Below are 230,686 nucleotides of genomic sequence, written 5' to 3' on the forward strand. Positions count from 1 at the left end.
AAACCCATCGGGCTGCCGAAAATTAGAAGCTGTATCGGCTCGGTCACCACGCTGGTCAAGAAGAACAACAACGTCAGGGCGATCGGATAGGCGATAGTCGAAACCACGGCCTTGGACAGGAACTTCTCCAAGTTCGTTGCAGGAAGCATCAGCCAGTTGTGCTGGGCATCCTTGCTGAACATGTCCTCACTGAACATAAGGCTGGTGGTAATGAACCCGCCAAGGAGTAAAAAGCCGGGAAACATCTCGGAATATACTTCCATCGGGAAGGAGGAACCGGTATATCGGGCGACCAGACTCTGCATGGTCTCAAAAGCAAACAGAAGCAATACAATTACCAACCCATAGGTTGAGTAGTCCTTCTGACCGGTCTTCCACTCCCGTTTCATCAGAGCGAGCAATCTATTCATCGTACACCTCCCATCGTTCCCTTCGAAGTCTGGATCACCACATTGAACAAGGTTTCCAAATCCAAAGGCTGTCCTTCGCTCTCGTCGGTGCGCTCACTGAGCACCATCCAGCCGCCAAGTACTTTCTCCGTATACAGCGTTTTCTCCCTGTCGGGTTCGCTGGTGGTAAGGTTGAGCACGTATTTGTCCGATACACTGGCTACCGCATCGTTGAAAATAACCGAACCGTCATGCAGGATGATGATCGGATCGATGAGGTTCTCCATATCACGCACCTGGTGTGTTGAGATGATGAACGTCCTGTTCTCGGTCATCGCCGATGCAACCGTCTGTCTGAACTGCCGCTTGGAAGGAATATCCAAGCCGTTTGTCGGCTCATCAAGGATAAGCAGGGCGGTGTTCGATGCAAGACCGAAGGATAGCAATACCTTCTTCTTCTGTCCAAGCGACATCTGATCGAGCCGCTGATTCAAATCAACATCGAAGTCCTTGCAGTACACACCAAACATGGTGTGGTCGAAGCGGGGATAGAACGGACTGAGCATCGCCAGATACTCATTCGCTTTCATCTTCGGTAGCGGAAACTCCTCAGGCAGATAGAAAATCTCCTGCAACAAGGAGGGGGAACGCTTTTGCGGATTTTGTCCAAAGACTTCCACCATTCCATCTTGAACAAACAACTGTCCGCTGAGCAGTTTTAGCAAGGTGGTCTTGCCCGCCCCGTTCTTCCCTAATAATCCATAGATGTTTCCTCTCTTGATCTCCAGATTCAAGTTGGAAAACAACTTCTTGCTCTGATAGGCAAACGAGATGCCCGTCATCCGAACGACCACGTCCCCTGCTGTCTCAAGCGTTTCATGTACTGATACTTCCTGGCTTGCCATGCATGCCTCCTAATTTGCTACTGTACTAGCTAACTAATACACCAATATTGTAGTTTTGTCTAGAGTCTTTTACGGAAAACTTCACAAATTTTTTGCATAGGTTTCCGCTTGGGAACTTTTTCGATATTTCTAGACAAATGCCAAACAATCACTAGTAAATTTAGAAAGAAGCTGGTAGTATCGGTTCTTGCGCATTGGGTTCCAATGTGCAGATAAGAACATCCTTCACCTCTCTTGAGAGAGGGTTGGAAACACTTTATATGAAAGGGCTAAATAGTATATTTAGACAAAAATAACACCATGGTATAGAAGGAATAAGGGTAATGAACGAATCTACCAACCAATTCTATCTTGATCGTCAGAATCAAACCGAATCCAATGCACGTACCTATCCCCGCAAGTTCCCCATTGCAATCAAACAAGCTAAAGGCTCCTACCTTATCGACGTAGAGGGCAACAAATATCTCGATTTTCTCTGTGGTGCAGGCACACTAGCCCTTGGACACAACGACGATGAAGTCAATCAGGCAATGATCAACCTTCTGACCAACGACTTTCCCCTTCATACCCTGGACCTAACCACTCCGATCAAAGACACCTTTGTACAGACTCTCTTCAGTCTGCTTCCCGAAGAATTGAGAACCAATGGTAAAATCCAGTTCTGCAGCCCCAGCGGCACCGATGCCGTCGATGCAGCGATCAAGCTGTGCAAGACTGCAACCGGACGTTCTTCGGTCATCGCCTTCGGCGGCGGGTACCACGGCATGGGTCACGGAGCCCTCGCCCTCACCGGCAATCTCAATGCCAAAAGCCAGGTCAACGGCCTGATGCCCGATGTACATTTTTTCCCCTACCCCTACTCATACCGCTGCCCGTTCGGTCTTGGCGGAGAAGCGGGCGTCGATGCCGCCTGTGCAGTCTTTGAGCGAACGCTCAAGGACCCTGAAAGCGGTATCACCAAGCCTGCCGCAGTTATTCTTGAGACCATCCAGGGTGAGGGAGGCGTCGTCCCGGCTCCTATCAAATTCCTGCAGACGGTGCGCCGTGTCACCAAGGAACTCGACATCCCCATGATAGTCGATGAGATCCAGTGCGGAATCGGACGCTCGGGCAAGTTCTTTGCCTTCGAGTATGCCGACATTGTACCCGATGTCATTCTTGCCTCCAAAGCAATCGGTGGCTCCCAGCCGATGAGCGTGGTCATCTATCACAAGGACCTTGATGCCTGGCAGCCTGGTGCACACGCCGGGACCTTCCGCGGCAACCAGCTTGCCATGGCTGCAGGTACTATTGTCATGAATCGCGTGAGCAAGCCTGAATTCCTGGCTGAAGTTGTTGAGAAAGGCCAGATGATCGTCGACCGCATGACTGCCTTGATGCAGGAAGTCTCCATCATCGGGGACATCCGCAACAAAGGACTGATGCTCGGCATAGAGTTTGTCGACCCTCACGGGCAGAAGGACCAGCTTGGATCATTGCCCCAAAGCGGCGTCATTGCCGCTAAAGTACAGAAAGAGTGTTTCAACAACCGCCTGATCATGGAGAAAGGTGGAAGGTACGGTTCTGTCATGCGCTGCCTGTGCGCCCTCAACGTTACCAAGGATGAGGTTAGACTCATGCTCGATATCGCCGAGAAGGCAATCCGCAAGGTGGATGCAGATGTCAACTCACACCGATAAGCTGCCGTATTTCCTGGGTTTTGATGCGCGGTCCAAGGACGCATACCGCTCGATAATCGACCAGACAGTCCAGGCCGTCACCGATTCGGTGACCGATACCGGCGCCTACAAAGGCGCCAGTGTCGAAGAATTGCAAAACCTGATGGAGGCTGCGACCATTCTGCCGCAGCAAGGATGCGGCTGGGAGGCTGTGCTTGACGAAGTGAAGAGGACCATTCTTCCCAACTTCCTCAGGACCTGGTCGACCAATTACATGGCACACCTTCACAGCCCCGCCCTCTTGGAGTCGATCGCCAGCGAGTTGATCCTATCCACCTTCAACCAGTCGATGGACAGCTGGGACCAGTCTCCCATCGCCACTGAAGTGGAGGTTGCCGTCGTAAGCGAACTATGCAAGCTCTACCGGCTGGGAGACGATGCCGACGGGGTCTTCACCTCAGGAGGCAGCCAATCGAATCTCAGCGCACTGACATTTGCCCGTGACTGGTACTGCAACACCGTCCTTGGTCATGACGTAAAGAAAAAAGGCCTGCCCTCCTGCTATCAGAAGCTCAGGCTTTACACCTCCGAAGTCTCTCACTTCTCCATGGAGAAAAGTGCTCATCTGCTTGGACTCGGCTACGACGCTGTTCGCAAGGTGCCGGTTGACAACCTTTGCAGAATGGATGTGAACGCACTGAAAGCAATGCTTGCCGAAGATACCGAGCAGGGTCTGCTTCCCTTCTGCGTTGTTGCAACCATCGGTACGACCGATTATGGTTCGGTCGACCCGGTTGATACGCTTCGGGAGCTGTGCGACCGGTACAATATCTACCTGCATGCAGATGCTGCATACGGAAGCGGAGTACAGATGTCGTCGACGTACCAGGACCGCTTGGGAAATCTTGGGTTGTGCGATTCCATCACCGTCGACTTTCACAAGATGTTTTTGCTGCCCATCAGCTGTGGTGCCATCCTGATAAAAGACCGCTCGCTCTTTGAAGTTTTCACCCTGCATGCCGATTACCTGAACCGGGAAGAAGATGAAGAAGCCGGCTATACCAACCTGGTAGGAAAGAGCCTGCAGACAACCCGCCGCTTCGATGCCTTGAAGGTGTGGATGGCCTTCCAGTGCAGAGGCAAGGACGGTTTTGCCTCCATCATCGACACATGCATCGAGAATGCCGCGTATCTTGCACAAGCGATTTCATCAAATGACCGGTTTGAACTGGCCATTGCACCCGAGCTTTCCAGTGTGGTATTCCGCCTCAAAGGAAGCTGTGAGAAGAACAAGCAGGTGAGACGGGAGTTGCTCCATCACCACCAGGTGGTCATCGGCCAGACGGTGTATCAAGGCAGGACCTATCTGAAGTTCACCCTGCTCAACCCCATGGTGACCCATCAGCACCTGGATGAGCTGCTTGTATTGATTGAAAAGCTGGGAAACTTGATTCAGTAGAGCGTTTACCATGCAAGGAGGGTCGAGGGCCGAAGGTCTTCGACCCTTTATCTCTCTCTTCATTGAGATCACCAGCGATACAGAACAAGAAACAGGGATATGGTTGAGAGAATGCTGAACAGCGTACCGACAAGGAAGTACTCACAGAACGCCTGGGAGTCGGAAAGCTGCTTGCTTCGAGCCAACGTCTTCGCTGCAATAACCCACCCGATAACCCCATATTGTCCAATAATCAACAGCAGGACAAGCATAAGCCGCTCCAAATAGCCGATTACCTTTCCAGCACCCTCCGTCCCTTCGCCGGGCAACGGCCGAAACCTTCCGAACAGCTCGGAGAACAAGACTGAGACCGGCTTTGCAACCCACAACACCAGAACGATGATTCGCAGTGCAGAAACATACCTGATTTCCATGGGAAAATCGGGGAACGCCCATACACTGACTCCTGCAAGTACTGCAATATGGCCGAGTTGATCCAGAATAAAGAGAACCGAATTGCGGGCGGTGACATGCATCAGCACATATTTCAGGAAATCGATAACGGCATGCGAAAGTACAAGAATGAGGAACACATACCAAGAAGAGATGAAGACCATGGGCAGAAAAGCGATGGTATAGAGCAACGAGTGGATGAAAACGGCTGTGATCTCTTGGCGTTTTCTGAGTGCAAGCTTGTCTGATTGAAAATAGAAATCTCCTAGTACATGCATTGCCAGCAGTACCAACAGGGAAATGCTCATGGATTATTTCCTCCTACGACTTGCAACAAGACTTGCTCGGTCTCTCTGCGTGTATCCAGAAAGGCAAACCAACCCATGGCTTGTATGGTAGTGTTTATTTGCTGGGTGCTCAGGCCCATCTCCTTGGCCAGCCGGGTTTGGGAGACTTTTTCAAATCCATGGGTAAGCAGATAGTGCCTTGCCAGTTCGAGCTGGGTGTTCTTCCACTTTGAAGAGACCTGGTCATGCAGAACCAACACTTGGTTCACCAGCCTTTTTACTGACTCAAGGTGCTTGTCCTTAAGGCAGAAGGCCAGGGTGCGTGTACCATAGTAGTCCTCTTGCTGCACCTGCTGCAAAGCAGTGCGAGCATTCCAGAATGCCGGACCATCGGCAAGAATGCTCTGCTTGGGATCGATGGCCGTCTCAATGGCACCGAAGCCAAGACCGATTCGTATTCCGCTTTGCACCGACAGTCCATACCTGATACCATCACAAATCTGGAGAATCGGGGCCGTTGGGAGAAACAGACCCTGAAAAGCATCGCCTGCATTGACCATCAGAAGGGCTGCCATATGCTGGGAATACCTGTTGTTGAGCGCATTCAGGGTTTCAAGCAAGAGCTCCTGCAGGGCCTTTCGGTCGGAAGCTTGCCTTGACTGTCGTATATCGCCTACCAATGCGTAGTATTGCATAGCATCAGTATAGCATACCGAACCATATAATCAACAATTTTCTATTGATATTTAATATATAAACACTTTTTTGTTGATTTTCTTAACTTCTACACTTTTTTGTTGATATTCTGGGCCTGCATGAACAATCCAAGCTTGCGATAGCTTGAGACAAAATCCTCATGCACAACCTTCTTGGGATCAAAGAGCAGCACCTTGAAGGTGATCTGGATGCAAAAGCCGATAAGAACGGCACTGAGCAGCGTCCCCCATCCCAAGAGGCCTCCCATGAGAAAACCTACGAGTGTGACACTGACTTCCATCGCCCCCCTGCAGGTCCCAACGGAGAACTTGGTCTTGCGGGAGAGCAGGACCATAAGACTGTCACGGGGTCCCGCCCCGAAACCGGATGAGATGTAGAAGTAGGAAGCCAGAGAGATGACGAACAAGCCCGCGATGAGCTGCACGACACCCAACACCGGATTGGAAAGTTCGGCAAACAACCCGCTTCCCAGCAGGATATTCATGAACAAACCTACGACCACCATATTGCATACCGTGCCGAAGCCCAGCGGCTCCCCGAACAGCATGACGGCAATGCCGATGACCAATCCAACCAAAATGGAAACAGTTCCGATTTGCAGTCCCAACACCTTTGCAAGGCCTGCATGAAACACTTCCCACGGAGCATAGCCGATGTGGGCCTGCATGGTGAGTACAATACCCGCAGCATAGAGGAACAATCCAAAGAACAAGCGAAACAAACGAATCACAACAGCCTTCATACGTCCTACCTTGGCGCTACCTTACCGAATTCACCGAGAAAAAGATAGCTCATGCTACCAGAATCGTTTCAAGTTCTCCGTTCTTACCACCCATCCCTCTCTCGGGAATCCAGGCGCATGAGATGACTCGCCTCTCCATCCACCCGCCATGAGGGCGAGAGCCAGCAGCAAGGCCCCGTTGCCCGGCAGGTAGAGCGGCAGGTCTGCTTTGGGCAGCTGTGCATTGTGCCCGTTTGCTGTATAGGTGTTCTTGGGAGAGTCCATCAACAAAAGATCTACAGCATCCTCTGCCCTACCGAGACGTGCCGCGGTCATAGCCATGAGGGGGAAGTCCCAGCCCCAGAGCTCATTGAGCTTCCAATGCTTGAGGACCTTGTCCAGCGAGTTGTTCATCAGGTTCCTATCCACATCCCTGCCGTCCAACAGACCGAGACTGAACAAAAGCGAAGGATGGTCGTAGGCATACGCTCCATAGGTGTCCGTGCAATGTTGCTGGGCCAGGTAGGCATTCCCGTCATGGGCAAGCGGGGCGATCTTGTCAAGCACGGCAAGCCAGTGTTCATCCACACTCCTGCCGGCTTCCTTGAGCAGGCTTACAGCCTCCTGGAGCGCCCATCGCCAATAGGAGAGCTCGAAGGTGGGATTGAGCGTCTGTTCAGGCCTGTGGTTCTCCTGTACCGGGATGACAGGAGGACCGAGTACATAGCAATCCCTACCTTCGTCGTACTGAAGGTAATCGACCATGAAGGCGGCCGTAGCCTCGATGACATCAATCCACTCTTTGAGCAGGGTGGACCGGGGATGGGTTTTTCTCAACAGGGATGCGTAGAAAATCGGATGCGGCTGCTGCCAACAGAGCAGCGTCCCGATGGAGGATGGACTGTCATTGCCGCTTGGGTCGGTCATCTTCGGCCAGCGTGCACCCTTGTATCCCTGGGACTTCGCCCGCTCGTATGCACCGCCGAGGATGTGCTTGTACCAATGCAATGAACGCTCCAAGAGTTCGGCTTGTGAGAACAAGGCAAAGTGGGCGGCATGCAGCAGATGCATCTCCAGATGGAACTTTCCATACCAGCTGTTGCAGGTAAGTCCGGTCTCCGGTGGAGGGGTTTCGCTGCTGCACTGGATTGCAAGCAGGTACCTGGAAAGCAGCATCCTGCGTTGCAACTCCCCACTCCGAGGGTCGGTGGAGAGGGAGAAATCGATGAAGGCCCCCTCGGTCCAAAAGCGTGCCCAATGATTTGCAGAAAGTGACTTGGTCCGGGCGAAAGAATCAACGGTCGGAGAAGACTCATCATCGCTCTTTTTGAAAAGAATACTTGCCTGCAGTACCAAATTGGTGGAGGAAAGTTCAAACGAATGCCGCCCGATTTGCTTCATATCACACTGCGTGCAGGCCTTGATGAGAACATCGTAACTGGTGCTGTCCATGCTGCGCTTGATGGTATGGGCGAATTGGGTCTCGGAGAAAAGGACACTGCTGTGATCAGCATCTCTTGTATAATCCGATCCGCTGATCGTGTGCGAGGCATAGGGAAAGTGAAGCACCACTGAAAGTATGCCGTTGGCTATCAGAGGCGACTCGACACTGAGCGAGATCTGGTCCTGGGTCGGATGACAAAGAGTTTGGACTCTGACCGGCTCTCCCCTGTAGACAAAGCTGCTGGTGATCAGGCCGCTGTACAGATCCAGGCACTGGTCGATCTGCCTCAGTGAAGTGACAAACGTCTCTTCGTCGGTGTCTTTCGCTTTCAATGCAATACGACCAAGATTGAACCGGTGGGGATTGACTCTCAGGTCGTTGAACAGCTCCTCCTGGCCGGTCGAATCGGTCATATAGCCGACTTTACGGCCGTCACAGTCGTACTGCTTGAGTGTAAGCAGGTCGTAGCGGGCATTCTCCTTGCCCTGATAGCTGTGCAGGCCCCACCAGCTCATCGTGCACAGAGGAGTTTTACCCTCCCTGGGATGCAGGAAGGACTGCAGGCCGGTACAATCGACAGTGAAAGCAAAATTGCCGTTTCCCACGCTGAGAAACGCATCAGGGTCATACGCATGCACCTTGGGGTTATGCGCCTCTACAAGTGTCCTACGCTCTAGCGGCATACCAAACCCCCATCCCGCTCTTCCAATGCCACAAAGAACGGTCTCTCATTCGGTGTCTTGTTGGGACTGTGGTAGGTCAGATACAGCACACCCTCGAAGGAGCGGAAGATCATACCATGACCTCCGTCACACTGGATGAGGGGTTTCTCCTGTTGCAGCCAAGGTCCTTGCAGTCTTCCAGAAGAACTGGCGGCATAGCCCATGGCATACCCGGTCTCGGAGACGGTGGACCAGAGCATCAGAAGGGTGCCGTCCTTGGTGCGATGCATGAACGGCCCGTCGGTTACCCGGGCATCGATGATGCCCGATCCATCACGGCGGGCAAGTTTTTTCGGCCAAACAGCCGATGAGGCCTTAAAGAGAAGCTCGGGCTCCCCCACCGGCCGGCAAAGATCGGCAGAGAGCCGCTGGGCCGCAATCTCTCCATCGTTGGTTTGCACCCATTCGTGGCAGAACACCATCCAGGGTTGGCCTTCTTCATCCAAGAAGAAGGTACCGTCCAAGCACTCCCAGGCAGCAGGAGTAGCAGGTTTTGGGGAAACAGGAGCAAACGGTCCCAGTGGTGATGAGGAAACGAGAATGTGGGTTCCCCTACGGTTCTCTACCGATTTGAATGAGGCGAACAGGTAGTATGCATCGTTATGAAAATGTACTTCAGGAGCCCAAAAGTTATGCGTCCCCCAAAAGCCTAGTGGCGGTGTAAAAATGGTGAAAGGACCTTCCCAGTGCACCAAGTCCGTACTTCTATAGGTTTCAAAGCTCACACCCTCCGCTTTCCAGGGGTCCTTGTCGGTAGTCCCATACAGGTAGTAACAATTCGACCTCCAGTCGGTGAGAATGAACGGGTCACGCATTTGGATCTCTTGCAGGCGCATGGCGGGTACTCCTTTTTCAAGCAAGTATACCCCACCTTCTCAAAGCTGCAAAGTAAGATTGCGTGCCCGTTCACGCACAATGCGCATCACTTGGTGAACGGTATAGTGTGGGAGGCATACGTACTGTGCTTGCTCCTGAGGTCATCCCGTGTCCCGTACGCAAGAATCATCCTGAGCTCACTACCGCCTGCATACAGGGAAGCAGGAACCGAGAATTCCAGGGTGGTTGTATTACCGCTCTCCTTGATCGCCTGCTGCTTGACAATCTTGTCCCTGGACGGGCTGTGACTGTGGCCCCTGCCGGTCTCCTCACTTATGGTCTGGCTGGTAAGTGCATCGAAGCCGATGACTATATGGGCGCCCTGCATTCTGTTCGACCCCAGCCCTATGGAAACCCAGCCCTTGGTCGGCGCTTGCAAGGCAAAGTGGAGCGTCTGTCCGTCACCGGACAGGGCGTAGCCCATCGTCATTCCGCGCAACTGTTCAACAACAGGGTACTCTTGGTTGGAGAAAATCCCGTCAACCTTCGGATCGACGGAAGCACTTGGAACAATTTGGGCTGTCAACGGCAGCGTCAAGGCGATAAGCAACACTATGGTCAGCTGTTTCTTCATAATCACGTTCCTCTTCTCTTTCGGCCTGAAAGCCGATAGTTCAGATACGACAGGAGGGAATAGACCATCCAAAGCACCAGCATGGACATCCCCCAAGGGTTGTAGGTAAAGTCGGACGTGGACGCCAGTACGACGTGGGCCAATACCAGAAGGCCGGTCGGAACCATCAGGTTGTGCATTGCACGGGCTTTCTGGTGAGTCAAGCCGCCTTTTGTCATAACGTTGGTCCTGATTGCGGCGAAAGCCATGCGTTTGGTCAGGATGGTATTGGCAAACAACATCAAAGCCGAAAGAATTCCGACAAAGAAGAGCACAAAGGCAAGAAGCCCGATCACAGCTTGTGTCGTTGAGAGGGTGAAACCGACATTCAGCTTGAGCAGGGCATGTGTTCCTCCCAATGCCAACAACAACAGGGGGGAGGTGCTGTGCAAGGTCCTCACCTGCTTTGCTGAAAGCAGTTTGAGCAGGAAAGCTGGCTGCGAAGCCAGGTAAAACTGGTTGCAGACCAACACAAATGCATAGACGCCGAACACAATGGACAGCGCATAAGCATCATAGCCGGTCCCGGCGGAAACCACGTAGAAGATCACAGGAATAAAGGGGGTAAGGAAAAATCCGAGATACGTCAATCGTTGTTTCATGTGGTCCTCCCATAAAACTCTAGGGTTTTTATAGGCTATAGGAGCCATGGCATACCGTCAAGGTTTGGAAGGCCCTAAAATCGTATTTTTCCACATTTTATTGCTTACAATACGCTTAAAAAACCCTCTCATAGCGTGTTGAACGAACCAAACCTCGAATTTCATAGGCTGAAAGAGAGCCTGATTCGTCTGCAAAAAGGTGATGGGTGAACAAGGGGTGCTCAAGATCGCAATACACACCCTCACCCACCCGTTTCAGATAGACCGGCCTTCCCTGCATCGGCTGTACCATGAGAATACCGTTTTTCATCTGCAATACCAGCGAATCCCCGTCACCGCCCTGAAAGACGGTCCGATCGAGTGAGGACCCAACAGGATCCCATTCCCTGCCGTCCGTATGGTTGATTGAAAGTCCCAAGGCCTCGGCACTGAGGGCATCGACAAGTTCCAACACATCGGGGAACCGGGTATTCAGCAGCACAATGACCACCAGATCCTCATCCTCAAAGAACCGCAGGCAGGTTGCATATCCCGAGCCCAAGTGCCCGGTATGCTCACGATATGCCCGGTCTTGCAGGGAACCGTGCATCCACCCAAGGAGCTTGGAAGGAACACCAAAAACCCCGGCTTTCCAGGCTTTTGCAAACGCGTATAGGTCGGAGACTGTTGAGGCAAGGTTGCCCGACCCGTAGGCATGGCTGAAGTGATACCCGGCGAGCAAATTGCCGTGTGCATGCCCTTTAGCCAGCTCGGGAGGACCGAAGTCCTCAAGCACGCATGTTGCAGCCATCCCCGCCGGCTGCAGGATGTACTCTTTCAGGTAGCTTTCATAGCTTTGATCGGCGACCGCCTCGACCAGTCGGGCAAGCACCTGATAGTTTGCATTGCTGTACTGATAGGTGCTGCCTGCTTTGCTTCTCATCGGTGCCTTTGCAATGGCATCGACCAAGTCTTCGAGTTCTATGAGTTCATAGGGGGAAATCACCCTCTGATCGGTAAGGTCCCGGATAAGGCCGGAACGATGTTCAACCAGATGTCGAATCGTCAGGGTGGGATTCGAAGCAAATTGCACCAGATATTCAGCGATCGGATCATCGAGGTTGAGTCTGCCTTGCTCCTGAAGAAGACCTATTGCCATGGCGGTAAAAGGTTTTGTCAGCGATGCAAGAGGAAAGAGCGTATGCTCATCGATTGCCTTTTTGCTCTGATGGTCTGCAAAACCAAAGCTTTTCTGGTATACGACCTCCCCGGTATCGGCAACCATGACGATACCGGAAAGATCAACAAGCCGGTCGATGTGCTCAAGAGCCTCATAGGGTTGAGACCATGCCCCGCCAGCGACCGCCAAACCAAGAAGCATGAAAAGCAGAACCTTCACCTTCCCTCCTACAGAACAAAATACCCGATACCCTCATGGTCGTACTTCTTTTTCACCAGCTCAAGGGCCTGTTCGATACCACCGAGCGTCTCCTCCTCACAATACATGATGAGGATGAAGTTCTCTTCAGGCCAAACATCATCGCCCAACTTGGGGATGGTGTTGCCCTTCCCGTGTGCGGTGGGGATGATGGTGTAATGCATGGGAACCTCATAGTGCTCAAGAGCCTGCAGAACGTCGTCCAGGATTGCCTGGGCTGCAATTATTTCGACCCTTCTCATCTCACACCTCCTCCAGGTAATTCTCGATTCGTTCCACATCCTTTTTCTGCTTGTCCTTGTTGAACAGCATATAGAGAACAGGGGTGAAGAAGATGGTCATCAGCGTACTGATCGCCATACCTCCGATGATGGTCTGTCCGATGGGCTGGATCTGCTCCGCTCCCTGCCCGCCGAAGAAGGCAAGCGGGATCATGCCGAAAATGGTTGTCAGACTGGTCATGAGGATCGGCTTGAGTCGGTTTCCGCCCGCTTCGATGCAGGCTCTTCTGATGGGAAGCCCGCGCTTTCTGAGGAGGTTGATGTACTCTATCAAGACAATACCATTGTTGACCACGATACCGGCAAGGATGACGATTCCGATTGCGCTGATCAGACTGAAGGTCTCACCGGTGATCAAATAGATGCCGACAACACCAACCATCATCAGCGGCATCGAAAGCAGGACGATGAAGGGGTTCTTGAAGGACTCGAAAAGACTTGCCATGACTCCAAAAACCAGTACGACGGCGAGGATGAGAATCAAGCCGACTTGGCTGAACATGGCAGTCATGTCGGCAAAGTCACCACCATATTCAATGAATACTTCATCCGAAAGGGGCAACTCTTTTTCCAGAAGTGACTTGATGTCGGACTCCGCCTGGCTTGCGGCGTAGTTGGGGGCAAGACCGCCGACTACATGCACCGTTCTCATCTCGTTCTCGCGGTTGATCGACACAGGACCTGTGGAACGCTCGATGGTGGCAAGGTTGTCCAAGCTGATCTTCTCTCCAAGAGCATTGCGGATGAAGATGCGCTTGAGATCGAGCTCGCTGGAACGGTCATCCTTATCCAGCATGACCACCACATCGGTATCGGTGCCGTTCTCCTTGAGTTGGGTTGCAGTAATGCCGTTTACACTGTTGCTGATCTCACTGGCGATGGTTTGCATCGTCAGGTTGTAGGCATAGGCGCGCTCGCGGTCGATGGTGATCCTCAGTTCAGGAAGGCCCTTGCTGAAATCGGTACGGACTTCGGTGACTCCCTTCAGGTTTGCATCGATGAGATCGCGAATCTTTTCGGCCGTTGCTACTGCAAGCTCGAGGTTGTCACTCTTCACTGCTACATCAACCGGGTTGAGGTTGCCCAAGCCCATGGACACCTGACTGAACGAAAAATCGGCGGCAGGATAGAGGTCGAAATATCGCCTCAACTTCTCTTGGACAACCTGCATGGAGTCGGCGCCTTCCTCATCGAGCAGGGAGATCTGAAGCGATCCGCCGTTCGTTCCCCCGGTGCCGAACATCCCGCCCCCACCGGCGGTAACGGTGATGTCCTTGTACCCCTTGATGTCCCGTTCGGCTTTTTCCTGGAGATCCATCAACAGGCTTTCCGTGGTTGCAAGCGTTGTACCCTGCGGCAGGGTGACACTCAAGGAGACCGATGTCTCGCTCATGGTCGGATAGAGCGACTGATGCATCGCCTGATAGGCCTGGAATGTAAGTACCATGATCAGGATGACCAGAATGAGGGTGAGCCATTTATAATCGAGAAGCAGGGCGAGGGCGCGCTTATAGCCGCGGTCGAGAGCTTCGAACGCAGCTTCGGCCTTGTCGTCGATGAATCTGAGCAGGCGAAGCTTAAGCGGCTTTTGCTTGCGTGTATACAGTTTCACATATGAGCTGGTGAGCACCGGAATCAACGTGACGGCAACCACAAGGGAGGCCAAAAGGCTGATGATGATCGTCGCCGCCATCGGGGTGAGAATTTCGCCGAGCATCTCCAGATTGCTTCTGAGCAACACCATCGGTACAAACACACAAACGGTGGTGAGAATGGAGGCGGTAATGGAGACGATCATCTCCTTGGTACCGAGAATGGCTGCGGCGTGCAGCTTTGCACCGCGTTCGCGATAGCGGAAAATGTTCTCCAGAATAACGATGGACCCGTCCACCGTCATGCCAAGACCCAAAATCAAGCCTGTCAGGGTCATAAGATTCAATGAGTACCCCATGAAGAACATCACCAGCACCGTTAGCAACATCGATATCGGTATTGAGATTCCGATGATGAAGGTCGACTTGACACTTCTGAGGAAGATGAAGAGCACCACCATGACCAGGACTATGCCGTAGAGCAGGCTTTCGTACACCTTGTTGATTGTCGATTCCACCATCTCGGTATTATCGACGATGACTTCAAGGCTCATCCCCTTGGGCAGTTCCTTGTTCAACTCCTTTATGACGTCCTTTACCCGTTTTGCCACCTGGACGCTGTTGGCATCCGACTCCTTGCTGACTGACAGATAAACCCCGCTCTCCCCGTTGATGTACACCTGGCTGGTCGCATCGCGGTAGGCGAAGGAAACTGTTGCGATATCCTTGAGGCGTACGACATTGGAACCTATCACATTCCCCTTCGCATCGTACTTGGGGTAGGCTGCCACCATGGCATCCTCGATCTGCTCGATGGAGTTGAATTGGGCGTCGGTGCGTAAGAGATACGACAGGTCACCTTCTATGAGGGTACCAGCCCCGATCTGGAAGTTTTGGGGATTGAGCGTGTAGGCCACCTGGGAGAGCGTAAGGCCATAAGCTTCCAAGCGGTTCTGGTCGACGGCAACCTGGACGAAAGCGTCCTGACCGCCGTTGATGGCGGTTGAAGAGACTCCTGCAACACGTTCAAGGCGGCTTTGCACCATATCTTCCAACACTACTCGAAGTTCATTGGCATCCTGGCCGCTTGAGCCGCTGAGCGCAATGTTCATGATCGGCATCATGTTGGTATTCAGCTTGAAGATTGTCGGTTTGGTTGCATCCTCGGGAAACATTTCAGTATAGAGGCTGATGTTGTCGTTGATCGATTGACTTGCCTTATCCAAATCGGTGCCGTAGGCAAACTCAAGCATGACCATTGAAATGCCTTCCGATGAGGTGGAGCTGATCTTCTTTATACCCCCGACATTGGAGACGGCGCTCTCGATGAGCTTGGTGACCCTGCTTTCCATAGTCTCAGGGCTTGCCCCCCGGTAGGAGGAGTAGACAATGACCATGGGCAGGTCCATTTCAGGAAACAGTTCAACCGACAAATTGGGATAGACCACCAAGGCAAGCACCGTAAGCAGAATGTAGATGATGATAATGGTGGTGGGGCGGCGAACTACAGTATTGGTTAGACTCATGCTTGCATTCCTTACTGCAGGATACGCACGAGCGTACCCTCGGTCATCAGGCTCTGCCCTTGTACAATCAGCGTGTCTCCAACGGACAGGCCACTCGTGACTTGTACCAAATCGCCAACCTGCAGGCCCACTTCAATCAACTTCTTATGGGCAAGACCATCGGAGCCGACGGTGAATGTGTAGGCTTGACTGCCGGAGTACAGCAGGGCCGAGCGAGGAATCGCTACAACCTGCTCAAGACGCTCGGTATTGAGAATCACCGAGGGGAACATACCGCTTTTCACCTTGCGATCAGGGTCTTGCACCTTCAAGGTGATCTCCAAGGTTCTGGTGGCGGGATTGAGGACCGGGCTGAGCCTGATCACTTCGGCATCAAAGACTTGGCCGGGGTAGGCTTTGAAGGAGAGCCGGGCCTTGGTCCCGATTCCCACGGTTCCAATATGTCGCTCAGCGATATCCAGCACTACTTCCAAATCCACAAGCAAACCTATGCGGGCAACGGGAGCCTGCACGGAAACGACCGACCCTTGTACAAAAGGAAGCAGCAGAACCGTTCCCGAAACAGGGGACTTGATCACACTCTCCTTGTAGGTTACTCCAGCCCTGGAAGGATCGACCGTGGCGATAACCTGGTCCTTTTCAACCTTCTGGCCGAGCTTCACGGCAAGCGAGGTGAGCGTTCCGGTCACTTCGCTGTAGACATCGATGGAGGAAGGATCGATTACGTTGCCGTTTCCGACGATGGTGTTCTGAAGGTCGACATGTTCCAGCTTCATCACCCGCACGCTTACCTCCACAGGACCGTCGTCCTCAGATGCAACGGGTGTGGCCTGAAGTGCCTTCAGATACTGGAAGGGATTGAGAACCACCAAGGCAGTGGCTGCAATTATGAGGATAATCAGGACAATCAAGCCTGCAATATGCTTTTTTGAATGCTTCTGTTTCATACTTAGATCAACTCCTTCGTGCGATACTGGTGTTGGATATTCAAATCATAGATAAGATCGATGAGAGAGGATACATATTGGAACTGAAGAGCAAGAACCTGCTGTCGCGCTCCGAGCAAATTGTTCTGGGCTTCCTCCAACGCCACCCTTCCGATATAGCCGCTCTCATACTGAATATGGTTCATGATATAGACTTTCTCGGTGAGCTCCAGACTCTGGGTGGCAAGCTCTGCTTGACTGGCAAGCATGTTCAAGCTCTGCACCTGCCCCACTACACTCACTTCCAGTTGCTTGACCGCCTGCTGTCGCTGGAGGGCAAGCTTCTGTACAGAGTCATCCAGCTTGGCAAGGCCTACCTTTGTGCGGGAGTTGGGAATGAATCCGTCGAGGGGAATGCTGAGTGCAACAGTATAGGTAGCGGAATCGCTGAAATCGTTGATCGGATTCCTTTCGCTCCACAAAGAGATATCATAGGTACCCTTTATCATTATGGTCGGGAGCAAGGCCTGTTCGCGATTCTGTTTCTGCGTCATTCTCATCTGAGCAATGTTCAAATCAATCAGTGCGATGGAGTAGCTCTTTTCCAAATACTCCTTCAAATCCTGCACCTCGAGCTCCTTGATCAGAGAGGGAATCTCTCCTTCAACCACGAGTTCCTGATCCAACTCCATGCCAAGCATTGCTTTCAAGGTAAGAAGGTTCGAAGCGTACTGGTTCTTAGCCTGCTGCAGTGAAGGCTTGAGCCGTTCGGCCGCCAACTGGCTGGAAAGCACTTCAAGCTCTGAGGCGAATCCCTGCTCAAACTTGAGTTGCACTTCTTCATATTGCTTCTGAGCCAGTTCAAGATTTGCCTGCTGAACGCCGATGTTCTGTTCTTCCATCAGCAGGTAGTAGAAAAGCTTGGTGATGGTACGTTCCACCTCCGCTTTTGCCTGTTCGTACGTCACCTGTTGAATCTGGTATCCTATATGATAAGAATCCAATTTACTCTTTACGGCTGGATTCAGGGTGAGCGTCGCAGAAAGGCTGAGCCCAAGTCCGGTATTGGCAGCAGTTGCCCCTGGAAATGCTTTAAAAACAGGACCATTCCCAACATTGGAAAGTGTCAAATCGACTGTGGGGATGAACAAATTCCAAGAGGTATCGACATCTCGCTTTGCAGCATTGACATCTATGGCTGTGCTGGTAAGCGAAAGATTGTTGGCTCGTCCTGCCTGCAATGCTTCATCCAAGGTAATGGCGGAGAGTGCAGAGAGGGGAAAGAAAAGAAGCAGCAAGAGGGCTGCCTGTATCAGTACTTTTTTGGACATAATTATTCCTTACTCGTGGAAACAACTAAACAATACTCATGTCGAGAAAAAACGGCAACTGATGCTACAGGAAAATGTCATGAAAATCATAAATCTTCTATGACGTTTCCTCACTTGCAGATATGGAATATCACAGAATGTTTGTCAGCATCCGCTTTTTTGCTCTCCAGTTTTGCTTTATACATGCTCGCATCGAGTTGTTGCAGGAAGGCATCGAGATTGGGGTATTGCTCGCGTATCAATGGAGCACATCCTGCACTCAGGGTGAGCATATACGGGCACTCTCCTGCCGCATTGGACTCTGTGAGAATTTGTTGCAACCTCTCAAGCATGCGGGCAATTTCGCTTTTGGGAAGTTCCGGGGTGAGCAGGGCGAACTCATCACCGCCATAGCGGCTTACCACTGTATGCCTTGGAACCGCTTGCTCCAAGAGGCGGGCAATGCGCATCAAAGCTTCATCACCTTGGGCATGGCCGAAGGTATCGTTTATGTATTTGAAGCCGTTGATATCCAACATGAAGGCCCATTGGGGGTTGATGCCTTTCTTTTTGGAGAATGCAAGATCAGCCACCTTTTGAAAGTACCGGCGATTGAACAGCCCTGTCAGGTAATCACGATTGACTTGGTTTGCCTCTACGTTGAAAAAGAGAATCAAAAGCGAGATGGCGAGGCTGATCCACAACACCTCCAACCCGTAGAACATGACCTGCAATATCCCTGCAATGAAAACCGGGAATGGGAAGACAAGCAACGTACTGTATATTTTTCGTTCCAGTTGCTTATGATTGAATACAAGGTAGATGGGTCCAAGCACCAAGTACAAGTAATTGCTGATGACGGTCAGAAAGAAGTATGGTCCCCTGCTGTACTCAGAGAGCTCGTTGACCACGAACAACCATCCAGTGTGGATGCTTATCACCGAAGTCACGGCGACAAAGAGGACGGGAGTAACAAGCAGCAACAAAAACCATCGTTTCGTACGCTTGCCGACGACATGCTGTATATAGAGAAAATAGAATACGCCTACCGTTGGATTGAGCGTATAGAATATCGCCGTGACCACCGCCACAAAGAGAGCCAAAGACGCTGTCGGAGCGGAGATGCCAAGAATATCAATGCAGAGCTCACATGCCAATAATGCAAAATTGGTTGCCCAGAGCGCTAGAAAATACCGCCCCTCTTTTTCAAGCCTGCCTTGTTGCTTGAGGAAAAAATAAAGCAGGATCACAAGCAAAAGCATACCGGTTACACTGTTCTGAACATAATACAGCACGGCGATGGACTCCTTCTCTTGCAATGAAATCGAAGCCAGACACCCTTGCTAAAGGGTACTGCAACAGAGTCTGTAAGTCTAGAAATTGTCGTTGGATACTATGGTAATAGTATCGGTATTGCGATGTTTGTTCTTAAAATCGTCGAAATTTAGGGCACAAAACTTGCGCCGGTGTTCCATCACCTGTACGATAAAGCATGAGCGAATGCACACTAGAGAATGAATTTCTCTGCAAACACAGTATGTTCGGAGGACTTAGTGACGAGGACCTCTTGTTGATCAAGGGTTTTCTGCAGGAGCAAACCTTTGCTCCAAACACTACGATTCTTCAACAGGGACAGAGCAACAACAGCGTGCACTTCATCGTTGAAGGGGAAGTAGCCATCGTTCGCCGATCGGAGTCGAATAAAAAGCAGAGCAGAATCATCACCACCCTGCATAAAGGCGACTCGTTCGGGGAGATGGAGCTGATCGACATCCAAAGCTGTGCCGCCTCGGTAATCAGCCAGAGTGAAACCCGTATCATCACCCTGTCGAACAAGGATCTCTATAAAATTTCCTTGATCAATCTGAAGACCTATACCATGCTCATCCTCAACCTGGCCCGGGATATCAGCCGCAGGCTTCGGTCAGCGGACGAGATGCTCGCCTTGGTCAAGAACCGAACTACACTTGTGCCTGTTTCTTCATCCTTGTAAGAAAAATTACCATCAGAACGGGGAACAAGGCCCCGATGAGCATGCCGCTTCTCAATGCTGATTCCTCAAGCGTCAGATGCCTGAGCCAAGGGGCCACCTGTACGAGGGTGGGAGTGACGTCGGCTGTAAGGCCGATGAGCCAGGGGCCGAACGCCGCCCCTGCATCGCCGCCGGCGGCAAGGAAGGCAAAGAGCGAGGATCCTGCATAAGGGAATCGATTGGCCCCGTTGACGACCGAGCCCGGCCATAGGAGGCCGCTGCCGAGACCTGCAAAAATACAGGCGATGAGACTGATGACAGGAAGCGGGCTGAACGCAGCTATCAAGTAGCAGGCAACGCAGAGAATACTGCCTGCCAGCATGGCCTTATAAAGCGGGAATTTGTCCCCCCACGAGCCATAGACAGCACGTATGGTACCCAGCAGGAGGGCGAACAGGCACAGCCCCACAAGGTCGCCGACCTCTTTGGGAAGCCCCAGGGATGCTTCCACAAATGCACTTGTCCACTGTGACATGGAGACTTCGGTGGCTCCACCCACGGCGATGCCCAGCACCACGAACAAGAAGTAGCGTGAGCTGAGAAGCTCCCGAATTTTCGTACGTTTCTCTTCACTTACCGCAGGTGCAAGGGGAACACGAAGAAAGTTGAAGAAGTTTATCAGGGGGAAGACCGACCAGATAAGCACCAGTATGGGCCAGTTGCTGCGGCCCAGCAGCTTGATCATCAGTGTTGTTCCAATGACTACGACGATGAATCCCCATGCATAGAAGGAGTGAAGCAGGCTCATCGCCTTCTCCTTCGAGTCATTCGGTATCGATTGGACGATTGCACTGAGCAGAAGCTCGAACAGGCCGCCCCCGATCGAGTAGATGACCGTGGCCACCATCAAGCCTAGATAGGGATTTGATGGAAAAAGCGTCGGGGCGAACGCCAGCAAGAGGAACCCTATGAAGGCCAGGAAGTGGCCCAATGTGATGAACGGCCGCACCCCCCACTTGTCCACCGGACGACTGAAGACCAAATCGGCGACAATCTGGGTGAAAAAGTTGAGCAGCGTCAATCTTCCGGCCTGCTCGAAGGTGATGCCGAACTCATGCATGAACGTCACATATAAAAGCGGGGCCAGGTTGCACGTCAAAGCTCCGATGAAGTTTCCCAAATAGCAGGCACGGATGGTAGATCGATACATGAGGCAGAGTATACGACAAGAAAAGGGAAAAAGGAACCTTAATTCTCCAGATCCAGACTCTTCAGATACCGTTGTACAATCCTATGGTTCTCGCTGTCGATATACAGATCCGGATGGTTGAGACAGAGCCTGCTCAAGACTTCTGCAACCGTGTAAGGCGCATCATCGGTGGCAAACCCCTTCTCATAGAGGAATGAAGACAGGGCATCCCTGGCATTATCCCGAAAACCTTTCAGAACTTTTGCCTCAATGGCTTGAAGTACATCGTTGCCTGTCCTACGCTCCTCCTGCAGAAAGATCTGCAGGGCCTCGTAGTAGGCGGCGCTTCGGTTCAGCTTCAAATCATCGTCGGACAAATCATGGATAGTGAACACCTTCGGCCTTCCGGTTTGAGCCAGCTGCTGGGCTTGTGCAACCAGGGCCAGGCGCTGCCGGTACTGTTCTCCTGCCCTTGCCACCTGCCCAGCATTGACAAACCCCCGCTTCATATGGGCATACAGCTCTTCGCTTTCAGTGCACAGATACCAGCTGTGCAAACTCCCTATCGGCTCGTACAGAAGCGGTGACGGAATATTCAGTGCCTTTGCATACGCATCATAGTCTTGCACAGGATCGATTACGGACAACGTATCCACCTTCACCGCAGAGTAAGGACTCTCTTGGATACGATAGCTTCGTTTTACATCCTCCAACCTGATCACCTGCAACGCCCCCTTTGCCACATCCTGAAGCTTGGTCACCTCATCAAGTTGTGCAGTGCAATAGAAAACCTGCCGGTCCTTGGAAATCTCAACAATGGCCTCTGCAATCGCCAACGATCGCTGGTCGTCGCTGTTGGCCATCAATTCGTCAAAGAAGACGGGAAAGTGATACTCACCCCCGCTTTCCAGCATCTCCAGAAAAGCCATTCTCACTGCAAACAGCAGCTGCACCCTCGTACCACTGGAGAGCTCGGCAAGGGAGAAGCTTCGTCCCAGGGTGGTATCCACAGCATTGAAGGTGCCGTTGCCCATACCAAGGGAAAAGCGGTTTGCCGTAATACGCAGCAACCAATTACTCGCATGGCGGACCACCTGCGGTACATGAATCGATTCCGACTCTTGCTTCACCTCCTCAAAGAGGGTGTACACCATGCGCTCGTGCACTTCCTCTCTTCGTTGGGCCTCCAAAGCCTCCTTGGCCGCCTCGTAGCTGAACAGGGCTTCCTCCAACTTGGTATCCGAGCACAACGAATCATACCGCTCCCGCTTTCTCCCGTACTCTTCACGCAGCTCCTCCAGCTGCCCGAGTTCGGCCTCTGCATCGGAGACCATATCCATGACTTCGTCCAGCGAGGTGCTTGCAGCAAACTCAATGATCTCCGGCGGATAGGTATTGAGTGATTGCTCATACCCACGCTTTTGATCTTCAAGCCCACGATACTGTTCATACTGACTCTGCAGGTTTTCCAGAGTCTGCAGGTCGCCTGAGGCAAGCTTAAGCCGTTCGAAGAGCTTTTGCAAATCCGATGCAACGGTACCCTGCCTCTGTTCTTCCTGTACAAGCAGCTCCTTTTGGCTTTGCAAGCGGTCTTGAAGCTTGGATGCATTTTGGATGGTGTGTATCAGATTCTGCGAGCCGGCTGTGATATCGACAACCTCGGTCTCCTGCAACCTGCACAGCCGTGCCAGATCAAGTGCCGCTGCTTGGAGCTGCTTTCGTGCATGCTGCACCTGTGCAGCACTCTGATCGTGGGCACTGACTGCGTGCACCCAATCCTTGAGGAGAGGAGACAGATGGAAGAATTGCGAGCCTTGCAGATCCGGCTCCTTGGTCAGGTTGAGAGCCCTGCTCGCTTGTTCCCATTCATCAAGCCAGGCATCATAAGCATCTTTTGCCTGCTCCAGGGTTTGTACGGCGTTTCTTCGCCTCACATTCTCCCCTTCCATGCGCTCCAGATCGGCCATCCTGGCGAGGACTTTCCTAAGCAGGTTCGAAACGCCTGCAACATCAAAAGATTCGAGGGCGAAGTGACCCAGCTGATTTTCCAGCCTGGCCTGATAGGAAGCCAGCAAAGTTTGAAGCGACTGGTACTTTTCATTGGGTATGTTCCTGGAAAAAACCAGTCCGAAAATGGCGACTGCCAAGGTTCCGAGCAAACCGAGCATCGGGGAGAAGGTAATGGATAGCAGCGAGCCGAACAAGGAGAGGGCGACTGTGCCAAGAAGCAGTACTTTACGGGAGTGACGCTTGGTTTTCGGCATGGAGTTCACACTGCCGAGGGTCTCGATGCAAAGAAGCAGTGTTGTCTTCAAAGATTCCAGTCTCTCTTTTTCCTGCAAATCGACCTCGACCAGCTCCCCCAGTTGCCGCAGGTGGGCTTGCGAGGCAGCGAGATTGCAACGAAGCGGTTCGCAACTAAGAGCAAGCTTGGCAAGCTTTTCCACCATGCTTACCAACTTTCCTTGGTCCGGTGCCTGGCTCACCAGCCAGGAAAGTTGTTCTTCACACACCTTCAAGGCACTCTTGGTACTCTGCAGTTCCTTTTCAGTCGAGCGTACCTGGTTTTCAAGCTCCTTGATTGCATCGATCCGAGCGGTAATGACCTGGATAAAATTGGGGTCGGCGAGGAATTCAGGGTCGACTATAAGGTTGTCCAAAACCGCTTGGTCGACCTTGATGGAGGCCTGCCGCTCCCTTACCGCTTCATCGGCTTGCTCCAAGGCTGCTTGCAATGCTCGGGCATCCTTGAACGTGTGCTCATTCAGCAGGGCAAGAGTACTGTCATACCCCTGCAGGTCGGCCAGCAGAGCCCGTCTTTTCTCAAGCGTCTGGAGATACGCTTGCACCGATTTCAACCGTTCAGAGGTTTGCTGCAAGTAAGCCTGACGAGACAACTCACGTTCAAGTCGGGCTATTTCGGTCTTCAGAGAAACATTTGCTTGCAACTCGGTTCGGATCGCATCATAAGCCTTATAAGCTTCCGTAACGCTGCTTGCAAGCTTAATTCTCCCATTGGAGAACGCTGCAATACCTTTGGCTTGCCGAAGCGCGAGCTGAAGGTCGATCCCGCCCTGCATCTCTTTCTGGATGGCTTGGAGAAATACACCCTGAGAACCCACAGATTCCAAAAGCTCGTGCAACGGGAACCAGTAGGCATCCGCATACTCATCATTACGTCCGGGCAGGCGAATCTCTTCTCCTGTATCGAGACGCTTCTGTACGAGCCTGCCCTGTGAAAGGCTCAGATGCCACGTCTGCCCTCCCGACATCACAAGGGCCTCAGCTTCCAGGTTTTTCGGACAATCCGATGCGAACAACAGGCCGCGCATGGTCGAAACCATCGTGGTCTTGCCTACGCCGTTTGGTCCATGAACGACATTCAGACCACCGTGGAGAGAGCGTAAATCCGGAAAAGTATGGCTGGGAAAGCCTGGAGCGCGAAAGAGGGAGAACGAAGTGAATTGATGCTGTTTTGCCATTATCGTTCTCCTTGCTTTTGCACTATCATCGCTTGGAGCAGCCGCATGCCGGCTTGCCTGGCTAGATTAGCAGCTTCTTCCAAACTCAGGCTTGAACTGTCCAGCCTGCTGTACGCCGAGCTGTTGCAGCTCTCTTCGTTGAGGCTTTGATACTGCCTCGCCAATCGGTCCAACTGCACTGGATCGAGCAGTTTTTTGGCAAGCATGGCATCGGGCCCGCTTCCCTTCGACAGTTGATGCAAGTCGATTGCAAGCTCGGTTTGGTCCTCGTAGCGATCGAGCAAGTAGGCGACAACACCTTGTTCCTCTATGAAGAAGGCATCGTCGTCCCCGATCTTTTGCATGACCTGCCCAAGGTTGAGAGAAGGATTGAGCGTGCCGGTGAAGACAGCCTTCACATACAGCGTCCCTTCATACTTGAGTTCGTGTATACAATTGCGGATGCTCTTGGTAAGGTGTTTCTGTATCCCATCGGCATCCTCGATGCCGCTTACATCAACGATGAAGGTCTCATAGCGATAGGGACAAAGGGGAATGAAGAGCGGCGGCTTGAAGTGCAGGTCCCCTTCCGTTTCCAAAAGATAGACGCCGTGCTCGCCCATCTCATTCACATCGAGTGCATAGGGAGAACCACAGTAATACGCTTGTGCTTGTCCGACTTTTCCCCTCTTGTGAATGTGGCCGAGCATCCACAGTTCCACCTTGCTTCGGATAAGATCCTGCTCTTGGACCGGTGCATAGGCAGAGAGCGCAGTGCCGTAGTCGGCATGCAGCAATCCCAGATGTATGAGAGAGGGATTGAGCAAATCGCTGGGAAACTTTTTCAGAGGATTCTCTTTTTCATGGCTTGAGGGAAATGACCAGCCGAGAAATCGGACACACCCGATGTCCAGACTCTCCCATTTCCCGCCAAGGCCGAGGATCGTGATGGCATCGCTGTCCTGCACCAGGCTGGGAAAGATGTTCCAGTCATGATTGCCCCCCACCCCGACGACCCTGATGCCTGCTTCCTTGAGCGTCTGCAATCCTTTGAGCAAGGGGCCGTATACCGAAAGCCAGGCTTTTTCCTGCTCAACCACATCGCCTGCCAACACAACAACGTCGACAGCGAGGCTGAGGGCTTTCTCCACAATGGCATCCCAACTACTGTGCCCGGATTGAGCGAATTCAGGCTTTCTGCCCATATGGATATCTGCGCATGCCAGGATTTTCATACTGCCTCCAGTGCATCGAGTATACCACATTGACAGACGGGAGAACCATCGAATACCGACTATTGTGCGATCATGAACGATCATCCATCAGCACTACGACGCTACCCACCTTATGTTTGGTATCGACTCGTGCGTGAGCTGCTGTTATGTCCTGCAACCGATATGTGCTGTCAATAATCGGTTTCAACGTTCCCTCCTCGAACCATTGGCGCAGTTGCTCCAATTGATCCCTGGTCTCCTTGGCAACGCTGCTGCCTCCTACCGTTAGGAAGATACCTTTGTCGGATAGAAGTCGTCTCCTCTCGGCTGCCGGCATTTTTCCAACAGCATCAAACACAACATCGAAGCGAGTGGAACAATCAGCGAGCTCTTTATTGGTGTAGGATAAAAATGCATCCGGCCCCAAGGAAAGCACGGCCTCGCGGTGCATATCGCTCGCACAAGCCGTCACACGAAAACCCATACGTTTGGCAATTTGTACTGCCATGCAGCCCACCGCCCCCGAGGCTCCATACACCAGTAATGTAGACCCAATCTTGGATGAGGCTTTGTTCAAAAAAAAGAGCGCTGTCGTTCCACCGAAGACCAATGACACCGACTCTGCATCAGAAGCTTTGACGGGGCACTTGGCCATTGCCGCTTTGATGGGGACGGCGACATACTCGGCATGACAACCGAAGCCAAGACCCGGGGTGCAACCAAAGAGCCGGTCGCCTACCTGGAAATCTGTTGCCAACGATCCAACCGCTATCACTTTACCAGAGAAAACAGTACCCAGAATCGGCTGTTTGGGTCTTTTCCAACCCATGACCAGTCGCAGGATAACTTTCAAAGGACCTGCAACGTCCAATGCCCTCGTCCGCACATCGGCAGAGTTCACTGACGATGCCCCGATTTGCACCAATACGTGGTCATCCTTACAAACTGGGATTGGAACTTCACAGAGGTGTACCACTTCAGGAGGACCGTACGATTCATACACTGCTGCTTGCATCTGTTTAAAACCTTCTTTTATAGTCTGTTGGTTGGTGGTTGGCATACGTCCGCAATAGGTGAACGACAAGATGTCAATGAGTAATCGAAGGCACGAAAGGTTTACTTATTGTTCGGACAACCACAACGCCCGGTCGCATACCAGAACATAGTTACAGTGTACAAGTCCAACCATCGGAGTTCAAGTTCAGGGCGACAAGCCCAGGATTCCGAACTGGCCCGAAGATGAATCATCCCAATCATTCCTCAATAGTCACGCTTTTACTTGTTTGGAAATGAAAACTCTGGACATGGAAGGCTGTCTCCATCGATCAACATGCAAATGGGAGGCTTTCGCCCCCCATATCATGTAACTATTCTCGTACCTATGGACTTACTTGTCCAAAATCGCCTGCATCTGGCTGTGAATGGCGGCAGTCCCTTCGGCTGCGGAGACCTTGCCGCCGAAAATCTGGGCGACATGGTCGTTTACGATTCCAAACCATAGGCTGAAATCAGGGCCGGCCGGGAACGGGACAGCATGTTCGGCAGCCTTGAAGAAGGTGTCCACATTGATGTTCTTGAAGTTTTCCAGGTACTTGGGCTGAGCCGCCTTGTAGGCGGGAATGTCAATGCCTTCCTCGGCCTGGATGGTGTTGCCTACTTCACCGGTGATGAACTTCACGAAATCCCATGCAGCATTCTTGTCCTTGGTGAATGCGGAGATGACATAGCCCAATCCGCCAAGCACGGAGGTGTTTCCAGCCTCCTGGTTGGGCATGGTGATCAAACGGACTTTGCCGTTCTTTCCAAGGGTGGATTCTTCAAGAACTACACTCTTCCACGAACCCACATAGAGGATGGCACCCTTTCCCGAGAGGAAAAGATCGGTACCGTTGGTATCGGAGAGCACTACGTAGGGAGCCAGGAGGCCGCCGTCCATCAAGTCGACCACACGCTGGTATGCCAAGGTTGTTTCCTTGAGATTGTACCCGGACTTTGAGAAGTCTTCACTGATCACATACCCGCCGCTCTGGTGGGCGAAGTTGAAGTGTGAGGGCTGGGCGTCGAGTTCCATAAGAATGGGATACTCATCACCGCCGCTTTTCTTGATCGCATCGCGAAGCTTGGTTGCAATGGAAACCATATCGGCCCAACTCCACCCTTCGGAGGGAAGAGCGACACCGTACTTCTCAAACAGCTCGACGTTCAAGGCGACTGCAACGGAGTCGAGACCCTTGGGCATGCCCCAGGTCTTGCCTTCGTATTGGTTCATCTTCACCATGGCCTCTACATAGTTGTTCATATCGACCTTATCGCGTGCGATGAACTCATCAAGGGGCTGGAGAATCCCACCTGCGACATACTTGGGAAGGTAGGTGTTCATCCAGAACACATCCGGTGCACTCTTACTGCCCGCCGCTGCATCAAGTTTTGTCCAATAGCTGCCCCATGGGGTGAGCTCGATGGTAACGGCGACCTTGTCCTGTGATGCATTGTACTGATCGACGATCTTCTGGATCGCCGGTTTCTGGTACTCATCCCAGAGTGCAAGTGTCAACTGCGTTTTTGCCGGTTCTTTTGCACCAGCGGCAAAAACAAACGAGGCACCGATAAGAAGCACAAGCGCCAATACGAAACCCTTTTTCATTTGAAATCCTCCTATTTGTCTGTGTTCCCACTGAAGGGGACACCGATTCACCGTCCACTCTTGCTCGAATTGAGCAAGCTTCCTGCATCCTCCAACCTGAGGGGCTGCTGATGGTACAATCCCTCGGCGAGGGCAAAGCCACCCAACATTCCGTGGTACCTGGCCCAAGTTTCCAACATTGGCTCGATCGCTTGTGACGGATAGGAAGCGATAACCTGCCTCCATTGCTTCTCAACGTCACTGATATCCAGGACAATATCGGGTCTCTTTGCATTGCGTTTTGGATCGAGGGAGAAAAAGAGTACCTGGGAGGGATGCCATGTCCTGCCGTCAGTACTGTATTTTTTCAACCCCGATACAAAAACAGCGCGGTCGACCAGAGCTGAAACTGCGCGATGGTCCGGATGATAGTCATCCGGATGGATGGTAAGAATGGTTCTCGCCTCGCACTCTCGAAGAATCGGGATGAGGCTTTGTACACCCTCCTCCGTCACTTCGATTCCGGCATCAGGAAAGTCGAGGATACGCATGAAGTCCAGGCCAAGAGCCTTGCCTGCATCATTGAACTCCTTGACACGTTCCTCTTTGGTGGCGAAACCACCGCTCTCGCCCTTCGTCAAACAGACCAAGCCGGTTGTGTATCCCTCGTTCTTAGCCTTGAGCAGAAGACCTGCAACCGCCGTTTCATCATCGGGATGTGCCGTAATTACTAAAAAATCCACCATATGTCCTCCTACCCTTTCACGCCGGTCGAGGCGATTCCTTCAATGATGTATCGTTGGAAGAAAATGAATATCACAATGATGGGCAACGAAGAGATCACTCCCCCGGCCATCACCTGTTCGTAATAAGTGGTGTGCTCCCCGATGAGGAAGGCAAGACCTGCAGAGAGCGTCAACTTGTCCAAGGATCGATTGATGATCAGAGGCCACATCAGGTCGGTCCAGGTCCACAGTGCTATGAGAATTCCCAGACTCACCATGGCCGAACGTACAAGCGGTACCAAAATCCTGGCAAAGATGATCTGGTACGAACACCCGTCCACCAGAGCCGCCTCATCCATCTCCTTGGGAATGGTGAGAAAGGCCTGTCTGAGGAAGAACACACCGAAGACGCGGAATATCCCGGGCAAGGCGAGAGCGAACAAGGTATTGGAAAGCCTCCAGGAAGTGATGATCTGATAGTGGGGAACCAGGAAGATCTGTCCGGGAATCATCAACAGGCCGAGTACCAGCATAAACAGGACATCCCTGCCTGCAAAATGAAGCCTTGCAAACGCATATGCAGCCATTGCACAGACTGCCAGATTTCCCCCAACCACCAGCGCCACCACAATGAACGTGTTGAGATACAATCGAGCAAAGGGAAACTTGGCGGCGATGATTTGGTAATTCTTCCATTGCCAGACTTCAGGAACCAGCTGAGGAGGAATCCTGATTGCTTCCTCGTAGGTCTTCAAAGAAGTGAGCAGCATCCAGATGAAGGGGAAAACTGTCAGCAGGGCAGCGAAACTGAGTAGGAGAAGTACGGGTATATAGAAGGATTTTTGTTGTTTCATCATGAGTAGTGCACCCACCTTTTTTGCATGACAAACTGGAAAATCGTCACAATCAGGATGATTACAAAAAGCACCAAGCTCACAGCCACCCCATACCCTTTCTCAAAGGCTACGAAGCTGCGGTCGTAGAAGTAGTAGACCAAGGATGAGGAGTACTGGATCGCCAAGGAGGTCGAGCGGATCATTAAAAAGATGAAGTCAAAGATTTGAAAGACATTGATGATGCTGATGGTGATGACAAAAAATAGTGTCGGGGAGAGCAAAGGCAAGGTGATGCGGAAAAAAGACTGCATCGTGCCTGCTCCATCGATGAGAGCAGCCTCATAGTACATGGTCGGTATATTCTGCATCCCGGCAAGCAGAATGACCATCTGCGTTGCCAGCATGGACCAGATGAGAACGATGCTGACAGAATATAAGACGACATCAGGTTCACTAAGCCATGCCACACTCTCAAGCTTGAGTGCATTAAGCAGGACGTTGATCAAGCCGAATTTATAGTTGAACAACCAACGCCACAAAATGCCGATCGCCGCCGGCATGGTGATGGCGGGAAGGAAGAGCAAGGTCCTGAACATGGTGCTCATGCGTTGCAGCTTGGAGAGAAGAAATGCATTGAGGGTAGAGAGTATTACAATGGCAGGAACGCACAACACTACATACATCAAGGTGTTGGAGAGCGAGCGATGGAACTTGGGATCTGCGAACAGACGCCGGTAGTTCTCCAGACCTATGAACCGGGGCTTTCCGAAAGAACCGAGGTCGGTGAAGCTGAAATAGACATTTTGAAAGAATGCAAAAAAGTAGAAGACACCCAACCCCACCAGCAGCGGCAGGAGGAAGAACAGGGCGGCCTTTCGTTCCTGTTTATACAGGTAATGAGGTGTTCTACTCACAGAAAGCCTCCATACAATCACCCGTTATCAAAGGGGACACAGACTCCTTTGCTGAAGCGGTAAGAGATCCAAGATAGGAGCCGTACTGCATACAACGCTGTAAACTTGCATTGTGCACCAAGGCATATATGAAGCCCGCAGCGAAGGAATCTCCGCTGCCTGTGGTGTTCACCACCGTCACCTCAAATGCCGGACTATGCAGCAAATCACCCTCTTTGGTAAGCGCACAACAGCCATCAGCGCCAAGAGTGATGACTGGAATGGGTACAAAAGCCTGCAATGCCTGCATGATTGGGTACAAGTCCTTTTCGCCGGTAATGCTCTTGGCCTCGCCAAGGTTCATAAACACCCAATCGACAAGCCGGGCCTGGTGCTTGCTCTCTTCACTCCACTGTAGACTATCCTGATACCCCAGACCAGTGGAAAAGGAGGCACCCTTCCCTCTTTGAACGGCAATAAATCGTTGCACACAAGCAAGGCCAAGATACTCGAAGCAGATATGCACATGCCTGAACGACTGCTCGGTCATCGCTTGGAGCTGACTAGCAAGTGATTTCTCAAGTAAACAACGGCTTTGCACCCAGGTAAGGAACGAGCGGTCGGTCTTTCCATGCATGATCAGGCTGAGATTGGTCTTCTCCCCCTCCATGGTGACCACACTTGCTGTGTCTACATGCTCCATCCTGAGAAGTTGCACCAGCTGGCTTCCCAAGGCATCGTCACCCACAGAGGCTGCCAATGCACTGTTCAGGCCGAGTTTGGCAAGGGCGATTGCCACAATGGCATTCCCTCCCGCCGACAGCGTGTAGGAGTCAAGAAACATCTCCTCTCCCGGCTGGGGCAAGCCGGTAAACCCTTCGAGCAGGAGATCGCAGTAGATGGGTCCGACGGTGAGGACGGTTTGGTCTTTCATCGTCCTGTCCTCATACAATCGTAGAGAGAGGCTGCATCGGCGCCGACAAAGGGGTGCATTCCCAGTGCCTCGATGGCATTCCTCTCTGATTGCGAAGCGACGGCCTCGATGACCTTGCGCTCATAGCTCTTCATCTGCATCAGCAGTGCCCGAGAGGACGGATGCAAAGCTGAAGCGGTTCCGATGGGAGCAAACCATCCGTCCCGGGGAAGTGTTGAGACTTCAATGACATCGTCATCGGCCAAAGCCGGATCAAAGCCGTTGTTCGGTATATTGAGGATCAATGGCTTCTTGCTGATGCCCATGACCGAAGAGAGTACATCCAATGCAATAGCATCATAGCCGTTGGCATTGTGTTGTTCCAATAGCGAAAAGACAGGAAGGGAGCGGTCTCGACCCGACTCCAAAGCCATATAGGACCCGTTTCTTGCATCCATATAGTGATTGAAAGCATCAAGTGCATCCACTGTTCCTGCACCGAGAGCCTTATACAGCTCCTCATCCAGAATCTTGATGGTCTGGGCACGGCTCAGCGGAGACTTTTTCTGGTTTTCCACGATCGTTTTCGTGTGCTCATAGTAGTACAGGTATTCATTGGGAATCGTTCGTGTTTTTCTGATATGAGATTCCAAATCTTGATAGAAGGGCTCCTTCTCGAAGAATAGTGGCAACTTGGTATCGATCAGGTCTCCAAGCATCTCCTTACCTTTGAGCTGCATCCCGTACACCCAGCCAAGGTGGTTGATTCCGTAATAGTGAAGCAATACATCCTCTGCATCACAGCCGTAGATCTCTGAAGCATAAGTTGCAACCATTTGGGGCGCATCGCAAATGCCGATGATCTTCCGGAACCCTGTAAGCGAGTGAACCGCCTGGGTTACCAGGCCCGAAGGGTTGGTGAAATTGATCAATGTTGCCTTGGGTGCAACCTTCTCGAGCAGACGTACCTGCTGCAGCACCACCGGAATGGTTCGCAATGCAAGAAAGAATCCACCGACTCCGACCGTCTCCTGCCCTATCTGCGAACACCTCATTGCGGTCAGCTCATCAGCGATTCTCTGTTCCTGCCCTCCCACCCTGATGGACGAGAACACATAATCGGCTCCTTCCAACGCTTCCTCAAGCGTTTTGCACAGCACGATGCGGATGGTATTCCGGTGAGATGCGAGTATGCGGGTTAAAAGCGTGCGGTCAAGCAAAGCAAGCTTTTGTGTGTCGATATCGTACAAGTGGATTGTATCAAACACAAGTTCCGTTCGGTTCAGCAAGGAGTGCAACAGTAAGGGAAATCGAGGACTTGCAGCTCCCAGAATGGTCAGTTTCATAGTTCTTTCCTTCGACATGCGTACTCATATTGTATGAGGTAAACGTTTTCCCGTCAAGAAAAGTTTTTCATTTTTTTCCTGCTATCACTGCATCTGGCTTTCTCATTGTCTTTTATGTCAAACAGATACTGCTGTACCCTACCCGACGCTGTCTCCTGTCTGGATTCTATGGGCAAGCAAGGTAACCGGCGCAACCTTCTCTCCCTGTAAGAGCGTAAGCAGATGAGTGGCCGATTGCACCCCTATCTGTATAATAGGCTGGCTGACTGTAGCAAGTGTTGGATTGAGAAACCTTGATAAGGCAATACCGTCAAAGCCCAAGACGGACAAGTCTTGTGGTATACGAAGACCGGCATCCAATGCAGTTCTCATTACACCGATGGCCATCTCATCGCTGAGGACGAACACCGAGTCAAACGTTTTTTTGCTTGCCAACAGCCGCTCCATGGCCTCACTACCAGACTCGACGGTGTAATTGCCGGGTACCACCAATGCTGGATCGAAAGACAGTCCCGCTTCCTCCAAGGCGGTCTTGTAGCCTTGCAGGCGCTTGTCACCAACCGAGTAACCCCAGCCGCCGATCAAGGCGATGTGCTTTTTGCCAAGGGAGAGCAAATAGTTCGTTCCATCATAGGATGCTTGGAAGTCATCAATCCGAACCTGGGGAAACGGGAGGTCGGGGATGTCGATGCCGGCAAGAACAATCGGAATCTGACTTTTTTTCAGTTGGTCGTACACCTTGGGGTTGCTTGTCTCATGCATCAACAGCATGCCGTCCACCCGGTTCTCAAGCAGGAGGTCCAAATAAACGCGGACGCTGGATACCGTGTCCTTGACCCGGCAAACCAATACCTTGTAGCCCGCCTCTTCCAGCACGTGTTCAGCTTGTGAGAAGACCATCTGATGATAGAGCTCCGAGACTTCAGGAATGATAAGGCCGATGGTGAAGGTTTTCTTGAGCACCATGCTTCTGGCAACATGGTTCGCTACGTACCCTTCTTTTTCTATGCAAGCCAGTACCTGCTGCTTCAGATCCTCACTTACAAACTTTGTCCCATTCAACACACGAGACACCGTTGCAACTGAAACACCGGCTTCCTTGGCTATCTCCTTGATTCCCATCGATACTTCCTTTCTCAACTCGAGCATGAACCGATTCAAGGGAAAATGCAAGTAATAGTGGATGATCCAACCTCTGGCAAATCTGTGCAGGAGCTATTTTCATGATGATTCATTTTCTGTATTGACCATCGATATCTGTTTCAATATGATATATTACATCGGTTATATATCTTACGCTATATATTGGGAGCATCTATGTTTCGCAAGTTTGAAAGCAAACCCGTAACCCATGCAGTTTTCTGGATCGCCCTGTACATCGCCATAGTCAATATCGGAGATTCACTTGGAGGCATTCCTAATCTCGCTACCAGTCTTCTGTTGACCGTTTTTTCGATGGTGCTCTTTTTCTACTCGAAAACCAGAATACCTGTAGGTTTTGACAGCTTTTCCAAAAGCAATGCAAAAAGGACCTTGTACTATCTGCCCCTTGCAGCCTTGGTTGGCCTTGGCTTCCTTGGAGGAATCGATTCATCCCTCTCTTTTTCGGATATCCTGATTGCAGTGCTGCTGATGACCAACGTTGGCTTTGTGGAGGAGTTGTTGTTCCGCGGCTATTTGCTTGAGGCCATTGAGAAGGGCAAAGGCAGGAAACGCGCGGTAATCATCAGCGGCATCACCTTCGGTATCGGACATATTGTCAATATCCTGCGCGGCTACGATGCAAGCGAGCTTGCCGTCCAGATTGCAGGGGCCGTAGCCATCGGCCTCGTCCTTGCTCTATTAGTGGTTCTGACCAGGAATCTCATCCCTGGCATCCTCTTTCACATACTGTTCAATATCGGCGGAACCATCACTGTAGAAGAAAGCAGCAGTGAAGGGGTCCTGCTGCTTTTGATCATTGGAATTTGTGCGGCCTACCTGCTGTATCTGCTCAGGCAGCTGAACAAGCAGTAACAGACACTCAGTCAAACGGATATTCCAAGCGCTTGGTATACGTTGTATGCAGCAGGTGGTGACTCATCTGCGACAACGGCTGGTCCAAGAACCGTGCGTACAGGTCCTTGATCGCAGGGTTCTCGTGGGACTTCCGTATTGGTTTGCTTCTATCCTCCTCGTAGATCGACTGAGCACGCTTTGCCCGGATGTCGTCATTTGTTGGAATGGGTTGTCCTCCACCCCCAAGGCAGCCGTCGGGACAGGTCATCACTTCGATGAAGGTATAGGGGCTTGTCCCTGCCTTGATCTGATCAAGCAGGACCCGGGCGTTGGCCAAGGTATTGGCTACCGCCACCTTGACCGTACTTTCGCCGATCTGCAGGGCGGCCTCTCGAATTCCCTTTCGCTCGCGAAGTGAGGCGAACTCAACCTCTTGCAGGACACTTCCGGTCAGCTTCTCAACTGCGGTTCTCAGCGCAGCTTCCATCACCCCGCCTGATGATGCAAAAATTACGGCGCCTCCGGTGGAGGCCCCCAAGGGATCGTCAAACTCCCCTTCTCCAAGCGAGGCGAAATCGATGCCCACCATCTTGAGCATTTTGGCAAGCTCACGGGTGGTGAGAGCCCAATCGACATCACAGAAGCGGTCCTCCTCTGAAAGATTCATTCGCTCCTTCCAATACGAGAACGAGCTGTCCATTTCGCTGCGACCAGCCTCGAACTTTTTTGCCGTACAGGGCATGATTGAAACAACCCGGATAGAACGGGGATCAAGTTGCGCCTGCTCGGCATAGAATGTCTTGGCGATGGCGCCGAACATCTGCTGGGGTGATTTACAGGAGGAGAGATGCCCGACCTGCTCGGGATAGAAGGTCTCGATGAACTTGATCCACCCCGGCGAACAACTGGTAATCATGGGAAGCTGTCCCTGATGGGTGAGTCGATGGATCAACTCATACGCTTCCTCCATGATGGTAAGGTCGGCGGTGAACTGCGTGTCGAACACTTTGTCGAAGCCCAGGGATCTGAGCGCACCAACCATTTTGCCGGTGACCAAGCTTCCCTCTCCGAGCCCCATTGCTTCACCCAACCCCACCCTGATGGCAGGAGCCGTTTGGACCAGTACGGTCAGCGATGGATCGTGAAGCGCATCAAAGACCTGCTGGACCTGGCTTTTCTCGGTAATGGCCGCAGTCGGGCATACAAGTGAACACTGCCCGCAGTTGGTGCATACCGAGTTTCCCAATCCTTGGTCGTAGAAGGTGGCTACCTTCGTCTTCAGTCCGCGTCCTGTCAGCTGAATCGCCGAGACCGACTGCATTGAGGCACACACCTCTACACAGCGATTGCAGAGTATGCAGGCATTCGGGTCGCGGATAAGTGATGCAGAGGTGGCATCAACTTCCTCGAATTTCTTTTTTGTCCTGGGAAACCTGCTTGTTCTTACACCAAGCTGCTGGCTGAGTGCCTGCAGTTCGCAGTTGAGATTGCGTTCACAGGTGGTGCAGAGAAGCGGATGGTTGGCCAATACCAATTCCAGATTGAGTTTCCTGGCATGGAGGACCCGCTCGGTTTGCGTCTTGATCACCATGCCCGGCATTACAGAGTGCATGCACGATCGCACCAAGCGCTTTGCTCCCTCAACCTCCACCACGCACACACCGCAGGAACCATGGGAACTTACATCCTTAAGGTAACAGAGCGTAGGAACCTTGATGCCGGCAGCCAGGCAGGCATCGAGAATACGGGTACCTCGTTCAACGGTGACGGGTTTTCCATCGATGGTACAGCTGATCATCTGCTCATCCATTGCTCACCTCCTGGATTTTGATATCGCAACGCAGACAGCGTGCGGCTTCCATGCGGGCTTGACGGCCGGTGTACCCACGATTCACCTCGGCAAAAGAGAGGTGACGATCTTTGGGTGCCAGCTTTACTGCATTGATGGCCTTCCCCTCATAGAGTGTTTTTCCCACCGTATTGTCGTAGGAAAAGGTGGTGAAAAGCGTATCAAAACGGTCGATGCCCATCAGCGTCCTGTCTATGATGCGTGCAACCTCCTTGCCCTGCCCCATTGCCTGGGCTGCCGTGGAAGGACCGGTGATCACATCCCCGATCGCCCAGACATTTTCCAAATTCGTTCTATACCCGTAGTGCGTCGCCTCGAGGTACCCATGCTTGGAGACGGAAAGTCCCAAACGAGTCAGCAGCGGCGTGTCAACGCGTTCTCCTATGGCTACGATGACGGTGTCGCAGTCAAGGACGCTCTTCTTCTCACTCTCCGTCCTCTGCCTTCTTCCACTGAGGTCGTAGCTGCCCAGCTGCAGCTGATGCACTTCAAGACCTCGTATCCGTCCATCTGCACCGCGCAACACCTGCGAGGGGGCTACATCGAACACAAAGGTGATGCCCTCAGCGAACGCTTCCTCGATCTCGCTTCGGTTGGCGGGCATCTCATCCCTGCCGCGGCGATAGGCTACGGTCACATTACAGCCCGTTCTCCACAGGGAGCGGGCGACATCGATGGCAACGTTGCCGCCGCCGAGAATCACGACCTGCCTGCCCACATCGGCTTGCTGCCCTTCACTGAGAAGCCTGAGCACCTCGGTTCCCTGCAGGTAGCCCGGGCCTTCACTTCCAGCCAGGTCAAGATTTGCATGGTGATACGAACCCAAGGCGAGAATCACCGCATCGCTGTCAGCCTGAAGAGATGGCAACTGAACATCACGGCCAAGTGCCTTACCCAAGGCAAAGCGAACGCCAAGCGTTGTGTAAAGCTCAAGTTCCTTCTCCAACACTTCCTTGGGAAGCCGGTAGTTGGGAATGCCGTAGCGAAGGACTCCTCCGGCCTTTTGGTGTTCGTCATAGATGGTCACCTCGTGCCCCAGCCTCCTGAGGTAGAAGGCTGCCGACAATCCTGCAGGGCCCGCCCCTATGATGGCAATACGCTTGTTGGTTTGTGCAGGCATCCTTCCCAAAAGCCCCTGATATACATCCTGCTCCTGCCCCATCTTGTACAGGGTATCGGCAAGGTAGCGATGCAACTCTCCCTGATGCACCGGACCGTCCAGGTCGTCGCGCCTGCAGCGCATCTGGCAGTGAAAGTGACAGATGCGGCCCAAGGTGCCCGGCAGAGGGTTGTCCTCCAACGTGGAGGTAAAGGCTTCAACAAGACGGTCTTCCTTCAGGAGGGCGATGTACGAAGGGATTCGCATGGTAAGCGGACAGGAGTTGGAGCAAAGCTCCCCCACCAAGGTTTCGCAGGTTCCAGCCTCACACTTGTGCCGTTTGATGTGACTCTCATACTCCTCGGAAAAATAGTTGAGGGTGGTCAACACCGGGTTCATTGCAGACTGGCCCAAGCCGCACAGAGCGGTGTCGCTGATATGCAGGCCCAGCTCCTTGAGTGTCTGAAGGTCCTCCTCCTTACCCTCTCCTTCACAGATGCCTGAGACCAGAGCCAGAGCCTGGCTCAGACCTTCCCTGCAGGGCGTACAGGTGCCGCAGGACTCCTTGGTGGTGAACTCCAAAAAGTACCGGGCGGAGTCGACCATGCAGTTGTCGCTGTCCATGACGACCATTCCCCCCGATCCCATGATGGCTCCCAGAGCACCAAGGCTCTCGTAGTCGATGCTGCTGCCAAACAATCGTGCAGGAATGCATCCACCCGAGGGGCCTCCACTTTGCACGGCCTTGATTTTCTTGTTTACGTTGACCGACCCGCCTCCTGCTTCATAGATGAGGGTGGTAAGCTTTTCGCCAAGTGGCAGCTCGACCAGGCCGGTATTCTTCACCTTCCCTACCAGTGAGAACACCTTGGTCCCCGGACTCGCAGGATTGCCGATCCTGGCAAACCATGCGCTTCCCTTGCCTATGATAAGGGGAATATTGCACCAGGTTTCCAAATTGTTGATGGTGGTGGGACGACCTAGAAATCCCTTTTGGGATGGGAAGGGAGGTTTTACCCTCGCCCTTCCGGCTTTTCCTTCAAGGGAGGCGATCAAAGCTGTTTCCTCACCGCAGACAAACGCTCCCGCCCCCTCCACCACAGAGAGATTGAAGCTGAAGCGGCGTCCTAGAATATCGTCACCGAGCAAACCCATCTGGTAGGCTTGGTCGATGGCGACGCGCAGCCGGTCGACTGCAAGTGGATATTCTGCGCGTACGTAGACGATTCCCTCCTGTGCACCGGTGGCATAACCGGCGATGGCCATGCCTTCGATGAGCATGTGGGGATCGCTTTCCATCTCATTGCGGTTCATGTAGGCACCGGGATCGCCTTCATCCGCGTTGCAGAGGAGGAACTTGGAATCTCCGGGTTCCTTGGCCATCAACTCCCACTTCATGCCGGTGGAAAAGCCAGCACCTCCTCGTCCGCGAAGCTTTGAGTCTTTCACTTCAGCAAGCACTTCGCTTCGACTCATCCCCCCAATAACTTTCTCCAGCGAGCGATACCCGCCGACGGCCACATACTCTGCAATGTTTGCAGGATCGATGAGGCCTGCATCACGCAGCACCAGTTTCTTCTGAGCGTGAAAGAAAGGAACTTCATGCCAATGCATGAGCTCTTCAAACCCCTCCCCGTAGGGGTGAAACGCCAGATGATGATCCCACTCGGTAATTTTACACAAGGCCTTGGGCTTGAAGTATTCACCTTCGGCCAGACTGTCGAGAATGAGAGGAACATCGGCAACCTCCACCTTTGACAGCCATACCAAGGGTTTGGCGGGCAGGTAGAGCGAGACCAATGGTTCTTCGCTGCAGCAGCCGAAGCAGCCTACACTGCGCAGGCTTACATGCAGATTCCGACTTTCCATCTCTTTCTTGAATGCCGCATATACCTCGGCGGCTCCGCTTCCTATTCCGCACGTCCCCATCCCTACTGCGATGCTTGGATGGCTTGGGTACATGCTCTGCTGCCCTTCGTGTTGGAGTCTGTCCAATAGTCTGTTCATGAGACCTCCTTGCCTTCGAGCAGCAACTGAAGCATTTGTGTAAGCTTCTGTTCCGTTACACGGGAATGGATGACTGAATCTATTGCAATAACCGGAGCCATGGCGCATTGACCGAAGCACGCCACGGTATGCACGGAGAACCGTACATCGTCAGTGGTAGCCGTCCCATCCTCATCCAGCTGCAGATCCAGTTGCTTGAGGACTTGAAGCAACAACGGTTTTGATCCGCGGGTGTGACAGGCTGTCCCCCTGCATACAGTGATCACATGCTCACCTTGTGGTTTGAGATTGAAAAATGCATAGAAGGTGGCAACTGAATAGACTGTCGAGAGGGGTACTTGAAGCGCCTTTGCAACCAGGACCAACTCTTCCTTGCTCAGATAGTTGTGATCGCTGGTACGCTGGACTGCTTCCAGAATGGACAATAGAGCTCCACGCTCGGTGCGGTGAGAGTCTACAATTGACTGGATCGCCGTGTGTCGATCGCTCATGAGGACCTCCTTGGAAAAAAACAGGGACAGTGCACGAAAAACCTGCATCTATACCTTTAAACATCCAATGAATGTTGTAATATATTCCTGAAGATCGTTGTTTCTATACTAAACCTGTAAAATGTATAAAGCAAGGTATCTATTTAGATTGCAATGGATAATTAATCGGTCTCCAATGTATTACTACAATTTTAATGTGATTACTTTCATATTATAGATACCCACGTTCTTCTTGGGCGCACTATTTGACCTAAGAGCGCTGCTTCCCTATCCTATAGTGCAACCAGAGGAGTTTTATCTATGAAGAGTTTTCGTAAAGAGCTGTTTTTCAATCTGCCTTCACGCAGGGGTTTGGTGAACATAACCAACCTGGTGCAACAAGCCGTGACTGAAAGCGGTGTTCTAGAGGGATTGGTCTTGATAAACGCCATGAACATCACCGCAAGTGTCTTCATCAATGACGATGAGAGCGGTCTGCACCACGACTATGAAGTCTGGCTTGAGAAGTTGGCTCCGGAAAAACCGTACAGCCAATACAGGCACAACGGATACGAGGACAATGCCGATGCACACCTCAAGCGCACCATCATGGGACGCGAAAGCGTAGTTGCCATAACCAAAGGATCACTTGATTTCGGTACCTGGGAGCAGATTTTCTATTATGAATTCGATGGAAAACGGACCAAGCATGTGCTGGTGAAGATCATCGGGGAGTGAGATGCATCAAGGCTTGTCGTCTGTAGTGCCTGGCTTATGGGTTCCATAGTGCGGTTCTGCCTCTCTAAGCATGCTCTGCCGTAACACACGATTAAGGGTGGTTTGATATCCCTTGCCTTTTGATTTGAAATGTTCCAGCACGTCAGCTTCGACATAGATGCTGATCTTCTTCTTTACAGGGCGATAATTTGCTGGATTTCGCAAGTGAGAAGGCTGCAGTTGGGCCAGTTGCTCATCGGTCATTTCTGCAATATCGGAGAAATCGATCTCACTCGCTTCTTCATCGTTGGTTTTCATACACACACTCAGCCTTTTTCTCCCTGGAGAGGCCTCCCTTGCTGAAATAATCCTGATATTACCATTTCTATCAGTATATACTATCAATATAAGCAAGTAATTGCCATGATGTCTGATGCACTGATAGCGCATTTCTTCAAGTGAGGAGTGCTCCCAATCAGTCTATTCAAGTAATCGAGGATCTTCAAACACATCAAGTATTTTATCAAACGCAAAGCCATGTTTCTTTTTGAGGTCCCAACGTCGTATCTTTCGCACTTGACAGCACCTTCAGAAAACCGGTTGTCGTGGACAATACTGTACAAATCAGGGAGATCATGCATATTTCTGTGAATTTCAACCACGATCTGGTCGACGGTGCCCCCGCAGCACGATTTCTCAACACGTTCAGAGACTATGTGGAAAAGTCTCCCGGGAGAATCATGAGCCGGTAGCGTAAAACACCATGCTCACGATATCCTCAAAACTGCCGTCATCCATTGCAAACCCTCCCCTGATCGTCCCCAATCGCTCAAAACCAAGTCTTTCATACAGGGCCAGAGCCCGGGTATTGGAGGCGACGACGGCGTTGAATTGAAGGATTCTGAAGCCGAGGCTGGAAAGCTGCTTCAGCGAGTCCTCAACCAAGGCCTTTCCGATGCCTTTGCCCTGCATGCTTTTCTTCACCGCATACGATGCATTGGCAATATGGCCGACTCTGCCGACGTTGTTCGGGTGCAGAATATACAATCCCGCAAGCTTGCCTTCTTCCAAGGCAACCGCTGTATAGCTTTGGCCGGCAAAGAATACAGACGAGTTCAGGTTGCTGAGCTTCTCATTCTGAGGAAAAGCGTTGCCCTCCTCGACCACTTCATTCCATATTTCGGTCATCGCCGGGATATCCAGCTCGGTATACGCTCTGATTGTCATACCAGGAGTGTACCACAAACCGGCTTGCCTTGCCTTCGGTCTTTGCGGTACTCTTGCAAGGCGAGGAAAGTGAGAATGCATAATCAGAATACCATCTTTGTAACACCCAAACTGCTGGCACAGCAAAGCAATGCCCTTGCATCGTTGACGAAGCTGGCACAGCAGTGCAATGTTGCTCTCGCCTACCCAAACGACGCCCGGGACGAGGCCCGGCTCTTGTGCAAAGCTCACCCGTTTCTCTCTTCCTGCCTGCAGGCGACCGAACAAGCCCTTTTTGAAAGCGTTGCAGACAAAACAGGGACATTTTTACTTGATGAAGGGATTAATCTCTCCTTCTATTGTCCCCTTGAACTTGCCACGTCCTCGGTCATCACCCTGTTCTTTCATACACTGTCCGATGCCATCGCTTACATCCAAGCGTTCCCAAAGCCCGGCGAGCAGCTGCCCAAGCTTATCGATGCATATGCTGCGTTGCTTGCACAAGGCAAGTTGGTCGCCTTCCCCACCGAGACCGTCTACGGCCTTGGCGCCGATGCCTTGAATGAGGAAGCGGTGCAAAGTATTTTTGCAGCGAAGCAGCGCCCCTTCTTCGATCCCTTGATCGTACATATCGCCGGCTTGGATCAACTTGAAGGCTTGGTGGTCGATCTCGATCCAAGAGCAAAGCTGCTCATGGATCGCTTCTGGCCCGGTCCCTTGACCCTGATTTTAAAAAAGCACCCCTCGGTGCCTGCAATCGTAACGGCCAACAGCCAAACGGTCGCCATCCGCATGCCTTCCAATCCATTGGCACTGAACCTGATCAAGGCCAGCGGAAAAGCCATCGCAGCTCCCAGTGCAAACCGCTTCGGCTACACCAGTCCCACTACCGCTTTACATGTAAAGGAGCAACTGGGAGAGCGTATCGATGCAATACTGGATGGAGGTGCCTGTACGGTTGGGATTGAGTCTACCGTGCTGTCGCTGTGCACCGAAGTCCCCACCATTCTTCGACCGGGAAAAATTGGGCTGAAGGAGCTCGAGCCTCTGCTTGGCGAGGTGAAGGTATCCAAACAGGTCGGACCTACCGATACGAATCTGGAGAGCCCGGGCTTATTGGAAAGCCACTATGCCCCCGCCACCCCGCTCTACTTGGTTGACGATGTCACCCTCTATAAAGACCAAAGCGATGTCGGAGTACTGCTGTTTGAAAAACAGCGTGTCCCGTTCAAGGGACCGGTGGTGTATGTAAGTGAGAAAGAGGATGCGGAAGAGGCGGCAAGCCGTCTGTACTGGGCGATTCGCCACCTCGATTCCATGAACCTACGCTGCATGGTAGGAAGCCTTCTCCCTGAAGAAGGAATCGGGGTTGCAATCAACAACCGCCTCCGCAAAGCTTCGGCAAAACATTGAGATCAGCGGTTCAACACCTCTGCAAAGGCTTTGATGGCATCCTCTCTGATGTTATGCACATCCTCGTCGCCCTTGCTCATCATCTTGATGATTTTCCTGGCCAGCCAACCCATTTTGGAAAAGAGAAACTCTCCGCCGAAGTAATCCATCACCAAGGCCTTTTCACGCAGTGCCTGGCTGTAGTTCTGCTCAAGTTGCTTGACCGCCCCATCGCCCTCTTCCATCATGCACAGAAACAAACCAAGTCTCTTGGAAAGCAGAGCCTGTTCATTGGCTGAACAGAACCTTCTGAGCCTCCCGTTGGCCCTTCCAGCATACACCGCACCACCAAGGACAACCGTATCATAGGCATCCAGGTCTGCTTTTGACTGCTGTGCAAGATTTTGAAGTACTGCGCCATCCTGCAGGTGCTTCTGCAACAATGTAGCACAGGTTTCTGTCGTTCCATACTTTGTTGCGTAGATAATGAGTGTTTTAGCCATCACTTCCTCCACAAGCAGCATCATAGCACGCAGATTCAGCCAACAAAAGGTCGGGCATGCAAATAAAAATGAGGAGAACGGCTGCCCGTTCTCCCCCATCGTGCAATACGGTAGTGACTACCACCTGCCGCCCTTGCTTCTTCCACCCTGGCGCATCTGACCACCAAGCTGATCGGTACGGTTTGCAGTCTGCCTTGCAGCAGCTTCTGCTCTGCGCTCTTCTACAAGCGCCTTGAGCTCTTCAGGAATCTCACCATCTTCGAGGATGCAATCCTGAAGCATCTGTCTCTGCTGTACCGCCTGTTGTGCCATCTGGGCGGGACGAGCCTGAAATGCCATCTGTGCGGGGCGGGTCTGTACGGCTGTACCCCTGCCACCTCTTTGCATCGGAGCTGCAAATGCGATTGCTGCGACTACCACAAGAAGGATTGATACCATAAGAATTCGTTTCTTGTTCATTGTTGACCTCCAGTCAATTTGTTTGTTGTTCTTGACTCTATGGTCGCATCCCAATATTCAGTCTGTTTCAACGATGGGTAAAGATTAGGTAAAGCGAAGAGTGAATGTGGTTGTTGTATTGCTTTCTACTTCGATCGTCCACCGATGTGCCTGGACGATGGCTTTCACAATCGAGAGTCCCAGACCCGAACCCTGACTGCTACGGCCGGCCTCGCCTCTGCTGAGACGATCGAAAAGACGAGGTAGATAGGATTCTTCTATGGTTCCTTCATTCTCTATGGTCAAGCTTTCAGCACTTTTCTCTGCATTACTGGTGAAACGTACCTGTACGATACTATGCTCAAGACCGTACTTGATGGCATTGCTCATCAAATTCTCCATGGCACGGGTGAACAATTGCTGGTCCGCATCGAGCAGGGCGTCGTCCGAAGGAAGTTGTATATGCATATCACGCTTGGCTGCCTCTGCCTCAAACCGCTGTACGAACGTGTGCAAAAAAGGCTTCAAATGGATCATGCTCGTATGTACCACCAGATCAGGCGATTCCAGCTTGGTAAGCAAGGCCAGGCTGTCTATCAAGGACTCAAGGCGCACCGTCTCCTGCTGAAGAAGAACCAACCTCTCCTCATTGAAGGGCAGGACATTGTCCCCTACCGCCTCCAGCTGGCCCTTGAGTACAGAAACCGGGGTTCTGAGGTCGTGGGCAATATCCTCGGCCCACTGTCTACGCAGTTTTTCTTCACCCTTCAAGGTTTCCTGCAACGTCCTGGCTGCATTTGCAATTATGTCAAACTCCACGACGTGCTTGCTCTCTACAGCTACAGTTCGCTCGCCGCCTGCCATCCGGTCCAAAGCCTGGGCAAGATTCCGACTCTGCTTTTTCAACGGTTTGAGAAACAAGAAAGCCAGCAGCGTCGAAACTATCAGTGCAATCAACAACGCCCGGATGAGTATGCGCTTGGCCGCTGCCAGCAAGGAAGCGTTGCCTTCCATTTCAGAGAAAGTCGGCAGATTGACTGCGTAACGATAGAGAAGTTCGCCCGAACCGGATTTCACTTCCAGCCAAGTCAGATTCTCGACCAAGCCGAATTGGAGTCCCCTGCCCCTGCCCGCTCCTCGTTCAGCCTTGCGGTAAGAGTAGAGCAGCTGACCGAGGCTGTCGGTAACATAGAGATAGGTGGGTGCATACGGCAAGGAACCGAAGAGCGTCGAGGCGGTGTCCGCGGTAACAGGCTGTTGTGCATCAAGCAGTTGGGCGACGATGTAGGCATTCAACGATGCCTCCTCCTTTGCATGCCAGGAGGCTTGGGCTGCATCGAGTCCAAAGGAGAGGAAAAACGATAGGACCAAGGCGAAAATCAAGAGGCTCAAGATGACCAGAGCCAGATTCAACGCCGCAAGGGAGAAAGGCTTTCGCATCCTAGCGCTCCTTCTTGGTTCCACTGAATGCATACCCGAAGCCGCGTACCGTCTGAATCCACTCGACGGAGCCCAGCTTTGCGCGAAGGTTCTTCATATGGGTGTTGATCGTTCTGTCACTTCCATCGTGCGTGTAGCCAAGGCACTGGCCGAGCAGCCGCTCTCGTTTGATGAGAACCGGTGCATTGAGTGCAAGATAGGAGAGCAGTTTCCACTCGAGGGCGGTCAAGGAGACCGGCAGCCGGTCAACCAGCACCTCATGCTTTTGCTCATCGAGAACCAAGGTATGGCCATCCTTTTCCCACATTGAAGATGACTGTTTTTCTCCATGAGGCTGCTCGACTCTTCTGAGAATGGCTTGGACTCGCAGCACCAGCTCCTTTGCAGAGAATGGCTTTATCACGTAGTCCTCGCCACCGAGTTCCAGACCGGTGATTCTATCGCTCTCAGACTCCCTGGCGGTGAGAAAAAGAAAGGGAATGGACGGGTCGTGCTGGTGTATCTGCTTGGCAAGCTCAAATCCGTTGCCGTCGCCGAGCATGACATCGAGAATGCAAAGCCGGGGATGTTTGAATGCAAGACTTTCCACGACACCTTTCACCCCCTCGAATTCGACAACTTGGAAGTCGGCCAATTCAAGGTAGACTTTGATGATTTGCCTGATGGAACTGTTGTCCTCAACTACATAAATCATGCTTCGATGGTACAGCTGTCTGTATGCCAACTCAAGAGAGACAAGCGAATCTTTACCTATTCTCCACCGATCATAGGGCAGTCCAGCCACCGTCTACGAGCAGCAGGCTGCCGGTAACCATGTCTGCATGGTCGCTTGCAAGATAGAGAACGGCCGAAGCAACGTCTTCAATGGTGGCGACCCTGCCGCGGGGAATCTTGGAAAGAACCGAATTGAGAAAAGCCGGATCATCCAAGCGCTCGGCCGTTCCTGGTGTATAGACAAACGTCGGGCCTACGGCGTTGACCGTAACTCCCCTGCCCGACCACTCCACCGCCAATGTCTTGGTCAGCATGTTCAGTCCGCCTTTGGAAGCGCAATAGACTGCTTCATGCGGGATGGCCACGACCGAGGCCTGGCTGGAGATGTTGACGATCCTGCCTTTTCCCTGCTTGAGCATCCGCTTCCCGGCTTCCTGGCAGCAAAAGAAGGTTCCCTTGAGATTGAGATCCATCATCCAATCCCAATCCTCTTCTGTTATGTCCTCGGCTGCAATGGGATTGCCCATTCCGGCATTGTTCACAAGAACATCGATCGATCCCAGCTGTGCTTCAATGCGCTCAAAGCACGCTCGAATCGATTCAACCCGCCTGAGATCCAAGGCAAAGGTGTACGCCATTCCCCCGTTGCTCTCAATTGTCTCTTTCACCTCGGCCAGGGCTTGCGTGTCACGGGCGGCAAGGGCGACGACAGCGCCTTCGGCGGCGATTATCTGGGCCAAGCCCCTGCCGATGCCCTTGCTTGCTCCTGTGACAACTACCAGTTTCCCCTCAAGGTGGGAGCCGAATTTCTGTGTATCCATACGAGCCTCCATACTTCTACGCTACGATGGATACACCGAATTTTCAACTAAAGATATGCTTCAATGCGCGCTAATGCTCCCTCTATTCTCAGTCTGGCTCCGTGGTCGAGTTCCTTGAACGGCTTTCTGCATGGTCCGGAGGGAATGCCCAGATAGGTCATGCAATACTTGACCGCAGGGAAAATTCCCTCTTTCACCACAGATTCAATGAAGTTGTTCAAGAGATGCTGTTTTTGCTGGGCACCGCTGATGTTGGAACCCAAAAAATCCTCTCGGATCGCACCAAAGAGCGATGGACACACATTTACCGTTGTTCCGATGGTACTCTGTGCTCCTGCAGCGAGGCTGTAGAGGAAAATCTCATCGAAGCCGTTGAAGAGGATTTTCTTGGGAAAAGCCTGTCCCAAACGCTCAAGGTCGTACAGATTCATCGAGGTGTGCTTTACGCCGATGATCTTCTCATGCTGCATGACCGCACTATCCTTGGAGAAGGAGATGCCGGTGAATTGGGGTATGTTGTACACGATCACCCCAAGGTCCACGGCATTCACGACATCAAGGTAGTAGTTCTCCACCTCTTGCTGCGAATAGTGGTAATAAATTGGAGGAATGAGGGAGACAGCCTTCGCCCCCGCTTCCTGAGCATGGATTGAGAGATCAATCGCCTCACGAGTCCCCAAGGAGCCGCTGTGTACATAAAAAGGCACCTTGTCCCTGCACACCTCGCTGACAAGCGTGGCAATCTGCTTTCGCTCTTCCACACTCAAAAGCAACCCCTCGCCGGATGACCCGCAGCAATAGAAGCCCTCACTGCCATGGTCCATTTCATACTGCACGAGGTTCTGCAAAGCAACGGCATCGATGCTCCGATCCTCTCTCATCGGCGTGATGAGTGCCGAAACAACCGAGGGTGTCGAATCTACCATGCTGTCCATCCCCCGTCGACCACCACATTGGAGCCGGTCATATAGGTCGAGGCATCGCTTGCCAAAAAGACGACAGCACCGTTGAAATCATCAGCCTTGGCCATTCGTCCCATCGGCATGCGCGCATGATAGTTCTTGTGGAAGTGCTCGTCCTGGGTTTCACGCCACACCCCCGATGGAGTAAGCGTGTTTACCCGGATGCCCTGCTTGGCCCAGTAGGTTGCACAATAGCGGGTCAGGTTGTAGATGCCGCTCTTTGCTGCACTGTAGGCAACCGGCTTGATGAAGGGTACACCGGTCATCTCTTTCTTGTACGCATAAATATCCTGCACCGGGCTGAGCATGCCGTAGATGGAGCCCACGTTTATGATCGATCCGCCCTTGCCGGCCCTGATCAAGCGAGCACCGAAGGCCTGGGTCATTAAAAACGTCCCGACAAGGTTGGTCTCGACCACTTCGCGGAAGACCTCCTCGGGGAAGGTTTCGAAGGGACCGGAAACCTCGGGAGGGGCGCTTGGCTGGGTGTCGATGCCGGCATTGTTGATCAGCACATCGAGTGTACCCCAACTTTTCTCAACGGCATCGAGTGCGGCGTTGATGGAAGCCTTGATGGTGATATCGGCTTGGATCAAAAGGAGATTGTGGTGGTTTGCAAACTCTTTGGACAGTGCCTTCTCGGCTTTCTGCACGTCTGCCGATCGGGAGAAGACAGCAACTTTTGCATCGCGACGGAGAAATTCCTTCACAAACTCAGCACCGATCTGGCCGAGGCCGCCGGTTATTACGACAATTTTTCCTGAGACATCAAACAATGGGTCTTTCATGATATTTCCTTAACGTATTAATTTTTATGCGTGTAGCAGCGTATTGGGGAGCCACGTAATTACAGACGGTATATACGTACAGATGAACAGAACAACCACCAAGGGGATGATGAACGGCAGAATTGCCTTGTACATCCGGTTCAACGACATTTTTGATACATCTGCGATGATGAAGAGGCAGACGCCGAAAGGAGGAGTCACCTGGCCGATCATCAGGTTGAGAATCATGACCACCCCGAAGTGGACCAAGTCGATCTGCAGAGCCTTTACGATGGGAAGCAGGACCGGCAACATCAAGGTAAGGATCGCACCGGGTTCCATGAACATGCCCAAAACCAGCAGGAGAATGTTGATCACCAGGAGAATCAGATAGGGGTTGTCGCTGATGCCGAGAATGAAATCAGCCATCTGGGCGGAAACGCCTTCCTTGATCAACACATAGCTGAACAACATGGAAGTACCGATGATGAACAGGGTGTTGGCACTGGTAATGGCACTTTCAAGCAGGCACTTCTTGAAGGATTTCCAATCGAGGGTGCGATAAACGAACAGTGCTATCACCAACGCATAGGCAACTGCAACACTGGAAGCTTCGGTTGGGGTGAACAGGCCGAATACAAACCCGCTGAGAATGATTAAAGGCGTGATAATCGACAATACAGATGCGAAAAACTGCTTGATCAATAGCCGCATATTGAATGGTGTACGTTCATATTTACGCTTCGCAGCGAAAAAGTAGACGAGTACCATCAAGGCGACAGCCATCAACAAACCAGGAATGACCCCTCCCATGAAGAGCTGCGATACGCTGACCGACGCCACCGAGCCGTAGATGATGAGAGGAATGGAAGGAGGAAAAATAGGGCCAATAACTGAAGAGGCGGCTGTGATACCGGCTGAGAACTCTTCATCATAGCCATTGCTGGTCATTGCTTGCATCTCAATGGTGCCAAGGCCTCCGGCATCTGCGGCGGCACTGCCGCTCATGCCAGCAAAAATGAGGCTGGCGACGACGTTTGCATGACCCAGGCCGCCGGGGATCCAGCCGACCAAGCGTTTTGCGAAGTCAAAGATTTTCTCCGTTATCTTGCCGGCATTCATCAGATTGCCTGCAAGAATGAAAAGAGGAATTGCTATAAGCAGAAAGGAGTCGATGCCGCTGACCATTTTCTGACCGATGACCATCAGCGGGTAGCCGAGGTTCAGACAGCCAAGAATAGCGCTTGCACCGATGGAAATGCTGATGGGCACTCCGATCAACAACAATACAACGAAACTTCCAAAGAACAGAATCATCGGCTTCCCTCCCCTCTTGCCTTCTCAATAAGGTCGTAGATTGATTTGATGCAGAGAAAACTCCCGGTAATGGCCATCGGGACATACTGCCAGAGTTTGGCAAAGGTCGGCATGGAGGAGTAATACTCGGTACTTACATACGGATACAAGCCGAAGAACGCAATCACCATGATGGTTCCCAAACAGGCAGCCACCACTTTATGGGCGACCCACAATAGGGTATGCAACCTGTCATGCGTCCTGACAAAGAACATATCCAGGCTAATCATCCGGTCTTGGTCATAGAGGACGATGACCCCCAAAAAGGCCATCCATAGAAACATGAAGCCCGCCATCTCGGTCATACCCCGAAAGGATTTTCCCAAGAGATTGCGCAGCACCAGCTCATTGAGCATCAAAAGTACGATGCCTGAGACCAGGCACATGAGCAGCACCGAGACCAGGCGGACAAAGAGATCAAGCAGTTTTTTCACCAATTGCATGCACTACCTTCCTGTCATGTACAGACAGAAGGGCGGAAAAGACCGCCCTTCTGCAAAGAAATACCATTATTTTGCGAGAATTGCATCAACGATTGCCTGGTCGTACCAAGCCTCGGAAGCATACTGCTTGTAATAGGAAGCGCCGCCGAGCTTGTTCTTGAAGCTCTGGATGTCCGGATTCTCGATGAACTGGACACCGGCCTTCTTCAGGGTTTCAGTTGCTGTCATGTTGTCTTCCTCGATGGTGTCGAAGGAGTACTTGGCTGCGGCAATGGCCTGTTCCTTGAGGATTTTCTGCTGATCGGCGGTTAGCTTGTCCCATGTTTTCTGGTTCATGGCCATGGTGCAGCCCATCCACATGTAGTTGATGAAGCTGTAGTGCTTGATATCGTCATACGTCGCATTGGCTACCAAGTGGTAGGTTGCGTTGTCTTGTGCTTCTGCAGTTCCGTTGGCCAGGGCGATTGCAAGTTCGTTGAGGGCCAGGGCGACAGGGGTTGAACCGAGTGCACTCCAGACATCGAGATACATCTTGCTGGTCGGGACGCGGATCTTCAAGCCTTTTACATCATCGACGCTCTTGACCGGGCGGTTGGTGGTTGCAATGTGGCGCATGCCGTTGTCGCCTTCGGAGAGGTAGACAAGCCCCGACTTCGGGAGGTCGGCGAAAATCTGCTCGCCGATTTGGCTGTTGACGATCTCATAGGCGTCCTGGGCGGAGTCGAAGAGGAACGGCAGGTCGAGGATCTTTGCCTTGTCGTAGAAACTGGTAAAGCCGCTGGTTCCTGCAAAGATGATGTCGATGGTTCCCATGCGGGTCGACTGCAGGGCTTCAGCATCGTTTCCAAGTTCACCGCTGTGGTGGGCGATCAGTTTGATGGAACCATTCGAGGCTGCTTCAACAAGCTCCTTGTATTTAAGAATGGTTTTAGTAGGGACTGAGTTTACGTTACCAGGCGAGTAGACGGTAAGTGTTACACTCTCTGCCTGGGAGCTTGCTTCCTTACCGCCTTGGGCAAAGGCCAATGTGAGACCGAGCATAAGTACGGCCATGACGAGCAACATTCGTTTCATAAGTAGAACCTCCAAAGTTTTGTACGATGCCAGATTGTCAGACAATCTAGACCTTCCACTACTGAGTCTACCATGAAATACTTGGTTGTCAACCGTAAATTTTCCACTATTTCTTTGACTCTGTCCCTTTTCCATGCTAGTCTGTTGTCAGACAAACATCATGAAAGAGATAAAACGCATATCAGTCACCACCCAAGTCATCGACTCGATCCGTGAGTCGATTCTTCAGGGCAGCTATCCGGTGGGAACCAAGCTGCCTCCTGAGGTCAAGCTCTGCGAGATGCTCTCCGTCAGCCGCTCGACCGTTCGTGAAGCGATGCGCTCGCTTCAGGCCGAGGGCTATGTGGAGTTGATTTCCGGCAAGGGTGCGTTCGTGAAGGACAACCAAGGACACGACTACGACGCCATCCGCTCGTGGTTCATCGAAGTCGCCCCCACCCTCAAGGATACCACCGAGGTGCGTGAGGCGCTTGAAACCCTGCAGGTCCGCATGGCGATCAAGCGTGGAAGCAATGAAGAACTTGAGGTCCTGCAGCAAATCCACGAGCAGTTCATCGAAGAGAACAAGGTCAGCAACGTAACAGCCCTCGCCGAGCTCGATGAGCAATTCCATACCCAGATCTGCCGCATGGCGCACAATCCCCTGCTTCTGAAAATCAACCAACTGATGGCGATGGAGCTCAAGCGTTACCGGCTTATGTCGATTTCAGTAAAAACAAGCTCGGACAACACGATTCGGGAGCACGAGTTGGTCATCAAGGCCATTGAAGAGCGGGACAACCAGAAAGCTGCAGCGTACATGCTCGCCCATCTTGGAAGCTCTCTTGCCGATATCAACAAGGTTCTCGAAGGACAGAAGTAAAAACCTTGTTGACATCCTTCCCGTTTCCAAGCATAGTCGGCTGTATGGGAACGGGAGAACCTGCCATGCACACAAAAAAGCCATCCATCTATTCAGGGGACAAGGGGGTGAAAACCTTCTTGGCCACGATTCTGTTTTCCGGCCTCGCCTACGGGTTTTATCGGGGAATCCAGGACAACTATCTAGCTGAAATCGTCCGGATTTCCGAGTTCGAGCGCGGCATAGTCGAATTCTTCCGCGAACTTCCCGGCCTTATGCTGGTATTCATCCTTGCATGGATGTACCGCTTGTCCGAAACCAAGGTATTCAAGATCGGAACGGCCATCATGCTCGGTGGTGTCTTGGGTCTGTTGCTGCTCGGTTCAAGCAAGGTTATCGTCATTCTCTTCATGGTGGTGTTCAGCACCGGCGAACACATGGTGATGCCCATCAAGAGCTCCATGTCCCTCTCCTATGCGAAAAGCGACAAGGGTGGAGCCAGTTTGGGGGTTACATCATCCATCAGCCATGGGGGCAACATCATCGGCTACATGCTGGTATCGCTGCTGTTTGTCGTACTGGCAAGCCTTGGCTATCAGCGCGACTCCCTTCTGGGCTTTCGCATCGTCTTTCTCATCGCCGCCATCCTGCTGCTGCTTTCCACCATGATCGCCTTGAGCATGAAGGATAAGGGCAAGCAGGTGAAACGCTCACGGCTGTACTATCACAAGAAATACAACAAGTTCTACATGCTTGAAATCTTCTACGGAGCCCGCAAGCAAATATTCTTGACGTTTGCTCCCTACGCCCTCATTCTCTTCTATGGTGCAGACACATCGGTCATCGCCATGCTTTTGGCCGTCTGCGCAGTCTTCGGCATGCTCCTCAGTCCCGCCATCGGCGCATTGGTGGACAAGCTCGGCTACAAGAAAATCATGGTTGCCGACACCCTGATCCTGGTTGTGGTCTGCATCCTGTACGGCTATGCCCACCGCTTGTTTCCCATGCACATCGCCTTCATCGTGGTCTGCGTCAACTTTGTACTGGATTCGATCATCAGCTTGGCGAGCATGGCTACCAACGTGTACGTACGCGACCTGTCCACTAGCCGCGAGGAGCTTACCGCAACGCTGACAACCGGCATCTCCGTCAACCACCTGATCAGCGTCATGATCGCCTTGCTTGGCGGATACATCTGGAAAACCCTGGGCATCGAGGTGCTGTTCACCCTTTCGGCCGTACTGGGGGTGATCAACTCGATCTTTGCTGCAACCATCAAGAAGCCAGAGCAGAGAACCCTATATTAAATACATAAGCCAGGAAAAATGCCAGGCAAAAGTGCAGATAGCTTTTGGAAGCGAACTGCATATGTATGGACTTGTGCCCGGCATCGAGGCCTGCTTTCTTTACGCCTGCAAGGGCTTTGACAAAGAGAGCGAAAGAAGGAAGCAGGCAAAAGGCCAGGGTGATCGGATGGAAGCCGAGCAGCACCAATAGGAACGAGAGCAAATAGGCTCCCAAACCTTCAAAAGCGATGAGAGCGAAAGCCTTGTCGCTTCCCAGCAGTATGGAGAGTGTCTTTCTACCGCTCGCAGTATCACCGACCAAATCGCAGCCGTTGTTCACAGAAAGAATCATGGCGATGAGCAGAAGAAACGGAAGGGTCGTCACCAGATTTCTTGCTGTGAGAGGGACATCCTGGACATAAAGGGTGATGAGAAAAAGGACTGTTCCCAGGAAGAAGCCGGCAAACAACTCTCCCAACGGAGTTCTTGAAATGGGGAAAGGCCCTGCAGTGTAGAAAAAGCCTACCAGCATGCACGCCCCTCCGACGAGAATCAACTTCCAGCTTGTCATCCACGCAAGATAGAGTCCCAAAAGTGCGGCCAAACCGAAAAGCACAAGCGAGACCAGCAGAGCCATGAAGGGACTGACACCCTCATGAACCAAGACTTTTTCCTGTTCCTTGGTATGCACTATATTGTCAGTACCCCGCCAGTAATCGAAGAAGGTGTTGAATCCGGTCGTCCCCATATCGACCAAAAGTGTCGCAAGGCCCATGACCAGCGCGTTGGCCGCATTGAGGGAACCTTGCAAAGAGAGTGCATATATGCTTGCACAGAAGAAGGTTCCCATGCTGATGATTTTAGTACGCATCTCTACGATGTGCATGAATTGCTGTACAGTCATGCGACAATAGTAGCGATTTGCGTCTTGTTTTACCACTGGCCTTCCTTTTTCGCTTGATTTCCCAATAATCTTACTAGTATTCTTACTATTGCATATTGATGCAAACTCTATGCATCTTTATAATCATGTTTTCAAGATACGCAAGAAGGAGCAGGCCTTTCTTCCCTGCAATCATACCAACAGGAGAGAATGATATGAATACAAAGAACATGTTCCTTACCACCATTTTGGTACTGCTTCTGGCTGTCAACATCTTTGCAGCCGGCCAGGCTGAAACCGCCAAAACTGAGGGTTTGGACCGCAGCAAGCACTTCATTACCGTCGCTACCGGTCCTACCAGTGGATTGTACTACCCGATCGGTGGAGCCTTTTCATCGGTCTTCCAGAATAAGCTCGGTTACAAATCGTCGGCCCAGGCTACCGGAGCCTCGGCTGAGAACATCACCCTGATCCTTGAAAAGCGTGCTGAGATGGCAATCGCCATGAGTGACGCCGTCGCGCAGGCCTATCAGGGTTTTGGTGCATACGAGGGAAAGAAGCCCGCCACCGAGCTCAGGGCGCTGCTCGGACTTTATCCCAACTACGTACAGCTGGTTACCACCAGCCGCACCGGCATCACCAAGTTCACCGACTTGAAGGGTAAGAGAGTCGGAGTCGGAGCCCCCAATAGCGGCGTCGAACTCAACGCTAGAATGATGTACGAAGCCCACGGTATGACCTATGCCGACAGCAAGGTCGACTACCTCAACTATGGTGAAGCCATTGCACAGCTGAAGAACAACCTCGTTGATGCAGTGTTCGTAACCAGCGGAATTCCCAACGCCACCATCATGGAACTGGGAACCACCAGCCAGATCGTCCTCATCCCCATCGAAGGTGAAGGCCTTGCCAACCTGAAGGCAAAATATCCGTTCTTTGTCGAGGCAACCATCCCTGCCGATGTCTATGACACCAAGGGCGATGTAGTCACCGCTACGGTTCGCAACATCATGATCGTCAATGCAAGCCTCGATGAAGAGGTGGCCTACGACCTGACCAAGGGTGTATTCGAGAATATCGGCGACATCCAGGCAGCCCATGCAACGGCCAAGGAGCACATCACCCTTGCAAACAGTCACATCGGTGTTGACATTCCCTTCCATGAAGGGGCCAAGCGCTATTACAGCGAAGTAGGCATGTAAATTTGACGATGAAGAGCAGAGCGCTTGTACTGGTACTGGTACTTGTCCTTCTCATCCTGCTGATGGGAACCCTGCTCTTCTCATACTTCTTTCAGGGACCTGACCTGCACCTTGTCCTCAGTGACCAAGAGACAGGACAGGTCCTCTTTTCCCAACCGGTACAAGAGGGCGATGAGCTTTCTTTTCACTGGATCCACTCCTTCGAGCATATCCCCTGGGCCGAGGAGTACACCATCGAAGCGAATGAAACATTTCTTTTGCACACCATCTCGGTCGCTGGTTTCGGCGCGGGTATCCCGGAGAACAAGGGTGTTGTTACTGTTGAAGACGGCATGGTCGTCATGCGCTCGATCCAGCAGCAATTCGATACCATTCGATGGATACATTCCCAAACAGCCTTGGTTTCCATTACACTGGGGCAAACCACTTTCATTACCGGAGAGGACGTTGAGCATCACCTTCCGGTAGAACTTTCTATCAAAGGAACGAGAACGCTATGGCCAAGATTACGCTTGACGAAATGAATCCCAATATGAAAGCTAAGCAGGATGAACTGCTTGGAAAGTTTGAGAAAGAGTCAAAGACCAGAACCTTTGACCACGTTTTGCTGGTGAAGCTTGTCTACTATTTGACCATCGGCATCGCCTTGTATCACTTCATCACCTCCTTCATAGGCTACCCGGCAACGCACCTGCACCGCTCGCTGCATGTAGCGATGATGCTGTTCATGACGTTCTTTCTCTATCCGCTCAGCAAGAAGGCACCACGAAAGACCATCCCGTGGTACGATATTCTCTTCGCCCTCTTATCCGTATCGGTTGCCGTCTATGTCTGGGTCGATTACATCAACTTCATCAACCGCATGGGCAGTCCCAACACGATGGACGTCGTGATGGGAACGATTCTCATCGTATTGGTGCTGGAATCCAGCAGAAGAATCTCTGGCTGGCCGTTGGTAGTGCTGAGTTTGGTATTCTTGCTCTACGGGCTGGTTGGACGCAACCTTCCTGGTATCTTTATGCATCGCGGGTATAATTGGCGGGCCTTGGTCAACCACATTTTCATCAATACCGAAGGCATCTACGGCACTTCCGTCGACGTTGCCGCCTCCTATATTTTCCTGTTCATCATGTTCGGCACCGTTATGAACAAGTGCGGGATGGGAAGGTTCTTCAACGACCTCGCCCTGGCATTCGCCGGCAGCACCAAGGGCGGACCTGCAAAGGTCGCCGTCATTGCAAGTGGTTTCCTCGGCTCGATCAACGGAAGCGCTGTGGCGAACGTCGTCACCACCGGCACATTTACCATACCCCTGATGAAAAAAACCGGCTACAGCAAGGAATTTGCCGGTGCAGTTGAATCGTCCGCTTCCGTAGGGGGGCAGCTGCTGCCTCCAATCATGGGGGCTGCAGCATTCATCATGGCTGAAATGCTGGGGGTAAAGTACGGAACCATTGTAATCAGTGCAACCATTCCCGCCCTCCTCTACTACCTGGGCATCCTCGTACAGGTCCAGCTCAGGGCGTCCAAAAAGAACCTGCAAGGCATTCCCAAGGAAGATCTCCCCAAGGTAGGCGATGTCATGCGCGAACGCGGACACCTGCTCATCCCCATCGCATTTCTACTCTATATGCTGCTCTTCAGCGGTGCGACCGTCATCTTCAGCGCATTCTGGGCGATTGTCGCCACCATAGTCGTCAGCATGACCCGCAAGTCCACGCGGATGACCTTCAAGCAAATCCTGGATGCTTTCAGCGAGGGCACCCGATCGGTAGTCTCGGTGGCGGTTGCCTGTGCCGTGGTAGGCATCATCATCGGAGTGGTCAGCCTTACCGGCTTCGGCCTGAACATGGCCAATGCCATCATCCAGCTCGGTCAATCCAATTTGATGCTGACCCTGCTCCTTACCATGGTGACCTGCATGATCCTGGGTATGGGGCTTCCTTCCATTCCCGCCTACCTGATCACGGCAACCATGGCGGCTCCCGCCTTGGTGAAGCTGGGAATCCCCCCGCTGGCTGCACATATGTTCGTCTTCTACTTTGCAATGTTCGCCAACATCACCCCACCGGTGGCCCTTGCATCCTTTGCAGCGGCAGGCCTCAGTGGAGGCGACCCCATGAAGACGGGACTGCAATCGGTCAAGCTCTCGCTCGCCGGCTTCATCGTCCCCTACATGTTCATCTACAACACCGCCTTGCTGCTCATCGACACCACACCCTTCATTGCAATAAGGGTCTCGATCACTGCAGTCATCGGTGTGTGTATGATCGGAATGGCGACCGAAGGGTATCTATTCACCAATATGAACAATATTCTGCGCATTCTTGCATTTGCAGGTGCCTTGCTGTTGATTACCGCCAACGTGGTGCAGGATGCAATCGGCCTGACTCTTTTGGTAGTCATAGTGCTCTATCAGCGGCATGCAGGCAAAAAAGTCAAACAGAACGCTGTGCCGCAAGCCTAGTAGCTTCCTTGACGTACGTAAGCGCTCCTTTTCGGGAGCGCTGTTTTTTAAGATCCGTTTGGAGAAAAGCCTAAGCTTCCAGAATCCAGGTGGCTGAGTGGCCTCTGTTATCTCCTCTGCAGGGTGGGAATCGTTTGCCCTCTTCCATGGACACCTTGCGCTCTGGATGTTCGCTGCAGTGGTATTGTCCGCCGACTTCACACGGGGCACCGGTTTGGGTGGAGACACGCTCATCTTTCTGCTGCTCTACAATCTCGGCCGGCTTTACCGCTGCTTGGTCACTTTCAGGCCTTTTGCCCAACAACATCCATTGGATGATGATTGCTATGGCGCAGATTAAAACAACCAGGATGCTGGCTATTGCCTTGAATGTCGGATTGGGAATCGCAATGAGAATCAAGACGACAACGAGAGCCATGACTACCAGATATACCACGGTAGTCTTTCGTACGCGTTCTTTCTCGTGATGTGTATTCATACCTTCTCCTACCAAAGTTGTACCCCAGGAGGGAAGAAATCATCGTTTCGATTACCTGTAGCATACAACATCGATTGATGATTCTCAATCTTTTTTCATGCATCACCACTATATAGCTAAAAGAATGAGCAAAGATGAATACCAAGCAATGATTAACCAACACAATACAACATATTTACCTCTATTATATTGACAACAATATTATAATAATCTATATTTATACCAATCAATCAGGAGGACCTATGAAACGCACACTTATCACAACCGCCTTGCTTCTCGCCCTCATCTCTTTCTCGCTTCCCGCCTTCTCTTTCACACCCTTTGTAGAGACAGAACAGGGAACCATCGCCTTGGTGCACCATACCTACCAGAACGGTGCAAATAATTCGGAGTTCGACTTCATCAAGCAGGGAGGCCAAAACAACCTCTACCCCTTCAGCAGGTACACAGTGGGTGCGACCATCGAAAAGAACCACAGACTGTGGTTCACCTACCAGCCGTTGGAGCTGAAGACTACTGTACGATTCGATGATGCTGTAACAATTGGAGCCGTAACATTTGCTGATAAAACTCCCATGGAACTGACCTACAGCTTCCCCTTCTACCGCATGACGTACACCTACGACCTGCTGGGCAAGTATGACAATGCATATCTGGGTGTCGGCTTGGCTCTGCAGATTAGAAATGCCTCAATCCAGTTCAAGCAAATCGATGGAGCCAATGATCAACTCTATGTAAGCCAGAACGTCGGCTTGGTTCCCGCCCTCGCCATCTACAGTGAATATGTGTTCCCCTTCGGTCTTACCCTCAGTGCAGACATCGCAGGATCTTATGCTAGTTCGGCCATCATCAACGGCGCTGATTTCGAGTTCGAAGGCTCCATCCTCGATGCATCGCTGAGAATGAGCTATCTGGTTAAAGAAGGATATTCCTTGTTTGCAAACGCCCGTTTCTTCGGTGGAACAGCCAATGGAACAAGTGAGAATGTCGGGGATACCTGGACCGACAATGTCCTGCCCTACACCAAGAACAATATTGCATCACTGACCTTCTCTGCAGGTCTTCACTGGCAGATGTAATTCTACAATCCACTGAAAAGGCACGAGAGAGCGTTCTCTTGTGCCTTTTTTTAATTCCTGCCTCACGTTTTTCATAGGCAAATACCATTGTTTTGTGTAGGATGAGAGCAGGTGGACTCCTGCATGCAAACAGTGGTGATCGTAAACGTCTTCAGTATGTTCCCCCTGCTCTTCACCATTTATTTGGCGAAACGTCATCTCTCGGGGTCCCGTCAGAATTGGTACTATATCTTTGCCTCAGTCATCACCATCATGCTTTTGTTCATGGAAATCATAGCCGGACTGATGAGTTCGAAGGCAGGCAACATTGCCTTGGCCGTACATTACCTGAGCTACGCCCTGGGCTATGCGCTCACTCCGCTTGTCCCCATGGTCATCCTCTTCTACCTAGGTTGCTCTGCGTGGTCGTTTACCAAGAAACTCTGGCTGTTTGTTCCCATGGTTGTGAATATCCTGATTTCCATCTTATCCATGCAAAGCGGTTGGTATTTCACCATACTTACCAGCAACACCTACCAGAGGGGGCCGTATTTTTGGTTTGTCACCGCCTTCTCAGCCTATTATTATGGATGGATACTGATACGATTGTTGCAGATCAACAAAACGCGGGTGGTTCCCTCGAAATTTCTCCTCGGCTTTGTGTACACACTGCCGATTGTATCCACGACTATTCAATTGGCTACACGGGACGAAATCTATGTGTTCAGTACCGTTGGTGTTTCGTTGCTCTTATACTATCTCATCGTCCAGGAAGCACGGTTCGATTACGACATGCAGACACAAGTGCGTAACCGTGAGGCCTTCGAACAGGAGCTGCTTTCACGCCAATACCATGAAAGGGACAGTGCCATCTTTATGTTCGACGTGAACAACCTAAAAAGCACGAATGATGTTTGGGGTCATCAGGAAGGGGACAGCCTTCTTTTTTGCGTTGCGCAGATTCTCACCAAACTCTTTGAGCCCGAGGGAAAGGTGTTTCGCATCGGAGGTGATGAGTTCGCCGTCATTCTTCCACTTTCCAAGAAGCCGGACCCGGATCTCTTTCAGCAAAAATTCCTTGCATCTGTTGCCCTGGCCAATGAAAGCAGAGTCCATCCCATCTCCATCGCCTACGGATATGCCATCAGCGACAAGGCTGAAGGCATTTCCCTGAGAAAAGCCTTCCACCTTGCCGATGAAGCGATGTACCGCAACAAGAACGAACAACGCCATATATTACGAGATCATTGCTGAGAGAGACAGCCTTAGGAACAGGTACTCCAACTCACGCAGCGTTCCAAGTGCGGTGAATGCAGTTTGCATGACATCAAGTTCCTTCTGACGCACAGCCGATGGATCGGAAATTCCTGCAGAGAAACGTATCTGCTCGGTCTCCAATGCAACCTGCTTATGCTCATACTCTTTCAACTGCAGAATCAGATTCATCCGATAGGTCAACATATCCTGTTGTATGGCTCTCACTTCGGCCTCGGCATTTTTATAAGCCTGCTCCACCTTTGCCTTGGCTGAGAGCAGTGCCTGCTCGGCACTATTCTGCTGCAGATCGGAGGAACGGCGGAAAAGGTCGGTTGCACTGAAGCCGATGGAAAAAGAGAGTAATGGTTTGGAATCAGAGAACATCGAGCTGAAAGATTCGAAGAACGATGTATTGGCGGCAGGACTGTAGAACGGGGAGAGTTGGAAGGAAAGTTGGATTTGAGGTGCATCAGAGAGAGCGTAGAAACCGCTGTCCAACGTTGCACTACGCAGTTCCTTCACTGCTTTCTGGTAGTCGGCATCCTCAAGCAGATATCTGGTGAGCATCACATCTGTCTTGGTTGCCTGGTCGATCATGGATTCGAGATTGAATTGTGAGAGCGTCAGGTCCTTTGGCAGCGCATCCGCCCATGTCAGGGAGAGGGTCTTCTCCAGTTCTGCGATCTCATGGTTCAGGTTTTGATAGACAGAAACACTCTGGTAGTAGGACAACAACCTGCTCTCATAGGCTTGAGCGCTGATCAGGCCCTGTTTGAGGTCCTCTTCAGCTCGCTGTACCTGTTCATAGGCAAGGTTTGCCCGCTCCGCGATAAGATAGCGATTCTCCATCAGATTTTGGCGCAAGGCAAGCAGTTTCAGATTCTGCAGGACCATGGCCGAAGAAAGAGCCTTATAGGAACCCTGCGTCGTCTGAAGAGCCAACTGTTGTTTCTCAAGCTGCTTGGCTTGGTAGCCTGTGTCCAACATCGTCTCCCCCACCCATAACGGTTGCGAGACGGAGAGTGAAACAGAGGGTGTGTGCGTCCAGGCGGAAGTAGAAAATCCCTCATAGGCCGAGCTTTGCTTCACACTCAGATTCACCGAACCACCGGTGCTCAGGTTCTGGGTAAGGGAGGATCCTACAGAAAAGGTATGCTTCTGTGTTCTCTGTGTCAAACCGGGTCCTGTGGGTGTAGTAGAGTCGGTATAGGAATACGGGGTTGCCGAGATGCCGATCTTCGGCTTTCTATTTTCAAGGGCGAAGTCCAGCTGTGCCTGTTGGATGGCTACCACCGTAGCAAGCTGTTTGGCATCGAGGCTTGTCTCTTGTACCAAAGTCTGCAAGGTTGGTGCCAGGCTTTGGAGCGAAGGCCCTTGGTAGGGAGACCAAACCGAGAGAAAGTCCTCAAGGTTTTGTTCTTCGAGACCAGGCAAGGACAACAAGGGAGGTCCTTGTACCGACAGGTCGGGATAGGCTGCAAGAAGAGGCAGACATACAAGACTGGTTATCAAGAGAATTAGAAATTTAGTTTTCATGCTGCACTCCTGGGTTTTCGGTCATAGAGAACGCCGTAGAGCAAGGGGATGATCAAAAGGGCGCTGAGGGTGGAGAATACAAGGCCCACCATGATGGTGCTGGCCATCGGCGACCAGACCACCGAATACCCTCCGATACCGATGGCGGTTGGAAGCAAACCTGCAATAGTGGTCAAGCTGGTAAGCAGAATCGGTCGAATTCTGGTGACTGCCGATTCGAAGACAGCTTCTCGTACCGACTTGCCTTCAGAGCGCAGATCATTGATGAAACTGATAAGAACAATTGCATCGTTGACCGCAACGCCTGCAAGGGCAACGGCACTATAGATGACTGTAGTTGAGAGCGGGGTTCCCGATACAAACAGATAGAGCACGACTCCAATGAAGGCGAAAGGGACGGAGAGGAGAATCAAGAACGGTTGGCTGTAGCTGTTGAACTGTGCCCCCAGTATGAGATACATCAAGAATATACCCAGGACAAAGACCCTCAGGATATCGATCAAGAGGTTGGAGAAGTCTGCAAACTCCCCTCCCACGACCAAGTCAACCCCTGCATACCGGGCTTCAAGCTGCGTATCCCAAAGCTGCCGAATCTGTGAGTTGACCGCCTTTTGATCAACATCACCCGATGCGTCGGCGGTGATGGTGATCTCACGCTTGCCTTCGACACGGCGGATGGAACCGATAGAGTTGTCGAGCTTGATGGTCGCCACACTTGAAAGCGGAACCAATCTGAGATCGTCGGTGGGAATAAGAATCTGTTCGAGGTCCTCGAAGCGATCGGCTGACTTGGCGGCAAACTGTGCGATGATGTCTATCTCCTCATTCTCCAGGAAGAATGTGCCTACGGTGACGCCGTCAAAGCGGGAACGCAGATACCCGGCGATGGTGGAGACACTAATGCCCAGGCGGCTTGCTTGATCCTGGTTGACTTCAACACGGAGAACCGGATTACCCGGCACGAAATCACTCTGCACGTTCGAGACATTCTCGATCGAGGCGAGCGCGTTGGAAAGCGCAGCAGCTGCATTGATGATCGGCTGGTAGGAGTCGCCTGAGAGCCTGAAGCTGAAATCAGCTGAGGTGGGAGGCCCGGTCTGAGCCTTGGTGAAAAGCACCTGCTCCGAGCCGCTGAGGTAGTAGGTCTCTCTCTTCAATTCATCGATGATGGCTTCGATGCTTCTCTGCCGACCTTGGTCCTTCTCGGCCAAATCGACAGTAATCTGGGCTTGCGTCGTTGTCTGTGAGTTGCCGGACCCACCGATATTGCTGCTGATGGAGAGTATCTCACCATTGCCCACCTTACCCAGCAGTACCTCCTCATAGCTCTGCACAATACGGTTTGTCTGGTCCAATGTCGAACCAAGCGGTGTAGTGATCTCAATGTTGAAATAGCTGTAATCCTCGGCACTGAACAAGTCCTGCTTGAGTGTTCCGACCAAAGAGAACACTCCAACAGTGATCAGGAGGAGGATGACCAAGTACAAACCCTTGCGATTATACAGGTTTTCCAAAAACATCCGATATCGCCCTACAAAGATTCCAAACCTATCTTTCTTTGGTTTTCGTACAATATTTCTCTCTCTCGGTCCCCATTCAGCATAGTGGGAAGGGAGGAAGAACAATGCTTCGAACGTACTTACGATCAAGGCGATGGTGACAGTCAGGGGGATGACACGAAGAAACTTGCCGATTGTACCGGGAATGATCATCAGCGGCAGGAAGGCTGCAACGGTGGTGCCGGTTGCTGCAATGACCGGCCAGATAACTTGATTGACTCCAAGAATCGCCGCTTCGTGGCGTTTCAAGCCCAAAGTCTGCAACCTATAGGAGTTCTCAATAATGACGATGCCATGGTCGACAATAAGGCCGAGCACCAGGACCAAGCCGAAGAGTGTATTGGTATTTATCGTCTCCCCAAGCAGGTCGAGGACAAGGAACGTCAAGGCAAAGGTTACCGGAATGCCCAAGGCAGTAATCAAGGAGTTTCGTACTCCGATGAACAGCCCGAGGATGATCACCAAGAGGGCCAAGCCCATGAGGGCGTTGCTTGAAAGCACGGAAAGACTTGAGGCTATCTGGACGGTGGAGTCGTTGAAGAGCGTCATTTTGGCCCCGCTGATCTGTTGCTGTTCCTCCACAATGGAACGTACCCTGTCGACAATCGCCACTGAATTGCCCTTCACCACCTTGGTTACCCTCAGACTCACCGAGGGACTGCCGTTGAACCGGTTGAAGGGAGTATCCTTTTCAAATCCGTCGACAACCTGAGCGACATCGCTGACTCTGATGATTCCCTCGCCCTGGTTGGACCGCCGTACGATTACACTGTTTATGTCATCGACTTCACGAATCGAACCGAGGGTCCTGATCAGATACTCACGGCTTTGGGTCGTCAGGTTTCCACTGGGCACTGAACGATTCTGCTCGCTAATGGAGCGGACTACTTCATTTACACTCAAACCCAAGGATGCAAGCATGGTCGGATCGAGCTGAACTTGGATCTGTCGCTCGGGCAATCCGATAATCTGGACATCGGCGACATCGCCGACCTTGAGAATCTCGTTCTGCAAAGCCAGAGCCTGTTCCCTCAATTCCTGATAGGGCAGATTACCACTGATAATAACCTCGACGACCGGCAGGAAGTCGGAAGATGAGAAGTCATCGAGAATTGCAGGCAGGGTGCCGTCGGGTAACGTGACTTGGCTGAATCGAGTCTGGGCATCCTGAAACAAGGCCTTGAAGAGTTGATCGTCGATGCCGTCATCGAATTCCACTCGCACCACAGAAAGTCCTTCACTGGTGGTTGAGCTTATCTGTTTGAGTCTATCCATGCCCTGAAACGCATTTTCCACAGGGATGGTTACCGAGGCCTCCATGTCCTCGGCAGCGACTCCCGGATACGGGACGATGACATTGACCCAATAGAAGGGGACCTCGGCAAACTGCTCTTGGGGAAGGGAGATCAGAGAAAAGAGACCAAGAGCCAATACGGTGATCATCAAGATATTGATGAGCACTGGTTTGGTCACAGAAAATTTCCCAATGGTAAAGCGGGAGATATTGTCGTCCATACCCTTCTCCTACAAGCTCTGGCTGCTGATCGAGCTGCCATCGACAAGACGTGAGAGTGCACTGACCAACACTTTTTTATCGGAAAGATCATAGGTGTCGTCCACACTCTGTACAGCAGTCTGGTCTCCGAACTGGTCGACGATCAGAACCTCCACCAATTGTGCCGTGGCATTCTCTGCAACAAAGACATAGGTCTTGGCATTCCTATTGACGATAGCCGCATTGGGAACCAGTGTGTAGACCGGAGCGTCGGGGTTGAAGATGGTTACCCGGGCAGTAATACCTGCCTTTATTCGATCTACTCTTGGATTATCAAAGTCAACATGCACCGTCCAGCTGCCGGTTCTGCTGTCACTGGAGGCACTGATGGCACTGACCGTACCCTCAGCGGTGATATCCTCGGTGGGAGTGGAAATGACCACTTCAGCCTTCGCCCCTTCCTTTATCAAGAAGAGCTGGGACTGCCCTACCGCCAAAACAACGCGTAGATGGGCAAGGTCGACAATCCGGGCGACCTGGGTACCGCTTTGCAGCAAATCCCCTACAACCAGCTTGGAAATTTCTGCAACACTCCCGTCTATCGGAGTTGTGATACTCATATTGGAGAGATTGTTGCGAGCATTCTGCAATTGGGCCGAGAGACCATCGGCGCCCGATCGTGAGAGATTGAGTGCAGAGAGCGAAATGGCGCCCTTCGCATAGAGTTGTTCGTTGACTCCCAACTCTTTTTGGGCGTTCTCGCTCTGCTTCTCAAGCTGACTCAGGGTAAGGTTTGCCACCTTGTCATCAAGCTCGATCAGGACATCACCTTTTTGGAGCGTACTGCCCAAGGCGACGTGGATCGATTTGATCTCACCGCTGGTTCTGGCTTTGACGCTCACTTCCTGCTGCCCTTGAATCGCTGCGCTGCCAACCACCTTGTCACGCAAGGCCTTGGTCTGTACCGATACAGCTGAAGAGACAATCTGGGTGTAATCGGTTGCTGCAGCAACTTCCTCTACCACGAGCGGAGGTTGCTCTTCCTGTTTTGTGCAGGATGTGGTTATGAATAAAATTCCGATGAGCACAAAAAGCAAACGAATCGAACGAGTGTGGTGCATACTTACCTCGGAGAAAGAAGTTTTAGGAATTGTTATCAATAACTATACTGTTTCCTATTTAATTTTGCAAGACATAAAGCCTCTTCAACTCATACTCATCGAGGTGCCGGGACCTTGCTGCATCGACAAGTTTCTCGTATAATAGTTATATAGCTTTCAGCACATCACCTCCTTATTCCCGCTTTCTGTCAGGAATACTGCGTGTCCAGACTTGGTATTCAGAGGAATATGCATGGTTGTGCCGGGCCTATGAAAAACTCATATGCAAACCAAAACACGAGAAATTACAATCCTGCGTATCACAACCTTTGTGTGTCTTTTCTTCGGCATTCTAGGAGTGGTGGCTTCACAGCTGGCCCAATCACGCTCCCTGTTGCTCGACGGACTCTACTCACTCATTCAAAGCCTGTTCATTCTTGGTTCGGGGTATGTTGTATCACTGCTGTTTAAAAGTGACGATGCCAGATTCCCCTTCGGCTTTGCGGCCTTTGAACCCTTCTTTTTAGTGATGCGCTCGCTGACACTGTTGATCATGGTCCTGACCATCGGGTCTTCGGCCTTTCTCTCACTATTTTCCGGTGGATACGTTATATCGGTGGATATCGCTCTGCCGATCGCAGGCCTTTCTTTTGTGGTCTGCGCCGTGGTGTATGCAATACTCAAACGTGAGGCGAAAATCCTGAAAAGTCCCGTATTGAGATCCGAAAGCAAAGCGTGGCTGCTCGATACCTTGCTCAGTCTTGCTTCCCTGCTGGCGATGTTGGTCGCCTACATTGCCTCCAAATATTCCCTCAGTGCCTTGATGCGTTACATCGATCCAGCCTTGACCCTGGCCTTCTTATTCTGCATGATTCCGCTTCTGGCCAAGGATCTGATCCAATACAGCAAGGAGCTGTTGGGGGCGGCGCCTGCACGTTCGACTCAATCTGCTCTGGAGAAAATCGCCTACAAGTTTGTGCGTAGACACGATTTCTTGAAAGCAGAAGTCTATGCATCGAAACAGGGAAGAACGTTGAACGTACTGATGTATGTATACCTGAAGGAGGAGCGGCCGCTGCTGCAGCTTGATGCGATACGGTTGGAAATCCTTAAAGCCCTGTACACCTACAGCAGCTGGTGTGAAGCCGATATTATCTTCACCCTCGACGACCGCTGGGTCGATTACACAGCCATTCCCTCACTGCAACATGCTTGAGAGCACCCCAGGCAGCGCTGCATCCCAGAATGCCCAGGTATGGGAGCCGGCCGTCTCTTCATAGCGTATATCCAGGCGTTCACCGAATGTCTTCACAAAATGGATGTTGTCCTGATACAAGAAGTCTTCGGTCCCACAGGTGATATAGAGGCGGGGCCGCACCTTTCCAAGCTTTGCAGCAAGCGCAAACAAGTCGTCTTGGCCATCTGCAAGACACTCCAAGGGGCCGAAGGTGTTCTCGAACTCGGCTGGAAACGGCAGTGTTTCATCCTTCATACGGTTTGCCAATGAGACAAGGTCGAGGGCCCCGCTCATACTGGCGGCATAGCCGTACTGCATCGGGTTGGTCAAGGCCGCTTTAAGCGCCCCGTACCCTCCCATCGAAAGGCCGGCTATGGCAGTATCATCACGCCGGGTACTGATGGGAAGCAGTGTTGAAAGCAGGCGGGGTAGTTCTTCAGTCAGGTAGGTGAAATACGGATAGCCTTTTTTCTGGTCGGTATAGAAACTGCGCCCCACCGACGGCAATACCACCACAAGATCCAAGTTCTGCACATACCTCTCGATACGGGAGTTTCTCAGATAGCTGGTCTCATTCTGCTTCAGGCCGTGCAAGAGGTAGAGCACCTTGTAGGGCGGCTGCCCTATGGAGGGGCTGCGCTCGCATCTCTGTGGTACTATCACCTGCACAGCAGTGTCAACCTTCAGAACATCAGAGAAAAAATCAAGCCGAATCAGTGCCATATCCCCCTCCGCATAGTGCTCTACTGTAGCGCATTTTGTCGGCTCTGGCCACCTCAATTCTGTTTGTAATCTTTTGGAATCCTGATTGTTTTAGCAATGAGTGGAATGTTCTAAAGGTGGGAGGAAGCAGATGAAGCGCAAAAAGCATGCAATACGGCACATGTTTGCACTGCTATGTATCTGTACCCTTCTCTTCTCTGGTTGCGGTGTCTACAGCAAAGTACCTCCTGTCAACCCCGATCAGAGCGAATGGGAAGGACCCCTGCTCGACCAAGCCGATATGGAACATGTACAAATCATCGTGAAACCCAGGGACACCACCATTGTCCTCAATCTTGATGAACTGGATGCGGACATGGCGTTGTTGCTTGCCTATCTGGGTGAAAAAGAGAACCAGCACATCCAACCGGTTCAAGAGAGCGGTGAATTCGTGCTGGTCATTCAGAAGCAACAGGAGTAACGGCTAGCTGATCACATGTGCACTGATGGCATCAAAACTTACCCCGACCTGGTCCCCCACCCTATGCAGTCCCTCTTTGACAGGATTGTATGAGATGGCTACAATCGGTTCGGTTCTGCCCTTTACGGCTATCTCATACTCCACCGTAGATCCCAAATAGACTGCCTCCTGCACCACCCCGTTGAAAAAGGCTTGGTCATTGGGCTGCTCGATCTTCAAGCCTTCGGGTCGCAGGACCACCGTTGCACGCTTTCCCACCCTTACATCCTTGTTGAACGAGGGAAAACGATACTCCTTTTGGTTGACCTCCATAGTCAACTCGGCATCGATTTTCTTGACCATCCCCTTGAAGAAATTCGCCCTGCCGATGAAATCGGCGACAAAGTGGTTGGTGGGCCGGCTGTAAATTTCAAACGGAGTTCCCAACTGCTGGATTCTCCCCTTGTCCATTACCATGATGCGGTCGCTGACCGTCATCGCCTCGTCCTGGTCGTGGGTGACATAGATGCTGGTAATCCCGAACTGCTGCTGAATCCTGCGGATTTCGGTACGCATCTGATCGCGAAGCTTCGCATCAAGATTGGAGAGAGGTTCATCGAACAAAAGAACCCTGGGTTTGGTTACAATAGCCCTTGCCAAGGCGACGCGCTGTTGCTGACCGCCTGAAAGCTGACTGGGCTGACGTGCACCCAAGGCGGACAAACCCATGGTTGCCATGATGGTATCGACTTCTTCCTTGATCTGGCTTTTTTTCATACCTTTCAACTCCAACCCGAAGCCGATATTCTGTTCCACCGTCAGGTGGGGAAATATTGCATACGACTGGAATACCATCGAGGAGTTGCGCTTGTTGGCAGGCAGGTCGTTGACCAATTGACCGTCAATGAAGACATCGCCTTTGGTCTGTTTCTCAAATCCGCTGATGATGCGCAGCGTTGTAGTCTTTCCACAGCCCGAGGGCCCGAGGAAGGTGACCATCTCACCCTCCTTGATCTCAATATTCACCGTGTCCACCGCAGTGAACTCTTTGTTCTTGTCATCCTGATCGGTAAAAATTTTCGTTACGTTTACTAAGGTTACACTCATTGAGGACTCCTAATGGCTGAGAATAGAGCTGGTGGTGTGATACTTCAAGCGCAGGATCAGCTTGATGACGGCCATGGCCACCAAAATGATGGCAACCAGTATCAGGCTGAAGGCAGCCGCCGCCCCGATGCGCCCGCTCTCCACCTGGCTCATGATCTGCACCGTCATCAGTTTCCACCTCGCCGAGACCAGAAAAATTGCGGCGCTGATGGCTGTCATGCTCCGTACGAAGCTGAAGATCAAGGAGCTGAAGAAGGCAGGGATCATCAAAGGAAGCGTTACCTTGCGGAATGTCTTGTTGCTGTCCGCTCCAAGGTCGATTGCAGCCTCTTCGATCGAGGGGTCGATCTGCTTGAGAACGGCGACTCCGCCCTGCACGCCTACCGGCAGATACCGGAAAATGAAGTTAAGCAGAAGAATGAGCAGCGTGCCGGTAAGGTAGAGTGGATGCTTGTTGAACGCCAGGATGTACCCGATACCCACCACAGTACCCGGAAGGGCGAAGCTGAGCATGGAGGAGAACTCCATGAACTTGCGGCCCCAGAAACGCTTGCGGACAACCAGGAAGGCAATGACCATGCCCACCGTTCCTGCAAGCGGAGTCGAAAGCCCGGCAATTGCCAGCGTGTCGAGTACCGATTCAAAGCCAACCCGCCACACATAGATGAAGTTCTGCAGGGTAAGCTTGTTGCTGTTTCCCCACGACTCGGCGAAGGCTCCCCATATGATGCTCGCATAGACGAGGATGATGAATGCCGCGATGAGACAGCAGACGGCAAACAACATCCAACGGGCCCTGGGACTGACCACATCATTGCTTGACTGCGTCGGTTTTCCCGTCACCGTCACATACTGCTTCTTGCTTACCCAATACTTTTGCAACAGGTAGGCTGAAACCGATGGAACGAGCAAAATGAAGGCAAGAGCCGCCCCTTTGGCAAAATTTCCCATGCCGGTGATTTCCAGATAGGCCTGGACGCTGAGGATTGGAAACTGGGCGCCGGCCAACACGAGTGGGTTGCCGAAATCTGCAAGCGACTCGACAAAGAGCACCAGCATTGAACTGGCAATTCCAGGAATGGAGAGCGGGAGGGTGACCTTGCGGAAAATGGTAAAGCGATTGCCTCCCAGATCCATGGCCGCATCCTCAAGTGTCGGGCTGATCGACTCCAAAACTCCACGCAGCGTTATGTAGGCAACCGGGAAGAAGGTCAGAACCTGGGCAAACAACAGGCCTTTGGGGCCGTACACATTGGCATCCTGCATGCCAAGCAATGTCGAGCTTACAAAGCCATTGCGGCCGAAGAGCATGATCACCGCCAAAGCCCCGATGAACGGAGGGCTGATAATGGGGATGGTGGCGATCAGATTGAAGAATTTTCTGCCCCGGATGTTCGCCCGTGTCAACGAGTAGGCAAATATGTAGGCGATGAAGGTTCCAAGAATCGCCGTCGCTACTCCCATCCACAGTGAGTTGAACAAGGCCTTGAGGTAGTAGCCGTTGGAGTAGGTCATCACATCGGTGAAGTTCTTGAAGGAGAAGGACCCATCGACTTGAAAACTCACTACGACGACTTTATACAAGGGATAAATGATGAACAGGACCAAGGAGATCAAAAGCAGAAGAATCACCCCCAAGAGCAGGGGGTCCTTGCTTAACCGTATGAAATCATGCCACGAGGAGATGAGCCGTTGTTTCATGAAAACCTCGAATCAGGGTTCTCCGGCGGAAACCACCGGAGAACGTGAAAAGACTTACTTCTTGGCAGAAAGTACTTCACCGACCCAGCGTTCGACCAATTCAGCCTTGCGCGAGCTGTAGTAGGCCAAATCGACGCCAACCACATTGAGGGTGGAGAATGCAGGCATGACAGGATCGATCTCGGCATCATCGATGACCGGATAGAAGTAGGTGCCAGTGGACTTCAAGACATCCTGGCCTTTCTTGCTTACCAGCCAATCCATGAAGATTTTCGCTGCTTCATAGTTCTTTGCCCCCTTGAGAATCGAGGCTGCGGGGAATTCAAATCCGAAACCTTCCTTCGGGAAGACAATCTCAATCGGCTGCCCGTTGGCTTTCATCTGGAAGAATGCCGGAGAGAATTGAATACCGATGGCGGCATCACCGACGTTCACACCCTTTGAAGGACCGGTTCCGCTTGAAGTGTAGGTCTGGATGTTTGCGTTCAGCTTCGCCATGTAGGCAAACGCTTCGTTCTCTCCCATGATCTCAATCAGGCTGTAGACCATGGTGGTTGCCGTCCCGCTCGCCTGGGGGGTGGGAACCTGAATAAGATTCTTATACTCGGGCTTGAGCAGGTCCGCCCAGCTGGTGGGCATCGTTGCACCGGCTTTGGCAAGGGCAACGGTATTCACACCGAAACAGAGCGGATTCATATAGAACCCTCTCCAATACCCTTCGGCATCCTTGAACTCTGCACCAAGTGCTTCGAAGGCCGCGCCTTTGTACGGAATCGTCAAACCTTGTGTTTTGGCGATCACATGGTTGTCACTCGGAGCACCAAGCCAGACATCAGCCTGCGGGCGGCCGCTCTCGGCCTGGATTCTTGTGAGGGCGGGTCCGCTTGAGAGCTGGACGAAGCTTGTCTTGATACCCGAATCCTTGGTGAAGGCATCCAGGATCTTCACTGCATTCGCTTCATCAACGCTTGCATACACGACCAATTCCTTTGCTGCCTGCCCATCCTCCTTGGACCCCTGGGCTGCAAGAGGGCTGAGAAGACACAGGATCAATAAGGCACCTACCAGAAACTGTTTCATAAAAACCTCCTAGAGAAAGCTATACTTCATTCTACCATTGATTGAGAGGCAGGCAAGAAAAGGATTTTACGAAAGTGATTACAATTTCATTCATGCACCGATAGAGAGAGAAGCACAAAATGCCCGTCCTCATTCAGCATCCACGTCATGCTGCCATAGCCATAGGTCGGTTCATGGTAGCAGAAGGGGATTTCAAAGAGATGGCCTCGCTGTATGGAGGCGGCAACCTGCAGCTGCTTAAGCGGAAGCAGCGAGGCCAGAAGACGGTCATACGTGAAGACAAAGCCTGTTCTCATAGAGGATGGGATGTAGGTTTCAATCCAGGAGAGGGAGTAGCTTTGGCTCAGTGCAGTCTTTGCCGTCTGTTCTATACTATTCGGTTCGGCTTCAATAACCTGTCCGATGTTCTGGTCGAGAGGAAGCAGGGGAATTGGACTTGAGAGAAGAGGAAAACACGAAAAGAATAGAGCTGCAAGCAGTATACAATTTCTTTTCAATCTATTCATTTTCAACTCATGTAAACTTTCCATGCATACTCCCAAAACAAAATACAAACTTCTAGAATACTTTTTTGTAGACTTTATACAATCACATGGTATTGTATACACAAAGATGTCAATGAGACAACAAAAACAAACAGGAGAGCAAAACATGAAGATGGGAAAAGTACCGATTTTTGACACGATCAACAAGATTCCTGGCGGCATGATGGTGGTTCCTTTGGTTCTAGGCGTAATTTTCAACACATTCTTTCCAGGAGCATTGAATATAGGCAGTTTCACAACAGCCTTCTTTAAAACCGGGGCGCTGACCTTGATCGCGCTTCTGTTTTTCTGCAGTGGAGCCCAGATCAACCTGAAAACAGCTGGGATCTCCCTGTACAAAGGTGTTGTATTGAACACCAGCAAGGTGTTCTTCGGTCTTATCATCGGTGTTCTTTTTGCAAAGGTTGCAGGACCCGGCGCAGCACTGCTTGGGGTTACCCCGCTCGCCATGATCTCGGCCATGTCCAACTCCAACGGCGGCCTTTTCACCGCTCTTGCTTCCAAATACGGCGATGAATCGGATGTCGGCGCCATCGCAGTCATCTCTTCAAACGACGGGCCCTTCTTCGAAATGATGTTCATGGGAATCGCCGGCGTTGCCACCATTCCCTTGATGAGCTTGGTCGCCGTCATCGTTCCCATTATCGCAGGTATGATTCTGGGCAATCTTGATGACAAGTTCCGCGACTTCCTCAAGCCCGGTATGTTTATTGCGATCTTCACCTTCTCCTTCCCGCTCGGAGCAGGTTTGAGTTTCCAGACCATCATCAAGGCTGGTGTGCCCGGCATTTTACTTGGTCTTATGACCCTTATCGTCACTGGCGTTCCTTCCTATTTTGTGTACAAGTGGTTGGTACCCAAGAAGATGAGAAGAACTGCAGCCGTCGGAGCCGGTGTTGGAACCACTGCTGGCAATGCAATCGCCACTCCTGCAGCCATTGCAGCAGTAGATCCTTCCTGGCTGCCGTTTGCTGAGAAGGCCACCGTTCAGGTCGCAGCAGCGATCATCGTCACCGCAATCCTGGTTCCGTTCCTGGTGGATTTCTTCTACCGTTGGGAGCTGAAACGCGGGCTTGTCAATGAGCACGCGATCACCGCTTCCGTTCAGGTTGACGCAACAGGCCAACAGCTTTAAGCTATAGGCACTCGTTTGTATACAATTAATCATAAAGACGAGCATCTGCTCGTCTTTATTAGTCTCAGGAGGACCTTATGCATGTACACAATCCGATAGATCCCGCAAACAAGGATCTACTGCTTCCCGATACCACGGTATGTTACGGGATGTCGGCCCCCCCTGCCCTCTCCGATCCCGAGGCTGCCATTCAGAAAGCACTCAATGCTCCCATTAAAAGCAAGCCCCTTTCGGTCATTGCCAAGGAGAAGCTTGATGCCAACAAGGATGCCACTGCCGTCATTGTCATCTCGGACAACACCAGACCGGTACCCTACAAGGGAAAAGGAAACATTTTGGTTCCTATTCTCACCACATTGTTGGAAACGGGATACAAGAGCCGGCATATCACCGTATTGATCGCCACGGGCACCCACCGTCCGATGACAGCCGAAGAAATCGAGCGCATCATCGATCCCTGGGTGTTTGAGAGCGGCATCGCCGTCGTCAACCATGACTGCAAGGATGAGTCGATTCTCACCTACCTCGGCAAGACCGAACGTGGCAGCGAGGTGAAGATAAACAGCAGCTATGTGAACGCCGACTTGAAGATTCTTACCGGATTGGTGGAAAGTCACTTCATGGCAGGGGTGAGCGGAGGGCGAAAGTCTGTATGTCCCGGCTTGATCAGCGAACACGGCACGTTCCTCTTTCATGGGGCGGATTTGATGGGCCATCCGGATTCCCGCGACCTCAACCTGGAAGGAAACCCCGTCCATGAAGAGTCGTTGGCTTTTGCAAAGATGGCAGGGGTCGATTTCATCGTCAATGTGACACTCGACCACAAGTTTGCCATTACCGGAGTGTATGCCGGCGATCTTGAGGCCGCCCATCTCGCGGCCTTCGAAATGGTCAAGGGATATGCCAAGGTACCCATCGCCGAGGAGGCTGACATTGTCATCACCCACGGCGGTTTTGTCGGCATAAACCACTACCAGAGTGCCAAGGCTGCATTTGCCTCCATCGGAGCGCTGAAGAAGGATGGGTATCTGATCAGCATCGCAAACTTCACCGACAAGAAGGACATCATCGGCTCGATCACGTACAAGACCGTGTTGGCGATTCTTTCCCTTTGCGGGGCTGAGGCTTTGATTCAGGTATTGCACAGCAAGGATTGGCCGTTCTTTCCCGACCAGTGGCAGGTTCAGAAGTGGGCGCCTGTTTTTGAAAAGATTCCTCTGGATCACTACTATTATTTTGCCCCCCAGCTGACGAAAGCCGATGGTCCGGGACTGCCTGGTATCAATGCCGCAACCTTGACTGACAGCAAGGAGTACAGTGAAGTGGTGAAAACACTGCTCCAAATCATCAGAGAGCGTGAAAACGGAAGGGCGTTGAAGATCATCTGGCTCAGCGATGGTCCTTACTCCATTCCATATGTGAAATAAGGCCGAATCATCCCAAACAGAGAGAGGAGCCCCTCTCTCTGTTTTTCTATGCTTGCAGTACTAAAGCTTCATTCCGATGGAGATTGCTTCAAGCAGGCTCTTTTCGCTGGCGATGAGCTTGCCGGCGATATCGAAGGCCGTCCCATGGTCGACCGAGGTCCTGATTACATCCAGACCGACGGTGATATTCACCCCGCTGTCGAATGCAAGCATTTTCAAGGGAATGTGTCCCTGGTCGTGGTACATCGCCACCACAACATCGTAGGAGCCTTTCATGGCCTTGAGAAACACGGTATCAGGAGGGATGGGCCCGTCCACGGCCAACCCTTGGGCCCTTGCTGTTTCAACGGCAGGGATGATGTGCTCAAGCTCCTCCGTGCCGAACAAGCCGTTCTCCCCTGCATGGGGATTCAGCCCTGCCACCGCAATGCGGGGCTTTTCATATCCAGCCTTCCTAAGCGTTTCGTCGGCCAGACGGATGACGGTGAGCACCCGCTCCTTGGTACAGGCGTCACACGCCTGTCGAAGCGATACATGGGTGGAGACATGGATGGCTTTCAGCTTCTCACTCCACAGGAGCATGGCGTAGGATGGCCCATGGGTGTATGCGCCAAAAATTTCAGTATGGCCGGCAAACTTGTGTCCAGCCAGATGCAAGGCTTCCTTATTCAAGGGAGCGGTGACCACCGATGATATTTCCCCTCTGAGGGCGAATTCAATCGATGAGACTACACTCTGGAATGCCAGCTCCCCGCCAAGGACCGTTACCTTGCCGATTTCGATGTCCTCGGCCTTCACGTGCGGCATCGGGTCGAAGATGTTGACAACTCCTTCCTTCCACTCCGCGATGGTGGTTATGGCATTGAATGCGAATCCGTATCCGAGGGCCTTGTTGTAGTGATCCAGGATGGAACGGCTTCCAAACAGCAGGGCATGCTGCTGGTATTGTGAAGAAGCATGCAATGCCTTCAACGTAATCTCCGGACCGATCCCGCAGGGGTCCCCGATGGTTATTCCGAATCGTTTCATAGTCACTCCTATAGCTCCCGCAATACCCGCAGGGCGTAGGCGATCGCATCGTCGCCCCCAAATGCTCCGGCTTTGGTCACAAGCTTGAGCGAAGCATACTTCGACCCTACTACTTCAAGCAGGGGAAGACCCAACAGAACCTCACCCTTGATCTCCACTTCGCTGATCTTCAGCAACTCAAGTATGCCAAAGGCAGTATCCCCGCCGGTGAGGAAGAGTCCGCCCAATTCATGGGTTTCCATCACCTCCTTGGCGATGGTGCTCAGAGCCAGCCGGACTGCATTGCCCACCTGGCTTTCACTGAGCCCAAGTCCACGGCCTGTTTCAATCGAGGCCTTATACTCCGAGTGTTCCAATACGGAGGAGGCAATCAGAAGAACATCCTTGTTCTGGGAGAGCAAGAGTCTGACCCGTTCGGCATAGCTGTGGATGCCTTTCTGCACAAGCAGGTCGCAAACCGACACACTGACTGTAGAGATACCCCGGTTCTGGGCGTAAAGCACCTGCCTGCGGGTCACCTCGCTCAAGCTTGCAACCAAGCCAAGTATCGGTTTTGATGGGTAGTGTTGGTTGACCAGGGCTTCACCAAGGCCGGCGCTTCCGACGAAAAGCACCTTCTGGTTCAAGGAGAGCGCCCACCCGGCAATGAGGTTCAAATCCTCATTGGTGGTTGAATCACATACCACCACACCGTCGCGAAGCATCGGCCAGGAACGGGCTCGAATGGTATCCACACTCAGATGGACCACTCTGTTGAACGGGCTGAAGAGATTTGACAGATTATCCTCTGTCACCGGTTTGAGGGGGTCCTTGCCGTGTTCGGTCTCTCGCAGCGGTTTATCATGGACGTAGACCACCGAGTCCCTGCAGATGCGCCCCATGTCGGGAAAGGCGGTTGCAACTACAATGATACTGGCCTGCATACGCTTTGCCACCTCGCGCACCTCCTCGACTATGTTGCCCCGGAGGGTGGAGTCGATTTTCTTCATCACCACTGAAAATGAGGCCATATCCATATCAAGAAGCGAGGCCTGTACAGCCTCCCTGGCCCGTTGCGGGGATAGGTTTCGCGATTCGGTGTCGAGGACCAAGGAGTAAGACGGGGGAAGCAGTCCGGGGCGACCGATCTGCACCCTTACCTTGACTGAACGGCGAACAAGTTGCAGCCCCGTATCATTGGCTCCGGTAAAGTCATCGGCGATGATCAAGTAGGTTTGCATACACAGCTCCTCGTACTATACATGCAATCATTCTAATCCGAGCTGCACCTGCGATGCCACTCTTTTCTCTTTCGCTTTACACGGATGGAGCACTGTTCTACTATCTAGGCATGCAGCGCACCTATACTTCCTTGCTCAGCAGCCTTTACGGCGAACAACAGTTCAGCATCCGCGACCCCTTGTGGAAGGACATCCGCCTTCCCGTCTCCTTCAAACCGATCATCGGCGACCCTGTTTTTCAAAAGCTGGGAAGGATCAAGCAGCTCGGCCCGGCCTTTCACCTCTACCCCGGTGCAGTGCACACCAGGCTTGACCACAGCCTGGGAGTCTACCATGTCGGTTTTCTGATCCTCTCCAGCCTCCTTAAGCAGGCCATGTACGGGAAATCGGTTCTCCCTTGTACCGAAGAGGGCATGAAAACCTTCCTCTGTGCATGCCTCCTCCACGATATCGGTCACTTTCCCTTCGCACACTCCTTGAAGGAGCTGCCGCTGAAAAGCCATGAAGCCATCGCTGACAGCCTCATCCGCCAACAGGGCTCATTGTACAAGGCGATCAAGCAGGCAGGCATTCAGGGTGAACAGGTAGGACTCATCATCGATGAGCGGCTGCCGTGCGACGACAAGGAGATCGAGCTGTACCGCAACATCCTCTCCGGCACCCTCGATCCGGACAAGCTGGACTATTTAAACCGTGATGCATTCTTCTGCGGCGTCCCCTATGGGACTCAGGATGTCTCCTACATCACCGACCAACTTACAGTGGTCGATACAAAGCTGGCCGTCAGCGAGCAAGCCATGGGTTCGGTGGAACACCTGCTGTTCAGCAAGTACCTGATGTATCGCAATGTGTACTGGCATAAAACCACCCGAAGTGCGACAGCCATGATCAAGAAAGCCATCCTGCTCTCCTTCGCAGATGGAAGTCTCGATGGAGAAGACCTTTACGGGCTGGATGACGAGCAGTTCTTTTTGCTGCCGTCGTCCAATGCTTCACTGTTCGCTGCAGTACGGGATAATCGCCTGTACCGCCTCAGCTACGAAAAAGCATTCGAAGCTGAGGGGGAGTTGGAAAAACAAACGAAAGACCTGACAAAACGGATGGAGTTTGAAGCAGAGCTTGCCGGAAGGCTTGGCGTGCCCGAGTCCCACATTATTGTAGACATCCCCGAACCCATCACCTTCGAATCCGATATTCCTATACTCTGTGAAGGGAGCGTACTTAAGCACTTCCATGATTTGGACCAGATATTTTCCTATGATATCGGTAGGGTCTTTACAAAAAGCCTGAGAAAATTCAGAATCTTCACACCCTCATCCATTCCGCGGCAAGCGGTTTTGGAGGCATTGGAGCTCTGACTGCATGAATACACTTTCGTATCGCACGCTCATCGATGGCGACATCCCCCCCTGGGTGATGCGTTTCATCAAACACACCGGCAAGGCCATCAATACCTACTCGATGATTCGCGAACATGACACCGTACTGCTTTCCGCCTCGGGAGGGAAGGACAGTCTCGCCCTGGCCCTGGCCCTTTCGATTCGTCGAACGTGGCTGCCGATCAAGTACGAACTGAAGGCGTTGATGATCAACTGGATTGAACATCCGATCCCCGAGGCCTTCCGGGAGAAGCTTACAACTTTCTTTACCGACCTGGGCTACGATTTTTCCATAGTTGATGAACACCAATATCCTGCATCCTTCAACGGTGAGTTCAACTGTTACCTTTGTTCGAGAAATCGCAGGAGAGTCCTTTTCAACTACTGCGAGGAGCACAATATAGAGCTGGTGGCAATGGGACATCACCTCGACGATTTGGTGGAGACCAGCCTGATGAACCTCTGCTTCCGTGCAGACTTCTCCACCATGCAGCCGGTTCAGCCGTTTTTCGATGGGAAAATCCATATCATCCGGCCAATGATAGAGATACATGAGGCTGTCACCCGACGCCTGGCCGATGCCTATGACCTGCCGGTGGTAAAGCCCGTTTGTCCCTACGACCAAACCAATATAAGAGCACGTCTCAAACCCATCATCGGCGACCTCTGTCGTCTTGACAAACTAAGCCGTGAGCATATCTATCACGCCCACCAATTTACGGGCAGGCTGTAACTTGTGACTCTCAGGCCTGTTTACATCCATACCAAGTATATGTGATGATAGAGCTAGGAAGGAGGGGTGATATTTTGCTGAAGCGCCTTGGTCTGCTTCTACTGATGATCCTGCTTGCAACCCTCCCGTTGAGTGCTGAAAGCGAGGGTGACAGTGTCACGCCTGTAGAGGAGTCAATGATTCCCGGCGGACCTGAAAACCAGGCTCCCTCGTATTCCACCACCGATGGTTCATGGCCGATCACAGGAACCGAAGGCTCGACCGGACTGCTTGAAGGTGTGGCAACCAGCGATGGCTTTTTCGCCCTTTCCTACATGCCCGACTTCAGCATCGGGAGATTCACCTTCCAGTTCGATGTGAAGATAAAAGGCGCCTATGAAACAGAACCTTTTGGGGTTTCCCTGGATTTCTCCGATTGGAAAGTTCCTTCAAGAAGCGAAGAACAGAGTCTTGACGAATATACAGTCGACGTCCTCAAGCATTACAGCCGTTTCATCCGTACTATCCAGTACGGGGAGCGCTACGATTCTCTCTATCTGAGGTTCGGCAAGCTGCTGGGCATCACACTCGGCGACGGGGCTCTGGTAAATGGGTATTTCGACCATAGTGTTGCGATTCGCAGCACCCGCCCGGGCTTGGAGCTCATGCTTGACGGAAGGCTGCTTGGCATCCCCAATGCAGGATTTCAGTTCATCACCAACGACGTATTCAAACCTACCCTCACGGCTTGGAGATTGTTTTCCAGACCACTGAGTGAGTATCCCGAATACGAGGCGATCGCCGACCTGCAGATCGGTCTTTCGTTCGCCCAAAGCCCGAGATTGCTTGATGAGCAACAGCGGCAGTTGTTGGGTCGCAAACTCATCGCCTTGGATGTTTCGCTGCCGGTTGTCTCATGGGGCTGGTTCAATATGGATTTCTTCACCGATCTCCTTGTCCAGACTCCCGACAGTGGAGAGAGCAAACCGTCATTCGGTTATCGGTATGGACTGTGGGGACATACAAAAAGCTTTTTTATCTTCAACACCAGTGTAACGGTTCCTACCTTCGGCAAATACTACGCAGAGTACTTCTCCTCGAACTTTGAGAAGCGAACCGCCCAGGATCTGGAAAAACTGGTCATTGAGCTTGGAACGTCACGCCTGGATGCGATGCTGGGCCTGAACTTTGTCCGTGAGGGTGTCTATCTCAGGGCAAAAATGATAAGTAATTATACATCAGGTGATTACCATGATTATCGATTTATTGCAAATGCACGCATAGACAAGCGGTTATTCAACATCGTTTCGCTGGACTTGAGCTATGAAAAGCTTTATCCTACAACTACAGGAGAACGGTTCTTCGAGGGCCTGCGGACACTCAACAATGTAACGCTTTCCGCCACTGCAGTAGTCAAAGTCAAACCGTACTCTTTTGATCTTGGACTGAGCATTCTATACGATGAACAAGCCCAAGTTACGTATAAGCTAGATACTGCAGTAAGGATATCCATCCTGTAACTTCAGTGTAGGGAGTGTATATGAATCGGTTATGCAAGCATGTTGGTCTGCTTCTCTTGGCCGCCTGCCTCATCGGTAACCTGTATGCTGATGATTCAGTCTTCATCGGTGATGGTGACATCAGCGCACTGAAGCTCTATGACAGCCAAGGCAACCGGCTTGACGCAACCAGTGAAAACGCCAGCAAAATCGGAGAAGGATGGATCATCCAGAATCCGGACACCCCCATTCTCATCATCACCCCCCGCGGAACCATCAATGTCTACGAAGGGTCCTTGCTGGTCACCGGCAATCTCACCAGCAAACAGTCCGACATCTATCTCGTCTCAGGAAAGGCAACCTTCAATACGTATGATATGGATAGCGGTATTCTGACCGTTTCCACCCCTGTTTCTCGACACCGCCTGGAAGGTGACGGAGAGATGCTGGTCATCACATCGGAGAACGAGGAGAGTGTCACTGCATTTACCGGAACCGTCTCTTCTTACAACTCATTGACGGGTTTCACCCGCACTATTCGTCCGTTTGACAAATTGTTCATGCAGGAGCAGAGCGCCAGGCCCCAACAGATTGAAATCGGCTACTATCTGACCTACGCAACGTATCCTGATATGATGCTTGCCCGACAGATAGTTCAGGAACTCTCCAAGCCCATCATCGCCCCTACCCCGCTGGCAGCCAAGGCAAAATCCAGTCCATTGGTGATCGAGCAACCGCAAGTTGAGATGCCTGTGGTCGCCCCCTTGGCCGAACCTGTCAGCAGTTTGACTGTCGCCCTGCAAAAGCCGTTTATTCCAGAACAGGTGCAGGTGATATCTGTCGATGTACAGAAAATTCCCGTACCAGAGAAGGTACGAACCATCACTTCCAGCATACTCAAGGCCCCATCTTCAAGAATCGTCGTTACTGTACGACCTATGGTCCCAGAGATCCCATCCACCGTACAGGCGAGTATCGCCGTCCAGGTCCCTTCCATACCGTCACAGCTTACGGTGGTGTCTGAAAAGGACCAGGTTGTAATTGTCCAGCAAACTTCCGAGACCCAGACACTTGAGGTAGCCATCCCCTTGGATGTACAGCCCGAGCTGACGATCGCCTCGGTAAGTCAGGTCGAGCAGATACTGGACACAACGATACCCATCGAGGAAAAACAGAGCGAGGAGCTTGAGGAGGCGATCATTGGAGTCCAGGCATCCGATGAGCAGTATCTGCAGCTCACCTATGATGTAAAACAGGAGAATGTCGAGCAAGAGAAACAAGAAGAGCCTGTCATAGAGACGCCGGTCACTACTACAGCTCCTGCTTCCATCACCTCCTCAAGCCTTATTTCCTCCTCCGATGCAAACCGACTGCAGGGTTCGTTCGGTGTGACAGCCGATTATCGGTTCCAGTTTGATGGAACAAACTCCAATACTCTGAGCCATCGACTGACCATCAAGCCCTTCTATACCAAAGGGCCCTTCAGCATTTCCCTGCAGTCGTATGTGCAGACAGAGGATTTCACCGCCTTGACCAGCAATGCAACCCCGTTTCCTGTCTCAACTCTTGGTCGCATCGGCTATATGTTCTCCTACTTCGACCAACTGAGAATCGGCTACAGTACATCAGGTTTCTATCTGGCACTTGACCATAATCGAAGCATCGTCAGCGATATGACCAGTTTTACTGCACCCCAATTCGGAGAGAGCAGCAAGTTGGTCCTGCAAAGTCAGATCAAGACAGGCCCTTTCACCTTGATCACCGCCTTCGATGATTTATATTTTACAAATCTTCTGGCAAACAGAGCACAATTCGGCTCCTCCATCCTGCAGTACACCTCCAACGGGTATCCACTTTCCATTGCCGTAGGAGCTCTTGCAAAGGTTGAGAACAATCCGTCCTGGACGGTGAATCTCTATCCCCTGTTGGGTTTCCGCTTTCCGGTCATCAACACAAGAACCACTCAGTTCAGTGCAATCATGCAGGCTCACGGGTACCTGCCCGTCTACCCTGCCATCGATACCGATCAGTTCATTGACACTTCGCTTGCGACCTTCTTCCCCAACTACTCCCTGGGTGTGGGTTTTGCTGTGAAACGCAACCAGTTCACAGCAAAGATTCTTGCTTCAGTGAACGACGGGAAAAACCATACTATGTTGGTGAATGATTTTGCCTACACCGCTATGGACACTTCCTACTCCTCAGCGTTTGAAATTCTTACCGATATTCGGTATACAGGTGCAAAGTTCGAGACAAAGGCCGTCTGGAATGTTCCGTTGACCGGCTCCTTTGCCATTGCAAAGCTGAGCACAGGACACAGCGCCGACTACAGTCAACTCTCGCTGGGGTTCAAGCTCGACAAGCTTACCTTCGGTTTTGGCCTTGCAAACCTCGGCCTTTTGGAAACACTTCAAGACGTCTTCTCAGGTTCCCTTGCCCTGACCGATCTTTTCGGCGGGACCTATGCAACCAGCTATCTCTATGCAGGGTATGATTTCGGTACGTTCAACCTTTCAGCAAGAGCCGCTTACCCCGCTTCACCTGCGGCGTATACGATACCGATGGTGAGCCTTAGTGCACGAATCAAGCTGAGCAAGGCGTTCTAGCTTTTGCGCTTGTGCTTCTTCTGTGATAGAGTCTTGGTATGAAGATACAACTGCTCGACCCCTTGGTAGCCCAACGCATTGCTGCCGGGGAAGTCATAGAACGTCCTGCTTCGGTGATACGCGAACTCTTGGACAACGCCCTCGATGCGGGGGCGAAAACCATTGTGGCGAGTGTCACCGATGGAGGATTGGAGGAAATCAAGCTCATCGATGACGGCGAAGGTATAGAACCTGAGGACCTTCCTCTCTTGTGCGAAAGCCATGCCACCAGCAAGGTCCGTGAGCTTGATGATTTATACCACATCAAGAGCATGGGCTTCCGCGGCGAAGCACTGTACAGCATCGCCGCAGTATCCAAAATCACCATAGCAAGCAGCTTCCAAGGCCAAGACCCGTATCAAATCACCGTAGACAACGGGAGAAAGGAGGCGGTGCTTCCCGGTGGCCCGCGCATCGGCACCATGGTGACCGTCCAGGGCCTGTTCAAGGAACTTCCGGCCAGACGTCAGTTCCTCAAACGCCCTTCCACCGAAGCTACCATGGCAAGATCTGTTCTTTTGGAAAAAGCCTTGGCTTATCCCGAACGCGCCTTCCGCTTTATCAGCGATCAGACGGTACGTGTCGACTTGGTCCCAACAACCAGGAAACAACGGGTATTGGATGTTCTTTCCCTCAATCAGAACATTATACCGTCGGAGATGCTGGAGCTCTATGATACGGCGGGGCGGTTCGACCTGTATGCGGTCTGCTCTTCACCCGCCCTTTCACGAAGCGACCGTTCTCACATCAAGATTTATGTGAACAATCGACCGATTGATGAGTACTCGTTGGTGCAGGCAGTCACCTATGGGTATGGGGAGTTGCTTGCCGGTGGATCGTTTCCGTACTGTTATTTGTTCATCAATGTGGATCCAACCTTGGTGGATTTCAACATTCACCCGACCAAACGGGAGGTGAAACTGCGCAACAAGGCCGAGATCCATCATCAGGTGGTGAGCATGATCGCCGGTCAGATCAAGCGGAGCATTCCCAGGTTGGTAAAGCAGGAGATGGAATCAGAAGACGCTCCCTTGCTCGCCCCGCTCTATGAATCAAGGCCGGCAGCCCATCAGAGCCACCACGCAGGCGAGCGTCCTGGCCGCTATGAGACCCCTTCACAGAAAGCACCGCTTGACAGCGAGTGGTTCCAGAAAGCGAAGGAACTGCTTGAAGGCAACCGCATGCAGGCTTCAAGAAGCACCGAGACCGATGATGTCTGGGCGCAGCAGGAAGACGAGCAGGAGTTTGTGTATCTGGGTCAAGCATTCAACCTGTTTCTGGTAGCCCAAAAACAGGACGACCTTTTTTTGGTCGATCAGCATGCGGCGCATGAACGGTTGATCTTTGATGAAGTCAGGCAAAAGAAGCATGTACAGCAGTTGATGATACCCCTCTCCTTCGAAGTGGAACGGGACGTAGACGCCTATCTGTTGGAAAGTCAGGATGTCTATCTGAACCTAGGCATCAAGCTGGAACGAACGGATGACCTGTTGTGGCAAATTACTTCGCTTCCCGCCTTGTATCGAAACATCGAGTCTCACGTAATTTCCTTCATCCAAAAAACAACCGGAGATGCCCAGGAAGTTGAAAAAGGACTGTATGCTGTTGTGGCTTGTCATGCGGCGATCAAGGCAGGAGACAGTGTCGACAGAATGATGGCCGTCTCTCTCTTGACCAAGGTGTTCGCCCTCGATGAACCCACCTGTCCGCACGGAAGAACGTTCGTCGTACGGCTGGGCAAAAACGAACTGATGAAGGCAGTGCAGCGTACCTAGTTGCTGATGATGTACGTTGTTTCTTGTTGCTCCAAATATACTACGGCTTTTTTGACGGTTTCATCCAAGACATAGGTTGCTTCCGGCTCCAACTGCTGTACCGAAAGCGGCGTGTCCGTATCGCCATAGAGAGTGAGCATTGCACTCACATCGTCGAGTGCAATGGTTTTGGTGGCCTTATCATAGGCAACCAAATCTCTCGGTGTCTGATAGCTGACAACAAAGGACTCTTTTACCGTCTGTCCGTCTTCGCTGAGGATTGAGAGGTCCCATCGCCCTTGGGGAAGCAGGACGTCCCTGCCCATTGAAAGCGGGCCGATGGTATAGCGGCCTTTTTCATCTCCCTGGGCTTTCACCACCCACGTGCTCTTCTGATTGCCGGCAACGATATGAACCTGTTTTTGACTCGGCTCTCCTGTCAGGGCAAAAGAGAGCGTGAGCAACTGCTCCTTGCTTTCTTGTACAGGCTGCACCTGCATCTCCACCTTGGCTTGCAGATTCAGCATTACAAGCTCCTCCCTGCTGCAGGAAGCAAGCAGGAGGAGAAACAGCAAGAGAGCCGCTGCCTTATGCCTGGCTTGCAAGAAAGGACCGCACTGGGTTCGCATACGCATTCAGTGCATAGAGTCTGACATCCTCCCGTGCACCCTTGAACCGATACAGGAACGCTTCGCTGTCGAAATCCTGATAGGAGGAGGCAAACGTGTTGGTGCCTTCCAGATAGTCATACGCAAACAAATTGGTGGGCCAGAGCCGGTAGAGCTGGTGAATTTGCCGGTCCACTTCCTGGGCAACCTGGTCAGAGTTCTCAAATTCACCTTGGATGGGCTTCCCGAATGCTATATGGACATTGCCCTTGTACCCCTTCATGCCACGCGATATGGAGATAAGGTCCTCGTACCGCTTCTTGGTGTGTTCACCGCTTTTGATGCGGGCCACTTCCTCCCCTGCCTTGATCAGGTCGCAGGGATCGTACTCATAACTTACCGCCACCGGGACTATGCGACAGCTGTTGATCACTTCACTGAAGCTTCTTCCCTTTGATTTCTGGGAGAGATGGAGCATCTTGATGATCGCCGGGGTGGTGATGTCAAGCCCGTCCTTTGCTCGACCGCTTTTCTGAGCCACCCAGATAGACTTGTTCTCTTCTGAAATCAACTCAACAAAATAGGAGCTCAGGCGGATAGACTCCAGATACTTCTCGCGCATCGGCAGGGTCCGCCTGACGGTGACTCCTCCGTTGAGCTTGAAAAGGTCGGTGACGAATTGATTGGTCAACAGGTTGTCCCCGATGGCCATTTCACATGGCATGCGATCCCCTTTCAACAAAGCCAGGTCGATGAGGGCGCAGTCGAGTACGATATCCCTATGGTTACTCATGAACAGATAGGCCAGATCCTTGCTTGTATGTTCGGTACCACTGAACGAGAAGGTGTTTACACTCTTTTGAATGATGATGGGCAGGAATATGCCAGCAGTGATACGCTGTTGGAAATCGTCGTAGGTTTCAACCTTTTCCAAGATACCTGCAATGTAGGCGGCGCTGTCAGACAGTTTTTTCTGCTGTTCCGCAGTTTCGGCGGGACCAAGGGATGCCAGCATCTTATACATGGCATCCTTGTTCTCAAGAACGCGCTTTATGGCGTCACGAACATCCTGCCCCCGATAGGGGGCGATATCCTTATACTTTGTTACATCCATTGCTCAACCCTTTTGTGCGTCCAGGATTGACTTCATGTACTGCACGCGCTCCCATTTCGCTGGATCGGGCATACGCTCCTGTGCGAGTTTTCCATTGAAGTCGGAAATCTTGGAGTAGGAGTGTGAATCCATCCACTGTGCTAACTCCGATTCTATCTTGGCTACAGAGGAGAGCCCCTGCTTCAGAAGCACGGAGCACAGCTGAACGGCCTTGGCCCCGGCAAGCAACTGCTTGACTACAGTGCCGCCATTATAAATTCCGGTGGAGGCGCAAATATCGTAGCGAACCTCATCGCTCATCAGAGCGGTCCACCTCAAGGAAAGTGCATATTCGTCCTTGCTGCTGAGCATCTGCGCAGGCACCAAGGCTAGTTTATCGATGTCGATGTCCGGGCTGTAGAATCTATTGAACAGGACCACCCCATCGATGGAAAGCTCGTCGAAGCGACGAAGCATGTTTGCCAGGGATGAAAAGGAGGGTCCCATCTTCAGGCTCAGGGGAAGCTTGATCTGTTTACGGGCGGTCTTGACCAAGGAAAGATACTCTTTCTCGATGGCGGTTCCGTCGACCTCAACATCTGCGGCAACCACATAATGGTTGAGCTCGATGGCATCGGCGCCACAGGCTGCAAAACGATTGGCATACTCGATCCAGCTGCCGCTCTGACGACAGTTGATCGATGCGATGACAGGAATCTCCAATGTACGTTTTGCATCCTCGAGCAGGGTCAAATACGCATCAATGTGCCGCTCCATGCTTGCACTCTTCACAAAACCGTACGCATCCGCATGGGCAAGGTAATCCTGCGCTCCATCAACAACAGAATCGCTGTCCAGGTCAATCTGCTCTTCAAAAATGGATTTCAATACTACAGCAGAAAGACCTGCGTCCTCACAACGCTTGAGGTTGTCCAGTGATGCGGTCAGGGGGCTGCTTCCTGCAATAAGGGGGTTCTTCAACTTCAATCCAAGATATGATGTAGACAGGTCTGCCATTCTTCTCTCCTCAACTCATACAACTAAGCAGTGCCCTCCGGCACAGTCGAAATCACTATACCATGTTTATTACTCTTTCTCCAGTGAGCTTGCTCATTCTTGACACCAGGGCAAACAAAAAGGGTGCCCGAAGGACACCCCGCATCCGTAAAACGCACTTCTACAGGATATAAGGAATCCTGAAGTTATGGGATTGGTATACAACGAAGGTTTCAACTTCGGAAATCTCACTAATTTTATCAAGCTCAAACTTGAAAAAATCGAGCAGGCTCAAGCCTTCCTCCTCACTGAGTACCAACTGGACGATAAGATCGTAGCGACCGGTAACCACAGCAGCGGAGATTACGCCACGTAGTTCAGAAAACTCCTTGGCTTTCCGTTCCAGATCCAGCGTCTTGAGCTTCACACCCATCATCACCACCTGGAGACCCGGAATGGTTTCAGGGTTGATCAAGCCGGAAATCTGCAATACCCCCTCATCGATCAACTTATTGACTCGGGAGCGAACAGTATTCTCTGTGATGCTGAGCTCTTCAGCGATGGCACTGAAAGGCTTGCGTCCATCACACAGTTGTCTGATAATCGCCTTGTTCGTCTCGTCCATCTTAGCTTTCATATCGTATCACCCATTCTTCCTTTCGAATTCCTTCATGAACTGAGCCAGTGCAACCACATCCTCGACCGGCAGTGCGTTGTACAGGCTTGCACGCAGACCGCCGACGGACCGGTGGCCTTTCAGTCCAAGCATTCCCTGTTTCTTGGCTTCACCAAGGAATTTCTCCTCAAGCTCTTCGCTGGGAAGACGGAACACAAGGTTCATCTTCGAGCGGAAGGCGGGATCGACAGGGCTGTGGAAGAAGGAAGAGGAGTCGATGACATCATAGATGAGCTTGCTCTTCTCGATGGCACGCTGTTGCATGCCCGCAGTCCCGCCGTTGGCCTTGATCCACTCAAGCACGAGCTTAACCGCCCAGATGGAGAAAACCGGTGGAGTGTTGTACAACCCCTTCTCCTTGCTGTGCAGGCTGTAGTCCATGTAGGCGGTAAGGTTGGAGTTCTGCCTCTCGAGCATGGACTTCTTCATGATGATGAAGGTAGCCCCTGCGGGTCCCAGGTTCTTCTGCACACCACCGTAGATCATGGAGAACTTGTCAACGGGAACCGGCCGACTGAAAATATCACTGGACATATCGGCAATGAGAGGAACAGAGCCGGTATCCGGCCAGTCCTGCCATTCGATGCCCCCGATGGTCTCGTTCGAGCAGAGATAGAGATAGCTGGAATCCTTGCTCGGCTTGACGGTCTTCGCATCGGGAAGGGTTGTATACTTGTTTGCCTTGCCGTCGTAGTAATAGTGTACATTGCCAAGAAGGGCTGCATCATCGGCAGCCTTGTTCGCCCAGGTGCCGCTGCGGATGTAATCGGCCACAGTCCCGGGTCGGAGGAAGTTCATCGGAATCATGGTGAACTGCAAGGTGGCACCGCCGCCGAGGAAATAGACATCGTACTCGTCGCTTATGCCAAGCAGCTCCTTGAAAAGGGCAAGACACTCATCGTACATATCCTCGAACATGCCACCGCGGTGACTTGCTTCAATCATTGACAACCCTTGGCCGTTGTATTCAACCATTTGGTCCCGAAGCTTTTCCAACACCTCAACCGGCATTACCGAGGGGCCGGCAAAATAATTCTTTTTACGTTCCATCAGATTTTTCCTCCCTTCTTCAACTCATCCATGATTTCACATACCTCATCGCTGATACGACCGAGGTTCTCTTCGCTATTGGCTCCGGCATGCGGGGTGAGCGTCACCCGCTCGGACTTAAGGATCGGATAGTCTTCACTGGGTGGATCGGTGGGATAGACATCGGTGCAGTACCAAGCGACGGTTCCCTTCTCAAGGGCCGCGACCATGTCATCGGCATCCACACACAGACCGCGGCCGGTGTTGATGACCACCGGTTGCTTTTTACAGTGGGCGATCAGTTTCTCGTTCACCATGCCCCGAGTCTCATCGGTCAAGGGAAGGTGCAGCGAGATATAATCCGCATCAGCGACTGCTTCCTCGGCAGTGGGGACCATTCGGGCCAAGGGGGAGGAGGAGACATACTTGTCAAACGCCACAACGGTCATGCCGAATGCTTTTGCACGTTCGGCAACCTTGGATGCAATATTGCCGATGCCAAAGAGGCACAAGGTCTTTCCATACAACTCGGTGCGTTTGAGGTTCTTCAGCCATTCGCCGCGTTTCATGCCATTATGATAGGCTACCAGATTATTGGGAGTGCTCAGCATCAGGGCAAAGGCAAGCTCCGCAACGGCAATCGCCGAGGATTTGGGAGTATTGCGGACAATGATTCCCTTGCTGTCTGCATAAGCCTTGTCGATGTTGTCGATACCGACACCACCGCGGATGATCAACTTAAGATTGACGGCTTGGTCGATGTACTCTTTCGTGCACTTGGTCTTGCTGCGCACCAGCACGACATGTGCCTCACCCAGTCGATTCTTGTCCGTAGTAACTTCGCCGAACGGTTTGAGCTTCTCAGGCAGTGAAGCATCAAAGGCATCAGAAATCAGAATTAGCATGGCGTTACTTTCCTCTCTTTGCTGTTTACTAAGGGGCAGGAACCCCTTGAACGTTTGTCTGAGTCGATTGTACACCAAAAATATGCATTTTGTCTAATTTATTTTACAAAATCTGACGTATTGATAAAAATTAAGGGTAAATGTTTCCGGATAGGAAGAATTGCTTGTGTTTCAGAACGCAACCAGACGATGCAGTACCCTCAAAATGAGGAAACCGCCGGAGACCGGCGGTTCACCTAAAGATTAAAAGCCTTTTGAGCCATGGAGCTTTCGCACCTTCTTCATCTGCTTGCGAGCAAGCGCTTTCTTCTTCCTGTTGAGGATGGTGGAGGGCTTTTCGAAGTACTCCCGCTTTTTCCATTCGCGGATGATACCTTCTTTCTCAACCATGCGCTTAAAACGCTTGATCGACTTTTCAAGAGGTTCATTGTCGTCTACTTTTACGAATGCCATATATTAATCACCCCCCTTCCCGATTACTGGGTTCGTTTTCACCTGCATCAGAATGCCCGAAAGACGTTCACCGTGTCAAGTACAAGCAGCCCTTTATACAGAAGGCTTTAAGTCCAGAACAGTAATTTGCAGCGTTTCCTGGTTCCTGAAGTAATTCCTTCCAAGTCTGAAGACGATATCCACCGCCGTTCCTACATCGAAATCCCTGCCGATACGGTCGGCGGCATTCCAATACAGGGCAGGCCACTTGTACTGGCCGAAGGCAAGAGTCATCTTCACATGCTGCACCGAGCCGTTCTTATTGTTCATAATCTGGATGTTCTCGATCACCGCTCCTTCCATCAACAACACCAAAGGAGGGTTCTTCTCCCCGTACGGTTCAAAAAATTCGACAACCTTGATGATGTCAGGGGTCATATACGCCTCAGGCAGGGTACAGTCGATGTTGACTTCCTCCACCTCATCAGGCAGGCAGTCCATGGTGTCGATCTCATCCATGACCCGCTGTTTGAAACTATGAAGCTGCGAAATATCCATGGAAAAGCCGCCTGCACAGGCATGTCCGCCGAAATCAAGAAACAAATCACTGAACCGGCTAAGGAAATCGCGCGCGTTGAATGAGTCTGGACTTCGCATGGATGCGCTGACCCTTCCTTCCGCTACCGTCGCCAACACAAGGGCGGGAGCGTTGAACTGCTTGAGCAATCGGCTTGCCATCACCCCGGTTATTCCCCGCGAGAGCGTGGAATCCTCAACCACCACCAGCTTGGAACCGGTGGCCTCGAAACTGTCCTTCGCCATTTTCAACAAGCGATCCCAGGACTCCTCGCCAAGCTTCTGCCGCTCCTTGTTGAGCCGAAGAAGTTGACCGGCCAGCTCCTCGGTTTGTCCAAGATCGCTGCTGAGCATCATCTCCAAGGCAACCGAAGGCTTGCCCATTCTCCCCGATGCATTGATCACCGGGCTGATCTGCCAGGAGATATCACTGGTGGATAGCTGCTTTCCCAACAGGTTCTGCATGGAAAACAACGGCATCAAGGATTCTCTTCTTCCTTGGGCGAGCACCTTCAGACCCCGTTTGACGAGGATGCGGTTCTCATCCTCCATCGGCATCAGGTCGGCGACGGTACCGATGGCGACCAAGTCGAGAATCGATTCATAATCGCTGTCCAGACTGGGATGCTTCTTCATGCAGTAGGCTACAAACAGGGTGTAGAGCACCTGCAGTTCATCCCTGCCGAACGGTGAATACTTGATGGCACGGCTCAGGTTGGAAAGGGCGAACAAACCCTTGTTCTTCATGACCGGCATAACAGCCTCCATCTGGGGCCTCATCTCCACCAGGTGGATATCGATCTTTTTCCCGAAAGCCTGCTTGAGCTGCACCAACTCCGCCTGAGCATCGAGAACCAGAATGGGAAGTCCGCAGGAGAGAAAGGAGAGAGCCTTGCTCTGCGACGGGGAGAGCAAGCCGGGATTGACTTCCTCGATCACCCGGTCGATGACCAGAAGATTCTGGATTCGCATCGCCTGAATGATTATGGTGTCGTGCCCGGGTTGGGCGTGCAGAAGAATGCACTCCTCACGGTAGAAATCCGTCTTGCTGAAGCGCAACGCCCATATGACTTTTGCTGCAACACCACATCCGGCCAAATGCTCGAAAGGATACCCTGAACCCGGCATTTTCGGATCTATGATGGCCAAGGCCGGAGGCAGCGTATCGCCGCTGATGTGATGGTCGAGCACGATGGTATCGATGCCGAGGCTGTGGGCATGAGCGATTTCGTCAAAGTTGGATATGCCGCAGTCGACGGTGATCATAAGCGTCACCTTGTCCTCATGCGCCTTCTCGACTCCCTTGATGGTCATGCCGTAGGGATCATCGCCCTCGGGAAGCTGGTACGTCACCGACAGGCCCATGTCCCTGAGTTCCTGCACCAACAAGGCGGTGCTGGTGATCCCATCCACATCGCGGTCGCCGATGACACATACGTTCTCTCCCTCGGCAACCGCTTCATTGATGCGGTCGACCACCTCTTCCATATCATCGAAAAGGAAGGGATTGTGCAGATACGTGAGCTCCTGCTCCAAAAAAAACTTTACCTGCTCGCTGGAGGTCTGTCCTCTTCTGACCAGAATGGAGGCACTGAGCACATCCAGACCGTACTGTTCATGCAAACGCCGTATCTCCTGAGCGGAGACGGGTGATTTTTTCCAAACCATGTATATACAACCTTTCTTTTTATTTTGCCGATCATTGGTCTGCCGCTCCTTGCAGGATGCCTGCAGACAGGGTCTTGAGTGTTCCACCGGTGATTATCTGGGCGTACCTGAGCAGATAATTCTTGATTCGACTGGTGGCGGTCGGGCTGAGCTCGACAAGAACACTCTCTTCATACCCCAGTGAGGAAGTTGCCACCAAGTACCGACGAGCCCCCGGTGGCAGCAACATATTCGATTCAAGGGAAGCGCATTCGCTGCAACAGGGACAAGAGAGCGCGGAGGAGAAAGAGAGCACCTCCTGCTGACCGTACTCCCGTTCACAGATGGGACAGCTGGACAAATCGGTGCGCAGGCCTAGCAAGTCAGTCAACCGGTGGATGAACTGGATCAGGATCCGATCGCTGTACAAGGGAGCTTCAGAAAGCAGATCCAAGGCTGTGCTGAGCAGTTGATACTCCCCTGCACTCTCCCCTCCGTTGGTCTTGAGCACCAGCTCACAGAATAACAGGGCGCAATAGGTACGAACCAAATCGTCGCGAATATCGTCGTGGGTGGCAACAACCTCTGCATCCTTGAGCGTATAGTCCTTTTTCACCGGATTATAATAGAGGAAAAACTGAGCATCGGTGAACACCTCGGCTTTCACCGACTTCAAAGATTTACGCGCCCCATAGCTGATGACATCGATGATGCCATAGTCCACACTCAACAACTTCAGGCGCCGATTCAGCTGACCGTACCGCTGACTGTGCAAAACAATTGCCAAAGACGATACGTTGCGCTCCATGGACCCTCCACCGTCTAGAGTAGAAGGAAGAGGGCAAAAAATCAACTGGTTGGAAGTGGTGCAGCTCTGTGATATGCTGTCGACAATGAAACGGACAATCCTCAGTCTATGGTTGTTGCTTTGCATGGTTATGCTGTCTGCGTACAGCATACGGCCTCAACAGGTGGAGCAGCCCTTCGACAGCACCAAAGAACTTTCCAAGGTTGATTTTTCAAAACCCCTGGCAGCCAATCAGGCGGATTGGGTCGACCGCACATCGGTATCGCTGCTGACGGTGGGACCGGGAGACCCTCTGTATGCCTGGTTCGGCCACTCCGCCTTGATCGTCAAGCAACCGTCGGGCACCCAAATTATGTATGACTGGGGAATATTCGATTATGAACAGGAACACTTCTATCTGAATTTCGCCCGGGGCAGGATGTATTACTATGTCGTGGCAAGCGAAGCGACCTGGCGCATCCAGGAAGCAATCGATGAAGAGCGCGATGTCCGACTGGTTGAGCTCAATCTCACCGATGAAGCAAAGTTCGCCCTCATCACGTTCCTGCAAAAACACATCAAAACCGAGTACAGCACCTATCTCTATCATTTTTATTCTGACAATTGTGCGACAAGAATCAGGGACATCATCGACTTTGCAACCGAAGGTGCGTTCAGAGCATGGGCCGAGAACGAGCCCGGCCAAGGCAGCTACCGTCAGTTGACTGCGAGGAACATGATCCACAGCCCCGCCCTCTTTTGGGTGCTTGACACCCTGCAAAGCAGAATCATCGATACACGCCTGGACCGCTATGAAGAGTTGTTCCTGCCTGAGAAACTTCACCAGGCGGTTGTGGATTTCACCTACCCGGACGGAACCAGGCTCGTCGACGAGGTGCAGGTGCTGCAGGACAGGCGAGACAGCGGCATCCGCTTCACGGTTTCGGATGATTTGGTCAACTACGATTGGGCGTACGCGCTGTTCGGCATCGCTTCCACCCTGCTTCTGCTCCTCCTTGGAAGCAGACTTCCTGTGCTGAGAAGAATCGTATCGGGCTTGCTGTTCCTTGCCTTGGGAGTGCTGGGGTCGTTGCTGCTCTTCATGATGCTTTTCTCCGACATGGACATGACCTACTTCAATGAAAACATCCTCTTTCTGAATCCGCTGCTCTTTGCAAGCGCTTATGCCTTGCTCATACAAAAAAAGCAGGGCTCCAGGCTCGCCGCCTATTGCTCTGCCATCATGCTCGTACTGCTTGTCCTTAAGTTCCTGGTGCCGGCCTTTGCTCAGCAGGACAACATCCGGACCATCGCGGTACTGCTTCCTCTCTACCTGTCAGGGTCGTCCTTTCAAGGCCGCAGAAAACGCAAAAAGCGGTAGGTCCTTCATTTCCATCCGGTTGGCTGTCAATACAGCGGGAAAGGCGTGCTTCTGACGATTGTAGTAGTCGGCTTTCGCATGATAGGAGAGCAACACCTCGGTTAGCAGCAGCTCCTCTTCATACATTTTCTCAAAGTACGGTGCATAGGTACGATAGGCTGCATCGGCAAAGAGTTCCTTCTGCAACAAGGCGAGTACGGCATCCATTGCCAGATAGGTTTCACTTATCTCACCAGCCGACCGAGCTTGTCCGGCAAGGGCAACCAAAGAGGCCAGCTTCGATGCATTCTCTCCCTGCCCAAGCAGCGAGGAGAGCGTTGTTGCGTACCCAAGCCGAAGAGACAGGTGTGCTTCGACCTTCTGCAATTCGGCAAGAGCGCTCTTGTGATAGCCTCCCAATCGGTTGACGTTGTTTCGATCGATAGCAAACACAGCGAAGGTGAGCAGAAGAGCAACCACCGCAATGCTGATTACTGCACTGCGGAGGTTGGGGAACATCTTTTGTTTAGCGGACAATCTTCGTTCCTTTTCCTTCGTAAAGAGCTCCATAGAGATTGGCAGGGTCTGTGATCAATCCGACATTGCCGGTGGAGCGAACGAAATCGACGATGGCCTGAACCTTGGGCAACATGCTGCCGGGGGCGAAATGCCCTTCAGCAATATACTGCTGGGCCTCTTCGGTGGTGATGGTATCCAAGGTCTTCTGATTGGGCTTGCCGTAATTCAGGCACACTTTCTCAACAGCAGTGGAGATGACGAACAAATCGGCGTTGAGCTGTTTCGCCATCAAGGCGGCAGCCAGGTCCTTATCGATGACAGCCTCCCGTCCGCTGAGCATGCCCGCCTCATCACGCACTACGGGAATCCCACCGCCGCCGCCTGCGATTACGATGACCTTGTTGCCCAAAAGCGTGCGGATTGTCTCAATCTCGACGATGGCCTTCGGCTTGGGGCTGGCAACCACCCTGCGATAGCCGCGGCCGGCATCCTCGACGCAGACCCAACCATCATGCTGGCTGTGGTAGTCGGCATCGTCCTTGGTCATGAAGGAGCCGATAGGTTTGGTCGGCTTGCCGAAGGATGGGTCGTTGTCGCTGACTTCCACCTGGGTCACCACCGTCGCAACCTCGGGGTTCATGCCGATTTTTGTAAACTCATTCTTCAATGCCATCTGCAGCTGATACCCGATTGCGCCCTGGGTATCGGCAACACAACTGTCCAGGGGAACGGAGTGCAGAATGGAGCGTGAGAATTCCGCCCTGAGGAGAATGAAGCCGACCTGCGGACCGTTTCCATGGGCGATGACCACCCTGTGGCCGGCTTGCACCAGTTTGGCGATATGGGCTGCGGTCTTGCGTGCAGCTTCGTACTGGGCTTCGACGGTGACGTGCTTGGGGTCCTCGATCAACGAGTTCCCACCGATGGCGATTACAATAAGTTTGCTATCCATAAAGGTTCCTTCCTTACTCTCTGAAGACATGGAGTCTACGCATCAATCATAGCACGACTGCAACAAAATGCAACAGATTTGTGTTGGCACTTCACGTTTTCCTTTTCGCAAAAAACTTCTTGACAGCGTGCATATCCATGGTATTCTTGTGGTATACCACTGGGATACTACGAGGAGGGACCATGACCAAAGCTGAAGTTTTACTCGATTTACAGCAACGCATCATCTCCGAGGAGTTCCTCCCCGGCTCTTGGCTGGTTGAACGCGATCTCAGCAGTGAATACGGTCTTTCAAGGACTCCCATCCGGGAAATCCTGAACAAGCTGGTCATACTCGGCTTGATTTCAGTCCAAAAAAACCGCGGGTATCAGGTTCGTCAGTTTTCGTTCCAGGATGTGGTGGAAATTTTTAATGCAAGAAGAGCAATAGAAGGGGCCTGTGCCCGGTATGCCTGTTTCTCCAAAAGTCCTGATATGGATGCGAGAATCAAGGAGCTGAGGGAAAAACTTGAAAACCTTGACATCGAGAAAGACGGGGGAAGCAAGGCGATTGCCGTCGGCAATGAAGTGCATGACTACCTGATCGAGCTTGCAGGCAATCGCTACCTCAAGGAGTTCACCTTCAAGCTTTCATCGTTGATGAAACTCACCAGAAACCTCACCAAAAACCGTGCGTCAATCGAGGAGAATTCGCGTCAAGATCACTTGAAAATATTGGATGCCCTGGAAAAACGTGATGCAGATTTGTGCGAACAACTGATGGACCAGCACCTGAACAATACGGTAAAGGCATTGGCTGGCACCTATCTTACATCACTCACCTCCTTTTACGCCTGAGATTCTGCTTCAAGGGTCATTATATGGCCCTAACAATACATCGTGGAGGATTATTATGAAGAAAAGTATCCTGATCATGGCACTTGCAGCCCTGCTGCTGATGCCGCTGTTCGCTCAAGGAACGGTCGAAGCCAAGGCCGACCAAGAGTATGTGCTGAGATTTGGTCATGTTCTCACCCCGGAGGACACGTTCAACAAGCAGTATCTGCAGTGGTCCAAAGCTGTTGCAGAGAGAACCAACGGCAAGCTCAAGATTGAAGTCTACCCCAGCGCCCAACTCGGTGTCGAGGAAGACGTTCTTGAACAGATCCGCCTCGGCTCAAACGTTGGCTGGCAGACCGACCCCGCCCGTCTTGGCAACTATGTCAAGGAATGGGGCATCTTGTACATGCCGTTCTTCCTTTCAGGGATCGAGGATGTAGAGAAGTTGCTCGAATCCAAGGTTGTGCAGGGTTGGGTCGACCAGCTCGAGAAGCAGCACCAGATTAAAGTCGTTTCCTACGCATGGGTCCAGGGATTCCGCAACGTGTTCACCAACAAGCCTGGAAAGAGCCCCGCAGAGCTGCGCAACAGCTTGATCAGAACTGCAAATGCCCCGGCTTGGCTTGCAACCGTCAACTCCCTTGGAAGCAAGGCTGTCGCCCTTGCATACGGCGAGCTGTACAACGGCATCCAGACCAAGGTTGTCGATGGCTGCGAACTCCCCTATGCCGCTGCAAAGCAGCTGAAGGTCTACGAAGTCGCCAAGTACATTGTTGAGACCCAGCACATCTTCCAGCTGAACGTCATGGTCGTCAGTGCCGCTTGGTTCAACAAGCTTCCCGCCGAATATCAGCAGATCCTGATCGAAGAGTGCAACAAGGCCGGTTTGGTTGCTTCCAACATCCTGCTCAAGAATGCTGAAGCCGACCGCCAGTTCATGATCGACCAGGGCATGACCTACATCCCGCACAGCGCTCTTGATGTTGCCGCTTTCAAGGCTTCCGGCGAAGCTGCCTACAAGGCACTGGGCTTGGATGCTGCAAAGGCCGCAGTCTACGCTGAACTGGGCAAATAAGCTCCAATAGTCTTCTTGGCCTGCAATCGAAGGTTGCAGGCCAATGTCATCTTTTCCCAACGAGGTCAATCATGAACCGCTTAGCAAAAGCCTATAAGAAGTTCTGCGATATCGAACTTGCCGTAGGAGCCGTCCTGCTCATCTCTACGGTCTTCATCCTTACCTTTGCAGCAATCCTCAGGACGATCGGCTTTCCGATCAACTGGGGGCTCGATCTTGCTTTGCTCATGTTTACCTGGTCTGTCTATGTAGGAGCCGACACCGCCCTCAGGGACGACAAAATGGTAAACGTCGAGATTTTCCAACAGTTCCTCAAACCCAAAACCAAGAAAATCCTGCAATTGTTCATTTATATACTCATCCTCATCTTCCTGCTGCTGATGGTCTACTATGGGTTTTACCTTGCCTACTCATCCCGGTTCCGGACATTCCAAGGCATTCCCTTTCTCAGCTACACCTGGGCGACCTTGAGCATGCCCATCCCCTCGGTTTTCATGATTATCACCACCAGCTTGAAAATTCGCGATCTTTTGAAAAAAGACAGTGCCTCCGGCTCTGCAGAAGTGAGGTAACCCGTGATAGTAGTTTTACTCATATTCCTGTTCCTGCTCTTCATCGGAGTCCCTGTCGGATTTTCCCTGGGCATCTCCGGAGTATTCTATTTCCTCCAGCATATGGAGCTTCCGTTGGCTACCATTGTTCAACTGCCGATCAGCCAAACCCAGAGTGTGACGCTGCTGGCAGTGCCCCTGTTCATCTTCGCAGGAAGCTTGATGAACAGCTCGGGTATCACCAGCCGCCTGATCAAGCTTTCCATGCAGGTAGCCGGACACATGAGAGGCGGCATGGCGCAAGTCAGCGTCGTACTGTCCACATTCATGGGCGGCTGCTCAGGCTCCTCCAATGCCGACGCCGCCATGGAAGCCCGAATCCTGGGACCTGAGATGCTCAAGCAGAACTATCCCAAGGGCTATACTGCCGTTGTCATCGGCTTCACCAGCCTCATCACCTCCACCATTCCTCCGGGAGTCGGTATGATCCTGTACGGCACCGTAGGCGAGGTCTCCATCGGACGACTCTTCTCGGCAGGCATTATGAGCGGCCTGATCATGATGGCAGCCTTCATGCTCACCGTCGCCATTACCGCCCGCATCCGCAAGTTCCCCAGGGCCCGAGAGCATCGTGCATCCTTGAGGGAGATCGCCGGCTCGCTGAAAGAGACAATCTGGGCTCTGATATTTCCGATTGTGCTGATCGGAAGCCTGAGACTGGGCCTCTTCACCCCCTCGGAGGTTGGAGCCTTCGCGTGTGTGTATGCCATCATTATCGGTTTCTTCGTCTACAAGGAAATGACAATCAAGAGCCTGATCATCACCCTCAAGGAAGCCATCAGGGATATCGGAGGCATCATGTTCATGATAAGCATGAGTGCAATTTTCGCCTACGGCATTCCCATGGACCAGATTCCCCAGAAGCTGACCACCTTGATCACCGGCTTCACCAACAGCCAATTCGTGGTCATGGCCATCATATTCCTTCTGTATGTCATCTTCGGCATGTTCATGGACGGCTCGATCGTCATCCTGTTGCTGACCCCGATCCTCATGCCGATCGTCCGAACCGTCGGCATCGACCCTGTCCTGTTCGGTGTGGTCACCAGCATCATCGTCACCATGGGCATTCTCACTCCCCCGGTAGGAATAGCCATGTACATTGTAAACGGCATTCTAGGGGTAAAGATGTCCGAGTACCTCAAGGAGAGCATTCCGTTCTTTGTCGTCGTCATTCTCGTGGGTATCCTGCTGCTGGCTATCCCCGATGTCATTCTCTTCTTGCCAAACCTGGTGTATGGCGTAGCCAGCTAAGGAGTAAACCATGAAATATAAACCACTTGGAAAATGCGGCATCGACGTTTCCATGATCAGCATGGGAGGTCATGAGTATCTGCCCAACCATAAGTCCAGAGGATTCAACGAGGATTTCGAAAAGGCCATCACCCCCGGTTACATCTTCCCCGGATTCGGGGGAGAGAACAGAAAGAACATCCTCAAGGCCTCTTACGACTTGGGCATCAATCTCTACGACGTCACCCACGACTCGGAAAAGGATGCATTGGGACGCAATTTCCTTGAACTGCCCCCTCCCTACCCTGTCTACATCCAGACCCGTCCGGAAGGGTTTGTCTACACCTACGACGAGCACAACAAGAAGATGGCCGACTACCAGACGCTGAAGGCCGAGGCGGTAAGAATCCTCAAGCTGCTCAGACGCGAGAGCATCGACTTCTTCAACCTTGCGTTCATGAAAAGCGCACTTGAGAACGATCCTGAATACCTGGCGAAAATCTCCTGTAACATCGACCATCTGAAGAAGGAAGGTCTCATCCGCTGGGCATGCGCCGACACCTTCAGCGGGGAGAGCACCTACCTCAAGCAGATCTCCACCGGCAGTTTCGATGTGGTTTACATCAACTTCAACGCAGCCGACCATCAAGGTTCCCGGCGTGTTCTCAAGGAAGCGGCGAAGAACGGTATGGGAGTGATCGCCCGTGAGGCTTTCATGAAAGGAGCCCTCTTCGAAATGGCCAAGGAAGCAGGAATTGAAAACAAAACACTGCTTGCCCATGCTGCCATGAAGTGGGTTTTCTCCTTCAATGAGGTATCCACCATCGTCTATGGAACGGGAAAAGCGGAGCATTTGTATGATTCAGCCTCCATTCTCGATGACCTGCAGATGAGCGAAGAAGAACAGAACCTCATTGAGGCCATCAAGAGAACCGATCTGTTTAAAACCTATGAAATAAAGAAGAACGAAGAGTTCTTGCAATAGTGAAGGAGTACCATACACCTATGAATTTCGAGGCAAAAGGAATTATCACTGCAATGGTGACCCCGTTGACAGCCGACTATAAGATACATGAGAAAGGTCTGCGCAAGCTGGTCAACTATATGATCGATGGAGGGGTGCACGGACTGTTCGTCGTCGGTACCTCGGGGGAATTTTACGGATTTTCTCCCGAACAGCGCCGCGACGCCTTCCAAATCTGCATCGACGAGGCGAAGGGACGGGTCCCCGTCTATGCAGGGGTGAACGGTATCACAACCGCCGAGGCGATCGGGTATGCACAGATGGCCGAGGAAGCGGGGGCCGATGCAATCAGTGTGCTGACGCCCATGTTCATCAGTGTCACCCAGGCCGAACTCTATCAGCACTACGCCGATATTGCCGCTTCCACCAAACTGCCGATGCTGCTCTACAACAACGTAGGCAAGACCAATGTGAACATCGGTGTGGATACTGCTGTAAAGCTCTCCAAGATCAAGAATATCGTGGGAGTCAAGGACAGCAGCGGAGACTTCACCCTGACCAGCGAATACATCCGTAATACCTATCAGGGCGGAAAACCTTTTTATGTGCTCAGCGGCCGCGACACCTTGATCCACGCCTGTCTGTGTTACGGAGGGCATGGGGCCATCACGGCATGCGCCAACATCGCCCCGCGCCTCATGGCTGATATATACGACAAGTATGTTGCCGGGGATGTGGCTGGATCACTTGAGGCGCAGTATAAAATCGCCCCGGTGAGAATGGCCTTCAACCTGGGTTCCTACCCCACCATCCTCAAGGAGAGCCTGGAGCTGCTCGGAATCGACGCCGGTCCTTGTTTTGCACCGGTCGGCCCGATGAGCGTCGAGAGCAAGGAGCTTTTGAAAAAGGCCTTGATCCAGGCGGGAGTTTTGGCCTAGAACATTGAACTGTTGTCTTTGGTTCCACCCCCAACCTCGCAAGCTGAGCATAAGAGGGTACATCAAGAGGGAAAGGGTGGGACTGAAGACATTTTCGTTGCAAGGGGCATACCGGTTGGTGTGCCCGCTTTTTTTTTCAGTCCATCAAGTATCCGCCATTGATATTGATGGTCTCCCCGGTTATGAACAGGGCCTCGTCGCTTGCCAAAAAAAGTGCTGTATTGGCCACTTCCTCAACCCTACCCATTCTACCCAATGGAATGGCACTGACAACCTGTTTCCGTTTCTCATCCGACCACTGTGCACTCATTTCCGTGACAATGGCATGGGGGGCTATGGCGTTGACGCGCACGTTGTACGGTGCAAGCTGGCGTGCGAGCGAGCGGGTCAAGGTGGTCAGGGCTCCTTTGGATGTCCCGTAGGCCGGGGCTGCGGTGATATCACCGCACTTTGCCGCGACGGAAGAAATGTTCAAAATTGTACCGCTTTTCTGTTCACTCAAATATCCAATTACCGCTTTACTGCAGTAAAAGGCAGCATTGACGTTTACATTCATCACATGATGCCACGCCTTCAAGGTCATTTCCAAGACCCCTTCGCGTGAGATGACCGCCGCATTGTTGACCAGGATGTCCAGTCCTCCCCACAATTGAACGACCGAATCAACAGCCTGCTTGACTTGTTCGTAATCGGTGATATCCGTCTTGATTGCCAGCACGGTACAGCCTTTGTCAGTAAGCTCTTGGATGAAAGGTGAAACATCGCTTCGTACCAGAAGCGCAATCTTTGCACCCTCGGCGGCAAACAGCTCGGTTATGGCTCTGCCTATACCCCGGTTTCCTCCGGTGATGATCACACGCTTGTTCGCTAATCTCATGTCCGACTCCTCAGGCTCTCAGTGTACTAAAAAACTGAGAAAAAAGCTTCCTTTCATGTCCCTATTTGACCCTGTTCCTCCTTTCTGCTACACTTGCGCCAAGTGAGGACAGCATGGATAGTCAGACATCAGCAATGGATAAAAAGGAGCTCTTACTCTTCGCTCTTAACATAACGGGCATGGTACTGGTCAACACTGTTGGAAGTAAAATCATAAGCTTGTTCGGGGTGAGAGTCTCGGTGGGAATTTTTTTCATGCCGGTCCTCTTTCTGATTACAGACATAGTCGGCGAGGTGAAGGGACACAGCCATGCTACCTTGTTCGTCAACTACTCCATCATCATGCTGGTGGTTCTTTTTGCCTCGACGGCACTGTTTGTGCAGATACAGCCACACCCCAGTTGGGAGCTGCAGGACGAATACCGTCAGATATTCGGCATGAGCATGCGCATGAGCCTGGCTTCACTGATCAGCTTTTCCATCAGTCAAACAGTCGATGTCAATATTTTTCTGCTGTTCAAGAAACTGAGCAAGGGAAAGCGGCTCTGGCTGAGAAACAACCTGAGTACCATAACGAGCCAATTCATTGACACCGTGATATTTATGTTTATTGCATTTTATCAGACAACTCCGAAATTCACCGCCGCATTTGTCTTCAGCTTGATCATTCCCTATTGGCTGTTCAAGGTTCTCTTCGCCCTTCTGGACACCCCGTTCTGTTATCTTGGGGTGAAATGGCTTTCCAAAGAGAAGTAGAGACTTTCCTTTGGGAAGAAGTTTGATTACCTTTAGTTCGGGCGGGTGGCTTTCCTGCCCGAATGTATTTGTCATATGGAGGCGCTATGTCTGAACAGGAACTGATGCCGATCGAGCAACTGCTTCCCAATAATTTGTTTATTCTCCCGGTAACGGGAAACCCTGTGTTTCCCGGACTGTTTACCCCGTTGATGATAACCGACAACCAGGATGTGGAAATCGTCAACCAGGCCATCAAACACGGTGGCTTTTTGGGCTTGCTCCTCGTCAAGGAAGAGAACGAGAACGAAGAGTACTCCCATGAGAATCTCTACACGGTGGGAACCGTTGCCAAGATCGTCAAGAAAATCAAGCTCCCCGACGGGGGCATCAGCATATTCATCTCGACGCTCAAGCGTTTTGAGACCAAGCAGTATTATCCCAGCGGACCGTATCTCGTAGCCGAGGTGCAATACCTTGAGGACATCGAGGATGAACCGGAGGAACTGCGCGCTTGGACCAGGCTTCTGCTTTCCGAGATGAAAATGCTTACCAAGAACAACCAGATCTTCAGCGAGGAGATGCGGCTGAACATGGTCAATATCGACCATCCGGGCAAGCTTGCCGATTTCATTGCAAGCATCCTGAACGTCGAACGCAAGCAACAGCAGGCGATCCTGGAAACCTTGGTGGTACGCAGGCGCATCGAGAAGGTACTGGTATTCATCAAGAACGAACAGAACATCGCCCAGGTGCAGGCCAAGATCCAAGCCAGGGTGAACCAGAAGATTGAGAAGAACCAGCGTGACTACTTCTTGCGCGAGGAACTGAAGTCCATTCAGCAGGAGCTTGGTTTATCGACCAACCCCAAGGTTGAGTTGATCAACCGTCTCAAGGCGAAATTCAAGGGACTTCCCCTCTCAGCCGAAGCACAGGAGACTGTCGACCGCGAGATGAGCAGGCTCGAGGCAATGGACCCGTCCAGCCCCGAATACTCCATCAGCCGCACCTACCTGGAGATCATCAGCGACCTTCCCTGGAAGGAGCCGAAGCCGGAGAACTTCAGCATCGACAGCGCCCGGAAAATCCTCGAACGGGACCACTACGGCATGAAGGACGTCAAGGACCGAATTCTGGAATTCTTGGCGGTTCGCAAGAAGAAGCAGGATACCAAGGGTTCCATCATCTGTCTGGTGGGTCCTCCGGGAGTCGGAAAAACCAGCGTAGGTATATCCATCGCCCGCTCATTGAAGAAACAATACTTCCGCTTCTCAGTCGGCGGCATGAATGACGAGAGCGAGATCAAGGGCCACAGAAGGACCTATATCGGGGCGATGCCGGGCAAGATCATCCAAGGCCTGAGAATCACCAAGGCGAAGAATCCTGTCTTCCTCATCGATGAGATCGACAAGATGGGAGTCTCCTATCAGGGAGACCCTGCAAGTGCCTTGCTCGAAGTCCTCGATCCCGAGCAGAACTCGACCTTCCGCGATACCTATCTGGACATCCCCTTCGATGTGAGCGAGGTGCTGTTCATCTGTACGGCCAACACGCTGGACACCATTCCCCGCCCCTTGCTTGACCGTATGGAAATCATCCAGCTTTCGGGCTACACCAGTGAGGAGAAGCTTGCCATCGGCAAGAAGTACCTGGTGCCCAAGTCGATGGAGAAGCACGGCCTGACCAAGGAGGAGATCAAATACACACCGGCCATCCTCAGAAAGATTGCCGATGAGTATGCCAGGGAGGCAGGGGTGAGAAACTTCGAGAAGTCGCTGCACAAGATCAACCGCAAGGTAGCCCTGCGCCTGATCGAAAACAAGCCCGAGGTCCTGCCGATCGTCATCGACGATACGCTGCTTCACGAGTTCCTCGGTCAGCCCGTGTTCGTCGAGGATGAGATCCTGAAGGCCGACCGCCCCGGTATGGCCATCGGCCTTGCATGGACCAGCATGGGCGGGGACACCCTGATCATCGAAGCGCAGAACACTCCGGGCAAGGGAGAGATCAAACTCACCGGCCAGCTTGGGGAAGTGATGCAGGAGTCGGTAAGCATTGCCTACACCTATCTGAAGGCCCATGCCACCGAGCATAAGATCGACCCATCCTGGTTCGAGCACAATGCCATCCACCTGCACGTACCCGAAGGCGCGACACCCAAGGACGGACCGTCTGCCGGAGTTACGATGACGGTCGCGCTCTACAGCCTGGTCACCGGCCAGGTGATGGCTCCCAATCTTGCCATGACAGGGGAACTGAGCCTTAAAGGCAAGGTCATGCCCATCGGTGGGCTGAAAGAGAAAGTGCTTGCAGCAAGAAGGAACAAGATCGATACGATCATCATCCCCCAATTCAACAAGCGCGATCTTGACAAGCTTGACGAGAACCTGAAGAAAGGTATTACCTTCCATTTGGTGGGCTCAGTGGAAGAGGTGCTCGCACTCGCCTTCCCCGAGGATGGGAAACGCGAGCCCATGCAGAGCATCGGCGCACTCGCTGCCCAACCCAACACCGGTGAAATCGCAGCCATCAGCGCAGCGGTTGCACAAGCTGTCAGGGAGGCGTTGCGTGAGCGTTGAGTTGCTCAGTCCGGCTGGAAATCTCGAGAAGCTGCGTCTTGCCCTTGCTTATGGGGCGGATGCAGCTTACCTCGGCCTTTCCGACTTTTCCCTTCGCTCGAATGCGAAGAACTTCACTGCTGACGACCTGACGCAGGTAAGAAACCTTAAGGCTGAAACCGGCAAGCGTCTTTACTGTACGATGAACATGCTCTTCGACGAGGCAAATCTTGCCCTGCTCAAGGAGCAGCTTCCCCTGATCAAGACCTGGCCGTTCGATGCTTTCATCATCAGCGATATCGGTCTGGTGCCGATCTTGCGTGATGCACTGGGCTCATCGGTTGAACTGCATCTCTCAACCCAAGCAAGCTGCACGAACTCCAGCAGTGCTTCGATGTACCACAAGCTGGGATTTCGCCGAGTCATTCTGGGCAGGGAGACCCCGCTTGATGATATCAAACGCATAAAGGATGCCAACCCCGACCTTGAACTCGAGGTGTTTGTTCATGGTGCGATGTGCATGGCGTATTCAGGGCGCTGTCTGCTCTCCAGCCATCTGGCGGGCCGCAGCGCCAACCATGGTGATTGCAGCCATACATGCAGATGGAATTATCAGCTGTTGAGAAGCGGGGAGCTCGCACTAGAAGAGGAGCAGCGCAAGGGTGTGTACTACCCCGTCATTGAAGAGGATGGATATACCACCATTCTTTCCTCCAAGGACCTGTGCATGATCGACCATCTCAAGGAGCTGGTTGATGCAGGAGTCGACTCACTGAAAATCGAAGGCAGGATGAAGAGCAGCTACTACGTTGCTGTGGTGACACGGGCCTACCGCAAGGCCCTTGACGCCCTGAAAACCGGCGATGAGCGTTGGAAAATGTTCCGTCAGGATCTGTTCGACATCAGCCACCGCGAATACTCCACCGGCTTTTTCTTTGGTCATGGCCCTGTTGATCCAACCATGGGGCAGGGAATCGACAAGAGTACCGAACAAGGATACCTGAGGGACTACCTCTTTTGCGGATTCATCGGAGAGCAGGTCGAGCCCGGAGTATTTGCCCTCGAGCTGAAAAACCAGATACGGACAGGAATGACCATCGAATACATTGCAAGCGATGTCTATCGCATTGAAGACGATGCATTCTGTTTACTGGATGAGAATTTCCAATCGATTGATCAAGCCGACCATGGAAAGATGCAGTATTTGAAAACCGACAAGGCAATCGAGAAAGGCTATATCATCCGTCGGGAAACTGTGGTTAAATAGCACATATGAAGCGAACCTTGCTTTCTCTGGTAGTGTGCTTTTGTATGCTCAGCCCGCTTGCAAGCGGGGCACTGGTCGACGAATTTTCCTTCCTCAAGGATCTCCCCGCCTTTGTGCAGTATGTCGATGTGGTGCGCAATGAAGGTGATTATCGCAAAGCAGAGGAGCTTCGAACGGGCCTGCCGGGAATCGGACTCGAAAAGGAGAAACAGACGGTGCTGGATATCCGTGCGGCCACCCTGCTTTCCCGCCTGTACACTGAAGTGGAACCCAAGGATCTGAATCGCTCCGAAGAGCTGCTCAAGGAGGCTGAGCAATTACTGACGGCATTGGAAAAAAACTCGTTTTTCGGCCTCATCCTTGAGGCGGAAATCGATTCAATCCATTATCTCATCAACCCGAGGAACCTGGGAAAGGGCATCAGCAGCAACTCCAAGATCAACAAGGCATACAAGCAGCATCCCGACCAGGTTTATGCCCGTCTGATGAAGGCCAGCAGTCTGCTCTATGCCCCCTCGATCGCAGGAGGAGACGTGAACAAGGCTCTGCAAATCTATCTGGAACTCCTTCGTGATGGAGTGTCGATTCTCTCACGATGGGATACGGCAAGCCTGTACAGCAATATCGGTGTGGTCAGCATGAAGCGTGGAGAGTGGAGTACTGCAAAGGGATACCTGGATGCAGCGAAAGCACTCTACCGATTCGACCCCACTCTCGACGCATATCTGAAAGAGGTGCAAGCAAAGCTATGAATGTACTGCTCTCGACCATCATCCTCATCGTAGGGCTCTGGTCGTTTCTACTCTATACAAGCAATCGACGGTATTTCGATCGGATTACCAAAGGCATGCAAGCGTTTGACTGTGAAGCATTGGTAACCGTTGCCATCCCTGCCCGCAATGAGGAACTGCATATCCAGGAGTGCGTACAATCCTTGTTGAAACAAAAGCACCGAAATCTGGAGATTTTGGTTTTGGATGACAACTCCACCGATGCAACGGCCTCTCTGGTGCTTGCCATGCAACAGAAGGACAGCCGCATCCGCCTCATCAGCGGCAAACCCTTGGAGGAAGGATGGCGTGGAAAGCTTTTTGCCATGCAACAGCTGTATGAGGCAAGCAAGGGTTCCTACATCCTCTTCAGCGATGCCGACACACGCCACACCCCCGACTCAATCTCCTACGGCCTTGCCCTGCTCGACTCCCAGAAGGGAGCGATGATAAGCGGCTATCCCAAGCAGATCGCAAGGAACTTGAGTATAGAAGTGTTGGTCAGCGTGATGCTCTTCAATCCTGCGCTCTTTGTTCCTTTCCGCTTCCAGGCAACGCTGCAGTGGCCGTTTTTTTCCATGGCCATCGGGCAGTATCTGCTGATCAAGCGCGAAACACTTGCTTCATTGGGAGGATTTGAATTGATCAAAGGCCAGATCTGCGACGATGTAGCGCTTGCCCGCTTATGTGCCAAGCGGGGGCACAGGCAACTGTTCGCCCCGATGCAGCGTGCCCTGCAGTGTGAAATGTTCACCTCCTTTTCCCAGGGCTGGAAGAGTCTTGAACGTTCCATCAACGGAGTGGTCAAGCAAGGGCTGCTTGGCTTTTTATTGATTCTCCTTATCGTACTTGTATTGCTTCTCCTCTCATTCGCCCCGATTCTCGGTGTGGTGTATGGTGTGCTTGCATGTTCGGACCAGGCATTTCTGTATCCCTTTCTTGGTTCGACGGTTGGCTGTTTACTGCTGTTCACCACCTGGAAACGATGTGCAACATACTTCGGCTTCTCCTCTCAGGCGGGCCGTTTCGGTCCTGTGACGATTCTGCTGGTAGTTCTGATGTACCTCAATGGTCTGGTTCTTCGCCTCAGTGGCAAGGGTTTTATATGGAAAGGACGTATTATTTCCTAAAAAAACCCTAAATTAACGCGTTATATGCAGGTTTTTCCCTTGCACACGCTTAAAAGCGTGATAGAATTAGGTAACCTAGACACATGGAGGAATCAATGACTATTCACGAACAGATTGTCATGCAGTATGAAACGTACCTCGCAGAGAACCAAAAGTTCACTGAGAAAGGAGTAAAGGTCTCGGCAGCAAGAGCAAGAAAGGCTCTCGCAGAAATTGCCAAACTTTGCAAAGATCGCAGAAAAGAGATTCAGGAAGAGAAAGGCGAATAAACCGCTCTCTTTTGTATGGCGTCCTTTGCTGGGCGCCATTTTTTCTACCACCTATTCCAATGTACTCTCTCTTCCAAGGAGTACTTGTTCTGTTTCACAACAGTTGCATCACATACTGCTTGGAAACAGCATCCCGACAACAGGCCTGTTGGACTTGGGCTTCTTCATTCCAATCACGCATGTACCTGCATAAAGTCGCGTATCGTTCGTCTTTTCGCAACAACAGCATGAAATTCCATGGCAACCTCCTTGCCAGGAAAGAAAATCGGTGCCCCCGAAGGAGCACCGGATGTATTACAGGAATGTTTTGAGCAATGCCAGGTGCTTTTCACCCTTCTCCATCTTCTCTTCGAACTCAGCCTTCTTGCCTTGTTCCTTTTCAATCGCCTCCGGCTTTGCGTTGGAGATGAACTTCTCGTTGGAAAGTTTTGCCAGAACGGCTTCCAGGCTCCTGCGGTTCTTCTCGATGTCTGCACTCAGCTTGGCCACCTCTTTCTCAACATCAATGGCCTCACGAACAAATACAAACATCTCATATCCGGTACCAGCGACAGGAAAAGCCTTATCGGTATCGGCCTGTGCATCCACTTCCAGCGAAGAGGCACCGACAAAGCCTGCCATCAGGCTTTTCTGCTCCTCGAAGAAGGAGGCTGCGAAGAAGGATGGGTCACACTTGACGACCACCCGGATCTTCCGATCGACCGCGATGCCCAGGTCGGAGCGCAATGCCCGGAGGGAAGTGACCGCTTCCTGCAGCCTTGCAACCTTCATTGCATCCTCACCATGGACACGATCGGCACTGTAGGAAGGATAGGTGCTGTTGATCAACCGGTCTTCCACATTGGGCAGCTTTTGGTAGATTTCCTCACTGATGAAGGAGGCAAAGGGGTGCATCAACCGCATCGACTCGGCCAGAAGGTCCAGAAGCAAGGCAACCTGACGCTGCTTCACCTCTGCATCTTCGCTGTACAAGCCACGTTTGGCGCTCTCAACATACCAATCGCAGAAATCATTCCAGAAGAAATCGTAGACAGCCTGCGCACCATCGCTGAACTTGTAACTCTCCAATGCGACCTGCACCTTCCGGGCAGCCTCGTTGAGCTGGTGATAGATCCAGTTATCCATGGTGGAAAGCTGTACCGATGAGACATCGACCAATGCAACACCCTCGAGGTTCATCAACAGGAAGCGGGCTGCATTCCACACCTTGTTCGCAAAGCGGGAACCCAGCTTGAAGGAGTCCATGTCGATGAGAATATCCTGGCCCTGGGTAGCCATGTAGCAGAGGGTGAACTTCATCGCATCGGCTCCGTACTGGTCGACGACTTCCAGCGGATCAATGCCATTGCCAAGGCTCTTGCTCATCTTCCTGCCCTGCTTGTCGCGCACCAAACCGGTGATGTAGATATCGCGGAACGGGACATCCCCCATCAACTCCAAGGAGGCCATGATCATTCTGGAGACCCAGAAGAAGATGATGTCATAGGCCGTGACCAAGGTGGTGGTTGGGAAATAGGTTGCAAGGTCGTCGGTCTTCTGCGGCCAGCCCAAGGTACTGAACGGCCAGAGCCAAGAACTGAACCAAGTATCCAGGACGTCTGTTTCCTGAACCAGCCTGATGCTGTGACACTTGGGACACTCGGTCGGGTCCTGTCTGGCTGCAATAACCTCGTGACACTCCTGACACTCCCATACGGGAATGCGGTGGCCCCACCAAAGCTGGCGGCTTATGCACCAGTCATGAATGTTCTCGAGCCAGTGGCTGTAGGTGTTCTCCCAACGCTTGGGGTAGAAAACAATTTTCTCATCCTTCCACGCCTGGAGGGCCTTGTCGGCCATACCCTTCATGCTGACAAACCACTGATTGGACAGATACGGCTCTATAACCGTACTGCAACGATAGCAATGGCCTACATCGTGGTCGTGGGCCGTTTCCTTGACTAAAAAGCCTTGGGCCTTCAAGTCCTCAACAACCAAAGAGCGGGCCTCGTTTGCATTGATGTTGCGGTACTTGTACGGGCAGTTCTCGTTGAGTGTCCCATCGGGGTTCAGAACATTCACCTTCTCCAGGTTATGCCGCTTTCCACACAACCAGTCGTTGGGGTCGTGGGCGGGGGTGATCTTGACCATACCGGTGCCGAAGACCTTGTCGACGAAACTGTCGGCGATGATAGGAATCTTACGGTCTGTCAAGGGGAGATCGAGCAGCTTGCCCACCAAATGGGTGTAACGTTCATCTTCGGGATTGACCGCGACGGCGACGTCTCCGAACATCGTCTCGGGTCTGGTGGTGGCGACGGTGATGAACCCGCTTCCATCGCTGAAGGGATATCGTACATCGTAGAGGAATGCGTTGACCGGCTGGTATTCGACTTCATCGTCGGCCAGGGCTGTTCCGCACTTGGGACAGTAATTTACCAGATACTCGCCTTTATAGATGAGACCGCGTTCGTAGAGGGTGACGAAGCACTCGCGCACCGCCTGGCTGAGTCCTTCATCCATGGTGAACCGCTCATGCTCCCAGTCACAGCTGCAGCCGATTTTCTGCAGCTGCTGCTTGATGATGCCGTGATGCTTCTCTTTCACCTGCCAGGTACGTTCAAGGAACCGGTCGCGTCCAAGGTCCTGTCTTCGAAGGCCCTCCTTGGCAAGCTGGCGCTCCACCACGTGCTGGGTGGCGATGCCTGCATGGTCGGTGCCCGGCACCCACAGGGTAGGTCTGCCGGTCATGCGGTAGTAACGGGTGAGGATGTCCTGCAGGGAGTTGTTCAGCGCATGTCCCATATGCAGGATGCCGGTTACGTTGGGGGGAGGCATTACCACGGTGAACGGCGTCTGCTGCCCTGCTACGGGCTTGAACATACCCATCTCCATCCATGCTTGATATATCCGATCCTCAAACGATTTGGGATCATAGGCTTTGGACAATTCAACTGCCTTCACACACTGCCTCCTGCTCGAAAAAAGAGTCTGTTCATAGTAGCAAAATAGGGAAGGCTCTACAAGTGAATGTAGAGCCTTCAAACATGAGAGCGAGAGGATTTATCTCTTATTCGAGAGGAGTCACCGCCTTCAATTCCAACTTGACAGCATACCCCATTGCGTCAAGATGTTGAACAATCTGCTCCAGACTGAATGAATCGAGCGAAGGTTTCTGAACATCGGTCACCTGCCGAATGTGAGCACTATCTATCGGCTGTACAACCCCAGGAAGGATTTCCTGTCCCATCTGGGGCTGTGTGCCGAACAACATGAAAGCACCAATGAACACCACCACGAACGCAGCAGCGCTTGTAATCAGAGCCGGAACCAATTTGATTTGAATCTTTTTCCGAAAAATGTGCATTTTCTTATTCGTGGACGGAAACCGCGTCTTCTCAAAGTAGGCCAGCACCCGATCCTGGCGAGCCTGGATGTCACTATCACGCAATCTGGCATCATAGATTTTCTGATGCAATGAGCGCAGCTGCTCCAAGCGTTGGCGACAGGCATTGCAGTAGGAAAGATGTTCCTGAACCTGGGTTTTCCAAGGCTCCTGCAACTCATCGTCAAGATAGGTATTCAACAGTTCGTCATCCACACACATACTCTACTCCTGGCTGAGAATCGACTCGAGCATTTTACGTGCCCGATAGACTCGTACCTTCACGTTGCTTTCAGAAATGTGGAGCACGCTCGCGATTTGCTTGTAATCCATATCGGTATACTCTTTCATCACGATGACAAGCCGGAACTTCTCAGGAAGCTGGTCTATTGCCTCCTGTACGAGTTTGCGGGTCTCCTTTTCCACCAATACCTGGGCGCCATCGGAAGTATTGGCATGTATGGTGGGGAACTTTTTCAGTTTTTCCACCATCCCCATCTCCCGGGCTTTCCGTTTCACTTGGTTGATGGCAAGGTTTTTCGACACCCTGATCAACCAATACTTGGCATCATCAAGTGTGGCAAACTCCATCCCCTTGTCAAAGAACCTGATGAAAGCTTCCTGGCAAATCTCTTCAGCAAGGTCCTGATTATTGGTGACATGGTAGACCACGCGCATCAATATCGGGAACACCTCTACATAGACCTGCTTGAACGCTCGCTCATCGTTGCTCTGTATTTCCATAACGTTAACAACTCACCAGTAACCAAGTTACATCTTTTTTTCCAAAGAGCTTCCCGAAGGTGTATCTTTGACAACATAGCCCATTGCATCCAATTCTGAACGCAAGGAGTCCGCCAGAGCCCAATTCTTTTCCTTCTTCGCCTCAAGGCGCTGTTGCAACAATGCCATAGCCTCGGGAGGGAAGGTTTGTTCCTCGGCTTTGGTGATGGAGTCGAACTTCAAGCCAAAGACTTGGTCGAAGAACAGGCAAAGCGTGTATTTCTCATCTATGGACAGCCCATCGTCCTTGAGAACCCCCCAAAGGTCGGCAAGGGCGCGGGGAGTATTCAAATCACTTTGGATGTGCTCAAGAAATGCCGATCGGTATGCCAAGGCCTCATCGCGCTCCAGCGTAATCCGTCTGGATCCCTGATTCAAGAGACTTTGGATCCGATCATAGACGTTGCGGCGGGCCGTACGAGCGGTCGACAGCGATTCGAAGCTGAACTTCAACTGGCTGCGGTAGTGGCCGCCGAGACAGAAATACCGGTAGTCCATAGGCTCGAAGCCCTTGCTCTTGAGCAGACTCAGGGTAAGGAAATCCCCCTTGCTCTTGCTCATCTTACCCGTTTCATCAAGCAGGAATTCGCCATGCAACCAGTAATTGACCCACCCCTTGCCGGTAGCCGCCTCGCTTTGGGCGATCTCATTGGTATGGTGCACAGGAATGGCATCGATGCCTCCGCAGTGGATGTCAAACGACTCACCCAGATAGTACATGCTCATCGCTGAACACTCGATATGCCAGCCGGGAAAGCCCCTGCCCCAAGGAGAGTCCCACATCATCGCCTGCTCCCCGTGCTTGCTCTTGGTGAACCACAAGACGAAGTCCTTGCTGTTCTTCTTGTTCCCGTCCACCTCCACATCGTCACGAACAGCAGTCCGGAGTGCGTCCAGGTCCAGGCGTGCGAGCTTTCCGTAATCAGGGATGGAGTCGATGCTGAAGTACACATTGCCTCCGCTGATGTAGGTGTGCCCGCCCTCTTCCAGCCGCTTGATCAGATCAATCATCTGGCTTACATGGTCGGTGGCCTTGCAGACGGTGCCTGGTCTGATCATGTTCAGTTCATCATAGTCCTTGAAGAATGCTTCGGTGTAGAAAGCGGCGATTTCCCATACCGTCCGGTTGGTCTTATGTGCCATTTTTTCCAGCTTGTCTTCACCATCGTCCCCATCGCCGGTCAAGTGCCCGACGTCGGTGATGTTCATCACATGGTTCACATTGAAACCCGAGACGAGAAGCATACGCTTGAGCAGGTCTTCGAACAGAAATGTTCGTAAATTTCCAATATGTGCAAAGTTATATACGGTCGGGCCGCAGGAATAGAGTCCTACTTCAGACTCCTTGATAGGCTGGAATGGTTCCAGCTGCCGGCTCATCGTATTGTAGAGAAGGACAGACATGCAGAGCTCCTTTAGGTTGCCCACCCCTGAAAAAGGGGGTAAGATGACTCCATGCATACCAATGTACGCAATAGCGATGAAAAAATCAACCTTGACCACCTGCTCATCGAGCAGGTTGAACTGGCCGCTCATTCCGGCATCCATACCGGAGGCAAGGCCGATTTGGCCGCCTACCCTTCTGATTTCGAGGAACTCAGGGCTCTGCTCGACCATGCAAGGAAATACTCCATCCCGATCACCATACTCGGCGGTGCAACGAACAGCCTGATAAGCGACGACGGCATCGAAGGTCTTACCATCATCACCTCCCACCTCAGGCGCCGACACGTTCAAGGCGAGATGTTCTGTGTGCGCAGCGGCCTTCTGCTCGACCGGGCCATCGACTTGGCCATCGAGGACGGCCTGGGCGGTCTGGAGTTGCTCGGCGGGCTGCCTGGTACGGTCGGTGGGGCGATCGCCGGTAACAGCGGGGCACACGGCATGCACATCTCGGATGTATTGTACTATGTCGATTACATGACATTCGATGGGAAGCTGCACCGAAAACAGATTCACCGCGATGATTTCTCCTACCGCAATACTCCCTTTTCCAACCGAAAAGACATCATCATCTATGAAGCGGGTTTCCGGCTTACCCCGATCACGCAGACCAGCGAAGCCAGAAAACGCAAGGATGAGGTGAAAGCAAAGCGAAAGCAGAACGGCCAGTACGAACATCCCAGCATCGGTTGCATTTTTAAAAACCCGGAAGGAATGCATGCAGGCCAGCTCATCGATGAGTGCGGCCTCAAGGGCTTGGGCATCGGGGGGGCAAAAGTATCATCCCGGCATGCAAACTTCATCATCAACCCCAACAAACAGGCCACAAGCACCGATGTACGAGCGCTCATCGAGCATGTAAGACAAGAGGTTTTCGAGAAACACCATGTCAGGCTGGAGGAGGAGATTCACTACGTCGGTCGATGGCAAGACGCAAGGCATACGTGATCGACAACCCTTTTCGGGGATCAAAACGAAGCGTGACTGAACCGGATCTGCGCTGAAAGACAAACACAGCAGAGAGGTTGGAAGATTGGTACGAAAGTCGGGACTGGGAACTGTCCAGAAGCATTTTGGATTCGACATCGGAAGAGAAAACCAGGCCGATCTGCATCGCCGATCCTTTGAAGAACAGGGACAACTCTCTTTCTTTCTCACGCTTTCCCATCTCATCAACCCAAAAAATTTGTTCATACCCCATACCAAGACACAGATATTGTGCTTCTGTTGACAAGACAGTATGCATGGTTTGCGAGTGTCCGCTGTGGATGGGCATAAGCCCAAGCTGTGAAGACAAAGTATGACGCAAGACAAAGCCCGGCTTCTTGACCTGAATGCCCGCACCAAGCTTTCGCAGAAAAGAAAAACTGTTGAAACTGCATTCCAACTGCACAGGTCCCACATTGAGAGCCATGGACGTAAAGAGAGTGAAGCTGCGATACTCCCCCCAAAGCCCTTCAATCAAGCAGGATGCTGCTTCCGACTCAAAACAATACTGCACCAGGAGATTTCGTCCTAGCAAATGCCTGTCCCACACCAAGGCAAAATCATCGAGGTGCAATGCATCCGGCCCATCGAGATAGAGAGTGGTAAAAGAGCCTGCCTTGATGCGGACCGCTTGCTGCGCATCACCGTCGCTCATCAGTGAAACAGAGATATTCGGCCTGTCATACGCAAAGCTTCTCCACTCCTGCCCGGGCAGGAAATGATACCCGTCGAGGCTGCGACTTTCGGTGTAGGAGAATCCTTGGTACGAGACCTGGGCAACTCTCGCTTCAAAGCGATCCTTTTTCAGGTCAGCTTTGAGTTCACTCTCCCAGTAAAGACCGTTTGCCTGATAGGCATACACGCTTTTATAGTATCCAGACTGTGGAGTGAACGTCAGATCGAGCGTCTGCCGGCCAAAAATGCTCGAAATCGGTAAAACCAACAGACAAAGCAGAGCTACCTTCATGATAGGAAAAGAACTAGCACTTCCTGTTTTGCTTCAGGTTGATTATTCTCCGTAATAGTGATTTATTTACGTGGAACTAATCAACATTCCAATACATACAGGTAAACCATACGAACAATAGGAGTCTTTCATGGTAATTCTGACCCTGAACTGCGGCAGCTCGTCTGCCAAGTACCAAGTCTACGACTGGGCAAACAAGGATATTCTTGCTGTAGGCGTCGTAGAGCGAATCGGACTGGAGTATTCCACTATTGAGCATAAAGCCAACGGAAAGGAAGAGTACCACGCTGAATTTTCCTCCCCCACCCACAAGGAAGCCATCGAGTTGATCATCCGCATGTTGCTCGATGACGAGTACGGCGTCATCCAGGACCTGAAGGAGATTGGAGCCGTAGGTCACAGGGTGCTCCATGGTGGTGAGGTATTCAAACAGTCCGCACTGGTAACAGACGAGGTAATCGAGCAACTGAAGAAGGTCATCCCCCTCGGTCCGTTGCACATGCCTGCCAACATCATGGGTATTGAGGCGGCCCGCAAGGCCATGCCCAATGTTCCCCAGGCCATTGTCCTGGATACAGCCTGGCACCAGACCATGCCCGATGAAGCCTTCATGTATGCAGTTCCCTACGAGTGGTACACAAAGTACAACGTACGCCGCTACGGATTCCATGGAACCAGCCATCTCTATTGTGCAAAGCGTGCAGCCGTAGTCTTGGGCAAGGAGAACAAGGATACCAACGTCATTATCTGCCATATCGGCAACGGAGCTTCCGTCTGTGCGGTGAAGAACGGCGTATGTGTGGACACCTCCATGGGACTGACGCCGCTTGAAGGCCTGGTGATGGGCTCGCGCAGCGGTGACATCGACCCGGCCATCATTCCTTATATGATGGAGAACACCGGAATGAGCGCCAAGGAGATGGATACCGCACTGAATAAGAAGAGCGGTTTGATCGGCTTGTGCGGCAAGAGCGACAGACGTGATGTATTGAAGGCCAGCCAGGAAGGAGACCTTCGTGCAAAGCTTGCCATCGACATGGAATGCCGCAGGCTGAAGAAGTACATCGGCGGCTACGCGACCCTGCTTGAAGGCAAGCTCGACGCCATCGTTTTCACCGCCGGTGTTGGAGAGATGGCCCGCCATATCCGCCTTGGCTCCTGCAAGGGACTCGAGGCCATCGGGGCAAAGCTCGATGAACACAAGAATGAGGTCTGTTTCAGCCGAAACGGTGAGTTTGTCATCAGCACCGATGATTCACCGGTAAAGATTCTGGTCATTCCCACCGATGAGGAGCTGGTCATGACCGAGGACGCTTATGCCTTGATGAATGGGACCTACGATGTGCACACCAACTTCCACTATACCTTCGAAGAGAAGGACTATGTGAACAAGGGCCGTGAACGGGACTTGGAGAAGAACATTGAGAAGAATCCCGAGTTGGCCACCATTTTGGCCATCCCGCGCTAAAGCAAAGCATATAGTTTCGAGACAGGACGCTTTCGGGCGTCCTGTTTTCATATATGAATAATCTATGAAAATTGCATGTCAGTCTTGCCTTCCCGAAGCGTTGTGTACTACCGTTGCTGTATGAACACAATCCTGGTAGTGGAAGACGACCTTGATATTCGAGAGCTTGAACGCTACACCCTTGAGAACAACGGCTACGCGGTGCTTCAGGCCGAACACGGAAAGCAGGCCTTGGAGGTTCTCTCCTCGGAGAGTGTTGATTTGATCATCCTCGATATGATGATGCCGGTCATGGACGGCTTGTCGTTGATCAAGACGCTTCGTTTCGTTATGAACGACACCACCCCCATCATCGTTGTATCGGCAAAAGGTGATGAGAGCGACATCATCACCGCGCTGGAACTTGGAGCCGATGACTATGTGACAAAACCCTTCAGCATGAATGTCCTGAACAGTAAAATAAGAGCGGTCCTCAGGCGTTCGGACCAGGTGCAAAGCCCCTCGGTCGTACACCATGCCGGTCTGGTCATGGACCAAAGCCGGCACTTGTGTCTGGTGGACAATGAGGAGGTCGAACTTACCGCCACTGAATTCTCATTGCTGTACCTGCTGGCCGGCAACGCTGAGCAAGTCTTTACCCGCAACCAGATGATCACCCGGATCAAAGGCAGCGACTACCCGGTAACCGACCGATCCATCGACGTCCAGGTTGCAACCATACGAAGAAAACTGGGAGCCTACGGCAGCAGGATCAAGACCATATGGGGCATCGGGTATTCCTATAAGGAAAATTAATTCATTGCAGATTCTCAAGCTCTCGATACAGTTTTGCAAGAAAGCTGGAGTCTCCATCTGCAAACGGCGAAGATGCATGCTCCTTTTGGATTTCTGCCTTGATAACCGGGTCCTGACGGCTCTTCACCTCATTGCCCAATGCCTTGGCATAGGTTTTTCCATCCGTTTTTCCCGACAGCACATCCTGTATGATTGTCTGACTGGTTTCTACCACCGAAAGCAGACCTGCAAGTTCTGCGTCCTGTAAAAGCATGAGTTGTTGTCGTTGCTTGTCGTTGATCGAATCGGATGGATGACGATTCCTGTACAACAGCAGCGCTGCAAAACGTGCCATGCGCTCGCCCCGCTCTATTCCCGCATCAGCCCACACAGCATAGTGTTCGTCCTCATCCTTGACCACCAGTTGCGATTCTTTCAGCAGTTTCATTGCCAGCACTGCAAGACTTGAGGAAGGCATGATCACATCCCTGCCACCGACCTTGCTGAAAAAATTCGCCTGCCCGAGGGGTGTGTCCACCCTTCCACGGTAATAGCGGGGGTCCATGCCCCGGCTGTCCAGGATGCACATCACATACCGAGTATCCACGATATCGACACCAACGGTCTCTCTTGGTTCTGTTTCCATGCCACAAGCATACAACGATACCGAAATTCGAATAGTGATGAAAGAAATCCTCTTTTATTGCAACTATAGGCCGACAGTGTTACAGTTTTTGCCATGGCTACACTTCTTGGCGCCCTATGCGCCTACATCGATGATGCATACCGGTGCATCAGCATCACAGGCAGCGGAGGAAAGACCACCGCCCTGATAGAGCTCGCCGGATATTACGCACGTCAAGGCAAGCGGGTCCTGGTCTCCACAACCACCAAGCTCGAGCTTCCAGCCCATCGCGCCTACGGTTGCGACACCTATTTCACCGATGACCGAATTCTCGGCTATAGAGCGGAGCGTGCAGAGCGCGTCTTCTATGCAGGCGTTCAAGCAGAGAAAGCCATTGCCCCACCGCTTGCCCATCTCAGAGCACTCATGAAGACCTACGATGTCCTCCTGCTTGAGGCCGATGGAGCCCGCCGCAAGCCCTTGAAGCTTCACACCGACTTCGACCCGGTCGTTGTCGACTTCACCACAACAACCCTGATAGTGGTGGGCATGTCCGGTTGGGGACAAGCACTTGGCGAGTGCTGTTTCGGTTGGAATCGTGACGAACAGGGGGTAGCCGACGATGAGGCTTACCTGACATTGCTGCACCACGAGAGAGGATTCCTCAAAGGGGCGGTTGGAAAAACCCTGATTCTCTGCAACCAAGCCGAAAACACATCGGAAAAGACGATGCATACCCTTTCAGGGTCACTGAATACCATCCCCATGTTCTTCGGATCGCTACAAACCAATACCCTGTTCTTTAGGAAGGCACCATGAATACTACCGTCCTGCAACAAGCAGCATATTTGAGTGAACACAATCAAGTGTTTGTGTTTGTCATCATCCTGAAAACCGAAGGATCGGCAAGCAGAAGCCAAGGCACGATGGTGGTCGACCGGGAGGGTGCCATCACCGGTACAATCGGTGGAGGCGAAACGGAAGCCTACGCACAACGTCAGGCACTGATTCTCCTGTCCACGCAGGAGCGGTCGCGCCATCTCATGTTCACCGTCCAACAGGGCGAGATTCAGGATGCAGGTACGGTGCATCTGCTGCTCCTTGCCTGCACGAGTGAGAGCCTTCAGAAGGCTTTCATCCAGTTCCGCTCGTGGGAAGAGCATCAACTTCACCATGTGATGGGCATCCAGCTTCACCCCTCACTTTCCCTCATGGGGCTGTGTGAAGGAGGAGCAACCATCGGAGAGGTGCACCCCAATTTCTTGGAGCAGGCAAAGAAGGCCCTTGAGGATGAAAGCCCCCGCTATATCGAGACCCCTTCGTGGACATGTCATCTGAGCATACCCGTCAAAGCACACAACCTGTTGCTCATCGGAGGAGGCCATGTCAATCAGGCGGTTGCCCATCTTGCACACACAGTGGGCTTGCCGACGCAGGTGGTGGAAACGCGCTGTGCGTTTGCCACTGAAGAGCTCTTCCCCTTTGCAAAGAGCCGAATCGTTGCACCGACGCTGAAGGAGGCGCTGAGTGAGATGCATATCAATCGGCACACAGCCTGCGTCATCGCCAGTCATGCCTTCGATGAGGAGTCTGCAAGACTGTTGCTCGAGCGGGACATCACCTATTTGGGCGTACTTGGCTCACGCCATAAGGCCAAAAAACTTGCAGCCTCGTTCGCAGGACACCCCGAAGCCCTGCACAAGCTTCATTGCCCCATCGGTCTTGATATTGGAAGTGAAACACCCCAGGAAATCGCTGTTTCAGTCATCGCCGAAATCATGAAGGTATTCCACCAAAAGACAGGAAGCAGCCTGAGAAACCTGGGCAGGAAAGTGGTACTGGTACGAGGCGGCGGTGATCTGGCGACCGGTGTAATTCTCAGGCTCCATCGAAGCGGCTATCGTGTAATCGTCCTGGAAACCGAGCAACCCTCGGTCATCCGCACGACCGTCAGCCTCGCCCAGGCCATGTATGCGGGAACAGTCGTGGTTGAAGGCATCCAGGGCAGACGGTGTGCAAACATCAAGGAGGCCTTCAATCTACTTGAAGTCAACACGATTCCCATCCTCGCCGACCCGACCATGGAATGTCTGCAGGAAATTCAGCCCGTTTGCCTGGTGGATGCAATCATGGCAAAACGGAATCTGGGAACCAGCATCGGTGATGCCCCGCTGGTGATCGCTTTAGGCCCTGGATTCGAGGCCGGAGTCGATGCGGATGTAGTCATCGAAACCAAACGAGGGCACAGTCTTGGTCGCATCATCAGAGCCGGTAGTGCAATTCCCAATACAGGAATCCCAGGCCTTGTGGACGGCTTTGGCAAGGAGCGAGTGCTGCATTCACCGAAAGCGGGCATCTTCAATTCCAATCTGACCATCGGAGAGTTGGTGCATGCAGGCCAGGTGATCGCAACCGTGGATACAGAGCCTATCACGGCACCCATCGACGGCAAACTCAGGGGTCTGCTCAATTCAGGGCTGTACGTAAGCGAACATTTCAAGGTTGCCGACATTGATCCACGCGGGGCTGAGGCCGACCATACCACCGTCAGTGAGAAGGCGTATGCCATAGCAGGAGCTGTGCTTGAAGTGCTTGACGGGTTCCTGAACCGGGCATAATCCATTAATTTTTTAAAACTTCAATGGATTTATTCGCCGCATTGGGATACACTGCCCCTATGCGACGCATATACTTGGACAACGCATCCACCTCGTTTCCCAAAGCCCCCGGCGTTCTTGAAGCGATGAGTTCCTACCTTTCTCAGAACGCTTCAAATCCAGGAAGGGGCAGTTACAACCATGCCTTGCAAGCGATGGAATTGGTCATCGCTTGCCGAAGCAAGCTCTCTACCCTCTTTGGATGCACCGACAGCAGAAATGTGGTGTTCTCATTGAATGTCACCACTGCGTTGAACACCTTGATGGCAGGATTGCTCACCCGGGAAGACCATGTTCTGGTCAGTGGGGTGGAGCATAATGCTGTGATGCGCGCTCTTGTGTTGCATCGCATCCCTTACTCGGTCATCCCCTGTGACAAGGATGGCCGTATCATCGTCGAAGCGATGCCTGAGCTGGTGGGTGCCCGAACCAAGGCACTATTTCTTACCAGCGCCTCCAATGTGACAGGAACCATCCAGCCCATCAGGGAGGCGGGGGAAGCCGCCCATCGGCTGGGCCTCTGGACCTGCATCGACACCGCCCAGGGGACGCCAACCGTCGATTGCCGCCTTGAAGAAGGGGTCATCGATGCGATTGCGTTCACCGGTCACAAGGGACTTGCAGGACCTCAGGGAGTCGGCGGCTTGGTTCTTTCATCCAATCTTGCAAATTGCGTTACTCCCTCGGTTGGAGGAGGAACGGGCAGCAGAAGTGAAAGCTTTGCCATGCCCGACCTGCTGCCGGACAGGCTTGAGGCGGGGACGCAGAACATTGTCGGCATAGCAGGCCTCTCTGCAGCATTGGATTTCTTGAATACGCAGGGCATGATGGACAGAACCAGTTGCAGTCAGCTGCTCTCCTATTTTCTATCCGACAGCCGTATTACGGTCATCGGGCCGGCAACCATGGAAGAGCGCACCAGCGTGATCAGCATCACCGTCGAGGATTTCGACCTGGCCGAACTCGCTTACCGCCTCGATGCAGAGTACGGCATACAAACCCGCTACGGCCTGCATTGTGCACCCCTTGCCCATACAACATTGGGAACACTGCAGACAGGAACGATACGTTTCAGCTGCGGCTATGCCACTACCACCGAAGAGATTGAATATACCATCCAAGCCATGAAGGAGCTGTTGTACCGATGAATTCCGATACTTACTTTTCCTTGTTGCTCCAAGCCCTGAAAAACGGGGATGTCAAGCGCAAAACATTGATCAGCGGTCCCCATGTGGGCAGTGAAGCACTCTACAGCGGCTTTCGATTGCTTGCCGGCGACTGCAGAGAAGAGAGCGGAGAAATCCTTGAGGAAATGCTGCAGACCGATGTTGAGCTGGTTGTCTGCGGTGGAGGTCATATCGCCTTGGAACTGGTGGCATTCGCCTCACGGCTGGGCTACAGGGTTACCGTCATCGATGAGAGGGAGCAGTACTGCAATCCAAAACGATTTCCCTCGGCTACCTGCCTGTGCCTCCCTTTTGAACAAGCATTGGAGGCGGAACACGGTTGGATTCGACCCTACTTCGTCATAGCAACGCGCGGACACAGCTTCGACCAACTCTGTCTGGAGAAAATTCTATCTTTGAATCATCGCTATGTCGGGATGATCGGCAGCAAGGCGAAGGTGGCGACAACCCTTGGCAACCTCAAAGCGAGGGGTTTCTCCCAAGCACAGCTTGACAGCGTCCATACTCCGATAGGTCTTTCCATCAACGCAGTAACCGCCGGGGAAATCGCCGTCTCCATCCTCGCCCAAATCATTCAAACAGCACGTACGGGGGCTTCAGTAGTGCACTTGGATCGAAATCTGCTCGTACACCTGGCGAAAACCACACAAAAGTTCTGTCTGGTCCGCGTCATCGCAAAGCGAGGCTCGGCCCCGTGCGAAGTTGGCTTTCAGCTTGCGGTATTCGAGGACGGGACGGTGGAGGGCACCGTCGGAGGCGGAGCTGTTGAAGCGAAGGCGATCGAGGACGCTGAAACGATCAGCTCGAATACGGTAATCGAGTACGACCTGTCCAATTCGAAAGCCTCTGAGCTGGGCATGATCTGCGGGGGATCCGTTCGCCTGCTCTTTCAGCTCTGGTGATATCCCTCGCCCACCATCTCATAGGCGAAGAGATTCTGGGCGTCCTCGGCGTTGTAGGCAAAATCCCAACAACCCATGCGATGCAGCAGACTCCCCCCGAAGCCTTTCTTGAAGGAGTAGAGTCCGCTCATCAGATGGTCACGGTCCTCTGACGGTGATACTCCGAACAAATCGTACTCGCTGCACTTCCAGCTCTTTGCCAGGGTGATGGCACCCCACTGCAGCGCATAGGTACTCATGGTGTTGCGCATCTGCGAAGAGGAGGCGCCGTAGAGATAGGTCGCCCGATTCTTTGAACGGCTGAGGAACATCGCACTGAGCGGCACTCCATCATGGAAGGCCATCAGCAGGACGACTCCTGCACTCTCATCGGTCGGCCCATACAAGGATTCGAAGAAGGAGCGGTCATGCAGATTGATGCGGTTGCGTTCACACGTCTCGCGGTACAAGTCGTAGAAGGTGTCGAGGTGATCGTGTCCGACTTGACGTACCTCAACCCCTTTTCGTAGGGCCAGGTTGATATTGTACCGAGTTTTATGGTGCATCCTTGCAAGAATTTCCTCTTCACGGGGCCTGAGGTCGATGAGCATGGTATCGCTTGGCAGCAGATTGGAGACAGACTTGTGCAGACTTCGCCGACTGGTTCCCCAGTTCAACCTGAGGTTCTGCAATGGCAAACTCAAGTCCTCATCCTCCCAGATGGTCCGCCAGGGAAGGTCATAGCGCAAAAGAATGCAATGACCGGGCAGCTTCTCCTGCAGATTCATCGACAACTCCTCCAAAAAGAGGCCCATCCGATCCTCTTGGGGACTGAGAACCGGACCATACGGCACATACCCGATGGTCTGCTCCCTGTTGACCGGCACCAGCTGCACCAGGACATCGTCCAATACGTACGCTGAGGCGGGAGACCCTTGCAAGTCTTCCGAACGGACTTTTATATCAAAAGCCCTCGTTTCAAAACCCTGTTTTTGTTTTACTTGTGACCAAAAGGATGATTGATGCAAAAGCGGAGTATCATAGAGGTACGCAGGTTCTTTTTCCTGCACACTGACGTTCATCGCATGCTCCTGGAATTATTGTCAGAAAACCATAGCATGAAACAAGAAAAGAAGGAAGGTGTGTGTAGGATATGAGAAAACTGTGAATTACGGCTTTGCTTCTTGTTTACCCCTGTACATCCTTGCTACAGTATTTTCATGCAGTATCCTTACGTTGCCAGGGAGTTGGTACCATGAAATTCTCAAGCATCCGTTCTAATTTGCTTGTCTCTTCCCTTCTCATCCTCACCTTAAGCCTCGCCCTCAGCTACAGTCTCTCCAACCGTGCTTTCAGTGCAGCCCTTCATGAATCCACCTATGCAGAGCTGGAGGAAAATGCCGAATATCTATCCAATTTGACAGCACAATACACAAAACCATGGTTAGAAGGCCACTTCGATGCATATGCGCAGTCCACGGCAACCAGAATCACCTTGATCGCAAAGGACGGACATGTACTATTCGATTCGGAGTACGAAATCGCAGAGCTGGACAACCACCTCTGGAGAAAGGAAGTGCAACAGGCGCTGACGGCGGGAAGTGCATACAGTGAGCGTTCGAGCACCACCGAAAATCTTCCAGTCCTCTATTATGCACGTTCAATACAAGACCATCCCTCCATCGCCGTTCTGAGGGTTTCCAAAACACTGAACCAGCTTGGCGGATATAGAAAAACGTATCAGCGTATGTTTTTAGGGAATCTGGCGGTTCTTGTTTTACTTCTGCTCTGCATAACCACCATATCGATCATGCTGCTGACCAAACCACTGAAGAAAATTCAAGCCCTGGCCAAGCAGTACGCCCAAGGCAGTTTGAACGAACGTCTTTCGATCCAACGCCCAAGGGAGATGGCCGACCTGGCTTCATCACTGCAGCACATGGCCTCCTTGCTTCAGACCAATCGTGAACGCCTTGAAACCTCTCACAACCGTCTTCAAACCATTATGGACAACCTGCACGAGGGAATACTCCTGCTCGACCCAACCCTCACTATTGAAGTGGCGAACATGGAGGCGGCCAAGCTCCTTGGAGGCGACCCGACGGGGTACAGGCTTGGTGAAGTGGTGGCATCCTCGGCGGTGCTTGCAGCCTGCAACGCGTGCAAGGACGAGGGAACCACCACCTCGCTGACCGTCTCCCAGTTCAAGCATCTCTATGGGGAAAGTGCCGTCCTGGTTGGCAGACGCAAAGCAAAAACACTCAGATTCCTCTGTACGCCGCTTTCAACCGCCCGTACTACAACCAGATCGTTGGTGGTTTCAATCCAGGATATGACTGAACTGACACGGCTGGAGCAGATACGCAAGGATTTTGTGGCGAATGTCTCCCATGAACTGAAAACACCCATCACCTCGATAACCGGTTTCTCCGAAGCCCTGCTGCAGGCAAAGACGGATCAGGAGTACCAACGCTTCGCCCAGGTAATCCACAGGCAGGCAGGCAATATGAAACGCATCGTCGACGACCTGCTGCTGCTCTCCAGCCTCGAACAGGCCAATGCCCATCCCACTATGGCTTGGACCAGAATAGAACAAATCATCGAAGAGACGGTACAGAGCTGCAACTACCGGTTCGAAGAGAAGCATAGCACCCTTTCAACACAGATTGACAACCCCTTGGGCTATGAGCTTTTGTGCAGCGGCATGCTCCTTACCCAGGCATTGACGAACCTCGTCATCAATGCGTTGACGTACTCACCCGAGCACTCCCATGTCCTGCTCGCCTGCCAAGTGGATGATATGTCAGCCACCTTCTCCGTCAAGGATGAAGGCATCGGGATTCCTCTTGAAGACCAAGAGCGTATTTTTGAGCGTTTTTACCGTGTGGATACTGCCAGAAGCCGTAGCCAGGGAGGCACCGGTCTTGGTCTTTCCATCGTCAAGCACATCACCGCTTTACACCATGGCAACATCGAGGTTCACAGTGAAACGGGAAAAGGCAGCCTCTTCATCATGAGGCTGCCCCGCAGCGGCTCCGAGCTCCCCCGGTTGGAGGAGCGCAGCGAATCGTTGTATCGCAAATAGCCCGTCAGACTCGAGGAATGGCTGGATTCTGCAACTTCGGTCCGTTGAGCTTGGGCCGTTGGCCTTTCTCCATATACACTATCCAACGGCAGATGGTCGTCACATGATCGCCTAGGCGCTCCATCTCCTTGGTCAGGTAGTGGAGGTTGAGAATGCGTTCCATCTCCTGCTCTGTTTCCGGCTTCAATGCATACAGGTCGCGATTCAACTCATCGCGCAATCGATCCATCTGGTCGTCCATCGCAGCAACCTCAATGGCTTTCTCCGCCTTGACGTCGATGAAGGCTTCCACTGCACGACGGGTCATTGTTGCTCCCAGCAGGGCCATTTCGCTGATCCGTTGGACAAACGGGGCGAATCTGGGAAAATCTTCTCCACGTGTCATTTTTGCCATGTGTGCGGCATGGTCTCCCATTCGCTCCAGACTGGACACAATCTTCATACCGGCGATGATATGGCGCATGTAATGCCCGTAGGGAGCCTCGCTGATAAGCAGGCGCACCCCGTCGTTTTCCACCATCTCCTGCAGCTGGTCGATGAACCAGTCGTTGGCGATGACCTTCTTGGCCAACTCCTCGTCATGGTTGCTGAATGCCGCATGAGCCAAAAGGATCGACTCCTCAACCCTATTGACCATCTGAATCAACAGCTCCTGGAAAAACCGCATTTTCTCATCAAGCATGCTGGTATGTTTCTCATCCATTTCAAACCTCCTACGATCAACCGAATTTACCCGATATATACTCTTCCGTCTTTTTGTGCACCGGATTGAGGAACAGCTGCTCGGTCTGTTCATACTCCTCTAGATACCCTGTCCTGTTCGCATCCACCATGAAGAAAGCGGTGTAGTCGGAGACCCGGCTGGCTTGCCCCATGTTATGGGTGACGATGACAATCGTATAGGCTTGCTTCAACTCCAGGATGAGTTCCTCAATCCTGGAAGTGGCGATCGGGTCCAATGCCGAAGCCGGTTCATCCATCAGTATCACCTGTGGTTGCACTGCAATGGTCCGCGCAATGCAGAGCCGCTGCTGCTGACCTCCGCTCAGGCGCAGGGCATTCTGCTTGAGCTTGTCCTTCACCTCATCCCATAAGGCTGCAGAACGAAGACTGGTCTCCACCAGCTCATCGTAATCTCCCTTGTACCCATTCACCCGAGCCCCCCAGGCGATGTTCTCATAGATGGATTTGGGGAAAGGGTTTGGTTTTTGGAACACCATGCCGATGCGTCGCCTGATCAGTACAGGGTCAACATCCTTGCTGTACAGGTCCTCGTTATTGAAGAGCACCTTTCCTTCAAGGGTTGCACCGCGGATGAGATCGTTCATACGATTGATGCTCCTGAGCACCGTACTCTTGCCGCATCCCGAAGGCCCTATGAAGGCTGTAACCTTATGTTCGTAGATATCCATGCTCGCATCCTTCACTGCATGGAAGGTTCCGTAACGGATGTTGACATCCTGCAACCGTATGATTGTTCTGGCAGGTTCCGCGATGCTCTGCGTGGGGAATGCCGTCAGCAGGTTCTCTGCCAAGTTGGTAGTATTCATGCTTCCATCCTTTTCTTTTTGGATAGTCTGTCTCGTATGATTATTGCGCTGCTGTTGAGAATCATCAGCAGGATCATGAGGGCGATGATTGCAGCGCCCGCCACATTGCGATACGCCCCTTGTGGTCGGGCCGACCATTGGTAGATCTGTATTGGCAGGGTCGTAAATTTTGAGAAAATGCCCGATGGATCGACACTGATGAAGGTCGAGGCACCGATTACCACTAAGGGAGCGGTCTCTCCAAGCGCCCTGGAGAGTGCAAGAATCGTCCCGGTGAGAATCCTGTCGATGGACACCGGCAATACCTGGCCCCAGGTGGTCTGCCACTTGGTCGCCCCGATGCCGTAGCTGGACATTCGCAGCGAGTCGGGTACCGCCTTGAGGGCTTCCTGAGTGTTTATGATGATGATGGGAAGCACCAAAAGTCCCAACGTCAAGCCGCCGCTGAGGATGGTTCTTCCATTGGCGGTCGTATCGACGGTTGTTGAAAACACCGAACCGCTGGTCAGCCCTTCCATGGCCCGCACAAAGACCGCCAAACCCAGAAGACCGTAAATGATCGAGGGTACGGCACTGAGATTGAAGATATTGAGTTGCAACAGCCTGGAGAGCCTGTTGGGCTTGGCGTACTCCTGCAGGTAGATTGCCGAACCCACTCCGATTGGAAAGGCAAACAGGAAGGTGATGAGTATAATCCACAGCGAGCCCAACAGTGCAGTTCGAATACCTGCATAGAGCGGGTTCGCACTCTGATCGGCGAACAAAAAGTCGAATGTGAGCCAATTCTTGAACGTTAAAACGGCCTGATCCTGCTCCTGCAGGTACATCTCTATTTCGTCTTGGTTCGTCAAGGACTCCCAAAGGCCCCAGGTCCTGAGCACACTAGGCTTGACAACATACTGCTCGAGAAGTGCAGTGAGATCCTTATCACTACGATCGGCGATGGGCTTTTCATACTCCACCCTTCTGAGGATTCCGCTTGAAAGCCGACTTCTTGCTGTCTCCTCCAACTGAAGGCGGGAAAACTCTGAAAGATGCTGCCTGCCCTCCACAAGCGATGAAGGTTCAACCTCGTATGCAAGGGCGGCATATCCGAAGGTTGAATCGATGATTGAAAACAACAAGAGAACCAGGAAGAGGATTGCCAGGGAGGTGGCCAGCAAAAACACCGCCTGCCAAATCAATGAAACCTTCCTTCGTTTCTCCATCAAGGAGAGGACGTTCTCTTCACTGCCGAATGCCAGGGAACTTTGCATATTATTCATACTCCTGATGAAAGATGGTGGAAACCTTTCTCGATACCAGATTCAAGGTGAAGGTGATGAGAAAGAGCACCAATCCAAGCGCAAAAATACTGTTGTAATCAACAGAATTGTAACTTACATCCCCTCCGCTGATTCGCACGATGTAGCCGGTGATAGTCTCGGCGGCCTTGAAGGGATTGGCTGTCAGCTTCGGCCCGGCACCGGCAGCAAGAGCCACTACCATCGTCTCTCCGATGGCACGTGAAAGAGCCAGCAAAAAGGTTGCAGAGAGCCCGCTGAGCGCCGCCGGGATGACCACCTTGAAGGTGGTTTCTATCTTTGTACCACCCAGGGCGTAGGCCGCCAGGCGAAGCTCCTTGGGCACCGAGCTGATTGCATCCTCGGCCATGGTGGCGATCATGGGAAGGACAAGAATGCCGATGACCAGGCCAGCCGACGCTGTATTGTAGATTTCCACCCGGCTTTGGCCGAACAGCGACCGTAAAAGGGGTGTCATGAAGGTCAGGGCGAAGTAGCCGTATACAATGGTCGGGATGCCTGCGAGAACTTCCAGGGTAGGCTTGAGGATTCCACGCATGCGGTCGTTTGCATATTCGGCCAGATAAATAGCGACAAACAAGCCGACGGGAATGCCGAGCAGCATTGCGATGATGCTGGTGGTGAACGTTGCGTTGAGCAAAGGGAGAAAGCCGAATTGATCGATCATCGGCTGCCAATCCCTGCCGGTCAAAAATCCGACCAGGTTGACCTTCGGGTCGGAAAAGAACAGAAAGGATTCCCTGGTTAAAATTACAACGATGCCCACGGTGATGAGCATGGAAAACAGGGCGAAGAGAAACATGACCGATTCAATGATCCGTTCATGCAATCGATGTTTCTTTCCAAATTGAGGAGTATCTATCAGCATAGGTGCAACATCCTTTTAAAGAAGGCCGCAGGCCGCTTGAGGCGGCCTTGGACCTAGTGGGAATAATCGCTCAGTACGTACCGTTCATCGCCTTAAGCCATGCCTGGCGGCCTTTCTCAAGTTCGTCTTCGTTGGCGGGGAAGTACCCCACCCCGATGACCTCTTCATTCACATAACTGAGGTAGAAGTCGATGAAAGCGGCAACCTGGGGTTTGGTTCTCATGATCTGCTCGTCACTGTAGATGTACAGCGGCCTTGCCAAGGGGTAGGTTCCGTTGTCCACGTTGGCCTTGCTTGCTTCCACTCCATTGATGGAGAGGATGGTAAGGCTGTCTGCATTCTCAGCGTAGTAGGCATATCCGAAGAATCCGACTGCATAGGGAGATCCCTTGATGCCCTGGACCAGAATGTTGTCATCCTCGCTGAGCTGCAGATTCTGCGCTGAAAGCATCGGCTGGGGATTGTTCTTGAAAACTTCTTCGCTGAAGTAGTCGAACGTACCACTGTCGGTGCCGGGGATGAAACGCTGGATTTTCTCTTTCGGCCAGGCGGGATTGATTTCAGACCAAGTGGAAGCCGTGCTGAACAGCTTTGCAAGCTCGTCCTTGGTCAGATTCTTTGCAAACGTATTTTGGTTGCTCACGACCACTGCAAGAGCATCGGTGCCAACGCGGAACTCGATGGGATTACGGCCTATTTGCTTGGCCGCCTCGATTTCCTTGGCCTTTATGGCACGGCTGGCATTGGCTATATCGGTCTCTCCTGCAACAGTGAACCGTTCAAAACCTGCACCGCTGCCGATCGAGTCGATGGTGATTACTCCACTGTATCCTTCCTGCTTGAAACGCTCGGCCATCCGTTCCGACAACGGATATACGGTGGAACTTCCGGCGGTGATGATATTTCCGCTGACCTTCAGCGGGTTGACACCAGGCAGACCTGCGACGCCCCCGTCCTCAACCCATGAGAAAGTGTTTTTCTGCACCGGCTCAGGTTCTTTTGCTCCTCCTGCAAAAACAGGAAGCGTCATCATAACAAACGATGCGAGTATTGCTGCAAGTAATTTCTTCATTGTTTCCTCCATATTAGGAACTGTGATGGCTACAGCGTAGGGACCAAATATGAGAAAAGTATGCAAAGGGTATGAAGAAAGCATTGAATGTGAAAAACAGCTCACCCCCTTTTCTCTTTCGCCCAACCTCAGTACCTTATAGGCATGGCAAAGAAACTTCTTTTTTATCGCTGTCCTGTTTGTCACTCAATGGTGGAGCTCATCGATAACGGTGGGCACTCGCTGACCTGTTGCGCTCAAAGCATGCAACTTCTTACGGCAAAAACGGAAGATCAAGCCGACGAGTATCACCTGCCAGTCATTACACGTCGGGACGGTCTCTTGTATGTCGAGGTGGGTAAAAAACCCCATCCGCAGAGTGAGGACCATCAAATCACCTGCATCGTCCTGGTAACAAAGCAAACGGTCAGGAGAAGCGACATCAAGAGCAATCGAGCGGCTGCTACGGTATTCACCGATAAGGATCATGGAGATGTATATGCCTACTGCAATGTCCACGGACTCTTCAAAGTCTCATTCTGATTCTCTGCTTGTCATCATCGACATGCAACAGGATTTCGTCACCGGCAGCCTCGGCAGCAAGGAAGCGCAGTTGGTTGTCGACAGAATCGCGGCCAAGATCCAGAGCCATCAAGGTCCGCTCGCCTACACCTTGGATACCCATCAAAGCGACTACCTTGCAACCAACGAGGGCCGGCATCTGCCGGTCGAGCACTGCATAAAGGGAGAAGAGGGACACCATTTGGTGCCCGCACTCAAGCCGTTGCTCGAACATGCCCGTTGTTTTGAGAAACCAACCTTTGGGTCAGTCGAACTTGCCGGCTGGATTGCCTCGCAATCAAACCTCGACCGGGTTGAATTGGCCGGTGTCTGCACCGACATCTGCGTTGTTTCCAATGCCTTGCTGATTAAGGCTTTCCAACCCGAGCTGACGGTGCTGGTGGATGGGGCGTGCTGCGCCGGAACCAGTATACAGGCTCATAAGGCTGCACTTGAGACGATGAGGTCCTGCCAAATAGAAGTATTTTAGTCCCTTTTCCCATAACCCGATGGACAAAACCACCACCGGCCTTGTAGGATACGACGTACAGACATCCATAGAAGGAGGCTGCTCATGGAACAGTCCTTATCGTATGTTCTGGTGACACCCTACACGGTAGCGAAAAGTAGAACCGGCGGGGTACTCTCCAGACTCCTCTCCCGCATTTCCCTGGAACTCGTTGGGGCCCAGATGGTCGCAATGGATCAACACATCGCCGGAGCGTTTGCATCAATCATCAAGAATAGAAAGAAAGTTGAAGGTTTCAAGATATCCGATCTACTCTCTGACTATATCCAGCAGAGCATGGGTCCATCACTTGGTGTACGTCACCGCTCGCTGCTTTTGTTGTTCCGTGGTGAGAATCCTTGCGAACAACTTGCGACGGTAGTCGGATCCTTTCAGAAAGAGACCGGAAGTGTTGAGACGGTCATCGGTGAATCAATCCGCGATACCTATGCCGACCTGATTTTCACCGACGAAAGCCAGGAGAAAATCAGATACTTCGAACCTGCCGTCATCACCGCCCAGACTCAGGGTGAAGCGGATGAAACCCTTGCCCTTTTCATGCCTTGGCTTGCAAAAGAGAGCAATATCGTGATCAACAGACCACCGGAGTACTATGCCGATGTCCAGCGTACACTGGTCATCATCAAACCGGACAACTGGAAGTATGCGTCGAGCAGACCGGGAATGATCATCGACATGTTCAGTCGCAGCGGCTTGAGAATCGTCGGCATCAAGGTCCTCAAAATGTCTGTTTCACAGGCACTGCAGTTCTACGGCCCCACAAAAGAAGGTCTGAAGGCCAAGCTTGCCCCGATTTACGGCATGCAGGCGCGGGAATTGCTTGAGCATGAGTTCAATGTACACCTTGATGTCCAGATGCAGGATATGCTGACCACCAGCTTCGGAGACAAGTACTCCGAGGAGCAGTTCGAACGCATTGTCGAGTTCATGGCGGGCCTGAAGCCCAGCGATTGCAAAGCCGAGGATCTCGAAAAGCCCGGTTTGGTCAAGTGCATGGTTCTCGTCTATGAAGGCAAGGACGCTGTACAGAAGATTCGTACAATCCTGGGTGCAACCGATCCGAACAAGGCTGCAGCAGGCACGATCAGGCGCGAGTTCGGCTCCAACATCCGTGTCAATGCCGCTCATGCCAGCGATTCACCGGAAAATGCCATTCGCGAAATGGGTGTGCTCAAGGCACAAGAGAACACCTGTTGCACACTGCTCGCCGAATATTTCGATTCTAAAGCAACCGCTTCTCGCCGCTAAGAGACCTGAGATGTGTTGCATCCTGGGTAACTTCCATACACCCCAGGTACCGACCATCAGTACTACGCACTGCGTAGTACTGGATGTGGATGAACTTCCCTCTCATCATCAAATAAAATTCAGCCGAATCCTCCCTTCCTTCCTTGAAGGAGTCGAGGATGGCTTGGACGGTGCCCACACTCTTGGGAGGGTGGCAGTTTTGTACAAGGCGCCCGATGACTTCTGGAGTACGTACAAAAATGCGATGGGGAGGGTCTGAATAGAACTTCAGACGGTCATCGCTGCCGATGAAAGCGATATCAAACGGCAAAACCGAGAAAATGCGTTCCAATTCTTGTTGCGACAAGGAACCGGTCCTGCTTACAAAATTGTTGAGTTGCAGAGACTCTTTTGGGGCATCTTTCTGTGTGGCAAGAGCCCGGTATGCGACTGGAAGCAGTATATACTGTTCCCGATAACTCAATACTCCTACCTGTACATAAAACTGCCCGAAGACCTTCCAAAGCTTGCCAAGGTCCTTTCCATCGTAGGCAAGCACCTCTTTCTGCAACCCAAGGGCCGTGTCCTGGATGGACCACATCAACTTGACACAGCTGTGCTCGGTGCTCGCCTTCTCAAAGAGCGGGAACAGTTCATTCTGCTTCCGTTCATAATGATCTTGAATCTGGGTGAAAGAGGCTGTGCGTTCAAGCAGAGGCGAAAGGTCGGTGCTCTTTTTACTCTGCAGATCCTTTGCGAGAAGCTGCAACGCCTCCATGGAATGCACAATCAACTGGTTTTCCTCATCCAAAGCAGCGAACAACGAGTCCTTTGGATAAACCTCAAGCTTCTGGCTTTCCAAACCTTTGCCGATGGAACGAATGAAACGAGCGACTGCGACTGTGTGCACCGTTACATCGGAGGCTTGGGAAAGTACCGATTCCAATGCACTGTTGGCCTCGAAAGCAGTGGCGCTCTCCAACACCGGCGCATACTTCAGATATGTTTGCTTATCCGTTGTGCCGGTACAAAGAAGTCCCAAATACTGTTTCAGTTGTTCAAGTCGTCCATCGCTGTTGTGTATCAGTTCCATCATTTCTCTCCTGGGACAAGTGTGATGCAAACCGACCTTTCTATCAAGGACAATTGTTGAAATTGCGCAGTTGCCACTCTTTCGGATTTGGAATTTGCAGAGTATGCTGATACCGTCAGTAGCAATTGTCGGGGTTTGGTACAAAAAGTCCCTGCATCGTGAATTGTGCTATGCCCTGCATCAACGTAAGGGGGTAGGAATGAAAACATGTGCATTGAGGGTGATGAGCATTCTTTTGCTCATCGGTCTGTTCATCGGCTGTACGTCCGGAGGGTTTGAAATCGGTCCGGGAGGACCAAATCTGCATTTGGAATTTTCCAAGGAGGCGAGCCAAGATGAGCCCGAGATGGTTGAAGAGGAGGAAGAAGCCTCTCCAACGCAAACGGTCAAGGGCGAACGGCCTTCACTGGCAGCCTGGGATCAGAACCCGGAAGCCTTCACCCATATCATCGGGGACCGGGTTACGCTTGAACTTCCCCCCAACGGATTCGAAGGCAGCATCTGGGGATTGGGAGAATACACCACCGACAGCAGCATCGGCACCGCAGCAGTACACATGGGCTTGATCACATTCCAAAAAGGTGGTGCGGTAACCATAGAAATCACCGATGGGCGTACCCATTACGGCGGTTTGCTTCGCAACGGAGTGGTATCGAGCAGCTATGAGTCGTGGCCTTTGAGCTTTGTGTTTGTTGATGAGCAGGGTCGTCACATCACCTTGGAGGCAACCGGTGGAGTTTCGATAGAGTGGTCCACTTCCATCCGAGAGCTCGGACTGGAAACCGCTGAACGAATGAAAGTCACCCTTCCTGCCGGCGGAATCGAGAAAGAAGTCTGGGGCTCCGATCCCTATACCGGGGATACACCGATTGGAAGCGCCGCAGTCCATAAGGGCCTGCTGACCTTTGCAGGGGGAGGCACTGTCACCGTGGAGATGCTGCCGATGCGCTCATTCTTTGGCGGGTCCGAGAGAAACGGCATTGCCTCACAAGAGTATGATGCTCCCAACGATGCCTTCACGTTCGTTCGCTGATCATCCAAAATCATAGAGAGGGGGACTGCACTGCAGTCCTCTTCTCTTGCCATCGAAGGGAAGCTGGGATACAGTCAGAGCCAAGGAGAATGTCATGAAAATTCACACGAAAGCCCTGCATTTTGGATTGAAACTGCTGCCAGTCGGTGTGGTATGCAGCATCTATCTCGCCATGACGAATATCAACGCCATGCGAGTTGCCGGCGTACAAGCACCGACGGCACTCCTTATCTTTGCTTCCATCATCCAAATAGCCTTGATCTATACCTTGGTTCTTTCCTATCTGGGATACCTGCTTGCCGAGAAAACCGGACTGCTCAAGAGTTTTACCTTCAAGCGAAAAGAGAGCCTGTACACCATTCTGGTCGGCTTCGGCTGCGCCTTGGTGATGATCAGCGACTACTACATCTTTGCACCGAGAATAGCGCAGGTACAGGCGGCCTATGCCAAGGAATCCTTCACCCTCGTATCCCTGCTCTTCTCCATGCTGTATGGCGGCATCATCGAGGAGATCATGCTGAGATTCTTCTTCCTTTCGCTGCTGGTGTTCATGCTGGACTTGTTGGGAGGAAGAACCAGAGCACAGAAGCCGATTCCTGCTTGGTTCTACCTGATTGCCAACCTCATCGCCGCCTTGCTTTTCGCTCTCGGTCACCTTCCTGCAACCAAAATGGCTTTTGGCGAGATTACCTCCCTTTTGCTGATGCGCACCTTGTTGCTCAATGGGGTGTTGGGGTTTGTCTTCGGTCTCTTGTACTGGAAGAAGGGATTGCAATACGCGATGCTCGCTCATGCCCTCACCCATCTTTTCAACCAAGCGTTGCTGCGCTTCTTCATCCTCTGACCTATGGATATCCGCTCTCTCTTGCTGTTCCTTGGAATTCTGACAGCCTTTTCCATTGCTGTGAGAGTAAGGGAGAAGCGAAGTGCTTCCAGCTTCATGAGCGAGCAACTGCTCTATTTGAGAGTCCGTCAAAGCCTGGTTCCTGTCCATAAAAGTCTTGAAGAACTGGCACAAATCAGTCGCCAAAGCTATACCCTTCCCCTTGGATTGAGCCTGCTTGTCAGCGTTGAGGAGTTTACCTTCGAACATATGCAGGTCTTCAGTCTCGGCAGTGCTCAAGCTGCAAATCTTGTGTTCTTCCTGCATGGCGGCGCATATGTTGAGCAACCTACCTTTGCACACTGGATTTTTCTGGAAAGGCTGATACGCCTCTCTGGTTGTCGCATGATCGTCCCCATCTATCCCAAGGCTCCAGACCATCATGTCGATGAGGTTCTTCCCTCCCTGCTTCGTCTCTTCCTGATGCAGGAGAGTGAGCACATCACACTCATGGGCGATTCGGCGGGCGGAGGACTTGCCCTCGCTCTCGCCCAGAGTATGGATGAAAAACAAAAAAGAAGCCTCGAACACCTCATTCTCATCTCACCTTGGCTGGATATCGAGCTTACCAATCCCTCCACGTCATTCCTTCAAAAGCAAGATCCCATGCTCAGCAAAGAAGAACTGCTGCGTTATGGAAAGGCTTGGAGAGGCGACACCGATGCCAAGGATTGGCGGGTGAGTCCGCTCTTCGGCTCTCTTGCCGATCTGCCGCCGACGACCCTCTTCATCGGAACGCATGAGCTTTTCCTTGCCGATGCCCGCTCTTTCTGGAGGAAGGCAAAAGAGGAGGCGACCATGCTCGAATACCACGAGGGGAAACGCATGAATCATGACTACCCGCTCTTCCCCATCCCTGAAGCACGCCGTGCACAAAAAAGAATCGCTGCCATCATAGGAGGTCGGCCATGAAGAAATCACTGTTGGTAATTGTTCTTGTTCTTGGATTGGTTGTACTGCTTTCAGGATGTCTTGCCACTGAGACAATGACTCCCACCAGTAAGGCAGCCGGTTTCTTTCTAGGCGTCTGGCATGGTTGGATGGCTCCGATAGCACTCATTGTCCGCCTATTCAATCCCGCCGTACGCATGTTTGCCGCAAACAATGCCGGATGGTGGTATGAGTTCGGGTATTATGCGGCAATCGTAGGTGGATTCGGAACCCTCTCCTTGTTCAGGAGGAAGGGAGACGGTCATCGATAAGCAACGCCTCATATTCTGATATCTCCAAAGGATGGCTGAAGAAGTACCCTTGCACCACATCACAGCCCAGCAGCTGGAGCATCTGTGCCTGTTCACTTGTTTCGACACCCTCGGCGACGGTTGTGATGCCCAGCTGCTTTGCCATGGCGATGACGTGTTGTACGACCACCTTCCCCCGATGGTGCTCATCGGTCCCCTTGAGAAAGCCCTGGTCAAGCTTGATCACATCGATGCCCACATCCTTGAGCATGGTAAGCGATGAGTACCCGCTGCCGAAATCATCTATGGAAACCAGGAAGGAGTGGCTGCGCAGAGAGGCCAATACCAGCGACAAGTGCTTCACATCGTTGAGGAACAGACTCTCGGTCAGCTCGAATTCGATGAGTTGGTGGGAAACTCCATAGCGGTCGATCAAATCGACCAACGTACGCTCATAATGGGTATTGAAGAGGTAGGAACGCGATTGATTGACCGAGATCGGGAAAATCGGCAGTCCTTTGTTCTGCCACCCCTTGATCAGGGTGCACACCTGTTCCAGGACGAACATATCCAAGGTCACCAAGAGATTATGTTTCTCCAAAAGCGGGATGAATTGAGAGGGAGCCAAACGTCCTTTGCCTGGATGGTCCCATCGAACCAAGGCCTCGCAGCCTACCAGCCGGCGGGTTTGCAGCGAGTACTTGGGCTGGAGCACCACATAGAACTCACCGTCCTTGATTGCTTTGGCAAAGACCTTCTCAAGCTCGCTCTCCTCAAGCAGCTCTGAACGCAATACTTCATCGTAGTAAAGGCTCCCGCTCGTCTGACGCTCCTTCAAGGCTGAAAGCGCGAAGAGAGCCCTATCGATTGCTGCATTGATAGGAACCGCATTGCCTTCAATCAGGGAAATCCCGATTAAAATATCCAGTTGGAAGGGCGAAGAGCCGGGAAATGAAAAGCGCTTGAGTTCTTCGGTTATCACGCTGATTCTCCGTTCCAAGGTCTCCTTCTCCCGGTAACTGCACAAAAGAATGAACTTGTCTCCGCTCAGTCGAGCACAAACACCGTCCTTGGTGGTATAACGGGGCAGGACTTTGGAAAAATGCAGCAACATGGAATCCCCGAAGGCGTATCCGAAATGGTCGTTGATCAGTTTGAACTTGCCGATGTCAAGGATAATGACGGCGTACGGACTACGTGCCCGCCCAAGCAGCTGCGCCGCTTCTTGGACGAAATGGTTCTTGTTGGGCAGTCCGGTCAGCTCATCCTCAAACGCAAGATGCATAAGCGATTGCTCGTATACATAGTCCTTGTAGAGCAGATAGAACAGCAGTGAGAGCAACAGTAGAGAAACAAGGACGGCCATGGAGAGCGAGGCCTGCAGAATGGTCAGATAGGCCATTTCCAGCAAGCGGTCTTGGCTCTCCAGGACAAAGTACCCATTTCCATCTCCCAGCGGGATAATGGCGACAAACGATGAATCGGTTTTCATCAGCAAACTCTGCGTCATCCCTTCCGACCAAGCGGGAAACAAAGTCGCCAACGTCTTGTCCTCAAACAGCTGCTCTTCTGACTTGGACTGCCAGATAATTTCGCCGCGCTCGTTCGCCCAGATCATACGGGAAGCTTTTGCATGTTCCGGGCACTCGAGTATCGCTTGGTAGAGAATCGGGTCGAGCTTGAGTTGCAGAAGTGCCTGGTTTCCATCGGACGATAGGAATGCGAAGCGGTGAACGACGGAAAGCGCATCAACGGCGAAAGGCATCACTTCCGATGGAATATTCTCGGTGATAAGGGTGAGAGCTGCATTGTCCAAGCCTTCCACAATCTCGAGGCTTTGCTGGATCGTGAGATTTGAGAGCGAATGGGCAAGTGATGCCAGCCTGTTTTGGTCGGACGATATCTGGTAGGTGATGAGGTTTGCACACTGGCGGGCACGGCTCTCATATTGGGTCTGTTTCTCTGCATCCAGCAGGGAATACAGACGTGTATAGAAGAGAAAAAATGCCAGGATGATAATCAAGACGATAGGAAGACCCAAGAGCATGAGCCGCAAGGCAACATGAATTTTACGTTGCGTATGCACACCTTTGTTCGGCAGTGCCTTCCACGTGCTATATGAGCGGGTGCTTCGCATGATGCTCCTTACACCATCGGTGTGGGTTCAGTATATCCGAAGAGAACCGAGAATCAAGAAACCATTGAGTATGTGCATGCATTTTTTATGAGAAATCACCCTTTCGCCCTGAAAACACGCAGTAGAAACATCGGCGATTCCCATTTCTGTGAAGAGACTAAAAGAGCTTGCAAGCTTGTGCCCTTTCTCCTATAGTTGCTCCCATGATAGCCGAATCGTTTCTTCAGATGCTCCCTATACTTTTGGTCGTTCTGGGTGGATATCTTGTCAGCGGACTGTACTCCATCAAGGTGCAGGATTTAGTGAAGGTAGTCTCCGACTTCTTTCTGCCGGCGCTCATCTTCATCTCCCTGACAGAGAGCAACCTCAGCGGACAAGCGATCGCCGACATGGCAAAAGCCTCCGCAGTGGTATGCATTCTCCTGTTTGCCGCTGCGTTCCTTTGGGCCAAGCTCGCCAAAGAGGACATCCGAAGTGCAGTCCCCCCCCTGGTATTCATGAACTCGGGCTTTCTAGGCATCCCGCTGATGAAGCTCTGGGGAGGCCTGGAAGCCATGAATCTCATTCTTATCTACGATCAGGTGCAGGGGATGTTCATGTTCACCCTGGGCATCATGGTCATAACCGGAGGCTTCAGTAAAAAGAGCTTCCTCTCGATGCTCCACTCCCCCATCCTCTGGTCTGTGGCATTGGGTTTTCTCTTTCGCTTGACACCGCTTTCCATGCCGCAAAGTTTGGTGAACACCTTCACCTTCGCAGGGGAAGCGGCCTCACCTCTGGCCGCTTTCGCCCTTGGCGTCTCAATAAGAACCATACAATATACGTTCTCATGGAATCTCATCGGAGCACTTCTGCTGCGCTTTGTCGGAGGGTACCTCATCGGCTATGTTGCAGTCCTGGCTTTCGGTCTGACCGGTTTGGCAAGGACCGTGGTGCTGGTCTCAACCGCCCTGCCCTCGGCCATGTTCACCAGCATCCTGCCGCTTCGCTACGGGCTGCCCAACCAGTTCGCCAGTACCATGGTGCTGACATCCACACTGTTGGGCGTCCTGACCATCCCCCTCTCATTTGCCTTGGCAGGCTAAAGCTCCAGAATTTTTGCTTTAACTTCTGAGAAACTCAACCCTTGTCCTTCTGCAATCGCCTTGATGGCATCAGTCTTCTTCATCGGACCCAGAATGGCCTCAATGTCCTCCTGTTGATAGCCTGCAATAAGAAGATCCCCGAGGGTCGTCTTGCCGGTAAAGGTAATGGCAGCACCCTGATCCTCGGTCTTGGCGGCAGCCGGCTGGGTTGAGAGTCCTGCAGGAAGGGCTACGGCATCACGGGTGTATCGCTCGAAGTTCGGATCGGTATTCCTGCCTTCGCTGATCAACACCTCGATGGCGCTCTTGGGCAGCAATGTCGTCTCTTCCGCTTCATAGGGTATTCCTGTATAGAGAGAGACGAAGAGTCTGATTGAATCGGTTCCGACCTCCTTTCCCTCGGGAATCACCGAAGCCCACAGCGTTTCCAAATTTCCCAACCGTTCGTCCAGTGATGAGCTTTGGAACGCCTGCAAAATGACTGATTCGGGAATCGTAAAGCTTTTGAGCACATCGCGATAGGTATACGATCCTCGGATGTCGGCAGGATTTGCAAGGCCTGCAAATTCACCGCTCTTTATCAGTGCCGGCTGCTTGCTTGATGTCGTATTCCAAAAGCCCAATGCAACAGACAAGAGAATGCCTGCCACCAAGATTCCTGCAGTCAGCAATCCGATCTTGTTTGTCGACACCATAGCCTTGTCGGACTTCAACCCGGTCATCACCGTTTCAGGAACCGGACACGCACGGTCGCTGGTGCACTCCATGCAGGAAATGCACTGCGCCGAACGCACAACCGAGCCGCCTTGTACATCGATGTTCATCGGACAGGCGTGGTTGCACTTGGAGCAGCTGATGCAAGTCGGCTCGTTGCGTCTGATTTTGAAGACTCTGATTTTATTGAAAAGCCCCAAGAAGGCTCCGTAAGGGCACGCATACTTGCAGAACGGACGTTCCACAAAGAGAGAAAGCAGCACCACGATGCCCAATATAATGGTTCCTGTAAGCGAGAATTCACTGCGTAAAAAGGAGAAAAGTGCGTAATAAGGGTCATATGCCTGAAACACCAAGGTTGCCGAAACACTGGTCATCACCAGCACCCAAACCAGCACAACATAACGAAGCAATCGCAAAATCCGGTCTACCTTGTAAGGAATGAACGTATTGTAGCGACGCTTGAAAAGTTTCTTCCCGATGCGCCCCACCCACTCCTGAAAGGTTCCAAAAGGACAAATCCATCCACAGATGACCGGACCGAACAGGAGGGCAAGCAGGATGCCCAATACCCCCAGAACGACGGATGAGTCATGAATTTTCCTGACCAAAGTACCTTCGGTGATCAAATTCCATGCGCTCACCACTCCACCGAATGGACAGATTGCATGCAAAGAAGCAGTACTTGGGGTGAATGGAAGCGAAACTCCTCGTTCTGCCGCCGTTCCAAGGGAAATCACCACTACCACCCAGACAAAGAACACCAACTGCACAATCGCCCGAATCCGAACACGCTTTTTCTTCAGAGTTTTCACGTTTTACCCGCTCCTGTAGTTTGAGACTATGGCGCAAGTGTGTGAATTCTATGGAGCGTTGCTTCAGTCTCGGTAAATCATGCAGAGTATGCTACACTTTGTCTCAAACAGGAGGGCCATATGCGCACGTGCACCCTAAGTCTTCTACTGCTTCTCATCGGTTTTTCCGCGATTGCCATGCCGTTGCAGGAAGAACAAGGAACCACCCTATCGGGTGAGCAACAGACTGCATTGTTTACACAATCGGTTCAAGCATTCTCCGACAAACTCTTTTTCGCTGCCGACGTTGCCGGCCGGAATCGAATGATTTCCCCCTTGTCGGTACTGCTCGCCCTCGGCATGACCGCCAATGGATCGGTTGGAGCCACCCAACAGGAAATGCTCGCAGTCCTCACCGATTCCTCACTCACTGTCGAGGATTTGAATCAGGCGAGCCTTTCCTATCTGAAGTCGGCGGGAAAGGAGCTGAGCATCGCCAACAGCCTATGGCTCAACGACAGGATGGATCTCTCTTCGCGTTTTCTCTCCCGTGTACGGAAAAACTACCAAGCTGAAGCAAGAAATCTTGATTTTCATACACAGAAGAGCACAAAAGTCATCAACGACTGGGTCAGCGACGCAACAAGGGGAGCCATCGACGGCATTATCGATCAGGTTCAACCCGATGTGATTCTCTACCTCATCAATGCCATCAGCTTCAAGGATGCATGGAGAAATGAATTCGAGGAGCGCTCTACCCGGGATATGACATTCCATGCCAAAACAGGAGACATTCGTTCACCATTCCTCAATCAGACAAGTCATTACAGGTACCTGCACCAAAATGGAGCTTCCTATCTTTACCTGCCCTACAAGAACGAGCGGTATGCGATGACGGCGATTCTTCCTGATGAGGGCGGTGATGTGTACACATTCTTGGATACGCAAAAGAGAGCGGGCTTTTCCTCCTCCCTCTTTGCGTATCTCCAGCAGGCAGAATACGAGAACATCACCCTATCCTTTCCTAAATTCGAAAGCAATTATGCCGACGGCTTGGTCGATGAACTTCAGCGTTTGGGAATGAAGCGCTGCTTCGATGCAAGTCTGGCTGATTTCTCGGCCATGCTTGCCTCAAACAGACCGGATGCGGTCATCGACGAGGTCTTGCACAAGACATTCATCCGAGTCGATGAAACAGGAACGGAAGCCGCCGCCGTCACCGCAGTCATCATGAAGGCGACCAGCATGGCACCAACAGAAACACTGCGACTGTTGTTCGACAGGCCTTTTTTCTATGCGATTTTGGATTTGGAAAGGAACATCCCGCTCTTTATGGGAGTCCTGGACAATCCGAAACCTTGAACAAAACGTAGTTGAGAAGCGGCATTCGGTGAGGTACACTGCATACAAAGTGGAGGTACATCATTACTAAGCTTAGCATGCGCACCAAACTCGGATTCGGTGTAGGGGATTTGGGCGGTAATCTGTTTTTCACCATCATGGGGTTCTACCTGCTTTTTTATCTCACCGACGTTGTGGGTCTGCTTCCGGCTCTTGCCGGAACCGCATTGATGATCGGCAAGATCTGGGATGCCATCACCGACCCGATCACCGGCTATGTCTCCGATCGCACCCGCACCCGCTGGGGACGACGAAGGCCGTACATGTTCATAGGATCGATCATCTCCTTCTTCTGCATGGGCCTTATATTCACTCCCCTGCAGCTCTCCAGCCAAATGAGACTGTTCGTGTATGTGACGTTTCTTTACTGCGCACTCAATACGGCATACACGCTGGTCAATATTCCTTACGCAGCCTTGCTTCCCGAGCTTACCGAGGACTACAACCAGCGCACCATTCTCACCGGCTACCGCATGAGCTTTGCGGTGGTGGGAACCTTTGTCGGGGCCGCATTGGTGATGCCGATCATCGGCATGTTCAGCAATGTTTCCGTGGGATGGTCGATGATGGGTACCTTCATGGGAGCTGTCATGCTCTTCTCCACCTTGGCTACGATTTTCGCCATCAAGGAACCCACATATACCGGAACCAGTGAACTGGAGGGATTTGCAACCACGTTCGTGGAGGTGATGAAGGAGAAGGTATTTCTCTCGGCCCTGCTTCCCTGGACGTTCTTCATCACCGGCACTTCAATGATCCAAGGGGCGTTGGTCTACTACTTCGCCTACATTTTCGGCAACGAAGGGCTCTTCCAACTCGCCTTGGTCGCCCTGCTCTCCTTCAGCCTGCTCTGCATACCGATCTGGGTTCAGATCTCCAAGCGCATCGGCAAGAAAGCGTGCTACATGATCGGTATGTCCATCATGGCCGCAGCGGTCATGCTGTTCAGCCTGTTGGGCAAATCGCTCGGGCCCGCATTCGGAGTCATCGTCATGGGTTTTGCAGGAGTGGGTCTTTCCACCCACTATGTGATGCCCCACTCCATACTTCCGGACATTGTCGAGTACGATGCGGTAACACGAAACAAAGGAAGACGGGAGGGAGTGTTCTCCAGCTTGTGGACCTTCTCCAGCAAGCTCGGACAAGCACTCGCCCTTGCCTTGAACGGATGGATTCTTGCACTCTTCGGCTATCATAGCGAACAGATCACCGAGCTGGCACAAATCGGCATCATACTCATCTGCGGTCCGTTGCCGCTGCTGTGGTATCTTGCAGGACTTTGGATTCTGAGAACCTATCCCATCGACCGGGCTTACTACGAGCACTTGATTGCAACACGGGAAGCGCCGTGAGTACAGTCAAGCAATTCCCTACACCACACTTTTCAAAGCCTGTCCATTGGTTCAGCCGCATTGCAGGAGCATTGTATGTGAGGTCGGCCCTCGGCATCAATGAGCTCAGGATTGCGAACCCACACGTGCTTGGGCAGGAGGTCAAAGCCTTCAAGCAAGGGAGGCAGAGCCTCATCCTTGCCTTCAGGCATACAGCGAAGGAGGACGCCCCGGCCCTGTTGGTTGCGGTGAAACAGAGTCATCTCTGCTTCCTATACGGACGCGATGTACTCAATTGGGCGGGCAACGCCACCAAGTTCCTCTTCCCGCGTCTCGGATTCGTCGCCGTTCAGAATCGAGGAAACAACAAGGAAGGCATGCACTATCTGCGCAGGGAAGTGCAACAGGGAAGATGGCCCATCGCCTTGGCCCCCGAAGGACAGGTGACGTATCACTGCCATCGTTGTGAGCCGATTGAGATGGGAGTGGCCAACCTCGCTTCCTGGGCCTTGGAGAGCGGCAAGGATGTTTGCATCCTTCCCATCGCAGTCGGATATCGTTACAGGGATAGTCTGGACGCCCTGCTCGAGCGCTGGAAGAAGGAGACAGGCCTGGACCTAACCCGGGCCGGGAACCGGCAACGATTGGGAGAAGCCTGCGACAAGAGTCTGGCCCTGGTGGCATCGTTCTTCGGCCTTGTCCTCCCTTCAGATCCCGACTTCATCACCCGAAGGAATCTGCTTTGTGAGGCATTGCTTGCACTTGGAGAAGAGCAAGCGCACCTGAAGGCAGGACAAGGGACCATCCTTGACCGGCTTTTCAGGCTGCGTTATCAGGGTGAGGATACGCTGTTCAACCAAGAGGAAACCCCACACGCCTTGGTCGAGGGGGCCAAGGCAGCCTACGAGCAGGAACAAGCCCGTCACTTTTTACGAATCAGTCAGGTGGTGGATATACTTGAATACCTCGATCCTTCCTATCTGGATGAAGGAGAGGAGGGAAACCGCCTCTTCGAAGTCGCCCTCAATCTCCTGGACATCAACAACAGGCTCTGCGGAGGCTCGATCAACACACGGTACAGTCCGAGGGGGAAGCGAGCCACAATCCTGGTCGGAGAGCCTATACGCTTTGAAAAGCATAGTCCGCAGCAAGGCGGGCGCAGAAAGCGCTTGTCCCTCATCCATGAAGCGGTGTACCAAGGACTTAAGAAAACCAGCAGGGAACTCAAGCCTTGAGTGTCCTCGTAAGTGTAAAGACAATATCCTTGTCCTTGTAGTGGCCCCTCATCTCATTGGGCATCATGATCGCCAAACGCATCATGATCTCATCGGCAAGGGCTTGGCGGGTATCTGCATCAATGCGCCCACCCTTTTGAACGATCTCAAACACCTCTCCGACCTTGATGGTGATCACAGTGCGCCTGAGGCGCTTGATGTTCTTGGAAAACGAGGGGAAGCCCATGACTGCCACCGGAATCATCGGAACATCCTTCTTGTGTGCGATGAAGGCCACCCCGCCCTTGCCCTCTTGAAGGTTTCCATCCTTGCTTCGCGTCCCTTCAGGGGCGATGGCCAGAATATGCCGGTCCTCAAGGACCTTGAAACAGGCATCCATGGTACTTCTACCCATATTCTGCCGGTCGACGGGAATGCTCTTCCACATATTCATCAGGTAGGCCATGAACTTTTGTTCCCACAACTCCTGTTTGGCAAGTGCGTGCAACGGCCGAGGCTGGAGGAATGCATAGAGCATCGGTCCTTCCAGATTCGAGGTGTGGTTCACCATCATTAAAAGAGGACCGGCCTGGGGAACCTTGGCAAGCTCGCTTCGGTCGATACGAAAAAAGAGCCTGAAGAATGTCCTGAGCAGGCTGTTGATCATGCGTTCTGACAGTTTCATTGCCCCATAATAGCAGACTGCCCCGCTCCTGCCAAGAAGTACAGACTTACCTTTTCTGCTTGGAAAGCATCACCAAGTAGGGGATGACCAACATCGTGGCAATCGAGGAGAGCAGAGTGAAGGCGTGATTGAGAGAAGCAAGGTTTCCGATCAATCCCACCAAAGGGAAGATGGCGATCATGAACAGGCTGTACGCCATGCTCTGGAAACTGAGAATCGTCGCCCTGAACCTTGAGGGAATGAGTTGGTTCAGGTACGTGGAGATGGTGGGGATCAACAGTCCTTCTATGGAAGCCGAGAGTGTATAGAAAACCATCGAATAGGGGGTGAGCGCCACTCCCCAGAGGGTGAGAAGAAGCATGAGCGGGCAACATACCAAAAGGCCTCTTTGGCCGATTATCTTTTCTATGGCATGGGCTTTCACCGAAAAAACCGCTGCAATGGCTGCATGCAGGGAGAAAACCATACCGATTATCGCCGGGCTGTATCCCAGATTCGTCCAATGATTCTGCAAGTAAAAGAACTGACAGACCATGAAGGCGAACAACGACTCGCTGAAGAGAATGAAGAAGCCGATTCGAGGGGTTTTCCTGAATACTTTCCCGCTGTCCAGAATCTGGCTCTTCAATGAGAAAAGCACACTTCCCGGCAACGACATTTTCCTCTGAATCTCTGCTTTCTCAAGCTCGGGTTCGATGAAAAAGAGTGCAATGAAGAAACCAAGCACGGCCGAGCCGACGGTTGCATAGAATGCGATGCCGAAATTCAGGGAAGCGAGGTATCCGCCAAGTAAAAACGAAAGGATCGAACCGATTTGGTTGATAAGCTCATCGTTTCCCTTCACCTTGATGTACCGCCCTTCATCCCCATCGAGCAAAAGCGAGTCATAGAGCAGTGCATCCCCCGCCCCCGATTCCAAATTATACCCCAGGGCACTGAGCATGAAAGCGACGACCTGCAGAAGGAACGTAGTACCGTGGAACATGAATATGAGGCTCAAGCCGTAACACAAGCGGCCGGCAATACGGCTTGCCTTTCTGCCCCAGATATCAGCAACCGATCCGGTTGGGACTTCCATGAGAAATGAAGTGACATGAAAAAAGGCCTCAAGCAAACCCAGATGGACGAGGGAGAAACCCTTACCGGCAAGATAGATCATCCAGATGCCATGGGTGAAGGAAAGACTGAGAGAAAATGAGAAAGCATACGCCAAACCGATGTTTCTTTTGTATTTCACAGTCCTCCTCCTTCTTGGCAAACCTTGACCATCATACGCTCAGAAGCCTCTGCTGACAAGAAATCCACCCATCATATACCCATTTTTTTCAGGTTTTATGCTATGCTGAATGAGATACCGTACAAAGGAGCAATCGATGGAAACACGAACGTGGAATACAGAAGGCTTGAGCACTTCCCTTTTAGGGTTCGGTGCGATGCGCCTGCCGATGACAGAGAATGGAAGCATCGATAGAGTTGAAGCAACCGCCATGCTCGGCGAAGCGTATGCAAACGGCGTAACGTATTTTGACACTGCCTATACCTACCATAACGGCGAGAGCGAGCCCTTCCTTGGCTCATTTCTCAAGCAACTGAAGCGGGAAAGCTACCAGCTTGCAACCAAGCTGCCTCAGTGGCTTGTACATACCCTTGATGACGCCAAGCGACTGTTTTCCGAACAGCTTGAACGGTTGCAACACGATTACTTTGACTTCTATCTCATTCACTCCATCGACAAGGAGGCGTATGTACGCATGGTCGACCTCGGGGTGGTCTCCTACCTGGAAGAGGAGCAGAAAAACGGCAGGATCAAGCACCTGGGCTTTTCGTTCCATTCCATCTATGAGGATTTCGAATATATCGCCGCTTCCCGCACCTGGGATTTCTGCCAGCTGCAGTACAACTACCTCGATACCGAGGAGCAGGCGGGTGACAAAGGGTATGAGCTGAGTACCAAACTCGGCATCCCGGTCATTGTAATGGAACCCATCAAAGGAGGATCGCTTGCCAACCTTCCTCCCGATCTTGAAGCGAGATTGAACGAACTTAATACTGGTGCAAGCAGTGCATCCTATGCACTTCGCTGGGTAGCCGATCATCCGAATGTGAAGGTGATTCTCAGCGGCATGTCCACCAGGCAGCAGGTTCGTGAGAATTTGGAAACATTCAATTCGCCGAAGCCCCTGACGGAGGTGGAACGCTCCACCCTCGATGCAATAGGCCAAACCATGCGCGACAGGGTCGGCAACGGATGTACAGGATGCAAGTATTGCATACCCTGCCCCTTCGGCGTCGATATCCCGGGCAACTTCGCCCTGTGGAACAAGGCTCGAATGTTCGACTCGTACGAGGTGGTACGAAGCCAGTGGGAGAATCCGAAGGAGAACGACAAGCGACCTCTTTCCTGCACCGAGTGCGGACAATGCGTACCTTTGTGCCCGCAGCATATCAACATTCCCGAGGACCTCAAACTGGTGCAAAGCGAACTTGAAGGGAAGCGGCTGCAAAAGCTCTCGTAATTTGTTGCACATTGCTATATCGTGATTTCAGGAGTGAGGTGATGGACAGCAGAGAGCGCTCGATCGCAATCCTTACAGGATGGTTCACAGGTGATGGGATGGGCAGCCAGACCGATGGCATGCAATACAGCGAGGTAGAGGCCTTGTGTCCCGAGGGGATAGAGGAAGTCTATACGCTCGAGGAAATCAGGCCATTGTGCGGAATGTCAAGCGAAGTCAGTGATTTGCCTGCCTTGCTCGCCCTCAGCATCGCAGCGAACAAGGCCTGTGATGTGCACCATGTAAAAGCGAGTTATCGCAAGTACATTCAGGAAGGCGAGGGACCGGGCGAGCATATCCGTCACATTTTGCAAACTGAAGCCTCCAAGGCCGATCACAGCCTTGCGCTGATCCGCACTCCGATCCACGGGATTCTGAAAGCATCGCAAGCCCAGAAGAAATGGCTTGCTTTTTTCAAGGCGGAAAGCCAAATCACCAGCAGCAGCGACCTCTGCCTGCAGACGGCGCTGCTGTTCTCCTACGGCTATGCCTCCTTGATCGAAGATGAGTTTGACGATGCTCTCCACTTTGTAGGTGAGTTGGCCGATCTGGCAAAGCGCAACCGCCTGGATGAGCGTATCATCGCCGCCCTGCACACAGCCCTCAACCAGAAACCACTTGCCGTGTATGACGCAAAACAGAGCTCCTTCGTTCTTACAACCCTGTTGGTTGTCATGCACACCCTCATAGCCTTCGACTCATACGAGGAAGGTATCAAGGCCCTGGTCATGAGGGGGGAGAATGCACGGCTTGTCTGCGCCCTCTATGGGGGCTTTGCAGCAGGCCTGTATGGAGACCGAAGCATTCCCGAGCGTTGGGTCGATGAGGTGTTTCCCTCACCCGCCCTTGAGGCGATGATCAAGAAACAAACACTCTTCAAGCGCGAGACAATTCGATTGGAGAAGCTGGCGGTCTCACTGACGGCCGGTCTTCTTGAGCTGGACTGAAACAGGAGGATGCGATGAACTACAAACCTTTGGGAAAAACCGGCATCATGGTATCACAATTGTGCTTCGGCACCATGTCGTTCGGCTCACGTGCAGACAAGGAGCAGTCCCATGCGATGTACAGCATGTGCAGGGAGAGTGGCATCAACTTCTTCGACTGTGCAAATGTCTATCAGAAAGGGGTGGCAGAAGAGTATCTGGGTTCATTCATTGCCGGTGAACGAGACAAGGTCGTTGTCACCACCAAAGCCTACGGGGCGATGGGTGAAGGGGTCAATGACAAGGGTTGTTCGGCAAAAAACCTGCGAAGATCCCTCCATCAGAGCCTCAAGCGCCTTGGTACCGACTATGTCGATGTATTTTTCCTCCACCACTACGATCCTTGTACAAGCGAGGAGGAGGTGCTCAGAACCCTTGACTCATTTGTACGGGAGGGAAAGGTATTGAGCATCGGGGTGAGCAACTATGCAGCCTATCAGGTGGAACGTCTTCTGAGGACAAGCGATGTTAAACATCTCGTAGGGGTGCAGTGCATCCAACCGATGTACAACCTTGCCAAGCGTATGGCCGAAGTCGAACTTTTTCCCATGGCGCAAGCCGAAGGCATGGGCGTGATCACCTACAGCCCGCTTGCCGGAGGACTGCTGACCGGAAGGTATGCCAAGGCCGACGGGAAAAGCAGCGGTCGCCTCGTTGAGAATCCAAAGTACAAAGTGCGGTATGAAGGACCCTTTTATGAACAAGTAGGTGCTTCTTTTGCCGAATATGCCGCCTCTTTGGGTTTACACCCGGCAACCCTCGGCATCGCCTGGGTGATGGCGAATCCTGCTGTCACCGCACCTATTCTCGGAGCAGCCAGCCCAGAGCAGCTCATGCCCTCCCTCCAGGCAATCTCACACCCTTTGAACGGCGAAGTACTCAAGCATCTGGATACGATCAGCCCTCCCCTGCCTCCGGCCCACGACCGCACCGAGGAGAGAAGCTGAAGCAAACCGGGGTCGAGGACTCCTAGTGGGTATGCAGCTCGAAGCAACCATTCATACGCTTGCCAAAGAGGTTTTCGGCATTCAAACGCTCAGGCCGTTTCAGCATGTCGTCATCCAACGAATTCTTGAACTCGATCGGCAGTCGGCTGACCACAGCGGCTTGTTGGTGACCCTCCCGACAGGCAGCGGCAAGAGCTTGTGCTTCATGCTCCCGTCCCTGCTCGTCGAAGGGCTTACCGTCATCGTCTATCCCCTCCTCTCATTGATGAACGACCAGGTACGCCGTTTCACCAGCAAAGGAATTGGTTGTGTTGCCATTCAGGGAGGGCAGACTCAAGAACTGAGAAAGAGGTTGTTCGACGACCTTGCCTTGCAGAAGTGCAAGGTGGTCATCACCAATGCAGAGTGTATGGGCCAGGCCTCGGTCATAGCAGAGCTCGCCCGTCATCGGATCAGCCTGCTGGTGATCGACGAGGCCCACACCATCGTCCGTTGGGGAGAGGGCTTCAGGCCGGCTTTAGCCGCCCTCGGTCCCCTGATCGCCTTTCTTCCAATCAAACAGGTTCTCTGCTTTACCGCAACCGCCGACGATGGGGTCGTCGAAGGATTGAATCATCTGATCTTCACGAAACACAAACCCCATGTGGTTCGAGCCAGCAGCGATCGACCGAATATCAGCTACCATGTCTTTCGTACTCTTTGCAAGGACCACACCCTCTCCACCCTGCTCGAGTACAGCCTTTCACGTCCGGCCATCGTGTTTTGCAACACCCGCGAAGGTACGCATTTTGCCTGCAATGCGTTTCTTCGCTCCCACCCCGGCATCCCGTGCAGGTACTATCACGCTGGGTTGGATGCAAACCAGAGAAAAGCTTTGGAAGCGTGGTTTGAGAACCAAAAGGAAGGCGTACTCTTTTCAACGAATGCTTTCGGCATGGGTGTGGATAAAAGCAATATCAGAACAGTAATCCACCGGGAGGTGCCTGGTGACGCCCTCTCCTATCTGCAGGAGAGCGGAAGAGCAGGCCGTGACGGCAACCATAGCCGGGCGGTCGTCCTGCTCGATGGAACTGAAAAAGAAGGCCTGGCGGCAGTCTTTTCATCCACCACTGCGTGTCATCGGCAGAGCCTGCTCGCAGAACTCGGTGAGGAGCTCGAATTCTGCAATGGTTGTGATGTGTGCAGGCATTCGGTTTACACCGAACGCGAGGGAGAGGCCGCTCTGCTGCGGTGCATTGCCGTTCATCCCTTGCACTACAGCCCCAGTTCACTCTCGGCTCTGCTTTCCTATAAGAAAGCGTACAACAGTTTCAGTCGAACCCTTTCGGGCTGGACGCAAAAGGAAGTTAGATCGGCTCTGCATCTTTTACTGGCAGAGGGAAAAGTAGGAACCACCAAACGTCACAGACGGCTCTTTCTTCGGTATGAAGCCTATGGGCAGCTCTTGACTTCGCTTCACTTGTATCGAATGCTGAAGTATGGAACGAAAAGAACAGGAAAACACACCTATAAAAACGTACCATACGCTTCCCCGCCCGTTCCTTCCGGTGAAACAGGTGCAACCCAAGCATACACCCCCAGCACAGAAACCGGTTTTCTCATGGAAGAAATTGTTCCTGTTGCTCACCCTCGATGACCAAACAGGGAAGAACGGTGGTGCCCGGCTCGATCCGGCCTGAGAGCATGGACAGCAGTTTGTGCGTTGCTTCTTCATACAGCTGAAAACTTTGGATGTCCACGCTCGCCACCTTGCTGCCGAGTAATGTTGAAAAGGGAGAAGCATCATACCCCACTGCAGGAACAGCAAGAGTGCTTTGCATCAGCAGGTCGAAAAGAGTAAGGTCGTTTACAGCGGCAACCCCATCGATGTCCTCTCTTGCAAGCAATGCTTCCACCTGATCGAGTATCGATGATATGCAAGTGGGCGAACCTATGGTGGTGTTAATCACCACAGCATCGGGAAAGACGCTTAAGAAGCCTTCCAACCGCTTTGCATGAGGCTGGACGCTCTCTCCATAGCCGGTTATATACAACGGCTTCGTACATCCCTTTTGCTGCAGGTATCGGCCTTGCAACATGCCTCCATGCAGGTTGTCGGTTCGGACACTGCATCCGCCGGCGGTCTCACCGAGATGGTGTGAAAGCACATACGGGATTGTAATGCCCTCGAACATGGACAGCTCTTCACGTGTGTCAACGTCATAGGCGAGGATCCCGTCGCACTGCGTTTGAAGCGCCTTCAGCTCCTCCTTACGGCCCACTTTATAGAAACGTAATTGCCAGGAGCTTTGCCCCAGGGCCTTCTGTACACCACGTACGGCCCTGCCGAAAAACCAATCAAAGCTGGGAAAACTTCCCCAATAATAGGGTCTGCCTGTCTTGTTGAACTCAACGAAGGCGAGGGTGCCGGTACCCTTGCGCCGCAATTGTGCGGCCAGGGTGTTGGGCGCATATCCAAGCACTCTCGCCGCTTCATGCACGCGCTTTTTCAAATCCTCGGAGACAGAGTCGGGATTGTTGTAGACTCGGGAAACCGTTGCACTGCTGACATCGGCGAGCGTCGCTACGCTATCACGGGTTATCCGCATCCAGCCCCCCCATTTTTTGTTGACAAAGCGTTATCACAGGTGTAGTGTACACGTGTACATTGAAGAAAGCAAGAGGAATCAACCACCTATGGATTTACAATTCGATACGCACAACCGCTACAATCCACTGCTTGGAGAGTGGGTGAAGGTCTCTCCCCACCGAACCAAACGCCCATGGAACGGACAAGTGGAGAAACCAAATCTGGAGGAGCTGCCCCGATATGACAGCACCTGTTATCTCTGTCCGGGCAATGTTCGATCAGGGGGGGTGCGCAATCCTGAATATCAGGATGTCTATGTGTTTGACAATGACTTTGCCTCCTTGCTGCCGAGCACTCCAAGCGACCGCATCGAAGAGGGGCCCAACGGCCTCTTGAAGGCCAGCGGAGAGAAGGGACGATGCCGGGTCGTATGCTTTTCACCTCGGCATGACCTCACCCTCTCACGCATGGATATCGCCGATATTGAAAAAGTTTTGAGCGTGTGGCAGGACGAGTATGAGAAACTCGGCAGCAGCGCCATGATCAACTATGTACAAATATTCGAGAACCGGGGAGCGATCATGGGTTGCTCGAATCCTCATCCGCATGCACAGATTTGGAGCGAGGAGATCATTCCCGACATTCCTGTGAAGGAACTTACCAACGAAGAGAGCTACTTCGAAGCGCATGCGAGCCATATGCTTCTCGATTACGCGCAGTATGAATGTGAAGTCAAGGAACGCATCATCGTGCAGGGCGGACATTTTCTGGCTGTCGTTCCCTTTTGGGCTGTTTGGCCGTATGAAGCCCTGATCATTCCCTACAAACGCAATCTCCAAAGCCTTGGAGAACTTGCCGATGAGGAAAGAACCGACTTGGCTTGGACGATGCAGCAGCTGGGCATCCGTTACGACAATCTCTTCCAAACCAGCTTCCCCTACTCCATGGGATTCCACCAGAAACCCACCGACGGGAAGGCTTACCCCGCCCATACCATGCACCTGCACTACTTCCCGCCTTTGCTTCGCAGTGCCACCGTCAAGAAATTCATGGTAGGATATGAAATGATGGCAATGCCCCAACGCGATATTACTGCTGAGCAAGCTGCTCGAAAGCTCAGGGAACAGAGCGATATCCACTATCGCAGCATACTACATTAGGAGATACCCATGGCAACCAAACACGCTGTTGAACAAGGACTTTTACACCAAATCTACCCCTCTTTGTATGGGGATGCCTTCGATCAGGCCGATATGGATCGACGTTTCATCCGCCTTGTCGAGACCCATCAGAGCCTGTTCTCCCAAGCCTCGCCATCGCTGTTCTCCACTGCCGGCCGTACAGAGCTTGGAGGCAATCACACCGACCACAACCTGGGTCGGGTAATCGCGGCCACCATCAACCTCGATACCATTGCCGCGGTGACCATGCGTGATGACCAAAAGATTGTACTCACCAGTGAAGGATATCCTGCAGTGGAAGTCGACCTTTCCAACCTGGAGGTGGTGGAAAGCGAAAAGAACACAACCGAGGCGTTGGTCCGCGGCATCGCCTTTGCTTTTTCCAAGCGAGGCTTACGCATAGGCGGCTGGCAGGCCAACACCACCAGCCGGGTGCTCAAGGGCTCCGGGCTCTCCTCTTCAGCAGCCGTAGAGGTGTTGTGCGGTACTATTTTCAATCACCTGTACAACGACGATGCCCTTTCTCCTGTCGACCTGGCCATCATCGGCAAGTTCAGTGAGAACACATACTTCGGCAAGCCTTCGGGCTTGATGGACCAGATGGCCTGCGCCTATGGGGGAATCATCGGCATCGATTTTGCCGATGAACAAAAGCCTGTCATCGAGCCGATCCAATACTCGTTCTCACAGCAAGGCTATCACCTGTGCATCGTCGATACCGGCGGGAACCATGCCGACCTCACTCCCGCGTATGCTTCAGTCCCTATCGAGATGCGCAAGGTGGCAGCATATTTTGGCAAAGACCACCTGCGGCAAGTTGACCGGAACACCTTCTTCCAAGCCTTGCCCGAACTTCGACTGACCCTCAGCAACGATCGCTGTCTCCTCAGGGCTATGCACTTCTTCCAAGAGAATGCGAGAGTGGAGAACATGCTCAAGGCACTCGCCAACGATGACATCAATTCCTACCTGTCCCTGGTCAGGCAGAGCGGTGAAAGTTCCTTCTGCTTTTTGCAGAATCTCTACCCCTCGTTCTTCCCCGAGGAGCAGGGTTTGAGTCTTGCCATTGCCATGACCAAGTCCCTGCTCGGCAGCGAAGCCACAGTGAGAGTCCACGGCGGTGGATTTGCCGGAACCATCCAAGCCTACGTACGAGAACATGAGCTGAATCAATACATCCAAGGTATGGAGGCTGTATTCGGCAAGGGCAGTGTCACCCCGATAGCGATACGAAGCAAGCCTGCTTGCTGTATAGCAGAATAGCTGAGAAAACACCTTTAAAGCAGGCCGGAATTCCGGCCTGCTTGCTGTCCAGATTCAAAAAAACCTCATGCTGAACCTGAAAAGCGCATACATAACGTAGATTTCCGTACAATTCAAGGACTTTCTCATTATATTCACCAATATGTTGAACTTATACGAATAATTCTTGAAATATTCTGAGCAATCCATAAACAAGGCGCAAATGTAACTACTCAGGTATCCCAATTAGAATCTAATCGAAGAAAGCCAGGGAGAATGAGTTGTTGAACAGCTGTTCCAAGGCTTTTAACGGGTTTCCACCGTTCTTCCTGACCGTGTCGATGATGGAGAATATCCAGCAGAAGTTCGACCCTCCATCGGCAGAGCGGAACGAACCGGCCGTCTTCATCTTGAGCTTGCTCATGCAGAAGGACCGTTCGGCGATGTTGTTGGAAAACGGAACCCGGAAGTCGGTGAAGAACCGAAGCACATCGTCTTTCAGATCCCTCAGTCTTTCGAGAAGGCACAGGACCTTTCCCTTTTTGGGCTTTCCCCGCTTTCTCTCTTTCGGCTCTTGGTAGGGGTTTCTGGAGAACCCCCTTTCCAGGATCCTGTCGTACCCGGCGGAGAATTCCTGCACCAGCTTCTTCGGCGCGCTGGCCTGCCCCCTCGCCGTAAGCTTGCTCTTGGTCTTATACAGCTTGGCCAGCAGATTCTGCATGCTCTTTGCCCATCCCTGCCTGTGGTTCTGGATGACGCCCTCCAGTTCCCTGTCTATGTGTGCGCCGCAGCATGCATGGGTTGCATGCTTGAATGCGTCATTGTAGTAGGAGCTCCAGCAGTCGTGTGCGACCACGCCCCCTGCAACGATGCCTCCACGCTCCGCTTGGGATTGACGGTGATCATCGTTACCCTGTCGGTGGCGGCGGTGAGGGAAACACCTGCAAGGACCTCCACCAGCTCGCAGATCCTCGAGGCGCCGACCATGCCGAAGGAGGAGAGGGCTGCGACCATCACCTTGAGGTTGGTGCCGTATTGCAGATGGGTGTTCACACCTTCCGGAAAGCTCCCTTTCAGGGTCTTTCCTGATCAGGGGCAGAGAACCTGGACGCACTCGTACCGGCTTTGCTCCGATGTGATGCGCACGTCCACCACGTTCCTGGTCTCGACGACGGACCGTTGGGCCTTGCATTTCTTGGCATGCCTGCAGGCGATGCAGTCGGAGGGAAGGCACTGCAGCACCACGTCCGGCTCATCCTTGAGCCTCATGGTCGAACCCTCATGGCCCTTCTGGCCGCCGCTCTTCCTCTTGAGACCCTGTCCGCCCTTGTTGATTGAGGAAGGCTTGGGCTTGTGTTAGAAATCACTTGATGGCGGCTTGCTGCTGTTGGTGCTGTTCTTGTTCTTCTGCTGCTCAAGCTCGGCTATCCGTGCATCCTTTTCGTCGATGGCCTGCTTGAGTTCTCCGACGGTGCGGGAAAGCTCTTCGATGACCCGGGACTGGGTCTTGTTCTGGTCATGGAGCTCGGAGAGCTGGGAAGACTGTTTGATTCCCTGCTGGACCAGTTTCTCGTTGGTCGCGGAAATACGGTCAATCTTGCGATTGAGCAATTCCAATTCCTTCTTCCAAGAGCTTTCCAACTTCACCTAATTACTATCTCCACTTGAAGATAGTATAGCAAGAACAGCATCAAATTACAATCCGAACTCGTTTATTTACAAGGAAGTAGCACGAATTCTCAAAGGTTCGGGGAGTCAGATTTTCATGGTGAGAATGCGGTTCTTCTCAAGCCAGCTAACAACAACCGAGAAGACCTTTCTGCTTAGGATCGGACGAGTACACCTGAGCAGTTACTAAATCACAATAAAAGTCTATAATAATTGCTTGCATTCTTAATATTTATATCAACTAAAAGAGGGCACTAAGAGGTGGTAGATGGGAGTGTTTTAAGCCCTGATGTAAGCCTCCTGAGTACTTACGTCGCTTGAGTATATTCTTGGTTTGGGAAAGAGTGCTAATACGAGCGATATCACCACAGTCTTGAACGATCAGGACCACCAGCTGTACCCTACGTTCGAACTGGGAGGCGATGCCTACCTAAAAGCCGGTCCTATAGGGCTGGAGGTACTGGGAACATTGAAGGATACTGTTTCAGTGTTCGATATTACCCAAGCCTATCCCAACACGTTGCAGGCCGACCTGCAGAACATTCTCAATCTCTATAATCCCATCGATTTCGCCAACGAGTTCGACTACACCAACGAGGTGCCCAGAAAGTTCGACAATAATAACCAGTTTCTGGTCAAGGTGTCGTCCTTCGGACCTGCATTGACGTACCAGTTCGGTGATCAGAAAACAACATTCCAGAAGGAGACCATCAAGGACCTGCTCTTCAGGGGTACCTCGATCGGCCTTGATTTGGGCTTCTTGGAGTTGAAGGTAGGCAAAGGCCTGACCGACCTGGGACTCTATCAGGTTGCCTGGCCGCAGAACTTCTTCGGGTTTCAGTTTGCAATCAAGGTCAAGAAAGCCTGGTACCTGCAAACCAACGTCTCTTTCATAAGCGCATTGCAGGGCAGATACACCGACTTGAAGCAAAGCGGAGCAACATCGGATATCGGGACTTTGTATGACTTGAGCGGCATTCTTCCCGATCAGAACATGGTGTTCGGGCTGAGTACAGGCCACGCCAACAAGTACTTCAGTGTGGATGCCTCGTTCTCGCTGAGTCTGTACAATGAGAATGCGGGGACCATCGTTGATGTGAATCAGTTGGCAACCGACCTTGAAAACCAGGGAGGCCCCGACCTCGATACCTATGTAGGGTACCTGGACAAGATCCACGCCGTGTTCCCGATTCTCGACTACTTCCTGCCTTCCAATGGGTTGGTCTCGGGCATCGTCGACAAGGACCTGTGGGGCATCAGCTACGGAGTGGAGGCAAAGGTGCCGAAGCTGGGCATCCAAGCCTGGATCCGTAAGACCGACGCCACCTATAAGAGCCTGGGCTCCTCGTTGGCCACCGATGAGTTCACCTTCGGCTCAACGGTAGAGCAACGGTATGGGGATTTTTCCTTCCGTGGAGGATACTCCTTCAAGATGGACAATATCGCCGACATCCTGTTCAACGACATCATTGCCTTGGTCAAACCCGATCTGGCTCCGACTTCTACGCCCACTGCAGCCGATATCTCCAACATCGTTCATACCGTGCAAGCCGGCGTAGATACTCCGCAGCACAAGCTTTTAGGAACCTTGGGCTTCGATTACACCTTTGCCTATGAGACTACCAATGCTGAAGCCCTGGCAAAGGATGCGGCCGATGCAGCGACCGAGACGGCCATCAAAACCTCGACCGACAACGATACCACCCTATCTCATACCGGGGAACTGCGATGGCGCAGCGCTCGGTACAAGATTGGTTCTGTTACGACAAATTTCGGGGCGAAAACCAAGGATTCCTATGTTACCAAACACACCGTCGATGGAACAGCGGATGGAACTACCTTCTGGGAGCTTGGCTATGCACTCTCGGGGAGCGTGAACTTCAGTCGGTACACACTCTCGCTGGGCTTCGATCAAACATGGAGTACGGAACCCAGTTCACTCACTTCTTTTGGATATGATGCCAAGTTCGGTATTAAAGAGACGTTCTTTGATACAATCAACTTTACCGCATCCTTCGACCAAGCTTTCAGGGCGTCACTTGAAGCGTATAAGGTTACCGGCTCGTTCGCCTTGGAAAAACGCTTGGGTTTGATTACCGTTTCCACCAACCTCGATGTCAGTTTCTATGATTCACTGCTTGACGACAGTGATGATGCAATCACGTCAACGCTGACGGTGAAGGGAGTATTCAGCAAGTAGGTTGGATGGTAGTGAAAGACAGGGCAGCGAACGCTGCCCTGTCTTTATCAATTGAATAAATCCTTGTAATCGGTCCCTATCGCCTTGAAGCTAGCATTCTTATCCAGCAGCTTCGCCAGATTTTCAGGAACCTCTATGGTTGTACCTATCAAAGGTTCGACCACCTGTTCAAACTTGGCAGGATGGGCTGTCGATACAACAATGGTTGGTTGGCCGGCAAAGTAATCGCGTCTGACGCGCTCGCCTGTTGCAGTATGCGGGCAGAGAATATATCCAAGCCCTCCATACACTTCCTTGATCGTCGCCTCGATGGTCGGGTCATCCACAGAGTAAGCGGTGAGCATTCGTGCAAGGGTATCGGTATCAGGATACAGGTGGAAGAGCCGCTCCATGTTGCTTGGAGCTCCAACATCCATGGCATTAGCCAAGGTTTGCACCGAGTCGCGGGGCTGGTATGTTCCGCTTGAGAGAAAGTCGGGAATGGTTCTGTTCTCATTCACCGAAAGGACTATCCTCTCGATGGGGGCGCCCATCGTGAGAGCCCAAAATGCTGCACAGCTGTTGCCGACATTTCCGCTGGGAATAATGATGGTCGGCTTCTTCCCGAACGCCTGGTTGTAGAGGTGCGATGCAAAGACGTAGTACACGCTCTGTGGAAGCAAACGTCCCAAGTTGATGGAGTTTGCACTGGATAGTCCCCATTGGAGGGAAATATCCTTGTCCATGAAAGCTTCCTTGACCATTTTCTGACAATCATCAAAGGATCCGTCCACCTCATAGGCCTGGATGTTCCCCCCCCAACAGGTAAGCTGTTGTTGTTGCCTTCCACTCACTCTTCCTTTTGGATACAGCACCTTTACATCGATGCCTTTGCGGTTGGCGAACGCTGCAGCGACCGCCCCTCCGGTATCGCCGCTTGTTGCTACCAGAATGGTCAACCTGCGCTGCTGCTTGGCAAGCATCCGTTCCATACACGCAGCAAGAAACCGGGCACCGAAATCCTTGAACGCGGCCGTAGGTCCGTGAAAAAGTTCAAGGACGGTCTCCTGCTCCCTGAGTGTGACCAAGGGAACGGGAAAGTTGAAGGCATCCATGCAGATTTCTGCAAGATCTTCCCTCAGTGGATCATCTTCGAAAAAGGGAGCGAGAACCTCGAATGCAAGTTCGGGATAGCTCGATATCTCATGGATTGCAAGATGCGTCAGAGGAGGAAACGACTGCGGTACATACAGACCGCCATCGGGTGCGAGTCCCTGCATGATCGCCTCACTGGCACATACCGCCGGCGCTTTGCCACGGGTTGAAACAAACTTCATTTTTTCTTCCTCCTAAATCCTTGCACCAAGATATGCAGCAAGACGAAGCATATCGGAGAACACTCCACCTGCCGTCACTTCCCTGCCCGCCCCCGGTCCTTTGATAACCAAAGGCTGGCTCAAATACCGGTCGGTGGTGAAACAGATCACATTGTCGGTCCCGCTCGTCTGTGCGAATGGATGATCACCATTGAAGCTGGCAAGCGATGCACTGCAGGCTCCCTTCTCATCGACGATGCCTACATATCGGAGTTTCTCACCCTTCTCGCATGCATCATGGTATGCCTGTTCAATGTATACATCAAGCTCCTCCAGGTTCTGCATGAATTCCTCGATAGAGAGCGAGGCCATCCCCTCTGGAACCAAGCTCTGGATCGGAATGTCCTCAACCTCAACCTCATACCCCATCTCACGGGCAAGAATGACCGTCTTGCGTCCGACATCCATTCCCGATAGATCGTCACGGGGATCAGGTTCGGTGTAGCCCATCTCTTTGGCCTGTCTGACCAGTGCGCTGAAAGGAACCGTACCATCATAGGTGGAGAACAACCAAGCCAGGGTTCCGCTGACAATTCCTTCGATGCGATGAATCCTGTCTCCTGTCTGGACCAAGTCCTTCAGGGTGCAGATGACAGGAAGCCCCGCACCGACGGTGGTTTCATATAAGAAACGGCGCCCGGTTCTCAGGCAGGTGTCAAAAAGCTTGTTGTAGTAGGCCATGGGCGCGGTGCCGGCCTTCTTGTTCGGAGTGATGACATGGATTCCCATCTCAAGCCAACTGTCGTACTGCTGGGCAAGCTGACTGCTGGTGGAGCAATCGATTACCAGGGAGTGAGGAAAATAGGTGGCTCCGATGTGGTGGATGAAAAGGTCAAGGTCCAAGGGGACCGCTTCCTGTTCGAAACGAGTTTTCCATGACCCCGGGTCTATTGCATCCTGGTCCAGCACCATCTTCTTGGAATTTGCAATACCGCGGATATGGATGTCTACCCCGAACTGCTCTCTCAGCCTCTGGCTCTCGGACTCAATTTGTTCAAGCAGGGTGCTGCCGATATTGCCCGGCCCGATCAAGCCGACGGAGAGGGCTTGCTTGGAGAGGAAGAAGCGGGCATGCAAGGCCCTAAGGGCCTTCTTGGAGTCACTGCCCTTGATGACCGCACTGATGTTGGTTTCGCTTGAACCCTGGGCGATCGCTATCACATTGACCGATGCCCTGCCGAGGGATGAGAAGAACTTGCCGGCAATTCCTGCCTGGCCGGTCATCTGCTTGCCGACAGCGGCAAGAATGGCCAGACCCGACTCTCCTTCGATGCTTTGAATCAGGTGTTCGCTCAGTTCGTGGGAGAAGGCCTCCCTTGCAACGATGCAGGCTCGTTCCATCTGGCTGGCGGGAACAGCGAAGCAGATGGAGTATTCACTGCTGGCCTGGCTGATGAGCACCACCGATATGGAAGCCTCACGCATGGCGGTGAACAGCCTGCTGGCGATGCCGATCACCCCGCTCATACCCGCGCCTTCCACATTTATCAGGGCTATATCGTGGATAATGGAAAATCCTTTTACCTTATTCAGCTGTTCCGCCTCTCCATCCTTGCTGATGCTGGTTCCTTCATCCTTCTCATCACCCCACCAACGCAGATGTACATTGATCGATTCATTGATGGCGGGAAGCAGGGCCTGCGGATGGATGACCGGGGCACCGAAGAAGGAGAGCTCGGTCGCCTCGGAGTATGAAAGAGAGCGGATGACCAAGGCCGAGGGGACTTCATTGCTATCGGCGTTTTTCAGCAACGAGGAGTTGTTCCAGAAGGTGACGCCCTGCGCCTTGAGCACTCCGGCGAGTTGGGAGGCGGCATATTCACTTCTCCCGTCCCGCAGGACGCTGCCTTCCGCCTGGGGAAGCTGACCGTAGACAAATAGCAGCTGCGCAGATATCGAGGTGCCGGCATTCAGGGTTGCATACTCGGCAAGATCGGCGGTAAAACCCTTCGTGACAGCATAGTGACAGAGAAGGTCGGCGATCCAGCTGTCGCAGAGTTTCTCCAGATAGCGCTGCACTCCGGAAGAGACCTCTTCCACCAACCAAACTGAGCGGAGAATGTCCTCAATATCGGCAAATCCCTGGGTAATGCGCTCCAAGACACTTCTGCCGGCGGGGACGGTCAAAATGTTCTCAACCAGCTCCGTCCAGCTGGAGAATCGTTGCTCCTGCAGCGACCAAAGCCGCTCGTCGTGTTCTTTAGCCGAAATCAGGAGGCTTGAGAGCTCGAAAGCTGTATCGCGAAGTGGCGCCAGGACAAAAATCTGCCGAGATTCCTTTCCAAGGCTGAAAATTCTCAACAGCTTCTCACAACCCTCTTTCGATACCAGGTTGGCACTCTCTACTGCATGTACACGGATACTGCTCATAGCAACGACCCCCATTTCAAGATAATGAACAACTCACTGAACAAATGTATCGTCTGAATATACAAAAAGAGCCCAAAAGTGGGCTCTCTGTCGATCGAGATTGCGTAACAACTGCTGTTATACGAGCTTCTCGACCTTTCCGCTCCTCAAGCAACGAGTGCAAATCTTAATGGTGCGGGGAGCTCCGTTGACCAAAGTCTTGATCGTTACGAGATTAGGGCGGAATACGCGCTTCGTGGTTACACCGATGTGCTGACCTACACCACCATGCTTCTTGGCCTGACCTTTTCTCGGAACACTGTTTCCGGCTACCGTTCCTTTTCCGCAAATCTCACATCTACGAGCCATAGCTATATCCACCTTGTCTTAATAATTCGTTAGTTGGCCGAACCGAGGCCTGTCAAAGTCACGGCTATCCTTGTACGGGCAACCTCTTGTCCGTGAGCAGTTCCACAAGGTTATCGCATTGGAGACTTCAACCTTTGCCAAATTACCAGATAACGGCTTTTGTGTAAAGAGAAAGGGTGCATCTTTTCTACTTTTTCCCTTGTCGAGCTTTGTTTGCTTGACTATCCTTATGGTATGGAAAGCTATTACATCCTCAGGTTGGGTAAGGACCTAAGAACAAAGTTGATGAAATTGAGGACGCAGTTGTTCGAGATAAGCGGTAAAGGCAGTTTCTGCTGTCTCGAGCCCTGCGTCATCCTCGGTCCCTGCGATTGTTCATCCACCCTCCCCTTTGTGCCCTGTCCCCGGCTCCCGATAACCATCGATGGAACGCTTAGGTATGAGGAGGGGCAGCTCTTTCTCCCCCTCGATCCAACAATTCTTTCCGACATTCGCACTGCATTGGGAACCGAGTATCCGATTTCCGGCATCCACCTCGGCACGGATCATGTGTCGGTACCTAGTGAAAGCTTTACGATCAGAAGTGTGAGCCTGGCTGTTCTCACCGTGGAACGGAGAGAGGACCTCACCCTTTGGAACGTGCTTTCAGAAAGGCATCTCGACTCGGACAGAGAGAACTGAGCGGGCAATCCTCGCACTCGGGCTTCTTGGCATGGCAGGTTGTTCTTCCAAATAGATTGGCTGTCATGGAGAACCGGTACTGCTTGTCCTCTTCCAAGAGAGCGGCTATCTCCTTCTCTACTTTCTCCGGGTCCTTTGCATTCACCAAGCCCAGACGGTTGACCACCCGTGAAAAATGCGTATCAACAATAATGGCACTCTTTCCGTAGATGTCGCCAAGGACACAACTGGCGGTCTTGCGTCCTACCCCAGGCAGCTTGATCAACTCATCCATGGTGTCGGGAAGCCCGCGGCCAAGCAAGGCTTTCGAGCAGGCGATGATGTTCTTTGCTTTGTTACGGTAATACCCTGTAGGATAGATAATGGATTCTACATCTTCAGCTGAAGCAGAAGCGAGCGAGGCTTTGTCAGGATACTTCGCAAACAGTTCCTTTACGACGATGTTCACGATCCTGTCGGTTGTCTGGGCCGAGAGAATGACGCTGATAAGAAAGCGGAAGGGATCACGTTGCTCCAAAAACTGGATGTCGGAGGGAAGCTGTGTGTCCAAGACGGTAAATATCTCTTGCATGCGTTGTTTCTTGTCCATAGGCTTCCTATGGTACCCCTTGACGCTTTGCTTCTCAAGTGCGTATACTCCAGAAAGTTTCGGGGCGTAGCCCAGTGGCTAGGGCACCTGCTTTGGGAGCAGGATATCGAAGGTTCGAGTCCTTTCGCCCCGATTCATGAAGGCAACCAGTGTTGGTTGCCTTTTTTCACGAGTAAAGGCCGCTTCCGAGCGGCCTTTGGTGTCTGGATATAACAAAAGGTGGCAACGCCACCTTTCAAGTTACAAATAAACTGGAGATATATCTAATTACGCTGCGTATTTGATCGACAGCAGTTTGGCAAGAATTCTTCCGATGGTCTTTCCATACTGTGCGTTGTAATCAAGTACTGCATCATATGCGTTCACTTCTTTCTGCTTCTCTACACTGAGATAGTACAGATGGTCACACACCTCGAAGAACAGGTCAGCTTTCCTTTTGCCGGGGAAGCTCATCTGCGTGGTCCAGGTTTCCATCACTTGGCTGATGGGCTCATACAGGTTGCTCATCCAGGAATAGACTGCTTCATCCCACGTGATAGGCATATTCAGGTTCTTTCCCAAAAAGTAGCGGTGGCCCTCGATATGAGAGGCGAGTTTATTATAATCTGCATCAAGGAACATATCGGTGTTCTTGATCAGGAATTCAATACTTTCTTTCTTGTGTAAATCATTTTTATCCATGATTTGCTCCTTTCGTTTGTTCTGTTTACACTGGTATTGTAAGGAGTTATGGCAATCTTAAGCAAGTACTAAAAGACTAATATATTTGTACTGTTCCGCTCAATATTTGGATATTTCCGTACTCTGTTTGCTATTAATTCACAGTTTGTATATTCCTCACACAGTTTTGATGCAAACAAAAGTCCCTCCTTTACATCAACAAAGAAGGGACTTCACAAGGCTGTGGAACCTACTGGTATTTGATCACCTGTTCGTACCGTTTCTGTACCTCGGACCAATCAAGGACCGACCAGAAAGCCTTGATATATTCGGCTCTCAGGTTCTTGTACTTCAGATAGTACGCATGTTCCCAAACATCGATTCCAAGAATCGGTACCCCCCCATTTTTCTGCATCAGCGGAGAGTCCTGGTTCGGAGTATTTACTACCGAGAGCCTGCCGTCGGCATGAGCGACCAGAAACGCCCAACCTGATCCAAACCTTCCGGCTGCCTGCTTGCCGATCTCATCCTTCAGTGCATCAAGGCTTCCGAATCCTTCTTTAATTCTCGTCTCCAGAATTCCGGATGGACTCTTTTTGGCATTCGGAGAGAGTGTCGCGAAGTACAGATTGTGGTTGGCAAAACCACCTCCGTTGTTTCGCACTGTCGTTCGCAGTGATTCATCCTTTATGCTGTCAAGATTGGAAAGAATATCCTCGATAGTGCGATCTTTCAGGCTTGCATCCTTATCCAAGGCTGCATTCAAATTATTAGTATAGGCTGCATGGTGCTTTGTATAGTGCGTCACCATCGTCAGTTCATCGATATGTGGCTCAAGGTCGGCATATCCATAGGGAAGTGCAACTTGTGTAAACATGAAGGTACCTCCTAACAAGTACTTTTATTCCTAGTAGTTTACTAGGTAAATACAGTATACCCATTATTCTTCCATTAGGCAAGCCCAAATATAATGGAACACCATTGTATCTGTACCAATACGTTTCTTCACAAGGCATCTTTACCTTTTTTCTGATTTACGGTAAGGTTTCCACGTTTCGGACACTTCAGTGTCTTTAAACGTGCGCCAATAGCTCAGTTGGATAGAGCAACTGCCTTCTAAGCAGTAGGTCAGAGGTTCGAGACCTCTTTGGCGTAAAACAAACAAAGTACTACCTAGAAATAAGATACTAGCAAGTTGGCTGGTATCTTTTCTTTTACCCAGTCAACAAGTCACCCTTGACTTACATCAAATTCTACATCAAAACTAGAGACCATGAGACATGAATACACTCTTTTCAAGCGCTACAAGGATGCCAAGAACAAGAAAGGCGTAGTTTGGTTCTTCTACTACTACGATGATGATGGAACGAGAAAACCTAAATCCACAGGCAAATCACTGAAGCATGAAGCCGTTGCCGTAGTGGAAAAGTTCCTTGCCCAGAATGACAGCAAAGACAGAACATTGAATGAGTATGCCAAGACGTTCTTTGTATGGGATGAATGTTTGTATATCAAACGTCAGCTGGCAAAGGGAAAGAGGTTTTCCAAGACCAATGCCACATTGAGAAGAAATCATCTGGACAACTACATCCTACCCCAATTCGGGAAACGCAAACTTTCCTCCTTGAATCGTGTGGAGATTGAAAACTGGCTCGTAGCATTGAAGAGCAAGAACACAGGGGAAGCTTTGTCCAACCAGACGAAGAATCATATTCTCTATGCCTTTCGTACCATTCTCAGAGAAGCGGAGCGAGAAGGCATTATTCCCTACAACTGTCTTTCCATTGTTGAGTCTCTAGCGGTTCAGCCAAAGACCAGAGATGTATTTTCCCAAGAAGAGCTACAGAAGCTATTCCCGAGCGACCTCGAAGCACTGACGAAGATTTGGAGGGAGGAAGAGTATGCATATTACTTTTTCATCCTGGCAACAACAGGTATGAGAAGAGGTGAAGCCAGAGCTTTGAAATGGAAGCATGTAATCGAGGACAAGAAGCGAAATGGTTTATTGATTGAAGAATCCATCAAGAACGATGATTCCACTGGGAGCACCAAGACAGGAAAAAGCAGAGTTGTGGTATTGAGCCAGAGAGCAGAGGAGATTCTGGAACATTGGAAAGCGAGTACGCCTTTCCATGATCCAGAGGATTTGATTTTCTATGGGAGCAATGGCAGCAGACCAATCATGGGAAAGACGCTGCAGAACAGATTTCAGAAAGCTTTGGAGAATGCAAAAATAGAGATTAACGGAAGGAATCTGGTAATCCACAGTTTCAGACATACCTACAATACTCTTTTGAAGAATGTACTTCCCTTGGATATTCTGCAAGAGACTACAGGCCATAGTTCAGAGAGCATGACCGAGAGATACAACCACCCTTCTTTGAAGGATAGTTATAGCAGAATCTTAGAGCACGAGGATGCATTTGATGGGCTCTTCTGATTCACACAACCATTAATCATTCTTTCCGCTACACTCGGTGATTTTGGTAAGCAAGCTCACTCAAAATATTCCTAGCTAAAGAAGAGAAGAGTTTAGAGAGTTTTCTAACAGAGCCTTGGTTTTTGAGCCAAGGTTTTGTCTTTATTAGGAGGACGCCAAAGAGTCCTGAATATGCCCAAACGGCCAGATATGGAGTAATAGATAAACCAGAGAGCTCCATATCTTCTATTCCAAATCTTCAAAATGCTTTCTTACTTTATTTACCAAAGTACTAAGTTCGATGTCTGTTCTTCCTAGCTGAGAGCTATAAGCAAGAAAAGAATCCGAATAATCAAGACTCAATTCTTCAGGTTCTATACCCTGCATCAATGGCTGGTTCTGTATCAAATATTCACAATGTGTATAGAATAGCCAGAAGTCTTCATATAATGCTTCAGTTAGGAACGGTGCATTTCCATATAACTTTTCCTTAAACTTTTCCAACCATTCCAATGCTTCATGATGACGTTTTTGAGTCTCTACTAACAAATCATGAGCGTTTCCTCCAAAATCCTCTATTTGAGGAAATATCTTGAATGAAGCTTCTGAAAGATAATGTGCTACTTCTGACAAATCTTTGCAAATTGCAAACTCTTCATCGAACCGAATATCACAAATATGCTTACCTTTCTGGAGTCCGTATTCTTCAATAAGTAATGATCGCTCGGCTTTAGCTTTTTTCCTTGCAAGATATAATGAGCTAGCAAAAGCTAGCACTGCCGTAATCGTTGAAATCACCAACTGACTGCATAATGTATTCATAAACATAAGAATATCACATCAATATCCATACCGATAGCTATAACCACTACACCAATTCTACATCAAATATCCTAATAACCCCTACTTTTGATGTATAATCGCTGATAGTTCTTGATAAAACCACTTGTTCTATATCGACTCTAATTCATTATATATTAATCGCTTATGATAGCTTTTAATAAAGTTTGATAAACCTAAAATTGCGCCTTCTAAGCAGTAGGTCAGAGGTTCGAGACCTCTTTGGCGTAGTAGATGTGATACCAACGGCATTGTTGGTATCCTTTTTTTTATTCCTCCTTCTTTGCTTACCGGCCAGCTTGAACCATCTTCTGATTTCCATTGAGAAGACCAAGGCAGCTTCTGCCACAGCGAACCTAATACTGAAAAATCGATGGTTCGGTTGAAAATTGATCAGAGCCTAATCTTGACGCCTTGCATAGAAGGCCCTACGCTTATGTCATGAGAGGCATACGCTTGTACTGCTTGTATGCGTCGCCTCGCATAAAGTTCAACAAACGCCTGTCCTTCATCAAACACCTTGAGGTGCGTGTACAATGCGAAGGAGACCCTGAGAATGTTGCCATTTGATCTGCGCATCCAGACACAACAGCATTTTGATTATTGCAGGGTCTTCAATTTCCCAAAGGAGGCCAAGCTGCTGAGATTCACGCGACTGAAATGGTTTGGGTACGACGAAGAAGGACCGGCGGTATATCGGGAGGACCCGGATACAGGGGAGGTTGTCCGCATCGATTTTCTCCATTGAATACACACGAGAAAAGCTCGCTATGCTGGACAGAACCGCAATATTGGTTTAGCCTTGACAAACAATTCGTTTTTTTATGCGACTCTCGTCATGCCTTGATACTCTTCTTTTTTATAAGTATTTGCATTGATTGGTTTTATTCTCTATTTTCCCAAGTAGGGCAAATTTTAGGCAAACTGCTTGACAGAGGCTCATAAATATTCGATATTCGCAGTGAATCGTAAAGGCTCCAAGGCCTCAAGTTTTGGAAATTCTATGCCTGAAGCGAGTGGAGGGAATGGAAAAGATTGAAAGGTGTTGAAGTTACTGTCGAACGGGTTTCCCGCTCCTATGGCGATTTCAAGGCACTCAACGATGTGAGTGTCAAGATAAACAAAGGTGAGTTCTTCTCACTGCTGGGGCCTTCAGGGTGTGGCAAGACCACCCTCTTAAGGATTATCGCTGGGTTTGATTACCCTGATACTGGAAGCGTGGCGTTTGACAACAAGGACATCTTGCCCTTGCCGCCGGACAAACGGCAATCCAACACTGTGTTCCAGACCTACGCCCTTTTTCCCCATCTTACCGTCTACGAAAACATCGCCTTCCCTTTACGTCTCAGGCGAGTGGACAAGCAAACAATCGAAGCAAAAGTCATGGAATATGTCCGCCTTGTGCAGCTGGAAGACCATGTATATAAAAAGCCTTCCATGCTCAGCGGCGGCCAAAAGCAACGTGTTGCCATTGCCAGGGCCCTGATCAACGAGCCGAGTGTACTTCTGCTCGACGAACCGCTCTCCGCCCTTGACGCAAAACTCAGGCAAAACCTGTTGGTTGAACTGGACCAAATCCATGACAAGGTAGGAATCACCTTCATTTATGTCACCCACGACCAAAGTGAAGCGCTATCGGTCTCGGACCGCATCGCCGTCATGAATAAAGGCAAAGTACTGCAGATTGGCACCCCCTATGAGATTTATGAGGCTCCTGCAACCCGCTTTGTCGCCCAATTCATCGGCGAATCCAACAGTTTCCCCTGCAAGGTGCTCTCATGCGAACCGTTTGAAGAGGAATACCTGATTCGTGTCGATGTTCCTGCCTTGCAAGGAGAAATATCGGTTACCGATTCCCAGCCGCAGGAGATCGGGGCGAATCTCGACTTCACGGTTCGACCCGAGAAGGTGAGAATCTCCACCAATCCTCCCCGTACAACGGCAAAGGAGCTCAACACATTCAAGGGAGTTGTTGATGAACCTGTGTATTCAGGCTTTCAATCAAAATTCTATGTTAAGCTCGAGCAGGCGCCTTCCACCCAGGTCAAAGTCTTCAAGCAACACACGGTGTTCCTTGAGGACGGCCCCGATATTGAATGGAAGGACACCGTCTACGTCAGCTGGACTGCAGCCGACGGTTATCTGGTAAAGGATACCGACCGATGAAAAAGACCCTCAAACCAAGGGAACGTGAACAACTGCTGGGGACCATCTATGGTGGTCCCATGGGCTTATGGTTCACCCTCTTCTTCACGGTCCCCTTGGGTATAATAATACTCTACAGCTTCATGAAACGAGGCCTGTATGGAGGTGTGGAGTGGGAGTTCACCCTGACCGCCTACAAGCAGATGTTCAACCCGAGCTTTGCAATGGTTGTGGTCAGGACACTGTGGATCAGCGTACTTTCCACATTCCTGTGCATTCTCATAGCCATCCCGTGCGGCTATGCCATGGCAAAGAGCAAACACCAGACCTTTCTGCTCTTTCTTATCATCATTCCGTTTTGGACCAACTCACTGATCAGAATCTATGCATGGATATCGATCCTCTCCACAGAGGGGTTCATCAACAGCGTGCTCATGCGCCTTGGCCTCATTGATCAAGGGCTGAAGCTTATCTACAACAACGGGGCGGTGGTACTGGTACTCATCTACATGTACCTGCCCTTCGCCATCCTTCCGCTGTTCACCACCATCGACAAGTTCGACTTCTCCCTGCTCGACGCAGCGCGCGACCTTGGGGCCACCAAACTCGGCTCCATCGTCAAGGTGATGTTCCCCAACATCAAGAGCGGACTGAGCACCGCCTTCATCTTTACCTTCATCCCCATTTTTGGAGCGTACACCGTACCCCTGCTGGTTGGAGGAAAGGATTCGACGATGATCGGGAACATCATCGTCGATCAAGTATCGAAGACAAGAAACTGGCCGCTGGCTTCTGCTTTCTCCATGATCCTCACCCTGATCTCACTGGTCGGAGTATTCTGGATGCTTTACAACGGCAAGCGGGAGCAGATGCAAAAAGAAGGTGGAACCAAGAAAACCACCCAACAGGCGCTTGAACACAACATCAAGGCACACCACAGCCATCGAGGCACCAAATGAACTACCATAAATACCAAAGCAAATCCGGTTTTTCATTTTCCTATGTGATGTTGGCACTGGTCGTCGTTTTTCTGTTCATACCCCTGTTTGTTGTAGTGTTCTTCTCCTTCAACAGCGCCAAGGGCATGCAATGGGACCACGCTTCGCTGATATGGTACAAGACCTTGATTTTCAACAGCCCCTCGCTTTGGGCTGCCTTCAAGAACAGCCTTATCATCGCACTGACCAGTGCTGTTACGGCAACTGCACTGGGCTCGCTTGCCGCCATCGGCATCAAGTGGTACCGCTTCCACGGCAGAAGCTACATCACCACTGTAAGCTATCTGCCCATGGTCCTTCCCGAAGTCATCATCGGTATCTCAATGCTGATTTTCTTCTCTGCGGTAAAGGTAAGACTGGGAATGTTCACCATCTTCGCAGCCCATACGACGTTCAACCTGCCCTTTGTGTTCATGATGGTTACTGCACGCTTGGATGAGTTCGATTACTCCACCGTAGAGGCTGCAAGGGACCTCGGAGCCAATGAACGGCAGACGTTGACCAAAGTCATCATTCCCAGCATCATACCTGCAGTACTCTCAGGGTTTTTGATGTGTATCACCATGTCCCTTGAGGACTTCGTCATTACATTCTTTGTATCCGGGCCTGGTTCGGGTACCTTACCCCTGTACGTGTATTCGATGATTCGCTACGGCGTCTCCCCGGTTATCAACGCACTGTCGTTCGTTATGATTCTCGGTACCATGGTCATCGCATTCACCTTCAGGAAATTCCTAAAGACTGTGGCTGCAAGCAGCTAAGGTTGGAGGCATCATTTCGTTCGGAGGTGCGTCATGCACAAAACATCTCGGTTTTTTCTCATACTGTTAGTCTGCATACTCATAGTGAGCAGTGTAGGCTGTAAGAAATCCAGCGGTCGGAATGGCAAATTGTATTTGTACAATTGGACCTACTACACACCCGACTCCCTGGTAGAGCAGTTCGAGAAGGAGACCGGCATCGATGTGGTGATCGACAATTTCGCCTCCAACGAAGAGATGTTTGCAAAAATCATGGCAGGCGGGAACGAGGGCTACGATGTCATTTTCCCGTCCTCCGACTATACCGCCATTATGATCAAGTTGGGACTTCTTGCTGAACTTGATCACAATTTATTGCCCAACCTCAAGTACCTCTCCCCGCTCTTCAAGGAAAAAGCTGCCTATGACCCCACATACCGCTACTCCGTCCCCTACTTCATGGGTTCCAGCGGCATTGCGGTAAACACCGAACGCGTTCCAAGCGACTACGATCGAACCTGGGCCATTTTCGCCGATGCACGTATGGCAGGCAGCATGTCGATGCTCGACGATATGCGTGAGGTAATGGGAGCCGCCCTGAAACATCTGGGATACAGCGGGAACTCCACCGACATAGAGGAGCTTCAGAGGGCGACCGACCTGATCAACACACAGTGGAAACCCAATCTGGTTAAGTTCGACTCTGAGTCCTTCGGCAAGGCCTTCAGCAGGGGTGAGTTTGTCGTAGTACATGCCTATCCGGAGAATGTTTTTGCTGAGATCAGCGCCGACAAATGGTCCACGATCGACTTCTTCATCCCCCCTGAAGGCGGCATGATGTACATCGACAACATGGTCATCCCCAAAGGTGCAAGGAACAATCAAGCCGCTCACGCCTTCATCAACTTCATCCATGACCCCAAGAATTATGCAGTATTTCTGGATACCTTCAGTCTTCCGCCTACCACCAATACCGGCGCATCGGCTTTCATGAAAACCGAACATAGCTTCTTCTCAATCGAAGATTTGTCCAATTCGGACAACATCAGTGACTTGGGATCGAAACTGGAGCTGTACAACGAGTTGTGGCAAACCATACGGTATCAATAAAAACGTGCATATTTATGCATGATTTTTACATTCTGTTCTGTTTTTCTCTTGCAACGTGGTTTTACAACAGGTATTCTGAACCAACATGCTTTTGATGGGGAGAGAATATTCCATGAACAGTTATCAACTAATCACAGCCCTCGCCTTTGCCCTCTACCTTGGCCTTATGCTGGCCATCGGCTTTTTTACCTTCCGCAAAACAAAGTCCACCAGCGACTACTTCCTCGGCGGTCGTTCCATCGGTCCATGGTTTACGGCCCTCAGCGCCGAGGCATCCGACATGAGCGGATGGCTCTTGATGGGCCTTCCCGGACTCGCCTACTTTACAGGTTTGCAGGAAGCTTTCTGGACAGCCGTAGGCCTTCTGGTGGGAACCTACCTGAACTGGCTTTTTGTAGCCAAACGAATGCGCAAGTACACCATCCATGCAAAGGACTCCATCACCATCCCCGAGTTCCTGGCAAACCGGTTCCATGACAAATCGAAAGTACTGCAGACAGTCAGCTCGATCATCATTCTCGTATTCTTCGTCGTGTATACAGCCAGTGGATTCTTGGCCTGCGCCAAGCTCTTCACCGCTGTATTCGGCATGAACTATTATGCAGCCCTCCTTCTTGGAGTGGTGGTCATCCTCGGCTACACCCTTCTGGGAGGGTACCTCGCCGTCGTCGCTACGGATTTCGTGCAGGGCAGTCTCATGTTTGTTGCATTGGTTGCAACAGGCTTCTTTGCCTTAGTGGCGGTAGGAGGTCCTGCACACACCTTTGCAAAGCTTGGTGAATTCGGACAGCACTTCATCAACCCCTTCATAACTCCTCCGGGAACCACGTATGGATTCCTGCAGATTCTCAGTGCTCTTGCCTGGGGCTTGGGATACTTCGGCATGCCCCATATTCTGGTTCGGTTCATGTCCATCAGAAGCAACTCCGAGGTAAAAACCAGCCGCAGGATCGCCATGGTCTGGGTTACCATTGCAATGGCGGCCGCCCTGCTCGTCGGTGTTGTCGGCAAGCTGTTCCTCCTCCCCATGACCTATGACAGCCAGAGTGCCGCCGAAGCAGTCTTCATCGCCAGCATGCAGAAGATATTCCCCACGTTCATCGCAGGTTTCTTCCTCTGTGCAATCCTCGCAGCCAGTATGAGCACCGCCGACAGCCAGCTTCTGGTGGCCTCATCAGCCTTCAGCAAGGATGTCTACAAGGCTCTGCTCCGAAAGGACGCCTCCGACAAGGAGACGTTGCTTGTAAGTCGTGTCACCGTGATTGTCATCACCATCATCGCAATCTTTTTGGCGATGGATCCCAACTCGTCCATCTTCGATGTTGTCAGCTACGCTTGGGCTGGATTCGGTGCCACCTTCGGGCCCGTCATCATCGCAGCCCTCTTCTGGAGAAGGGCAACACGCAATGGAGCCATCGCAGCAATGGTCGGCGGCGGTGCTACGGTAATCATTTGGAAACAGCTCTCAGGAGGACTCTTCGACGTCTATGAACTACTTCCAGGCTTCATTCTCGCCTCACTGTTGATGATCGTCTTCAGCCTTCTGGATAAAAATCCCGATAAAGCGATGCTTGCAGAATTCGATGCCTATATGGCCATCGAGGACTAGAGGTGCAACCGGGGAGAAATCCCCGGTTTTTTACTACTTCGCAAAAATTGTTACAAACCCCTTGACGTAAGCGAACCCGGACTTTATACTACTGCATTATCCAGCCTTTCGGTAGGATATTTTACTTGGAGGAGGCACACCATGATGCAGATGCAAAGCGCAACTGAATCTTCCGATCCTATGATGTGCCACATGGCACTCGCCTAAACAAACTCCAAGGAACCTTCATGAAACAAGCAAAACATCCTCGCTGTGGCTCTGTAGTCGACCACATGTGACGCTTCTGGTCTTACGCACCCCACGAACAGTCGTTCGTGCATATTTACACCAGGAGACACCTATGGCTACCCATCATTTCGAAACAATCGCCCTCCATGCAGGACAGGAACAACCGGACATTGCAACCGGAGCAAGAGCAGTTCCGATCTATCAGACCACCAGTTTTGTTTTTGACAACTGCGCCCATGCCGAAGCTCGGTTCAATCTCTCTGAACCGGGTAACATCTACAGCAGATTGACCAACCCCACCCAGGAGGCCTTTGAGAAGCGCATTGCTGCCCTTGAAGGAGGCGTCGGAGCCCTTGCTGTTGCGAGTGGATCGGCTGCGATCACCTACAGCCTGCTCAATCTTGCTAGAACAGGAGACCACATCGTTTCCTCTGCCACCATCTATGGCGGTACCTACAACCTCTTCTCCCATACCCTCAGTGAGTGGGGTATCACCACCACATTCGTCGACGTTTCGAATCTGGCCGAGGTAGAAGCTGCCATCACCGAAAACACCAAGGCGCTCTTTGTGGAGACCATCGGCAACCCCAACGCAACTCTGTGCGACCTTGGGCAGTTGGCCGTCATCGCCCACCGTCACAGCATCCCCTTGGTGGTGGATAACACATTCGCTACCCCCTATCTGGTGCGACCCATCGAATTGGGCGCCGATATTGTCGTGCACTCGGCCACCAAGTTCATCGGTGGACACGGAACCAGCCTGGGGGGTGTCATTGTAGACAGCGGCAACTTCGATTGGGAGGCAAGCGGCAGGTTCCCCTCGCTCACCGAACCCAATCCCAGCTACCACGGGATTAGCTTCACCCAGGCCTGCGGTCGGGCTGCTTTCATCACCAAGGCACGGGCGGTGATCCTGAGGGACACCGGTGCATGCCTGTCCCCTTTCCACTCCTTCTTTTTCCTCCAAGGCCTTGAAACCCTCGCCCTGCGAGTAGCCCGCCACGTTGAGAACACAGAAAAAGTGGTTGATTTCCTTTCGAAGCATCCTGGTGTTGCAACAGTCAGGCATCCCTTGCTCGCAGACAATCCCTACCATGGGCTGTACAAGCGGTATTTTCCCAAAGGAGGCATCAGCATCTTCACCTTCGACATACAAGGGACCGAAAAGCAGGCAAGAGCCTTCATCGACTCGCTCAAGCTCTTCAGCCTGCTTGCCAATGTGGCGGATGTGAAGTCGCTGGTAATCCATCCTGCGACCACCACCCACTCCCAGCTGACAACCCAAGAGCAGATCAGCCAGGGAATACAGGGCACGACCATCCGTCTCTCCATCGGGTGTGAACACGCACAGGACCTCATCGACGACCTGGCCCAGGCCTTCGACGCAATAGGAGGCTCTCCATGCCGGTGACAATCCCCCAAGACCTGCCTGCCGCCGAAGTGCTCAAGCAGGAGAACATCTTCTTCATGACCAAGGAACGGGCCATTCACCAGGATATCAGGCCGTTGCAGATAGCTCTGCTCAACCTCATGCCGAACAAGATTCGTACCGAGGAGCAGTTCCTCAGATTGTTGGGAAACACCGCTTTGCAGGTTGAACTGACATTTCTTACTACAGCGACATACCAAAGCAAACACACTCCCATCTCCTATCTACAGACCTTCTACCAGACATTCGAACAGGTACGAGGGAGCCATTTCGATGCCCTGATCATCACCGGGAGCCCGGTTGAGACGCTTGCCTTTGAAGAGGTAGCCTACTGGAAGGAACTTACCGAGATCCTTGCGTGGGCCGATGAACATGTGTATTCGTCCTTCTTTGTATGTTGGGCGGCCCAGGCCGCCCTCTACCACCACTATGGCATCGAAAAACATTTGCTTCCCAAGAAGCTTTCCGGCGTCTACAGCCATACAGTGAAGCAGAAAGGACACCCACTGGTCCGCGGCTTCGACGACTTTTTCTGGGCGCCGCACTCGCGCAATACGGCAGTCGATGAGACAAAGCTGTCTTCTGTTCAAGACTTGATTGTCTTGTCGGACTCAGAAGAGGCGGGGCTGTATCTTGCAGCAAGCAAGGATGGGAGGAAGGTGTTCGTCACCGGTCACAGCGAGTACGATGAGCTGACTTTGCATGATGAGTACCAACGCGACCTTGCAGCAGCACTGAATCCGGAGAAACCCTTGAATTATTATCAAGGTGACGAGGTGACGGTGCGCTGGCGGGGCCATGCTCACCTTCTGTTCAGCAACTGGCTGAACTACCATATCTACCAGAGTACGCCGTATCAGTTGGATCAGATCAGCAAGGTCTTGCAGCACAGCTGAGTCATCTCTTCCCTCAAAACGGCAATCTGCTCATCACCTATGAAGCTCACATTCGCCTGCTCGACTCCTGCAGCCCAGTTGATGCTGTATGCAAGAGCGAGCGTGCGGATGCCGGCTTCCCTTAAAAGCGACACTTCGGTGGACAGTGTCATTCCCACCACATCACAACCCAACCGAGCGTACAGGCGGATTTCAGCCTTTGTCTCAAGCCGCGGACCGTTTGTGCATACATACACTCCGGCGTCCTTAAGCCGGGGGCTCAGTGTTTGCATCCGTTCCTTCAATGATGCATCGAACACATCGTCCATCGGGATGTGGCGCACCCCGCTTTCGCCTCCGGTATAAAAGGTCTGCTCCCGCGATCCCCCGGTAAAATCGACAAAGTCTGAAACCATGCCTATTTCTCCGGGTTTCAATGCCGAGGAAATGGAACCTACTGCATAGATTCCGATAGCCTGATCCACCCCCAATTCGGTAAGTGCAGCAACGTTTGCACGATAGTTGACCAAATGCGGCGGCAAAGAGTGGGACGATCCGTGGCGGGGAAGAAAAACCAATCGGTCGCCGACAAACAGCTCAACCTCCCCATACAGGGTTTGTACCAATGTTCGCTTGAGAGGGATGCCGTCCAAGGCATCGACGCCTGTTCCTCCAATAATTGCTTTCACTGAAAGCTCCTTTTCACCTGTTCCGGCTTGAGTATGCCTTTGGGGGTCACCAAGGCGGTAACCAAAGCCGGCGGGATAATGTCGAATGCCGGATAGAGGCCCCCTATGGAATCCAAGGTCGTGGGAAGCCCCATGCACCGTGTAATTTCCTTGGGAGACCTCATTTCCATGTTCACATCGTCCCTTCCTTGTTTCGTTTGGTCGGGGGAGATGCTGAAGGCATAGTAAGGGACACCGATGTAACGGGCGGCGATGGCGTTGGAGAGGGTCCCCACCTTGTTCACCACCGTACCATCCATGCAGAGAAGGTCGACAGCGGTCATGTATGCATCAACCTTTCCTTCCACGAGGAACGTTGCGCCCATGCCGTCGGTGACGACCTGCACTTTGATGCCCATCTCCTCAAGGCTTGGGGCCGTCAGTCGCGAACCCTGAAGATAGGGACGGGTCTCATTGGCCAGTACCCGTATCTTCTTTCCACTCTCTTGTGCATAGGCAAGGGAGAGCAAAAACGTATGCTCTGCAAAACACGTAGTAAGCACCACCGAATCCTGATCCAAAAGCGTACTTCCCATCCGTCCCATCTGATGATACAACCGGTCAAAGCCGTCAAGTATGGATTGCACCTGCCGTCCTACTGCTTGGGCAAGCTCATCAGGATCGGAAGCAAACATCCGTACTTGGGCGAGCAAACCTTGCAGGGTCCGCTGCATGGTCGTATTGGTCGGTCTGGCTGCAATGAGTTGGTCAGCCGCATCGGCAAGTGTTGAAAACCCGCTTGGGAGGTCCCCGCTTTGCATCTGTCTTGTTACGAAAACCATGGTCTGCAATGCAACCTCAAGAGGACCTCCCCCTTGTGTCACCATCGAGCGCAGGGCTTGGGCGACCTGAGCAACAGAGCTGCATACCTCAAACCGTTTTTCGAAGGGGAACACCCTGCGGTCCCCGATGAGAATGTTCCCGCCTTCCAAACGGCAGATATTTTCATGTTTGAGCAGATAGGGAAGCTCGATCATCAATGCACCCAGAAGGAGAGATGGTCGGCGATGATCGCTTGTTCAAGATCCTTATCATCGGTGGGTCCCACCACCTCGATGTCCTTCTGTCCGTGGGCAAGCACCTCGTGGCTGGGCAGATCGAAGGTGGGATTCTGTTCATCGGCACCAGTCAGCTCAAGCAGCTTCGCTTCGGTGATGCCGAAGACAAGCCTGCGGACATTGGTCCAGTACATGGCGCCGGTACACATCACACAGGGCTCGGCATTGGTATAGAGCGTGCAGGTGGAGAGAAAGGCCGGATCGTACAGCTTGCCTGCCTTGAAAAGAAGCAGGGTTTCGGCGTGCATTGCAGAGCCTCCTTCCTCATAACTGTTCTCCTGTTCAAGCAGGATGTTGCCGTCCTTGTCGGCCAGCAAGGCTCCGAAGGGGTGGTTCCCCTTGCGTTTCGCCTGCGCAGCGATACGCACCGTCTCATATAAAAGGTGTATGTCCTGTGCATTGGGAATACTGCGTGTAATAGTGCTCATGGTCCTTGTTCTCCTTAGTATTCTGTCACCCTACCATGCAATGTTTTCATTGGCAATGCGCTTTAAGTTCACAAAACTACAAGAATGGACGTATCTGATGATAATATAGTACAATAAGAAATATAGTCGGCGTAATCTTGAGAAATTGAGCATTGACGTTTGACTTGAGAGAACGTACAGTATGGGGAAGTTGCTAGAGTAGCAACCACCCTACAAAAAGGAAAGACTATGAATAAGAGTAATCGAACAAAGGTGGTCGTGACCCTGTTGGCCATGATCCTCATTTCCTCAAGCCTCTTCGCGATGGGTATGAAAGAAAGCGATCCAGCAGCTGTAACCGTACGCATCCTTACTACTATGAATCAGAATGGCCAGGTAACCCTGGTTGCCAGAAGCGCCGATAACCAGGATCTTACCTTCCAGGCGGGATCCTACACCGATGCAAGTTATCCAATCGCCAGCCTTGGTGCAGGTGATTATGTGGAAGTGGTTCTCGACAACAACAAGGCGATGAACATCCGCTATATCAACCCCTTGGTGACACTGGGTGTCCTGCCCTACTCCATCAGCATGGAGCGGGCAACCGAGCTTGAGAGCCTGACCGACCGCTTCAGCTATACCTACGGCTATCTGCTGATCCAGTCCTTCTCCTCCCAAGGGTTGTTCTTCGATGCCGGCTACTATGTAAAGGGAGCTCTCGATGGATACAAGGATTCGTTGAGTGAAGTCCCCAATGGTTACTACTCTCTCGAAGAGCTGTACGCAAATGTCAACGACTACCAGGAGAAAGTCTGGAACGCAGGTCTTGCCAATACCGATTACGGTAAGAGTTATACCAGTATCAGTGAAGTCACCGGCTTGGCCAAGCCTGAGGATTTGTCCGATGCATTCAGCTATACGTACGGCTACCTGCTCGCCCTCAATATGGCCGGCCAGGGAATCACCGTCAACGGGGATCTGTACGCCCAGGGAGCTCTGGACTATGCCTGCGATAATCAGCTGTTGATGAACGACGCGGAGATGCAGGTTGCTTTCACTGAATACCAGCAGATCCTTGAAAAGGAGTACCAGGAATGGATTGCCGAGATTGCCGTCAGCAACCTGGCCGAGGCTGAAGCTTTCCTTGCACAAAATTCATCCAATGAGGGAGTCGTCGTCACACCAAGCGGTCTTCAGTACCAGGTGCTTACCCCGGCAACGGGAAACAAGCCGGTTCTCGCCGACACCGTCGAGGTGAACTACCAGCTCCAGCTCATCGATGGAACAGTGGTTGAGAGTTCCTATGATATGGGGCAGACTGCACACTTCCCGGTAAATGGGTTGATCGAGGGATTCACCGAAGCCCTGCTTGCCATGAATACCGGCAGCGTCGTCAGAACCTGGATTCACCCCAGCCTCGGGTATGGTGAAATGGGGACCGAGACCATTCTTCCCAATGCTCTGCTGATTTTCGACATTGAGCTTGTTGGAATCGACCAGTAACAAATTTTTGCTCGATCCTTGGCCGCAGCCGTTGCCTGCGGCCAATTTTGTTGGGCTATGCTAGTCACACAGGATTGCTTTGGCTATACTGCAACTGATGGACAACACGACAAAAAGCCAACTGATTGATACAATCTACAACCATCTCAAACATCAGATTCGCCAAGGATTGCTCCCAAACGGAGCCAAGCTTTCGGAGAATACCCTTGCCAAGGAGTTCTCCTGCTCCCGCACCCCGGTCAGGGAGGCGCTCAAGCGCTTGGAGCAGGACGGTTTTGTGGTCATCGTCGCCCATAGCGGAAGCTACGTGAAAGATATTACCATGGTCGACTACCAACAGCTGACCGAAGTCAGGGCGTATCTTGAGGCACTGGCCATCCGCCTCGCTTGCGAGAACGGAGCAGACCCCGCCATCCTGGACCAGATTCTCGACCGCATGGATGCATTGTGGAAGGGAGGCAAGGCCTTTGATGTGCAGACCTTCAGCAGCCTGCACTACCAGTTCCATCTTGAACTGGTCAAGCTTTCCGGAAACAACCTGCTTGCACTCACCTACAGCCGCCTGAACCTCAGCGAAGCCGCCCTGTTGTTCGCTCAGAACATCAACGACCGGGGAATTGCAAAAACCCAAGCCGAACACCGCCGTCTTGTCGATGCCATCCGAGCGAGGGACGAAAAAGAAGGAGAGCGATTCATGCTCTCCCACCTCTGGCGTAAACGAGATCGATTCAGAGCTCAGACTCAGGTAATTTGAAAATCACCTTCTTGACTGCGCACTCACTGGTAAGCACCTGCTGATGGCGATAGGTTTCACCTTTTGCCACCAGCACGAACGAACCTGTGGTCAAATGAGAAACCACCACAGGTTGTTTCTCATCCTGTAGACTGAACAGCTCCTCTCCTTCGAGCACTACGTGCAGTTGACGCTCGCCTGCAATCTGCAGACTGCCCAACTCATTGGTGACATAGGCTAAAACCTGATAGCCAAGCCCGTCGACACTATGCTGACCTGCCGCATCCTCGTAAGGAAGGCTGCGATCAAGAATGTCAATGACTGTCTGTACGGCGGGATGAAGTGCTCGATACCATTCAAGATTGTCCAGAAGGTCGATCAGCATCAAATCACCTGGCCCTTATGTGCACTGTATAGTTTCTCAAACATGATGATCTGCTCTGCACACCCCTCGATGCCCAGCCTTCCGCTGTCAAGGCTCAAATCGTAGGTGCGGCACATACCCCACTTGCGGTCGCTGTAATAGTTGTAGAAATTCGCACGCTGCTTGTCAGTTTTCAAGCAGATGTCCTCCGCCTTGTTTTCTGGCACATCATATACCCTGACGGCACGCTCGACGCGGTTTTTCAGGTCTGCATGGATGAAGACGTTCACCACATTGTCCATATCCCTGAGGATATAGTCGGCACAGCGGCCTACGATGACGCACGAACCCTCCGAAGCCAGGCGTTTGATCGTCTTGCTCTGGATTAGGAACAATTGGTCGTTGAGAGGCATCTCCGTAACGCCCAATGCACCACTGGCCATAGGATAGTTGCCCATCACCAACGAGTAGAAGATGCTGCTGGTGGCTTTCTCATCCGCATTCGAGAACAGAGCCTCACTCAGTCCGCTGTCGCGGGCGCTTATTGCGATGAGCTCCTTATCATAGAAGGGTATGCCAAGCTTCTGTGCCAAGGTTTTCCCCACCTGTCTTCCACCGCTTCCGAACTGTCTGCCGATTGTAAACACAACGTTTGTACTCATATGCAGGTTCCTCCACTGCCTATAGTATACCACAGATGGGAATACTCTGCCTAAGGGAACTTGCAACAAGGATTACATTGCCGTACGATGCCGATAAGGGAGAAACTGCATGATTACCTTGAGAAACAACAACCTCACGATGGAAATTTCTGAAGTGGGTGCCGAGATTCACTCACTGTACAACACTCAAACGGACGTCCAATATATTTTCGACGGGAACCCCGTCTTTTGGCCGCGTCACACACCCCTGCTCTTTCCGGTCACCGGGCCTCTGGCGGACGGAACAGTGGAAGCAAAGGGAAAAACCTACACCATGCCGGTCAACGGTTTTGCTCGCGATCTGAACTTCAAGACAACACAAGAGAAACCCTATGAAGCCACCTTCGTGCTGTGCAGTGATGATCGAACACGAGCCTTCTACCCTTTTGAATTCAGCCTGACGGTAACCCATACCCTGTTTGAGAACGGCTATACCAGCAAGGCTGTCATCAAGGCTGAAGAGCAGCTGTACTGCACATTCGGTTGGCATCCGGCTTTCAGCTTGAACATGAACGGAAACGATGCACCCTTGGAGTCGTACTATGTCCAGTTCGAAAAAAAGGAGAGTGCAGACAGGCTCTATCCGGTCAACGGCGTCTTTGCAAGACAGGAACGCTTTTTGGACGACCAGGACATTTTAAAGCTTACCAGAGAGGAGTTGGACAAGGGCCCGATCGTACTCAACGGCCTTAAGAGCCGGTATGTCAGCCTTAAAAGCCGAAATGGCAAGGCAGGTGTCACAATAGACCGTGGGGAACTACCCACCTTGGTCATTTGGACCAAGGAGAAGGTCGACGCCCCCTATGTCTGCGTCGAGCCGATGTACAGCTTCCAGGATGCAACCCGAAAACGTGACCTCAGTGAGATGGAAGGCATGATGCACCTGAAGGCAGGCGAGAGCAGAACGTTCTCCAACACCTTTACCGTGTTCTAGGCTTCATAGGTTGCAACCACCCTGGCCGGCGATCCATCGGCATGCTTGTAGGAAAGAGGCAGGGCGGTCAACTGAACGGTTCTATGGAGTATGTGTTCGAGGTTCACCAGATTCTCAAGAATCAGGGCGTTGGAGCCGAGAATGGTGTGGTGGATGGGGAAGTCAAGGTCCCCATCCCGGTCACAGTTTCCCGTGTCGAAGCCAAACATCCTTACACCGCGCTCAACAAGGTATGCCGCAGCCTCTTGGGTCAGATACGACTTCCCCTTCGTATACAAGAGAACGGCATCGCAGTCCGAATCGATGCATGAGACCTTTTCTACTGTAATGTCGCAATCCTCCGAACAATCCAAGACACAGGCCGTTGCAAAGAAACGGGAGACGGGAATCTCGTCCAAGGACGAACCTTCAGGCAACAGATGAGCCGGGCTGTCCATATGGGTTGCCGCATGCGAGCCGAATTGCAGCTTTGTAAGCCGCCATCCCTCCCTTTCCAAGGTATGGAAGGGTGCAATAACAACGGCGGGATCGCCGGAATAGCCGGCCTGTCCGTTCTCAAGCGGCATGGAAAGATCGAGATGCATGCGTTTTGCCTGCTCTTTTTTTTGCGCATACAGATAGTGGCTGAAAGCTTTTCGGGCCGTCTCATGAATGACTTGGGCCAAATCAGTATTCTCCGCCATTGCCTGCTTAAGCGGAGCCTGCAACCGGTACACCAGATCATTTGCTGCATCGACTGCCAGACTCTGCAACTCCGGTACGGCTGACCGATAGTGCAGATAGTGTTCAGTTTTAGCACATGCCGTTTCGATGATACCGAGGGCTTTCTGCGTCTCTCGTTCACGGCTTGGAAGGTCAATATCGAGGTCTTGGATGCGTACAACACCTTCGATTTCGGGGTCGATATCCCTCACCGGTGCCAAATCGATATAGAGATGGGTGCCTTCCACCTGCTCTTTTGTCAGGGTGTACTCCATCCCCTTCGTCGCACTGATGACAACATGACAGCGAGACAGATAGGATAATCGCTTCTCATAGGCGACTGCCTCAACCTTGGGAGGAACCAAAAGATCGGCTTTCTCTGTATCGCGGATCGTCATGTATACGATAAAATCTCTTCGAGCCAGGCAGGAGGCGACAGAGCGGGCAAGTGCGCTGCTTCCTATGACAAGCACCGGCTGCTTCTCATAGGCTGACACCAGGCTGTAGACGCGCTCAGCCACACTCTCATCTACGATCTGAAGATCAACCTTGCTCTGGACCTGCTTGGCGGTGGTTATCACCTCCCGTACAAGATAAGAGAGCAGCGATGAAGCGCACCCCACCCCTACCGAGCGGGTATAAGCTTGTTGCACTTGGCTGATGATCTGGTCCTCTCCGAAGAGCGGGCTGAGCAATCCACACGCCAGAGACATACAGTGCAGAAGACTCTCCTGCGACGAAATTGAATACGTCTGACTTGTCCAAGTCAATGGCGAGAGTGAAAGGCTGCGAAGCAGCGGTTCCACGGTGCCGGTCCTTGGCTGTTCGCACCAAAGCTCGATTCGATCGCAGGTGGCCAGCAGCAGGACCGACTTGCTCTGGGTTTGCTTTTTGATTTTCACACAAGCTTCGCTGAGTCTGCCATCCTCAAAGGCAAACAAGGCCTGCTTGGAAGGAGGCAGATGGTCGAACCGAAGGCCGACAATAGAGAGGGCAATCACAACCGACCTCCTTGGGTACGCTCAAAGTGAAACAGGTACTGCTGGGCGAGCGCCGCATAGGGGGTGAAATATGAAGCATCACGACCGGGATAGCGCGTCTTCATCACCTTCAGCATCCAGGTATCGAGGGGAAAGGCTTGTTGACGATGGAAGGCAAAGGCCAGTATGCAAAGGGCTACCTTCGGACCCACTCCACGGATTGTCTGCAAGGCACGATAAGCTTCTTCATCGCCAAGGTCCGGGATGGCTTGCAGGAGTGCATGATTCTGAATTGCATCCAGCAGATAGGGTGCTCGAAATCCCATACCCAATTGCCGCAGATCCTGTTCGCTGACATTCATCAGTTGCTCCGGGCGGGGGAAGGCATACCAAGGACCTTCGACATGGGTGCCGAAATGCTTGGACAACAGCTCATACATGCCTCGTATACGCTTGATATTGTTGTTCTGGCTGAGTAAAAAACCCATCAGGACCTCCCATGGATCCTGGTTGAGGATATGCAGACCCTTGTAGGCCTGTATTGCACGAGCGAGATGAGGGTCGAGGGAGGACAGGTACGACTCTGCCCTCCCGTATTCCCAGTCCATGTCAAAATAACGGCGCAGCGCTCCATTTTGAGCAAGCAATGGGTCAAAGGTCTTTTCGGTAAAACAGACCAGCTGCCGCCCCACCACTGCCTGATAGACTCCGTCCTGCTTCGACCAGGCAAACGTCTGTCCTGAAAATAGGGTTGCGTCTAGATCAATGGATGCACTCATGCGCCTACTGTAACAAAGCGCTGAAGCTAATGCAAGCAAAGCGAACCAGTACAGCAAAAGGGAGGCTCGTTGCATGGAAACCATTGAACACATCCGCTACAACCGCTTGGTTCATCGAGGAGGTGCTTTGCTGCATCTCTTTGATGTGGGCCAGCTGAAGCTCATCGGCAGGATTGCAGCTTCACTGCCGCCCGATGATTTCTCCCTGCTCTACCCCTTCTCGTTTGCAGACATCCACCTCGGTGCCCATCAGAACCTAGGCACCGTGTTTGCATCCTTGACGGAGACAGAACAATGCAGGGTATTGGATGTAGCCATCGAGCTCTCAAGAGAAGACGAAACAAAAGCAATGCTCTCAGTGTCACATGAGAGCGGGGCGGTCTGCCTGTTGGGTTTGGGAAAACAAACGTCGACACTGATTGACCGAGCGACCCACTACCTGGCCAGTCCCCTGCTCATAACCATGGTCGATCCCGTCCTAGAACCCGATGTACATCAAGTGCTGCAGCACTCTGGTATGGCCCTGGATCAGGGAGAATGGGAGACTGAGGCGTGTTGTATCTGCATCGCCGCATGCAGTGAAGAGTTCTTCGCAGAACACATCTTCACCTTTCCTCTCACCGCACGGTTTTCCCTGACCTGGGGCCCGACCAAGGACAGGTATGGTCGATTGGTCCCTACCTACCTTCACGAGGCGACCGGGCATTCACCTCGATGAAACCATTGAACAGAACAGAAAAGTTTCCGTTCTGACTGGGCAGTGAGAGGTTCTGTGACTTGGTGTTTATAAACATGAGCGGTGCATACATGACAACGGCTTTTTCTAGTCGGGCGTGATTCAGCACCTGCTTGGCGATTTCGGCGGAGAGGGCGGGTGCATGAGGATACATGGCAGCCTCCACCACGACCCACCACAACCGCTCATCCTTCCTGGCTGCTTTCAGATGGGGAAATCGGCTTTGGCTTCCACTGCGAAAAACAATCTTGAATCGGTCGGACTCCAAGACCTGCTCGACATGGGCCACCGCCATGGCATGGAGGGCCTGGTCGCTGAGCAGGCGATAGGATGCAACCGTACGGGCTGCTTGGATATCAGGGTATCGAAACAGCTCTCTCATACCCTAGTATACCATGGATGCGCCGCTTCTCAAGCCTCGCTGAACAGCCAGGTCGAAAGATAGCGCTCACCGGTATCGGGAAGCATAACCACAATGGTTTTTCCAGCCCACTCGTCTCTCTGTGCATAGGTGAGGGCTGCGCTCAGAGCGGCACCGCTGGAGATTCCGACCAACAGCCCGTCAAGCTTGGCTGCCTGCCTGGCTGCCTCTCCGGCTTTTGCATCTTCAACAGTGTAGATTTCATCGATGACCGAACGGTCGAGCGTGGCAGGAACAAAGCCCGCCCCGATTCCCTGGATTTTATGGGGACCACCGTAGCCTTCGCTGAGCACGGGACTGGTGGCAGGCTCGACCGCCACGATCTTGACCGAAGGATTTTTTTCCTTGAGATACCGGCCGACCCCGGTGATGGTTCCACCGGTGCCTACCCCGGCTATGAACAGGTCCACCTTCTCTCCGCTGTCCGTCCATATTTCAGGACCGGTTGTGGCATAGTGAACACTCGGGTTGTCGGGGTTCTCGAATTGGGAGGGAATGAAGGAATCGGGGGTGTGGCGGGAGATTTCCTCAGCCTTGGCTATCGCCCCTTTCATCCCTAACGATCCGTCGGTGAGTATCAACTCCGCACCAAGGGCTGAAAGCAGCTTCCTGCGCTCTACACTCATTGTCTCGGGCATGGTAATGATAAGTTTATATCCCTTCACCGCTGCAATATAGGCAAGGCCAACGCCGGTATTTCCACTGGTCGGCTCAATAATAACCGAGCCGCTCTTCAACTGACCGCGTTTCTCTGCGCCTTCAATCATCGCCAGGGCGATACGGTCCTTCACACTGGAAAGAGGGTTGAAACTCTCGACCTTCACCAAGATCGTCGCCTTGGTTGTGTTGAGCCTGTTGAGTCGAATCAAAGGGGTGTTGCCGATTTTCTCGGTGATATTCTGATATATGCGTGCACTCATGCTAAGCAGCCTCCTCCCGGTACGGGTTATATCCTAGTAAGTTTGTAGATATAATAGTAATTACAAGATGCTCCTTCGTCAAGCCCCTCTTTCCTAAATAACATAGGTGAACCACTGCGCTTTGGTGACCTCACTGAGCGATAACCCCTCGAAGACCTTCTTCACCTCTTGGTCGAGTTTCTGATAGAAATGCAACCGGATCACCCGTTCAATGGCATTCTCCTCACCTTGAGGGGGTTCTTCAAAAGCAATGTTGCCTTCCAACAAATCCAGGACATCGTAAATCATGATCGCTTCAGCACTGCGTTCGAGCAAATACCCGCCGCCGGAACCTTTCACCGAAGTCAAGAAACCTCCGCGGGTGAGCAGCAAAGCCACCTGCTGTAAATATTTCTCACTCAAGGCTTGACGCTTGGCCACCACCGTCAGGGCGATCGGTCCTTCATTGGAATGCTCGGCGATATCAACGAGCAGCCTCAGGCCATACCGGCCGCGTGTAGAAATTTTCATATACCACCCCCCGCCTCACTCTCCACCAGATGGGAGGCCAACTCTTCTATGGTCACCTGATTGGAAAAATCCACGACGGCACTTTGCAACAAGGACCAGATTTGATGCGTCTTACAGGCATCGGTACGGGTGCAGTTCTTACAGGGAGCCGGTTCGAAATCACCCTCGCTGGCAGTAAGCACCTCTTTGCAGGTTATATCGGCCTTGGCAAGACGGTATCCACCCTGCACCCCGCGTTCAGCCTGCACAAGACCTGCACGGCGAAGCGGAATCATCAGCTGCTCAAGGTAACCACTGCTGATGCCGGTGGCTTCACTGATACTGCGAATGCTGCAGTTATCCCTGCACGTGGCCAGATAGACCATGGTTTGGAGGGAGTATCTTCCTTTTGTCGATAATTTCATATCTAGAAGGTATCAGTACCATAGATGCACGTCAAGCAGTCTATAAGCTTTCCAATGTTCCTCCAAAGTAAAACTTGTGATACAATCAGTACCTGATTGGGGTTGTGACCGCAACTGCAAGCATTACTTCATCATATATTGCAAGGATTCCTTATGAATTTACTTCTACTTGTTCTACTCCATGTGGTTGGAGCCCTTGGCGGTCTGTTGCTGAGAAAACTCCGACTCCCGGCAGGAGCTCTTGTCGGAGCCATGCTGGGTGTCATGATTTTCAATAGTTTCACCACCCTGGTACCCTCCTATCCCCACGAATTGAGAATCCTCGTGCAAATCGTCTCGGGGCTGGTCATCGGCACCCGTTTTTCCCGATCCGATGTGCAATCACTGAGGACCATGGCCCTTCCGGTCATCGTGTTGGTCACGGTTCTGCTTGCGACCAACCTGGTGTTCGCCTTCCTGATGGAGCACTTCACCTCGCTCAGCTTTATGACATCGTTCTTTGCCTGTGCTCCCGGGGGTGTCTCCGACCTCGCCCTCGTAGCAACCGATTTCGGTGCAGTAATGGAACATGTCGCCCTGCTGCAGCTCTTCAGACTCACCTTGGTGATCATAGTCTTTCCACCGATGATCCGTGCCATGCTGAAAATCAAGCAGCCCGGCAACCATCTCGATCAGAGCGAAATACCGAGAGCGAACAAACAAACGAAGTCGTTGCGCCACTATGCGCTGACCTTTCTCTGCGCTCTCGCCGGCGGCCTGCTTCTCTACGTTCTCAAGATTCCCGCCGGAGCCATCCTGGGTTCGATCGTTGCTGTAGCCATACTCAACGTGGCAAGGCAGAATGCTGTGTATCCGAGCAGCGTGAAAGTGCTCGTACAGATATTCGCCGGTACGTACATCGGCAGTAAAATCACCGCCCAGACATTCTTGGAAGTGAACATCCTGCTCGTTCCCTCATTCATTCTCACCCTGGAACTCTTTGTAATGGCCTTCCTGACCGCCTACATCCTTCACAAGGTCTGCAGGATGGACTGGGCTACAGCCCTTTTCTCCTCCACTCCAGGCGGCATACAGGAAATGGGGCTCATCAGCGACGAGTTGGGACTACAAACCCCCAAGATAGTCCTGATGCATACATTCCGCATCCTGGCCGTCCTGGGGGTTCTTCCCGTCCTAGCAGGGTTGTTCGGTTGAACTAGGCTGGATTGTAGAGATTGGAAGTCGGAAACCGAGGCTCGCTGGTCACATTCAGCACAAGCTTGCGCAACCCCGAAGAGTCGCCGGACGAGGGGATATGGGTCATATGAACCTCACAAGCATTGAGGAGGGGAAGCACTGCCGAAGCCTTCTTCGCCTCCCCGCTGATAGCACAGCTCATAGCCAGACAGATGAGCACCTCATCCAGGTTCAGGCTCACACCCCTGCCCTTCAGAACATCACGTTTCATGGCGGTCACCGACTGCACAATGGCCGGTGGAATGAGATCCACCTCATGGTCGATATTCGCCAGCACCTTCACAGCATTTAAAATCAATGCCGAGGAAGCGTGCAGGAACGGAGAGTTGCAACCTGTCACGATACGCCCGTCGGGAAGTTCGATTGCAGCAGCGCAGACAATGCCGTTAAGGCCCTTGCCCCTGGCAATACCATCCTCCAGAGCTTTTTGTGCTGCAGGAACAACTGACCGGTCATTGATGGAAAGCTTCGCTCCCTCCATGATGGATCGACTGCGTTCCACCGTCTCCTTACTGCCGATTCCTTGCACATACTCGCAGGCGGCACGGTAATATCGACGAATGATTTCCTGCTGGCCCGCCTTGCGAACCACTGCATCGTTGATGATGCCAAACCCGCAGCGGTTGACACCCATATCGGTAGGACTCTTGTAGAGACAATCGGTACCGGTGATCTTACTCAAGATCCTGTTCAGCAGCGGATACGCTTCCAAATCACGGGAGTAATTGACCGTAATGGCTCCATAGGCACTGGCATGAAAATGGTCGATGAGATTCTTGTCCCCCAAATCGGCGGTCGCGCTTTCATAAGCGATGTTTACTGGGTGGTCGATCGGCAGGTTCCAGATCGGGAAAGTCTCGAACTTGGAGTAGCCGCTGCGCCTGCCATCCTTGTAGTCATGGTACATTTGGGAAAGACAGGTTCCCAGCTTTCCCGATCCAGGGCCTGGACCGGTGACAATGACAACAGGATGCTCGGTCTCAATATACGGGTTCGCTCCGTAGCCTTCGTCGCTGACGATCAGGTCAACGTCGTTGGGATACCCGCGTGTCGCCTTATGGGTGTATACGGTAATACCGCGCTGCTCAAGAAGATTCTTGAAGTGTACAGCCCCCGGCTCCTCATCGAAGCGGGTGATGACCACACGGGTGACCGTCAGACCCCACTTGGAGAAGTCGTCGATCATCTTGAAGACATCGGTGTCGTAGGTGATACCGAAGTCGCTTCGCATTTTGCGTCGTTCAATGTCTCCGCTGTGGATGCAGATGATGACGTCGATTTGGTCTTTCAATGACTGAAACACCCGCATCTTCACATTCGGATCGAAGCCCGGGAGCACCCGGGCTGCATGATAATCGAAGAGTAATTTCCCCCCGCATTCGAGATAGAGCTTTCCGTCGCTCTGCTTCACCCGTTCAAGGATGAAGTGCCTTTGTTCACAAAGGTACTTCTCGTTGTCAAACCCAATCTCCATGCTTTCCACCCCTAAAATTTTACTTGCTCTGCGATTGCATCAGCAGTTTTCTGATCAAACAATGCTGCGATGACAGCCAGGGAAAAATGCAAGGCACTGCCGGCTGCCTGGGCGGTTATCAGCCTGTCGTCTGTTATAACCTTCTCATTCTCCAGTTTCAAACCAGGGCAGAGTTCCTCTGTTGATGGATACCCGGTCACCCGCTTTCCCTCAAGAAGCCCCGTCTTGCCCAAGACGACTGCAGGAGCAGCGCAGATGGCCGCAACATACCCCGTTTGGGCTGTCTTAATCACCGCCTCCATCACACTGAAGGAGGAAGCAAGGTTTTGAGAACCCTTGCCGCCGCCGGGCAGAACCACACAGTCAAACACTTCATCCATGCACTCACTGAGCAGTCGATCGCAACCGACAACCAAACCGTGCGAGCCTTTAACCATCAAATCATCAAGGCCGGCAACCACAACCTTCGCTCCGCTTCGCCTGAGCAAATCGATGGGTGTGACCGCTTCCACTTCTTCAAAGCCTTCAGCAAGAATAACCAATACAGATGGAACCATACCATCCCCCTTATCTACAGCGGCTGAACACTACCGCCTTCGAGTCGAGCCTTGCGAAGCAATTCGCAAGCATGCACCAATATCCTTTGGGTTTCGTCCCATCCGATGCAGGCATCGGTGACGGAAACCCCATACTTGAGATTCGCCAAATCATCGGGAATTTTCTGGCAACCAGGCAGGAGATTGCTCTCCAGCATGAAACCGCGGATGGCTTTTTCCCCCCAGCACACCTGATCGATGATCGAACGCAGCACCCGCTTCTGCCTTTCGTAGTTCTTGCGGGAGTTTGAGTGACTGCAATCGACGATGATGGCCGGCTCGAGGCCTTCCTTCTCAAGAAGCAGGCGTGCACTCTCTACATCATCCTCATAGTAGTTGGGACTCTGGTCGCCGCCGCGAAGGATGAGATGGCAACAGTCGTTGCCGGTGGTGCGGAAGATTGCGCTTGCGCCCTTCCCGTCCATACCTATGAACGAGGCCGGCTGGTAGGCACTCTTGATTGCATTGACTGCGGTGACCAAATCACCGCTGGTGCTGTTCTTGAACCCCACTGCAACGCTCAAGCCGCTGGCAAGATTTCGATGAATCTGGCTCTCGGTGGTTCTGGCTCCGATACTCGACCAACTCATCAGCTCATCGATGTATTGGGGAATGATTGGATCGAGCACCTCACACCCAACAGGCAGGCCGAGTTTGACGATTTCCAGCAGCAGGGACCTGGCCAAGGCGATGCCTCCGCCGATGTCGTAGCTTCCATCCATCTTCGGATCAAGGATTAGTCCCTTCCATCCTCCGACCGTCCGGGGTTTCTCAAAATAGGTGCGCATCACTACAAACATCTCATCCTCGATGTCGCGGGAGAGAGTTTTCAGCTTTTTCGCATAATCGAGTGCGGCAACAGGGTCATGAAGAGAGCAGGGACCTACGATTGCCAACAATCGCCGGTCCCTTCCCTGGATGATATCATTTACAGTCTGCCGAGTCTGGTGTATCGAGTCGCTGGTTGCCTCATCCACGGGGAACTGTGTGTACAGTTCATCGGGGGTGGCAAGAGCCTCCACCTTTCGAATCCTGATGTCTACGTTTGCCATGGTTTTTCCTTTCGAAAGATATACCACACCAACGGCTCAAGACTCAAGTCTGTGGTTTCTCCTTTGACCCATCATCTTTGATTCTCGAGTAGAGGAATCGTTTGATCTTCTGGGTCGGAGTGCGCTGGAAGGGCTCCTCCTGCAGCTCGACGGCACTGATCCTGCTGAAAGCACTGAGCTCCTTGTTGACATCCTCACGAAGCTTGGCCACGTACTTGAGGGCTTCGGTTTTTGCATCGTTGACGTTGATCGCCATTTTCTGGGCGAACATATCAAAGTCAATCTTGACCAAGGCGATGAGGCCACCGTGCTCGGGTACCACCAACGATTCGGTGACAAAACTCTGGTTGTTGATGACCGCCTCGATAAGCTCGGGATAGATGTTCTCACCCCCGCTTCCCAGGATCATCGTCTTGGTTCTTCCCTTGATGGAGAGCCTGCCGTGCTTGTCCAAATGGCCAAGGTCGCCGGTACGGAAGTAGCCGTCACTGGTGAAAACCTCGGCGTTGAGGGAGGGATTGTCGTAATAGCCCTGCATGACGTTGGGTCCCTTGACCAGGATCTCACCCACACCCGTGGCAGGATCGGGGTTTTCAAGTTTGACATCCACATGTTCCACCAATTTCCCGATGGCTCCGACATAGTGCTTCTTCGGCTGTCCTCCGGCGATCAAGGGAGAGGTCTCGGTCAGACCGTAGCCGATGGCATACGGGAACTTTGCATCGCTGAGGAACTGCTCAACCTCGCGGTCCAATGGAGCCCCCCCGATACCAAAGAACTTGAGCCTTCCGCCGAACGTCATTTTCAGCTTGCGGCCGATGACGCGGCAGATGAACCGCCGCACCACTGGATACTTAAGCCATTTTTCCAAGTTCTTGTTGTCCCTGAGCACCGGCAGGACCGAGCTGCGGTACACCTTCTCCATGAGCAGGGGAACAGTCATGACGATACGTGGACGGACTTCCTTGAGAGCAGGGAGCAGAACCGACGGTGCCGGGGCCTTGCCCAGGTAGACAATCTCACAACCCCGCATCAGTTCCAGAATCTGACCGGTGGTGAATTCATACACATGGCTGATGGGAAGAATGGAAAGAACCTTGTCACCGGGTTTCAGATTCACATATACATCGGTGGAGATGTCTGCATTCCACACCAGATTCTTGTGGGTGAGCATGACACCCTTGCTGTTTCCGGTTGTCCCGCTGGTATAGATCAAGGAGGCGAGATCCTCTTCCCTGGCAAGCGAAGAGAGCCTGAGCTGCTCGGCCTTCTTGTCCAGCTTGCGACGCCTGATATCCCGTCCGGGGGCTGCAGCAAACTGTTGGCGGTCCACCAGCTGACTGCTGATGGGATCGGGAATATGGAAGAGATCCTCCATTCTCACCAACATCGATGGATTGTCCTTTACAAACGGAATCACCTTCTCAAAATGCTTTGCATTGACAACCACACCCTTGGCCTTGGAGTGGGCCAATATCTGACACGCTTCCTTGGCCGAGAAATCGGGAAGCACAGGCACCGCCGTACATCCGATGCTTGTTATGCCGAAATACGCGATCAACCATGTGGGGCAGCTTTCACCGAGGAGTGCGATGCGGTCGCCGCGAACGAATCCATGCTCGAGGAGAAAGACTCCGATTGCATCCTTCATGGCCTTGAGCTGGGCATAGGTCACCTCACCCTCATCCTCTCCATAGGTGCGCAGTGCAATACGCTTGGCATTCCTGCTGACGGTGCACTCAACCACCGACTCCATCGTATAGCTGGTGACAGCCTTCATGGTAAGGCCGTCCTCCCTTTTCAGCTTTCGAATGGTACGATACGACCAAACTTGACGTTTTTCTTCTTTTTTCTTGCGGTTCTTCTTCATAGCGCCTCCGGCTGTGGACCATACCATTGGTTCTTATGGCACACCGTAAATGGGGTCTGGATGCATTGGTGTGCTGCTTTCTCCAAGAGGGCGGGATCATTGTTTACATCTGATAGATGAATAAAGTAAATATGCTTGCCGGCAAACCCGCTTTCCTGCAGGAAATACAAGGCTTGCTCGTTTGATAGATGGCCATACGAACCATCGATGCGTCGTTTCAAGTAGAGGGGATACGGCCCGGTCTGCAGCATCCGCCTGTCATAGTTGGCTTCCAAAAAGAGGATGCCCGCCTCCTTGGCAAGACTCATATGCTCGTCGGTGGTAAGGCCGGTATCGGTCAGAACCATCAGGTTCTGGTCCTCATAGGTGATGAACCATCCGACGGAGCCGGCACTGTCATGGCTGGTGGCAAAACAGAACAGGCTGAAGGGTCCGATTGATACCACTTCAAAAGGTTCGACGGTTGCAACCTGCTTTTCGGGTATGCAAAGCTTTGCAAACTGATCGGGCTGTTCCTGCACCGATCTTGCACTGATGTAGGCAGCTACGTTTTGCTTGCGGCACAGCGTACCGACCCCTTTTGCATGGTCGGGATGCAGATGCGTGACAAAAACAGCTTTCACCGACGCCAAATCAATGCCGAATCGGTCCAGCCTTCGCCTGAGCTCAACCACACTATAGCCTTGGTCGATGAGCAATGAGGTGGTGCCATCGGAGAATACATAACTATTTCCACTGGAACCACTGCCTAGAACAGCGTAGTGCAGCATTACTGTGCTCCCCATTCCATTAAAACAGAGAGGTCGAAACCGACATGTACACGACCCTTGCACCGAAGAATCGGAGTCTTCAACAATGCGGGATGCTCGACAAGCTCTTCTCGGGCATCAAATTCACGAAATGCATAACCTTGCTTTTTATAGTAAGAGCTCTCACTGTCCAACAGTGAGAGCGGGTCGCTGGCGGTAAAAAGTGATTTCCATTCACCCGCCGAGAGCTCGCGTTCAGCCAAGTCTACGAATTGGAACGCAATCGCTCGCTCCTTGCAGGCTCGTAAGGCCTTGGCTGTTTCCTTGCACTTCCTGGTGCCTATGATCTGGATCATTGCAACCCCTGGTTCCTTGTATATTCTATTATAGTATAGGAGACAAAGAAAAAATGCAAGAAAACCGGCAGCCTTGGCCGTGAGTGGCATTTAGCTGACGAACAGCTCCTGGATTTCATTCCGGTAGAGTTTCTGAATCTCAAAACGCTTGAGTTCCTGCTTGGCGCTCAACTCCCTGCCGACCTCGAAACTCTTTGCAAGCAGCTGGAACCGCACAATGTGTTCAAAACTCTTAAAGCCGTGTTTGCTGTTTACAATCTCACCTACCGTCTTCTCGATAAGCTCCTTCACTTCTTTCATACCGGCGATCTTGTCTGCAAGATAGGGTATCTGCTTCTCGGTAAGGTACTCCTCGATTCGCTTCTTATTCAGCACAATCAAGGCTCCCAGATACTTCTGGTCCTGTCCGAGGACAACGGCGCTTTCAATGAATTCGCTCTCACACAGCTTTGCTTCGATGGGAACCGGCTCGAGGTTCTCACCACCGCTGAGGACGATGGTATCCTTGGCTCGCCCGCAGATGGCAAACTCGCCTTTGTGCGTCCACATGCCAAGGTCTCCGGTATCGAGCCAGCCATCCTTGGAGAGAACGCGATCGGTGAGGTCCTGACGCTTGTAGTAGCCTTTCATGACCTGCGGTCCCTTCACCAGGATGACGCCTTTCTGACCGGGCTTCACCTCGCGTCCCTCTTCATCTACGATGCGAACCTCTGTTCCTTGCAACGCGGTGATGGTGCGCTTCACCCCGTGGGAAACCGGTCTGACCGCTACGACAGGGGCGCTTTCAGTAAGGCCGTAGCCGTCGAGCAGCTTGATGCCGATCGATGCGAAAAAGAGGTCGACACCCTCGCTGAGCGAGCCGCCTCCGCTGACTCCGGCGATGAAATTCTTACCGAGCTTTTGCTTCACCTTGGAGAATACGAGCTTGTCGCCCAGCTTGTAGAGCGGGTACAGAAGAATCGTCGGGAGCACCGAAACCAGGATGTCGAGGAATCGACTGCGCTTTTGGAACGTCGCCACTTCCCCAAGAAGCAGGTCCTTGTTGCGGCTGTACAGCCGTGCCACCTGGATGAAGAACGCGAACAGACCTTTGGCGATCGGACTCTTGTTTTTCGTGCTGGCGAACACACCAGCCTTAACGGCTTCCCAAATTCTGGGGACCGAGCCCATCCAATGGGGATTGACCACTGCAAGGTCGGCAAGAAGGATGGAACCAAGTGGTTTCGAGTAGGCGATGGTCGAGGCATTGCTGATGATCATGTACTGCAGGATGCGCTCGAAGGAGTGCCAGACGGGAAGAACGCTGAGCCATCGTTGGCCCGGTGCCAACTTTTCAATGAGCTTGGGCACTGCTTCCAGCTGATAGGCAAAATTCTTATGGGTGAGTATCACCCCTTTCGGGTCGCCGGTTGTTCCGCTGGTGAAAATAATGGTGGCGGTCTCATCTTCTGTACCTTTCTGCCGCTCGTCCTCGATGAATTTGGCAATGTTGCGATCGTTGAGAAGGGTTCGACCCTCCTTGACCAAGTTGCGATAGAGCAGAATTTCAACATCCTCGGGTTTGGTCACATCATCGGCCATCTTTTGGTCGAACTCCTGGTCCATGACGATCAGGTGTTTCAGGGCGGGCAGCTTGTCCAGCAGATTTACAATCTTGCGAAGCTGCACCGCATTCTCCACGAAGCAAAACCTTGCTTCGGTGATGTTGAGAATGAAGCTGATTTCATAGGGCATTGCGTCGCGGCCCCGAGGGACGTCGGCTGCTCCAAGAGTGAGAATCGCCAGATCACTGGCAAGCCATTCGCTGCGGTTGTCGCTGATCAGTCCAATGAGGTCGCCCCGTTTCACTCCCCGCTTTGCGAGTGAGGCTGCAAGACTGTTTACCTCACTGGAGAGCTCGGAATAGGACACTGAAGTAAAAATGCCATTCTTATCCTTACTCATCTGTACTGCATAGGCAGGATATTTGGATACGATTTGGGCAAATGTTTGAGGTATGGTCTTATACATGCAAGGCCTCCATGGAGTATTCTATCTATTTTATATACACTTTATCACATTTTGTCAATCTGTCAAAATAAAACATAACTTCTTTTTATCCCTTGTATTATCCTCTCTCGACACAGGTCATACAAACCAGAATACGCTCCCTCACCTCCTGCCCCCTGCAAACCATGATGAATATTGACTATTTTGCACCAAACAAACCATAATGGCGTAATTACGAGAAGGAGTCATGACCCATGAAAGAACGAATTTCAGCATTGCTCAAGAGAACACCATCGACAGAGATCGTCACGGCGGAAGGTTGGGTGAGAACCAAGCGTGACAGCAAGAATGTATGCTTCCTTGAGGTGAATGACGGTTCGTGCCTGAAAGGTCTGCAAATAGTCATCGACAAGGACAAGCTTGGGAATTCGGATACCTTGGCCTCCATCACCACCGGATGTTCTGTAATCTGCAAGGGTCCCATCGTCGAGAGCGCCGGAGGCGACCAGGCCGTTGAGATGGCTGCGAGTGACATCACCTTGGTCGGGGAGTGTCCGGTTGACACCTACCCCTTGCAGAAGAAGCGCCACACCATCGAATATCTGCGGGAAATATCCCACCTCAGGGCAAGAACCAACATGTTCGGAGCAGTGGCACGTGTGCGCAATACCTTGAGCTTCGCCGTACATCAGTTCTTCCAGGAACGCGGATTTGCCTATGTAAACACCCCGATCATCAGCGCGAGCGATGCCGAGGGGGCCGGCGAACAATTTCTGGTGACCACGCTGGATTTGAACAATGTTCCCAGGACCGAAGAGGGGAAAATCGACTTCTCCAAGGATTTCTTCGGCCGTGAAGCGTTCCTTACGGTGAGTGGACAGCTCGAGGGCGAGACATACGCCATGGCGCTGAAGAACATATACACCTTCGGACCCACCTTCCGTGCCGAGAACTCCAACACCAAGCGCCATCTCGCCGAATTCTGGATGGTTGAACCGGAAATGGCCTTCTGTGAGCTCGACGGAAACATGGAAGTGGCGGAAGCCTTTCTCAAGTATCTCTTCAGGACGGTACTGGAGAAGTGCCCCGAGGATATGGCTTTCTTCAGCAAGTTTGTAGAAGCGGGTATGGAGCAGACCCTGCGTCAGATTGTGGAGTCTCCCTTCGCCCACATGACCTACACCGAGGCGGTAAAGGAGCTAGAGAAACACAACTCCAGCTTTGAATTCCCAGTAGCCTGGGGCAGCGACCTGCAGAGCGAGCACGAAAAGTTCCTGACTGAAGTCGTATGCAAGCGTCCGGTCATCGTCACCGACTATCCCAAGGAGATCAAGGCCTTCTACATGCGGCTGAACGCCGACGAAAAGACGGTCAGGGGCATGGACGTGCTGGTTCCTCGTCTTGGTGAGATCATCGGGGGAAGTGAACGTGAGTCGAATCTTGATGTCCTGACACAGCGCATGCTGCAGCTCAAGCTCGACCCGCAGGCTTATTGGTGGTATCTCGACCTCAGACGTTACGGGTCGGTTCCCCATGCCGGTTTCGGCTTGGGATTCGAACGGGCCGTCCAATATATTACAGGAATGGGAAACATCCGCGATGTCATCCCCTACCCCAGAGCCCCCAAGCTCGCAGATTTCTAGCACTACCGCGGTGGAACCTTCCACCGCTATTTTTTTGTTTTCATGTTCACTTGCATTTTCACTTTCATTCTCATGTTATCTTACTGGGTACACACCTGCTTGAGCATGGCCCACACAACCAATTGACTGGTTGTGTGCACCCCGCTTTTCAGGAACAAGTGTTTCTTGTGCGCAACAACGGTCGACCGTTTGACACCCAGGCTACGGGCGATGGAAGCCATGTCCTGACCGCTGAGCATAAGAGAAAGGACTTGCTGTTCGCGCCGGGTCAACAGGACAGGCTGTTCCCTGACAGAGCCTGGTTCGTTGCCGTCGGTCAAGGAGAGCAGGGCATGTTGAAGCGACGCAGTGGAACAGGAGAGGCTTCTAGTCCTGCAATGATCATCCTCGAGCAGACTGCACATCCCGATAAGTGATTGGGGGCAGAACAGGAGCAACGACGGGCAGAGGATGTGCTGCTTCAACAGAAGGGCTCTGGGCAGGTCGCGGGCGAAGCAGATCACCGGAAGAGCATACTCGACAGTTCTTTTTCCATCGAGCTTTTGGCAATCCAGCTCTAGAAAGGAGAATGCCGCTAGTCGGCTTTGCAGTTGTTCACGTTCCAAGCTCGTATGATAGAGAAGCATGACTGTTCGTTTCATTACCCTTGAAGAAGCGTATACTTCCTTATTGCTTCAACATTGCAGTCAGCAGGGAATCGAACGCATCGCTGAATGCCTTGATCTGCTTGTTTCCCATACGTTCGTGTTTCTCGGCAAACAGGCCCATCTCCCTGAATTCAGTCATTGCATTCCGCACCGAGAGCCGCTGTGCCATATTCTCCCGGGTATAGGTCTTGCCGCGGTCATCGAGTACAATAAGGCCTTTCTCGACCAGACGGCTCGCGAGAGGGATGTCGTGGGTGATGGCAAGGGCCGGGAGCGAGGCATTCTCGACGATCCAATCGTCGGCGCTGTCCATCCCCGGTTTTACGATGACCATCGAGATTGGGCTCCTTATCGCCCGCAGGGCCATTTCATCGATCTCTCCCGCCTCTTTTGCGGCTTTCCTGAGCTCGGAGGTATGCTCCTGATACGCAATCTCAATGTCCTTCAACGGTCGGTCGGCAACAAAAAATGAGATCAGGTTCTTCCTCATGATTGCACGCAGCACAACCTGTCGGAGATTTTTCGGGCACGAATCGGCATCAACATACAACTTCAGCATGGCACTAGCCTACTGTAAAAGACAAGGTCGTGTCACCTAATACCGAGTGGACCGTCAGTCGTGCTTTTCCGGCTTTTCCGATCGTCCTGACGTAAATGACTGCACTACCGCCGATGGTGCAGCTGGTTGCAGGGCTGCCCAGCGCAAGCGGGCCTTCAATACTGACGGTGAAGGCAATTGCGGCATAGCTTAATGGAAGAACCTGTCCCTCTTTAAAGACCAATACCTGTACGGCGGCCATATCATAGGTAGGCAAAGCAAGTGAAAGAGAGGTCGCAGAACTGGTGAGCGTAAGTGTCGGAGAGAGGCCTGCCTTGAGAACCTCCACCACCTTTGCCTTGCCGTCGACCAGACCCTCGAAGCGCCAGGATACCTCCTTGCTCCCCCAGTTGCCTACATAGGTAGTGAACAGACGCACTGCATCACTATAGTTCTTGCGGTGTCTTGCGAGAAAGAAACCCATCTTGAGGGTATCGAAAAGCGTCAGTTTTACGGCCTGCCTGCCCACCTTGCCAAGAAGGCGGGAGAGGCTCTTTCTCTGTCTTGCATTCAGGTAAGATTCAGCCTTGAGCCGGTCACCGATGAAGTCGCCGATGATGACCGGGGGATGGGCGAGGTGGGGGAATTGCTTATAGTCGGGATAAAAAACTCCAACCACCTCATCATTGAACCATAGCCGCACCGCTTCGCAGTTGGTGGCCACAACAGCCTGATCCAGGCAGGCATTGGGGTGGTCTCCCCCTTCCATGCTGGAAAGCACACACAGCATGGGTTGCTGCTCCATCTGGCTTATGTAGGCATATGCGGCGGCTTTGGGATTACGAGCCAAATCGATAACCCCATGGTAGCAAATCTGGTCACCGCTTCCGAAATTCGCATGCGTATAGTAGTCATGCATGCACCAACCGATTGCTCCCGACAGTCCGGTGGTGGCTCTTGCAGCATCGAGAATGTGAAAATGCCTGAGTGCATGCTCGCTTCTCATCATCGGCGGGTCGAATCGCTTACAGGGGTAGATGTGCCCGCAGTATTCGGTGACCAGATAAGGGAAACCCGAAGCACATATTTTCGTTTTTTTCTCCAATCCCCTGCCCTTGCCCGCATACGAAAAGTCGTTATAGGTGTAGACATCCTCCAGGAATTGACTGTGCTTGATGTTGCGCACACCCCCTGTCTGCCGATGGGGATCGATGTGACGAGCCAGTGCATTCGTGGCTTTGTAGAGTTGCTCGTCATCCGGTGACTCATTGATTCTCACCCCCCACAGGATGATGCAGGGATGGTTGCAGTCGCGCTCGATCATACAGCGGGTATTCTCAAGGCAGGCCTTTCTCCAGACCTCCCCGCTTCCGATATGCTGCCAGCCTGGGATCTCCTCGAAGACCAGCAACCCCATTTCATCACACGCATCAAGAAAGCTGGGATCCTGCGGGTAATGGCTGGTTCGTACCAGATTCACCCCCAGCTGCTTGAGCAACAGGGCATCATGGCGCTGCAGGCTTGGAGGGGCCGCATACCCAAGATACGGGTAGTCCTGATGGCGGTTCAAACCGACAAGCGTCAGCTTCCGTCCGTTGAGATAAAACCCGTCGGCTTTGAATTCCGCATGCCTGCTGCCGAAACGAACGACTCTTTCCTCCGCATCTGCAAGCGTCACACGAATCGTATATAGATAGGGATCGTCCAAGCTCCACTGCCTGAGCTGCAAGGCATCGAAGACAAGATGAAACAAGCCGTTTTCAACCACGGTCTCAGCGCTCGCCACCAAGGACTCACCATCCAGCAAGGAGGCTGTCACCCGCAACGAATCACTGTGCACCGCCCTTGCATGAAGTTCTGCACGATCTTTGGTGCTGCTTGTCACCGAGAGAAAGGTGATGTGCTCCTTCTCTCTGACAATCATCGTTGCCTGGCGGTAGATGCCGCAGAAGGCAAGGTAGTCCACGCTCCCCCCGAATGGGGGGAATGCGGGGTCTTCGGTCGCATCGACAACTACGGTAAGGTCGAACTCATCCATCGAACCCAGCTCAAGCGTAAAGGGAAGATAGGTGCCGAAGCTGCTGCCGACCTGCTCTCCGTTGCAGTAAAACCGTGCACTGTTTGCGATGCCGTCGAACCGGATGGAGAGCAATTGATGTGCTTCCTTTTTGACCGAGAATCTTCGTTTGTACGTCGATAATTGCTGATATGAGAGTTCTTTACGATACCCGATCTCAAACTGGTGGGGGCTGTGCGGCAGATCCACCCGCTTCCAGGAGGAACAATCATACTCGATTTGGAGGAACGCATCCTCAAAACCTGGATAAAAACGCCAGCTATCATTGACAGCAATCTCTTGGTACATAGTCCGCCCCCTGTCTCCTGTATACCAGCCTCTTGGCCGCCAAGCAAGTGTTTATGCTTGAAACACACCGCCGTTTTGTTCTATGGTTAGCTTGTTCTGATACTTACATTATAGGAGTTCATTATGGACATTTCCCCTTTGCAGAAGGTTCGCTATGCGTACCAGCCAAAACTGCCCGCAATTCTCAGGAAGGATATCACCAGCATCGAAGCCGTGTATGGAGAACCAACCGGTGCAGCGACCGATGCTGATGCCGTCAAGGCACTGTTCCCGCATACCTATGGCATGAGCAGAGTCTCCTTTACCGAAGGCGACAACAAAGCCGTTACTGCTCAGCGAAATGTCGGCGTCATCCTCAGTGGTGGACAGGCTCCCGGAGGACACAATGTCATCAGCGGCTTGTTCGACGCCCTCAAGGCTGCAAATCCCGAGAACACCTTGTACGGGTTCAAAGGCGGCCCGTCCGGCATTCTACAGGACTCCTACCAGATCATCACCGACGAATTCCTCGCCCCGTACCGCAACACCGGTGGATTCGACATCATCGGCAGCGGCCGCACCAAGCTCGAGACACAGGAGCAGTTCGAAGTCTGCGCCCAGGTATGCAAGAAACACAACATCAGCGCCTTGGTCATCATCGGCGGTGACGACTCAAACACCAATGCAGCCGTGCTTGCCGAGTATTTCTTGGAGAAGCAGCACGGTATCCAAGTCATCGGTTGCCCAAAGACCATCGACGGGGACCTGAAGAATGAATCCATTGAAATATCGTTCGGGTTCGATACCGCCACCAAGACGTACAGCGAGCTGATCGGCAACATCGAGCGCGATGCAAACAGTGCCAAGAAGTACTGGCACTTCATTAAACTGATGGGTCGCAGTGCAAGTCACATCGCATTGGAGTGCGCTCTTCAGACCCAGCCGAATGTATGTCTGGTCAGTGAAGAGGTCGAGGCCAACAAGCAGAGTCTGGTCAGCATTGTTGAGTATATCGCCAAGACGGTGAGCGATCGTGCACTGGATGGAAACAACTTCGGTGTGGTGCTTATTCCCGAAGGCCTGGTTGAGTTCATCCCGGAGATCAAGGCTTTGATCGACGAGATCAACCACCTCCTGGCAAAGGAAGAGGTTGCTTTCAACGCCTTGACCGACAGTGCCCAGCGCGTAGCGTTCGTCGGCAGTCGTTTGAGCAAGAGCTCGCAAACCGTGTTCTCCATTCTTCCCGATGAAATCCAGAAGCAGCTGTTGATGGACCGCGACCCCCATGGAAACGTCCAGGTATCGCGTATCGAGACCGACAAGCTGCTCTCCACCATGGTCGAAACCCGCCTCAAGCAGATGAAGGCTGAAGGAAGCTATACCGGGAAATTCAGCGCGATGACCCACTTCTTCGGCTATGAAGGACGCTGTGCCTTCCCGACCAACTTTGATGCCGATTACTGCTACAGTCTCGGTTACAATGCCTTCTGCCTCATTGGATCCGGCCTGAGCGGCTACCTGAGTTCAGTCACAAACCTTTGCGCACCTGCTGAGCAGTGGAATGCAGGCGGCATCCCCATCACCATGATGATGAACATGGAAGTCCGCCACGGATCGAAGAAGCCCGTCATCAAGAAGGCGTTGGTTGAACTGGAAGGCAAGCCGTTCGCCTACTTTGCCGAGCATCGCGCTCAGTGGGCACGCAAGACCTGTTTCACCTACCCTGGAGCCGTACAGTATTTCGGACCTGCCGAGGTGTGTGACCGAACCACCGTCACCTTGGCCCTGGAGCAATCCAAATAGGTGACAACCGACACAAGACCGGGTTCTCAAGCCCGGTCTTGTATTTCTCACCCGGTGGTACATATCCGCCCCTTGCCTTCCAGCTTGGCCCGATAGAGCCTGCGATCGGCAGTTTCTATCAGTGCATCCACCTGCTTTCCCTCTTCTGATAGGGCGACGCCCATGCTGATCGCCACTTCGACTTGTATTCCCTCAAGTTCGACACGGGTATGGCGAATGGCTTGGAACAGCCTTCTGCAGAATTCTGCATTGGTGCAATCGTGAAAGAGGATGATGAATTCATCGCCGCCGAATCGTGCAATGCCATCACTCATGCGGATATGCTTCTTGAGGCTTTCGACCAACGAAAGCAGGGCCTTATCCCCGTTCAGGTGTCCATAGGTATCGTTGATTTCCTTGAAGTTGTCGATATCGATCAAGGCAACGGCGAAGGCTTGCTCCTCCTTGCAGGTCTGGTGAAGCAGCTTTTCAAACTCCCTTCGGTTGAGCAGACCGGTAAGGCTGTCGGTGCGTGAACGGGTCTTGATCATCTGGAACTTGATCTGGTTGAGATACACAAAAACCCCGACACCCAGAGATACAAAACTTCCGACGATTCCATACAATAGAAGCGGGATGGAAAATTCAATCCATGACCCTTGCGGGGCGATCTGCATCCGCCATTGAAGCAGGGAGTAGGAGAGATCCATGACTACCGCTTCCGCTTTGGTCGTTGCTGCTTCACCCCAATCGAAGTGTTGCTCGTCAGATCCGTGGACAAAGGTGAAAAACAATGTATACCCTTCACGCACATCCTCGACTCCCGCCTCCAACAGTATCTGGCGGAAATTGAAATGCAGGGTCAACAAACCCCAGACGCCGTTGTTGTCATGCAAGGCGTATCTGCTTACCAGATAGGAAGTGTCATCCCCTGCATCGAGTGGTCCGTCAAGAGTGACTTGCTGTACCTGCAAAGTATAGCCGATGTGATCCTCATACTGTGCCAGGGTCCTCAAATCGAATCCAACCTCATGCAGGACCTGTTTCGGGTAGGTATCGACAACCACATTCTCCCTTGCAATTGTTGCAAAGGCAAAGGAAGGGTGGATCTGCTCCAGGTAATCCAGATACGAGGAAACCTCGGCCAGGCTCACATCAAAGCCCGCGGCAAGGCTTTCTTCCAGTCTCTGGCCGAACAAGGCGGTGAACATCTCCTGGTTTCCCATCAGCAAAAAGAGATTTTTCCGTATTCCCAGCAGTTCGGTCCGCCCTGCCTGCCTTCCCTTTTCCACAAGCCGCTCGCGCCACCCTTGGTAGAGCGTAAAGGTTATCAGCAATAGAACGATGGTAATGAGAAGGGCTTGCAGAAAAGCCATGAGAATGTGAGACTTTCTTTGCATACCGAGTATCTCATGTTGTGAGACAGGATCGTTCGATTCCGGCTTTCCCCTCATGGCACAAGTATAGGTTGCAGTACCGTCGGTCACAAGCTTTTTCGACGCAGGCTGCTTTCTGTGTGGTATACTCTGCAATCGGAGGCGCCTTCATGCTTACACTCGATATCAACGGAGTCTGGAATCTCTCTCCTCTTTCGCAAGAGACCATTGCTCCTTTTACCAAATATTTTCACACTCATCCGCACATACCCTGCACCCTTCCGGGCGATATTCACTCCGCCTTATTGGAAAGCGGTGTCATCAACGATCCCTATGTAGGAACACAGGAACTGCAGATTCAGTGGGTCGGCCGCAGTGATTGGGTGCTTGAGAGAACCTTCGAGGTACCGGAGCAGGCACTCTCGGATACGATGGCGGTTCTCACCCTTACCATGGCCGACACCATCATCAGTGTGTGGGTGAACGACAGGCAGGTCGGGTTTTGCGACAACCAGTTCAGACGATGGCGCTTTGATGTCAGCGAGGCGCTGACAAGCGGACAAAACACCATCAAGCTGGTCTTCACCAGTGCAGAGTCACATGCCATAGCGCTTGCTGAGAAGCTTCCCTACCCGATTCCTTACTCGGTTTATCCGGTTTCTGCAAAACATCGGAACCTGGTTCGAAAAACCCAATGCCACAGCGGCTGGGATTGGGGTCCCTGCATATTGAGTTTCGGCATTTACGAACCGATTCAACTCGCGTTCGTCGACGAAGGTCTTATCGAGAGCGTCACATGCGACACAAAATCTCGTCCTGATGACAGCTGGGACCTTATTGTCGAAGTGGTTTTCAATGCCCGGCGTGTGCAGAACCTTCAGTGCACTGCAGACTGTGCCGGCGCAACACAGCAGGGAAGTGTAGAAACCAAGGTCGGCCTGAATAAAATCACCTTTCATTTAGTGTGCAACAAGGTGCACCGATGGTGGCCCAATGGAGAAGGCAAAGCGGTACTCTATCAGCTGGAGCTGGCCATAGGAGCTCAGAAGGTGACCAAACGCATCGGCTTCAGGACGCTTGAGGTCAAGACGGAGGAGGATGCCGAGGGTGGAAAAGGCATGGTGTTCTCGGTCAACGGAAGGGATATCTTCGCCAAGGGAGCCAATTGGATCCCCCTTGATGCGTTCATGGGAAGACTGACCAGAGAACGCTACGAACAACTGCTCCAGTATGTCATGGATGCGAATATGAACATGCTCCGCGTCTGGGGCGGCGGGTTGTATGAGAAAGAGGATTTCTACGAGCTGTGTGACGAGAAGGGCATCCTGCTGTGGCAGGACTGCATGTTCAGCTGCTCCATGTACCCTTCCGATCGGGCCTTCCTTGCGAGCGTTGAAGCGGAGCTACGGTATCAGGTGCCTCGTCTGCACGATCACCCCAGCCTTGCCCTGTGGTGCGGAAACAATGAGGATTTGGGAGCCATCAGCTGGTACGAGGAGTCGGCCAAGAACCGCGACCGCTATGTCATCGATTACGACCGGCTCAACGAAGGAGTCGTCGGCAAGGTCATCAAGGAACTCGATCCCGGCCGCACTTGGTGGCCAAGCAGTCCCTCGGCCGGAGAAGGGGATTTCTCGGACAACTGGCACAGCGACAAGCGCGGGGATATGCACTTCTGGTCGGTCTGGCACGAGGGCAGAAGCTTTGAAGAGTACTACTCGATTAAGCCCCGGTTCGTCAGTGAGTTCGGCTACCAGAGTTTCCCCTCGCTGTCCACCGTCGCGACCTATGCCCAACCATCGATGTGGAACCTGACCAGCGTCGAGATGGAACACCATCAGAAGAATCCACGGGGAAACTCGATCATCATCGAGAACTTCAGCCGCTACTACCGTTTCCCCTCCAGCTTCGAGCAGATGCTCTACCTCAGCCAGGTGCAGCAGGCTGTCGCGATGAAGATGGCTATTGAATACTGGAGAACCACCATGCCCCATTGCATGGGAACGTTGTTCTGGCAACTCAATGACAACTGGCCGGTGGCCTCCTGGTCGTCCATCGACTATACCGGAAAGTGGAAACTGCTTCACTATGCAGCAAAGCGCTTCTATGCACCCGCCCTTCCGATCGCCTATCAGAAGGAAGACGGCAAGGTCGAGGTCTACATCGTCAACGATGGGCCGAAGGCCATAGAGGATGCCAAACTCTCGGTGAAGTTCAGCACCTTTGATGCACAGAAACTCGGCAAGCAGGAGTATCGTCTTACCATCGAAGCAAAGAGCAGCACCCACATGTGCACCATCGATTTGAAGAAGAAGCCCAAGCTGGACCGAAACAAAACCTTCATCTATCTCAAGCTCAAAAGCGACGACCTGTACATGGAGAACTGCCTGCTTCTGGACAAGCCGAAAGCCTGCGAGCTTGTCGACCCCCAGCTGCAGATGCAGGTCGAGAAGGCAAGCGGAGGCTTTGCCGTTACAGTCAGCTGCACCTACCCTGCTTTCGAAGTAGCCCTCGATGCGCAGGACTTGAAGGGTGTGTTCAGCGACAACCTCTTTGCCATCCGGCCTACTGCGCAGAAGGTGGTCTTCTTCAAGACCCATGAGAAGGTGACACTCAAGCAGTTCAAGGAGAAGTTGAAGGTGTATGATTTGTACGGCAGCAGCAAATAAAAGCAAAACACCTGTCGGGCAACTTGCAGGTGTTTGTTTTAACACGTATAACTCAAAGTTCGCATACTGCTAGGCCCTAGAATTTTGGATGAAAAGCAAAGGAAAAATTTGGAGATTAATTAATAATTACATATAATATATAGACATAAGCTCGAATATCTCGTATAATGGATGTACTATAAACCTATACAAGACAAGGAGCTTATGCCTAACATGTTGAGGGATTTTACCAACAATACCGATGCCATTACAAGTCAAGTCAGTGTTTTTTCCCAGAGATTTAAAGTCGGAGCCATCCTTCGCCATTGTGGTGCACACAAACAAAAGGGCATAGAAGTCCGGAAGGTCTTCTCCTACCTGTCTACCCTGCTGTTCTGTGGAATATCCATGAACAGGGATCAAAAAACCCGCAAGTACGGGAACATGGTGAAAAAGGATACATGCCATCGGTTCCTCCAATCCATGAAGATGGACTGGAACCGGTTCCTTTCCCTGCTGGCCAAAGAGATCATCGACAAGGATTTCCGCCCGATATGCCGCAACGATTGCAAGGGAGTGCAAAAGCCTTTTTTCCTGGTGGCCGATGACAGCAGCTACTGTCGCAACAGGTCCAAGAAGGTGGAGCTGAGCGCCAAGAACTGGGACCATGCCCTCAAACGCTACTACAAGGGATTCAGGATGCTTACCCTTGCCTGGACCGATGGCGTATCGGTCCTTCCCGTATCTTTTTGCAATATGAGCACATGCGACGATACGAAGGTGCTCAGGGGATCCAAAGGGCTTACCGCCAAAGAAAAGGAAACCTTTGGCTTCAAGATACGCAAGCTGGCAAAACAGAAGATGAACGACACGCTGCTGGACCTTCTGGATGTCGCTGCAGCGGCGAATCTCCAGGCCCGGTACCTGCTGTGCGACAAGTGGTTCGCCAACCCCGTCACCATCTTCGCCATCAGAGACAAGGGATACGAGGTGATCTGCATGCTGAAAAACTCCTCCACCTATTATCTCTACAAGGGAGAAAGGAGAAAGCTCAGCCAGATTTTCCGCATGTGCGCCAAGGAGGAGAGGCTCCAGCGCAAACTGGACCGAAAGGCCGGAAATGACGACTCGAAAGGCAGGAAATTCCTGTTCTCCGCTGCCATCTCACTGATCAACAAGGATGAGAAACCCAACCAAGAATCGAAAATCGTGTTCGTCAGGAACAGGAACAAGAAGAGTGAATACCTGGCGATTCTCTGCACAGACAACAGCCTGTCAGAGGACCAGATAGTTGAATATTACTGCAGCCGATGGGGGATAGAAACAATGTTCCATACCTGCAAGTCATTCCTGCGCCTGCAAAAGAGCACCCAATCGCTGGATTATTCAGAAATCCATGCCAGCACCGCCATAGTCATGTTCCAATATGCGATGCTCTCCTGGCTGAACCGCCAGAACTCTGATGAAATAGGTTTCGGTGAACTGTTCTACCAACTCCTGGAAGAGGTCCAAGATACTGCTCTCTTTCATGCCATTGAACTGGTGTTGACATTGTTCGTCGAGACCCTCGCTTCTGAATATGCCATGCCACCGGGAAAGCTCAATGAAGCGATGAACAAATTCCTCAAGCAACTGCCTGAGAGGCTGAAAACCTGTCTGGATCTAGCTGCTTAGGCATGTGCGAACTTTGAGACGTATAAAACTAAGAAAAAATGTTTCCTTACTCGGCGGATAAAAAGCAGGAAGGCCATTACAACCTTCCTGCCTTGCAATCAAAACAAACAGTTACTGATTCTTCTTCCAGGTATCCCAAGCTTTCTGGACTTCAGCAGCCACCTGCATCGGAGTCTTTGAGCCAAGACCGATTTCCTGCAGCCCTACGTTGATTACGTTGTACACATCGCTGTGCAGAACACCGTCAACAACCGGGGTGATCGGGGTATGCGCGGCGTAATAGGCAGCTCTCTTGGCAATGAACGGCTCAAGATTCTTCTCTTTTACGACTTTTTCAACATCAACGTTGAGGTTGGAGGGGAAGGAAGCACCGGTTGAGAGGCGGTAGGTCTGTACATACTCGCCCTGCAGGTACTTGATCAATCTCCAGGCAGCCTCTTCCTTGGCGGAGCCGGCGGGAATGTTGGCACTCATGCCCCAGCCGGTTCCCATGACACCGCTGTTGGAGTTATGGATGACTTCACCGGGAAGATTGGGAATAACCATCAACTCGAAATCACTCTGCTGCAATGCGGGGCTGATCATAGCCTTGCCGGTGGTGATATCGGTCTGGAATGCACCGGTGGACCAGTCACCGTCGATGTAGAACGCAGCCTTGCCTGTAGCAAAACTACCACGGGATGAACCGTAGGGGCTGGTCAGGCTGTTGCGGTTGATCATACCGGACTTGTACATGTCCTCGATCAAGGCAAGAGATTTGACGAACCATTCATCGGTGAAGGAAATCTTGCCGGCAGCAAGTCTGTCGTACCAGTCGACGCCGCCGAAGCGACCGACTACCATGGAGAAGAGACAGCTCTGCATTACCCAAGCGTCCATGTTGTCCATGGCGATCAAGTCGATGCCCTTTGCCTTCAGAGGGGCAACCATTGCCTTCATGTCAGCATAACTCTTGGGCATGGCAAGACCGTTGTCGCGAAGCACCTTGGTGTTGACATAGAGCATGTGCGTTGTGGTAACACCGTTGGGCAGCATGGCTAGGTAGCCGGCGAACTGCGGAGCAACCGTTGCGGGATTGTACTGGTCGAACAGGCCGTCCTTCTCGAGGAAGGGCTTGAGATCCTTCACACTCCTGGTGGTGTGCAGGCTGGTCGAACGCCCACTGGGCCACATGTACAGTACATCGGGCACCTGACCGCTGGCAACATACGCTTCGGTCTTCTGATGGAAGGGTTCGTTGAACAGATCCTCACGAACGATCTTGATATCAGGGTTCTCAGCTTCGAACTTGTCCCAAACCATCGTAATGTCATTTGCGCTGTTTGGTTCAGACATGTCGATGTAGTTCAGCACGGTCAGCTCAATCTGCTTGCCTGCTGCTGCATCTTCCTTCGTTCCCTGTGCAAATACCGATGTCACGACCATCAGTAATGCAAGAGCCAATACGGAAACTCTCTTGAATCCAGTCATTTCTACCTCCTAATGACCTACTCTACCTGCGTTTGGAAGCATCCTCACGCTTTCTCTATTCCACCACCCCATACAGGGTGAAGTACCAAAATTCATTAGTTCATACTTTGTACAAACTAATGCTACCATGCCCAACATAGGCTGTCAAACAAATTCCTTTGTCAGCCCTTCACCGCTCCTGCGGCAACTCCCTTGGTTATCTCTTTTCGGAAGGTCAAGTAGAAAACAAGCATGGGGACCAGACCGATGACCAAGGCTGCAAACTGTTTTCCAAAGTCACTTGAGAGCGCCCCTGCAAACTTTTGGACACCAACAGGAAGGCTCTTCAATGCATCGCTGCTGGTCAAAATATTGATCAGCATGAACTCATTCCACGTCCCGGTCACCGTCATGATGGCGACGGTAACCGCAACGGGTGCCGCCATGGGAACGATAATGGAAATGAATATTTTCAGATAGGTCGCCCCGTCGATTCTTGCCGATTCGACCAACGCATCGGGAATCGATTTGATGAACTCCGTACCAAGATAAATGCCCATCGGCATGGCGATTCCGATGTACGGAATCAGGACGCCCAGGGTTGTATTGTACAACCCCACCCAATTGATGATGAGAAAGAGAGGCACCATGATCGACTGCAGTGTCAGCAGCAGCCCGATGACAAACGAGCCGTGAAGGAATTTGGTTGCACGGTTGGGAATCTTGGCAAACGCAAACCCGGCCATGAAGGAGAACACCAAGGTTGCAACCATCGTGATGCCGGTGTAGATGAAGCTATTGAGGATCAAGCGGGGAAACTTACCGCGAATCCAGGCATCCTTGTAGTTGACCAGCACCCAGTCCTTGGGGAAACCCAACTTGTTCATCTGAAACTCGGTGGTGGTCTTAAAGGAGTTCATGACCAACCACAGCAGTGGGTAGATCGCCATCACCGTGAAGAAAATCATTACTGCGTAGGTAAAAACCATATTGATTTTTGCACCAACTGATTTCGTATCCTTGATATCGTTCATACCCTACTCCTTCCCACCAAATTTGTGTTCCACCCACTTGGTAAGACCGATGAGGGAGAAGCTGATGATCACCATGACCGTACTGATTGCATTGGCCAACGGATAGTTCGGAGCGCCCTTGAAAGCCTTGTCGAACATATAAATGGAGAGGACGGTGGTCCGGTTCGCCGGTCCCCCGCCGGTCATGACATAGATCAGGTCGAAGCTCTTCAGCGACCCGCTGATGGCAAGGATCGCCGATACGACCAGTACCCCCGATAGGGCCGGAAGGATGATGTAGCGCAACGTCTGCCCCTCGGAAGCCCCGTCGATGCGAGCAGCCTCGATGACTGCGCTGTCGATCTTCTGCAGATTGGCGATGAATATGATCATATACATGCCGGTGTACATCCAAAGAATTACAAAAAGCACGGGAAGGAGGGGATTGCTGCTGATCCCAAACTCATAGCCGGGGTTGAACAGCCGTACCAACTCGGGAAAGGCTCCATACGGGGCGAAGAAAGACTTCCACAAAATACCGATGACGACGGTGGAAATAACAGTGGGAAGGTAGATCATCGTCTGAAAGAAATCCCCCTTCCTCACCAGACCCCGATGCAACACATAGGCAAGAAAAAAGCCCAGGGGAATCTGGCCGAAAACGGAAACACAGACAATCCAAAGATTATTCTTCAAAGCAAGGTAGAAATATTCATCCACAAACAGCCGGCCGTACCATTTGAAACCAACGATCGAGACAGGCTTTCCACCGAAGAGCCTGCCTCCATTGTAGTCGGTCAGACTGAGAATAACGGAAAATATGGTAGGAAAAGCCATGACCGAGATATACACCAAAAAGCCGGGGAGAACGAGGGTCCAATACGCTCTCCTCTGCTCCTTTTTCGCGTCAGCAAGCGTATGCACTTTAGGCATTCCTAACCTCCAAACGTGGTTTTCTATACGTTTTTTTCATGGGATACGCTTGAGCGATCACATCCTCCCAATCAAAATGAGTACGACTTTCAATCTCGGAAAGCTCGGGAACTGCAAACAACTTTTGCAAAAACATCATGGCAGCTCCTTTTGCAACCACAGACTCATCCTGGGTATCGAAAATGAGCTTGCAGTTGACCTTCTTCAAGACATCCAGGAACTGCGGGCAGGAATCACAGAGCAAGTCCCGGATCTTCTGTTCATCCGAGAAAGGTTTGCCGTGAATAAAGAACACCCTGGGATCGAAGACCGAGAGAACAGGTACAAGAGAACTGAAAAGGTCGATCATCCAGACTTTCCATGCCTGCTCATCGGAAACCGAGCGGATCAACAGGTCCTCGGGCAAACCTGTCTGCCCGATGTTGTGGCCGCGCCAGCTCAAGGTGCAAATTTCACCGCTGCTGTGGTGGGATCCATGATACACCTTGCCACCGATCGAGAGGCCGAGTCCAACACCGATACCGGCACGATCGCCGAATTGATAGCTTCCTTCATGGTAGTCGGCTATCATGCACATGAAATCACCCAGGTTAACATTTCGGTTTATGGTCATCTCCAGCCACGCAGTACAGTTGGCGTCATTCTCAACAAAGACCAATACATCATAATTCTTCGTAAAAAAGGAGTAGAAATCGTAGTTCCTGAGGTCGAACGGTTCAGCATAGATGATCATCCCGTTCTCAGCATCAACAATACCGGGAATGCCCGCCACTACTGCCAGAAGAGGAATGCCGAGCTTGTCGATCTGCTTCAGGACAATATCCATCAAGTAGGTGATGATACCATCGAAATCCACCTCGGGGAGTTTTCCCTTGTCTTGAAACAAGAGGCTGCCGGTAATGTCGAGGATGACGGCACGGTAATGGGACGGCTGGATGTCAAATCCGACCACACACCCGAATTTCTCATTGAGCCTGAGGATGATAGGCTTGCGTCCGCCACGGCTCATACCGCTTCCTTCCTCCCCTTCATAGACGACTTCATCGTCGATGAGGGCGGAAATGATGTTGGTCACCGTCGAACGATAGAGGTTCAACTCACGCGCGATGTCGACCCTGCTGATTCCTGGACTCTTCCAGATGAGCTGAGCAACCAATGAGGTGTTAGCATTCTTTTGGAAATTGTTGTTGTTGATTCTCATAAGCCTCGGTATACTTGGTCTAAGACCTAGGTGGTTGCGAAAAACACTTCAAATAGTTTGTTCGCTCTCTGTACAAACAAAGCCTACCATCGGCCAAAGCTCCTGTCAAGCAGATTCTCTTTACCAGTTTGTACAACGTTTGAACTTGACTTGCAGCCAAAGCCATGGTACCAAGAATCCATGCATACACATCATAGCTATAAAGCAAGCGACCTCATCGTTCCCCAACCCACTCGAATCGAGGACAGGGAAGGCAGCTTCCGCCTTCATCCCCGCATCGCCATCGCAGCAGAGAAAGGATTTGAAGAGGTGCACCGCTTCGCCCTCGAACTTTTCGGCTGCAAGGCGGGCGGTGAGGATATACTTTTCAAGTACCAACCAGACATGCAGCAGGAAGCGTACATCCTGACCATCAGCAAAGTTCAGATTGTGATCAAGGCTTCCACCGACGAGGGAGCTTTCAGGGGTTTGAGCACCGTTCGAAAATTAGCCCTGCTCTCGGGTAATCAACTGCCGTGTTGCAAGGTAGAGGACCAACCGGAATTTGTGTGGCGAGGATTCATGATCGACTGCAGCAGGCATCAGTTCACCCCGAAATTCTTGAAAAAACTCATCGACGTTGCTTCCCTGTTCCATCTCAACCGCTTTCATTGGCACCTCACCGACGACCAAGGCTGGCGAATCCCTCTTGACGGGTGGCCCAAATTGGAGAGCATTGCCAGCAAGAGGAAAGAGTTGAATTATTCCGACGGCAGGACATACGGAAGGTTGTACAGCAAAGAGGAAATCCTTGATGTCCAGGAGTATGCACATAAGCGTCATATAGTGGTGGTTCCCGAGATCGAGACTCCAGGCCATGCATCAGCATTGCTGGCAGCCTATCCTGAGTTTGGATGCACCGGCGGTCCGTACGAAACACAGGACCGCTGGGGCATTTTCGATGAGGTCATGTGTGCCGGCAGCGATGAGGTCATTGATTTTCTTTCGGATGCAATCAGCCAAATCGCCGAACTCTTCAGTGATCCATACATTCACATCGGCGGTGACGAGTGCCCTCATACGGCATGGGAGGAGTGCCCCCGCTGTCAAGCGCGTATGAAACAGCAGGGTCTGACCGATGCTCGGTTCTTGCAAAGCTGGATGACAAGCAAGGTATGCGAGATGGTACACAAAGCAGGCAAACGCCCCATCGGTTGGGACGAGGTGCTCGAAGGAACCGAGCAGCTCGGCCTTCCCAAGGATCTGATAGTCATGTCATGGCGGGGTCTCGAAGGAGGACTTGAGGCAAGCAGGCGCGGCCATGAGGTGATCATGTGTCCCAATACCGCCGGCTGTTATTTCGACTACAAGCACCAGGACAGTGAGGAGGAGATGGGAAACCTGGGGGTGAGCACCCTCAGGCAGGTTGCCGGATTTTCCTGCACACCGGATTCCATGGACGCGCAAACCAGAGCAAATGTGCTCGGCTCGCAGGGAAATTTATGGACCGAGAAGGTCACCACATCCCGTCAGGCCGAGTACCTTCTCTTCCCCCGTCTCATGCTTTTGGCCCAACAGCTGTGGAAGAAGGAGGACGCAGAGAAGCTGCTGCAGAAACGACCCATATTGATAAAGCTGTGCGATATGCTCGACATTGCGTGTTATCGTGGAGAATAAACAAAATATATTGTGAGAATCCACCGTGTGTGCTATGAATTGAATACACCTTCTGGTGGATTTTCTCTATGCAGGCCCTGCCTCCGTTGGACGGCGGGCCTGCGTTGTATTGCGAGCAAAACAAAGGCACCAGAGTTTTCGCCCTGATGCCTTATAATTGTTCCTGAGCCTTCCCTACTCGCCCTTTTTCAGCAAGTCCTTGGGAATATGAATCAAATGGTCCTCGCTCTCCCGATACATGGTTGCAATGAAGCCGATGATGCTGACCAATTCACTCTTGGTCTTCACCGCCAGCTCTTCTGCGAGGGGACGTATCTCATCCTTGAAGGCTTGAAACTTCACTTTGACCAGCTCATGACTGCCCAAGGCCTCGTCCATGGCTGCTATCACCCGCTCTTCCAAACCACTCTTGCCGACCATGACGACCGGCTTGAGGGTGTGAGCCTGTGCCTTCAGAAAACTTCGTACACTGCTGTTCATAGTTGATACTATACTTAGTCCTTGTACTTTTGTGCAACTACGAAGCGCTTTACTTTTTTCGTACTCGTCATTTCAAGCGGTTCATCGATGACATTTACACGGGTGATCTTCTTATAGGACTGCAGCTCCTTGTTCACCTCGGCGACAATCTGGTTGATGCGTTCCTCAATCTTCTGCTTCGCCTGATCGCCATGCTGCTTTGCCATCTCGTCGGTCCACTTCTGCGCCGGGTAGACCAGAGCACGGATACCTTCACTCTTGGTCTTCTTGTCGGTCAGATAGCCCAGGACACAGATGGTCTCGATTTCACTGTAGAGCTGGAAGTGGTCCTCGATCTCCTCGGGGAATACATTCTTACCGCCGTCGGTGACAATGATATTCTTTGCACGCCCGGTCAGGTACAGGTACCCCTGGGCGTCCTGATGTCCGACATCACCGGTATTGAGCCAACCATCCTCAAGCACCTCTGCGGTAGCCTCGGGATTATTGTAGTACCCCTGCATGACCATGGGTCCCTTGAGATAAATGATACCATTGCCATCACTATCGGGATTTACAATCTTCACTTCAACCTGAGGTACTTTCTTGCCGACCGAAGTCTCGATATAGGCCTCCACCGGATTGAGATGGGTGATCGGGCTGGTTTCGGTCAAGCCGTAGCCCTGAACGAAGTCGATGCCCAGCTGGTTGAACATCTTGAAGGTGCTGGCAGGCAGCGGACCGCCGCCGCTGATACAGATGCGGTTCTTATCCAATGAAAGTTTCTTGAGCAGGAAACCGAACATCTTCTTGCCTACATTCACCTTGAAAACCTTCTTCAGCAATCCCGAAACACTCATCAGGAAACGGATGATGCCATACAGAACAATATCCTTTTCCCGTACACCGTTCATCAAGGCTGCAATCATCTTGTTGAAGAGCATGGGAACGGCAAGGAACATGGTAACCTCGCCTTCCTTCAATTCCTTGAGCACCTGGCTGATGATCAGCTTCTTGCCAAAGACAATGGAAGCTCCTACGCTGATGGCCTCAAAGAAAACAGCCATCATGGTATAGGCATGGTGGATGGGGAGAATGGCATAGAATACATCGGTGGGATACAGGGTCATGTTGCCCTGGGCCAGGTAGCAATCGCTCACCATGTTGCGATGGCTGAGCATGACTCCCTTGGGAGTGCCGGTTGTTCCGCTGGTGAACAGGATGGCAGCAGTGTCTTCGCTTTGAGCCTTGTGACGTTTTACTTCCTTCGCATCCAGGTCCAGCACAAATGGATACTCTTTCGTCGGCTCCAAGCTGATGGTATCAGTCAAGCCGAGCTTGTTGTCACTATCGAAATTATCCAGCCTTTCAGGATCTGCGAACAGGATCTTCACCCCGGCAAAATCCATCAGCTTGATCATGTCCTTATCGCTCAGGGTACTGTCAAGGGGAACCACAATCGCTCCACTGAACAGGATGCCGAGATAGGCAATCGCCCACTCGGGGCTGTTCTTGCCCGAGACTGCAACCTTGACATCCTTTCCCACTCCTTTGGAAGCGAGGTAGTTGGCCACCTTCACTACATGCTGATGCGCTTCGGTGTACGTGAATGATTCCTTCTTGGGAACGAAGGCTGTGAAGCATGTATTAGCAGGATAGCGACGTACCGAAATTTCAAACATTTCCACAATAGTGGGCCATTGACCTTGGAAAGCCGTACCGCGGTACTCGTCCAGAAAATCCCACGGTTTGGGCGCAAGTTTCTGCTGTGCCATATTCATCTCCTCGCTATTACAATACAACTTACTATACTATAGGCGGAAGAATTGCATAAAATCAAGATTATCGTGACAGAAATTCATTATGCGTCATTGTGTAATGCTCAAATCGTTTTCTCCCTGCATCTTTTTATCGTAACAGCAGAAACGCTGCGGTTGTACATCCAAGCAGCCGCTCAATTCGGCCGGACGGAGGAAAATACTCTCTTTCAGCCGATATCGCCCTCGGCGATTTTGGGCTGATTCTCCCCATTTGCGAGAAAGCTCCGATTCTCTCCATTTGCGTTGACCAAAACAGGAGTTGCGTCTACAGTTTACGACGAGGTATATACTACATGGTAATTTCGTGCTTTCACGATGTAGTCCGCTTCATGGAGAGTTTTACCAATCTAGAGAAGCAGACGACGCATTATACAACCAGAACGTACCGCTTGGACCGCATGCACTCCCTGCTTGCCTACCTGGGTCACCCTGAGCTGTCATTCAAGAAAATCCATCTGGCTGGATCAAAAGGCAAGGGCTCGACTGCAAGCTACCTTGCCAGTGCACTGACTGCTTTGGGCTATAAGACAGGCCTCTATCTCTCCCCCCACCTGGTGGACTACCGCGAGCGTTTCAGCCTCAGTGGAACATTTTTCAACGACGACCTGCTGGTGCAGACCGGAATAGAACTGCAGGAACAGTTGAATGGATTTCATTTTTCAGACCAGTGGGGAGAGACCGATCCGACTACCTTCGAACTCTACACCGCCTATGCCTATCTGCTCTTCAAGAACAGCGGCTGTGAATGGGCTGTCATCGAAACCGGCTTGGGCGGACGGTTGGATGCAACCAACACCATTGTTCCCGAGGCATGCGTGCTCTGCCCAATCGAGCTCGAACATACCAAAATCCTGGGCGATACCATCGAGAAAATTGCAGCAGAGAAAAGTAAAATCATAAAAGCGGGAGTGCCCGTGTTCATCGGATTTGAAGAGGATGCGGCCATGTCGGTCTTCCTTGCCGAAGCACAAGCGCAAAAGAGTGAAACCCACCTGCTTTGCGACGCCATCGAATCGCTTTCGAGCAAGACCACCACCGAGGGTGAGCTTGTGCAGTATGCATGGAAGGATGGAAGAAAGGAGCAATTGCTGCTTTCGATGCGCGGCGGTGTACAGGCACAAAACAGCGCCCTCGCCCTGCTCGTGCTCAGGACCTTGGGACTGTATAGCGACAAGGTCCTGCCGGCCATCGAGAAGAACCAGATTCCCGGCCGCTTCCAGCAGCTGGCCGTCTCTCCCTGCCTGTATGTAGACGGGGCTCATACCACCCACTCGCTGCAGGCGCTGCTGCAGAGTTTCAAATCATTGCATGGCTCTTCTGATAAGAATACCATCATCTACGGGGCTCTGGAGGACAAGGACCACCGGCATATGGCAAACCTTGTACTCGACCATTTCCAGCAAATAATCATCAGCAGACCCGGAACCTATAAAAAGAGTGACATCACCGGCATGTTTGCGTTGTTCAACACCCTGGCGGAGCAACGGTCCCACAGCTATCAGATTCTGTTGATCGAAGACAACATGGAAGCGCTCAAGGCTGCGTACAAGATGACTGCGGATACCGATGCCATCCTGGTTTGCGGATCATTCTACCTCGCCGGCGGGGTGAAAGCCGCCTTTGAGCAGATACGGAGTGCCTATGAGTCTCAACTGGCGTGAAATAGCGCTCATCCTTGAGGAGCTTCCCTTGGTCGGAAGTTCGCTTCAGCAAACCATCCAACACGATTTCCACTCGCTGAGTTGGAACTTCTACCACCAACAGGCTGGTCGGTGGACGCTCTACACTGAGCTTGGAACTCCTTTTTCCCGTCTGCATCTGGCAAGCGAGGCCCTGAGCATCGCCCAACAAGGGAAAACGGCCAAGCTGCAGCGATTCATCCAGTTTCTCAGAGCCAATGTGGAAGGTTCCAAGGTGATCGAGGTCTCCCAGCATGGCTGTGACCGCCTTGTGTTTCTCAAGCTGGACAACCATGGTACGATTCTGCATCTCTATCTGCGTTTCTACAGCGGTCCGGGGGCCAACATCATCATCACCGATGAGCAAGACATCATTTTGGAGCTCCTCTACCGCCGTCCCGGCAGAGGGGAGCAGAACGGACTGCCGTTCTTGTTGGGAGAGCCAAAAACAGATGTCGACGACTCCTTCACCGTCAGGCCTCGTACCGACTCCTCGTTCAATCGCCAGATCGAGCAGGAGTACGGCAGCCAAAGCAACGAGCTGACCTTTCAGGAACTCCAGCACAAGGTGCAGGCCAAGCGCGACCGCGAGCTGAAAACACTCAGAACCACCTTGGCCAGTCAGATGCACACACTCAAAGCCAGTGAAGGGTATGAGCGGCATAAACAGACGGCTGACCTGCTCAGCGCCTACCAACATCTTTTGCAGGACAACCAGAGCAGTATAGAACTTGAGGATTGGGAAACCGGGTATACACGGGTCATTGAACTTGAACCCAAACTCAAGGGAAGGGAGAACATCCTTCTCTACTACGATAAGTATCAGAAAGCCAAGGGTGCATATGAGAATGCCCTGACCGAGGTTGAGAAGGCGAAAGAACAGCTTGATGAGTGCGAAGCTCACTATGCTCGACTTCTCGACCCTTCCATGGAGCAACAGGCGGCCGTCAGGGCGATGAAGCGCGAACTTGCAGGATCCCTGACCAAGCAGCAGGATGCACATCAGACTCCGGGCCTGACCATCCAAAGCGGACAGTTCACCCTGCTGGTCGGCCGAAATGCAAAGGAGAACGACGAATTGCTCCGCCGCTATGCCAGAGGCAATGATTACTGGATGCATACCCGCGATGTCCCCGGAGGGTATGTTTTCATTAAATACCTCAAGAATAAAACAGTTCCCTTGGAGGTCCTCCTCGATGCTGCAAATCTGGCCATCGTATTCAGCAAGGCGAAAAAAGAGGGAAAAGCCGACCTCTATTACACCCAGGTCAAACACCTGAGAAGGGCGAAAGGCGGAAAGACCGGCTTGGTGTTGCCAACCCAGGAAAAAAACTTAAGTGTAACACTGGACGAAACCAGGCTGGCACGATTACTTTTGGAAGATGACAATGCTTGAATCCCAACACCACATGATTTTTTACCCGGAAGACCGTACAAAGCTTGATGCATGCACAAAAAGAAGAGCTTGCACGACCGAAAAACGCTCGTTGCCAACCGCTATCCTGATACCTCACGCTTCCTACTCCATGGCTTGTGAGGCACTGCATCGGTCATTCGAGCAGGCCCAGGATCTCAAGCCTTCAACGGTTGTTTTTCTCGGTCCTTTGCATCAGGAAGTGCTGGCTGAGCATGAGCCCGCCTTCCTCTTCACCCCTCAGTCGGAAAGCATCGCCATTGCCTCTCATATCCATCACTTTGACATCACGCTGGCTGCCGACCTCAACACTCGATTTGCCGGCCATGTGATGAGCGAGGACAGTTATTTCACCGAAGAGCCGGCACTCGAGCTGACCCTCCCCTTCATACAAAGCTATTTTCCGGATGTTCCGGTGCTTGCCCTTCTCTGCGGCAACTGCGATAAGGAGAGACTTGCCACGTATGCAAAGGTGCTTGAACATTGTACCAATGCACAGAACAATGTGCTGTTCATCGTATCGGCCAATGCAAACGCCCTTCTGCCCGCAACCGAGGCTGCAAAGCATGCTGCGGCATTTATAGAAACACTGAAGCAAGGATCCAGCCTAAGAGAGGGTCTTCGCATGCACACCATCAGCAGCTGCAACACCGCCGGTTTGGATGCAATCGGCAGGCAGAGGTGGGGCCGACAAGGTTGGAATATCTTGGGGATGTTCTTACGTGGAAGAGAGCATGCAAGCATCAGTGCAGAACCCGATGAGAATGAAAAACGCGTCTGGCACATCAGTGCCGTACTAGGAGCCCACCATGCGAACCAATGAAACCTTTGAACACGAAATAGATGGAAAACCCATGCGCCTGATCGTCATCGGCGGACAGAGTATGGAACTGCCCACCTATCTTTTACAAGGGGAAAAGGCGCAAGGGTATGTATACAAAGATGGAGCACTGAAAAGCTGGTTTTGGAAAGGTTTGACGGTGGTCGACGGCAAGCGCTGCCTCTATTTCGATCCGTTGGACATCTTCGCTTTCGAGCAGATTGCCAGTACAAAGCGAGACCGTGCCCTACATTTGGTACGAGATTTGGCAAAGGCCCTGATGCTCCTGCCCTCCTCCTTTCTGGACCTGAGCAGCGGCATCCTTCCGCTGTGGAGAATATGGGGCGTCGAGGATGGAAGCCTGCTCATTCTACCCCAGGATGTAGCAGACCTCTTTGCATCCTGTGCCGACGAACAGATGCGCTTCTTCCATATCGGAGCTTGGGTTCACCATGGCATACACGCCCCCTTCTCCCTAATCGACCAACTCACGTCCTTTCTCTACTTTGCCGCCACAGGATTTCCTCCCTTCGCCGATAAGAACACCCGTGAGGATGCCTTCCGGCCGCTTCCGCTCAATCTATGCCCGGTCAACCTCGATAAAGCCACCACCGCCTTCATCGACAAGACGTTGTCCTTGAGCCTGACAAAAATGCGTGATTTCACCGGTAATCAAGAGAGTCAGAAAGCGCTCTCGCACTTCCTTGAGCAAACCGAGCGGCTGGAGTGGAACCTTCCAAACCTGGAGCACGCCAAAAAGCGGGAGGATTTATATGAGGTGGGGGCATGCGCTTCATTTTTGGATGCCCAAAAGAAGCGGGCGAAACGCAAGATATTCTGGAGAAAGAAAGGTTGGATCGTCATCACCGTGGCGGTTAGTGTTTTCGCAATAGCATACTTCACCACCAGCCGCATCCGCATCGCACTCACTCCCCCGTATACAGCCGGCATGAGCCCTATTACCTTGATCGAGGAGTTCTATGCCGGCCAAAATGCACTGGATCTGCAGAAAATGGAAGCCTCGCTTGCAAAGAAGACAAAAAACCCGGCAAGCATGGAGGTGACCAATCTGTTTGTCACCCGACAGACAAGACAGGCTTATGAGGGGATCAACACCCAGATAGATCCGAACCGCTGGATCAGCGAAGGAAAGCCTGCCATCCTTGAAGGAACCTTCCTCTATGGGGTTGCCGACATCTCTGTACGAGCAATCAATGAAAGCACCTACCTTGCGACCGGCGTTCTTTACACCCCTTACTCCTACCAGGATGAGAGCGAGAGAGCCGAGCAAACGGAAAAAGGCATACCAATATACACCTACCGTCTCGAGCAACAATTCACCATCGAGATGGGTAAGCGCGGGTGGTATGAGATTACGGACATCAGCTCTGTCGGGGTTCAGTCATTGGGAAAAATCGTGGTTCCTACCTATTCGAGAACTGAAGGTAGCGCTCAATCTCGTTGAGAATCGAACTCTTATCTTCGGGATCGAACCACTTTGCATCAGTAAAACTCTTGAAGAACGTCATCTGCCGCTTCGCATAGAAGCGGCTGTTTCGTTCAATCTGGTCGGCAATGATGGAATGAGACCACTCGCCGTGTTCCATGGCCTGGAAAAAATTCACGATATCCTATTCCTTGAAGGCCGGGCCACCAAGACTCTGCACCCATTCTTAACAGGCCACGGATCTCATCAACCAGACCCTCGTCGAACATGGCTTGCACCCGGAGGTTGAGCCTGTGCCTAAGAACCTCGCTCTGGCGATAGAGGCCTATGACCAAGGGCCGCATGCCATTGCGTGGCGTGGTAGGAAGGGAAAAACTGCTCAGCGGCCGACGGCAAGTCTCCCAGACCTCGA

Annotated in this window: 207 protein-coding genes, 2 tRNA genes and 1 pseudogene (2 of these 210 cut by a window edge); 89 read left to right on the top strand and 121 right to left on the bottom strand. The window is 52.1% G+C overall.

All coding sequences use genetic code 11. The features are described from left to right. Nucleotides 1-410 carry the 5' portion of a hypothetical protein gene (locus MUG09_RS08815; protein WP_244771049.1) on the bottom strand. Its footprint begins 382 nt before the window's first position, so the window shows 410 of its 792 coding nt (coding positions 1-410); the start codon lies at nt 408-410; the stop codon falls past the left edge of the window. After that, on the bottom strand, nt 407-1,294 hold the full coding sequence (locus tag MUG09_RS08820) for an ABC transporter ATP-binding protein (protein ID WP_244771050.1): 888 nt from the start codon (nt 1,292-1,294) through the stop codon (nt 407-409). The genes MUG09_RS08815 and MUG09_RS08820 overlap by 4 nt, the downstream gene beginning before the upstream one ends. Before the next feature lie 323 nt (nt 1,295-1,617). On the opposite strand from MUG09_RS08820, the gene MUG09_RS08825 reads away from it, so the two are divergent. Next, on the top strand, nt 1,618-2,973 hold the full coding sequence (locus MUG09_RS08825) for a diaminobutyrate--2-oxoglutarate transaminase family protein (RefSeq protein WP_244771051.1): 1,356 nt from the start codon (nt 1,618-1,620) through the stop codon (nt 2,971-2,973). Then, nucleotides 2,954-4,411: a pyridoxal phosphate-dependent decarboxylase family protein gene (locus MUG09_RS08830; protein ID WP_244771052.1), complete on the top strand. Its 1,458-nt coding sequence runs from the start codon at nt 2,954-2,956 to the stop codon at nt 4,409-4,411. The genes MUG09_RS08825 and MUG09_RS08830 overlap by 20 nt, the downstream gene beginning before the upstream one ends. Nucleotides 4,412-4,479: 68 nt before the next feature. On the opposite strand, the gene MUG09_RS08835 is transcribed toward MUG09_RS08830, so the two are convergent. From MUG09_RS08835 to MUG09_RS08895, 13 genes are all read right to left on the bottom strand, one after another. After that, the gene (locus MUG09_RS08835) at nt 4,480-5,151 is read right to left on the bottom strand and encodes a DUF3307 domain-containing protein (RefSeq protein WP_244771053.1); all 672 of its coding nucleotides are present in this window, start codon (nt 5,149-5,151) and stop codon (nt 4,480-4,482) included. Further along, nucleotides 5,148-5,825 (bottom strand): SatD family protein, encoded by a 678-nt coding sequence (locus MUG09_RS08840; RefSeq protein WP_244771054.1) that lies wholly within the window; start codon nt 5,823-5,825, stop codon nt 5,148-5,150. The genes MUG09_RS08835 and MUG09_RS08840 overlap by 4 nt, the downstream gene beginning before the upstream one ends. 89 nt (nt 5,826-5,914) lie before the next feature. Next, nucleotides 5,915-6,589, bottom strand: coding sequence for a YczE/YyaS/YitT family protein (locus tag MUG09_RS08845; protein ID WP_244771055.1), 675 nt, complete (start codon nt 6,587-6,589; stop codon nt 5,915-5,917). Nucleotides 6,590-6,643: 54 nt separating this feature from the next. Continuing rightward, entirely contained in the window at nt 6,644-8,695 is a 2,052-nt protein-coding gene (locus tag MUG09_RS08850) for a hypothetical protein (protein WP_244771056.1), read from the bottom strand. After that, on the bottom strand, nt 8,686-9,570 hold the full coding sequence (locus MUG09_RS08855; protein WP_244771057.1) for a glycoside hydrolase family 43 protein: 885 nt from the start codon (nt 9,568-9,570) through the stop codon (nt 8,686-8,688). Before MUG09_RS08855 ends, MUG09_RS08850 begins: the two co-directional genes overlap by 10 nt. 86 nt (nt 9,571-9,656) lie before the next feature. Then, nucleotides 9,657-10,184 (bottom strand): DOMON domain-containing protein, encoded by a 528-nt coding sequence (locus MUG09_RS08860; RefSeq protein WP_244771058.1) that lies wholly within the window; start codon nt 10,182-10,184, stop codon nt 9,657-9,659. Nucleotides 10,185-10,186: 2 nt separating this feature from the next. Next, nucleotides 10,187-10,825, bottom strand: a complete 639-nt coding sequence (locus tag MUG09_RS08865) for a hypothetical protein (protein ID WP_244771059.1) — start codon at nt 10,823-10,825, stop codon at nt 10,187-10,189. Between the two features lie 115 nt (nt 10,826-10,940). Further along, a complete protein-coding gene (locus MUG09_RS08870) occupies nt 10,941-12,203 on the bottom strand; it encodes a serine hydrolase domain-containing protein (RefSeq protein ID WP_244771060.1) in 1,263 nt (420 codons plus the stop codon). Nucleotides 12,204-12,211: 8 nt separating this feature from the next. Further along, nucleotides 12,212-12,484, bottom strand: coding sequence for a PG0541 family transporter-associated protein (locus tag MUG09_RS08875; protein ID WP_244771061.1), 273 nt, complete (start codon nt 12,482-12,484; stop codon nt 12,212-12,214). A gap of 1 nt (nt 12,485) precedes the next feature. Continuing rightward, a complete protein-coding gene (locus MUG09_RS08880) occupies nt 12,486-15,641 on the bottom strand; it encodes an efflux RND transporter permease subunit (protein WP_244771062.1) in 3,156 nt (1,051 codons plus the stop codon). Between the two features lie 11 nt (nt 15,642-15,652). Next, on the bottom strand, nt 15,653-16,588 hold the full coding sequence (locus MUG09_RS08885; RefSeq protein WP_244771063.1) for an efflux RND transporter periplasmic adaptor subunit: 936 nt from the start codon (nt 16,586-16,588) through the stop codon (nt 15,653-15,655). A 2-nt stretch (nt 16,589-16,590) separates the two neighbouring features. Next, a complete protein-coding gene (locus MUG09_RS08890; protein ID WP_244771064.1) occupies nt 16,591-17,898 on the bottom strand; it encodes a TolC family protein in 1,308 nt (435 codons plus the stop codon). Between the two features lie 110 nt (nt 17,899-18,008). After that, the gene (locus MUG09_RS08895; RefSeq protein WP_244771065.1) at nt 18,009-19,172 is read right to left on the bottom strand and encodes a GGDEF domain-containing protein; all 1,164 of its coding nucleotides are present in this window, start codon (nt 19,170-19,172) and stop codon (nt 18,009-18,011) included. Between the two features lie 197 nt (nt 19,173-19,369). Here MUG09_RS08895 and MUG09_RS08900 point away from each other — a divergent pair, with 197 nt between their 5' ends. Beyond that, nucleotides 19,370-19,870 (top strand): cyclic nucleotide-binding domain-containing protein, encoded by a 501-nt coding sequence (locus MUG09_RS08900; protein ID WP_244771066.1) that lies wholly within the window; start codon nt 19,370-19,372, stop codon nt 19,868-19,870. Here the strand turns inward: MUG09_RS08900 and MUG09_RS08905 are convergent. The 11 genes from MUG09_RS08905 to MUG09_RS08955 all read right to left on the bottom strand — a co-directional run bounded on the left by MUG09_RS08905 (nt 19,839) and on the right by MUG09_RS08955 (nt 34,198). Beyond that, nucleotides 19,839-21,059, bottom strand: coding sequence for an MFS transporter (locus tag MUG09_RS08905; protein ID WP_244771067.1), 1,221 nt, complete (start codon nt 21,057-21,059; stop codon nt 19,839-19,841). The two genes, MUG09_RS08900 and MUG09_RS08905, sit on opposite strands and share 32 nt — an antisense overlap. A gap of 38 nt (nt 21,060-21,097) precedes the next feature. Then, nucleotides 21,098-24,520, bottom strand: coding sequence for an AAA family ATPase (locus MUG09_RS08910; RefSeq protein WP_244771068.1), 3,423 nt, complete (start codon nt 24,518-24,520; stop codon nt 21,098-21,100). Further along, entirely contained in the window at nt 24,520-25,734 is a 1,215-nt protein-coding gene (locus MUG09_RS08915; protein ID WP_244771069.1) for a metallophosphoesterase family protein, read from the bottom strand. The genes MUG09_RS08910 and MUG09_RS08915 overlap by 1 nt, the downstream gene beginning before the upstream one ends. A 70-nt stretch (nt 25,735-25,804) precedes the next feature. Further along, nucleotides 25,805-26,728, bottom strand: a complete 924-nt coding sequence (locus MUG09_RS08920) for an NAD(P)-dependent alcohol dehydrogenase (RefSeq protein WP_244771070.1) — start codon at nt 26,726-26,728, stop codon at nt 25,805-25,807. A gap of 372 nt (nt 26,729-27,100) precedes the next feature. Then, complete coding sequence (locus MUG09_RS08925; RefSeq protein WP_244771071.1) at nt 27,101-28,357, bottom strand: ABC transporter substrate-binding protein; 1,257 nt, start codon at nt 28,355-28,357, stop codon at nt 27,101-27,103. A 47-nt stretch (nt 28,358-28,404) separates the two neighbouring features. Continuing rightward, complete coding sequence (locus tag MUG09_RS08930) at nt 28,405-29,082, bottom strand: PIG-L deacetylase family protein (RefSeq protein ID WP_244771072.1); 678 nt, start codon at nt 29,080-29,082, stop codon at nt 28,405-28,407. An 8-nt stretch (nt 29,083-29,090) separates the two neighbouring features. After that, on the bottom strand, nt 29,091-29,915 hold the full coding sequence (locus MUG09_RS08935) for a carbohydrate ABC transporter permease (RefSeq protein WP_244771073.1): 825 nt from the start codon (nt 29,913-29,915) through the stop codon (nt 29,091-29,093). Continuing rightward, nucleotides 29,915-30,811, bottom strand: coding sequence for a carbohydrate ABC transporter permease (locus MUG09_RS08940; RefSeq protein ID WP_244771074.1), 897 nt, complete (start codon nt 30,809-30,811; stop codon nt 29,915-29,917). The genes MUG09_RS08935 and MUG09_RS08940 overlap by 1 nt, the downstream gene beginning before the upstream one ends. Further along, nucleotides 30,804-31,724 (bottom strand): carbohydrate kinase family protein, encoded by a 921-nt coding sequence (locus MUG09_RS08945; RefSeq protein ID WP_244771075.1) that lies wholly within the window; start codon nt 31,722-31,724, stop codon nt 30,804-30,806. Before MUG09_RS08945 ends, MUG09_RS08940 begins: the two co-directional genes overlap by 8 nt. After that, nucleotides 31,721-33,049: a family 4 glycosyl hydrolase gene (locus MUG09_RS08950; protein WP_244771076.1), complete on the bottom strand. Its 1,329-nt coding sequence runs from the start codon at nt 33,047-33,049 to the stop codon at nt 31,721-31,723. The genes MUG09_RS08945 and MUG09_RS08950 overlap by 4 nt, the downstream gene beginning before the upstream one ends. Nucleotides 33,050-33,187: 138 nt before the next feature. Next, on the bottom strand, nt 33,188-34,198 hold the full coding sequence (locus MUG09_RS08955; protein WP_244771077.1) for a LacI family DNA-binding transcriptional regulator: 1,011 nt from the start codon (nt 34,196-34,198) through the stop codon (nt 33,188-33,190). Nucleotides 34,199-34,366: 168 nt separating this feature from the next. On the opposite strand from MUG09_RS08955, the gene MUG09_RS08960 reads away from it, so the two are divergent. Continuing rightward, a complete protein-coding gene (locus MUG09_RS08960) occupies nt 34,367-35,065 on the top strand; it encodes a CPBP family intramembrane glutamic endopeptidase (RefSeq protein WP_244771078.1) in 699 nt (232 codons plus the stop codon). Between the two features lie 7 nt (nt 35,066-35,072). Here the strand turns inward: MUG09_RS08960 and MUG09_RS08965 are convergent, their stop codons facing one another. The 3 genes from MUG09_RS08965 to MUG09_RS08975 are packed head-to-tail and all read right to left on the bottom strand — an operon-like array spanning nt 35,073 to nt 40,493. Continuing rightward, nucleotides 35,073-36,857, bottom strand: a complete 1,785-nt coding sequence (locus tag MUG09_RS08965; protein WP_244771079.1) for an NADH-dependent [FeFe] hydrogenase, group A6 — start codon at nt 36,855-36,857, stop codon at nt 35,073-35,075. After that, nucleotides 36,850-40,002, bottom strand: a complete 3,153-nt coding sequence (locus tag MUG09_RS08970) for an FAD-dependent oxidoreductase (protein ID WP_244771080.1) — start codon at nt 40,000-40,002, stop codon at nt 36,850-36,852. The genes MUG09_RS08965 and MUG09_RS08970 overlap by 8 nt, the downstream gene beginning before the upstream one ends. After that, nucleotides 39,999-40,493, bottom strand: coding sequence for an NADH-quinone oxidoreductase subunit NuoE family protein (locus MUG09_RS08975; RefSeq protein WP_244771081.1), 495 nt, complete (start codon nt 40,491-40,493; stop codon nt 39,999-40,001). Before MUG09_RS08975 ends, MUG09_RS08970 begins: the two co-directional genes overlap by 4 nt. Nucleotides 40,494-40,793: 300 nt before the next feature. On the opposite strand from MUG09_RS08975, the gene MUG09_RS08980 reads away from it, so the two are divergent. Next, entirely contained in the window at nt 40,794-41,210 is a 417-nt protein-coding gene (locus MUG09_RS08980) for a secondary thiamine-phosphate synthase enzyme YjbQ (protein WP_244771082.1), read from the top strand. A gap of 6 nt (nt 41,211-41,216) precedes the next feature. On the opposite strand, the gene MUG09_RS08985 is transcribed toward MUG09_RS08980, so the two are convergent. Then, entirely contained in the window at nt 41,217-41,507 is a 291-nt protein-coding gene (locus tag MUG09_RS08985; protein WP_244771083.1) for a BrnA antitoxin family protein, read from the bottom strand. Nucleotides 41,508-41,770: 263 nt separating this feature from the next. Here MUG09_RS08985 and MUG09_RS08990 point away from each other — a divergent pair. Continuing rightward, nucleotides 41,771-41,941: pseudogene (locus MUG09_RS08990) on the top strand (2-oxo acid dehydrogenase subunit E2); the annotation flags it as partial. On the opposite strand, the gene MUG09_RS08995 reads toward MUG09_RS08990, so the two are convergent. Beyond that, complete coding sequence (locus tag MUG09_RS08995) at nt 41,928-42,416, bottom strand: GNAT family N-acetyltransferase (protein ID WP_244771085.1); 489 nt, start codon at nt 42,414-42,416, stop codon at nt 41,928-41,930. The pseudogene MUG09_RS08990 and the gene MUG09_RS08995 sit on opposite strands and share 14 nt — an antisense overlap. A gap of 75 nt (nt 42,417-42,491) precedes the next feature. On the opposite strand from MUG09_RS08995, the gene MUG09_RS09000 reads away from it, so the two are divergent. Then, the gene (locus MUG09_RS09000) at nt 42,492-43,808 is read left to right on the top strand and encodes an L-threonylcarbamoyladenylate synthase (RefSeq protein ID WP_244771086.1); all 1,317 of its coding nucleotides are present in this window, start codon (nt 42,492-42,494) and stop codon (nt 43,806-43,808) included. A gap of 2 nt (nt 43,809-43,810) precedes the next feature. Here the strand turns inward: MUG09_RS09000 and MUG09_RS09005 are convergent, their stop codons facing one another. From MUG09_RS09005 to MUG09_RS09050, 10 genes are all read right to left on the bottom strand, one after another. Beyond that, nucleotides 43,811-44,290 carry a flavodoxin domain-containing protein gene (locus tag MUG09_RS09005; RefSeq protein WP_244771087.1) on the bottom strand — a complete coding sequence of 160 codons (480 nt, stop codon included), beginning with the start codon at nt 44,288-44,290 and terminating at the stop codon, nt 43,811-43,813. A 117-nt stretch (nt 44,291-44,407) separates the two neighbouring features. Then, nucleotides 44,408-44,749, bottom strand: coding sequence for a hypothetical protein (locus tag MUG09_RS09010; RefSeq protein WP_244771088.1), 342 nt, complete (start codon nt 44,747-44,749; stop codon nt 44,408-44,410). An 84-nt stretch (nt 44,750-44,833) separates the two neighbouring features. Further along, nucleotides 44,834-46,168 (bottom strand): sensor histidine kinase, encoded by a 1,335-nt coding sequence (locus MUG09_RS09015; protein WP_244771089.1) that lies wholly within the window; start codon nt 46,166-46,168, stop codon nt 44,834-44,836. Between the two features lies 1 nt (nt 46,169). After that, on the bottom strand, nt 46,170-46,862 hold the full coding sequence (locus MUG09_RS09020) for a response regulator transcription factor (RefSeq protein WP_244771090.1): 693 nt from the start codon (nt 46,860-46,862) through the stop codon (nt 46,170-46,172). 70 nt (nt 46,863-46,932) lie between these two features. Beyond that, nucleotides 46,933-47,703 (bottom strand): SDR family NAD(P)-dependent oxidoreductase, encoded by a 771-nt coding sequence (locus MUG09_RS09025; protein WP_244771091.1) that lies wholly within the window; start codon nt 47,701-47,703, stop codon nt 46,933-46,935. Nucleotides 47,704-47,750: 47 nt separating this feature from the next. Further along, complete coding sequence (locus MUG09_RS09030) at nt 47,751-48,629, bottom strand: dihydrodipicolinate synthase family protein (RefSeq protein WP_244771092.1); 879 nt, start codon at nt 48,627-48,629, stop codon at nt 47,751-47,753. Continuing rightward, nucleotides 48,623-49,453 (bottom strand): SDR family oxidoreductase, encoded by an 831-nt coding sequence (locus MUG09_RS09035; RefSeq protein WP_244771093.1) that lies wholly within the window; start codon nt 49,451-49,453, stop codon nt 48,623-48,625. Before MUG09_RS09035 ends, MUG09_RS09030 begins: the two co-directional genes overlap by 7 nt. A 24-nt stretch (nt 49,454-49,477) precedes the next feature. Then, nucleotides 49,478-50,749, bottom strand: coding sequence for a TRAP transporter large permease (locus MUG09_RS09040; protein WP_244771094.1), 1,272 nt, complete (start codon nt 50,747-50,749; stop codon nt 49,478-49,480). Beyond that, the gene (locus MUG09_RS09045) at nt 50,746-51,231 is read right to left on the bottom strand and encodes a TRAP transporter small permease (RefSeq protein ID WP_244771095.1); all 486 of its coding nucleotides are present in this window, start codon (nt 51,229-51,231) and stop codon (nt 50,746-50,748) included. The genes MUG09_RS09040 and MUG09_RS09045 overlap by 4 nt, the downstream gene beginning before the upstream one ends. A 66-nt stretch (nt 51,232-51,297) precedes the next feature. Beyond that, a complete protein-coding gene (locus tag MUG09_RS09050) occupies nt 51,298-52,305 on the bottom strand; it encodes a TRAP transporter substrate-binding protein (RefSeq protein ID WP_244771096.1) in 1,008 nt (335 codons plus the stop codon). Between the two features lie 160 nt (nt 52,306-52,465). Between MUG09_RS09050 and MUG09_RS09055 the strand changes: the two genes are divergently transcribed. Then, a complete protein-coding gene (locus MUG09_RS09055; RefSeq protein WP_244771097.1) occupies nt 52,466-53,167 on the top strand; it encodes a FadR/GntR family transcriptional regulator in 702 nt (233 codons plus the stop codon). A gap of 65 nt (nt 53,168-53,232) precedes the next feature. Next, nucleotides 53,233-54,453 carry an MFS transporter gene (locus MUG09_RS09060; RefSeq protein ID WP_244771098.1) on the top strand — a complete coding sequence of 407 codons (1,221 nt, stop codon included), beginning with the start codon at nt 53,233-53,235 and terminating at the stop codon, nt 54,451-54,453. On the opposite strand, the gene MUG09_RS09065 is transcribed toward MUG09_RS09060, so the two are convergent. Beyond that, on the bottom strand, nt 54,422-55,336 hold the full coding sequence (locus tag MUG09_RS09065) for a prenyltransferase (RefSeq protein WP_244771099.1): 915 nt from the start codon (nt 55,334-55,336) through the stop codon (nt 54,422-54,424). The two genes, MUG09_RS09060 and MUG09_RS09065, sit on opposite strands and share 32 nt — an antisense overlap. Before the next feature lie 194 nt (nt 55,337-55,530). Between MUG09_RS09065 and MUG09_RS09070 the strand changes: the two genes are divergently transcribed. From MUG09_RS09070 to MUG09_RS09080, 3 genes are read left to right on the top strand one after another with little or no spacing between them, the layout of a single operon-like run. Then, nucleotides 55,531-56,517, top strand: coding sequence for a TAXI family TRAP transporter solute-binding subunit (locus MUG09_RS09070; protein WP_244771100.1), 987 nt, complete (start codon nt 55,531-55,533; stop codon nt 56,515-56,517). An 8-nt stretch (nt 56,518-56,525) separates the two neighbouring features. Further along, a complete protein-coding gene (locus MUG09_RS09075) occupies nt 56,526-57,041 on the top strand; it encodes a DUF1850 domain-containing protein (RefSeq protein WP_244771101.1) in 516 nt (171 codons plus the stop codon). Further along, the gene (locus tag MUG09_RS09080) at nt 57,014-58,984 is read left to right on the top strand and encodes a TRAP transporter permease (RefSeq protein WP_244771102.1); all 1,971 of its coding nucleotides are present in this window, start codon (nt 57,014-57,016) and stop codon (nt 58,982-58,984) included. Before MUG09_RS09075 ends, MUG09_RS09080 begins: the two co-directional genes overlap by 28 nt. 70 nt (nt 58,985-59,054) lie before the next feature. Here MUG09_RS09080 and MUG09_RS09085 read toward each other — a convergent pair whose 3' ends face one another. Beyond that, nucleotides 59,055-59,462 (bottom strand): flagellar basal body-associated FliL family protein, encoded by a 408-nt coding sequence (locus MUG09_RS09085; RefSeq protein WP_244771103.1) that lies wholly within the window; start codon nt 59,460-59,462, stop codon nt 59,055-59,057. Nucleotides 59,463-59,704: 242 nt separating this feature from the next. On the opposite strand from MUG09_RS09085, the gene MUG09_RS09090 reads away from it, so the two are divergent. Next, nucleotides 59,705-60,541, top strand: coding sequence for a hypothetical protein (locus tag MUG09_RS09090; protein ID WP_244771104.1), 837 nt, complete (start codon nt 59,705-59,707; stop codon nt 60,539-60,541). Nucleotides 60,542-60,664: 123 nt separating this feature from the next. Beyond that, the gene (locus tag MUG09_RS09095; protein ID WP_244771105.1) at nt 60,665-61,774 is read left to right on the top strand and encodes a GGDEF domain-containing protein; all 1,110 of its coding nucleotides are present in this window, start codon (nt 60,665-60,667) and stop codon (nt 61,772-61,774) included. On the opposite strand, the gene MUG09_RS09100 is transcribed toward MUG09_RS09095, so the two are convergent. Genes MUG09_RS09100 through MUG09_RS09110 form a run of 3 tightly spaced genes read right to left on the bottom strand, consistent with a single transcriptional unit; the run spans nt 61,757 to nt 67,488 of the window. Next, nucleotides 61,757-63,313 carry a TolC family protein gene (locus tag MUG09_RS09100; RefSeq protein WP_244771106.1) on the bottom strand — a complete coding sequence of 519 codons (1,557 nt, stop codon included), beginning with the start codon at nt 63,311-63,313 and terminating at the stop codon, nt 61,757-61,759. The genes MUG09_RS09095 and MUG09_RS09100 overlap by 18 nt on opposite strands. Continuing rightward, the gene (locus MUG09_RS09105) at nt 63,310-66,387 is read right to left on the bottom strand and encodes an efflux RND transporter permease subunit (RefSeq protein ID WP_244771107.1); all 3,078 of its coding nucleotides are present in this window, start codon (nt 66,385-66,387) and stop codon (nt 63,310-63,312) included. The genes MUG09_RS09100 and MUG09_RS09105 overlap by 4 nt, the downstream gene beginning before the upstream one ends. Before the next feature lie 9 nt (nt 66,388-66,396). Continuing rightward, nucleotides 66,397-67,488: an efflux RND transporter periplasmic adaptor subunit gene (locus MUG09_RS09110; protein WP_244771108.1), complete on the bottom strand. Its 1,092-nt coding sequence runs from the start codon at nt 67,486-67,488 to the stop codon at nt 66,397-66,399. 262 nt (nt 67,489-67,750) lie between these two features. Between MUG09_RS09110 and MUG09_RS09115 the strand changes: the two genes are divergently transcribed. After that, nucleotides 67,751-68,683 (top strand): cation efflux transmembrane domain-containing protein, encoded by a 933-nt coding sequence (locus MUG09_RS09115; RefSeq protein ID WP_244771109.1) that lies wholly within the window; start codon nt 67,751-67,753, stop codon nt 68,681-68,683. Here MUG09_RS09115 and MUG09_RS09120 read toward each other — a convergent pair. After that, nucleotides 68,666-69,427: an alpha/beta hydrolase gene (locus tag MUG09_RS09120; protein WP_244771110.1), complete on the bottom strand. Its 762-nt coding sequence runs from the start codon at nt 69,425-69,427 to the stop codon at nt 68,666-68,668. The two genes, MUG09_RS09115 and MUG09_RS09120, sit on opposite strands and share 18 nt — an antisense overlap. A gap of 130 nt (nt 69,428-69,557) precedes the next feature. Between MUG09_RS09120 and MUG09_RS09125 the strand changes: the two genes are divergently transcribed. Further along, nucleotides 69,558-69,887, top strand: a complete 330-nt coding sequence (locus MUG09_RS09125) for a hypothetical protein (RefSeq protein ID WP_244771111.1) — start codon at nt 69,558-69,560, stop codon at nt 69,885-69,887. Between the two features lie 3 nt (nt 69,888-69,890). On the opposite strand, the gene MUG09_RS09130 is transcribed toward MUG09_RS09125, so the two are convergent. The 4 genes from MUG09_RS09130 to MUG09_RS09145 form a co-directional block, all read right to left on the bottom strand. Next, on the bottom strand, nt 69,891-70,973 hold the full coding sequence (locus MUG09_RS09130; protein WP_244771112.1) for an ABC transporter ATP-binding protein: 1,083 nt from the start codon (nt 70,971-70,973) through the stop codon (nt 69,891-69,893). Nucleotides 70,974-70,982: 9 nt separating this feature from the next. Then, entirely contained in the window at nt 70,983-72,674 is a 1,692-nt protein-coding gene (locus MUG09_RS09135) for an ABC transporter permease (RefSeq protein ID WP_244771113.1), read from the bottom strand. A 54-nt stretch (nt 72,675-72,728) separates the two neighbouring features. After that, nucleotides 72,729-73,754, bottom strand: coding sequence for an ABC transporter substrate-binding protein (locus MUG09_RS09140; RefSeq protein WP_244771114.1), 1,026 nt, complete (start codon nt 73,752-73,754; stop codon nt 72,729-72,731). Nucleotides 73,755-73,840: 86 nt separating this feature from the next. After that, nucleotides 73,841-74,260, bottom strand: a complete 420-nt coding sequence (locus MUG09_RS09145) for a hypothetical protein (protein ID WP_244771115.1) — start codon at nt 74,258-74,260, stop codon at nt 73,841-73,843. 145 nt (nt 74,261-74,405) lie between these two features. Here MUG09_RS09145 and MUG09_RS09150 point away from each other — a divergent pair, with 145 nt between their 5' ends. Together MUG09_RS09150 and MUG09_RS09155 are read left to right on the top strand one after the other, a co-directional pair. Then, entirely contained in the window at nt 74,406-75,434 is a 1,029-nt protein-coding gene (locus MUG09_RS09150) for a 2-keto-3-deoxygluconate permease (protein WP_244771116.1), read from the top strand. 77 nt (nt 75,435-75,511) lie between these two features. Then, nucleotides 75,512-76,861 (top strand): lactate racemase domain-containing protein, encoded by a 1,350-nt coding sequence (locus MUG09_RS09155; protein ID WP_244771117.1) that lies wholly within the window; start codon nt 75,512-75,514, stop codon nt 76,859-76,861. Nucleotides 76,862-76,921: 60 nt separating this feature from the next. Here the strand turns inward: MUG09_RS09155 and pdxA are convergent, their stop codons facing one another. Both pdxA and MUG09_RS09165 read right to left on the bottom strand, forming a co-directional pair. Continuing rightward, a complete protein-coding gene (gene pdxA / locus MUG09_RS09160) occupies nt 76,922-77,890 on the bottom strand; it encodes a 4-hydroxythreonine-4-phosphate dehydrogenase PdxA (RefSeq protein ID WP_244771118.1) in 969 nt (322 codons plus the stop codon). Nucleotides 77,891-77,898: 8 nt separating this feature from the next. Beyond that, nucleotides 77,899-79,110: a four-carbon acid sugar kinase family protein gene (locus tag MUG09_RS09165; protein ID WP_244771119.1), complete on the bottom strand. Its 1,212-nt coding sequence runs from the start codon at nt 79,108-79,110 to the stop codon at nt 77,899-77,901. Nucleotides 79,111-79,220: 110 nt separating this feature from the next. Between MUG09_RS09165 and MUG09_RS09170 the strand changes: the two genes are divergently transcribed. From MUG09_RS09170 to mutL, 5 genes are all read left to right on the top strand, one after another. Then, a complete protein-coding gene (locus MUG09_RS09170) occupies nt 79,221-80,468 on the top strand; it encodes an HD domain-containing protein (RefSeq protein WP_244771120.1) in 1,248 nt (415 codons plus the stop codon). Between the two features lie 4 nt (nt 80,469-80,472). Beyond that, nucleotides 80,473-81,222, top strand: coding sequence for a PP-loop family protein (locus MUG09_RS09175; RefSeq protein WP_244771121.1), 750 nt, complete (start codon nt 80,473-80,475; stop codon nt 81,220-81,222). Nucleotides 81,223-81,296: 74 nt separating this feature from the next. Continuing rightward, a complete protein-coding gene (locus tag MUG09_RS09180) occupies nt 81,297-82,721 on the top strand; it encodes a hypothetical protein (RefSeq protein WP_244771122.1) in 1,425 nt (474 codons plus the stop codon). A 20-nt stretch (nt 82,722-82,741) separates the two neighbouring features. After that, nucleotides 82,742-85,306, top strand: a complete 2,565-nt coding sequence (locus MUG09_RS09185; RefSeq protein WP_244771123.1) for a hypothetical protein — start codon at nt 82,742-82,744, stop codon at nt 85,304-85,306. Nucleotides 85,307-85,344: 38 nt separating this feature from the next. Further along, nucleotides 85,345-87,120: a DNA mismatch repair endonuclease MutL gene (mutL, locus tag MUG09_RS09190; RefSeq protein WP_244771124.1), complete on the top strand. Its 1,776-nt coding sequence runs from the start codon at nt 85,345-85,347 to the stop codon at nt 87,118-87,120. Here the strand turns inward: mutL and MUG09_RS09195 are convergent. The 9 genes from MUG09_RS09195 to recO all read right to left on the bottom strand — a co-directional run bounded on the left by MUG09_RS09195 (nt 87,117) and on the right by recO (nt 95,869). Further along, a complete protein-coding gene (locus MUG09_RS09195; protein ID WP_244771125.1) occupies nt 87,117-87,626 on the bottom strand; it encodes a hypothetical protein in 510 nt (169 codons plus the stop codon). The genes mutL and MUG09_RS09195 overlap by 4 nt on opposite strands. Before the next feature lie 61 nt (nt 87,627-87,687). After that, nucleotides 87,688-88,821 carry a 1-acyl-sn-glycerol-3-phosphate acyltransferase gene (locus tag MUG09_RS09200; RefSeq protein ID WP_244771126.1) on the bottom strand — a complete coding sequence of 378 codons (1,134 nt, stop codon included), beginning with the start codon at nt 88,819-88,821 and terminating at the stop codon, nt 87,688-87,690. 3 nt (nt 88,822-88,824) lie between these two features. Then, nucleotides 88,825-89,817: a dihydroorotate dehydrogenase-like protein gene (locus MUG09_RS09205; RefSeq protein ID WP_244771127.1), complete on the bottom strand. Its 993-nt coding sequence runs from the start codon at nt 89,815-89,817 to the stop codon at nt 88,825-88,827. A 160-nt stretch (nt 89,818-89,977) separates the two neighbouring features. After that, nucleotides 89,978-90,433, bottom strand: a complete 456-nt coding sequence (locus MUG09_RS09210) for an Lrp/AsnC family transcriptional regulator (RefSeq protein WP_244771128.1) — start codon at nt 90,431-90,433, stop codon at nt 89,978-89,980. Nucleotides 90,434-90,439: 6 nt separating this feature from the next. Then, entirely contained in the window at nt 90,440-91,522 is a 1,083-nt protein-coding gene (gene serC / locus MUG09_RS09215; protein WP_244771129.1) for a 3-phosphoserine/phosphohydroxythreonine transaminase, read from the bottom strand. Beyond that, on the bottom strand, nt 91,522-92,406 hold the full coding sequence (locus MUG09_RS09220; protein ID WP_244771130.1) for an NAD(P)-dependent oxidoreductase: 885 nt from the start codon (nt 92,404-92,406) through the stop codon (nt 91,522-91,524). The genes serC and MUG09_RS09220 overlap by 1 nt, the downstream gene beginning before the upstream one ends. Before the next feature lie 243 nt (nt 92,407-92,649). Next, entirely contained in the window at nt 92,650-92,859 is a 210-nt protein-coding gene (gene rpsU, locus MUG09_RS09225) for a 30S ribosomal protein S21 (protein WP_244771131.1), read from the bottom strand. Between the two features lie 93 nt (nt 92,860-92,952). Next, on the bottom strand, nt 92,953-95,037 hold the full coding sequence (recJ, locus tag MUG09_RS09230; protein ID WP_244771132.1) for a single-stranded-DNA-specific exonuclease RecJ: 2,085 nt from the start codon (nt 95,035-95,037) through the stop codon (nt 92,953-92,955). Between the two features lie 76 nt (nt 95,038-95,113). Next, the gene (gene recO, locus MUG09_RS09235; RefSeq protein ID WP_244771133.1) at nt 95,114-95,869 is read right to left on the bottom strand and encodes a DNA repair protein RecO; all 756 of its coding nucleotides are present in this window, start codon (nt 95,867-95,869) and stop codon (nt 95,114-95,116) included. A gap of 85 nt (nt 95,870-95,954) precedes the next feature. Between recO and MUG09_RS09240 the strand changes: the two genes are divergently transcribed. Further along, entirely contained in the window at nt 95,955-97,229 is a 1,275-nt protein-coding gene (locus MUG09_RS09240) for an Lnb N-terminal periplasmic domain-containing protein (protein WP_244771134.1), read from the top strand. Here the strand turns inward: MUG09_RS09240 and MUG09_RS09245 are convergent. Further along, nucleotides 97,185-97,745, bottom strand: a complete 561-nt coding sequence (locus tag MUG09_RS09245; RefSeq protein ID WP_244771135.1) for a hypothetical protein — start codon at nt 97,743-97,745, stop codon at nt 97,185-97,187. The genes MUG09_RS09240 and MUG09_RS09245 overlap by 45 nt on opposite strands. Beyond that, nucleotides 97,735-98,679, bottom strand: a complete 945-nt coding sequence (gene arcC / locus MUG09_RS09250; RefSeq protein ID WP_244771136.1) for a carbamate kinase — start codon at nt 98,677-98,679, stop codon at nt 97,735-97,737. The genes MUG09_RS09245 and arcC overlap by 11 nt, the downstream gene beginning before the upstream one ends. A gap of 182 nt (nt 98,680-98,861) precedes the next feature. Here arcC and MUG09_RS09255 point away from each other — a divergent pair, with 182 nt between their 5' ends. The 6 genes from MUG09_RS09255 (at nt 98,862) to MUG09_RS09280 (ending at nt 104,318) form a co-directional block, all read left to right on the top strand. Next, on the top strand, nt 98,862-99,515 hold the full coding sequence (locus MUG09_RS09255) for a GntR family transcriptional regulator (RefSeq protein ID WP_244771137.1): 654 nt from the start codon (nt 98,862-98,864) through the stop codon (nt 99,513-99,515). Between the two features lie 55 nt (nt 99,516-99,570). Beyond that, nucleotides 99,571-100,572 (top strand): C4-dicarboxylate TRAP transporter substrate-binding protein, encoded by a 1,002-nt coding sequence (locus MUG09_RS09260; RefSeq protein WP_244771138.1) that lies wholly within the window; start codon nt 99,571-99,573, stop codon nt 100,570-100,572. A gap of 71 nt (nt 100,573-100,643) precedes the next feature. Beyond that, on the top strand, nt 100,644-101,144 hold the full coding sequence (locus MUG09_RS09265) for a TRAP transporter small permease (protein ID WP_244771139.1): 501 nt from the start codon (nt 100,644-100,646) through the stop codon (nt 101,142-101,144). 3 nt (nt 101,145-101,147) lie between these two features. After that, entirely contained in the window at nt 101,148-102,437 is a 1,290-nt protein-coding gene (locus tag MUG09_RS09270; RefSeq protein WP_244771140.1) for a TRAP transporter large permease, read from the top strand. Between the two features lie 10 nt (nt 102,438-102,447). Then, nucleotides 102,448-103,401, top strand: a complete 954-nt coding sequence (locus MUG09_RS09275; RefSeq protein ID WP_244771141.1) for an aldo/keto reductase — start codon at nt 102,448-102,450, stop codon at nt 103,399-103,401. 20 nt (nt 103,402-103,421) lie between these two features. Further along, nucleotides 103,422-104,318: a dihydrodipicolinate synthase family protein gene (locus tag MUG09_RS09280; RefSeq protein WP_244771142.1), complete on the top strand. Its 897-nt coding sequence runs from the start codon at nt 103,422-103,424 to the stop codon at nt 104,316-104,318. Between the two features lie 136 nt (nt 104,319-104,454). On the opposite strand, the gene MUG09_RS09285 is transcribed toward MUG09_RS09280, so the two are convergent. After that, nucleotides 104,455-105,195 carry an SDR family NAD(P)-dependent oxidoreductase gene (locus MUG09_RS09285; protein ID WP_244771143.1) on the bottom strand — a complete coding sequence of 247 codons (741 nt, stop codon included), beginning with the start codon at nt 105,193-105,195 and terminating at the stop codon, nt 104,455-104,457. A gap of 113 nt (nt 105,196-105,308) precedes the next feature. Here MUG09_RS09285 and MUG09_RS09290 point away from each other — a divergent pair, with 113 nt between their 5' ends. From MUG09_RS09290 to MUG09_RS09315, 6 genes are all read left to right on the top strand, one after another. Further along, on the top strand, nt 105,309-105,950 hold the full coding sequence (locus MUG09_RS09290) for a queuosine precursor transporter (RefSeq protein WP_244771144.1): 642 nt from the start codon (nt 105,309-105,311) through the stop codon (nt 105,948-105,950). A gap of 86 nt (nt 105,951-106,036) precedes the next feature. Then, nucleotides 106,037-108,508 carry an endopeptidase La gene (gene lon / locus MUG09_RS09295; protein ID WP_244771145.1) on the top strand — a complete coding sequence of 824 codons (2,472 nt, stop codon included), beginning with the start codon at nt 106,037-106,039 and terminating at the stop codon, nt 108,506-108,508. Beyond that, nucleotides 108,498-109,754: a peptidase U32 family protein gene (locus tag MUG09_RS09300; RefSeq protein WP_244771146.1), complete on the top strand. Its 1,257-nt coding sequence runs from the start codon at nt 108,498-108,500 to the stop codon at nt 109,752-109,754. The genes lon and MUG09_RS09300 overlap by 11 nt, the downstream gene beginning before the upstream one ends. A gap of 5 nt (nt 109,755-109,759) precedes the next feature. After that, entirely contained in the window at nt 109,760-110,506 is a 747-nt protein-coding gene (locus MUG09_RS09305) for a hypothetical protein (RefSeq protein ID WP_244771147.1), read from the top strand. Continuing rightward, nucleotides 110,503-111,654: a glycosyltransferase family 2 protein gene (locus MUG09_RS09310; protein ID WP_244771148.1), complete on the top strand. Its 1,152-nt coding sequence runs from the start codon at nt 110,503-110,505 to the stop codon at nt 111,652-111,654. The genes MUG09_RS09305 and MUG09_RS09310 overlap by 4 nt, the downstream gene beginning before the upstream one ends. Nucleotides 111,655-111,749: 95 nt before the next feature. Further along, on the top strand, nt 111,750-111,923 hold the full coding sequence (locus MUG09_RS09315) for a hypothetical protein (protein WP_244771149.1): 174 nt from the start codon (nt 111,750-111,752) through the stop codon (nt 111,921-111,923). Nucleotides 111,924-112,217: 294 nt separating this feature from the next. Here MUG09_RS09315 and MUG09_RS09320 read toward each other — a convergent pair whose 3' ends face one another. From MUG09_RS09320 to cysS, 4 genes are all read right to left on the bottom strand, one after another. Beyond that, nucleotides 112,218-114,866 carry a valine--tRNA ligase gene (locus tag MUG09_RS09320; RefSeq protein ID WP_244771150.1) on the bottom strand — a complete coding sequence of 883 codons (2,649 nt, stop codon included), beginning with the start codon at nt 114,864-114,866 and terminating at the stop codon, nt 112,218-112,220. Between the two features lie 106 nt (nt 114,867-114,972). Then, the gene (locus MUG09_RS09325; RefSeq protein WP_244771151.1) at nt 114,973-115,509 is read right to left on the bottom strand and encodes an anti-sigma factor family protein; all 537 of its coding nucleotides are present in this window, start codon (nt 115,507-115,509) and stop codon (nt 114,973-114,975) included. A 3-nt stretch (nt 115,510-115,512) separates the two neighbouring features. Beyond that, the gene (locus tag MUG09_RS09330; protein WP_244771152.1) at nt 115,513-116,031 is read right to left on the bottom strand and encodes an RNA polymerase sigma factor; all 519 of its coding nucleotides are present in this window, start codon (nt 116,029-116,031) and stop codon (nt 115,513-115,515) included. Between the two features lie 27 nt (nt 116,032-116,058). Next, on the bottom strand, nt 116,059-117,474 hold the full coding sequence (gene cysS / locus MUG09_RS09335) for a cysteine--tRNA ligase (protein ID WP_244771153.1): 1,416 nt from the start codon (nt 117,472-117,474) through the stop codon (nt 116,059-116,061). Nucleotides 117,475-117,525: 51 nt separating this feature from the next. Here cysS and murB point away from each other — a divergent pair, with 51 nt between their 5' ends. After that, complete coding sequence (gene murB, locus MUG09_RS09340) at nt 117,526-118,461, top strand: UDP-N-acetylmuramate dehydrogenase (RefSeq protein ID WP_244771154.1); 936 nt, start codon at nt 117,526-117,528, stop codon at nt 118,459-118,461. Here murB and MUG09_RS09345 read toward each other — a convergent pair. After that, entirely contained in the window at nt 118,403-119,467 is a 1,065-nt protein-coding gene (locus tag MUG09_RS09345; RefSeq protein ID WP_244771155.1) for a hypothetical protein, read from the bottom strand. The two genes, murB and MUG09_RS09345, sit on opposite strands and share 59 nt — an antisense overlap. A gap of 130 nt (nt 119,468-119,597) precedes the next feature. Here MUG09_RS09345 and MUG09_RS09350 point away from each other — a divergent pair, with 130 nt between their 5' ends. Both MUG09_RS09350 and MUG09_RS09355 read left to right on the top strand, forming a co-directional pair. Next, nucleotides 119,598-120,935, top strand: a complete 1,338-nt coding sequence (locus MUG09_RS09350) for an acetate kinase (protein WP_244771156.1) — start codon at nt 119,598-119,600, stop codon at nt 120,933-120,935. Between the two features lie 120 nt (nt 120,936-121,055). Then, on the top strand, nt 121,056-121,730 hold the full coding sequence (locus MUG09_RS09355; RefSeq protein ID WP_244771157.1) for a response regulator transcription factor: 675 nt from the start codon (nt 121,056-121,058) through the stop codon (nt 121,728-121,730). Nucleotide 121,731: 1 nt separating this feature from the next. Here MUG09_RS09355 and MUG09_RS09360 read toward each other — a convergent pair whose 3' ends face one another. Beyond that, a complete protein-coding gene (locus tag MUG09_RS09360; RefSeq protein ID WP_244771158.1) occupies nt 121,732-122,355 on the bottom strand; it encodes a hypothetical protein in 624 nt (207 codons plus the stop codon). Between the two features lie 93 nt (nt 122,356-122,448). Between MUG09_RS09360 and yqeC the strand changes: the two genes are divergently transcribed. Genes yqeC through MUG09_RS09380 form a run of 4 tightly spaced genes read left to right on the top strand, consistent with a single transcriptional unit; the run spans nt 122,449 to nt 127,080 of the window. Further along, nucleotides 122,449-123,153, top strand: a complete 705-nt coding sequence (yqeC, locus tag MUG09_RS09365; protein ID WP_244771159.1) for a selenium cofactor biosynthesis protein YqeC — start codon at nt 122,449-122,451, stop codon at nt 123,151-123,153. After that, on the top strand, nt 123,150-124,952 hold the full coding sequence (yqeB, locus tag MUG09_RS09370; protein ID WP_244771160.1) for a selenium-dependent molybdenum cofactor biosynthesis protein YqeB: 1,803 nt from the start codon (nt 123,150-123,152) through the stop codon (nt 124,950-124,952). Before yqeC ends, yqeB begins: the two co-directional genes overlap by 4 nt. A 59-nt stretch (nt 124,953-125,011) precedes the next feature. Then, the gene (locus tag MUG09_RS09375; protein ID WP_244771161.1) at nt 125,012-126,139 is read left to right on the top strand and encodes an aminotransferase class V-fold PLP-dependent enzyme; all 1,128 of its coding nucleotides are present in this window, start codon (nt 125,012-125,014) and stop codon (nt 126,137-126,139) included. Beyond that, entirely contained in the window at nt 126,136-127,080 is a 945-nt protein-coding gene (locus MUG09_RS09380) for an XdhC family protein (RefSeq protein WP_244771162.1), read from the top strand. Before MUG09_RS09375 ends, MUG09_RS09380 begins: the two co-directional genes overlap by 4 nt. Here MUG09_RS09380 and MUG09_RS09385 read toward each other — a convergent pair. After that, nucleotides 127,068-128,141, bottom strand: coding sequence for a lipid II:glycine glycyltransferase FemX (locus MUG09_RS09385; RefSeq protein ID WP_244771163.1), 1,074 nt, complete (start codon nt 128,139-128,141; stop codon nt 127,068-127,070). The genes MUG09_RS09380 and MUG09_RS09385 overlap by 13 nt on opposite strands. 173 nt (nt 128,142-128,314) lie before the next feature. Between MUG09_RS09385 and MUG09_RS09390 the strand changes: the two genes are divergently transcribed. After that, complete coding sequence (locus MUG09_RS09390) at nt 128,315-130,144, top strand: ATP-binding protein (RefSeq protein WP_244771164.1); 1,830 nt, start codon at nt 128,315-128,317, stop codon at nt 130,142-130,144. A gap of 4 nt (nt 130,145-130,148) precedes the next feature. Here the strand turns inward: MUG09_RS09390 and phoU are convergent, their stop codons facing one another. The 5 genes from phoU to MUG09_RS09415 form a co-directional block, all read right to left on the bottom strand. Beyond that, complete coding sequence (phoU, locus tag MUG09_RS09395) at nt 130,149-130,847, bottom strand: phosphate signaling complex protein PhoU (RefSeq protein WP_244771165.1); 699 nt, start codon at nt 130,845-130,847, stop codon at nt 130,149-130,151. 16 nt (nt 130,848-130,863) lie between these two features. Next, a complete protein-coding gene (gene pstB / locus MUG09_RS09400; protein WP_244771166.1) occupies nt 130,864-131,694 on the bottom strand; it encodes a phosphate ABC transporter ATP-binding protein PstB in 831 nt (276 codons plus the stop codon). Continuing rightward, nucleotides 131,691-132,950, bottom strand: coding sequence for a phosphate ABC transporter permease PstA (gene pstA / locus MUG09_RS09405; RefSeq protein ID WP_244771167.1), 1,260 nt, complete (start codon nt 132,948-132,950; stop codon nt 131,691-131,693). The genes pstB and pstA overlap by 4 nt, the downstream gene beginning before the upstream one ends. A gap of 1 nt (nt 132,951) precedes the next feature. Beyond that, nucleotides 132,952-133,866, bottom strand: coding sequence for a phosphate ABC transporter permease subunit PstC (gene pstC, locus MUG09_RS09410; RefSeq protein ID WP_244771168.1), 915 nt, complete (start codon nt 133,864-133,866; stop codon nt 132,952-132,954). 70 nt (nt 133,867-133,936) lie between these two features. Beyond that, complete coding sequence (locus tag MUG09_RS09415) at nt 133,937-134,938, bottom strand: PstS family phosphate ABC transporter substrate-binding protein (RefSeq protein WP_244771169.1); 1,002 nt, start codon at nt 134,936-134,938, stop codon at nt 133,937-133,939. A gap of 144 nt (nt 134,939-135,082) precedes the next feature. On the opposite strand from MUG09_RS09415, the gene MUG09_RS09420 reads away from it, so the two are divergent. From MUG09_RS09420 to MUG09_RS09430, 3 genes are all read left to right on the top strand, one after another. After that, the gene (locus MUG09_RS09420; protein WP_244771170.1) at nt 135,083-135,460 is read left to right on the top strand and encodes a desulfoferrodoxin family protein; all 378 of its coding nucleotides are present in this window, start codon (nt 135,083-135,085) and stop codon (nt 135,458-135,460) included. Further along, a complete protein-coding gene (locus tag MUG09_RS09425) occupies nt 135,417-135,968 on the top strand; it encodes a cysteine hydrolase family protein (protein ID WP_244771171.1) in 552 nt (183 codons plus the stop codon). The genes MUG09_RS09420 and MUG09_RS09425 overlap by 44 nt, the downstream gene beginning before the upstream one ends. An 84-nt stretch (nt 135,969-136,052) precedes the next feature. Beyond that, entirely contained in the window at nt 136,053-137,255 is a 1,203-nt protein-coding gene (locus MUG09_RS09430) for a nucleoside-diphosphate kinase (protein WP_244771172.1), read from the top strand. Here the strand turns inward: MUG09_RS09430 and MUG09_RS09435 are convergent. Then, the gene (locus tag MUG09_RS09435; RefSeq protein WP_244771173.1) at nt 137,230-138,327 is read right to left on the bottom strand and encodes a PAS domain-containing protein; all 1,098 of its coding nucleotides are present in this window, start codon (nt 138,325-138,327) and stop codon (nt 137,230-137,232) included. The two genes, MUG09_RS09430 and MUG09_RS09435, sit on opposite strands and share 26 nt — an antisense overlap. 199 nt (nt 138,328-138,526) lie before the next feature. Between MUG09_RS09435 and MUG09_RS09440 the strand changes: the two genes are divergently transcribed. From MUG09_RS09440 to MUG09_RS09455, 4 genes are all read left to right on the top strand, one after another. Beyond that, nucleotides 138,527-139,360, top strand: a complete 834-nt coding sequence (locus MUG09_RS09440; protein ID WP_244771174.1) for an LCCL domain-containing protein — start codon at nt 138,527-138,529, stop codon at nt 139,358-139,360. A gap of 94 nt (nt 139,361-139,454) precedes the next feature. Beyond that, nucleotides 139,455-140,204, top strand: a complete 750-nt coding sequence (locus MUG09_RS09445) for a CPBP family glutamic-type intramembrane protease (protein WP_244771175.1) — start codon at nt 139,455-139,457, stop codon at nt 140,202-140,204. Nucleotides 140,205-140,207: 3 nt separating this feature from the next. Continuing rightward, nucleotides 140,208-141,155, top strand: a complete 948-nt coding sequence (locus MUG09_RS09450) for an alpha/beta hydrolase fold domain-containing protein (RefSeq protein WP_244771176.1) — start codon at nt 140,208-140,210, stop codon at nt 141,153-141,155. Beyond that, nucleotides 141,152-141,445 (top strand): hypothetical protein, encoded by a 294-nt coding sequence (locus tag MUG09_RS09455; protein WP_244771177.1) that lies wholly within the window; start codon nt 141,152-141,154, stop codon nt 141,443-141,445. Before MUG09_RS09450 ends, MUG09_RS09455 begins: the two co-directional genes overlap by 4 nt. On the opposite strand, the gene MUG09_RS09460 is transcribed toward MUG09_RS09455, so the two are convergent. Further along, the gene (locus MUG09_RS09460) at nt 141,417-143,561 is read right to left on the bottom strand and encodes a putative bifunctional diguanylate cyclase/phosphodiesterase (protein WP_244771178.1); all 2,145 of its coding nucleotides are present in this window, start codon (nt 143,559-143,561) and stop codon (nt 141,417-141,419) included. The genes MUG09_RS09455 and MUG09_RS09460 overlap by 29 nt on opposite strands. 203 nt (nt 143,562-143,764) lie before the next feature. On the opposite strand from MUG09_RS09460, the gene MUG09_RS09465 reads away from it, so the two are divergent. Then, a complete protein-coding gene (locus MUG09_RS09465) occupies nt 143,765-144,646 on the top strand; it encodes an AEC family transporter (RefSeq protein WP_244771179.1) in 882 nt (293 codons plus the stop codon). Here the strand turns inward: MUG09_RS09465 and MUG09_RS09470 are convergent. Continuing rightward, nucleotides 144,643-146,175, bottom strand: coding sequence for a 4Fe-4S binding protein (locus MUG09_RS09470; protein ID WP_244771180.1), 1,533 nt, complete (start codon nt 146,173-146,175; stop codon nt 144,643-144,645). The genes MUG09_RS09465 and MUG09_RS09470 overlap by 4 nt on opposite strands. A gap of 120 nt (nt 146,176-146,295) precedes the next feature. On the opposite strand from MUG09_RS09470, the gene MUG09_RS09475 reads away from it, so the two are divergent. From MUG09_RS09475 to MUG09_RS09485, 3 genes are all read left to right on the top strand, one after another. Next, nucleotides 146,296-147,516, top strand: a complete 1,221-nt coding sequence (locus MUG09_RS09475) for a serpin family protein (protein WP_244771181.1) — start codon at nt 146,296-146,298, stop codon at nt 147,514-147,516. 77 nt (nt 147,517-147,593) lie between these two features. Continuing rightward, a complete protein-coding gene (locus MUG09_RS09480) occupies nt 147,594-148,907 on the top strand; it encodes an MFS transporter (RefSeq protein ID WP_244771182.1) in 1,314 nt (437 codons plus the stop codon). Continuing rightward, entirely contained in the window at nt 148,904-150,121 is a 1,218-nt protein-coding gene (locus tag MUG09_RS09485; protein WP_244771183.1) for a 1-acyl-sn-glycerol-3-phosphate acyltransferase, read from the top strand. Before MUG09_RS09480 ends, MUG09_RS09485 begins: the two co-directional genes overlap by 4 nt. Here MUG09_RS09485 and MUG09_RS09490 read toward each other — a convergent pair. Further along, entirely contained in the window at nt 150,111-150,785 is a 675-nt protein-coding gene (locus MUG09_RS09490; RefSeq protein WP_244771184.1) for a lysophospholipid acyltransferase family protein, read from the bottom strand. The two genes, MUG09_RS09485 and MUG09_RS09490, sit on opposite strands and share 11 nt — an antisense overlap. Before the next feature lie 46 nt (nt 150,786-150,831). Further along, nucleotides 150,832-152,022: an MFS transporter gene (locus tag MUG09_RS09495; RefSeq protein ID WP_244771185.1), complete on the bottom strand. Its 1,191-nt coding sequence runs from the start codon at nt 152,020-152,022 to the stop codon at nt 150,832-150,834. A gap of 136 nt (nt 152,023-152,158) precedes the next feature. Between MUG09_RS09495 and MUG09_RS09500 the strand changes: the two genes are divergently transcribed. The 4 genes from MUG09_RS09500 to MUG09_RS09515 are packed head-to-tail and all read left to right on the top strand — an operon-like array spanning nt 152,159 to nt 156,909. Then, entirely contained in the window at nt 152,159-153,301 is a 1,143-nt protein-coding gene (locus MUG09_RS09500) for an aldo/keto reductase (protein WP_244771186.1), read from the top strand. Between the two features lie 41 nt (nt 153,302-153,342). Then, a complete protein-coding gene (locus MUG09_RS09505; RefSeq protein ID WP_244771187.1) occupies nt 153,343-154,287 on the top strand; it encodes an ADP-ribosylglycohydrolase family protein in 945 nt (314 codons plus the stop codon). A gap of 14 nt (nt 154,288-154,301) precedes the next feature. Beyond that, nucleotides 154,302-155,273, top strand: a complete 972-nt coding sequence (locus MUG09_RS09510; protein ID WP_244771188.1) for an aldo/keto reductase — start codon at nt 154,302-154,304, stop codon at nt 155,271-155,273. Between the two features lie 31 nt (nt 155,274-155,304). Further along, nucleotides 155,305-156,909 carry a RecQ family ATP-dependent DNA helicase gene (locus MUG09_RS09515; RefSeq protein WP_244771189.1) on the top strand — a complete coding sequence of 535 codons (1,605 nt, stop codon included), beginning with the start codon at nt 155,305-155,307 and terminating at the stop codon, nt 156,907-156,909. Here the strand turns inward: MUG09_RS09515 and MUG09_RS09520 are convergent. Then, nucleotides 156,872-157,861 carry a LacI family DNA-binding transcriptional regulator gene (locus MUG09_RS09520; RefSeq protein ID WP_244771190.1) on the bottom strand — a complete coding sequence of 330 codons (990 nt, stop codon included), beginning with the start codon at nt 157,859-157,861 and terminating at the stop codon, nt 156,872-156,874. The two genes, MUG09_RS09515 and MUG09_RS09520, sit on opposite strands and share 38 nt — an antisense overlap. 88 nt (nt 157,862-157,949) lie before the next feature. On the opposite strand from MUG09_RS09520, the gene MUG09_RS09525 reads away from it, so the two are divergent. Both MUG09_RS09525 and MUG09_RS09530 read left to right on the top strand, forming a co-directional pair. Continuing rightward, a complete protein-coding gene (locus tag MUG09_RS09525; RefSeq protein ID WP_244771191.1) occupies nt 157,950-159,002 on the top strand; it encodes a UDP-glucose--hexose-1-phosphate uridylyltransferase in 1,053 nt (350 codons plus the stop codon). A gap of 9 nt (nt 159,003-159,011) precedes the next feature. Beyond that, a complete protein-coding gene (locus tag MUG09_RS09530; RefSeq protein ID WP_244771192.1) occupies nt 159,012-160,286 on the top strand; it encodes a galactokinase in 1,275 nt (424 codons plus the stop codon). A 232-nt stretch (nt 160,287-160,518) separates the two neighbouring features. Here the strand turns inward: MUG09_RS09530 and MUG09_RS09535 are convergent, their stop codons facing one another. Then, entirely contained in the window at nt 160,519-161,457 is a 939-nt protein-coding gene (locus MUG09_RS09535) for an IS66 family transposase (RefSeq protein ID WP_483315928.1), read from the bottom strand. Here MUG09_RS09535 and MUG09_RS09545 point away from each other — a divergent pair. After that, nucleotides 161,391-161,603, top strand: a complete 213-nt coding sequence (locus tag MUG09_RS09545) for a hypothetical protein (protein WP_244771195.1) — start codon at nt 161,391-161,393, stop codon at nt 161,601-161,603. The genes MUG09_RS09535 and MUG09_RS09545 overlap by 67 nt on opposite strands. Nucleotides 161,604-161,621: 18 nt before the next feature. Here MUG09_RS09545 and MUG09_RS09550 read toward each other — a convergent pair whose 3' ends face one another. Next, entirely contained in the window at nt 161,622-161,912 is a 291-nt protein-coding gene (locus MUG09_RS09550; RefSeq protein WP_244771196.1) for a DUF6444 domain-containing protein, read from the bottom strand. 355 nt (nt 161,913-162,267) lie between these two features. On the opposite strand from MUG09_RS09550, the gene MUG09_RS09555 reads away from it, so the two are divergent. Then, nucleotides 162,268-164,133, top strand: a complete 1,866-nt coding sequence (locus tag MUG09_RS09555; protein WP_244771197.1) for a hypothetical protein — start codon at nt 162,268-162,270, stop codon at nt 164,131-164,133. Between the two features lie 47 nt (nt 164,134-164,180). Here the strand turns inward: MUG09_RS09555 and thrC are convergent, their stop codons facing one another. From thrC to rpmB, 3 genes are all read right to left on the bottom strand, one after another. Then, entirely contained in the window at nt 164,181-165,449 is a 1,269-nt protein-coding gene (thrC, locus tag MUG09_RS09560; RefSeq protein ID WP_244771198.1) for a threonine synthase, read from the bottom strand. 12 nt (nt 165,450-165,461) lie between these two features. After that, entirely contained in the window at nt 165,462-167,858 is a 2,397-nt protein-coding gene (gene thrA, locus MUG09_RS09565; RefSeq protein ID WP_244771199.1) for a bifunctional aspartate kinase/homoserine dehydrogenase I, read from the bottom strand. Nucleotides 167,859-167,975: 117 nt separating this feature from the next. Continuing rightward, entirely contained in the window at nt 167,976-168,206 is a 231-nt protein-coding gene (gene rpmB, locus MUG09_RS09570) for a 50S ribosomal protein L28 (protein ID WP_244771200.1), read from the bottom strand. Between the two features lie 234 nt (nt 168,207-168,440). Between rpmB and MUG09_RS09575 the strand changes: the two genes are divergently transcribed. Next, the gene (locus tag MUG09_RS09575; RefSeq protein ID WP_244771201.1) at nt 168,441-168,887 is read left to right on the top strand and encodes a hypothetical protein; all 447 of its coding nucleotides are present in this window, start codon (nt 168,441-168,443) and stop codon (nt 168,885-168,887) included. Here the strand turns inward: MUG09_RS09575 and MUG09_RS09580 are convergent. After that, the gene (locus tag MUG09_RS09580) at nt 168,832-169,476 is read right to left on the bottom strand and encodes an endonuclease III domain-containing protein (protein WP_244771202.1); all 645 of its coding nucleotides are present in this window, start codon (nt 169,474-169,476) and stop codon (nt 168,832-168,834) included. The genes MUG09_RS09575 and MUG09_RS09580 overlap by 56 nt on opposite strands. 60 nt (nt 169,477-169,536) lie before the next feature. On the opposite strand from MUG09_RS09580, the gene MUG09_RS09585 reads away from it, so the two are divergent. Beyond that, nucleotides 169,537-169,609, top strand: a tRNA-Pro gene (locus tag MUG09_RS09585). A 134-nt stretch (nt 169,610-169,743) separates the two neighbouring features. On the opposite strand, the gene MUG09_RS09590 is transcribed toward MUG09_RS09585, so the two are convergent. After that, nucleotides 169,744-170,157, bottom strand: a complete 414-nt coding sequence (locus MUG09_RS09590; protein WP_244771203.1) for a DUF4032 domain-containing protein — start codon at nt 170,155-170,157, stop codon at nt 169,744-169,746. Between the two features lie 229 nt (nt 170,158-170,386). Further along, entirely contained in the window at nt 170,387-171,013 is a 627-nt protein-coding gene (locus MUG09_RS09595) for a superoxide dismutase (RefSeq protein WP_244771204.1), read from the bottom strand. A 204-nt stretch (nt 171,014-171,217) separates the two neighbouring features. On the opposite strand from MUG09_RS09595, the gene MUG09_RS09600 reads away from it, so the two are divergent. Continuing rightward, nucleotides 171,218-171,291, top strand: a tRNA-Arg gene (locus tag MUG09_RS09600). 118 nt (nt 171,292-171,409) lie between these two features. After that, a complete protein-coding gene (locus tag MUG09_RS09605) occupies nt 171,410-172,576 on the top strand; it encodes a tyrosine-type recombinase/integrase (protein ID WP_244771205.1) in 1,167 nt (388 codons plus the stop codon). A 225-nt stretch (nt 172,577-172,801) separates the two neighbouring features. Here MUG09_RS09605 and MUG09_RS09610 read toward each other — a convergent pair whose 3' ends face one another. Next, on the bottom strand, nt 172,802-173,377 hold the full coding sequence (locus MUG09_RS09610; RefSeq protein WP_244771206.1) for a hypothetical protein: 576 nt from the start codon (nt 173,375-173,377) through the stop codon (nt 172,802-172,804). 574 nt (nt 173,378-173,951) lie between these two features. Here MUG09_RS09610 and MUG09_RS09615 point away from each other — a divergent pair. The 8 genes from MUG09_RS09615 (at nt 173,952) to MUG09_RS09650 (ending at nt 182,550) form a co-directional block, all read left to right on the top strand. Beyond that, nucleotides 173,952-174,143: a hypothetical protein gene (locus MUG09_RS09615; protein WP_244771207.1), complete on the top strand. Its 192-nt coding sequence runs from the start codon at nt 173,952-173,954 to the stop codon at nt 174,141-174,143. Between the two features lie 287 nt (nt 174,144-174,430). Next, entirely contained in the window at nt 174,431-175,561 is a 1,131-nt protein-coding gene (locus tag MUG09_RS09620) for an ABC transporter ATP-binding protein (protein WP_244771208.1), read from the top strand. Further along, entirely contained in the window at nt 175,558-176,499 is a 942-nt protein-coding gene (locus MUG09_RS09625) for an ABC transporter permease (protein ID WP_244771209.1), read from the top strand. Before MUG09_RS09620 ends, MUG09_RS09625 begins: the two co-directional genes overlap by 4 nt. Next, nucleotides 176,496-177,299, top strand: a complete 804-nt coding sequence (locus MUG09_RS09630; protein WP_244771210.1) for an ABC transporter permease — start codon at nt 176,496-176,498, stop codon at nt 177,297-177,299. Before MUG09_RS09625 ends, MUG09_RS09630 begins: the two co-directional genes overlap by 4 nt. A 33-nt stretch (nt 177,300-177,332) precedes the next feature. Then, nucleotides 177,333-178,388, top strand: a complete 1,056-nt coding sequence (locus MUG09_RS09635; protein ID WP_244771211.1) for an extracellular solute-binding protein — start codon at nt 177,333-177,335, stop codon at nt 178,386-178,388. 112 nt (nt 178,389-178,500) lie between these two features. Then, the gene (gene putP / locus MUG09_RS09640) at nt 178,501-179,997 is read left to right on the top strand and encodes a sodium/proline symporter PutP (protein WP_244771212.1); all 1,497 of its coding nucleotides are present in this window, start codon (nt 178,501-178,503) and stop codon (nt 179,995-179,997) included. A 340-nt stretch (nt 179,998-180,337) separates the two neighbouring features. Further along, nucleotides 180,338-181,636 carry an O-acetylhomoserine aminocarboxypropyltransferase/cysteine synthase family protein gene (locus MUG09_RS09645; protein ID WP_244771213.1) on the top strand — a complete coding sequence of 433 codons (1,299 nt, stop codon included), beginning with the start codon at nt 180,338-180,340 and terminating at the stop codon, nt 181,634-181,636. Continuing rightward, the gene (locus tag MUG09_RS09650; protein WP_244771214.1) at nt 181,627-182,550 is read left to right on the top strand and encodes a homoserine O-succinyltransferase; all 924 of its coding nucleotides are present in this window, start codon (nt 181,627-181,629) and stop codon (nt 182,548-182,550) included. Before MUG09_RS09645 ends, MUG09_RS09650 begins: the two co-directional genes overlap by 10 nt. Here the strand turns inward: MUG09_RS09650 and MUG09_RS09655 are convergent. Genes MUG09_RS09655 through MUG09_RS09665 form a run of 3 tightly spaced genes read right to left on the bottom strand, consistent with a single transcriptional unit; the run spans nt 182,520 to nt 184,743 of the window. Next, complete coding sequence (locus tag MUG09_RS09655) at nt 182,520-183,218, bottom strand: MTAP family purine nucleoside phosphorylase (RefSeq protein WP_244771215.1); 699 nt, start codon at nt 183,216-183,218, stop codon at nt 182,520-182,522. The genes MUG09_RS09650 and MUG09_RS09655 overlap by 31 nt on opposite strands. Next, complete coding sequence (locus MUG09_RS09660; protein ID WP_244771216.1) at nt 183,215-184,234, bottom strand: translation initiation factor eIF-2B alpha/beta/delta subunit family protein; 1,020 nt, start codon at nt 184,232-184,234, stop codon at nt 183,215-183,217. The genes MUG09_RS09655 and MUG09_RS09660 overlap by 4 nt, the downstream gene beginning before the upstream one ends. Continuing rightward, entirely contained in the window at nt 184,234-184,743 is a 510-nt protein-coding gene (locus MUG09_RS09665; RefSeq protein WP_244771217.1) for a nucleoside deaminase, read from the bottom strand. Before MUG09_RS09665 ends, MUG09_RS09660 begins: the two co-directional genes overlap by 1 nt. A gap of 228 nt (nt 184,744-184,971) precedes the next feature. Here MUG09_RS09665 and MUG09_RS09670 point away from each other — a divergent pair, with 228 nt between their 5' ends. Together MUG09_RS09670 and MUG09_RS09675 are read left to right on the top strand one after the other, a co-directional pair. Beyond that, entirely contained in the window at nt 184,972-186,225 is a 1,254-nt protein-coding gene (locus tag MUG09_RS09670) for an FKBP-type peptidyl-prolyl cis-trans isomerase N-terminal domain-containing protein (RefSeq protein ID WP_244771218.1), read from the top strand. Nucleotides 186,226-186,322: 97 nt separating this feature from the next. Beyond that, nucleotides 186,323-186,979: a GntR family transcriptional regulator gene (locus tag MUG09_RS09675; RefSeq protein WP_244771219.1), complete on the top strand. Its 657-nt coding sequence runs from the start codon at nt 186,323-186,325 to the stop codon at nt 186,977-186,979. Here the strand turns inward: MUG09_RS09675 and MUG09_RS09680 are convergent. Beyond that, the gene (locus tag MUG09_RS09680; RefSeq protein ID WP_244771220.1) at nt 186,954-187,343 is read right to left on the bottom strand and encodes a YhcH/YjgK/YiaL family protein; all 390 of its coding nucleotides are present in this window, start codon (nt 187,341-187,343) and stop codon (nt 186,954-186,956) included. The genes MUG09_RS09675 and MUG09_RS09680 overlap by 26 nt on opposite strands. Continuing rightward, nucleotides 187,343-187,984: a cytidylate kinase-like family protein gene (locus MUG09_RS09685; RefSeq protein WP_244771221.1), complete on the bottom strand. Its 642-nt coding sequence runs from the start codon at nt 187,982-187,984 to the stop codon at nt 187,343-187,345. Before MUG09_RS09685 ends, MUG09_RS09680 begins: the two co-directional genes overlap by 1 nt. A 109-nt stretch (nt 187,985-188,093) precedes the next feature. Between MUG09_RS09685 and MUG09_RS09690 the strand changes: the two genes are divergently transcribed. Beyond that, a complete protein-coding gene (locus tag MUG09_RS09690; RefSeq protein WP_244771222.1) occupies nt 188,094-188,957 on the top strand; it encodes an aldose epimerase family protein in 864 nt (287 codons plus the stop codon). Here MUG09_RS09690 and MUG09_RS09695 read toward each other — a convergent pair. Together MUG09_RS09695 and MUG09_RS09700 are read right to left on the bottom strand one after the other, a co-directional pair. After that, nucleotides 188,954-190,660: a cyclase family protein gene (locus tag MUG09_RS09695; RefSeq protein ID WP_244771223.1), complete on the bottom strand. Its 1,707-nt coding sequence runs from the start codon at nt 190,658-190,660 to the stop codon at nt 188,954-188,956. The genes MUG09_RS09690 and MUG09_RS09695 overlap by 4 nt on opposite strands. Beyond that, nucleotides 190,657-191,418 carry a DNA-3-methyladenine glycosylase family protein gene (locus MUG09_RS09700; protein ID WP_244771224.1) on the bottom strand — a complete coding sequence of 254 codons (762 nt, stop codon included), beginning with the start codon at nt 191,416-191,418 and terminating at the stop codon, nt 190,657-190,659. The genes MUG09_RS09695 and MUG09_RS09700 overlap by 4 nt, the downstream gene beginning before the upstream one ends. A gap of 73 nt (nt 191,419-191,491) precedes the next feature. Here MUG09_RS09700 and MUG09_RS09705 point away from each other — a divergent pair, with 73 nt between their 5' ends. After that, nucleotides 191,492-192,136 (top strand): hypothetical protein, encoded by a 645-nt coding sequence (locus MUG09_RS09705; protein ID WP_244771225.1) that lies wholly within the window; start codon nt 191,492-191,494, stop codon nt 192,134-192,136. Here the strand turns inward: MUG09_RS09705 and MUG09_RS09710 are convergent. The 4 genes from MUG09_RS09710 to MUG09_RS09725 all read right to left on the bottom strand — a co-directional run bounded on the left by MUG09_RS09710 (nt 192,096) and on the right by MUG09_RS09725 (nt 194,409). Then, complete coding sequence (locus MUG09_RS09710; RefSeq protein ID WP_244771226.1) at nt 192,096-192,536, bottom strand: hypothetical protein; 441 nt, start codon at nt 192,534-192,536, stop codon at nt 192,096-192,098. The two genes, MUG09_RS09705 and MUG09_RS09710, sit on opposite strands and share 41 nt — an antisense overlap. A 29-nt stretch (nt 192,537-192,565) precedes the next feature. Continuing rightward, nucleotides 192,566-193,495: a cysteine synthase A gene (cysK, locus tag MUG09_RS09715; protein ID WP_244771227.1), complete on the bottom strand. Its 930-nt coding sequence runs from the start codon at nt 193,493-193,495 to the stop codon at nt 192,566-192,568. Nucleotides 193,496-193,588: 93 nt separating this feature from the next. Further along, nucleotides 193,589-194,005: an RrF2 family transcriptional regulator gene (locus MUG09_RS09720; RefSeq protein ID WP_244771228.1), complete on the bottom strand. Its 417-nt coding sequence runs from the start codon at nt 194,003-194,005 to the stop codon at nt 193,589-193,591. Further along, nucleotides 194,002-194,409: an RrF2 family transcriptional regulator gene (locus MUG09_RS09725; protein ID WP_244771229.1), complete on the bottom strand. Its 408-nt coding sequence runs from the start codon at nt 194,407-194,409 to the stop codon at nt 194,002-194,004. Before MUG09_RS09725 ends, MUG09_RS09720 begins: the two co-directional genes overlap by 4 nt. Before the next feature lie 153 nt (nt 194,410-194,562). Between MUG09_RS09725 and MUG09_RS09730 the strand changes: the two genes are divergently transcribed. Then, the gene (locus MUG09_RS09730) at nt 194,563-195,603 is read left to right on the top strand and encodes an AbrB family transcriptional regulator (RefSeq protein ID WP_244771230.1); all 1,041 of its coding nucleotides are present in this window, start codon (nt 194,563-194,565) and stop codon (nt 195,601-195,603) included. Nucleotide 195,604: 1 nt separating this feature from the next. Here the strand turns inward: MUG09_RS09730 and MUG09_RS09735 are convergent, their stop codons facing one another. The 7 genes from MUG09_RS09735 to MUG09_RS09765 all read right to left on the bottom strand — a co-directional run bounded on the left by MUG09_RS09735 (nt 195,605) and on the right by MUG09_RS09765 (nt 203,752). Beyond that, a complete protein-coding gene (locus MUG09_RS09735; protein ID WP_244771231.1) occupies nt 195,605-197,119 on the bottom strand; it encodes a DUF1846 domain-containing protein in 1,515 nt (504 codons plus the stop codon). 11 nt (nt 197,120-197,130) lie between these two features. Beyond that, nucleotides 197,131-197,676: a DJ-1 family glyoxalase III gene (locus MUG09_RS09740; RefSeq protein ID WP_244771232.1), complete on the bottom strand. Its 546-nt coding sequence runs from the start codon at nt 197,674-197,676 to the stop codon at nt 197,131-197,133. Between the two features lie 14 nt (nt 197,677-197,690). Continuing rightward, on the bottom strand, nt 197,691-198,767 hold the full coding sequence (locus MUG09_RS09745) for a 3-deoxy-7-phosphoheptulonate synthase (protein ID WP_244771233.1): 1,077 nt from the start codon (nt 198,765-198,767) through the stop codon (nt 197,691-197,693). A 43-nt stretch (nt 198,768-198,810) separates the two neighbouring features. Next, entirely contained in the window at nt 198,811-200,637 is a 1,827-nt protein-coding gene (locus MUG09_RS09750; RefSeq protein WP_244771234.1) for an AMP-binding protein, read from the bottom strand. Beyond that, the gene (locus tag MUG09_RS09755) at nt 200,634-201,407 is read right to left on the bottom strand and encodes an MBL fold metallo-hydrolase (RefSeq protein WP_244771235.1); all 774 of its coding nucleotides are present in this window, start codon (nt 201,405-201,407) and stop codon (nt 200,634-200,636) included. The genes MUG09_RS09750 and MUG09_RS09755 overlap by 4 nt, the downstream gene beginning before the upstream one ends. After that, a complete protein-coding gene (locus MUG09_RS09760; RefSeq protein ID WP_244771236.1) occupies nt 201,407-201,742 on the bottom strand; it encodes an arsenate reductase family protein in 336 nt (111 codons plus the stop codon). Before MUG09_RS09760 ends, MUG09_RS09755 begins: the two co-directional genes overlap by 1 nt. A gap of 90 nt (nt 201,743-201,832) precedes the next feature. Continuing rightward, nucleotides 201,833-203,752, bottom strand: a complete 1,920-nt coding sequence (locus tag MUG09_RS09765) for an AMP-dependent synthetase/ligase (protein ID WP_244771237.1) — start codon at nt 203,750-203,752, stop codon at nt 201,833-201,835. 233 nt (nt 203,753-203,985) lie between these two features. Here MUG09_RS09765 and asnS point away from each other — a divergent pair, with 233 nt between their 5' ends. Further along, nucleotides 203,986-205,374, top strand: a complete 1,389-nt coding sequence (gene asnS / locus MUG09_RS09770) for an asparagine--tRNA ligase (protein ID WP_244771238.1) — start codon at nt 203,986-203,988, stop codon at nt 205,372-205,374. An 80-nt stretch (nt 205,375-205,454) separates the two neighbouring features. Here asnS and MUG09_RS09775 read toward each other — a convergent pair whose 3' ends face one another. The 3 genes from MUG09_RS09775 to MUG09_RS09785 are packed head-to-tail and all read right to left on the bottom strand — an operon-like array spanning nt 205,455 to nt 208,924. Then, complete coding sequence (locus tag MUG09_RS09775) at nt 205,455-206,015, bottom strand: helix-turn-helix transcriptional regulator (protein WP_244771239.1); 561 nt, start codon at nt 206,013-206,015, stop codon at nt 205,455-205,457. 25 nt (nt 206,016-206,040) lie between these two features. After that, a complete protein-coding gene (locus MUG09_RS09780) occupies nt 206,041-206,580 on the bottom strand; it encodes a DUF188 domain-containing protein (protein WP_244771240.1) in 540 nt (179 codons plus the stop codon). Nucleotides 206,581-206,584: 4 nt separating this feature from the next. After that, nucleotides 206,585-208,924, bottom strand: coding sequence for a glycoside hydrolase family 2 protein (locus MUG09_RS09785; protein WP_244771241.1), 2,340 nt, complete (start codon nt 208,922-208,924; stop codon nt 206,585-206,587). A gap of 123 nt (nt 208,925-209,047) precedes the next feature. On the opposite strand from MUG09_RS09785, the gene MUG09_RS09790 reads away from it, so the two are divergent. Further along, nucleotides 209,048-210,706 carry a diphosphate--fructose-6-phosphate 1-phosphotransferase gene (locus MUG09_RS09790; protein ID WP_244771242.1) on the top strand — a complete coding sequence of 553 codons (1,659 nt, stop codon included), beginning with the start codon at nt 209,048-209,050 and terminating at the stop codon, nt 210,704-210,706. A 47-nt stretch (nt 210,707-210,753) separates the two neighbouring features. Here the strand turns inward: MUG09_RS09790 and MUG09_RS09795 are convergent, their stop codons facing one another. Further along, nucleotides 210,754-212,139, bottom strand: coding sequence for a GGDEF domain-containing protein (locus MUG09_RS09795; RefSeq protein ID WP_244771243.1), 1,386 nt, complete (start codon nt 212,137-212,139; stop codon nt 210,754-210,756). Between the two features lie 92 nt (nt 212,140-212,231). Here MUG09_RS09795 and MUG09_RS09800 point away from each other — a divergent pair, with 92 nt between their 5' ends. Both MUG09_RS09800 and MUG09_RS09805 read left to right on the top strand, forming a co-directional pair. Next, the gene (locus MUG09_RS09800; RefSeq protein ID WP_244771244.1) at nt 212,232-214,730 is read left to right on the top strand and encodes a beta-mannosidase; all 2,499 of its coding nucleotides are present in this window, start codon (nt 212,232-212,234) and stop codon (nt 214,728-214,730) included. A 213-nt stretch (nt 214,731-214,943) separates the two neighbouring features. Then, nucleotides 214,944-216,383, top strand: a complete 1,440-nt coding sequence (locus MUG09_RS09805) for an IS4 family transposase (RefSeq protein ID WP_244771245.1) — start codon at nt 214,944-214,946, stop codon at nt 216,381-216,383. A gap of 111 nt (nt 216,384-216,494) precedes the next feature. Here MUG09_RS09805 and MUG09_RS09810 read toward each other — a convergent pair whose 3' ends face one another. The 4 genes from MUG09_RS09810 to MUG09_RS09825 all read right to left on the bottom strand — a co-directional run bounded on the left by MUG09_RS09810 (nt 216,495) and on the right by MUG09_RS09825 (nt 220,979). Continuing rightward, nucleotides 216,495-217,853, bottom strand: a complete 1,359-nt coding sequence (locus MUG09_RS09810; RefSeq protein WP_244771246.1) for an ABC transporter substrate-binding protein — start codon at nt 217,851-217,853, stop codon at nt 216,495-216,497. Between the two features lie 161 nt (nt 217,854-218,014). After that, nucleotides 218,015-218,866 (bottom strand): carbohydrate ABC transporter permease, encoded by an 852-nt coding sequence (locus MUG09_RS09815; RefSeq protein ID WP_244771247.1) that lies wholly within the window; start codon nt 218,864-218,866, stop codon nt 218,015-218,017. 3 nt (nt 218,867-218,869) lie between these two features. Next, nucleotides 218,870-219,778 carry a carbohydrate ABC transporter permease gene (locus MUG09_RS09820; protein WP_244771248.1) on the bottom strand — a complete coding sequence of 303 codons (909 nt, stop codon included), beginning with the start codon at nt 219,776-219,778 and terminating at the stop codon, nt 218,870-218,872. Next, nucleotides 219,771-220,979, bottom strand: a complete 1,209-nt coding sequence (locus tag MUG09_RS09825; protein ID WP_244771249.1) for an ROK family transcriptional regulator — start codon at nt 220,977-220,979, stop codon at nt 219,771-219,773. Before MUG09_RS09825 ends, MUG09_RS09820 begins: the two co-directional genes overlap by 8 nt. 180 nt (nt 220,980-221,159) lie before the next feature. Between MUG09_RS09825 and MUG09_RS09830 the strand changes: the two genes are divergently transcribed. Next, nucleotides 221,160-222,635, top strand: a complete 1,476-nt coding sequence (locus tag MUG09_RS09830) for a beta-N-acetylhexosaminidase (RefSeq protein ID WP_244771250.1) — start codon at nt 221,160-221,162, stop codon at nt 222,633-222,635. Nucleotides 222,636-222,809: 174 nt separating this feature from the next. Here MUG09_RS09830 and MUG09_RS09835 read toward each other — a convergent pair whose 3' ends face one another. Together MUG09_RS09835 and MUG09_RS09840 are read right to left on the bottom strand one after the other, a co-directional pair. After that, nucleotides 222,810-223,115 carry a YhbY family RNA-binding protein gene (locus tag MUG09_RS09835; protein ID WP_244771251.1) on the bottom strand — a complete coding sequence of 102 codons (306 nt, stop codon included), beginning with the start codon at nt 223,113-223,115 and terminating at the stop codon, nt 222,810-222,812. Between the two features lie 14 nt (nt 223,116-223,129). Further along, nucleotides 223,130-224,869, bottom strand: a complete 1,740-nt coding sequence (locus tag MUG09_RS09840) for an AMP-dependent synthetase/ligase (RefSeq protein WP_244771252.1) — start codon at nt 224,867-224,869, stop codon at nt 223,130-223,132. A 374-nt stretch (nt 224,870-225,243) separates the two neighbouring features. On the opposite strand from MUG09_RS09840, the gene MUG09_RS09845 reads away from it, so the two are divergent. The 4 genes from MUG09_RS09845 to MUG09_RS09860 are packed head-to-tail and all read left to right on the top strand — an operon-like array spanning nt 225,244 to nt 230,292. Continuing rightward, nucleotides 225,244-226,575 (top strand): bifunctional folylpolyglutamate synthase/dihydrofolate synthase, encoded by a 1,332-nt coding sequence (locus tag MUG09_RS09845; RefSeq protein ID WP_244771253.1) that lies wholly within the window; start codon nt 225,244-225,246, stop codon nt 226,573-226,575. Then, nucleotides 226,556-227,989 (top strand): NFACT RNA binding domain-containing protein, encoded by a 1,434-nt coding sequence (locus tag MUG09_RS09850; protein WP_244771254.1) that lies wholly within the window; start codon nt 226,556-226,558, stop codon nt 227,987-227,989. Before MUG09_RS09845 ends, MUG09_RS09850 begins: the two co-directional genes overlap by 20 nt. A 13-nt stretch (nt 227,990-228,002) precedes the next feature. After that, on the top strand, nt 228,003-228,830 hold the full coding sequence (gene amrB / locus MUG09_RS09855) for an AmmeMemoRadiSam system protein B (protein WP_244775370.1): 828 nt from the start codon (nt 228,003-228,005) through the stop codon (nt 228,828-228,830). Continuing rightward, the gene (locus MUG09_RS09860) at nt 228,817-230,292 is read left to right on the top strand and encodes a hypothetical protein (RefSeq protein WP_244771255.1); all 1,476 of its coding nucleotides are present in this window, start codon (nt 228,817-228,819) and stop codon (nt 230,290-230,292) included. Before amrB ends, MUG09_RS09860 begins: the two co-directional genes overlap by 14 nt. A gap of 95 nt (nt 230,293-230,387) precedes the next feature. Here the strand turns inward: MUG09_RS09860 and miaA are convergent, their stop codons facing one another. Beyond that, nucleotides 230,388-230,686: the end of a tRNA (adenosine(37)-N6)-dimethylallyltransferase MiaA gene (gene miaA, locus MUG09_RS09865; RefSeq protein ID WP_244771256.1), read on the bottom strand. It continues 526 nt past the right edge of the window; 299 of the gene's 825 nt are visible here — the last part of the coding sequence; its start codon lies off the right edge, out of view; the stop codon is at nt 230,388-230,390.

Origin of the sequence: Sphaerochaeta associata (assembly GCF_022869165.1) — a bacterium.
GTDB classification, from domain to species: Bacteria; Spirochaetota; Spirochaetia; order Sphaerochaetales; family Sphaerochaetaceae; genus Sphaerochaeta; species Sphaerochaeta associata.

Coding starts and splice junctions, on each gene's coding strand:
- MUG09_RS08820 (WP_244771050.1), bottom strand. CDS start 1,294: ATGGCAAGCCAGGAAGTATCAGTACATGAAACGCTTGAGACAGCAGGG.
- MUG09_RS08825 (WP_244771051.1), top strand. CDS start 1,618: ATGAACGAATCTACCAACCAATTCTATCTTGATCGTCAGAATCAAACC.
- MUG09_RS08830 (WP_244771052.1), top strand. CDS start 2,954: ATGTCAACTCACACCGATAAGCTGCCGTATTTCCTGGGTTTTGATGCG.
- MUG09_RS08835 (WP_244771053.1), bottom strand. CDS start 5,151: ATGAGCATTTCCCTGTTGGTACTGCTGGCAATGCATGTACTAGGAGAT.
- MUG09_RS08840 (WP_244771054.1), bottom strand. CDS start 5,825: ATGCAATACTACGCATTGGTAGGCGATATACGACAGTCAAGGCAAGCT.
- MUG09_RS08845 (WP_244771055.1), bottom strand. CDS start 6,589: ATGAAGGCTGTTGTGATTCGTTTGTTTCGCTTGTTCTTTGGATTGTTC.
- MUG09_RS08850 (WP_244771056.1), bottom strand. CDS start 8,695: ATGCCGCTAGAGCGTAGGACACTTGTAGAGGCGCATAACCCCAAGGTG.
- MUG09_RS08855 (WP_244771057.1), bottom strand. CDS start 9,570: ATGCGCCTGCAAGAGATCCAAATGCGTGACCCGTTCATTCTCACCGAC.
- MUG09_RS08860 (WP_244771058.1), bottom strand. CDS start 10,184: ATGAAGAAACAGCTGACCATAGTGTTGCTTATCGCCTTGACGCTGCCG.
- MUG09_RS08865 (WP_244771059.1), bottom strand. CDS start 10,825: ATGAAACAACGATTGACGTATCTCGGATTTTTCCTTACCCCCTTTATT.
- MUG09_RS08875 (WP_244771061.1), bottom strand. CDS start 12,484: ATGAGAAGGGTCGAAATAATTGCAGCCCAGGCAATCCTGGACGACGTT.
- MUG09_RS08880 (WP_244771062.1), bottom strand. CDS start 15,641: ATGAGTCTAACCAATACTGTAGTTCGCCGCCCCACCACCATTATCATC.
- MUG09_RS08885 (WP_244771063.1), bottom strand. CDS start 16,588: ATGAAACAGAAGCATTCAAAAAAGCATATTGCAGGCTTGATTGTCCTG.
- MUG09_RS08890 (WP_244771064.1), bottom strand. CDS start 17,898: ATGTCCAAAAAAGTACTGATACAGGCAGCCCTCTTGCTGCTTCTTTTC.
- MUG09_RS08900 (WP_244771066.1), top strand. CDS start 19,370: ATGAGCGAATGCACACTAGAGAATGAATTTCTCTGCAAACACAGTATG.
- MUG09_RS08905 (WP_244771067.1), bottom strand. CDS start 21,059: ATGTATCGATCTACCATCCGTGCCTGCTATTTGGGAAACTTCATCGGA.
- MUG09_RS08910 (WP_244771068.1), bottom strand. CDS start 24,520: ATGGCAAAACAGCATCAATTCACTTCGTTCTCCCTCTTTCGCGCTCCA.
- MUG09_RS08915 (WP_244771069.1), bottom strand. CDS start 25,734: ATGAAAATCCTGGCATGCGCAGATATCCATATGGGCAGAAAGCCTGAA.
- MUG09_RS08920 (WP_244771070.1), bottom strand. CDS start 26,728: ATGCAAGCAGCAGTGTATGAATCGTACGGTCCTCCTGAAGTGGTACAC.
- MUG09_RS08925 (WP_244771071.1), bottom strand. CDS start 28,357: ATGAAAAAGGGTTTCGTATTGGCGCTTGTGCTTCTTATCGGTGCCTCG.
- MUG09_RS08930 (WP_244771072.1), bottom strand. CDS start 29,082: ATGGTGGATTTTTTAGTAATTACGGCACATCCCGATGATGAAACGGCG.
- MUG09_RS08935 (WP_244771073.1), bottom strand. CDS start 29,915: ATGAAACAACAAAAATCCTTCTATATACCCGTACTTCTCCTACTCAGT.
- MUG09_RS08945 (WP_244771075.1), bottom strand. CDS start 31,724: ATGAAAGACCAAACCGTCCTCACCGTCGGACCCATCTACTGCGATCTC.
- MUG09_RS08950 (WP_244771076.1), bottom strand. CDS start 33,049: ATGAAACTGACCATTCTGGGAGCTGCAAGTCCTCGATTTCCCTTACTG.
- MUG09_RS08955 (WP_244771077.1), bottom strand. CDS start 34,198: ATGCTCGAGTTGAGAAAGGAAGTATCGATGGGAATCAAGGAGATAGCC.
- MUG09_RS08960 (WP_244771078.1), top strand. CDS start 34,367: ATGTTTCGCAAGTTTGAAAGCAAACCCGTAACCCATGCAGTTTTCTGG.
- MUG09_RS08965 (WP_244771079.1), bottom strand. CDS start 36,857: ATGGATGAGCAGATGATCAGCTGTACCATCGATGGAAAACCCGTCACC.
- MUG09_RS08970 (WP_244771080.1), bottom strand. CDS start 40,002: ATGAACAGACTATTGGACAGACTCCAACACGAAGGGCAGCAGAGCATG.
- MUG09_RS08975 (WP_244771081.1), bottom strand. CDS start 40,493: ATGAGCGATCGACACACGGCGATCCAGTCAATTGTAGACTCTCACCGC.
- MUG09_RS08980 (WP_244771082.1), top strand. CDS start 40,794: ATGAAGAGTTTTCGTAAAGAGCTGTTTTTCAATCTGCCTTCACGCAGG.
- MUG09_RS08985 (WP_244771083.1), bottom strand. CDS start 41,507: ATGAAAACCAACGATGAAGAAGCGAGTGAGATCGATTTCTCCGATATT.
- MUG09_RS08995 (WP_244771085.1), bottom strand. CDS start 42,416: ATGACAATCAGAGCGTATACCGAGCTGGATATCCCGGCGATGACCGAA.
- MUG09_RS09000 (WP_244771086.1), top strand. CDS start 42,492: ATGCATAATCAGAATACCATCTTTGTAACACCCAAACTGCTGGCACAG.
- MUG09_RS09005 (WP_244771087.1), bottom strand. CDS start 44,290: ATGGCTAAAACACTCATTATCTACGCAACAAAGTATGGAACGACAGAA.
- MUG09_RS09010 (WP_244771088.1), bottom strand. CDS start 44,749: ATGAACAAGAAACGAATTCTTATGGTATCAATCCTTCTTGTGGTAGTC.
- MUG09_RS09015 (WP_244771089.1), bottom strand. CDS start 46,168: ATGCGAAAGCCTTTCTCCCTTGCGGCGTTGAATCTGGCTCTGGTCATC.
- MUG09_RS09020 (WP_244771090.1), bottom strand. CDS start 46,862: ATGATTTATGTAGTTGAGGACAACAGTTCCATCAGGCAAATCATCAAA.
- MUG09_RS09025 (WP_244771091.1), bottom strand. CDS start 47,703: ATGGATACACAGAAATTCGGCTCCCACCTTGAGGGGAAACTGGTAGTT.
- MUG09_RS09030 (WP_244771092.1), bottom strand. CDS start 48,629: ATGGTAGATTCGACACCCTCGGTTGTTTCGGCACTCATCACGCCGATG.
- MUG09_RS09035 (WP_244771093.1), bottom strand. CDS start 49,453: ATGAAAGACCCATTGTTTGATGTCTCAGGAAAAATTGTCGTAATAACC.
- MUG09_RS09040 (WP_244771094.1), bottom strand. CDS start 50,749: ATGATTCTGTTCTTTGGAAGTTTCGTTGTATTGTTGTTGATCGGAGTG.
- MUG09_RS09045 (WP_244771095.1), bottom strand. CDS start 51,231: ATGCAATTGGTGAAAAAACTGCTTGATCTCTTTGTCCGCCTGGTCTCG.
- MUG09_RS09050 (WP_244771096.1), bottom strand. CDS start 52,305: ATGAAACGAATGTTGCTCGTCATGGCCGTACTTATGCTCGGTCTCACA.
- MUG09_RS09055 (WP_244771097.1), top strand. CDS start 52,466: ATGAAAGAGATAAAACGCATATCAGTCACCACCCAAGTCATCGACTCG.
- MUG09_RS09060 (WP_244771098.1), top strand. CDS start 53,233: ATGCACACAAAAAAGCCATCCATCTATTCAGGGGACAAGGGGGTGAAA.
- MUG09_RS09065 (WP_244771099.1), bottom strand. CDS start 55,336: ATGACTGTACAGCAATTCATGCACATCGTAGAGATGCGTACTAAAATC.
- MUG09_RS09070 (WP_244771100.1), top strand. CDS start 55,531: ATGAATACAAAGAACATGTTCCTTACCACCATTTTGGTACTGCTTCTG.
- MUG09_RS09075 (WP_244771101.1), top strand. CDS start 56,526: ATGAAGAGCAGAGCGCTTGTACTGGTACTGGTACTTGTCCTTCTCATC.
- MUG09_RS09080 (WP_244771102.1), top strand. CDS start 57,014: ATGGCCAAGATTACGCTTGACGAAATGAATCCCAATATGAAAGCTAAG.
- MUG09_RS09085 (WP_244771103.1), bottom strand. CDS start 59,462: ATGAATACACATCACGAGAAAGAACGCGTACGAAAGACTACCGTGGTA.
- MUG09_RS09090 (WP_244771104.1), top strand. CDS start 59,705: ATGAAACGCACACTTATCACAACCGCCTTGCTTCTCGCCCTCATCTCT.
- MUG09_RS09095 (WP_244771105.1), top strand. CDS start 60,665: ATGCAAACAGTGGTGATCGTAAACGTCTTCAGTATGTTCCCCCTGCTC.
- MUG09_RS09100 (WP_244771106.1), bottom strand. CDS start 63,313: ATGAAAACTAAATTTCTAATTCTCTTGATAACCAGTCTTGTATGTCTG.
- MUG09_RS09105 (WP_244771107.1), bottom strand. CDS start 66,387: ATGGACGACAATATCTCCCGCTTTACCATTGGGAAATTTTCTGTGACC.
- MUG09_RS09110 (WP_244771108.1), bottom strand. CDS start 67,488: ATGCACCACACTCGTTCGATTCGTTTGCTTTTTGTGCTCATCGGAATT.
- MUG09_RS09115 (WP_244771109.1), top strand. CDS start 67,751: ATGCAAACCAAAACACGAGAAATTACAATCCTGCGTATCACAACCTTT.
- MUG09_RS09120 (WP_244771110.1), bottom strand. CDS start 69,427: ATGGCACTGATTCGGCTTGATTTTTTCTCTGATGTTCTGAAGGTTGAC.
- MUG09_RS09125 (WP_244771111.1), top strand. CDS start 69,558: ATGAAGCGCAAAAAGCATGCAATACGGCACATGTTTGCACTGCTATGT.
- MUG09_RS09130 (WP_244771112.1), bottom strand. CDS start 70,973: ATGAGTGTAACCTTAGTAAACGTAACGAAAATTTTTACCGATCAGGAT.
- MUG09_RS09135 (WP_244771113.1), bottom strand. CDS start 72,674: ATGAAACAACGGCTCATCTCCTCGTGGCATGATTTCATACGGTTAAGC.
- MUG09_RS09140 (WP_244771114.1), bottom strand. CDS start 73,754: ATGAAACAGTTTCTGGTAGGTGCCTTATTGATCCTGTGTCTTCTCAGC.
- MUG09_RS09145 (WP_244771115.1), bottom strand. CDS start 74,260: ATGAATAGATTGAAAAGAAATTGTATACTGCTTGCAGCTCTATTCTTT.
- MUG09_RS09150 (WP_244771116.1), top strand. CDS start 74,406: ATGAAGATGGGAAAAGTACCGATTTTTGACACGATCAACAAGATTCCT.
- MUG09_RS09155 (WP_244771117.1), top strand. CDS start 75,512: ATGCATGTACACAATCCGATAGATCCCGCAAACAAGGATCTACTGCTT.
- pdxA (WP_244771118.1), bottom strand. CDS start 77,890: ATGAAACGATTCGGAATAACCATCGGGGACCCCTGCGGGATCGGTCCG.
- MUG09_RS09165 (WP_244771119.1), bottom strand. CDS start 79,110: ATGCAAACCTACTTGATCATCGCCGATGACTTTACCGGAGCCAATGAT.
- MUG09_RS09170 (WP_244771120.1), top strand. CDS start 79,221: ATGCAGCGCACCTATACTTCCTTGCTCAGCAGCCTTTACGGCGAACAA.
- MUG09_RS09175 (WP_244771121.1), top strand. CDS start 80,473: ATGAATACACTTTCGTATCGCACGCTCATCGATGGCGACATCCCCCCC.
- MUG09_RS09185 (WP_244771123.1), top strand. CDS start 82,742: ATGAATCGGTTATGCAAGCATGTTGGTCTGCTTCTCTTGGCCGCCTGC.
- mutL (WP_244771124.1), top strand. CDS start 85,345: ATGAAGATACAACTGCTCGACCCCTTGGTAGCCCAACGCATTGCTGCC.
- MUG09_RS09195 (WP_244771125.1), bottom strand. CDS start 87,626: ATGCTGAATCTGCAAGCCAAGGTGGAGATGCAGGTGCAGCCTGTACAA.
- MUG09_RS09200 (WP_244771126.1), bottom strand. CDS start 88,821: ATGGATGTAACAAAGTATAAGGATATCGCCCCCTATCGGGGGCAGGAT.
- MUG09_RS09205 (WP_244771127.1), bottom strand. CDS start 89,817: ATGGCAGACCTGTCTACATCATATCTTGGATTGAAGTTGAAGAACCCC.
- MUG09_RS09210 (WP_244771128.1), bottom strand. CDS start 90,433: ATGAAAGCTAAGATGGACGAGACGAACAAGGCGATTATCAGACAACTG.
- serC (WP_244771129.1), bottom strand. CDS start 91,522: ATGGAACGTAAAAAGAATTATTTTGCCGGCCCCTCGGTAATGCCGGTT.
- MUG09_RS09220 (WP_244771130.1), bottom strand. CDS start 92,406: ATGCTAATTCTGATTTCTGATGCCTTTGATGCTTCACTGCCTGAGAAG.
- rpsU (WP_244771131.1), bottom strand. CDS start 92,859: ATGGCATTCGTAAAAGTAGACGACAATGAACCTCTTGAAAAGTCGATC.
- recO (WP_244771133.1), bottom strand. CDS start 95,869: ATGGAGCGCAACGTATCGTCTTTGGCAATTGTTTTGCACAGTCAGCGG.
- MUG09_RS09240 (WP_244771134.1), top strand. CDS start 95,955: ATGAAACGGACAATCCTCAGTCTATGGTTGTTGCTTTGCATGGTTATG.
- arcC (WP_244771136.1), bottom strand. CDS start 98,679: ATGGATAGCAAACTTATTGTAATCGCCATCGGTGGGAACTCGTTGATC.
- MUG09_RS09255 (WP_244771137.1), top strand. CDS start 98,862: ATGACCAAAGCTGAAGTTTTACTCGATTTACAGCAACGCATCATCTCC.
- MUG09_RS09260 (WP_244771138.1), top strand. CDS start 99,571: ATGAAGAAAAGTATCCTGATCATGGCACTTGCAGCCCTGCTGCTGATG.
- MUG09_RS09265 (WP_244771139.1), top strand. CDS start 100,644: ATGAACCGCTTAGCAAAAGCCTATAAGAAGTTCTGCGATATCGAACTT.
- MUG09_RS09275 (WP_244771141.1), top strand. CDS start 102,448: ATGAAATATAAACCACTTGGAAAATGCGGCATCGACGTTTCCATGATC.
- MUG09_RS09280 (WP_244771142.1), top strand. CDS start 103,422: ATGAATTTCGAGGCAAAAGGAATTATCACTGCAATGGTGACCCCGTTG.
- MUG09_RS09285 (WP_244771143.1), bottom strand. CDS start 105,195: ATGAGATTAGCGAACAAGCGTGTGATCATCACCGGAGGAAACCGGGGT.
- MUG09_RS09290 (WP_244771144.1), top strand. CDS start 105,309: ATGGATAGTCAGACATCAGCAATGGATAAAAAGGAGCTCTTACTCTTC.
- lon (WP_244771145.1), top strand. CDS start 106,037: ATGTCTGAACAGGAACTGATGCCGATCGAGCAACTGCTTCCCAATAAT.
- MUG09_RS09305 (WP_244771147.1), top strand. CDS start 109,760: ATGAAGCGAACCTTGCTTTCTCTGGTAGTGTGCTTTTGTATGCTCAGC.
- MUG09_RS09310 (WP_244771148.1), top strand. CDS start 110,503: ATGAATGTACTGCTCTCGACCATCATCCTCATCGTAGGGCTCTGGTCG.
- MUG09_RS09315 (WP_244771149.1), top strand. CDS start 111,750: ATGACTATTCACGAACAGATTGTCATGCAGTATGAAACGTACCTCGCA.
- MUG09_RS09325 (WP_244771151.1), bottom strand. CDS start 115,509: ATGTGTGTGGATGACGAACTGTTGAATACCTATCTTGACGATGAGTTG.
- MUG09_RS09330 (WP_244771152.1), bottom strand. CDS start 116,031: ATGGAAATACAGAGCAACGATGAGCGAGCGTTCAAGCAGGTCTATGTA.
- cysS (WP_244771153.1), bottom strand. CDS start 117,474: ATGTCTGTCCTTCTCTACAATACGATGAGCCGGCAGCTGGAACCATTC.
- murB (WP_244771154.1), top strand. CDS start 117,526: ATGCATACCAATGTACGCAATAGCGATGAAAAAATCAACCTTGACCAC.
- MUG09_RS09345 (WP_244771155.1), bottom strand. CDS start 119,467: ATGAAGGTAGCTCTGCTTTGTCTGTTGGTTTTACCGATTTCGAGCATT.
- MUG09_RS09350 (WP_244771156.1), top strand. CDS start 119,598: ATGGTAATTCTGACCCTGAACTGCGGCAGCTCGTCTGCCAAGTACCAA.
- MUG09_RS09355 (WP_244771157.1), top strand. CDS start 121,056: ATGAACACAATCCTGGTAGTGGAAGACGACCTTGATATTCGAGAGCTT.
- MUG09_RS09360 (WP_244771158.1), bottom strand. CDS start 122,355: ATGGAAACAGAACCAAGAGAGACCGTTGGTGTCGATATCGTGGATACT.
- yqeC (WP_244771159.1), top strand. CDS start 122,449: ATGGCTACACTTCTTGGCGCCCTATGCGCCTACATCGATGATGCATAC.
- yqeB (WP_244771160.1), top strand. CDS start 123,150: ATGAATACTACCGTCCTGCAACAAGCAGCATATTTGAGTGAACACAAT.
- MUG09_RS09375 (WP_244771161.1), top strand. CDS start 125,012: ATGCGACGCATATACTTGGACAACGCATCCACCTCGTTTCCCAAAGCC.
- MUG09_RS09380 (WP_244771162.1), top strand. CDS start 126,136: ATGAATTCCGATACTTACTTTTCCTTGTTGCTCCAAGCCCTGAAAAAC.
- MUG09_RS09385 (WP_244771163.1), bottom strand. CDS start 128,141: ATGAACGTCAGTGTGCAGGAAAAAGAACCTGCGTACCTCTATGATACT.
- MUG09_RS09390 (WP_244771164.1), top strand. CDS start 128,315: ATGAAATTCTCAAGCATCCGTTCTAATTTGCTTGTCTCTTCCCTTCTC.
- phoU (WP_244771165.1), bottom strand. CDS start 130,847: ATGGATGAGAAACATACCAGCATGCTTGATGAGAAAATGCGGTTTTTC.
- pstB (WP_244771166.1), bottom strand. CDS start 131,694: ATGAATACTACCAACTTGGCAGAGAACCTGCTGACGGCATTCCCCACG.
- pstA (WP_244771167.1), bottom strand. CDS start 132,950: ATGCAAAGTTCCCTGGCATTCGGCAGTGAAGAGAACGTCCTCTCCTTG.
- pstC (WP_244771168.1), bottom strand. CDS start 133,866: ATGCTGATAGATACTCCTCAATTTGGAAAGAAACATCGATTGCATGAA.
- MUG09_RS09415 (WP_244771169.1), bottom strand. CDS start 134,938: ATGAAGAAATTACTTGCAGCAATACTCGCATCGTTTGTTATGATGACG.
- MUG09_RS09420 (WP_244771170.1), top strand. CDS start 135,083: ATGGCAAAGAAACTTCTTTTTTATCGCTGTCCTGTTTGTCACTCAATG.
- MUG09_RS09425 (WP_244771171.1), top strand. CDS start 135,417: ATGCCTACTGCAATGTCCACGGACTCTTCAAAGTCTCATTCTGATTCT.
- MUG09_RS09430 (WP_244771172.1), top strand. CDS start 136,053: ATGGAACAGTCCTTATCGTATGTTCTGGTGACACCCTACACGGTAGCG.
- MUG09_RS09435 (WP_244771173.1), bottom strand. CDS start 138,327: ATGGAACTGATACACAACAGCGATGGACGACTTGAACAACTGAAACAG.
- MUG09_RS09440 (WP_244771174.1), top strand. CDS start 138,527: ATGAAAACATGTGCATTGAGGGTGATGAGCATTCTTTTGCTCATCGGT.
- MUG09_RS09445 (WP_244771175.1), top strand. CDS start 139,455: ATGAAAATTCACACGAAAGCCCTGCATTTTGGATTGAAACTGCTGCCA.
- MUG09_RS09450 (WP_244771176.1), top strand. CDS start 140,208: ATGGATATCCGCTCTCTCTTGCTGTTCCTTGGAATTCTGACAGCCTTT.
- MUG09_RS09455 (WP_244771177.1), top strand. CDS start 141,152: ATGAAGAAATCACTGTTGGTAATTGTTCTTGTTCTTGGATTGGTTGTA.
- MUG09_RS09460 (WP_244771178.1), bottom strand. CDS start 143,561: ATGCGAAGCACCCGCTCATATAGCACGTGGAAGGCACTGCCGAACAAA.
- MUG09_RS09465 (WP_244771179.1), top strand. CDS start 143,765: ATGATAGCCGAATCGTTTCTTCAGATGCTCCCTATACTTTTGGTCGTT.
- MUG09_RS09475 (WP_244771181.1), top strand. CDS start 146,296: ATGCGCACGTGCACCCTAAGTCTTCTACTGCTTCTCATCGGTTTTTCC.
- MUG09_RS09480 (WP_244771182.1), top strand. CDS start 147,594: ATGCGCACCAAACTCGGATTCGGTGTAGGGGATTTGGGCGGTAATCTG.
- MUG09_RS09490 (WP_244771184.1), bottom strand. CDS start 150,785: ATGAAACTGTCAGAACGCATGATCAACAGCCTGCTCAGGACATTCTTC.
- MUG09_RS09500 (WP_244771186.1), top strand. CDS start 152,159: ATGGAAACACGAACGTGGAATACAGAAGGCTTGAGCACTTCCCTTTTA.
- MUG09_RS09505 (WP_244771187.1), top strand. CDS start 153,343: ATGGACAGCAGAGAGCGCTCGATCGCAATCCTTACAGGATGGTTCACA.
- MUG09_RS09510 (WP_244771188.1), top strand. CDS start 154,302: ATGAACTACAAACCTTTGGGAAAAACCGGCATCATGGTATCACAATTG.
- MUG09_RS09515 (WP_244771189.1), top strand. CDS start 155,305: ATGCAGCTCGAAGCAACCATTCATACGCTTGCCAAAGAGGTTTTCGGC.
- MUG09_RS09520 (WP_244771190.1), bottom strand. CDS start 157,861: ATGCGGATAACCCGTGATAGCGTAGCGACGCTCGCCGATGTCAGCAGT.
- MUG09_RS09525 (WP_244771191.1), top strand. CDS start 157,950: ATGGATTTACAATTCGATACGCACAACCGCTACAATCCACTGCTTGGA.
- MUG09_RS09530 (WP_244771192.1), top strand. CDS start 159,012: ATGGCAACCAAACACGCTGTTGAACAAGGACTTTTACACCAAATCTAC.
- MUG09_RS09535 (WP_483315928.1), bottom strand. CDS start 161,457: ATGCAAGGCCCAACGGTCCGTCGTCGAGACCAGGAACGTGGTGGACGT.
- thrC (WP_244771198.1), bottom strand. CDS start 165,449: ATGAAGTTTGTTTCAACCCGTGGCAAAGCGCCGGCGGTATGTGCCAGT.
- thrA (WP_244771199.1), bottom strand. CDS start 167,858: ATGAGCAGTATCCGTGTACATGCAGTAGAGAGTGCCAACCTGGTATCG.
- rpmB (WP_244771200.1), bottom strand. CDS start 168,206: ATGGCTCGTAGATGTGAGATTTGCGGAAAAGGAACGGTAGCCGGAAAC.
- MUG09_RS09575 (WP_244771201.1), top strand. CDS start 168,441: ATGGAAAGCTATTACATCCTCAGGTTGGGTAAGGACCTAAGAACAAAG.
- MUG09_RS09580 (WP_244771202.1), bottom strand. CDS start 169,476: ATGGACAAGAAACAACGCATGCAAGAGATATTTACCGTCTTGGACACA.
- MUG09_RS09590 (WP_244771203.1), bottom strand. CDS start 170,157: ATGGATAAAAATGATTTACACAAGAAAGAAAGTATTGAATTCCTGATC.
- MUG09_RS09595 (WP_244771204.1), bottom strand. CDS start 171,013: ATGTTTACACAAGTTGCACTTCCCTATGGATATGCCGACCTTGAGCCA.
- MUG09_RS09605 (WP_244771205.1), top strand. CDS start 171,410: ATGAGACATGAATACACTCTTTTCAAGCGCTACAAGGATGCCAAGAAC.
- MUG09_RS09610 (WP_244771206.1), bottom strand. CDS start 173,377: ATGAATACATTATGCAGTCAGTTGGTGATTTCAACGATTACGGCAGTG.
- MUG09_RS09615 (WP_244771207.1), top strand. CDS start 173,952: ATGTTGCCATTTGATCTGCGCATCCAGACACAACAGCATTTTGATTAT.
- MUG09_RS09625 (WP_244771209.1), top strand. CDS start 175,558: ATGAAAAAGACCCTCAAACCAAGGGAACGTGAACAACTGCTGGGGACC.
- MUG09_RS09630 (WP_244771210.1), top strand. CDS start 176,496: ATGAACTACCATAAATACCAAAGCAAATCCGGTTTTTCATTTTCCTAT.
- MUG09_RS09635 (WP_244771211.1), top strand. CDS start 177,333: ATGCACAAAACATCTCGGTTTTTTCTCATACTGTTAGTCTGCATACTC.
- putP (WP_244771212.1), top strand. CDS start 178,501: ATGAACAGTTATCAACTAATCACAGCCCTCGCCTTTGCCCTCTACCTT.
- MUG09_RS09645 (WP_244771213.1), top strand. CDS start 180,338: ATGGCTACCCATCATTTCGAAACAATCGCCCTCCATGCAGGACAGGAA.
- MUG09_RS09650 (WP_244771214.1), top strand. CDS start 181,627: ATGCCGGTGACAATCCCCCAAGACCTGCCTGCCGCCGAAGTGCTCAAG.
- MUG09_RS09660 (WP_244771216.1), bottom strand. CDS start 184,234: ATGATCGAGCTTCCCTATCTGCTCAAACATGAAAATATCTGCCGTTTG.
- MUG09_RS09665 (WP_244771217.1), bottom strand. CDS start 184,743: ATGAGCACTATTACACGCAGTATTCCCAATGCACAGGACATACACCTT.
- MUG09_RS09670 (WP_244771218.1), top strand. CDS start 184,972: ATGAATAAGAGTAATCGAACAAAGGTGGTCGTGACCCTGTTGGCCATG.
- MUG09_RS09675 (WP_244771219.1), top strand. CDS start 186,323: ATGGACAACACGACAAAAAGCCAACTGATTGATACAATCTACAACCAT.
- MUG09_RS09680 (WP_244771220.1), bottom strand. CDS start 187,343: ATGCTGATCGACCTTCTGGACAATCTTGAATGGTATCGAGCACTTCAT.
- MUG09_RS09685 (WP_244771221.1), bottom strand. CDS start 187,984: ATGAGTACAAACGTTGTGTTTACAATCGGCAGACAGTTCGGAAGCGGT.
- MUG09_RS09690 (WP_244771222.1), top strand. CDS start 188,094: ATGATTACCTTGAGAAACAACAACCTCACGATGGAAATTTCTGAAGTG.
- MUG09_RS09700 (WP_244771224.1), bottom strand. CDS start 191,418: ATGAGTGCATCCATTGATCTAGACGCAACCCTATTTTCAGGACAGACG.
- MUG09_RS09705 (WP_244771225.1), top strand. CDS start 191,492: ATGGAAACCATTGAACACATCCGCTACAACCGCTTGGTTCATCGAGGA.
- MUG09_RS09710 (WP_244771226.1), bottom strand. CDS start 192,536: ATGAGAGAGCTGTTTCGATACCCTGATATCCAAGCAGCCCGTACGGTT.
- cysK (WP_244771227.1), bottom strand. CDS start 193,495: ATGAGTGCACGCATATATCAGAATATCACCGAGAAAATCGGCAACACC.
- MUG09_RS09720 (WP_244771228.1), bottom strand. CDS start 194,005: ATGAAAATTTCTACACGCGGCCGGTATGGCCTGAGGCTGCTCGTTGAT.
- MUG09_RS09725 (WP_244771229.1), bottom strand. CDS start 194,409: ATGAAATTATCGACAAAAGGAAGATACTCCCTCCAAACCATGGTCTAT.
- MUG09_RS09730 (WP_244771230.1), top strand. CDS start 194,563: ATGAATTTACTTCTACTTGTTCTACTCCATGTGGTTGGAGCCCTTGGC.
- MUG09_RS09735 (WP_244771231.1), bottom strand. CDS start 197,119: ATGGAGATTGGGTTTGACAACGAGAAGTACCTTTGTGAACAAAGGCAC.
- MUG09_RS09740 (WP_244771232.1), bottom strand. CDS start 197,676: ATGGTTCCATCTGTATTGGTTATTCTTGCTGAAGGCTTTGAAGAAGTG.
- MUG09_RS09745 (WP_244771233.1), bottom strand. CDS start 198,767: ATGGCAAACGTAGACATCAGGATTCGAAAGGTGGAGGCTCTTGCCACC.
- MUG09_RS09750 (WP_244771234.1), bottom strand. CDS start 200,637: ATGAAGAAGAACCGCAAGAAAAAAGAAGAAAAACGTCAAGTTTGGTCG.
- MUG09_RS09755 (WP_244771235.1), bottom strand. CDS start 201,407: ATGCTGCACTACGCTGTTCTAGGCAGTGGTTCCAGTGGAAATAGTTAT.
- MUG09_RS09760 (WP_244771236.1), bottom strand. CDS start 201,742: ATGATCCAGATCATAGGCACCAGGAAGTGCAAGGAAACAGCCAAGGCC.
- MUG09_RS09765 (WP_244771237.1), bottom strand. CDS start 203,752: ATGTATAAGACCATACCTCAAACATTTGCCCAAATCGTATCCAAATAT.
- asnS (WP_244771238.1), top strand. CDS start 203,986: ATGAAAGAACGAATTTCAGCATTGCTCAAGAGAACACCATCGACAGAG.
- MUG09_RS09775 (WP_244771239.1), bottom strand. CDS start 206,015: ATGAAACGAACAGTCATGCTTCTCTATCATACGAGCTTGGAACGTGAA.
- MUG09_RS09780 (WP_244771240.1), bottom strand. CDS start 206,580: ATGCTGAAGTTGTATGTTGATGCCGATTCGTGCCCGAAAAATCTCCGA.
- MUG09_RS09785 (WP_244771241.1), bottom strand. CDS start 208,924: ATGTACCAAGAGATTGCTGTCAATGATAGCTGGCGTTTTTATCCAGGT.
- MUG09_RS09790 (WP_244771242.1), top strand. CDS start 209,048: ATGGACATTTCCCCTTTGCAGAAGGTTCGCTATGCGTACCAGCCAAAA.
- MUG09_RS09795 (WP_244771243.1), bottom strand. CDS start 212,139: ATGAGGGGAAAGCCGGAATCGAACGATCCTGTCTCACAACATGAGATA.
- MUG09_RS09800 (WP_244771244.1), top strand. CDS start 212,232: ATGCTTACACTCGATATCAACGGAGTCTGGAATCTCTCTCCTCTTTCG.
- MUG09_RS09805 (WP_244771245.1), top strand. CDS start 214,944: ATGTTGAGGGATTTTACCAACAATACCGATGCCATTACAAGTCAAGTC.
- MUG09_RS09810 (WP_244771246.1), bottom strand. CDS start 217,853: ATGACTGGATTCAAGAGAGTTTCCGTATTGGCTCTTGCATTACTGATG.
- MUG09_RS09815 (WP_244771247.1), bottom strand. CDS start 218,866: ATGAACGATATCAAGGATACGAAATCAGTTGGTGCAAAAATCAATATG.
- MUG09_RS09820 (WP_244771248.1), bottom strand. CDS start 219,778: ATGCCTAAAGTGCATACGCTTGCTGACGCGAAAAAGGAGCAGAGGAGA.
- MUG09_RS09825 (WP_244771249.1), bottom strand. CDS start 220,979: ATGAGAATCAACAACAACAATTTCCAAAAGAATGCTAACACCTCATTG.
- MUG09_RS09830 (WP_244771250.1), top strand. CDS start 221,160: ATGCATACACATCATAGCTATAAAGCAAGCGACCTCATCGTTCCCCAA.
- MUG09_RS09835 (WP_244771251.1), bottom strand. CDS start 223,115: ATGAACAGCAGTGTACGAAGTTTTCTGAAGGCACAGGCTCACACCCTC.
- MUG09_RS09840 (WP_244771252.1), bottom strand. CDS start 224,869: ATGGCACAGCAGAAACTTGCGCCCAAACCGTGGGATTTTCTGGACGAG.
- MUG09_RS09845 (WP_244771253.1), top strand. CDS start 225,244: ATGGAGAGTTTTACCAATCTAGAGAAGCAGACGACGCATTATACAACC.
- MUG09_RS09850 (WP_244771254.1), top strand. CDS start 226,556: ATGAGTCTCAACTGGCGTGAAATAGCGCTCATCCTTGAGGAGCTTCCC.
- amrB (WP_244775370.1), top strand. CDS start 228,003: ATGATTTTTTACCCGGAAGACCGTACAAAGCTTGATGCATGCACAAAA.
- MUG09_RS09860 (WP_244771255.1), top strand. CDS start 228,817: ATGCGAACCAATGAAACCTTTGAACACGAAATAGATGGAAAACCCATG.